The following is a 230,686-nucleotide window of genomic DNA, read 5'->3' as shown; positions in this document are numbered from 1 at the left end:
GTTGTTGCGCTGCGGAAAGTTTTCGAAGCCCACCAGCTCGGAGCGAAACCACACACGGTCGAGCAGCTGGAGGATGTTTTCGTCCACCGTGCGGGTGAATTCCTCCTCGAAATAGTCGTCGTAGATGTGCTGGTTGGCCACAATGGCCGGCGGGGGCAACGAAGACGCGGTGGTGGCAGGCATGGTGGGAATTTAGGGACGGAAGATAGGCGAATTTCTACCGTTGCGCTTCCGGGGCTGTTCTGAAAGCGGTTACCGCAGAGGGCGCAGAAGAGGGCGCAGAGGTTCGCAGAGCGCGGACGAGCCTACCCCCTACTCCCAAAAATGGCGCTGCCCACCCGCACCAGCGTGCTGCCTTCGGCCACGGCCAGCTGGTAGTCGCCGCTCATGCCCATCGAGATATCCTGGAAGGCGGGCGACTCGGCGAAATACTTGGCCTTGAGGTGGTCGAAGTAGCCGTGCAGGCGCTGGAACTCGCGGCGCAGCTGGTCGCGGTCGGAAGTGAAGGTGGCCACGCCCATCACGCCGGTGAGGCGCACGTGCGAAAGGTCGGGAAGCTCGGGCGAATCCAGGATTTCCTCGGCCTCGGCCAGCGTGAGGCCCGATTTGCTCTCCTCCTGCGCGATGTGAAATTGCAGCAGGCCGTTGATGACGCGGCGGTGGGCGGCGGCGTGCTTGTTGATTTCGCGCAGCAATTTCAGGCTGTCGATGCTCTGGATGGTGTTCACAAAGGGCGCCAGCAGCTTCACCTTGTTGGTTTGCAGCTGGCCGATGAGGTGCCACTCCACGTCGGCGGGCAGCTCGGGGTGCTTGGCAGCCATTTCCTGTGGCCGGTTCTCGCCAAAGCAGCGCGCGCCGGCCTCATACGCTTCCTGCAGGCGCTCGACGGGGTGGGTTTTGGTGACGACGCACAGGCGGGCTTTGGTGCCGGCCAGTTCGGCATTGATGCGTTGGATGTTTTCGGCGATGGACATGGGTAGGATGTGTAGATGTGATGAGTGTGAAAATGTGGGGAATTAGGCTGATTACCCGCGGGTGCTTCTTAACGCGTTTCCACACCAACAAGAATACATTTTCATATTTTCCATATTTATCACATCAAACAATCAATCCTCCAGCGGGTTGCTCAGAAATGTGTTTTTCAGCAGCAGCCAGAGTAGCCACAGGGCCACGCTGAGCCACAGATAGGGCCGGTACAGGTCGGTGATGTTGCGGTAGCGGAACTGCTTGATTTCGGACTTTTCGAGGCGGTTGATTTGGGCAAATACGTCGCGCAGCGCGCCCGTGTCGGTGGCCCGGAAGAAGCGGCCGTCGGCGGCGGCGGCGAGCTCGCGCATGGTGGTTTCGTCGAGGCGGGTGCTCACGTAGCGGGTGCGGCCCAGCGAATCCTGGCCGTAGGGCACAAAGCCGTCCTTGCCTAGCCCGATGGTGTAGAGCCGAATATTGAAGGCGTGAGCCAGTTGCGCGGCCAGCAGCGGGTCGAGGCTGCCGGCGTTGCTTTCGCCATCCGAAAGCAGGATGCATACCCGCGAGCGGGCCGTGGACTCGCGCAACCGGTTCACGGCCACGCCCAAGGCCGAGCCGATGGCTGTGCCGTCTTCCGCAATCAGGCCCAGGCGCAGGCTGGCGAGGTCTTCGCGCAGCAGGTCGTAGTCGGTGGTGAGGGGTGCGAGCGAGTAGGCTTCGCCGGCGAAGGCCACCAGCCCGAGGCGGTCGCCCACGCGGCTGTTCACGAAATCGGTGGCCAGCTTCTTGGCCGCTTCGAGCCGGGTGGGGCGCAGGTCCTGAATTTCCATCGAGCCCGACACATCCACGGCCAGCACGATGTCGATACCGCGGCCCGACTGCTCCACCCGCTCATCGGTTCGCTGCGGGCGGGCCAGGGCCACAATGCCGAAGCCCAGGGCCAGGGCCAGCACCACATCGGGCACAAAGCGCAGGGCCGCCGTCCAGTCGCGGGCAGCAGTACCGGGCGCGAGGGCCACCGCCACCTGCGCCCGCCGCCGGGCCAGCAGCCAGCGCAGGCCAAACAGCAGCGGCACGGCCGCCAGCAGCAGCAGCAAGCGCGGCTGCTGCCACTGGTAGCCGGCCAGCGTGGTGTAGCGCAGAAGGTTGAAAAAGTCGTTCAAGTAAACGCGAAAGTAGCGCGGACTTTCAGTCCGCGAGTGGAAGCACCGGTCGGTATGGCTTCCGCTCGCGGACTAAAAGTCCGCGCTACTGTTCTTTTCCTGCCCTATTCTTTCACCACGCGGCGGCGGACCAGCTGGCCGTTGGCGCGCACGGTGAGGACGTAAGTGCCGGGCGCTACCGCGGCGGGGATACTCACCTGCAACTGCCGGCCGGTGGTGGCTATGGTGCCGGCCCAGGCCCGGCGGCCCTGCGCATCTACCAGCTCTAAGCTAGCGCCGCTGGCAGCCGGCTGCGTTAGCTCAATATTGAGCTCGTGGCGGAACGGCACGGGGTACACGCTGCTGAGCAAGGCGTTGCCGGCGCTGGCCGCGGCGGCCAGGGCCACTGGGGCCGAGTAGGTAACGGTGCCGTCGGTATCAACCTGCCGCAGGCGGTAATAGTACGCCCCCAGGCCCGCCGTGGCATCGGGGAAAGTGTAGCTGCGCGCGCTGCTGCTGTTGCCGGCGGCGGCCACGCTGCCCACCTTCTGGTAATTCACTGCATCTATCGAGCGCTCCACTTCGAAGCGCGCCGAACGCTGCTCGCTGGCGGTTTGCCAGCGCACCGCAGCGCCTGATGCTTCGCGGGTAGCCGCCAAGCTGGTGAGCGTGACGGGCAGCGGCGTGGCCGGGTTGAAGATGGCCGACGTGAACAGGCCGCGGCCGTGCGTGGCGGCGGCCACCAGCTTGTCGCCGGCGCGGTAGCGCAGCATGTCCACGCGCACGTTCAGGGGGCCGTTGGTGATAGGATTCCAGGCGGTGCTGCTGCCGTTGAGGCGGTCGGTGGCGTACACGCCCATTTCGGTAGCCAGCAGGGCGCGGGTGGTATTGCGCGGGTCGAACAGGGCCCAGCGCACGGGCATGTCGGGCAGGGCGCCTTCCACGCTGGTCCAGGTAGGCGTGGCGGCATCGGCGTTGGTCGTTTCGAGCACACTCACAATGCCATAGTTCGAGAGCGTAACCAGCAGGTGCTGCTCGTTGCCGGGGTCGACGGCCACGCACGACACCGAAGTATTCACCGGGCCGGTATAGAGGGTTTTGATGGTAGGATTGTTCGTGTTGGCATTGTCGACCCGATAAAGCAGGCCCCCGTCGTTCACATTGGCCGTGAAGGAACTGCCCGTGCCCAGGTAAATGCGATTAGCTGTAAGCGGCGAAATGCCCACGAAGGCCACATCGCCGGAATTGGCCGGCAGCGCCGGGGTGTTGGTGCGGGCGTTATGGAAATTACTGGCCGTGAGCGGGTTGGTCCAGGCTAGGTAGGTGTTGGTATTCCAGCCAGCGTACAGCACGTTGGCTTGGCTGTCGTAGTCCCACGGATTAATGAAAGACCCTGACGAGGCACTCAATTCAAACTCGGTGAAACTCGCCCCGCCGTCGGTTGAGCGGAAGTAGTCGTTATAGACGTAGCTGGTGAATTGGTTGGATGCAACATCCTGGTCGATGGCCGACAAGCCGCCGTCGCCGCCAGTCACCTCCGTGGTCGCATTCACGCCGGCCGCCGTGAACTTGTGCGTGCCGTTGTCCTGGGCGCCGGCCAAAAAGTAATTCGCGTTGGTCGGATGCATCGCCACGCCGTAAAACTGGGTCACGTTCAGCCCGGCGTTGCCAGCCGTGAGCGTGGGAATAGCCGCCGTGGGGTTGGTGCTGGCATAAAATCCGCCATCGTTGCCAACGTATATTTTACTGCCCGAGCCATTCGGAAACGCAATGGCGTGCTGGTCGGCGTGCACGTCCTGAAAGCCAAACCCGCCGTACCAGTGCGTCACCTGCTGCCAGCTTACCGACGAAGCCGTGGCCGCCCCCGCGTTGGTGGTTTTGAACAGGTCGATGCCGCCCGCCCACAGCGTGTTCGGGTCGGTGGGCGACACGGCCAGCGGCAGGTCGTACCAGGCCTGACTGCGGGTGTAATCGGCGCCGATGCCCGTATCGGCATCGTTGGGCTTGGGCAGCGCCTGCCAGGTGGTGCCCCCGTCCAGCGAGCGGTAAATATCCAGAATGGGCGTCGAGGGGTCTGAAGACTGAAAGGCAGCGTACACGCGGGTAGCATCGGAAGGCGCGCAGGCCAACTCGATGCGCTCGTAGGTGCCGGAGGCGGGCGTGGGAAGTCCCGAACCGCTCAGGGCATTGAGGTTGGTCCACGACCCTGCGTCGCCCGTGCTGGAACGATAAATGCCGTCGGTATTAAAAATCCCGAACGAGACGAAAATTTTGTTATCGGCCGCAATCTCAATGTCCGACACCCGCGTCGAGGCCGAGGCCTGGCTAGTGGTGGTGTTCAATACCTGCGCCCAGGTACTGCCGCCATCCTTGCTGCGGTAGAGGCCGCCGCTGCGGGTGGCCGCGTACACATCTTTGGTCACCGGGTGCACCACAATTTTCTGAATGCGCCAGAAATCGGAATTGCTCACCGTGGCCGCCAGCGGGGCCCAGGTAGTGCCGCCATCGGTCGACTTGTAAATACCTGCGCCGCGGACGGCATCGAGGTTGAAAAAGCCTTCGCCGGTGCCGCAATACATCACCAGCGGGCTGGTGCCGGGCACGGCCGCCAGGGCCGACACGGCCAAATTATTGAAGTAGGAGTTGGCATTGGTCCAGGCAATGCTGCCCGAGGAAGCATTGGTGGCCTTCCAAAGGCCCCCGCCGGCCGCACCGGCCCACACGGTATTGCCGGTTGCATCGGTGGGGTCGACGAGCAGCGCAAGCAGGCGGCCGCCTACGTTGCTGGGGCCGCGCTCCACCCAGCTGGCATTGGCCAGGCCGGTGGTGGCGGTGCCGCGCTGGGCCAGGGCCAGGCTTTTCAGGCGGGCTTCGTTGTAGCGAGCGGCATCGAGCAGGCGCTCGGTGGGAACGGTGCCGGTCGCGGGGTCGCGCGTGCGGTCCATGTCCTGCAGCAGGGCCAGGTCGGGCCGGTCGGGCCGGGGCCGGTCGGCATCGTTTTCTTCGTCTTCGCCTTCCAATTCGGCCATCCAGCCGGGCGCGTGGCGGCCTGTCGCAGGCAACGACAGGTGAAAGCTGCCACTAAACAGTAGCCCCAGCAAGCCCACCGCAAAGCCTTGGCGCAACCGATAAGGAGAGAAGAAGTTCATCATAAATACACCGTAAAGTTCAAAAATCAGAAAAACGAACTTCAAACATACCTATTTTTATTAACAATCATTTTCACGGCGCTTGTATCATTTAATTGCTGATTTTGCACGGCTCCAAAACCATTACTAATATCACGGATTATCTTGAAATAATTAATACAATATTAACTATTTATTTAAATCAAATTATATCATACAACAAAAATAACAGGCCGCCCACGCGCCTCTCCGGCGCAGGCAAAAAGTATCGTATATGCATTCGCTGCGGCTTCCCTACCCCACTACCGAGGCGTAGCGCCGCTCGGCAAAGCCGCGCAGGCGCTGGAAGGCGCGGTCGACTTCCTCGGCCCCCTCAGTTTGCAGGTTGCCGTAGATGACGCGGTCGGTGGTACTCAGGGCCTGGCGCACGTCGGCGTCGTTCTCAAAGTAGGCCACGATTTCGCGGGTCGTGAACGAGTTGAGGGCGCTGTTTTCGAGGCCGGCGAGGTAGTTTTTCCAGAGCACCACGGCCCGCTCCACGTTGGTGGCCGAGCGCGACAGCTCGAACCGCTCGACGTGCCGCGCAAACTGGGCCAGGAAATAGCCGTGGTTTTTGCGCTGCTTGTAGGCCCGGTAGCGCCGCACCAGCCGCCGCCGGAACAGCGCCGCCCCACCCGCCAGCAGCACCAGCCCGGCCGCCAGCCCGGCCAGCCAGTAGGGGTAGTTGAACGCCGGCGGCACGGGTTCCAGCGTCAGGTGCTGGCGCAGCGGCGGTAGGGCGGCGGTGCCCGGCGGCAGGGGCGCGGCCGTGCGGCGCAGGCCCACGCGGCTGGGCACGGGCAGCACGCTCAAGGTATCGGGGCCCTGCAGCACGGCCACGGGCAGCGCCAGGGTTTGCACCGAGTCGAGCCGGAAGGTGCGCAGGTGGTACACGGCCCGGTCCAGGCTCACGCCACGCCGGGTGCGCGTGGGGTAAAACGTTTTGCCCGCGTACTCGAACGGCGCAAACCGGGCCAGCGAGTCCGGAAACACCACCTCCAGGCCCGGGGCGTGGGCGTAGCGCAGCTCGTAATCGAGCGGCTCGCCCACGCGCACCGTAGCTTGCAGAAAGCGGCCCTGGGGCTGCGGCAGCGGAGCAGGAAGCGTTTGGGTGGCCCGTCCCGGCGCCGGCAGCAACAGCAGCCCCACCGGCAGCAGCCGGCACAAACGCGGAAGAAGGCGAAACGGCATAGCGGGCAGGGCGGGCAAGTTCCCAAATGTAGCAGGGCGCCCGCTTTGGCCGCGGGCACCCTAGCAGAAAAGCCTATCCGGCAGCTGCCCGGTCCGGCCTGCGCGTGCCGTATTTTACCTACGCCTCCCCGTTTTGTTCAGCCCTGAAAAGTGGCCCTGAATGCCAGCGGCGACAGGCTGGTTTTGGCCTTGAACAGCTTGCTGAACGAGGGCAAGTGCTCGAATCCCAGCTCGTAGGCAATTTCACTCACGGTGAGGGTGGTGGCCGAGAGCTTTTCCTTGGCTTTGGCGATGAGGTGGGCGTGGATGTGCTGCTGCGTGTTCTGGCCGGTGAGCACGCGCAGCAGGTTGCTCAGGTACTTGGGCGACAGGTGCAGGTCGTCGGCGAGGGCGTGCACGGTGGGCAAGCCGGTTTCGGCCAGGCTGGGGCGGTTGAAGTGGGCCTGCAGCAGGGTTTCCAGGCGCTCGAGCACCTCGTGGTTGGCCTTTTCGCGGGTCAGGAACTGGCGGTTGTAATACCGGTCGGCGTATTGCAGCAGGCTTTCGAGGTGCGCCACGATGATGGGCTTGCTAAACCGGTCGATGGCAGACATATACTCCTGCTCGATGGCCAAGACGAGGCTTAGGATGGCCGCCTCTTCCCTGGCCGACAGAAACAGGCCCTCCTTGAGCGAATAATCCCAGAAATCGTACTGCTGAATGGTTTTGGCCAGCGGCGTATTCCACAGGAAATCGGGATGGAGATAGATGACCCAGCCCGATTTTTCCACCGCCTCGGCCGGGTTGGCCACCGCCATGCTGAACACTTGGTTGGGGGCCATAAACGACATAACGCCTTCGTTGAAATCGAACGGATGCTGCCCGTACTTCATCTCGACGTTGTGCATCCGCTTCACCGAGATGGAGTAGAAGTCGAAGACCATGCTCGTGGGCTCCGGGCCGTAGCGGTGCGGCACGGTGCCCACGTCCACCACGCTTAGGAGCGGATGCTGGGGCTTGGGCAACTGCACAAACTCGTGAAACTCGCTGATGGTGCGAAAGCGCTTCATGCCGGCTCGTCGTCGGGGCGAATTTGCAGCACCAACTTGCCTTGTACGTGCCAGGTCTGGCTTTCGCGGTGGGCCTCGGCCACCTGCGCCAAGGGGAATACGTTGCTGATGAACACCTTTACCTGGCCCGCGTCAATCAGGTCGGCCATTGCCCGCAGCCACTCCTGCCGGGGCTGGTTGTTCGAGAGCGCGCCTGTGGCCTGCTGCCGGGCCAGGGCCGCGTGCATCGCCTCATCGAAGGGAAAATCGACGTTGACGCTGACGAAAATGCCGCCGGCCTTCAGCGTGCGCACGGCTTTGGCGCGCGCCGCGTTGTCGCGCAGCGGCGAGGCTTCCAGCACCAGGTCCATGTCGCGCACCAGGTCCTCCACCGGCTGGCTCCGGTAGTCATACACCTCATCGGCGCCCAGCTGCCGCAGGTGGGCGAGGCTGCCCGCCGAGGCGGTGCCGATGACGTAGGCGCCCTTGGCCTTGGCAAACTGCACGGCAAACCCACCCACACCGCCCGAAGCGCCCTGAATGAGCACGCGCTGGCCCGCCTGCAGCCGCCCATGCTCGAAGAGGGCCGTCCAGGCCGTGAGGCCGGCCAGCGGCACGCCCGCCGCTTCGCTGAAGCGCAGGCTCTGGGGCTTGAGGGCAAACTGGCTGGCTTTGGCGGCGCAGTATTCGGCGTAGCTGCCGTCGCCGGGGAAGTTGGGCTCGCCGTACACGGCATCGCCAATTTGGAAGCCGGCAACGGCGCTGCCCACCGCCGCTACCACGCCGGCCGCGTCCCAGCCCAGGGTCATGGGCAGGGTCAGGTAAGCCCGCAGCGCGTCGTTGCCGCCTTCGCGCACCACCCAGTCCACCGGGTTCACGCCGCTGGCGTACACTTTGACGAGGATTTCGTCGGCTGCTGGCACTGGCAAGGCCACTTCTTCTAGTTGGAGGACTTCCGGCCCGCCAAAGGCATGAATTCTTATGGCTTTCATTAGGAGTTCTTTTCGGTTTGTTGACGATACAAAGGTCTGACCCTCCGAAAAAGCCGGCTTAACCAAACTGCCTTTTGTCTTAGCCAAAACGGCGCCGCGCGGCGCCGCCAAGTACCGCCCGGCCGCCCCTACCCCCGCCGGCCCGACTGCTGGCGGTGCCGGAACAAGTTCACGAGCTGGGGCACGAAGTCCCCCTCGGTGCTCAGGGCCAGAAAGCCGGTGCGGGTGCGGCGGCATAGGTTCACGAGCTCGGCCTCGTGGCGGTCGGCGGCGGCCTCGATGCTGGCCCGGAAGGCGGCGGCCGAGGTGTTCACCCAGCGCACCTGGCCGGTTTCAGCGTCGCGCAGGGGCACGATGCCCAGGGCCGGGAAGCGGCGCTCGCGCGGGGCCAGCAGCTGCACCACAATCAGGTCGTGGCGCTGGGCCAGCATGGTGAGCTCGCGCTCATAATTCCCATCGATGAAATCGGACACGAGCACCACCAGCGTGCGCCGCTTCAGCAGCCCCAGCGCCTGCCGGATGCCAGCGGCCAGCCCCGTGCGCTGCGATGCGGGCTGCAGGCTGAACAGCCGGTTAATCAGGGCATAAGCGGCGCGGGGGCCTTTGGCGGCCGGCAGGTACAGCTCCTGCTGGTCGGAGAAAGCCAGCAGGCCCAGGGCCGAGCCCTGCCGGGCGGCCGAGAGGGCCAGCAGCCCGGCAATGTCGCGAGCTACGTCGAGCTTGCGGCGCTGGCCGTCGCCCACGTCGAGCGAGCCGCTCACGTCGAGCAGCACCAGCACCTGCTGCTCCTTTTCCTCCTTGTAGGTTTTCACGAAGGTGCCGTGGCCCTTGCTGCTCACGGCCCAGTCGATGGCGCGCACCTCGTCGCCGTACTGGTACAGGCGCACGTCGTCAAACTCCAGGCCGGTGCCCTTGAACACGGAGTGGAAATCGCCCTGCAGCTGGGCCTCCACCGCCTTGCGAATGCGGATTTCGAGGTGGCGCAGGCGGCGCACCAGTTCGGTGAGGGCCAGGGGCACGGAGGGATTCATGAGATATAGCTATTAGCCATTAGCTTTTAGCTGACAGCTGCCGTTGGGCGGGCCCAAAGCTAACAGCCGGCCGCTAATGGCTAACCGCTACCCGGCGGCTAACTTTGCGGTGTGAAAACATTTTGCCGCTGCGGCCTGCCCTCGCTCCTGCCCATTCTGCTGCTGGCCCTGGCCGCCTGCCAGCGCCCCGAAGAAGCTCCCCAGCCCGCCGACCTGCTCCCCAAAGAGCGCATGGTGCCCCTGCTGGCCGACCTGCACCAGCTCGAAGCCCAGGTCGAAAACAGCCGGCTTGCGCCCGATTCGGCCCGCGCCCTGTTTCTGGCGCAGCAGAAAAGCCTGTACTGGAAATGGCAGGTCACCGATTCGGCCCTGCAGCACAGCTACCGCTACTACAGCGCGCACGGCAAGGACCTGCCCGACATGTACCAAGCCGTTGTCGACACGCTGAAAGAACGGCAGAAGAAGTACGCACCGCTGCCAGTAGGGCCACCGGCCGTGCCGCACGGGTAGCTTCACACCAGCCGCTGGCCGTTGGGCACGGGGCCGGCCACGGCGGCCAGCACAATGTGGCCATCGGCATCGGCGAAGCCGGTGACCAGCACTTCGGAGCGGAATTTCCCGATTTGCTTGGGCGGGAAATTCACCACGGCCAGCACCTGGCGGCCGGGCAGCTCGGCCAGCGAATAATGGTGGGTAATCTGGGCGCTGGACTTTTTCAGGCCGATGGCGGAGCCGAAGTCGATGAGCAGCTGGTAGGCCGGGCGGCGCGCTTCGGGAAAAGCGCGCGCCTCCACGATGGTGCCCACGCGCAGGTCGACGCGCTCGAACTCGGCCCAGGAAAGTGCGTTATCCGGCATGGGGCGGGGCTATTGGGCGAAGGGCTTGAGCATGTCCAGCTTGGCGGCGGTCTGCTTTTCCCAGGCGGCCTGGCGGGCGGCGTTCAGGCCGTGGTTGGTTTCCTGGTCGTAGCGGTTCTGCTCGTTGTCCCAAGCCGCATACACCAGCTTGGTGGTGTTGTTGAAGCCCGGCTGCAGCTTCTCGCAGTTGGCCTTGGCGGCGAACAACTGAAGCTTCTGGCGCATGATGCGCGTATACACCTCCGTGATGTCGAAGTGCAGCTGCTCGTGCCGCAGCAAGGTTTCCGAAGCTGTTTTAGGGTTGCGAAACCACGACGTATTGGGGTCGAAGGTGGCCGTAACGGTGCTGCTGAATACGTAGTCCTTGCAGGCCGCATCGGCTTTGATGTTAGACGAAGTAGAGGCTGACAACGGGTCGCCCAGTGGGGCGCGGGCCTGGAAATCGGCCAGCGTGAGGCGGCGTTCGGCCGACCAAGTTATCAGCGGGGCAGCGGGTTTGGCCGCCGGGGCCTGGCGGGCTGGGCCAGCCGCGGGGCTTTGCAGCAGCCCAACCAACAGCAGTGGAAAAAGGAATGAATGCATCGAAAATAGGGAAAAGACAGCCGTGATTTATTGGCTGTCATCCTGCGTTGCGCTCAGGATGACAGCCAATAAATGAGCGTCGGTCAAAAACCGTTCCGCCCCGCTACACCAGCTCCGGGGCAGGCACGGGGGCTACGTATTCGGGCGCGGTTTCGCGGCGGAAGCGCACTATGAGCACCACAGCCACGATGCTGAGGCCGACGAGCAGGCCGGTCCACACCCCGGGCGCGCCCAGGCGCAGGCCGAAGCCCAGCCAGTAGCCCAGCGGCAGGGCCACGGCCCAGTAAGCCAACAGCGCCACCACCGAGGGCACCTTCACGTCGCCGAGCCCGCGCAGCGCGCCTAGCCCCACCACCTGCAAGCCGTCGGACACCTGAAACAGGGCCGCAATCAGCAGCAGGGTGCCGGCCTGGGCCACCACGGCCGGGTCGTGGCTATACAGCAGCGGCGCGTGGTGGCGGAACACGATAAACAGCAGTCCCATGCTGCCCATGAAGGCAAAGCCCAGCACGTAGGCCGCCGCGCCGGCCAGGCGCGCCTCGGCCCGGCTGCCCGCGCCCGACAGCCGCCCCACCCGAATGGTGGCCGCCGCCGCAATGCCGCTGGCCGCCATGTAGGTCATCGAAGCCAGGTTGATGGCGACCTGGTGGGCGGCCAGCGGCACCGCGCCCAGCCAGCCAATCATGATGGCCGCCAGGGCAAAAGCCCCAACTTCGAAAGCCATTTGCACGCCAATGGGCGCGCCCAGGTCGAAGAGGCGCAGCAGCGTGGGGCCGTCGGGTAGCCAGTTTTGAATAGCGGCCCGCACGCCGGCCAGGCGCGGGGCCAGCAGTACGTAGGCCCCCATTAGCAGGGCCATCAGCCAGCGCGAAATGAGCGTGGCCCAGGCCGCGCCCATCATGCCCAGCGCGGGCGCGCCCCAGTTCCCAAAAATGAGGGCGTAGCACAAGGCCGCGTTCACCACGTTGGCCCCGATGGACAGCCACATGGCCTGCCGCGTGAGGCCCAGCCCTTCGGCAAATTCGCGGAAGCCCTGAAACAGCATCAGCGGCAGAAACGACCAGCTAATGACCCGCACCCAAGGCGCGGCCAGGGCCTGCACTTCGGGCGGCTGGCCCAGAAAGTGCAGCAGCGTGGGCACCAGCTGCCCCAGCCCTGCCAGCGCCAAGCCGGCCAGCGCGCTCAGCCACACCGACGATACCAGCAGCCGGGCCAAGTCGACAGAGTCACGGCGGCCATCGGCGGCGGCCACCAGGGGCACGCTGCCCATGCTCAGGCCAATACCCAGAATCATGATGACATTCACGCTGTTCACGCCCAGGCTCACAGCGGCCAGCGGCACCGTGCCCAGCTTGCCCACCAGCACCGAATCGACAAACCCTACCAGAATGTGCCCCACCTGCGACAGCACCACCGGGTAGGCCAGCAGCATTGTCGGCCGCCAGTGCGGCCGTAATTTCTCCAACATAACGCCTGTTTTTAATTGGGGCAAAGGTACGCCGACCGTTTTCGGGCCAGAAGTGTCGGGGCGGGGCCGGCCCTAGTCTGGGTAGTCGTACCGTTTCAACAAGGCCGTTCAACGACGGGCGGGGACAAGCCCCGCCCCTACTCGCTTACCAGCCCGGCCCGCAGCCGCACCAGCGCCTCCGTCAGCACCTTTTCCGGCACCGCGTAGGAGAGGCGGACGAAGCCCGGCGCGCCGCAGGTAGCGCCATCTACCACTTCCACGCCGGCCGCCGCCAGCTGCCGCACCAGCGCCGCCGAGGCGTCAGCGGGCGGCAGGCCAGCCGGCAGAAAGCGGCGGAAATCGGCAAACACGTAATAAGTGCCTTCGGGCGCAGCTACTGCCTCGGCCCCGGGCAGGGCCGCTAGGCCGTCGAGCAGCTGTTGCCGGGTGGGCTGCAGCTGCGCGCACAGCACCGCGCCAATGGCTTCGGCGTGCTCGGTGGCGGCCAGCGCGGCTAGCTGGACGGGCACGGGCACGGCCACGCCGGTGGCAAACAGCCGCGCCGCCACGGCCGCCGCCAGCGCGGGTGGGGCCGCCAGGCAGCCCACGCCCCAGCCCGCCAGCGCCAGCGACTTCGAAAACCCGCTCACCACCACGTGCCGGGCGTGGCTGCCCGGCTGGGCCAGCAGCGTGGGCACCGGCGCGGCCCCAAAGCTGATGCCCTCGTAAATCTCGTCGCTCAGCACCCAAAGGCCCGGAAATTCGGCCGTGACAGCCAGCAGGCCGGCCCACTCTGCGGCCGAAAGCACCCGGCCGGTGGGGTTGTTGGGGTTGCTGAGGATGAGCAGGCGCGTGGCCGGCGTGAGGGCCGCCCGCAGCGCCTCCGGCGTGAGGTTGTAATTGTCAGCGGCATCCAACAGCAGCGTCCGCAGCTGGCCCCCGGCCCGGCGCACCAGCTCGCCAAAGCCGAACCAGTTGGGCGTGGGCAGCAGCACGTCGTCGCCGGGCTGCAGCAGCTCGCTCAGCACGGCGAAGAGGCCGGTTTTGGCTCCGGCCGTCACCAGCACGTTTTCGGCTTCCACGCCCGGCGCACCCCGGCGGCGGTAGCGGGCCGCCAGGGCCGCCCGCAGCGCGGGCAAGCCGGCGGCCGGGGCCACGGCCAGCGGTGCGGCCTGTTGTCCGGCCGTAGCCAGCGCGGCAATGGCAGCAGCCAGTGCTACCGGAGGAACGGCAAAGTGGCCGTAGCCCGAGGCCAGGCTGAGGAGCGGAATTGAAGAAGCAGCGTCAGACATGACAGGTTGGTAAATGGACAATGAAAAACGTCATGCTGAGCCTGCCGAAGCATCTCTACCGCAATACTAAAGTTAATTAGTTGCGCAGTAGAGATGCTTCGGCAGGCTCAGCATGACGTTCTGTTTTATCAGACTCTACTTTCTCCGCTACTACCGCGCGGCCAGCACCACGTCGGCAAAGTCGCCGGCGCCGTCGGTGAAAAAGTCGACCACCCGCAGGCCTGCCTCGGCGGCCAGGGCTTCAATCTGGGGGCGGGTGAATTTGTAAGAGTTTTCGGTATGAATAACCTCCCAGGCCGCGAAGTGCACCGTCGTTTCCAACGCTTCGAAGTGAATATTCTGCGCCTCGGTGCTCACAAGGAACGAGCGCACGGCCCCGGTCAGGGGCTCGTAGTCGGTGTAGTGCTGCCAGCGGGCCAGGTCGAAATCGGCCCCCAGCTCGCGGTTGAGGCGGGTGAGCAGGTTCAGGTTGAAGGCGGCCGTGATGCCCTGCGCGTCGTCGTAGGCTGCCCGAATGCGGCGCGGGTCCTTCCGCAAATCAAACCCGATGAGCAGGCGGTCATCGGCCCCGAGCGGGGTGGCCAGCTGGCGCAGGAAATCGAGCCGCTCGGCCGGCCCGAAGTTGCCGATGTTCGAGCCCAGAAACAGCACCGCTTTGCGGCCGGGCTGGGTGCGCAGCTGGTCAAGCGCGTCGGCGTAGCTCTCCACTACGGGCACCACGCGCAAGGCCGGCAGCTCGGCGGCCAGCGTGGCCACCAGCCCGCTCATGGCCCCGGCCGAAATATCGACGGGGGCATAGGTGAAGTCAGAATTGGCAGCCAGCAGCTCGCGCAGCAGCAGCTTGGTTTTGGCGCCATCGCCAGCTCCCAGCTCCACCAGTGTAAACGGCTCGCCGGCGGTGCCGCCCAGCGCCGCCCCAATGGCCGCCCCGTGCGTCCGGAAAATGGCAAATTCGGCCCGCGTGGGGTAATACTCAGGCAGCGCCATTATTTGCTGAAACAGGCGGCTGCCCGCGTCGTCGTAGAAATACATCGACGACAGCGCTTTGGGGTTACGGGCCAGGCCTTCGGCCACGTGCCGGGCCAGGTCGGTCAATTCAGTTGTCATGTAACAAGTAACATGTAGCAGTTGCCGACTTTGCGCGCCCGGCTACTTGTGGTAGTTGGCCGGACGGAAAGGCAGCAGCAGTGCGGATGGGAAAAGAAGCGGAAGAAAGAACTGTTAAATGTTACTGGTCAGACGACCGGGCCAGCCGCAGGCCCGTGAACTGCCAGCGCTTGTCGGCGTGAAAAAAATTGCGGTAGCTGATGCGAATGTGGCTTTCGGGCGTGGCACACGAGCCGCCGCGCAGCACCAGCTGGTTCACCATAAACTTGCCGTTGTACTCGCCCAGCGCCCCGGCGGCGCGGGTGTAGCCCGGGTAGGCGTGGTAGGCCGAGTAGGTCCATTCCCAGCAGTCGCCCAGCAGCTGGTGGCATTGGGTGGGGTCGGCATCGGCGGGCAAAGGCTGCGGGTCGAATAGGCTGCTTTCGAGCCAGGTGCCGGCGGCGGTAGTGGGTTCGAAGTGGCGGGCAGCGGCTTCCCACTCGGCCTCGGTGGGCAGGCGCGCCCCGGCCCAGTTGGCGTAGGCGTCGGCCTCGTAAAAGCTGATGTGCGTGACCGGCGCGGCCAGTTCCACCGGCCGCAGCCCGTGGTGCGTGAAGCGGAACCAGCCGCCTTGCTGCCGCACCCAGTACAGCGGGGCTTCCCAGCCTTGCGCCTGCGCCAGGTCCCAGCCCTCTCCCATCCAGTAGCGGAAATCGCGGTAGCCCCCGGCCTCGATGAAAGCCAGGTATTCGGCGTTGGTCACGAGGCGGTTTTGCAGCTCGAAGGGCACCAGCAGCACGTCGTGGGCCGCCAGTTCATTATCGAAGCAAAACCCTTCCTCCTGAAACCCAATGCGGTGTACCCCGCCCGGCACCGGCAGCCACTGCGCTGCGCTCGTGGAGTTAAAAGTTAAAAGTGAGGAATTAAGAATTGATTCGGCAGATGCTTCGGCTTCAGTTGAATTAACCCTTAGCTCTTCACTTTTAACTTTTAACTCCAAATAAGCCGGGGCCAGCGGGCTGGTGCTGAGAATGTACTTGATGTCGGTGGCCAGCAGCTCCTGGTGCTGCTGCTCGTGCTGCAGGCCCAGCTCCAGCAGCTCGAAAAACACTTCGGGCAGGCTGGCCTCATTTTCCAGCAGGGCCAGCAGGGCAGCATCGACGTGGGCGCGGTAGGCTAGCACCTCGGCCAGGGCCGGGCGCGAGAGCGTGCCGCGGTCGGCGCGGTTCACGCGCGAGCCCAGCGAGTTGTAGTAGGAATTGAACAGGTAGGCGTACTGCGGGTGGAATTCCTGGTAGCCCGGCGCGTACTCGCGCAGCAGAAACGTTTCCCAAAACCAGGTGGTGTGGGCCAGGTGCCACTTGGGCGGGCTCACGTCGAGCGTGGGCTGCACCACCGTGTCTTCGGGCAGCAGGGGGGCGCACAGGACCGTGCTCTGGGCACGCACGGCGCGGTAGCGAACGGCCCAGGCCGGAAGCGCAGCGGCAGAAACAGGCGGCGAGAAGGTAGCGGTGTTGGGCATAAATCGGCGGGCGGTTGAGGCGGGGCGAAGCAGTTTTCAATTGCTAACCGCAAGCCGGGGCCGGAGGTTACGGTCCGGCCACCTCAAGCCAGTTGCGGCGTTGGCTAAACCGGCCCGTCTACTGTCCAGATAAACACGCAGCAGCTCCTCATTAATACGTAGAAGCTCCTCCGTATAAAGTGGCATTTATGCCAGATGGTATTGACTATACCGAACCTAATTCGTGAATTTGTGTACTACTAGCCCGGGTTTTACGGCCCGTTTCATCGCATTTTTCCTCCTTTCCTTTCCCATGGTCGCCAACTCCACCGCCGCCTCGTCGGCTACGCCCGCTCCTACGCCTGCTGCCAAGGCCGCTACCCGCCCCGCCAACCGCGTGGGCACCAAAAGCCGCCGCGGTTTCGCCGCCATGAGCCCCGAAACCCAGCGCCGCATTGCCAGCGAAGGCGGCAAAGCCTCGCACGCCAGCGGCCGCGGCCACCGCTTCTCGGCCGATGAGGCCCGCGACGCCGGCCGCAAAGGCGGCCTCGTGAGCCGCCGCGGCAAAGCCACCAACGGCAACGGCAACGCTAACGCTTAAGCCTGCGGGTACCACCGGGCGGCCGCATCTTTGCGGCATGTTGCACCTTCAGTTCTCTCAGCGCGTCCTGCGCTTCAATTTTCCGGCCCGCACTTCGCGCGGGGCTCTGGCCGAACACGTGGCCTGGTACCTGCACCTCGCCCACTCCGATAATCCCGCGATAATCGGAGTGGGCGAGGCTGCGCCATTGGCGGGCCTCAGTCCCGACTACGGCCCGGGCTTTGCCGGAGCCATTGCGGGCCTGTGCGAGCGCGTGAACGCGGCCGGGCTCGATGCACTGGCCTTGGCAGAGGTGCCGGCGCTGGTTGGCCCCGGGTGGCCGGCCCTCACGTTCGCGCTCGAAACTGCCGTGCTCGACCTGGCCAACGGCGGCCGGCAGCAGCTCTACGTCAACGCGTTCAGCCAGGGCCGCGAAGCGTTGCCTATCAACGGCTTGGTGTGGATGGGCGATGCCGGCTTCATGCGCGAGCAGATTCAGCAGAAGCTGGCGGCGGGCTACTCCTGCCTCAAGCTAAAGATTGGCAGCCTGGATTTTGCTACCGAGCTGGCCATCATTGCGGAAATCCGCGCCGTAGCCGGCCCCGAACAGCTCACCCTCCGCGTCGATGCCAACGGCGCTTTTGGGCCGGCCGATGCCCCGCGCAAGCTGGCGCAGCTGGCCGAGTTTGGGCTGCATTCCATCGAGCAGCCCATTGCGGCCGGGCAGGCGGCTGCCCTGGCCGCCCTCTGCCGTGTTTCGCCCCTGCCCATTGCTCTCGATGAAGAGCTGATTGGCGTGACCGACCCGGCCACCCAGGCAGCGCTGCTCGATGACCTCCGGCCGGCTTACATCGTGCTCAAGCCCACCTTGCTGGGCGGCCACGCCGCCACCCGCCATTGGATTGCCCTGGCCGAAGCGCGCGGCCTGGGCTGGTGGCTCACCTCGGCCCTGGAATCGAACGTGGGCCTGAATGCCGTGGCCCAGCTCACGGGCGAATACGATGTGCACGGCTTTCCGCAGGGCCTGGGCACCGGCCAGCTCTACCATAACAATGTTGAAGCGCCGCTGCACGTGAGCGGCGGGGCCCTGCGCTACGACCCGGCCGGCCCTTGGGAATTGCCGGAGTAGGCGGCTGTTGGCCATGTGCTGCGATAAGCATAACTTTTCGCGTTACTTGCGGCCTATTCAACAGCCTTATAATCATGCTCAGTCTGCGTGCGGTGTGTTTGCTGCTTTGCCTGGCGCTATGGGGCCTGGGTGGCACTGCGGTTCGCGCGCAGGCTCCTCCCAATTCAGCACCCTTTGTGCTGGAAAATCCCCGGCACCAGCGGGTCTTCATTCCGGTACAGGTGCAGCGCAATCTGCTGGTTATTTCGGCCTACATCAACGGCCGCGGCCCTTACAATTTCCTGCTCGATACCGGGGTGGCCATGTCCATTCTCACCTCGAACACCCTGGCCGATTCGTTGGGCCTGCGCCACGGCGAGCAATTGCGCATTGTGGGGGCTGGGGGCGGCGATACCGGCCTGCTGGCCTACCAGGCCGACAGTGTGCGCATCAGCATGCCCGGCGTGGTGGCCTCGCGCATGAGCTGGGTGGTGCTGGCCGATAACCTGCTCGACCTTTCCGGCTTCGTGGGCACCCGTATTCACGGCATCATCGGGTCGGAGCTGTTTCGCAGCTTCGTGGTTACGCTGCTGGTCGAAGAGGGGCGCATTGAGCTCACCAATCCGGCGGCTTACCGTGCGCCCCGTGGCCGGCGCTGGACCAGCCTTCCGCTTTCGCTGGAACGCAACAAAGCGTACATCACCACGCCGGTGCAGCTCAACGACACGCTCACCATGCCCCTGAAGCTGGTGCTCGACACCGGGGCCAGCCACGCGCTGTCGCTGGAACTCGACTCGAACCCGCACCTGGTGGGGCCGGCCCAACGCCTGCCCACCGACCTCGGCCGTGGCCTCTCCGGCATCGTGCGCGGCTATCTGGGCCGCGTGCCAAAGCTCCGGCTGGGGCGCTACGAGTTGCGCTCGGTGCTCACCTCTTACCCCGAGGCCGGCGATGTACACCGCCGCATCGACGTGCCCCGCAACGGCAACGTGGGGTATGAGCTGCTCAAACGCTTCACCACCGTCATCGATTACCCGCACCAGCGCCTGCTGCTGCGGCCCAACATGCGCTTCCGCGATGCGTTCGAGCACGACATGTGCGGCATCGACCTGCTGGCCACAGGCACCGATTATCGCCGCTTCCTGGTGTTGCGGGTGATGCCTGATTCGCCGGCGGCCCTGGCTGGTTTGCGCGTCGACGACGAGCTCATCAGCATCAACCTGCTGCCGGCCAGCGCTTATTCGCTCACCGAGCTCAGCCGCATCATGCACTCGCAGGATGGCCGCACCCTGTTCCTCGTGTTGCGCCGCGCCGATGGCGAGCTGCTTTCTACCACCCTGCGCCTCAAACGCCAGATTTAGGTTGTTGACCGGCCCGCGGCCGTACCTTCGGGCCACCATTCATCATCCCGTTTTCTAGTTTATGACTGCTCGACTTTTGCTCCAGCTGGCCGGCCTGTTTGGCGCGCTGGGCGTGGCCATCGGGGCCTTCGGGGCCCACGCCCTGCACGACACGCTGGTGCGCGCCGGCCGCCTCGACACCTTCGAAACCGCCGTGCGCTACCAGTTTTACCACGCCCTGGCCCTGCTGGCCATTGGGGCGCTGTGGGCGGCCCGGCCCGAGCTGCGCGCCCTGGGCACCACCGGCATGCTGTGGGCCGGCGGCATCGTGGTGTTCAGCGGCTCGCTCTATGCACTGTGTTTCACGGGCATTACCAAGCTGGGGGCGGTGGCCCCCATCGGCGGCCTGCTGCTACTGGGCGGCTGGGTGAGCCTGCTGCTGGCCGTGCGCGAGCTGTAGTCGCAATTGGCAACGATAAAAAAAGGCCTTCCGCACGTGCGGAAGGCCTTTTTTGTTGTTTCGACGGAGGGGGGAATCTGGATAAATCCGGAAAACGATATTTCCTCAGATTCCTCCTGCGTCGGAATGACAAATTGAAAAGTTAGTTTTTCACTTTGGCTTTCATTTTGCCGGCGTCGCCTTTCACTTTGGTTTTGTTGCCGTCGTCTTTCATTTTCACGTCGCCCGACGTGGTCATGGCGGGCGTAGCGTTGGCCGTCGCGGCGGCCTCTTTCACTTCGCCAACCAGCGACACGGTGGTGCTGCCAGCGGTGGCGTTCGACTCAATGGTCAGCACTTTGTTCTGCATGCCCATTTTGCCGGTCGAGTTGAAGTGGGCCGAGATGGTGCCGGTTTTGCCGGGCAGCACGGGGGCTTTGGTCCATTCCGGAGTAGTGCAGCCGCAGCTCACGCCAATGTTGGAGATGACGAGGGGGGCGGTGCCCGTGTTCTTGAACTTAAAGGTGTGGTCGACGGTGCCACCGGCTACCACCGAGCCGAAGTCGTATTTCACTTCTTCGAAGGTGATGGCGGGGCCGGCGACCGGGCCCACCGGCTTAGCGGCCGTGGTCTGGGCGTGGGTGGTGGTGTAGGCAGCAGCCGTCAGGCTCAGGGCGAGAAGCAAGGTTTTTTTCATGGGATGCAATTGAAAAGAGGGATGATGAAGGGTTGGCGTTGAACAAATTTAGGGTTTTCGCCGGGCCTCGCAAATTTACGACCAAAGTGCGCCGCCCTTCCTGAAGACCCGATGAAGCCCGGTTCGGTTCCCGGGCTAGTCTTCGGGCGGCGGGTCGCCCACCAGCTGCTGCTGGAAATTGAGCAGAAACAGCCGCTCCGAGGCCCGCGTGATGGCGGTGTAGAGCCAGCGGGCAAACTCGCCGGCCAGCGGCTCGTCGGGTTTCAGAAAGCCGTGGTCGACGAACACGGCCTGCCACTGCCCGCCCTGAGCCTTGTGGCACGTCAGGGCGTAGGCAAATTTTATCTGCAAGGCGTTCAGGTACGGGTCCTTGCGCATTTCCTTGTAGCGCTCGGCCTTGGTGGGCAGGTGGGCATAATCCTCGCTCACGGCCAGGTACAGGGCGTTGTTGCGGTCGGAAGGCAGGGCCGGGCTTTCGGTGTGCAGCGTGTCGAGCAGCAGCTTCACCTCGATTTCGGGCTCGTCGGGGTAGTCCACCAGCCGCACCTGGGCCTGCGCGAAGTGGAAGCCGTACATCTCCTCACGCCGAATAACCTTGCTGATTTGCAGGAAGTCGCCGTTGGCCAGAAAGCCGATTTCTGAATCCTTCGGCAGCCAGAAATAGTTGTTGCGCACCACCATCAGGTAGTCGCCGCCCTCAATCTCCTCCTCCGCATCAAACAAGGCCCGCCGGATGAGCTGGTTGTACTGGTTGGCGTTGCGGTTTGAGCGGCAGATGATGGTGGTATTTTCGTGGCCGTAGTTGCGGTAGGCCCAGCGCAGGCCGTCCTCCAGCTTGTCGCCGCCCATCTTGAAAATGTCGCGGAAGCCCTGCGTGTGCAGCTGAATCTTGGGCACTTCCTCGCGCAATTCCTCACGCAATTCCGTGGCATTCACCAAAATACCCGATTCCTGGGCTTGGCGCATCACCTGGCGCAGTTCCACGTGGTTCACGTCGGCCCGGAAGCGGTGGGCCAGCAGCTCGGGGTCGAGGGCCGGGCTCAGAAGCTGGCCCACCGGCGGCAGCTGCGCGGTATCGCCGATGAGCAGCAGCTTGTTGCTCGTTTTCTCGAACACGAAACCCATCAAATCATCAAGCAGCCCGTTTTCGCCGAAAGCTTTCTCGTCCGAAATCATCGAGGCCTCGTCCACGATGTAGAGCGTTTGCTCCACGCGGTTGGGCTGGCGCTGGAAGTTGAGCCGCTCGCTGGGCGCGCCGCTGGTCTGGCGGTAAATCTTCTTGTGAATGGTGCTGGCGGCCACGCCCGCGTAGCCGGCCATCACCTTCGCTGCGCGCCCCGTCGGGGCCATCAGGGTGTATTTGCGCTGCATTTTGTGCAGCCACTGCACCAGCGCGCTCACCACGGTGGTTTTGCCGGTGCCCGCGTAGCCGCGCAGCACAAATACCTTGCGGCCCGGCAGCTGGTCTTTCAGGAAAGCATCGAGCTGGGTAAAAAGCAGGGCCTGGTCGTCGGTGGGCGCGTAGGGGAAATAGTCGCGAACGGACGGGGTGCGGAGGGAAAGCATCAGCGAAAAAGGAAAGCGGCGGGGTGAACTTCGTCCGCCAAAAGTGCGTATATTTGTATCGGATGGGGTGAAAGCCCTGACCCCCCGGGGAGATGCAGCATGCTGCGCTCCCCATTTTTTTTAGCCCATTTTGCCGCGAAAGGTATTGTTAAGAATTTCGGGCCGGCTGAAATGGTGCAACACATCGGCGAGCAAAACGGCTACTTCCAGAATATTTTCGGCCCGGCGCACCCGGCCGTGAATGGCCTGCTCCAGCACTTGAATGTCGAACTCTTCAACCACTTGCAGTAGCACCCGGGCAGCCTGACGGTTGGCTCCCCGCAAGGCACGGTCAATGGCGTTGGCGGTGCGGCCTTCGGGCACTTTAAACTCCCATTCTACCCCATTGCGGCTGGCATCAGGGCTTTTCACATTTCGTAAATCCAACACCGGCAGCAAACGCACCCGTTCCCCGCGCGCCGCCAGAAACAGGGCAATGGGAATATTCTGCCGGCTTTCGAGCTTGCCGTGGGTTTCGTGCATATCCACAAAGCTGCCATCCACTCCCTGAAAGAGCCGGAAATAGCCAGCCAGCGGCCCGTCCTCCCCGGCGCTACTCACGGCTGCGGGGCAGGCTCCACCACCGCCATGGTGGCGCTGGCTTTGGCAATTAGCAGCTCGTCGCACCATACTTCGGCCTCGCAGAAATGCAGGCGGCGGCCAGCCTTCAGCACCCAGCCAATGGCCCGCAGGCGCTGCCCCACGCCGGGGTGCAGGTACGACACGCGCAAATCGGCCGTGACAAGGCCGTAATTATCCGGGATGAGGGTAACGGCCGAAAAACCCGCCACGAGGTCGGCGAGCGTGGCCACCAGGCCGCCGTGCGCGAAACCGCGCTGCTGCTGGTGCTGCTGCTGTAAGGCCAGCTCGGCCTCGACGCGGCCGGACGTGATGACAGTAAGGTCGGCCCCGATGAGGTGCATGAAATGCTGGCGCTCCAGCTTGCGCCGGATGCGGATTTCGAGGTCGCTGGAGGCGTCAGAATTAATATTTTCGGTAGATGATTGATTAACAGAAGACACGAACTGAGAAAGTTGAGTTAAGTAAAAGCGGAGACTATGGACAAGCACCGCAAATTTTTATACCGCCTTGTACCAAGCCAAAGCCGTTTTAACTTTTTAGACCTGTAAAACGGCTTTGGTGAGGTGACAGAGGCATTCGGGCGCCCGTTCCGCCAAAGGTACTGGCTTGGCTGCCGGGCCCCTATCTTTCGGCCTTACTTTCGCTTCGAACGCCATGATGGAACCCGGGCCGGCCATGCAGTATGTAGTAGCGGGCGCGCTGGGCCTGGGGCTGGCGGCGTGCAGCGGCTTCCGGGTGTTTGTGCCGCTGCTGGCAGCCAGCCTGGCCTACCATACCGGCTACCTCGCACCGGCAGCGGGCTTTGCCTGGCTGGGAACCTGGGCGGCCCTTATCGCACTGACCACAGCCACCGTGGCCGAAATCGCGGGCTACTACGTGCCCTTCGTCGACCACCTGCTCGATACCATCACCACGCCGGCTTCTTTTATTGCGGGCACCATTCTGATGACATCGGCTCTCCCCCACCTCGACCCCACGCTGCGCTGGACCCTAGGCATGCTGGTAGGCGGTGGTACGGCCGGGCTGGTGCAAACCGGCACTGCCCTGCTGCGCGGTGCTTCCACGGCTACTACTGGTGGCCTGGGCAACCCGGTGCTGGCGACCGTCGAAAACACGGCGGCCGTGGGCGGCGTGGTCCTCACGCTGCTGTTGCCGCTGCTGGCGGCGGGGATGGTAGTGCTGCTGCTCGTGTATATTCTCAGCCGGTTGCGGCGCTGGCGGGCGCGGCGCCGGGCTGCCAAGGTGCCATTGGCTTCCACGCCGCGTTAAAACGTAGGCGTGCTCTTGGTTAAAAAGCTGGCAGTAGGTGCGCAGCAGCGGCAGCTTCATTTTTTCATCATGTAGGCAAAACAATGTGGCGGGCGGGCCGTTAGTCGGGCAAGCCCATTGGGCTGTTCCTTTTCGTTCCTTTAGCTCCTGCCATGCTGCCTGCTTCCCATTCCGATTTTTCCGATGCCTTGCTCCAGGCCTACGCTGGCCGCGTGCGGGTGCGCGTGGGCGGGCTGCTGCTGCGCGAGGGCACGATGCTGCTGGCTGCCCATCGGGGCCTGCTGCCCGACCAGGCCGCTTTCTGGTCGCCACCGGGCGGTGGGTGGCAGTTCGGCGAAAGTTTGAAAGAAGCTCTGGTGCGCGAGTTTCGCGAAGAAACCGGGCTGGCGGTGCGCGTGGGCCGCTTCCTGCACCTGCACGAGTTCAGCCAGGGCCCGCTGCAGGCGCTGGAGTTATTTTTTGAGGTACTGGCCGACGACCACCAGGCCGCCGAACTGGGCCACGACCCCGAGCATGCCCCCGATGCCCAGCTACTGACCGAGCTGCAGTGGTTTGCTCCGCGGCAGCTGCAGCAACTGCCGCCCGCCCAGCTGCACCCCGTGCTACGGCTGGTGCTCAGCCCCGACGATATTTTTGTGCCGCAGCTGCGCTTTTCGTAGTCCATCAGCCTTTCAGGCCCTGAACCGGGCTTGTTGCGATGCCGTTTGCTGCGGCCAGGCCGTATCTTTAGCCCCGGCCGACCGGCCGGTTTTAGCTTCGATTCGTGCCTGCATCTGCTTCTTTCCCTGTTTCTGCACCGTCATCGGGCACACCTTCAGCGCTGCTGCAACTGCGCGATGAAACCTTCGACCCCGCCAACGCCGCAGCCTACAACCTGTACCTTCTGGCCGGCCCCGCCCGCCTCTACGTGGCCGTGGCCGACGTGGAGCGGCGCAAATTTGTGGTGCTTGAAGAATACCAACTGCCAGCCGGCGGCGTGCCCGCCCTGGCCAACCAGCACGATTTCCTGAGCCTGCGCGGCTGGAACGCCGTGCGGCTGGCCGTTACGGGCCGGGCCTTCACGCTGCTGCCCGCGCCGCTGTTTCGGGCCGGTGATGAAGCCGCCGCCCTGCGCCTGCACCACACGCCCTCGCCCACCGAAACCATCCGGCACACCACCCACCCCGGCCTGGAGCTGGTGAACGTGTTTGCCACCGATGCCGCGCTGGCAAGCTGGCTTACCGCCACTTACGGCGCCACCGGCCGCCTGCTGCACCACACCAGTGCGCTGCTGGCCGGCCTCGTGAACCAGCGCGGGGCGGCCTCGCAGCGCCGCCTCTACCTCAACCCCGGCCAGCAGGAACTTACGCTCGTGGTACTGGGCCAGCACCTCGAATACTGCAACGTGTTTCCCTGCACCACCGCCGAAGACGTGGTGTACTACACCATTCTGGTGATGCAGGAGCTGGCCCTCGACCCCGACCAGGACGACGTGACCGTGTGGGGCGACCTCACGCCCGATTCGGCCGTGTTCAGCCTGCTGCGCACCTACGTGCGCAACGTGCACTTCGGCTCCCGCCCCCCCAACGTGCAGTACAGCTACCGCCTGAACGACGTGTTCGAATACCGCTATTTCGACTTGTTCAGCCTGCACTTTGCCTAATTAAGAGGGTTGAGTTTTAAGGGTTGAATGTTGAGTTAGAAAGAGCCTAACAGACACCATTCTACCCATTAAAAACTCAACATTCAACCCTTAAGAATCAACCTTTCCAATGTCCCGCATTGCCCTTTTCCCCGGCTCGTTCGACCCCTTCACCACCGGGCACCTCGATATTGTGCGGCGCGGACTGGGGCTATTCGATGAAGTCATTGTTGCGCTGGGCACCAACAGCGCTAAGCAGCGCTACCTGCCCGCCGAGCAAATGCAGACGCTCATTGCGGGCTTGTTTGCCGATGAGCCGCGCGTATCGGTGCAGCTCTATCAGGGGCTTACGGCCGAGTTTGCGCGGGCTACCGGAGCGCGCTACCTGCTGCGCGGCCTGCGCAACAGCCCCGATTTCGAGTACGAGAAGCCCATTGCCTACGGCAACCAACACGTTTTTCCGGAGTTGGAAACGGTGTTTTTGCTGACTTCGCCCACGCTGGGGGCTGTCAGCAGCACCATTATTCGCGACCTGCACCGGTTTGGGGCCGATGTGTCGGCGTTTGTGCCGTTTGCGCTGCCGCCTCGGGCGGGCTAGTGGGTGCTTACTGCAGCGGCTTGGGGTCGAGCGGCACCACCCGCAGGCCCAGCATTTGCGTGGGGCGGCGGGCGTGAAACACCGGCAGCAATAAATAATTGCTGGCTTCAGCCGACAAACCGGCGCGCTGCATTAGCAGGTCTTCATTGCTGCCCAGCAGCAGCAAGTCGTTGAAGCGGCGAGTGCCGGCATCGTAACTTACCAGCACATCGAGGCTCCGATAGCGGAAAAACTGCAACGAATCGGAAGGTTCAGCGCTGGGCAGCTGGCTCAGCAGTGCCTGCACCGAGGAAGGTATAGGCTGCGGCGGCCCTAGCTTGCGCGCCAGCGCATCCACGGAAAGGCTCAGCAAGGCGGGCACAGCAACCACGGCCCGCACGGGCGGCGACACGGCGGGCCGGGCAATGGCCGGATGGCCGGGCTCCTGCACGGGCTCGTTCGAGTGCGAGCACGCGGCCGCCAGCGCGAGCAGCGCCACGCCGGCTATTCCCTTGCTGAGTACACGTTTTAGCCCCATATCCACGAAGATACGGCGCTAAACGGCTATTTCGCTTTGGCTTCTTTGGTGGGCTTGCCGGCTATCTCGCTCAGGTAGTGGCGCACTACCAGCGCGATGGAGGCGTAAGAGTCTTCCAGTTTGGCCAGGGCTTCCTGGGGCGACATCCAGCGCACTTCCTCGATGTACTCCTCCGTCTGCGGCTTCATCAGGCTGTCGTCGAGGCACTTCATCAGGAACCAGCTGGTTTTCTTCAGCATCTTGTTGCCTTTGTAGGCATAGCTGTGCCAGGTGCTGGGCAACTCTTCGCCGAGTTCCAGCTTGATGTTGGTTTCCTCTTCCACTTCGCGCAGGGCGCCAGCGGCCTGGTCTTCGTCACTCTTGAGCTTGCCCTTGGGCAAATCCCACTTGCCGAGGCGGTAAATCATCAGCACCTGGTCGCCCTTCACCACGAGCCCGCCGCCGGCTTTGGCAATCTTGAACTGGTCTTTGAGGTGCAAGGTGATGAATTTCTTTTTCTTCACCAGCATGGTCAGCGACTTCAGCTTTTTCAGCTTTTTCACTTCCATCAGGCGCAGCAGGCGGTCGATAAATAGCGGCCCGGCATCGCGCACGAGTACGTCGCCGATGAGGTCCTTCGACGTAAAATCGTCGTCTGGATTCAGCACGAGGTCGTACTTATGCTTGTACACTTTTTCGCTGAGCTTTTTGATAACCAGCGGAATGTCGTTGATGAAAATGTTCATCGGGATAGGCGGCTTGGAAAAACAGACGTCGGGCAAACAGGGGCTGCCGGCATCCAAAGAAAAAAGAGAATATAGCGGAAGGCAGCGGCCGCAAGATACGGGGCCGAACCGATTTCGCGGCCCGCCCCATCTTTGCAGCATGACGCACATAGGCCTGCTTTCCGACACCCACAGCTATTTCGACGAGCGTATTGCGCATCATCTGCGCGGCTGCGACGAAATCTGGCACGCCGGCGATTTCGGCGACGCCCGCGTGGTGGACGAATTGCAGGCCCTCGCGCCGCAGTTTCGGGGCGTGTACGGCAATATCGACGGCACGGACGTGCGAAGGACCCAGCCGCTGGTGCAAGACTTTGAGGTTGAGGGCCTGCGCGTCGTAATTACTCACATCGGCGGCTACCCGGGGCACTACGCGCCCGCCGCCCGGCCCCTGCTCGATGCCACCCACCCCGGCCTGTTCGTGACGGGCCACTCCCACATTCTGCGCGTGATGCCCGACCCGCGCCGCCACCTGCTGCACCTGAACCCCGGTGCGGCCGGCCGCCACGGCTTCCACCAGGTGCGCACGCTGCTGCGTTTCGGTATTGATGGTGGCAAGGTGGTGAATTTGCAGGCCGTGGAGCTAGGCAAGCGGGCGGGATAGTGGCTTGCATAAGCCTGTGCATCATCTCCCCGACCGCGGCAAAACCAACAAGCCCCGCTACCTGCAACACAGGAAACGGGGCTCGTTGAAACCTTGAACTGCTGGCCCGAGGGCCGCAACTACGTAATTACAGCGCGATTTCGGGCTTGGGGTGCTCGCCTTCCTGACCGTCGGCGTTCACCGGCTTGGTCTCGGCATCAGCAGCGTCGAACGCCTCGGCGTTGGCAGCAGCGGCTTTCTTGGCAGGAGCCTTCTTAGCGGGGGCTTCGGCAGCAGGAGCAGCAGCACCGTTGGTGGTGAAGCGCGATTTCAGCTCTTCCAGGTCCACGTTTTTCAGTACGGGCGTGCGGAGCAACTCCTTAATGATGTGCTGCTTGTTGTTGGCGCGGGCAATGTTCTTGCGGTGTTTGCGCTTGAGGCGGGTAACGGTCATGGTACCGGAATGATTAGAATCTAGGGGCTTACGAAACGGAGGGCAAAAGTAAGGCTTTCTGGTGGAAAGTGCAAGCCCGCGAGGCATTTTGCTGAATGACTGTGGATTTGGCCCGAATGCAACCGCGCCGCGCCGGGCGCTACTTTTGCGGCACAGGCTGCGCATCAGCGGCCGTTTGCCCGGCTTGCCCGGCCTCTCCTCCAATTCGCCTATTAGCACTTTCCGATGGCTGTTGAAACCCCTGCCCTGCCCGTTATCGACCTGCGCTCCGATACCGTGACGCGCCCCACCCCCGCCATGCTGGCCGCCATGTGGGCTGCGCCGGTGGGCGACGACGTGTACGAGGAAGACCCCACCGTGCGCCGCCTCGAAGAAGCCGCCGCCGCCCGCTTCGGCCTTGAAGCCGGCCTGTTCTGCCCCTCGGGCACCATGACCAACCAGATTGCCATCAAGGCCCACACCGAACCGCTGAGCGAGGTAATTTGTGAGCAGACGGCCCACGTGTACCTGTGGGAAGTGGGCGGCATCGCGTTCCATTCGGGCGCATCGGTGGCGCTGCTGCCCGGCAACCGGGGCCGCCTCACCGCCGCGCAGGTGGAGGGCGCTATTCGGGCCGAAAACGTGCATTACCCCACCACCCGCCTAGTGTGCCTGGAGAACACGCACAACCGCGGCGGCGGCAGCTGCTACGCCCTGGAGGACTTGCAGACCATTAGCGAGGTGGCGAAGAAGCACGGGCTGGCGCGGCACCTCGACGGGGCACGTATTTTCAATGCGCTGGTGGCTACCGGGCAGCGCAGCGAAGATTACGGCCAGTATTTCGACTCGATTTCGGTGTGTTTGAGCAAGGGGTTGGGCGCGCCGGTGGGCTCGGTGCTGCTGGGCTCGAAGGCGTTTATTCAGAAGTGCAAGCGCATCCGCAAGGTGATGGGCGGCGGGTGGCGGCAGGCTGGCTATCTGGCCGCGGCCGGCCTTTACGCGCTCGAAAACCACGTCGACCGCCTGGCCGACGACCATCGCCGCGCTACCCAACTGGCCACTACGCTGCGCCAGCAGCCCTACGTGGCCGAGGTGCTGAATCCGGAAACCAACCTCGTCATCTTCCGCCTGCACGACGTGCAGCCGGCCGCTGGTTTCCTGGCCACGCTGGAGGCGCAGGGCATCCGGGCCAGCAGCTTCGGGCCGCAGTGGATTCGCTTCGTGACGCACCTGGACGTGGACGACGCGATGGTAGCACGCATTGAGGCGGTGCTGGCAGGAATGGGCGAATGAGTACCCCGGCCTGTCATCCTGAGCGCAGCGAAGGACCTTATCATTCTAGAACAAACTGTTCGGGCGTGATAAGGTCCTTCGCTGCGCTCAGGATGACAAACGTATTCGTCATCCTCATTTACACCAACCGCTTTGGACCTCTACACCGCCCTGGCGCTGCTGCTTGTTATCGCCGCCGCGTTTGCCTACGTCAACCTGCGCTTTCTGAAAATGCCCACGGCCATCGGGCTGATGGTGCTGGGGCTGGTGGCGTCGCTGGCGCTGGTGGGGCTGGCGCGCTTCGAGGTGAAGCCGGTGCTGGAGTTTGCCCGGCTGGTGAACAAGCTCGATTTCAGCACCATCGTGATGCAGGTAATGCTGGGGTTTCTGCTGTTTGCGGGGGCTATTCACGTCGATACGCGGCGGCTGGGGCGGCTGCGCTGGCCGGTGAGCGTGCTGGCGCTGGTGGGCACGCCGCTGAGCACGGGCCTGGTGGCCGGGGCCATGTACCTGCTGCTGCCGTGGCTGGGGCTGCCCACGCCGTTCATCTACTGTCTGCTGTTTGGGGCGCTGATTTCGCCCACCGACCCCGTCGCCGTGCTCAGCATCCTCACCAAAGCCAATATCCCCAAATCGCTCGAAACCAAGATTGTAGGCGAGTCGCTGTTCAACGACGGCGTGGGCGTGGTGCTGTTTGTGGTGACGCTGGAAATAGCCCTGCTCGGGCCGGGCGAGGTGACGCTGAGCCACGCGCTGGGCGTTTTCCTGCGCGAGACAGTGGGCGGGCTGGCCCTGGGCACGGCGCTGGGGCTGGGCACGGCCTGGCTGCTGCGCTCCATCGACAACTACCAGGTGGAAGTGCTGATGACGCTGGCCCTGGTGGCCGGCGGCACGGCCCTGGCCACGCACCTGCACACCTCGGGCCCGCTGGCCATGGTGATGGCCGGCCTGCTGGTGGGCCACTTCAGCCGCAACAGCGGGATGCTCTCGGAGGAATCGCAGGACTATGTGGACAAATTCTGGGAGCTGATTGATGAAGTGCTGAACGCGCTGTTGTTCGTGCTGATGGGGCTGGAAGTACTGGTGCTGAACCTGCCCGGGCGCACGGTGCTGGCGGGGCTGGCCGGCATTGTGGTGGTGCTGGTGGCGCGAATGGCGGCGGTGGCCCTGCCCCTGGGCCTGCTGCGCGTGCGCGACACGTTCCGCACCTCCGACCACAGCCTGACGGTGCTGACCTGGGGCGGCCTGCGCGGCGGCCTGTCGGTGGCGCTGGCCCTGAGCCTGCCCGCCAGCATGCCGCGCGAGCTGCTGGTGGGCATGACGTATGTGATTGTGGTGTTTTCGATTATCGGCCAGGGGCTGACCATCGGGCCGCTGGTGCGGCGGCTGGGCCTGGGGCAGCCCACAGAAAATTCGGCCGAAAAGCTGGTTTAAATCTTCATCGAAAGGACCTTTCCAACGCGCTTCCGCTGTTTTGCAGGCCATGAATCTATTCTTCATCGGGGATGTGCACGGCTGCTTCCACACGCTCAGCACCCTGCTCAAGCGCTGGAAACCGGCCACCGACCACCTCATCCAGGTCGGCGACCTGGTGGCCCGCGGCAACTACGTTCCGGAAACGGTAGCGCTGGCCCGGCAGCTCAGCGAGCAGTACCCGGCCACCACCACCTTTCTGATGGGCAACCACGAGGCCGAAATGCTGCACCACTACGGTCCGCAAGGCCCGTCGCTGGGCTGGCTGAAGTGGGGCGGCCGCAGCACCACCGAGCAGTACAGGCACAAGCCCAAACTGCTGGCTGAGCACCTGCCCTGGCTGCAGCAGCGCCCGCTGCTGTGGCAGAACGACCACGTGCTGGCCAGCCACGCCGGCATCAGCGCCGCCCCCGATGCCTACGAGCCGACCAGTGCCAACGGGCTGCTATGGGCGCGCGGCCCGCTCAAACGGCTCGATAAATTGCAGGTAGTGGGCCACACGCCGATGGACGACGGCGAGCCCATTCACGACCCCGACTCGCACACCATGTACATTGATACGGGCGCGGTGTTTGGCCGCAACCTCACCGGCCTGCGCCTCTCCCCCACCGGCGCGGTGCTCGATATTATTCTGATTCCCGTCGACCCGCGCGACCTGCCGGTATAAAGTCCGTTCTTCTTTCGCGCCTCTTCTCCCAACAACATGCTCAACCAAGCCGCCATCGAACACCTTTCGGCCGCCGACCCGGTTCTCGGGGCCGTCATTGCCAAAGGCCGCGACATTCACCCGCGGCCGCACGAAGACCTGTACCTGGCCCTGCTGCGCGCCATCGTAAGCCAGCAGATTTCGACCAAAGCTGCGGCCGCTATCTGGAAACGGTTTCAGGCCCTGTTTCCGCCCGAGGGCTACCCCGAGCCGCGCGAAGTGCTAGCCCTGAGCGAGGACGAGCTGCGCGCCGCCGGCCTCTCGCGCCAGAAAGCCGGCTACCTCAAAGCCATTGCCGAGTACAACGAGCGCGGCCTGCTCGACTACGAGCATCTCACCAGCCTCTCCGAAGAGGCTTTCACGCAGCACCTCACCGCTATCAAAGGCGTGGGCCGCTGGACGGCGCAGATGCTGCAGATGTTTGCCCTCGACCAGCCCGACGTATTTGCCGAAGGCGACCTGGGTGTGCAGAACGCCATGCGCAAGCATTACGGCCTGGAGGAAACCGGGCGGGCGCTGCAAAAACGCATGATTAGCATTGCCGAACCCTGGCGACCCTACCGCTCGCTGGCCTGCAAGTACCTGTGGCAGAGCCTGGACCAGGGCACGCAGGTACCGCCGTCGGTGTAAAAGGCTTTGGGTTAATAAGAAACGCCTGTCATCCTGAGCGCAGCAAAGAACCTTATCACGTTCGAATTAAACGTTCAAACGTGATAAGGTCCTTCGCTGCGCTCAGGATGACAGGCGTTTTCGATTACGAAGCAAAAAAGCCACCCTATCCCCGCACCCTTTCCTTCATGTGAAAAACCTCCTCCTTCACGAATAGCTCGCCTTCCTGCCGCAGAATGGCGAGGTTGTCGATGGTGATTTTGAGGTTGTAGGTTTCCTGGTTGAGGTAGCCGAGGACGGGGCCGAGCAGGTCGGGCGTGGTGTCGTGCAGAGCCAGGGAGATGTGCGGCAGCCAGCAATCGGGGCCGCTGAACTTATCGGTGCGCAGGCACAATGGCGCGGTGGCGGCCAGAATGCGCCGGTGCAGGGCGTTGAGGGCATCGGAGCGCAATACCGGAATGTAGATAACCGGCCGCTCGCCCGGAAACACGCCCAGCCCGGTGGTGAAAGCCGGAAACGGCTCGGTAGCCGCCGCCACGCCGGCCAGCGCCTCCTTGAGGGCGCTGAGCTTGCGCACGCCGGCCAGCTGGTAGGTCAGGTGCGGGTCGAGGGTAGCCTGCACGTCGTCGAGGCCGAATTTTTCTTCGAGCTTTTTGATGACGGCGTTGATGCGCAACACGTGCGGCGGGCTGAGCAGGGAGGTAATGGCGAGCATACTGTCCGATACGGAAACATCGGGGCCCGCGCCGATATCGTGGGCCGTTTCGCCCTGGAAAAGTTGTTTCATCGGCCTTCCGTCAGGCGTTGGTTGAACTGCTGACTCTGTCCGCGCGGGATGCTGAGCGACTGAAAGTCCTCGCCCCGAATGATTTTGGCTAGTTGTACCAGCTGCCCCACGTGCGAGGCATAGTGCGCCACCTGCCGCTGAATGGCCTGCAGCACGGTGTGCGCCTCGCCCCGGATGGTGACGGTGCGCAGCATGTCGTCGGCCCGCAGCTCGTCGAGCAGCGTGAACAGGATGCGCCAAGCGGCCGTCCACTCGGCTTGCAGGGCCGGGATGCCGGCGGCCGTGGCGGGCTCCTCGAACTCCTGGTCGCGCTTGCGGGTAGCTTTTTCACCGTCGGTGGTCAGAAAATTGGTGAAGCGCGAGCGCAGATTGCCCACCATATGCTGCACGATGACGGCCACCGAGTTGCTGCCCGGCGCGGGCTGGTGCAGCCACTCTTCGGGGCTGATTTGGGCCAGCGCCCGGTCGGCCAGGGCTTTGTACTGCTGGAAGTTGTGCCGAAAGGAGGCCAGCAGGGCCTCGCCCACGGCGGCGGAATCGGGAGGAGCTTGCATGCGCCAAATGTAGGCGCGGCAAGTAAAAACTGGCGCAAACAATCGCCCGGCTCCGCCCTTATAAGCACCGTCATGGTCGGGAAACTTCGCAGGTTCATCGACTTAGCCTTATGCTTCACAACCTTGCCCGGGGCTTTCGCCGTTAAGCCCGCTAGTTCTTCAGTTCCGTGTCCGCAACGCCCTCCGATTCTTCCGCTTCCGCCCACTCTATTTCGGAGCCAGTGCGCCCCCGGCGGCGCTGGGTGTGGTGGCTGCTGGGCGTGGCGGCCTTGTTGCTGGCAATCGTGCTGGTAGCCCAGCACCTGCTCGACCCCTGGCTGCGCCGGAAGCTGGAGCAGCAGGTAGCCACCCAAACTCACGGCCAGTACCGCCTGCAGGTGGGCGCGCTGCACACCAGCCTGTGGCAGCGCGCCATCCGGCTCAGCGGCCTGCGCCTGCGCCCGGCCGCCACGGTGGCCGACACGCTGCCCCGCGTGCGGCTCGACGTAGCGCAACTCAACGTGACGGGCATTGGCCTGCTGGCGCTGCTGCGCAAAGGCGTGGTGCCCGTCGACAGCCTGGTGCTGGATTCGGCCCGAATTGAGGTGCTAGCGCTGGCTCAAAAGCCCACTCGCAGTGCGGGCCAGCCGCTGCACGAGCGGCTGCCGCTCAAGCTCAAAGGGCTGGAAATTGGCTACTTCGGCTTGCTGCACACCCAGGCTAACTATCAGCCCGGCGGCGCGGCCGCCCAGCCCACGGCACAATTCCGCCGCGCCGATTTGAGCGCGCAGAACCTGCTCATCAGCGCGGCCGGCGCAGCCGATTCGCAGCGCCTGGGCTACGCCATTGGGTGGAACCTGCAACTGCAACACGCGCAAGGGCAGGCGGCGGGCCACAAGCTGGCCGTGGCTGGGCTGAGTGTTTCGACCGCCGACCAGCGCATCCAACTCGATTCGGGCCGGGTGCGGCCGCTGGGCCCCGCCCGGGCCGGCCAGCCGCGCGTCGATTTGACGCTGCCGCGCCTGCGCCTCACGGGGCTGCGGGCGGGCGCTTTGCAGCACCAGCACCGTTTCCAGGCCGACTCGCTGCTGATTCAGCAGCCGCAGCTTTCTGCGACGCTACCGGGCCAGAATACCGATAAAAGCTCGAAGACAGCCACCGACTACCTTAAAAGTCTGGATTTGGCGCATTTGAATGTGCAGAACGGCTACGTGCATATACAAGACGCAACGACCAACCCGATTATTCGCGGGCTGGAAGTGGCGGGCACGGCCATTCATTTTGATTCGGTGAACGCGCCCAATGCGCGGCGCATTTTCTTCGCCAAAGCCTGGGAAGTGGCTTTGGGCCGCAGCCAGGCCACCGTGGCGGCGCACGCGCTGGCGCTGGGCAGCCTGCATTTGTCCACCTCAAAGGGCACGTTTGATTTGCGTTCGGTACGCATCCGGCCGCCCGCGGCGGGCCAGGGCCAGCCCGGCGGCGTCCGCATCGACCTGACGCTGCCCAGCCTGGCGCTGACGGGCCTTGATGCCCAGGCCCTCCAGCAAAAGCACTTCAAAGCCCAAAGCCTGGTGCTGGACCGCCCCGATTTGCAGTTCACGCCGCCGGTGAAGCCGCCCCCGCCTTTCTGGAAACTGCTGTCGAAAGCGGTGCGGCGCTCCGATTTGGCCGTGGTGCGCGTGCGCCACGGCGACGTGCGCTTCGGGCGCTGGCGGCACGCGCCCCACCTGCGCGACCTGAACGCCACGGGCCGGGGCATCCGCATCGACTCGGCGGCCAATGCCGAACCGACCCGCATTGCCTACGCCCGCGCTTGGCGGCTGAACACCGGCCGGCTGTCGGCCCCGTTCGACCGGCCTTTTTACCGGGCCAGCAGCCAACACGTATTCCTCGACACCGATGCCCACCTGCTGCGTTTCAGCGACATGCTGCTGCGACCCCGGTTTTCGCCGGTGGGCATGAACCTGCACAAGGGCTACCAGGCGCCGGCCGTCACCATTAAAGTGCCGCGCCTCATGCTGGCCGGGCTCGATTTTGTGGGGCTGGTGAACCGGGGCGACTTCCGGATGAAGCGCGCCACCGTGCAAAGCCCGGTCGTGAAAATTGCCTCCGACGGCCGCGGGCCCATCAACCCGAACCGCTCCAAAATCTCGCCCGAGGAAATGCTCAACCTTAAGGTGATTGTTGATGTGCCGCGGCTCGACCTCGTGAACGGCAACCTGTACAGCACCTACCGCAGCCCGCTCACGCCCGTCACGGGTACCATGAACATCAACCGGTTCAACGGCTCGTTCTTCAACCTGAGCAACGACCGGCGGCACCAGACGCCCGCCCGGCCCCTCACCGGCAAGGCCACCACCTACCTGCAGAACCAGTGCCGACTCGATGCGCAGGTGTCCATCTACCTGCTCGACCCGCTGGGCCGCCACCGCATCTGGGGCACGTTTGGGCCGGGCGCGTTCGCCATGCTCAATTCGATGACGGTGCCCACCAAGCTGGTCGAATTCAAAAGCGGCCAGGTGCAGCGCATCCGCTTCGATATGCGCGTGGACCGCAAAGGGGCCACCGGCACCATGTACACCGAATACACCGGCCTGCAAATGAAGCTGCTCGGCTACAAAGACGAGGAAATCAAGAAAACCTTCCTCAAGAATGTCATTTCCAAGGCTGTGAACGTCGTCGTGATTCGCGACCAGAACCCGCGCAAGCGCGGCAAGCTGGTGAGCGGCGAGATGAAGAGCCGCCGCGAGCCGCGCTTTTCGGTGTTTGCGCTCTGGCGGCAGGGCGTGGTAAGCGGCCTGTTCAACAACGTAGGCGTGCCCCAGAAAATAGCCCAGAAGCTGAGCGAAGCCCAGGATGAGGCCCCGCTGCCGCGGTAAGCCCACCCGCAGCGCTTTGCCTTAATACCGCTGGGGCCAGAAGCGCGGCACCCACACGTACCCCATAAAGGTGTGGCAGCGCCCGTACCGGGCCGTTTTGCGGTACAGCAGCGCCCGCACCGGCAGGCGCAGCGGGGTTGAGGCCCACACCAGCCCCTGCCCCAGGCGCTTGGCGCGGTAGCCCAGGCTTAGCCGGTGCAGCTTTTCATTGAAGGCGCGGGGTTCTTCCAGCGCGTGGCGCACGACGGGGCGGTAGTGGGTGGCTTTGGTGGCGACGGTGTATTGGCGGGCCGGCAGCCGGAAACGCTCGTCGCGCAGGGCTTTCAGCATCAGGCCGCGGCTGCGGCTCGTCAGGCCGCTTTTGGTGCGGGTGGGGTCTACCGTCACGCCCACCACTTTGCCTGCTTCGTCGAGGGCAAAAACGAGGGCGGGCAGTGCCTCCTCCAGCTTGCGCATCCGGCTGGCCTTTTCGCGCAGCACCATGCTCAGGCGCTCGTATTCCACGGCCCGTCGGTCCAGGTCGAGGTTGTCCATCTGGTTGTTGAGCTGCCGGAGCGCTGCGGTGGCCTGCCAGCGCGAGGGGCCGCCGTAGTGCAGCCAGTAGTTGCCGGCCAGCGGATGCTTCGAGCCGCTGTCAAGGTTGGTGGGGCAGCGCAGCAGCCGGTCGCGCAACGACACGTAGCCGCTGCCGACGCCCGCCCACACCGGCTGCGCACGAAAACGCAGCGTGGGCGAAAGCCCCGCCCATCTGGCCTGGTCGAAGTCCGGACCCAGGGCATACACCTGCCGCGTTAGGGCCGAATCGAGCGTTGGCAACGGCCGCTGCGCCTGGGCGTGGGCGCCGACGGCCCACAGCAAAGTGGCCACTAGGCCACAGGCGGCCCGCTTAACCCTGTTTTTCACCTGTAGAAGTCCATTGTTCATCCCGTGAAAATAGCCGCTGGCGTGACATGTTGCAAGCCAGGCTCGCCGCACGCAGCCGGCCTGGCTGTTTGCCCTTCTTTCCGGGGCGGCCCCGGGGTTGGGAGTAAAAAGCCCGGCCGCCGTGTTGTGCCCACCCCCACGCCGTACCTTTGCCCCCGAATACCCCGACTTTATGATTAGCATTTCCGACCTCGACTTCCATTTCGGCTCCCGCACGCTGTACGACAACGCCAGTCTGCACATCAAGCCCAAGGATAAAATCGGCCTCATCGGCCTCAACGGCACCGGCAAATCAACGCTGCTGCGCCTGCTGGTGGGCGAGTACAAGGCCGACGGCGGCTCGATTTCGATGAGCAAGGAAGTGAGCCTGGGCTTTCTGAACCAGGACTTGCTGAGCTACGACACGCACGAGAGCATTCTGCACGTGGCCATGCAGGCCTTTGAGGAAGCGCTGGAGCTGCAGAAGAACATCGACGACCTGCTGGTGCTGTTCGAAACCGATTATTCGGACGACCTCATCGATAAGCTGGCCGCCATGCAGGAGCGGTTTGAGGCGCTGGGTGGCTACACCATGCAGGCCCGCGCCGAGGAAATTCTCGAAGGCCTGGGCTTCACCACCGAAGAGCTGCAGAAGCCACTGAAAAGCTTCTCGGGTGGCTGGCGCATGCGCGTGATGCTGGCCAAAATCCTGCTGCAGCAGCCCTCCCTCCTGCTGCTCGACGAACCGACCAACCACCTGGACTTACCGTCTATCAAGTGGATTGAGAACTACCTGGCCGATTACGAGGGTGCCGTCATCATCGTAAGCCACGACCGCGCCTTCCTCGACCGCACCACCAACACCACAGTGGAGGTGATTGGCGGCAAGCTGGTGCCCTACGCCGGCAACTACAGCTACTACCTCGAAGAAAAAGAGGAGCGCAACGCCATCCAGAAAGGCGCGTTCGAGAACCAGCAGGCCCAGATTCGGCAGGCCGAGCGGTTCATCGAGCGCTTCAAAGCCAAGGCTAGCAAGGCCAAGCAGGCCCAGAGCCGCGTGAAAGCCCTCGACAAGCTCGAGCGCATTGAGGACGTGGCCCAGGATGCGGCCAAAATCAACATGAAGTTCACCTTCAAAGTCGAGCCCGGCCGCCACATCCTCCGCATGGAGCACGTAACCAAGAAGTACGACCAGAAGCTGATTTTTCGCGACACCAACGTGCACATCGAGCGCGGCGACAAAATCGCGCTAATCGGGGCCAACGGCAAGGGCAAATCGACGCTCATGCGCCTCGTGGCGGGCACCGAAGCGCCCACGGCGGGCAAGCACCAGTTGGGCCACAACGTGATTATGTCGTTTTACGCCCAGCACCAGCTGGAGTCGCTGACGCTCGACAACGAGATTCTGCAGGAGATGAGCGAGGCCGGCTCAAAGCGCAACGACATGGAGCTACGCTCGGTGCTGGGCTCGTTCCTGTTCACGGGCGAGGAGGTTTTCAAGAAAATCAAAGTGCTGAGCGGCGGCGAGAAAAGCCGCGTGGCCCTGGCCAAAACCCTGATTTCGGAAGCCAACTTCCTGCTGCTCGACGAACCGACCAACCACCTTGACATGGTGTCGGTAAACATCCTGATTCAGGCCCTGGAGCAGTACGAAGGCACGTTCATCGTCATCAGCCACGACCGGTATTTTGTGGAGAACGTGGCCACTAAAATCTGGTACATCGAGGATTTCCAGCTGAAGGAGTACCCCGGCACCTACAACGAGTACGAGCAGTGGATGGAGGACCGCGAAAAGGCTGCCAAAAAAGCCGGCCTGCCCAGCCCCTCGGCCCCCAAGCCCCAGCCCAAAGAAGAGAAGAAAGCCGACGCCGCGCCCGCCAAAACCTCCTCGCCCGACCAGAAAAAAGCCCTCAAGGAGCTGGCCGAAGTGGAAGCGAAAATCGACACGCTGGAAAAGGAACTGGCCGGCTACGAAAAGCAGCTTGCCGACCCCAAAATCTACGAAAACTCGGCGCAGCTGAAAGACGCGACGATGAAGTTTGAGCAGGTGAAAAAGGAGCTGGCCCAGCTGAACGACCGGTGGGAAATGCTGGCGGAGGTGTAATTCCGGCTCGGCTAAACAAAGAAGCCCTCTCCTAAAGCATAATGCTTCGGGAGAGGGCTTTTTGTTGGCGGGCGTGCGAGGCTACAAGGTTTCCGTGCGCTTGCTTGCGGAATGTAACGGCGAAAAAGCAACAGGCCGTTTAGCGTCCATTGCGCGTGCTCGCACGGAGTACAGCTCCCCCTGGAGAATGTCGGACATCAGGTAGTTTGCCCAAATTCGGGCGTACCAGTTGAAGGGCGTGTTGATATAAAATCGACTGGACAATGTCACGCGGGTGCTGCCGTCGGCAAGCGTCTGGAACTGGTACGTATCGTCGAGGATATCGAGGTGCTTGCCCCCAATCAGCACATGCTCATCCATGACGGTTGGGGGGAACTGGCCCGGAGCGGTGTTGACGCTGAAAACCAATAAACGCTCTTTCTCAAGCCGGACTATCTTTTCCTGAAAGTGCAAGCCTTTTTCATAGTAAGAAATCCGCTTGCCGCCAACGGCGAGCGTATCCAGGGTCGTGGAGATGTGTCGTGGAAAACCCAGAAGCGAAGAGGATAATGGCGGCCTGCTTTGCTGGCTGACTGCGTGTTTTTTCGCCAGCACCTGCCACACAGCCGCTACCGGCGCGTCGATGGTCAGCTGCTCCTGAATGGTGATTTCCTCTGGCGTCCAAGCCCGCTCGCCTTCCAGGGACCCCAGCGCGACGGGCAGCATAAACAGCAGCGACACATTCAACGTGTTGGGCTTGGGCCAATCCGGCCCGTCCGAGCCCTCAGCCGGGTCCGCACTGGATTTTTTGTAGTGGTAAGCAATGAGCCCCCCGATTCCCGCCACGGTGGCGAACAGCGGAAAAAGCAAAACCCAGCAGATAATCCCTTCTACTTTGAGCAACAAGGTAATAAAGAGCAGCCCCAGGCTGGTGAGCCAGGGCTTGAAGAAAGCGGCGGTTCCGCTGGTGGTCTTCTCGGTGGGTATCAGCAGCACGGTTAGAAACCCGATAAGCAGCGGAACCACAAACAAGAAGGTGACGCTCATTATTTGAGACGAATTGTCCAGAAATCCAAACATCAGGCGCGTTATCAGTCCATAGACCGCGGCCAAGGTTATAGCAATGAGCGTCTTCACAGCGTTTTGGAGTTAAATGGCTGGTTGGGGTCAGGCGCAAACTTAAACTACATTTTGCTTGCAGCGCTGCCTTATCGGCAAGCTCCCGCTGCGCAATCTGATGATGAATTCCTAAGCGAAAGCAGCCGGTGGGTCCGGGCAACAGCCTGGCAGCAGCACGCCAGAATTGTAAGCAAATCGAATTTCAGGCAAGCCATTCTTCGTGACCATGAACCAGGCCCAGACGATGGGCGGACGCGGCGGCTCGCCGCCACGGCCTTACTTTCGTCTATGCGCTACCTGCTTCCGCTTCTGCTTTTCACTTCTGCCTGCGTGCCGCTGGGCACGCCCATCACCAGCACCGCGCCGGCCGCGCCCGGCACCCAGCGCCCGCCCGAATACTACGCCGACAAAACCCTGCGCTACCAGGACTACACCTACTCGCCCGACGTGCGCAGCGTGCAATGCTACGTGGCCACGGGCCAGCCCAACGAGGTGTTTCAGCCGCCGGTGGTGCCGCTGGGGCAGAGTTCGGCCATTACGCTGGATTTTGACGTGCTCGGCGACCAAAGCCAGCGCTTCGTGGCCAAGCTCATTCATTGCGACGTGGACTGGCAGCCCTCGGTGCTGACGGACATGCAGTTTCTGACGGAAATCAACGAATTTACCGTCACCGACTACCGCATCGGCACCGGTACCAAGGCACCCTACTTTCACTACCGCCTGCGCGCGCCCAACGTGCGCCTGAGCGGCAACTACCTGTGGGTGGTGCAAACGGCGGCCGGCGTGCCACTGCTTTCGCGCCGGCTGCTGGTGTATGAGAACCGCGTGAACGTGAGCCTGAAGCCCGGCATCGTAATTGGCGGCAACGAGCGGTTCACACTCCAGCAACTTGATTTCGCCGTGAACTACGGCAGCGTGGAGCTGGTGAACCCGGCCGTGGAAGTAAAAACCGTGCTGCGCCAGAACTTCCGGTGGGACAATGCCCGCTACGGCCTGCGCCCCACCTTCGTGCGCGATGCCGAACGCCGCCTCGAATACCAGTACTTTAACTTCGAAAATGCCTTCCCCGGTCTCAGCGAGTACCGCTTTTTCGATACCCGCTCGCTGCAAAGCGTGGGCATTGGTGTGCTGCACGTCGACCCGCGTGCCGTGCCCGTGAGCACCGTGCTGCTGCAACCCGAGGTATCGCGCAACGGCACAGCTTACAACCAGTACGTGGATGCCAACGGCCAGCGCGTGTTCGAGAGCCGCGAGTACGGCAACGGGGCCACCAACGGCGACTACGCCGACGTCACCTTCCAGCTGAAGGCCGCGCAGCCTGCGTCGGGCCCGGTGTATGTGTTTGGGGCCCTCACCGACTGGCAACTGAAGGACGAATTCCGGATGAATTACGACGAAGCCAAGCAGCTTTACACCGGCCACGCGCTGCTGAAACAGGGCTACTACAACTACGACTTCGCAGTAGCCGGCGCGCGCGGCACGGCCCCCAACGAAGTTTACTTCGAAGGCACGCACTACGAAACCGAAAACCAGTACGACCTGCTGGTGTACTACCGCCCGCCCGGCACCCGCGCCGACCTGCTCATCGGCTACCAGGCCGTGGACATGAACTCGCGGCAGTAAGCACTTTAATAGCTAACAATCAATGCGTAACGGTTAATAAAACCTAGACTTAGGGCTTACCATTAACCGTTACGCACTGACCGTTAACCGCTATTTTGTACTGAGCTGCACGCTGGTTTTCAGGGAAAGGCTTTCGCCACCGTAGCCCCCACCGTAGCCGCCCCGGCCGCCGCGCATACCCCCACCGCGCATGCCGCCGCCGTAGCCACCGCCATAGCCGCCGTATCCGCCCCGCATCCCCACATTGTTTTGGTTGCCCACAACGCTGCCATCGGGGCTGGCAACGGAGGAGTTGCCGGGGGTGTTGCCCACAATGGTAACCCCCACTACGGCTACTTTACCGGGATTGAGAGCCGGCAACCGCTTATATAGCAGCCGCAACGGCACGGCCAGCTCATACACCAGGTCTTCCTGGGCATCAGCGGCTAAGGCGGCCTTCACGCCGAGTTGCGATTGCGCGTCGGTGAGGGTGGGCTCTTTGCTGCCTTTGTAGTTGAGCAGTTCCATTTCGCGCAGGCCGGCCAGCGCCAGCGCAATGCGGGCGCGGCGCGTAGCCTGGCGGTCGGCGGCCGAAGCGTCGGGGTTGTCGGGTTGCGGCGGGCCGAGCTCGGGCTGGCTACGGCCGCCCAGCGGGTAGCGTACGCCAAACTGATGCTGGTTGCGGCCGGTGGTATCGAGCCACACGGTAAGGCCCAGCCGCACGATGCGGCCCTGGGTGGCGGCGTCGGTGGCTTTCAGGCGTACATATATCATGCGGCCGTCGTTCAGCACCTGGTATTGCAGCTTGCTGGCGGGGTCGTAGCGCAGCGAGTCGGCCCAGTCGCTGGCCTGGCCGTCGATGGTGGGCGGCGAGGCGGCAAATCGGGCGGCCGGGCTGGCCGTGGGCTGGCGGCTGCAGGCCAGCACCAACAGGGCGGTGGGCAGCAATGCGGGCCAGGAGCGGGAAATCATCATCGAAAAAAGAGAAAACAGCGCATAAACAGGCGCAATAGTAGCCGCCCGGCGGTGTGATTTGGGTGAATATCGGACAAACCTATTTCACATTGGCAGGAAAATGGCATTGGCCGCCGCAGGTGGTAGCCGAAGCCTGCGCGCAACCGCTACTGCCCGGCTTCCGTTGCTAGCCCATTCACTGCCCTTCACCGGCAAAGTCCGCTTTATTTATTCCCATGAATTCTTCTCTTCTTCGCGGCCTGCGCGCCGGCGCCGTTGTCTGCCTGCTGGCCCCGCTGGCCGGCTCTTCAAGCGTGACCGACTGGGCCGCCCGCCGGCCCACAGCCCCCGCCATGCCCGCCATGCCCGCCGCTCGCCCGCTGCAGGGTGCCAAGCCCGACCCGGCCGTGATTGCCCAGTTCGGCCTGTATAACGATACCAAGCTGCAAAGCCTCATCACCGCCCGCGGCAAGGCCATGACGGCCATTTCGGACCGCCCCGGCGACTACGGCTTCACGGTGGTCGACTCGCCCGTTATCAACGCCTTCGCTACCCCCGATGGCCACGTGTACTTCACGCGCGGCATCATGGCGTACTTTAACAATGAAGCCCAATTTTCGGGCGTGCTGGGCCACGAGCTGGGCCACATCACGGCCCGCCATGGCCAGAAACAGCAGACGCGCAGCACCATCGCCGGCATCGGCATGATTCTGGGCTCGGTGCTGGCCCCGCGCGTGATGCAGTCGGTGGGCGGCGTGGCGCAGCAGGTGGTGGGCCTGGGCATGCTGAAGTATGGCCGCGACGACGAGAACGAGTCCGACGCCCTGGGCGTGAAATATTCGACCAAAATCGGCTACGATGCCAGCTACATGGCCGACTTTTTTCAGACCCTGCAGCGTACCGAGGCCCAAAGCGGCGCGGGCGGCATCCCCACTTTCCTCAGCACCCACCCCAACTCGGCCGACCGCTACACCCGCGTGAAGCAGCTGGCCGCTCAGGCTAAGCAAAGCGGTGGCCGCAGCAGCTACATGGTGAACCGCGACACCTACCTGCGCCAGATTGAGGGCCTCACTTTCGGCGAAGACCCGCGCCAGGGATTCGTAGAAAGCGGCGTATTTTACCACCCCGATTTGAAATTCCGCTTCCCGATTCCGTCGGGCTGGAAGTCGCAGAACTCGCCCGATAAATTCCAGATGGCCGAGCCCAACGGCAAGGCGCTGCTGGTGTTCCTCGGCGCGTCGGGCAGCTCGCTCGACGAAGCCGCCACGGGCTTGGCCAAAGCCATTGGCGTCACCAACGCCCAGGCCCAGAAAACCACCATCAACGGCTTCCCGGCGCTGGTGTTTGAAGGCGACCAGGCCGCCCAGGACCAGCAGAGCACGCCGGCCCACGTGCTGGCCCAGCTCATTCAGGATGGCAACAGCATCTTCGCCTTCGTGGGTCTGGCCGCGCCGGCCTCGTTCAGCGCCTACGCGCCGCAGTTCCAGCGGGCCGCCCAGGGCTACGCCCGCCTCACCGAAGCCAGCAAGCTGAACCGCCAGCCCGAGCACGTGCACATTCGCACCGCCACCGGCACCCAGACGCTGTCGTCGGCCTTTGCCTCGGCTGGCATTCCGTCGAGCCGCTACGAGGAAATGGCCATTCTCAACGGGATGAAAACCACCGACCGCCTGGCCAAAGGCACGCTCTATAAAGTGGTAGGCAAATAGCTTTTGCTTGCTGCATTGCCGAAACGGCCCGCTGCATCAGTTGCAGCGGGCCGTTTGTTTTTCGTATTCACGGTCCTTCGAACGGTCATGCTGCGCTTGTCGAAGCATGACCGTTCTAGTATTCATCCGGTTACGGCACGTAGCGGATAATGAAATTTTTAATCGGATTCTTCTTGATAAGCGTGACCAGCTGGCCGTTGGCGTACTGGTACTCGTCCTCGCGGCCGTCGCGGCGAGCGTTGTAGGTACCGGCAGCCATTTTGGTTACGCTGAAAAAATCGCCGAAATATTCGGCATAGGCGCGGCCCCGGCCCTGCGGCTCGCCGAAAAACATGTCCGTCACCGTGTAGGTGATGGGGGATTTTTCGGTGGCCTGGTGGTGGTATTTGTATTGGTCGGCGCGGATGTCGTAGTGGTCGCCCTTCCACTCGGTGCGCGAACTGAAGTTTCCCTGGTTGGTGTGCGCCTCCACGGTGGAAAGCACTAATTGACCAGCCCGCACCTGGTTGATTACCTGATAGTAAACTTTTAGGTGATAGAAGAGAATGGTTACTTTCACGTCGCTGGTGCAGGTGTACACCACATCGGCGGTGCCTGGCTGGGGCTGGCGGGTGGCCGTCATGGTGCCCACGCGCAGGCCGGCTACCTCGATGGCGTAGCGGCGGGTTTCGGCGGGCGCGGCGGGCCGGGCGGCTGTTTGGGCCCAGGCAGCGGCCGGGGCCAGTATTGCAGTGGCGACCGCAACAGACAAAAGCTTCATGGGCAGCGGGCAGTTGCTGAGTGGCAGCACCGGGCGGCAAAGGTCGGCGGGAAAAGCGGCTCCGGTGTGGTCGGGGGTTGCGGGCCTGCGTACGGGTGGCAAGTCGCCAAAAATGCGGAATTTGCGCGCCCGACTTTCCCGCCATGACCTTCAGCATCATTATTCCTACCTACAACGAAGCCGGCAACATTGGTCGGCTCGTGGCCGAGCTGCGCAGCTACGCCCCCCAGGCCCAAGTACTGGTGGTGGATGCGAACAGCCCCGATGGCACCGCCGAGGCCGCCCGGCAGGCCGGGGCCACAGTGCTGCCGGCCCCCAAGCCCGGCCGCGCCGCCCAGATGAACCACGGCGCCGCCCACGCCACCGGCGAGCTGCTCTACTTCGTGCACGCTGATGTAAGTATGCACCCCGATTTCGTGGCCACCATCACCCAAGCCGTGGCCGATGGCTACCCGGCCGGCTGCTACCGCTTCCAGTTCGACTCGGGCCACCCGCTGCTGCGCATCAACAGCTATGGCACGCGCTTCAAGGGCATTATGAGCCGGGGCGGCGACCAAACTCTGTTCATCACCCGGGCGCTGTTCGAGCAGCTGGGCGGGTTCAACGAGCGGTTTGTGATAATGGAAGACTTTGAGATTATCCAGCGCATCCGGCGGGCGGCGCGGTTCTTCATCGCCCCGCACGCCGTCACGGTGTCGGCCCGCAAGTACAAAACCAACTCTTGGCTGCGGGTGCAGTTGGCCAACCTCACGGCCTTCTCGCTGTTTTTTCTAAAGGCCTCGCCGGTGAAAATCGCGCGGACCTACAAGGCCATGCTCAATACCTACTGATGCCCGCACCCGTCCTCGTCACCGGGGCCAACGGCTTCCTGGGCCGGCACCTGGTGGCCGAACTGCGCCGCCGGGGCCAGACCGTGCGTGCGCTGCTGCGCCCCGGTACTCCGGTGCCTTTTGCGGCCGCTGACGCGGACATCACTTACCATTTTGCCGATATTACAGATGCGGCGCAAGTAGCCGGCGCGGCGGAAGGCTGCGCGGCCATCGTCCACGCGGCGGCCCTGGCAAGCGTGAACCCGGCCCGCAACCCGGCCGTGTGGGCCGTGAACCTGGCTGGCACTGAGGCGGTGTTGCGCGAAGCCCGTCGGGCCGCTGTGGGCCGGCTGGTGTACGTGGGCACGGCCAACGTTTTCGGCTTCGGCACCAAGAAAAAGCCCGGCGATGAAACCCGCCCTTACGCCGGCCACCGCTACGGCCTCGACTACATGGACAGCAAGCACGCTGCCGCCAAACTGGTCCTACGTGCGGCCAAGCACCAGAACATGCCCGCCGTGTTGGTGCATCCCACTTTCATGCTCGGCCCCGACGATGCCAAACCCACTTCCAACGCCCTGCTGCTGGAGCTGTACCGCGGCCGCCTGCCCGGCTACCCGCCGGGCGGCAAAAACTACGTGCACGTGCGCGACGTGGCCACCGCCACCGTCAACGCCCTCACGATGGGCCGCGTGGGCGAGTCCTACATTCTCGGGAATGAAAACCTGAGCTACCGCGAGGCCTTTGCCCGGCTGGCCTTAGTGCTTGGCGTGCCGCCGCCGCGCTGGCCCATCCCGCCCGGGCTGGCCACGCTCTACGGCCAATTCTGCGATGTGAAAGCCTGGCTGACGGGCCGCCCCGCGCAGCTGAACGCGGCCATGGCTGCCGTGGCCAACGACGGCCATTATTTCACCGCGCAGAAAGCCCGCACCGAACTGGCCCTGCCCCAGACATCCATCGACCAGGCGGCTGCCGAGGCCCTGGCCTGGTTCCGGGCGCATGGCTATGTTTGATGCGGCCATGACACCGGCGCGGCAGCCGGCGCGTTTTTTCTGCTGGTCCGGCAATCCACCCTCGTGGCCCGCGCCGTTACTTCTCTTTTTCTTCGAAACTCTTGCCCTCTCCCACTGCTCCGGCCCGGCCGGGAATATTTGCCGGCCTGGTAGCCATCGTCACGGGTTCCGAATCAGGCATCGGGCGCGAAACGGCCCGCCTGCTCTGCGAGGCCGGGGCTGCTGTGGTCCTCAATGGCCGCCAGCCCGAACGCCTGGAGCACACCCGTCAGGTGCTGGCCGCCGCTGGCCACGCCGTAGCCGCCTGCGTGGCCGACGTGACGGATTACGCCGACTGCGAGCGCCTCGCGGCTACGGCCATCACCCACTTTGGCCGGCTCGATGTACTCGTTACCAACGCCAGCATCTCGCAGCGCGCCTACTTTGCCGACATGCAGCCCGAAGTATTCGCCCGCGTGCTCGACAGCAACGTGTACGGCTCGGTGTACCCGCTGATGGCGGCGCTGCCGCACCTGCGGGCCAGCCGGGGCAGCGTCACGTTCATTTCCAGCATCTCGGCCCTTAATGGCATGCCCAGCGGTTCGGCCTACTGCGCGGGCAAAGCGGCCATCTCCAACCTGGCCCACACGCTGCGTCTGGAGCTGGCCGATACCGGCCTGCACTTCGGCGTTGTCCACATCGGCTTCACCCAGAACGACCCCGAAAAGCGCGTGCTCGATGCCGCCGGCCAGCCCGTGCCCATTGCGCACCGCCCGCCCCGCTGGCAAAAGTCGCAGGCCGAGGTAGCCGCCATCATCGTGCGCCATATTCAGAAGCGAAAGCGGCGCACGGTCATCTCATTTCTGGGCCGCATTATCGTACTGGTGCACAACACCCTACCGCGTCTGGGCGACTGGGTGGTGCTGACGACGATTAAGCGGATGCGAAAGTTCTATGAGTAAGGTATTCCGTCCTGAATAACCCGTAAACAAAAGGCCCGCAGCGAAATGCTACGGGCCTTTTCGTTTGAGTTACGGATGTTGCTTCGTCACTTCAAGAGGAGCGCCAAGCGACAGAATTACACGTTGAAGCGGAAGTGCATGATATCGCCGTCCTGCACCACGTAGTCCTTGCCTTCAACGGCCATTTTACCGGCTTCCTTGATTTTCACTTCGGTCTTGTACTCCTGATAATCGGGGAGCTTGATAACCTCGGCGCGGATGAAGCCTTTTTCGAAATCGGAGTGGATGACGCCGGCTGCCGCGGGCGCTTTGTCGCCGCGGTGAATGGTCCAGGCGCGCACTTCCTGCACGCCGGCGGTGAAGTAGGTAATCAGGTTCAGCAGCTCGTAGCTGGCGCGGATGAGCTTGTTCAGGCCCGACTCGGTGAGGCCGTACTCGCCCAGGAACATTTCCTTTTCCTCGGGGTCTTCCATGTCGGCAATCTGGGCTTCGATGGCGGCCGATACCAGCACCACCTGGGCACCTTCGGCTTTCACGTGCTCGCGCAGGGCCGTAACGTGGTGGTTGCCGTTGCTGGCAATGCTGGCCTCGTCCACGTTGGCCACGTAAATCACGGGCTTAATGGTGAGCAGCTGCAAATCGGCCACGGCGGCCAGGTCGTCTTCGGAAGCGGCCACGGCGCGGGCATTCTCGCCGCCTTCGAGCGCGGCTTTGAATTTCTGCAGCGACACCACTTCCTTCTTGGCCACGGCGTCGCCGGCCTTAGCGCTGCGCTCCGACTTCTGCAGCTTCTTTTCGACGCTTTCCAAATCCTTGAGCTGCAGCTCAGTGTCAATCACGTCCTTGTCAAAAACCGGGTCAACCCCACCGGCTACGTGCACAATGTTGGGGTCGTCGAAGCAGCGCACCACGTGGATGATGGCGTCGACCTCGCGGATGTTGGCCAAGAATTTATTGCCCAGGCCTTCGCCCTTGCTGGCGCCTTTCACGAGGCCGGCGATGTCGACAAACTCGATGATAGTGGGCAGCACGCGCTTGGGGTTCACCAGCGCCTCCAGAATCTGCAGGCGCTCGTCGGGCACGGTGATGACGCCCACGTTGGGCTCAATGGTGCAGAACGGGTAGTTGGCCGATTCGGCCTTGGCGTTCGATAACGCGTTGAACAGAGTGGATTTACCGACATTCGGCAAGCCGACGATACCGCAGCGGAGGCCCATTGCTTTGAATTATAAATGTTGAATTATCAATTATGAATTGGGGGCAATTCGGCCGCAAAGGTACGGCCTGCCGCCACGCAAAACGGCGCGAACGGAAGAGTATCCGTTTGCGCCGTTCGTTTTTTAACAAGCTATTAGCTAGCAGCTGTCAGCTAATAGCTCAAAATTAGTAGTTGTCGTCGGCCCGGTTGGGGTCGAAGGCGGGGCGCTCGGCCTCGCGGCGGGGCTGGTCGCGGTCGTCGTAGTCGCGCGGGCGGTCGAGTTCGGCCACTTCCTCGGGGCTCAGCAACTCCTCGCGCACGTAGTCCACGGCGTCCTGTAGGGCATCCACGAACTTGAGGAAATCTTCCTTGTAAAGGAAGATTTTGTGCTTTTCGTACGAAACGGAGTCGTCGCCGTTCTGGCGGCGCTTGCTTTCGGTGATGGTCAGGTAGTAATCCTGGCCGCGGGTGGCTTTCACGTCGAAGAAGTACGTGCGCTTGCCGGCTTTAATGCGTTGGGAATAAATCTCTTCCTGGTCGTGACGGTCGTCCACGGGAATGGGTTGGGGGTATGGGTGGGAAATAGGTTTGGCGGTTGGTTGAAAGGACTAACTTACGAAAGATGCGGTAAAGATAAACGGTGGGCCGGGCTGGGGTGTTGGTGGGAGGAATGATAAAATCAGAACGTCATGCTGAGCTTGTCGAAGCATCTCTACCGCCAGAGTAAATACAATTGAAAGGATTAGTTACGCGGGAGAGATGCTTCGGCTACGCTCAGCATGACGTGCTTTTCTCACGTTCTTTACAGCAATAAACTCCCCCTTCCCCACCCACCCATGCCCATCGACCTCGCCGCCATCCGCTCCTTCGAAAACCTTGAGTTTCTGGCCCGCCAGCTGGTCGATGGGTTCATCACCGGCCTGCACCAGTCGCCCTATCACGGCTTTTCGGTCGAGTTTTCGGAGCACCGACTGTATAACCCCGGCGAGAGCACGCGCCACATCGACTGGAAGGTATTTGCCCGCACCGACAAGCTGTTTGTGAAGCGGTACGAGGAAGAAACCAACCTGCGCGCCCACCTGCTGCTCGACGTGAGCCCGAGCATGTATTACCCCGCGCCGGGCCACGACAAGCTGAAATTCAGCATTCTGGCTGCGGCCGCCCTCACCACGCTGCTCACGCGGCAGCGCGATGCGGTGGGCCTCGTCACCTTCGCCGATACCATTGAGCTGCAGACGCCGGTGCGCTCTACCAGCACGCACCGGCACACGCTGCTGCTGGCCCTGCAGCAGCTGCTGGAGCGCCCGCCCGCGCCCAAATCGGGCCGCGGCACCGACGTGGCGGGCACCATCCACGCCATTGCCCAGCAGATTCCGAAACGCTCGCTCGTCATCGTGTTCAGCGACATGCTGGGGCGCGGCGTAGCCGAGCAGGACGCGGCGCTATCGGCCCTGCAGCACCTCAAGCACCAGCACCACGAGGTGTTGCTTTTCCACGTGCTCGACCGCGCCACCGAAGCTGATTTTGAGTTTTCGGAGCGGCCCTACATTTTTGAAGACGTGGAAACCGGCCTCGAAATCAAGCTCCAACCCTCTCAAATCAAAGAACAGTACCGGGCGGCCATGACGGCCTACGAGCAGGAGCTGGCCCAGCGCTGCGGCCAGCTGCGCATCGATTTCGTGCCGGTGGATGTGCGCGAGCCCTTCGAAAAAGTGCTGTATGCCTACCTGGTAAAGCGCGGCAAGGTGCGGTAGTTGATTGCAGACCGTCAGGTTCGCCTGCGCGGACGCTAGATGAGCCTGACGTGTGTGATTTATGTATTCTTATTCAATTCCTGTGTTCCTACTTCGTTTGCTGTTGATTTTTGGGGTTTCCCTGCTGGTGTTCGCGCCCATCACGGGCTACATCGCCTATAACTACGGCCGCTCGTTCTGGCGGTGGTTTGGGCTGGGGCTGCTGCTGCCGTTTGTGTCGGTATTCATTGCCCTGTTCATGGCCATGCGCCAGCGCAGTGCCGAAGACGAAGCGGCCCGCCAGCGTCTGCCGCGCCGGTAAGGCAGGCTGGTAGAGAGGTTAAAAAGAAGTGTACAGTTGAGGTAGAAAATAAGGTGGCATTTGTGGAGCTCGTTTGCTATATTTGCTTTGCCCTAGTTTTTCACCTTTTTCTGCAATACCATGTTTCCACTCCTACCCACCCGGGCAGTTTGTATGCTGTCCGCTCACTGCCTGCGCTTGCAGGCTGGCGCGGCACTGCTCGCCGTCACGCTGCTGGCCACCAGCTGTAGCCGCGACGCCGAAGTAGCGGCCCCCGCTTCGCCCGCTACCAGTACCTACTCGGCCGATGCGGCCACCAAATGGGCCGATATGGAGCTGCGGCTCATTAAAAACGGCACGGGCTTCTCGCCGCCGGTAGCGGCGCGGGCGCTGGGCTACGCTGGTGTGGCATTGTACGGGGCCGTGCAGCCCGGCATCGCGGGCAGCCAGAGCCTGGCCGGGCAGCTCACCGGCCTCAGCACCCTGCCCCAGCCCGAGGCCGGCCAGCCTTACAACTGGGCCGTGGCCGCCAACGCCGCCGAGGCCCTGATGGCCAAAAGCCTGTTCGGCAACGCCACTGCCGCCCAGCGCGCCAGCATCGACTCGCTCGAAACGGCCCTGAATGCCTCATACCGCACGGCGGCCGAGTTTGACCGCTCGGTGCAGTATGGCCGGGCTGTGGCCCAGGCCGTGTTCGACTGGTCGCGCACCGATGGTGGGCACGAGGGCTACCTCAGCAACCAGCCGGCCGGCTACGTGCCGCCTACCGGAACCGGCCTGTGGGTGCCCAGCAGCAGCGCGGCTTCGGCCCGTGCCCTGCAGCCCTACTGGGGCCAGAACCGCATGTTTGTGCCCGCCGACGCCGCCATGACCATGCCCGCGTTGCCCTACGTGTATTCCACGCAGGCCAGCTCCGTGTACTACGGGCAGGTGCAGGAACTCTACACTACCGGCCGCAACCTCACGGCCGCCCAGCGCACCATTGCCCTGTACTGGGCCGATGGCGGCCAGACCATCACGCCGCCCGGCCATTCCATCAGCATCACCGGCATTGTGCTGCGCGACCGCAAAGCCACGCTGGCCCAGGCCGCCGAGACCTACGCCCGGGTAGGCATGGCCGTGGCCGATGCCTTCATCAGCTGCTGGAAATGCAAGTACCAGTTCAACTGGCAGCGCCCCGACGCGGCCATTCACGCCATGATTGACCCTACCTGGCAGCCGCTGATTGCCACGCCGCCCTTCCCCGAGTTCGTGTCGGGGCATTCGTCGCAGTCGGGCGCAGCGGCGCAGGTGCTGGAGGACTTGTTCGGGGCGCAAACGGCGTTTGTCGACAACTCGCACCAGGCCCGCGGCGCGGGCTACGAGCCCCGCTCCTTCGCCAGCTTCGCAGCCTTTGCGGATGAAGCGGCCATTTCGCGCCTTTACGGCGGCATTCACTTCCGCAGCTCCAACGAAATCGGGCTAACGGAAGGCCGCAAAGTAGGGCGCAACGTGTCGGCGTTGCGGTTTAAATAGTGGTTTATCGGGACAGCAAACAGCCCGTCATGCAGAGCGCAGCGAAGCATCTTGCCCGCCATCAGTAATCAAATTCGGAACAACGATTAAGATTAGTGACTGCGGGCAAGATGCTTCGCTGCGCTCTGCATGACGTTCTTTGGGGCTTGCGACCATTGCAACCAGCAACTCCCCAACCATGAAAATCCTGATTATCGGCGGCGGCAATATGGGCCTGACCTACGCCCGCAGCTTTGTGCGCGCCCACATCACTTCGCGGCTCGATTTGCGGCTGCTGGCCCGCTCTCCCGAGCGAGTAGCGGCGCTGGCCGCCCACGAAATTGGTACGGTGTGGGGTTCGCCGGCCGAGTGCGTGCCGGGCGCCGACATCCTCATTCTGGCCGTGAAGCCACAGGATTCGCCGGCCTTGTTCGCCACTCTAAAAGGGTTAGTGCAACCGCAGCAGCTGGTGCTCAGCATTATGGCCGGTGTGCGGATTGACACCTTGCGCACGGCGCTTGGCACGCCCAAAATCATTCGGGCCATGCCCAACCTGCCCGCCCAGATTGGCATGGGCATGACGGCCTTCACGAGCACCGACGAGGTGAGCCGAGCCGAGCTGGTGCAGGTGCAAAACCTACTTTCGACCACCGGCAAAACGGTGTATGTGGAAGCCGAAAGCGCCATTGATGCCAGCACGGCCATTTCGGGCAGCGGCCCGGCCTACGTGTACTACTGCATGGAAGCCCTGATGGCCGCCGCCGCCCAAATGGGTTTCAGCGGCGCCGAGGCTGAGCTGCTGGTGAGCCAGACGTTTCGCGGGGCGGTGGAGCTGTACTCGCAATCGGGCCTGAGCTGCCAGGATTGGATTGCCAAAGTGGCCTCGAAGGGCGGCACCACCGAGGCGGCGCTGGGTGCGTTCGGGGCGGGCGCGGTGCGCGCGGGGCTGATGGCCGGCGCCGGCGCCGCGCGCGACCGGGCCGAGGAGTTGGGACGATAGCGCAGCCAAATATTCTTTTTCCGTCGGTTATTTGGTCCGTGAAAAAACTCCTCCCTTTCCTGCTGTTCGCAGCCTTTGCCTACGCGCCGGCCCAGGCGCAAACGGCAAAACCGACCACGGCCACTTCGGCCCCCACGCCCATTTCGGCCAGCCACCGGCAGGCAGCCGAAGCGCTGCTGGCGCTCATTTACCCGCCCGGTGCCTTCGATAAGCTCATTGACCAGATGCTGGATGCGCAGCTCAAGCAGCGGCCGGAAGCAGCCGCTATCGAGCCCGAAATGCGCGCCTTTTTCAGCAAATACATGAGCTGGAACAGCCTGAAAGGCGATATGGTCGACATCTACAGCCGCAATTTCACGGAGCCGGAGCTGCGCGACATCACGAAGTTTTACCAGACGCCCACGGGCCGCAAAATGTCGTCGGTGCTGCCCCAGCTCATGCAGTCGGGCATGGAGATTGGTCAGAAGCGCGTGCAGGAGCATCTGCCCGAGCTTCAGGAAGCCATTAAGGCCAAGATGCAAGCGCAGCAAGGGAAATAATCCCGGGCTTTTGCCTGAATGAAAAACCGTCATGCCCATCTGGCGTCCGCGCAGCCGAAGCCTCTCTAGCGCACAAGTATTTAGTTACTTTCGCGGTAGAGAAGCTTCGGCTGCGCGGACGCCAGATGGGCATGACGTTCTTTTTTGCTTGCGATTTACGCCACCGAATACCCCGCAAAGTCCTTGCGCAGCTGGGTTTTGAGGATTTTGCCGGTGGCCGTGTGGGGCAGCTGCTCCACAAATTCCACGGCATCGGGCTCGCAGAACTTGGCCACCTTGCCCCGGAAAAAGCCGAGCATTTCCTCGGCCGAAACGTCCATGCCCGGGCGGCGCACGATGACAAGTAGCGGCCGCTCGCTCCAGCGGGCGCTGGGCACACCGATGACGGCGGCCTCGGCCACGGCGGGGTGGGCCACGGCCAGGTTTTCAAGGTCGATGCTGGAAATCCATTCGCCGCCCGACTTGATGACGTCCTTCGAGCGGTCGGTGATTTGCATGAAGCCGGTGGGGTCGACGGTGGCCACGTCGCCGGTGCGGAACCAGCCGTCGGCGGTGAGCTCGCCGGGCGTGGGCGTGCGGAAATAGTCGCGCACCACCCAGGGCCCGCGCACCAGCAGGTCGCCGAAGGCCACGCCATCGTGCGGCAGCGCCTGGCCGTCGTCGCCCACAATCTTCATATCGACGCCGAACACGGCGCGGCCCTGCTTGGCCAGCACGGCGGCTTTTTCGTCGGCGGACAGCCCTTGCTGGTTGGCTTTGAGGCGGCTGGCCGTGCCCAGCGGGCTGGTTTCCGTCATGCCCCAGGCGTGGGTGATGGTCACGCTCAGCTCCTCTACAAAAGCCTTCATCAAAGCCGGCGGGCACGACGAGCCGCCCACCACCGTGCGCCGCAGCGTACTGAACCGGCGCTGCCCTTCGCGCATGAACTGCAGCAGCGCCAGCCAGATGGTGGGCACGCCGGCCGAGAACGTGACGCCCTCGGTTTCCATCAGTTCAAACAAACTGGCGCTGTCCATGCCCGCGCCGGGCAGCACCAGCTTGGCCCCATTCAGCGGCGCGGCGTAGGGCAGCCCCCAGGCGTTGACGTGGAACATGGGCACGACGGGCATAATCACGTCGGCCGACGAGCAGCCCAGCGCGTCGGGCAGCGAGATGCCCAGCGCGTGCAGCACGGTGGAGCGGTGCGAGTAGAGCACGCCCTTGGGCTGGTCGGTGGTGCCCGAAGTGTAGCACAGCGAGCAGGCCGTGTTCTCGTCGAAGCTGGGCCACTGGTAGCCGCCGGGCTGGGCGGCCAGCAGGTCCTCGTAGCTGCACAGGCCGGGCATTACCGATTCTTTGGGCAGGTGCTCGGGACCGGCCAGCAGCACCCACTTCTCTACCGTGGGGCAGATGGGGGCCAGCCGCTCCACCAGCGGCAGGAAGGTAATATCGAAGAACAGCAGCCGGTCTTCGGAGTGGTTGATGATGTAGACGAGCTGCTCGGGAAACAAGCGCGGGTTGATGGTGTGGCACACCGCGCCGATGCCGGCCACGCCGTAGTACAGCTCGAAGTGGCGGTGGGTGTTCCAGGCCAGCGTGCCCACCCGGTCGCCGTTTTCGATGCCCAGCGCCAGCAGCGCCCGGGCCAGCTGCTGGCTGCGGTGGTTGGCCTCGGCGTAGGTGTAGCGGTGGATGCCGCCCTCGGGCCGGCGCGACACGATTTCGGTATCGGAATGCCACTTGGCGGCGTGCTCGATTATCGAGGCCACGCGCAGGGGCTCGGCCATCATCAGTCCTTGCATGTTGTGGGAATTTTTGGGCAGTTATTTCACGCAGTGTTTCGCGGTGTTAAACCGCAGGGTTTGACTTCGTCGTCCTTCGGTTCGCAGTGTTGTTCTTACAAACCGTTCACCAGGCGGTGCATGTGGTCTTTCAGAGTAACAACGTTGAAGTTGATGAGTTGACCGAGCTTCAGGCCGGAAAGTTTTAGGTAAGTCAGCAGTTGCTTAAAATGCACTTCCTGCAATATTTCAACTGATTTTATTTCGACGATTACCTTTCCTTCTACTACCAAATCCAGCCGAAAACCTATTTCCATCTGTACGCCGCCATACACCATCGGCAAGGGAACCTGCGTGACTACGTGCAGGCCAATCTGCCGCAACTCGTATGCTAAGGCAGTTTCGTACACTGATTCCAGCAAGCCCGGCCCCAACTCCGTGTGCAGCTTGAATGATGCCCGGCGGATTTCAAAAGAAATTTCGTTCTCACTCATTCTCAAATGAACACCGAAAGAACGACACTGCGAAACCCTGCGGTTTAACACAGCGAAACATTGCGTGAAACCCCTACCGCGCCGCTTCAATCGCCAGCTGCAGCAGCGACGAGCGCACGCTCAATTCCGTCAGCTTGTTGTTGCGGCGCGTGGGGTGCACGCGGTTGGTCAGCAGCACCACCACCAGGTCCTTATCGGGCTCCACCCAGAAGTAGGTACCCGTGAAGCCGGTGTGGCCGTAGCTGCGCTGCGAGGCATTTTTGGCCGAGTTCACGGTAGGGTTGGGGGCCGGGCGGTCGAAGGCCAGGGCGCGGCGGTTGTCGGGGCAGAACTGGCAGCTGGTCCACTCGGCCAGCACGGCTTTGTCGAAGAGTTGCTGCCCGCCGTAGCGCCCGCCCCAGGCGTAGGTCTGAGCCAGCTTGGCCACGTCGTTGGCATCGCCAAACAGGCCGGCGTGGCCCGAGAGGCCGCCGAGCAGCGCCGCACCCTCGTCGTGCACGGTGCCGTGCAACAGCTGCTTGCGGAAGGCGGAATCCACTTCCGTCGGCACGATGCGCTTGAGCGGGAAGCGGTTGGTGGGCCGGAAGCCCAGCGTGGTAGCGCCCAGCGGCCCGTACACTTCCTTTTGCAAATAGGCATCGAGCGGCAGCCCGGTGCGGGCCTTCACCAGCTCGGGGTACAGAATGAACGACAAATCGGAGTACACGTAGCCCGGCTTGGCGTTCAGCGGCGACTCCCCTATTTCCTTGTAGATGCGGGCTGGCAAGTCCTTGCGCGCCCACAGCCCGGCAGCCGCCGGCAGCGGGAACCGGGCCGACGAATCGGCGCGGAAGTAGCGGCGACGCATCTCGCCGTTTTTCTTCCGCAGCTCCTGCCAGAACGAAATCCAGGCCTTCAGGCCAGCCTGGTGCGCCAGCACGTCGCGCATCTTCAGGCCGGCCTTGTTGGTGCCGCGCAGGAAGGGAAAGTAGTTGCTCATCGCGCTGTCGGGGCTGAATTTGCGCTCGCCTTCCAGCCGCATCAGCGCAGGCGTGGCGGCCATGAGCTTGGTCATCGAGGCCAGGTCGTAGAGGTCGTCGTTCTGCACCGGGCGCGGCGTCGTTAATAATGTGGTAGATGCTGATGATGTGAGAGATGTGGAAATATTCTTCTTATTCAGCTTTTTCACATTTGCCACATTCTTCTCATCCTGCATATTACCAAAGCCCGCGTACGTCTGGTTGCCGTAGCTTTTGCGCAGCACCACCGTGCCGCGCCGGGCAATGAGCACCTGCGCACCGGGGAAGGCCTGGGCGGCCAGCGCCCGGCCCACGAGGCTATCCACGCGGGCTTCGAGGCGCGGGTCCATGGCTTCGTCCTCCGGGTTGGCGTAACGCAGGCGAGAGCCGGCGGCGGTGCGCAGACCGAAGCCGCGCGGGTACCGGTCGCTCACCGTTACGGGCAGTTTGCCGGTGGCCGCGATGCCGCCGAAAATGGCCTGGGCCGTGAGGTTTTGGGCATTCGGGCTTTCCTGATAGGCCAGCACCACGGCCCCGGCACGTTCCAAATCGCGCACTTTGGCCACGGCGTAGGCCGAGCCAAATACGCTGAGCACCAGCTGCTGCTTTTGGTCGGCGAGCTCGCGCAGCAGCATGTTGTTTTCGGGCGTGATGCCGAAGCTGGTGGCGGGCAGGCGGCCCAGGTTTTGCAAACTCACCAGAATGAGGTTGTAGGGCTTGAGGGCGGCGCGCAGCTTCGTCAGCTCATCGAGCGAGGCCGTGGAGGCGATGTGGAAATGCGCGGCCGGCGCGTAGTCACTCACCGCCCGCTGAAAGTCCGTGGTATCGCGCGGCGAGCCGCCCAGCACCAGCGTGGCAATGCGCAGCGTGTCGAGGCGCTGCAGGGGCAGCAGGTTTTTCTGGTTGCGCAGCAGCGTGATGCTCAGCTCCGTGAGGCGGTGGCTGAGGTACTGGGCGTGCGGGCCGTTGAGGTCTTCGTAGAGTTTTTTGGTCTCGATGGGCCGGTAGTGGTTCAGGCCGGCCCACTGCTTGAGGGCCAGCACGCGGCGGCAGTGCTCGTCAATCTGCTGCTGCGAAATGCGGCCGCTGTCCACAGCGGCGCGTACCATTTTCAGGGCCAGCGGCACGTTTTTGCTGAACTCCAGAATATCGTTGCCGGCCATGATGGCGCGCACGTCGGCCTCGCCGGGCGGAAACTTCGTGATGACGCCCTTCATGTTCATGGCATCCGTGAAAATCAGGCCCTTAAAGCCCATTTCCTTGCGCAACACGCCTTCGATAATCGGTTTGGAAAGTGTACTCGGGCCGCTCACGGTGTCGAGGGCGGGCACGTTGAGGTGGGCCACCATCATGCCGCCCAGCCCGCCCGCGATGAGGCTGCGGAAGGGCGGCAGCTCCAGCGTGTCGAGCCGGCGGCGGTCGACGCGCACGGTGGGCAGGGCCAGGTGCGAGTCGGCGTCCACGTCGCCGTGGCCGGGAAAGTGCTTGGCCACGGCCAGAATGCCGTTGTCCTGCATGCCGCGCATGTACTGGCGGCCGTCGCGGGCCACGGCGGCCGGGTTTTCGCCCCAGCTGCGGAAGCCGATAACCGGGTTGGCGGGGTTGTTATTGACATCCACCACCGGCGCGAAATTGACGTGCATGCCCAGGCGCTTGAATTGCCGCGCCACCTCGCGGCCCATGTCGTAGAGCAGGGCCGTGTCGGTTTCGCCGCCCAGGCTCATCTGGTACGGGAATTTCACCACGCTATCGAGGCGCATGCCTACGCCCCACTCGCCGTCGAGCGCCACCAGCAGCGGCACTTTGCTCTGGCTCTGGTAGCGGTTCAGCAGCTTGGCCTGCCGCACCGGGCCACCCTGGAAGAAGATGAGCCCGCCAATGCCCGACTGCTGAATGAGGGCCGAAATTGAGTCTTCGTCGATGCGCTTGCGGTTGGAGTACGCGGCCACCATGAACAGCTGCGCGGCCCGCTGGTCGGGCGTGAGGGCGCGCATCAGGCTATCGACCCAGCGCGAGTGCAGGTAGCGCGTGAAGGCGGGTGCGCCGGGCACCGGCACCGGGCGGGGTAATGCTTTTTTGACTGCAGTGGCTTTGGCACGGGACCGCGCCGGGGAGGCGGAACGAACGGGGGCCGGACGGCGCTGGGCCTGGCCCAGCAAGGGCGCCGCCAGCAGCCAGCCCAACAGCAAATACTTGAATATTGACAAAGCCGGGTGGGTTTTCGGAGTGGATGTTTTTCCTACGAAAGTAACACGGGCCCGTGCGAAGTGCCAGTAGCGGGCAAGCCTGGCGGCTGGTTGGGTCCATTAGCAAGCAAGCCCACGCAGGCGAGCAGAGCTAAGACGCCGGGGCGTAATAGCCCAACTATGCCGAACGAGTTTCATCGAGCTCAAAACGTATTTTAACGAGCATAATTGGCGCTTTGCGGTTTAGGACGCATCCAAGTAAAACGAGCCTATATATGGCAATGAACATTAATTATCTAATAACAACGATTTGACATATTTAACTTTTCAAACAAATAATATAAATTGCGGACTTACGCCGCTTATTGCGGCTATTTAAAACCTCATTACAGCAATGGTACCATCTGTCCTCAACCGCCTTCTTTCTGCATCTCCGAAGTCTTTTTTACTGGCATTGGCTGTTATGTCAACTCCACTAAAAGTAGTGGCACAAACGACTCCGCTATTTCAGACGTTTGGTAATAACAGCACAGCTGATGCTAATTATCCTTACACCACTTCGAATGCCACTAACATTGGCACTGGAGTATCGATTGGTTCCTTCGCTGTTACCAGAGCAGACAACAGCTCGACTACCGCTTATGGAGTAAGACTTGCCAATAATGGCAATGGAAACTCCGGTAGCACTCAAGTAAATTTTGTGAGAAAGACTTTTGCTTTCGCATCCGGCGCAACCAATCCCAATACAGTAAGCTTTGAGATTGGCAGTTATAACGCAGGTGGAACTGATGGATTTAACACGACATCGACAATTGATGTTTTTGCCAACATCAATAACGAAGGATTTAATAGAATAGTAAGGGTGATTGGCTCTGCCGATTCTCCTCAATATCCGCTCGGCACCACAGGAGCCGGAACTTCACCAGTATTCACGGACTATACAGCTAATAATATCGCAATTGTTAGTAATGCTGCCAAGGTTTCTAAGGTCACAGTCAATCTACCATCATCCAACACTGCTGGCACACTTGTAGAAATCTATTTTGTAATAAATGTTGCTTCTCGCGGGCAAATTGTAATTGACAATGTCACTCTGACTTCAGGAGATGCATCGAAACCTCTGCCCGTTGAGCTCACCCGCTTCGAGGCCGCGTCCAGAGGCAGCGCCGTGGGCCTGAGCTGGGCCACGGCCAGCGAGAAGAACAGTGCCTACTTCGAGGTGCAGCGCAGCGCCACCGGCGAAGCCTACGAAACCATTGGCAAGGTGGCCGCCCAGGGCAACAGCAGCAGCTTGCGCGAATACGATTTCGCCGATGCCCGCCCGCTGGCTGGCCTGGCCTACTACCGCCTGCGGCAGGTTGATGTGGACGGCAGCTCCGCTTACTCGCCCGTGGCCACCGTGCGCCGCAACGCCGAAATCGTGGCCATCTACCCCAACCCCACCACCGATGTGGTGGTGCTGCCCGCCAGCCTGGGCCCCGTGCGCTACCGCATCCTCAACGGCCTGGGCCAAGCGCTGAGCAGCGGCCAGGCCGCCGGCGGCGACCGCCTCGACCTGAGCACGCTGCCCAAAGGCGCCTTCTTCCTGGAGCTGACCGATGCCGCCGGCCGCCACACCCAGCGCCTGACGCGGCAATAGGTTGCTCCCGCCCCCATCAAGCCCAAAGCCCCGTGCCCGCAGTAGCGGCACGGGGCTTTTGCTTGGGGCCTTTTGTAGCAGGGCTGCGGTAGCGGGCGGGACTTTTTTGGCCGGCTCACGTACAGAGAAATTCACCTAACCGACTTTTACTGCTCGCTTTATGCGTTTTCCGGTTCTCTTTATTGGCGCGGCGGGCCGCCGACTGGCTCTGGCCGGCACGGCCCTGCTGCTGGGGGCCTGTAGCGGCCAGGCTCCGCTCGAACAGGCCAGTGGTGGCAACGGCCGCTCGGTGGCTGTGCAGGCCGATACCACGGCTACGCTGCCCACCGAGGCCTGCGGCCTGCTCACGCCCCGCGAAGTGGCCGACCTGACCGGGCAACCCGTGCAGCAGCAAGCCCAGGGCGAGGCCTGCCGCTTTGTGGAAGCTGACCAGGCTGGCAGCCCCGATGCGGTGGTTTTGTTGTCGTTTCGGCCGGCGGGGGCATTTGCCATTGCGCAGGCTGGCAACAACCTGCGCCGCCGCAACATTCTGGCCGTGAATGACCTCGGCCACGAGGCGTATTACGATGATTACCACGGCGATTTGTATGTGCGGCTGCCAGAGCGCACGTTGGTTATCGGCTTGCCGCGGCCGGCCAAAGGCTATTCGCGCTGGCAGGTGGCCCGGGCGTTGGGCCGCCTGGCGGTGGCGCGCCTGAACGCGGGGCCAGCCGCACCCGCCCAGTAGCGTGGCGAGGCAGGAGGGCATCGGGCGTATCGGGCGGCGTCGTAGCTTGCGGCACATTCCCATTCCTTATGAAGAAAATTGCCCTGGCCGGCCTTGTAGCGGCCGCCCTCACCACGGCCTGCAACCAGACCAAAACCACCGAAACCGCCACCACCAGCGCCCCCGGCAGCGCAGCCGCCGCCGACTCGACCAAGGGCCTGAACGGCTTGTTTGCCAGCTTCTGGGAAAAGCAGTCGCGGCTCGACCCGCTCTCGGCCACGGCCCAGGGCGACAACCGCTTCAACGACCAGCTGCCCAACGACCAGACCCAGGCCTACCGCGACACGCTGCGCACCTTCTACCAGGACTACCTGACGCGGCTGGGCAAGTTCGACCGCGCGGCGCTGGACGAGAACGATAAAATCAGCTACGACATCTTTCAGTACGACCTGAAGCAGCGCGTGGACGGGTTGAAGCTGAACACCTGGATGCTGCCGTTTCAGCAGTTCTGGGGGCTGCCTATTAGCATGGGGCAGTTCGGCTCGGGACAAGGCAACCAGCCGTTTAAGACGGTGCAGGACTACGACAACTGGCTGGGCCGGGTGCGCGGCTTCACGGTGTGGGCTGACTCGGCCATCGGCAACTTCCGGCGCGGAATGAAAGCGGGCGTGGTGCTACCGCGGGCCTTGGTGGTAAAGATGATTCCGCAGATGCGTGCCAAGGACATGCAGGTGACGGACCCCACCAAGTCACTGTTTTACGGCCCGATAAACGCTTTCCCGAAAGACTTTTCGGACGCGGATAAGAAGCGCATTACTGAGGAGTATAAGAAGGCCATTCTGACTGAAGTGGTGCCTACTTACAAGAAGCTCGGCGATTTTCTGGCCAACGAATACTTGCCGAAATCCCGCGCCACCAGCGGCATCAACGCGGTGCCCGGTGGGCCGGAAATCTACCGCTACTACGCCAGCTACTGGACCACGACCGACAAAACCCCGGCCGAAATTCACGCCCTAGGCTTGCGCGAGGTGGCCCGCCTGCGTGCCGAAATGGAGCGCATGAAAACCCAGCTGGGCTTCAAGGGCACGTTGCGGCAGTTCTTCGAGAGCCTGAAGCACGACCCCAAGGCCATGCCCTTCAAAACGGCCGAGGAGGTGCTGGCCGGCTTCCGCAAGATTCAGGAAACCATCGACCCGAACCTGAAAAAGATGTTCGGGCGCGTGCCCAAGTCGCCGTTTGAAATTCGGCGCACCGAGGCGTTCCGGGAGGCGTCGGCGTCGGCCGAGTACAACCAGGGCTCGCCGGATGGCACGCGGCCGGGCATTTTTTATGTGCCGCTGCCCAAGCCCGCCGAGTACAACGTGACGCAGGGCATGGAGTCGCTGTTTCTGCACGAAGCCATTCCGGGCCACCACTACCAGATTTCGCTGCAGCAGGAAAACACCAGTCTGCCCAAGTTCCGCCAGTTTGCCGGCTACGGCGCCATGACGGAGGGCTGGGCGCTCTACTGCGAAAGCCTGGGCAAGGAACTGGGCCTATATAAAGACCCCTACCAGTACGTGGGCGCCCTCAACGACGAAATGCTGCGCGCCGTGCGCCTGGTGGTGGATACCGGCCTGCACACCGGCCAACTCACCCGCGAGCAGGCCATTGCCTACATGCTCGACAACATGCCCGCCAGCGAGGACGACGACACCTCGGCCATTGAGCGCTACATGGCCATTCCGGGCCAGGCGCTGGCCTACAAAATCGGCCAGCTGAAAATTCAGGAGCTGCGCGCCCGTTACGAGAAACAGCTGGGCAGCAAGTTCAAGCTCAGCGACTTCCACGACGAGCTGCTGAAGGACGGCGTGATGCCGCTGGCCGTGCTCGAAACCAAGATGGACGCCTGGGCGAAGAAGCAGTAACCGAACGTCTGTCATCCTGAGCGCAGCGAAGGACCTTATCACGCTTGCACCAATTCAATTACAGCAAGCGTGATAAGGTCCTTCGCTGCGCTCAGGATGACAGACGTTTCTGATTTCCACCTCTTCAATAAAGCAAACCACTTTCCCCAAACTCCCGCCACAGTCTGGACCGTGGCGGGAGTTTTTTTGCTTTTGTTTATAGCGCTGCCAACAGTATTCCTGCAAAAAAATGTAGCTTGCCGGCTTAATTACCGGGTTGATGAAGCGTGTTCTGGTTCTGTTGGTGGTAGTGTGGGGGATTATGGCCGGGGCCGGCCGGGCGCAGCAGCCCACGCCGGCTGCGACATCGGCCGCGCTGCTGGCCAACCTGTTCAACAACTACTGGGACGACCGGGCGCGCCTGTTTCCCTTGATGGCCACGGCCCAGGGCGACAACCGCTACAACGACCGCCTGCCCAACGACCAGACTCGCGCCTTCCGCCAGCAGCAGGCCCGCCTCTACCGCCGCTACCTGAACGACTTGCTGAACATCGACCGCGCCCGCCTCTCGGCCGACGACAAGCTCAGCTACGACATCTTCCAGTACGACATGCGCACCCGCCTCGAAGGCCTGCGCCTGAACACCTGGATGATGCCCTTCGCCCAGATTTACAGCCTGCCCACCACGCTCGGGCAGTTGGGCACGGGCACGGGCGCGCAGCCCTTCCGCACGGTGCGCGACTACGACAACTGGCTGGCCCGCGTGAGCCGGTTTCCGGTGTGGGCCGACTCGGCTATTGCTAACTTCCGCGAGGGGGCCAAGGCCGCCGTGGTGCTACCCAAGGTGCTGGTGCTGAAAATGGTGCCCCAGCTGCAGGCCCAGGTGACGGGCGACGTGTCGCGCAGCCTGTTCTACGGGCCGGTGGCGCACATGCCGGCCAGCTTTTCGGAGGCCGACCGCACGCGCCTCACGGCCGCCTACCAGGAGGCCATTGCCACCGATTTGGTGCCCACCTACCGCAAGCTGGCCGATTTTCTGCAAACCGAATACCTGCCGCTGGCCCGCAACAGCACCGGCCTGGGCGACGTGCCCGGCGGGGCCGAGATGTACCGCTACGACGTGCGCCTGATGACCACTACCCCGCGCGACCCCGACGCCATTTATCAGACCGGCCTGGCCGAGGTGAAGCGCATTCGCACCGAGATGGAGGCAGTGAAAAAGCAGGTGGGCTACAAAGGGAGCTTGTCGAGCTTCTTCAACTCGCTCAGCAACAACCCGCGCTTCATGCCCTATCAGACACCGGAGGAGGTGCTGCGGGCCTTCCGGGGCATTCAGGCGCGCATCGCGCCCAACCTGGGCCGGCTGTTTGGGCGGGTGCCGAAGTCGTCGTTTGAGATTCGGCAGACGGAGGCGTTTCGGGCTGCTTCGGCGACGGCCGAGTACAACCGGGGCACGGCCGACGGCTCGCGGCCGGGCATTTTCTACGTGCCCATTCTCGATGCCACCAAGTTCAACGTGACGACGGGCATGGAGTCGCTGTTTCTGCACGAGGCCATTCCCGGCCACCACTACCAACTCTCGCTGCAGCAGGAAAATACCAGCCTGCCCAAGTTCCGGCGCTTCGGCTCCTACCCGGCGTTCAGCGAGGGCTGGGCGCTGTACTGCGAAAGCATGGGGCGCGAGCTGGGCCTCTACACCGACCCCTACCAGCGCCTGGGCGCGCTCGGCGACGAGATGCACCGCGCCCTGCGCCTGGTGGTCGACGTGGGCCTGCACCTGAAGGGCATGAGCCGCGAGCAAGCCATTGATTACCTGATGGCCAACGAGCCCATTGCCGAGCCCGCCGCCACCGCCGAAGTGGAGCGCTACCTGGCCATGCCCGGCCAGGCCCTCACCTACAAAGTAGGCGCCCTGAAGCTGCGCGAGCTGCGCACCCGCTACGAAAAGCAACTGGGCACCAAGTTCAACCTCAAGGCTTTCCACGATGAAATCCTGGCCGGCGGCTCGATGCCCCTGGCCATTCTGGAGCGGCACATGGATGCCTGGGCCGCCCGGCAGCGCTAGGTGCAGCCGAGTTGGGATAAGTAGGGAAACAGCAACAGCCGATGTCGCGGCAATTAGCCTATCTTGCCGGCTCAAATTGCTTTACACCTAATTTTTCTGCTGATGATTCAATTCATTACAACTGTAGCCGGACGCTCGGCGGCTGTGCTGGCAAGTGTTTGCCTGTCTCTTACGCTGCTTCCCGGAACCGGCCATGCCCAAACGGCCCCGCCTGTAACGGCCCCGCTCGACGTGGCCGCCGTGGATGCGGTGGTGGCCCGCACCCTCAAGGCGCTCAACGTGCCGGGCATCGCAGTGGCTGTGGTAAAGGACGGGCAAGTGGTGCTGGCCAAAGGCTACGGCGTGAGCTCGCTGGCCACCAAAGCCCCAACGGATGCGAACACGCTGTTCGGCATTGGCTCCAACACGAAGGCATTCACCACCGCCGCCCTCGGGCTGCTGGTCGATGAGGGCAAGCTGCGCTGGGACGACAAGGTGACGGACTACATCCCGGAGTTCAAAATGTACGACCCCTACGTGACGGCCGAGTTCACGGTGCGCGACCTGCTGACGCACCGCAGCGGCCTGGGCCTGGGCGCGGGCGACCTCATGTTTTTTCCGGACTCCAGCAACTTCACGGTCAATGATGTCATTCACAACCTGCGCTATTTCAAGCCGGTGTCGTCGTTCCGCAGCAAGTTCGACTACGACAACAACCTCTACCTGGTGGCCGGCGAAGTGGTGAAGCGCATTTCCGGCCAGTCGTGGGCCGATTTTGTGGAAGCCCGCCTGCTTAAGCCCTTGGGCATGAACCGCAGCGCGGCGGTCTTTGCCCGGCTGCCCAACCCCACGAACGTGAGCGAAGGCTACGCGCAGGTAGACGGCCAGACGCAAGTGGTGGCCCGCTACGTGAACCCCCTGGTGGGGCCGGCCGGGGGCATCTATTCCAGCGTGACCGACCTGAGCCAGTGGGCCATGATGCTGCTCGGGGGTCCCGGCGCTCCGGCCGCGCTGCTGAAGCCCTCCACGCAATTCCGTCTCTGGATGCCCCAGACGATTCTGCCGGTAGGCCCCGCCCCTACTCCTTACAACACCCATTTCGCGGCCTACGGCCTGGGCTGGTTTCTGCGCGATGCCCGCGGCTACAAAGAGGTGTCGCACACGGGCGGCCTGCCGGGCCAGATAACGCAGGTAACGCTGCTGCCCGAACTGCACCTGGGCATCATCGTGCTCACCAACCAGGAGACCGAGGCCATTACGGCCATCACCAACCACATTGAAGACCATTACCTGGGCCTGACCGGCCTCGACCGGGTGCAGGAAATTGCCGACCGCGAGAAGAGCCGCGCCGACGGGGCCGACAAAGCCACTGCAGACGCTTATAAGCAGGTGGCCCTGACCCGAAAAACCGCGCCCAAAAAGCCCGACTACAGCGCCTACGTGGGCCGCTACCACGATGCCTGGCTGGGCGACGTGAACCTGTACGCGCAAAATAACCAGCTGTGGTTGAAGTCGGTGCGCGCCCCGCGCCTGCTGGGCCAGGTGCTGCCCTACCGCGGCAACACCTACGTGGTGCGCTGGAAAGACCGCAGCTTCAACGCCGATGCTTATGCCAGCTTCACCCTGGATGAGATGGGCCGCGCTTCGGGCCTGAAAATGAAGCCGATTTCGCCCGCCACCGATTTCAGCTACGACTTTCAGGATTTGGACTTGCAGCGGGTGCCCGAAACGGCGGCGGTGAAGTAAAGGGGCATTGGTGTAGGGTACGACCCCGCACCCAACTGCATACGGACCAGTAAGTACCTTCACGCCGCAGCATTTTCACCAGTTACTGATTTTATGCCACTGCCTTTTGCGATTTCCAACCGGCTGGCCGGCTTCACCGCCACACTCGGCCTGGCCGTCGCCCTGCTTCCTGCTCCCACTATGGCTCAGACGCCCGCCTCCGCTACTTCGGCCGCTGCCCGGGCCACGATGCCGCTGCTTGCTGCCTGGGGTGGCCCCCACGGCGGCGTGCCCGCTTTCGACAAGGTACGCGTGGCCGATTTCAAGCCCGCGCTCGAAGCCGCCATGGCCGAGAACCTGACCGAAATCAACGCCATTGCCAGCAACCCAGCCGCGCCCACTTTCGAGAACACCATTGCCGCCATGGAGCGCAGCGGGCAGACGCTGACCCGGGTTTCGGCCATCTACGACATCTGGAGCAGCACGCTGAACGACCCGGCTTTTGCGGCCGTGGAAACGGAAATGGCCCCAAAGCTGGCGGCGTTCTACGACCAGATTACCCAGAACGCGGCCTTATTCAAGCGCATTGAGGCGGTGTACAACGCACCCGCCACCAAGAAGCTGACGGTCGAGCAGCAGCGCCTGACGGAGGTGCAGTACAAGCAGTTTGTGCGGGCGGGCGCCAAGCTCGACGCCACGGCCAAGGCCCGGGTTTCGGAAATCAACCAGCAACTGGCGGGGCTGTTCACGAAGTTTTCGCAGAATGTGCTGGCCGACGAGGCCAACCAAGTGCTGGTGCTGGAAACGGCCCAGGACCTGGCCGGCCTGCCCGCCTCGCTGGTGGATGCGGCCAAAACCACGGCCACCATCCGCAACTCCGGCGTGGGCGTGATTACCAACACCCGCTCCAGCATCGACCCGTTTCTGACATACTCGACCCAGCGCCCACTGCGCGAGAAGGCCTGGCGCATGTTCACGAACCGCGGCGACAACGGCGGCGCGCACGACAACAACGCCATCATCACCCAGATTCTGCAGCTGCGGGCCGAGCGCGCCAAGCTGCTGGGCTACGCCACGCACGCCCACCTGCGCCTCGATAACACCATGGCCAAAACCCCGGAAGCGGCCATGGATTTGATGCTGAAAGTGTGGCAGCCCGCCGTGGCCCGCGAGCACGAGGAAGTGGCCGACATGCTGGCCCTGGCCAAAAAGGAAGGCGCCCCCGCCAACTTCAAAATCGAGCCCTGGGACTACCGCTATTACGCCGAGAAGGTGCGCAAGGCCCGCTACGACCTCGACCAGAACGAGGTGAAGCAGTATCTGCAGCTCGATAAGATGCGCGAGGGCATGTTCTGGGTGGCCGGCGAGCTGTTCAACTTCGCCTTCGTGCCCGTGACCGACGTGCCCGTATACCACCCCGACGTGAAGGTGTGGCAGGTGAACGACAAAGCCACCGGCCAGCAAATCGGCCTCTGGTACTTCGACCCCTACGCCCGCGCCGGCAAAAACTCGGGCGCCTGGATGAATGCCTACCGCAACCAGGAGCGCATGGACGGCAAGGCCGTCACCACCATCGTCTCCAACAACTCGAACTTCGTGAAGGGCAAGCCCGGCGAACCCGTCCTCATCTCGTGGACCGATGCCACCACGCTGTTTCACGAGTTTGGCCACGCCCTACACGGATTGTCAAGCAACGTCACCTACCCCACGCTGTCGGGCACCAGCGTGGTGCGCGACTACGTGGAATTCCCGTCGCAGGTGCTCGAGAACTGGCTGGCCACGCCTGAGGTGCTCAGCAAATACGCCCTGCACTACCAGACCGGGAAACCCATTCCGCAGGCGCTGGTCGACCGCATCAACAAGGCCAGCTCCTTCAACGAGGGCTTCGCCACCACCGAGTTTCTGGCCAGCGCGCTGATTGACATGAAGCTGCATTTGGCCGGCGCGCAGAAAATTGACCCCGACAAGTTTGAGCGCGAAACGCTGGCCGGCCTGGGCATGCCGCACGAGCTGGTGATGCGCCACCGCACACCGCAGTTCACGCACGTATTCTCGTCGGATGGCTACTCGGCGGGCTACTACTCCTACCTATGGTCGGTGGTGCTGGCAGCCGATGCCTTCAGCGCCTTCACCGAGGCCGGCGGGCCCTACGACAAGGCCGTGGCCGCCCGCCTGCGCAACCACGTCTTCACCGTGGGCAACACCGTGGACCCGGCCGCCGGCTACCGCGCCTTCCGCGGCCGCGACCCGAAAATTGATGCCCTGATGAAGCAACGCGGCTTCCCGCTGGCCGCGGCGAAGGCCGCGCCGGGCAAGGCTTCATCGGGTGGCAAGGGCAAAGCAACCCGGAAGCGCAAGTAGCGTCTTTGCGGCTAATGCCAGTATTAGGAAAGCCCCGTTATCGGGGCTTTCTTTTTGGCCGAAACCCAGCCTGGCAAACGCCAAACTGCGCTACCTTTCACGCCGCAATCATTCTGATTTTCCGTTTTTCAACTGACTATATGCACAAGATGATACCGGCCCTGTTCGCGGCCGCGTTTTTCGTTTCGGCCGCTTCGGCCCAGCAGCGGCCCGTGCTCACGGCCGACGACTACGCCCGCGCCGAGCGCGCCATGAGCTACAACACCCAGGCGCTGGTGGACCACAGCGCCGGCCAGCCCAACTGGCTGCCCAACGACCGGTTCTGGTACCGCGTGATGACGGCCCAGGGCAGCGAGTTCATCGTGGTGGACCCGGCCCGCAAAACCCGCACCGCGGCTTTCGACCAAGCCAAGCTGGCGGCGGCGCTGTCGGCGGCCAGCGGCAAAAACTACGAGGCCGGCCGCCTGCCCTTCCGCAGCATCAGCTTCTCGCCCGATGCCAAAGCCATTTCCTTCGCCGCCAGCGGCAAGAGCTGGAAGTACGACGTGGTGAGCGGCAAAATCAACCCCGAAACGACCACGCCGCCCGCCGCCAGCCTGGCCCCTGCCAACAACAACACCAACGAAGAAGTGTCGCCCGATGGCAAGCTGGCCGCTTTCATCAAGGACTACAACCTGTGGGTGCGCAACACCGAAACCAACCAGACCACCCAGTTGACGACTGACGGCGCCAAAGACTACGGCTACGCCACCGACAACGCCGGCTGGACGCACAGCGACAAGCCCATCCTGCGCTGGTCGCCCGACTCGCGCAAAATCGCCACCTTCCGGCAGGACCAGCGCAACGTGGGCGACATGTACCTCGTGACCACCAACGTGGGCCATCCAACCCTGAAAGCCTGGAAGTACCCGCTGCCCGGCGACAAGGACATTGCCATGATTGAGCGCGTCGTCATCGAAGTAAACCCCGCCAAAGTGGTGCGCTTCCAGATGGCGCCCGACCCGCACCGCGGCTCGCTCTCGGACGACATTTCGAGCAGCGGCACCTTTGATGACGTGGACTGGAGCCCCGACGGCCGCGAGTTGGCATTTGTGTCGACCTCGCGCGACCATAAGGAGGAGAAAGTGCGGGTGGCCGATGCCGCTACCGGCGCGGTGCGCGACGTATTTCAGGAAACCGTGGCCACGCAGTACGAGTCGGGCCAGGGCGCGATTAACTGGCGCTACCTGCCCAAGAGCAAGGAAATGGTGTGGTACTCGGAGCGCGACAACTGGGGCCACTTATACCTGTATGATGCCGGCAGCGGCAAGGTGAAAAACCAGATTACCAAGGGCAACTTCGTGGTGACGCAGCTGCTGAAAGTGGACGAGCAGAAGCGCCAGGCGTATTTTCTGGCCGATGGCCGCGAGGCCGGCAACCCCTACTTCACGCACCTCTACCGCGTGGGGCTCGATGGCAAAAACCTCACGCTGCTCACGCCCGAAGCCGGCAACCACCAGGTGACGATGTCGCCCTCGGGCCGCTACTTCATTGATACCTACTCGCAGCCCGACAAGCCGGGCGTGACCGTGCTGCGCGCCGCCGACGGCAAGCTGCTGACGACGCTGGAGAAAACCGATATCTCGCGCCTCACTGCCACCGGCTGGAAGGCCCCCACGCCCATCACGGTGAAAGCGCAGGACGGCAAGGACGATTTGTACGGCCTGATGTTCACGCCTTCGAACCTCGACCCCAGCAAGAAGTATCCGATTATCAACTACATCTACCCCGGGCCGCAGGGCGGCGGCGTGGGCAGCTGGTCGTTCGTGTCGGCCCGCAACGACCACCAGGCGCTGGCCGAGCTGGGCTTTGTGGTGGTGGTGATTGAGGGCAGCTGCAACCCCTTGCGCAGCAAGAGCTACCACGATGCCTGCTACGGCAACATGGCCGAAAACACGCTGTCGGACCAGGTAACGGGCATGCGCCAGCTGGCGCAGAAGTATCCGTATATCGACCTCGACCGGGCTGGCATCTGGGGGCACTCGGGCGGCGGCTACGCCACGGCGGCGGCCATGTTCCGCTACCCCGACTTCTTCAAGGTGGGCATCTCGGAATCGGGCAACCACGAAAACCGCAACTACGAAGACGACTGGGCCGAGCGCTACCTCGGCCTGCTGAAAACCAACGCCGACGGCACCACCAGCTACGACAAGCAGGACAACGCCAGCTTCGCCAAAAACCTGAAAGGCAAGCTGATGCTGGCCCACGGCCTGATGGACGACAACGTGCCGCCCTACAACACCTTCCTCGTTGTCGAAGCCCTCACCAAAGCCAACAAAAGCTACGACCTGGTGGTGTTTCCGAACGCCCAGCACGGCTACGGCCAGTATTCGCCCTACATGACGCGCCGCCGCTGGGACTACTTCGTGCAGAACCTGGCCGGCGCCGAAGCCCCGCACGACTACCAGATGACGCCCAAGCCAGACCCGCGCAACGCGGTGCAGTAGGCGGTGAGTAGTGAGTAAATGGAACGTCATGCAGAGCGTAGCGAAGCATCTTGCCCGCAGGAAGTAATCCAATCGAAAGGATTTACTATTGCAGCAGAGATGCTTCGCTCCGCTCAGCATGACGTTCTTTCTATGAAAATCCCCCACCACAAAAAGCTGCCAATAACCAAGTTACTCGGGCTGTTGACGCTCCTGCTGTTGTTCCGGCCCACTCCCAGCCTCGCCCAGCGCCGCTTCGAGCTGGCCGACATCGGGCGCGTGGTGAACGTGGGCGACCCGCAGCTCTCGCCCGATGGCCGGAGCATTCTGGTGGTCGTATCGCGCCCCAACCTCGCCACCAACCGCAACGAGGCCGAAGTGGTGCTGGTGGACGTGGCCAGCGGCCGGCAGCGGGTGCTGGTAGCCGGCCGGCCCACTGTGAAGCAGCCGCGCTGGTCGCCCACCGGCGACCGGGTGGCGTTTCTGGCGCGCACCGGCACGGGTAAGGAGGCGCACACCCAGCTATTCGTGCAGCAGTTGGCTTCCGGTGAAGCGCGCCAGCTAACCACGGCCATCGAAAACGTGCAGCTGTATAGCTGGAAGCCTGATGGCACGGCCCTCGCCTATTCGGCCGCCGATGCGCCGGCCAACGCGGCCGAAGTGGCGCGCGGCAACGACAGTTTCGAGGTGGGCAACGGCAGCGTGACGGCCACCGCGCCGCCCGCACCCGACCATATCTGGCTGGTATCGGCCACCGGCGACACGCCCGCCCGCCGCCTCACCAGCGGCCCGCTCAGCCTGCCCGACGACTCCTCCGCGCCCTTTGCCTGGGCGCCCGACGGCCGCACGCTGGCCTGCGTGCTGCGCCCCAGCGCCCAAACCGGCGACCAGGAAACGGCGGTGTACACCCTCGATGCGGCCAGCGGCGCGCTGCGGGAGCTGCCCAACTCCCCGCACCGCGTCGACCTGCCCGCTTACTCGCCCGATGGCAAGTGGCTGAGCTACCAGACTCCGCGCGAGCCGCCGTTTTTTGAATCGTTGGAGTTTGACGTGGTACCCGCTGGCGGCGGCCCGGTGCGCCACCTCAGCCGCCCGCTCGACCGGAATTTGCAGCGCGCCGTGTGGAGCCCCGATAGCAAAAGCCTGTTTGTGGGCGGCAATGATGCGGCTACGGTTTCCATCTGGCAGCAGGGCCTGGATGGCAAAAGCCGGAAGCTGCCGCTGGGGGCGGTGTCGCCCAACGGCAGCTATTGGGTGGAGATGAGCGTGGGCCGGCGCAACGCCGTGGCCCTCACGGCCAACGAGCCGGGCCGCCCGGCCGAGCTCTATTATCTGACCTCGCCCACCGCTGCCCCGCGCCGCCTCACCGATTTGAACCACGAAACCGCCGCTCTGGCCCTGGGCCGCATGGAAGCCGTGGACTGGCAGTCGGACCAGCTGCGGCCCGATGGCATCCTCACCTACCCACCCGATTTTGACCCCGCCAGGAAATACCCGCTGGTGCTGATGATGCACGGCGGGCCTTCCAACGCCTCGCGAGCGGCGTTTTACGGACTGGGGCAGGCCGTGGCGGCGCACGGCTACGTGGTGTTCCAACCCAACTACCGGGGCTCCGACAACCTGGGCTACGCTTTCCAGCGGGCCATTCGCGACGATGCGGGGGCCGGGCCGGGGCGCGATGTGCTGGCCGGCATTGCGATGCTGGAAAAGCGCGACTGGGTCGATACCAGCCGCATGGCGCTGTCGGGGGCCAGCTACGGCGGCTTCATGACGGCCTGGCTGATGGGCGAGTCGCGGCGCTGGCGCTGCGCGGTAGCCGCAGCTTCGGTGGTGGATTTGCTCGACAGCTACAACCTGAGCGACAACAACATCGCCAACGCCGGCCACTACGGCCCCTCGCCCTGGCTGAGCGCCGAGAATTTGGAACATTACCGGGCGCAGTCTCCGCTCTCGCGGGCTGGGCGCTGGCGCACGCCCACGCTCATTCTGCACAACGTGGGCGACTTCCGCGTGCCCATCAGCAACTCGTATAGGATGTACCACGCCCTGAAAGACAACGGTGTGCCGGTGCGCTTCGTGGCGTTTCCCATTGCTGCCCACGTGCCCGGCGACCCCGTGCGCAGCGCCGAGTGGAACCGCCTGTGGCTGGACTGGCTGGACCAGTACCTGAAATAAAAAACGCCGTAGGGGCAGGATTGGCCCCCGCTCGGTTGTTTGCGCCGTATCACCGATTCCGTTTATTAACGTCGTTCAACGACGGGCGGGGGCAAGCCCTGCCGAGTACGACCCCGCCCCTACTTTTCTATGAAAAAACTTCTTCAAACCACCTCCTGCCTGCTGCTGGCCGGACTGACGCTGACCGTGCCTTTCGCCGCCTCGGCCCAGAAAAAGCCCACCGCTAAACCAGCCAATGCCGAAAGCGCCATCCGCGAAGCCGATATTAAGCGCGACCTGTTTGCGCTGGCCGGCGACCATTTCCGGGGCCGCGAGGGCGGCACGCTGGATGAGCTAAAAGCCTCCGTGTGGTTGGCCGACCAGATTCGGGCCACCGGCATGCTGCCCGCCGGCGACGATGGCACCTACTTCCAGTGGTTCAACCTGCAGCGCACCCGCCTGAGCAAAAGCAGTACCCTGCGCATCGGTACCCACGAAATCAGGTTGAACGAAGACGGTGCCGTGACGGCCCCCACCAACGCCAACGTGAACGCGCCGCTGGTATACGTGGGCAGCGGCTCAGCGGCCGAGCTGGCTAAAGTGGATGTGAAGGGCAAGGCCGTGGCCGTGCAGATTGCAGGCGCGCCCACCGACGGCATCAGCTACCGGCGCTACGTGTTTGGCAAGTTTGCCGGGCAGGCCAGCGAGCTGGTAAAGGCCGGCGCGGTGGCGGTGGTGTTCGTGTCGGACCCGGCCCAACAGGCGCTCTACGACCACTGGAGCCACGTGTTTGAGCGCGGCCGCTACAGCCTGCCCGGCGCGGCCAGCACCAAAGTGGTGAGCACGCCGCCCGTGGTGTGGCTGCCCGCCAGCGCAGCCAGCTGGGTGCAGCAGGCCGGCCAGCAGCTCACCGCCGAGCTGAAAGTGGAGAGCTTTCAGTACCCGTCCGTCAACATCGTGGCCAAGATGCCCGGCACCGATGCGCAGCTGAAAAAGGAGTACGTCCTCTTCAGCACCCACCAGGACCACGACGGCGTGCGCGCCCCCGTGGCCGGCGACTCCATCTACAACGGGGCCGACGACAACGCCACCGGCTGCGCGGCCCTGTTGGCCATTATGCGGGCGTTTAAGCAGCAGCCGGGGCGCCGCTCGGCGCTGTTCGTGTACCAGGGTTCGGAAGAGCGCGGGCTGATTGGCTCGACCTACTTTTCGGCTCACCCCACGGTGCCGCAGTCTTCGATTGTAGCAGTTTTGAATGCGGAAATGATGGGCCGCAACGCCCCCGACAGCGCCGCGCTGCTGGGCTCGACGCCGCCGCACCTGAACTCCTCCGACCTCGTGAAAACCGCGCTGGCCGCCAACCAGGCCGGCCCAAAGTTCAAGCTCGACACCGAATGGGATAAGCCTACGCACCCCGAAGGCTGGTATTTCCGCTCCGACCACCTGCCCTACGCCCGCCTGGGCATCCCGGCCATCATGTACACCTCGCTGCTGCACGTCGACTATCACACGCCGCGCGACGAGCCCAGCCGCATCGACTACGCCAAACTCACGCGCATGACGCAGTGGATGTACCTCACGGGCTGGGCCGTGGCCAACCGCGCCGCGCCGCCCGCGCGGGAGCCCGGCTTCAAACTGGAGCGGTAGCATGGGCTTGTAGTCCGCGGGTTTGCAAAACCGACTTTATTAACTCAGGAATAATGCGATTTATTTCTTCCGCGCTGGCCGCATTTATTTGTTTTTCGGCTGGAGCCCAGCCCCGCGAGAAAAGCACCAAAACCAATCCAGCCCTACCTCCGTGGGAAACGTTCAGAGTTGATGAGCATCTGGAGTTACAGATTCCGGTACCGGCTCGCTTGGTGTCCCTTTCAACACTGGCTGAGCGGCCGGCTCAAGCCTACGCAGCTGCCGCTCCACAACTAGGATTCTCAATAACACGAGCCTCCTTGTCGAACTCAGAGGCTGCGGCAATGGAGCAGCCCGGACAACAGGATAATCTGTATACCAGTTTTACGCAGGGTATGCTGACGAGAATGCACGCCGTCAGAGTGCGCCAGGCAACTTTTAGGACTGGCCGGTTTGAAGGATTGGCAGTGCAGTTTCGGGTCGACCACCCCGCGGCGAATATGCCCAGCCGTGGTACCATGTGGATATTACGGGCAGGAACCAGCGTGTATTTACTTCAGGCACTACCTATTGCCGCTAGCGAAACGGAAGAGGCCACGGCAATGCAAGACCGGTTCCTGGCCTCGCTGGTAGCAAACGATGCCCCCTACACGCCCCCGGTTCCCGCCGATTGGGCTCGCTTCAAAACCGGCCGGTTTCGCTACCTCGACCCGATTTATAAGGCAGTCACAATCATCCGCACCGACACCACGCAGACCGAAATCGATACGGCTCGCGGCATGCAAATCGTATACCGCCTGCGCTGGACGCAGGACGGTTATGAGTTGAATCAAATAGCTTCTACTTTCCCCAATGCTGCCGCCATGCAGGGCAAGCCCATTAAGGTGCGCATCACGCAGGTGGATGGCAACATGTGCGCGTATCAAGGAAATCTAGCGGGGGTGATTCTCACTGGACGCATTGAATGGCTGGGACAGTAGCGCTACCAGAAGAACGGTATGAGGACTCGCTCATAGCCTAGCAGGCTCGTCCCCCACCTGCTCACACCAAGTATGGTCAGGCCGCTGGAGCAGTAGCGCCGTAGGGTGGAAACAGCCGGCCGACGGGCCGCTTCGGCAGCATCCCGAACTGTTGCAGCTGCTCGACGTGGTGCGGCTCGCACACGCCGCTGAACCGGATTGCGCGGTGCGGGCACCCGGCCACCCCGCACGGCTTATTGCTGGGCTCGAAGGTGTTTTTGGCGTAGTATGGTTCCATCATCGCGCCGTACACCATCCACGCGGCGGGCTGTAGGTAGGGCTCCTGCTGCCAGTCGGCCAGGTCAATTTCGGGCACATGGTAAGCGTATTCGCTGCCTCGGAGGCTCCATTCCCAGCCGGTTTGCCAGTGCTGGGCGCAGTGCGGGCACCGCAGCAGCTTCAGCCGGAGCGTGGGGTTCTCAGCAAGCAGCACCAGCGGCTTCAGAATTGCGGCCGTAGCCTTGATGCGCTTGTTGATGCTACGGCGGTCGAGTTCGAGCGCCGAATACTGGAAGCAGGTGCAGTTCATTGACTCAAAAGTAGCTTTTGCGGCAGACAAAGGCCCTCCTGGTTCATGCTCAGCGTAAACGCGCCATGGCCACGCTACACCCAACCGCCGCCTGGGCCGTATGGGAGCTTATGCTGAACCTGACCAACCCCGAGCTGGCCTTTGTGCTGGGCCGCCTGTTGCTGGGCGTGAATTTCCTGACGCACTTTCTGGTGCGCCTGCCCAAGCTGGCGGGCTTCAAAGCGGGCCTGCTGAAGCAGTTTGCCGCTACGCCGCTGCCCGCGCCGCTGGTGGAGCTGTTCGCCACCGTGCTGCCTTTTGCGGAGGGCGCTATCGGCGCGCTGCTGCTGCTGGGCTTGTTCACACGCCCGGCGCTGGCGGCCGCTATGCTACTGATGACGAGCCTGGTATTCGGCAGCAGCCTGCTGGAGCAGTGGGACACGGTGGGCACGCAGATGCTCTACGGCCTGTTCATTTTCGCGCTGATTCTGCATTGCCAGCACAACCGGCTATGCTTCGACCACACCGCAGCCCCGGTACTCCGCTGAAAACGGCCTGAACATTTACGGGAACAAGCGGGTCTTGCCTCCACGCACGCTTCTCAATTCCCGCTTCCCACTTCCGCCAATGCGCCACCTCACCGCCGCCGACATTGCCGGCTTCGAAAAAATATACCGCCTCAACCTCGTCAACGGCCTACCCGGCTTCAAGCCGGCCAACCTGGTGGGCACTGCCGCGCCCGACGGCCGCACCAACCTGGCCGTGTTCAGCTCGGCCCTGCACCTGGGTTCCGACCCGGCGCTGCTGGGCATTGTGACGCGCCCCACCACCGTGCCGCGCCACACCTATGCCAACCTCAAAGCCAGCGGCTGCTACACCCTCAACCACGTGCCCGAGGCCCTGGCCGCACCGGCGCACTACACCTCGGCCAACTTTCCGGACGACGTTTCGGAGTTCGACGCCTGCGGCTTCACTGCCGATTTCCGCGACGGTTTTGCTGCGCCCTACGTAGCCGAAAGCGCCCTCAGCATCGGCCTGCGGCTGCTCGAAGAGCATCACATCAGCAACGGCACCGTGCTGCTGGTGGGCACCGTGGAACACGTGTATCTCAAGGAGGAACTGCTGCGCCCCGACGGCACGCTGGACCTGGCCGCGGCCGGCACGGCCGCCATTTCCGGCCTCGATGGCTACCACGCCGTGCAGCCGCCCGTGCGCTTCGGCTACGCCCGCGTGGGCCAGCCGCCGGTGGCGGAGTAGCTTCGGGTCGTGGGTCTTTTTTTGCTAATCAATACGGTTTAGCATAACGGGTCTGATTGTTTTTGCCCTTTTCAAACCACTCAATGTTCCTGAATCGGACATCTCCTTTTATGCCGTCATGCAACCGGGCCGCTGTGCTAATGATATTTTTTTCAAATTCGGACGCAACACTTATCACCAGTTCATATTGGGCATCTGACCTGCGATTAACCCGATAAGCAGTTGAATTAGCCACGTCATACCAAGTATGCACGAAGCTGAAATACAGCTCCTCATCATTGTGATACTCCACTATTTTATCGGTGAAATAATCGCTGTTGTCTGTTGAAAATTTCACTTTTGAAATGACTACGTCGGCCAACTCATTTATGCTTCCTTCAAACTCAAAATATAGCCTGTCGCGAATCAACAGCGGGTATTCAGTTTGCGGCTGATAATCGCAGGAATCGGCCAGTCCATTTTCGTAAAGCCGCTTCAGGACAGCTTCGTCAGTGCCCCGGTAACGAATGGCTCCAATGCACGAAACCCATAGCGCGCAAATTGCTTGGTCTAGCTCAGCATCAGTGCGCGGTTGCTGTTTAAAATAGCACCGGCCATCCGGCGCGTAGTCAATTAGCGTCGGAGCTTCCGCATGAGGGGCTCCGCAAACCAGGCAGTCACCATCATTATAAAAGTCACCTTGCCCAGGAAGGCCTTGATTTACGATATTCTCCATAAGCATTGCGGCAATCAAGGCTGGACCATCTTTTCGCAGCCAATTTATTCATTCTCTAACCAATCCAAACGCAAAAAGCCCGCTACCGTATGGCAGCGGGCTTTTTGCGCCGGGCAAATGCCGGGCTATTTCTTGGGTTGCGCGTCTTCGGTGGTGCCCATCTGGCCGCTGGCGGTTTGGCCACCGGTGGCGCTGGCGCCGGCCGGGGCCGAATTCAGCTTGTCCTGCACAGTACCGTTCTTGATGGCCGTGGCCGAGCCTTCGCCGATGGGCGTGGTGGCCTTGGGTTGGTTGTTGATGCTGTCGCGGTTCACATCGGCGGTGTGCCAGCCGGGCGGGTTGCTGAAGCCGTGGTGGAATTGCGTGTTTTCGCCGGGGCTCCAGTGGTAGTCGCAGGACGAAAGCGAGGCCGCCAAAGCGGTGCCCAGCAGCAGGGCCAGGGCGGGACGGAGGGAAAGCTTCATGAAGTAGTGCTTGGAATTAGTTCTGCAAAGTACGTTGATTTCGGACGGAAGGCCAACCTTCTGCCCCGGTGGGCGGTACTTTCGGGAACCAGCCCATTGCTGCCCCGTTTGCGCATGTCCGATTCCGACCCCAAGTCGCCTTCCCGCTTCCGCCGTGCCCTGGGGGCGGTGGGGCGCGCCGCCCTGCTGCCCGTACGCGGGGCCAGCTACGTAGTACGCGTCGGGCAGGCGCACCAGCACTTTTTCCTGCCCGTGCTCAACGGCGCGCTCGGCGACCAGCTCGCCGCCCGCTTCGACCCGCGCGCCATTCAGATGAGCTTCCGGCGCGGCGGCCACGACGTGGCCGTGGCCGACCTGGGCCTGACTGAGCCGCGCCAGAAAACCGTCATCTACATCCACGGCCTGATGGGCGACGAGCTCATCTGGCAAACCGGCTTTCAGGATGCGCCCGGCAGCCGCCGCTACGGCCCGCGCCTGGCCGAGGAAACCCACAGCCGGGCCCTCTACCTGCGCTTCAACTCGGGCCTGCACCTCTCGCAGAATGGCCGCGAGCTCAACCGCCTGCTCACCGAGCTGGTGCTCACCTGGCCCGATGCCATCGGCGAGCTCGTGCTGGTGGGCCACAGCATGGGCGGGCTGATTATCCGGTCGGCGGGGCATTATGGGCAATTAAGAGTTAAAAGTGAAGAGTTAAGAGTTGCTGCTACAGAATCTAAAGCAGCACAGGAGCAACTCTTAACTTTTAACTCTCAATTTTTAACTGATAGCGCGCCCTGGCTGGCCCACTTGCGCAGCATCTTCCTCATCGGCACGCCCAACGACGGCTCGTGGTTGGAGCAGAACTCGCACTTCACGGCCCGGCTGCTGGAGCGCATCAACCTGTTTCCGACGCGCTTCCTCAGCAAAGCGCTTAACCAGCGCAGCAACGGCATCAAGGATTTGCGCTACTCCATTCTGGTGGACGAGGATTGGCTGGATGCCCACGCCAACGACCTCACGCCGCCGCGCACGCCGGTGCCGCCGCTGCCCGGCGTGCAGTATCATATTCTGATGGGCTCGTGGCTGCGGGCCACCCGGCCCTCGGCCCTGCGCGAGTACTTCGGCGACGGGCTGGTGGGCCACGGCAGCGCCCGCGGCCACGCCACCTTTGGCGACGAGGCCGCCCTGCCCGCCGGGGCCAGCGTGCGCACGGCCGTGTTCAGCCAGCAGCACCACGGCGGCCTGCTCACGCATCCGGAGGTGTTTCAGTACCTTAAGCAGTGGGCGTAGTTGCCAGTTGAACGTCATGCAGAGCGCAGCGAAGCATCTTGCCCGTAGTAACTAATTCAATCGACTGGTTTAGTGGTGGCGGGCAAGATGCTTCGCTGCGCTCTGCATGACGTTCTAAAAATTACAAAAAATGGCCCTTATCCTCTTCGACGGCGTGTGCAACCTCTGCAACGGCTTCGTGCAGTTCGTCATCCGGCACGATGCGGCGGGGCGCTTCCGGTTCGCGGCGCTGCAAAGCGCGGCCGGGCAGGCGGTGCTGGCCAGGCACGGCTTCGATGCCGCGGCCGTGGCCAATGAGCCTGACTCGGTGCTGCTGGAACTGGACGGGCGGCTGTATTCGCATTCCGAAGCCGTGCTGCGCATTGCCCGCGAGCTGGGGGGGCCGTGGCGACTGCTGCGCGTGGGCCGCCTGCTGCCCCGCCGCTGGCGCGATGCCGCCTACCGCTTCGTGGCGCGGCACCGCTACCGCTGGTTTGGGCGGCAGGAAAGCTGCTGGCTGCCCACGCCCGAGCTGCGGGCGCGGTTTCTTTAGCGGCGCGCCGGAGTAGCAGCGGCGCGCCGGAGCTCGGCCTCGTACACGCGGCGGCCCAGCTCGCGCAGGAAGGGAAAACCGATGGTGTCGTACTCGTACTTATCGTCGTTCAGTACACCGTCGGCGTTGGTATACACCACGGCCGCGAGCAGGAACTCGACGCCGTGGGCCTCGTCCTGCACGTAGGCATTGTCGATGAGGAAGCCGTAGGACTGCCCGATTTTATTGAACACCCGCACGCCCGGTGGCAGCGCCGCCTGCCCACCGCCGCCCAGCAGGTACTTCACGCAGGTGTCGGGGAAGTGGGCGGCATCGTAGCGCGGGTGCCGGCTGGCGGGCGGCAGTTCCGACATGGCCGTGCGCAGCCGGGCATAATCTTCCGGAGCCAGGTGCAGGCGGCGGGCGGCGGGCACAGTTTCCGGAAACAGGATGGTGCGGAGCAGCCGCTGCTGGTCGGGCAGGGCGAAAGCATTTTTCTGGCTGAAATCCAGCGGGCCGGCCACTTGCTGGTCGCCTTTGAAGTAGGCCGCGCCAATGGCCTCGCCGCGCAGCCCCAGGCGAGGCCAGGGCCCGGCGTAGTAGCCGGCCGGCTGGGCGTAGAGCAACTGCGTGGCGGCTGTGTCGGCGAAGAAGCGAATGGGGTTGGTGTGGCGGCTGCCGGGCTCCTGGTCGCCAATGGCGAGGCGGTTTACGAGGCGGGTGCGGTGCAGGCCCAGGCGGGCCACTTCGCGGTTCAGCTCCTCGGGCCCCACGAACTCATACAGCCGGTTGTACGCGTCGTTATCGCTCACGAGCAGCACCTTGCGCACGTAGTTGCCCACGGTGGGCCGGCCGCCGGCCGCACTGGTGTCGCGCCGCACCGTCGTCTGGCCCGCGAAGGCCGAGTCCGTTAGCATGGGCATGTCGGGGCTCAGGCCGGGGTGCGTGGCGCTCAAAGCCCGCAGCTTTTGCAGAGCCAAGGCCACGCCGGCCAGCTTCACGGTGCTGGCCGGGTAGAAGTATTCGCGGGGCCGCACGTGGTAGCGGTAGGTGCGGAAGTGGGCCCGCCCCGCCGCATCGCGTCGGATGCGGGTGTAGAGGATTTGCAGGCGGTAGTAGTCGGGCCGGGCCAGCACGCGGGCCAGGCCCACGGTGTCGTGGTGCAGCACCTGGCGCAGCAGGTTGGCGCGGCCCTGGGCGTGGGCCGCGGAGCCGGCCAGCAACAGCAGTAGCACTAGCAGTCGGCGCATCATCACAGCGAAGCAAGCATCATACGGCCAAATATAACCGGCGCACGGGCCGCCGTTGGTACTGCCCAACGGGGTGTTGGTGTAATAATCTTGGGGCGCGCGGGCAGCGGCCATAGGTTTGCTTCCGGCTTCCGTTCGGGCCCCGTTGGGGCCGGGCGGGCCGAACTTTCACTTCCCTCCTGCCCCGCGTTTTTTATGAGCACCTTTGCGCTTTCGTCCGCTCCTTCCATATTTGCCATGCCGCTGCCCACGGCCCGCGCCAAAACCGTTCTGCTACACTTGGGCGTGTGGCTGGCGTATTATTTCTACGAGGTTGGTTTTATCGTGCTCACGGGCATGAAGCTGCCCAACCAGTGGGATACGTCGCTGAACTGGGCGCTGTATGCCCTGGTGGTGTATGGCAACGCCTTGTGGCTGTTTCCCCGGTTTTTCGTACCCCGCCGCTACCTGGCGTATGTGGGGGCGCTGGGCGCGGTTCTGCTGGCATACATAGCAATTAAGTTCTGTCTGAATGCCTACCTGCTGCCCCGTATTATCGACGCGAAGCTGGTGATGCCGACGGACAACCTACGCATGTTTCTGGCCACGTCTTATTTCCGGGTTACCACATTTCTGGGCTACAGCATGGTGTATGCCTACGCCCGGCACGCCATTGGACTGCAGAAACAGTTGCGCGAGCAGGAGCACCAGTTGCGCCTGCAGGAGCGCAGCCTCCTCGAAGCCGACATTGCCTTCCTGAAAAGCCAGATTAACCCGCACTTTCTCTTCAACGCCCTCAACTTCCTGTATTCGCAGGTCTACCCGCTGTCGGAGCCCACGGCCAAAAGCGTGCTGCTGCTCTCCGACATCATGCGCTACGCCCTGAACGAGGGCGGCGAGCAGGGCAAGGTGATGCTCGAAAAAGAAGTGCAGCACCTGCGCAACTACCTGGCGTTAAACCAGCTGCGTTTCGGCAACAACCTGCAGGTGGAGTTTGAAGTGGCCGGCAACACGCAGTACCTCATGATTTTGCCGCTGGTGCTCATCACCTTCGTCGAGAACTGCTTCAAGCACGGCGAATTGTTCGATGCCCGCAACCCGCTGCTGCTGCGCCTCACGGTGCGCGACAACGAGCTGGAGCTCTACACCCGCAACCGCAAGCGCACCGGGCCGGTCGAACATTCCACCGGCATCGGGCTCGACAACACCCGCCGCCGCCTCGATGCCGTGTACGCCAACCGCTACCGCCTGGCCATTGCCGACGAGCCCGATTCCTACACCGCCCACCTGCACCTTTCGCTCTAGCCCGTGATTTCCTGCCTGATTGTTGACGATGAGCAAGCCGCCATCGATATCCTGCGCCAGTACGTCGAAAAAACGCCGTTCCTGACGCTGGCCGGCACCACCACCAACCCCATCGAGGCCCTGCGGCTGGTGGCCACGCAGCCCGTCGATTTGGTGTTTCTCGACATTCACATGCCGCAGCTTTCGGGCCTGGAGGTGCTGCCGCTGCTGCGCGGCAAGTGCCAGGTCATCTTCACCACGGCCTACAGCGAGTTTGCCGTGCCGGCCTTCGAGCTGGAGGCGCTGGACTACCTGCTCAAGCCCATTGCCTTCGAGCGCTTCGTAAAAGCCAGCCAGAAGGCGCTCAAGGCCCAGGCCCCGGTTACGCTGCCGGTGCTGCCCGCGGCGTTGCCCGACGACTACATTTTTGTGAAGGGCGACAGCAAAGGCCACATGCGCAAGGTGGCCTTCAACGACATCGTGTACGTGGAGGGGCTGAAGAACTACGTGTCCATCTACACCGAGCAGGAGCGCATCATCACGCTGCTCAACATCAAGGATTTGCAGGAGCGGCTGCCGGCCACCCGGTTCATGCGCGTGCACAAGTCCTACATCGTGTCGCTCGACAAAATCAAGGCCCTCGATGGCAACCTGATTCTGTTCCGCGACGGCAAGGCCACCGCCCCGCTCGGCGACACCTACCGCCGGGGTTTCTTCGAGGCGCTGCAGCGGCACGTAGTGGGCGGTAAAAGCGCCGAGTAGCGGCCGGCCGGCATCTCATCGAAACGACCCCGTTGGTCCTTCATTTGGCTGGGTTGGTGTAATAATCTGGCAGGCCGAAACTACCCGGCCTAGGTTTGCTTCGGGTTTGGGCATCGGCCGAACCCACCCCCTGAAAACGGCTTTTCTCACCTCTCCTTTCTGCATCATGGCTTTTCTTTCCACTTCGCTCCGGGCCTCGTTGGTACTGCTGCTGCTGGCGGGCACGCCCCAGGCCGGCCACGCCGCGCCGGCCACCGGCCCCGCGCCGTGCACGCCCATCGTGGCCCAGGCCAAAGCCGCGCCGGCCGCCGCCCAATCCGCATTTGCGCAGGAGCCGGCCGCCCAGTCCACCGCCCCGGTCCCGCAGCTCACGCTCCAGCTCGGGCCCTTCCAGCTGCGCTACTGCGCCCACCCCGACCGCCCCACCCTGCTCGACCGCCTGCTGTTCCGTTCGCGGGTAGCGGCCCTGGCGCGGCAGGTAGCCAGCGGCAATGGCCCGCATCTGCCCTTCTAGGCGTGGCCGCTGGCTGCAAGCGCCACTTCCGATTTTCCTTTTTCCTTTTCCACATTTCCCTTCCAGCCCGTCGCGCTCGGCTCCACCCCGACACGACCCCGGACGGCTTTACCCAGCCGTTGCAACTCAGCAAAAGAGGCGCTCCCTGAGCGCCTCTTTTGCGTTGGGAACACAACTCTGAATGGCCGTCATGCCGAGCGCAGCCGAGGCATCTCGCGTGCGCAATGCAATTCAATCGTCAGGATTAGTGGTGGCACGCGAGATACCTCGGCTGCGCTCGGCATGACCGCTAATTATTGCCTGCGACGCTCAAAAATGCACCTGCTCGGCCTTACGCAGCCACGCTTCGTCAATTGTCGCGCCCAGCCCAGGGCCGGTGGGCATCTCAATCACGCCGCCCGGGCAGTAGCGGAAGCCGCCTACCACGGGGTCGGCCGTGAACATGAGCGGGGTGTCGAAATCGCAGTGGTGGATGGCGGGGTTGCTCAGGGCGAGGTGAGCGGCGGCCGTCATGCCCAGGCGCGATTCGAGGAAGCCGCCCACCTGCAGCGTGAGGCCGGCGGCTTGGCCCAGCTTCGCAATTTTTTGGGCCCGATGAAAGCCGGACGACTTGCCCAGCTTGATATTGAGCATCTGACAAGCCTGCAGCTGGATGAGCCGGGCCGCGTCGTGCTCGTCGCCGCAGCTTTCGTCGGCCATAATCGGGATGGGCGAAGCGGCCGAAACCCGGCTCAGCTCCATGAAATGCTGGCGCAGAATGGGCTCCTCGCAGTGCTCGATGTTGAACTCCCCCAGCGCCTGCAACACCGCGATGGCATTGTCGGCCGTGCGCCAGCCCTGGTTGGCATCGATGCGCAGCGGGTGCGTAGGGCCAATGCCCGCCCGGATGGCGCGGATGCGGGCCACGTCATCCTCCAGTATCCCGCCCAATTTCACCTTGATGGCCGGGAAACCCTCGCGCTGAAACTGCTCGGCATCGGCTCGCATTTTCCCGGGCGGGCCGAGACTCACGGTCATGTCGGTGGCAAGAATTTTGTCGTTTTTGCCGCCCAGAAACTCGTAGAGCGGCAGGCCGGCGTGCTGGGCGGCAATGTCGTGCAAGGCAATATCGAAGGCGCTTTTGATGCTGCTGTTGCCGTAGATGATGCGGTCCATTTCGGCCAGGCAGCCGGCCAGGTCCAGCGCGTCGCGGCCTTTGAGTACCGGCGCGAAATACTGGCCCACCACGAAGCAGGTGTCCACGCTCTCGCCGTTGATGGTGAGAAAGGGGCTGCACTCGCCGTAGCCCACCAAGCCACCGGCCGTGCGCAGCACTACTATGATATTTTCCACGGCCAGCAGCGGGCCGAGGGAAATGACGAACGGCTCGCGCAGCGGCACAAGCAGCTTGTAGATACTGATGGCTTGGACGGTGGTGCCGGGCATGCGGCAAATGACGCCAGCAGCACGCAACAAAACAACCCATCCGACTGGTGGCTGGCCGCGCGCCCGAAACCACAGTCGGCCTTGCTGCCGGCGTGGCGAACGGGCCATCAGCCACCGGCCAGTTACGGTTCATCAAAGGTTCATTTTCTTTGCAACGACGGTTCTTCTCACTTTCACATTTTTCCTTTCTGCGTGAAAACACCTTTTCTCTGCTTGCTGGCTTTGGCCGCGTTTACTCCGCTACTGGCATCGCCCGCTCAGGCGCAAGCCACCATTCCGAATACCGGGTTTGAAACCTGGGCCACCCGCGCGGGGGTGGAAGCCCCCGGCAGCTGGCTCACCACCGACGACTTCTGGCGCTTTGTAGGCCGTAGCACCTTTCCCGGCACCGTTACCAAAACAACGACAGCCCGCAGCGGGTCGTTCGCCATTGAGCTGCAAACCAAAGCCTCCGCTTCCTCTTCGGCGGTGTACACCGGCGACCTTTACCTGGGCGATTCTTTTAGCCGCAACCTGCTGAGCGGCACCACGGCCCCCAGCGCACTGCCCTACAGCGCCCGCCCCACGGCCATGCAGCTCTACTACCAGCTCAGCGGCCCCAACGCGGTGGCCGACGAGCCCGAAGTCGTGGTGCTGCTCACCCGCCGCGTGAACGGCACCACCACCACCGTCGGGGGGGGATACTTCAGCTTCCCGGCCTTGGCCGCGACCTACACGCGGGCAACCGTGCCGCTCTTCTACACCTCCGCGCTGGCCCCCGACTCCATTGCAATTTCCATTCGGTCGGGGGGCGGCCAGTATCCCACCGCCGGCACCACCTTGCGCATCGACGACCTCTCTTTCGTCGGCGCGGCCGCGGTCACGCGCGACGAGGCCCTGGCGGCCGACCTGAGCGTGAGCCCCAACCCCAGCCCCGATGGCCACTACCGCCTCAACAGCGCCGAGCCCACGTTGCAGCGCGCCGCCCTGGCCGTGCTCGATGCCACGGGCCGCGTGGTGCGCCGCGAAGCCGCTCCGGCCCTTGCCCTCGCCAGCCGCCCTCTCGACCTGAGCAGCCTATCCACTGGCATCTATACGCTGCAGCTGTTCATGCCCACCGGCGTGGTGACGCGCAAGCTCAGCCGCTAAGGCAGACACCCAACGCTTCGGCACCACGTTTTTTCCGGCAAAGGGGCGCTCTTGGAGCGCCCCTTTTGCGTAGCAGCCGGGCGTTTGCTCAACGAGTAGACCACTGCCATAGGGTGCCCTCGACAGCCGTTCGGACCGCGGCCCTGGGCTGACCTTGGTCTGAACAACTGGTCTATAAATACCGGCTTTTGGTCGGGATATTCCTGCAACACTGACGGGGGTGTTCTTCCCTGAACTCGCGTGGCCTTTCTTTTGCAGAATGGCTGGCTGCTGCCTTGGCTGCAGGGGCCACCTTGCAGCGTCCGGCTCAATGCACCGTCGGCAACAGCAACCCAACGAATTCATTAACGGCCGCGTAGGCGGCATCGCCTGATAGCCGCCTTCCCAGTCGAATAAATTTCCCCTCCCCAGATAATGAATGTATTTCAGCGCCGCATCGCCGGCCTTTCGCTCGTGCTGGCTACCCTCAGCACCCCCGCCTTTCTGCCGCACCGCGCCAGCAAGCTGTATGTATCCGATTACGAGAACGTACTCGGCACCTCCTTTGAGCTGAAAGTAGCGGCCGATGCCGCCCGGCCCGCCAACCAGGCCGAAGCCGCCGCCCTGCGCGAAGTAGACCGGCTCAATAAAATCCTCAGCGGCTACGATGCCAATAGTGAATTCAGCCGCTGGCTGCGGGCCGGCCAAAAGCCGGTGGCCGTGTCGGCCGAGCTGTACGAGGTGCTGGACCTGTTTGAGCAGTGGCGGGTGAAAAGCGACGGCGCGCTCGATGCCTCGGCCGAAACCGTGAGCCAGCTCTGGCGCGAAGCAGCCCGGCAGAACCGCCAGCCCTCGGAAGCCGAAATTGCCGCCGCCGTGGCCGCCGTGCACCAGCAGCACTACGTGCTGAACCCGCAGACCCACACCGCCCAGCGCCTCAGCAGCGCGCCGCTGGTGTTGAATTCCTTCGCCAAAAGCTACATCATGAACAAGGCCGCCGATGCGGCGCTGGCCACCCCCGGCGTGCAGGGCGTGGTGCTGAATATCGGCGGCGACATTCTGGTGCGGGGCGAGCACCAGGAGCAAATCAACGTGAGCAACCCGCGGGCCGATGCCGAAAACGACCTCCCGGTGGCCCAGCTGCAGGTGAGCGACAAAACCATTGCCACCAGCGGCGACTACCGCCGCGGCGAAACCATCGCCGGCCGCTGGTACTCGCACATCATCGACCCGCGCACGGGCCGCCCGACCAGCGAAGTCATCAGCGCCACGGTGGTGGCCGATAAGGCCACCGATGCCGGCGCGCTGGCCACTGCCCTCAACGTGCTGCCGCCCGCCGAAGGCCAGGCCCTGGTGGCCGCCGTGCCCGGGGCCGAGTTCATGCTCCTCACCGCCGACGGCCAACGACTGGAAAGCGCCGGCTGGAAAAAACTGGCCCGCCCCGCTGCCCCAACTGCAACGGCCAAAGCGCCCGCCGCACTCCCCAACGCCAAGCCCTGGGACCCGAACTACGAAGTGGCTCTCAGCCTGGAGCTGGCCACGCCGGAAGGCGGCGGGCGCGTGCACCGGCCCTTCGTGGCCGTGTGGGTGGTAGACAGCAAGAAGAAGCCCGTGCGCCAGGTTGCACTGTGGTACAACAAGCCCCGCTGGCTGCACGACATGAGCTACTGGTACGCGGCCTACAACGAGCAGTTCGCGGCTGGCAATGCCAACCTCAGCTCGACTACCAGCGCCACCCGCTCGCCGGGCAAGTACACCCTGAAGTGGGACGGCAAGGACGACCAGGGCAACCTTGTGCCCCAGGGCAGCTACACGCTGATGGTGGAAGTAGCCCGCGAGCACGGCACGCACCAGCTGATGAAGCAGGAAATCAACAGCAAAAAGCCCCAGCATTTCGACCTGCCGGCCAACGAGGAAGTTGCCTCGGCCGCCGTGGACTACCGCAAGAAAACCGATGGCCAGTAGTCCCGCGCCGTTCGTGCCCACCGCTGGCCGCTCCACCGGCAGCCCGGCCGGCCCGCCCAAATCGAAGCTGAAGAAGCGCACGGCGTCGTGGTCGCGCTGGCTGCACGTCTACTTGTCGATGGTGAGCTTCTTCGTGGTGCTGTTTTTTTCCGTCACCGGCATCACGCTCAACCACGCCGACTGGTTCGACGGGCAGCAGGCCGAAACCAAGCGCACCGGCGCCGTGCCCGCCGCCTGGGTGCACGTGCCCGATACCGCCCGCATCAACAAGCTGGCCATCGTGGAATTGCTGCGGAGCAAATATGCCCTGCGCGGGGCCGTGAGCGAGTTCGAAATGCAGGACGACCAGTGTGCCGTTTCCTTCAAAGGCCCCGGTTACAGCGCCGATGCCTTCATCAACCGGCAGGATGGCACCTTCGAGCTCACGGAATTGCGGCAGGGCCTGGTGGCCGTGCTCAACGACCTGCACAAGGGCCGCGACACCGGCGCGGGCTGGAGCTGGGTTATCGACCTCTCGGCCGGCTTCCTCACGCTGGTGTCGCTCAGCGGATTGGTGATGCTGTTTTTTCTGAAGAACAAGCGGGTGCGCGGCCTGCTGGTGGCCGTGGTAGGCGGGGCGCTGTGCTGGCTAGCCTACGCACTGCTGGTGCCTTAAAATTGATTCGCACGCCCGCAACCGGCCGCCCGAAACGCCAATGCAGGCCCGTGCATCGAACCAATAGCCCTAATCGGCGCCGTAATCATCATTAAGGCACTTGATGTTTTTCACGGGCACTGTTACCAATTGGTTTTGCGCATTCACGCCCCAAACGCGGATGATACTGCCCAAGTATTCCTTGCTGGCAGCATCCGACCGGAACAGCACGAAGTACTGGCGGGGCTGGCCGCCGGCGGTGGTGCAGCTGGTAATAGTCAGGTAGCGGCCCGGTGTGGCGGTTCTGACATGTATTGTATCAACGATTCCGAACACGGCCTTCGCGTCGCGCTTGCCCAGACGCTTTTCGAAAGCCAGCACCACCTCTCCGTTCCTACACTCGCGTTGGGTGCGGGCGTAGCACGTCAGCGCATCGCCCGTACTCGCTATCAAGCTGCTTTGGCAGCTGAAGTATCCTTTCAATTGGATGCGGGGCGGTTTCGGGGCCGCGTAGCCCAGCAACAGGGCCAGCGGCAGCAACAGTATTTTCATGGCGGTACGGAAGGAATGGGTAGGGGCTGCAAGTAAGGCAGAAAAATAGCAGCCCTCCGGCCCCACTCACCACCAGCCTGGCAGCGGGCAGGCGTCGGCAACGCCTGCCCGCTCAATTTCTCCTCTATACTGCCAGGCCCGAGGCGTTTTTTTATTTACGCCACCTGCCGGCTCGGGCTCGCACCGGTAGCCGCGGCCCACCGAAACAGCGCCGCCGACCCGCCCCACAACGCCACGAACAGCACCGTCACGCCCACCATCAGGCCGGTGTTCCAGGCTTCATCGCCGGTGGCCGGCCAGGGCCGCCCCATCAGCCACGCCAGTAGCGGCACCGCCACCTGCGCGGCGGCGGCGGCGGCCATTGCCCGGGCCATGCCCACCGGCCGGAATTGCGCCAGCAGCGCCCCAATAGCAGCCACGGCCAGTACCCCGGCATATAGCAGATTGGCCGAGTTGTGCTCGCTGCCAATAATTCCCACGGCCGCATTCACCCAGATGAGCAGGAAGCCCGCCGCCAGCGCCAGGCCCCCCCCCAGCCGGTACGGCGTGGCCGCGCTGCGGCTGGCCACCAGCTGGTACACCAGCCCGGTGCCAAACACCATGACCCCGGCAAACACAAAATCGGACAACGTCCAGTTTACTTCTTTGGTAAACTGCATGGCCACCAGCGGAATCAGCAGGAAGCCGGCGGTGGCCAGGGCCAGGCGCAGGAGGTTTTTGAGGGGCAGCGTCATGGGATTGAAAAAGAAAATGAGGTGAACTGAAACGGACGAGCCCTTCGGCCAGGGCCGGTAAGCCAAGCAAGCGTCACCCGGGCCGAAGGCCTTTGGCCCAGGAACAGGACAAAGGAAAATATTTCACTTTGTATTTCAAAGTAATTTCAAATATTTTATTCAGCGAGGCTCCTTGATGACTCGTAGGGCGATTTTTTCTGATGGGCGCGGTATCGGGCGCCCGCTCCTCCCCCCGCATCGCCTGCTGCCCCGACGCCGGGCCAGGCATGGTTACCAATTTGGATTGAAAGCAAACAGGGCACCCCGTGGGGCACCCTGTTTAATCAATTCAAGTTGGCGGCAAGCTCGATGACGTTGCCGTGCGGGTCGGTGATGAACCCACACCGCTTGCCAATGGGCGGCACGTCGAACGGTTCGCGGGAAACCGTGACGCCGCGCGCCCGCAGGGCCGCCAGCGTGGCGTCGACATCGTCCACGTCGAGGCAAAAATGGTGATAGCCCCGGCTCACCGGCGGCGCGGGGGCGGGCTGCGGGTTGGATGCGCCCTCGCACAGCACTTCCAGCCAGAAGCTGTCGTCGTTGGCCGGCGCGAGGAAGGCCAGCCGCAGCTCCCCCACCGTCCATTTCTGGAGGACCCGAAAGCCGAGCTTTTCCGTGTACCATTGAATCGTGCCTTCGAAATCTGGCGTGCGCAGCCCCACGTGCGCACCGCGCATGGTGCCGTTGATGCCCTGCGGCACTTTGGCCGGCATTTCTATTCCTGTCTGTTTCATGTGGTTTTCCGGTTAGATTGCCCGGTTGCTTGGGCCGCACAAAGGACCGGGAGAACCAGACCGGAATTCTGGTGAATATTTCAGTTTCTGCAAGGCTCGGCCGCCCGCCCGCGGCCTACGTGGCGACGGACGCGCCCGGGGCGGCCCCGGGGCCGCCCCGGGCGGGAACGAAACAGGGCACCCCGTGGGGTGCCCTGTTGGGGTTTGGGGAGGTGCCGTATTTACGAGCCGGCAGCCACCGCTTCCTTTTTCTTCACGGCAAAGCGGTAGCGCAGGCCCAGGCTGAGGGCGCGGGTCAGGCCGAAGCGGTTGCCGGTTACTTGCTGATGAATCGGTTCGGGTACTGCTTTCAAATTGCGGGAATAGGTCCAATCCAGCACGCCTTCCAAATGGCGACCGAAAGGATAGCGCGCGCCTAAGCCCGCCGTCGCGCATACCTGCGTAATGTGGGCAGATTCATGATAATCCCGAACCAGCACGCCGTCAACGTAGTCTAGATAAAACAGGCTGTAGTTATCGGCGACCAATGTTCCTCCTGCGATTGCGTCAATTTGCAGGCGGGGATGCGCGCGCCGAATTAGGGAGTAGCGAATTATCAGGGGGATGGTTAAAGTACGGGTGTCTGAACCACGCTTACCCGTGATATAGCTTCCGGAAAGCGTAGTACCCTCATAGGCGGGGTCTTCACGCGAAGAATGCATGATGTTTGCGTAGCCTGCTTGAATGGATAGCCGAGAACGAATCCTTACCCCAGCGCATAATTGCCACGAACCACTGTTGGTCAGCGCAGGAGTGGACGGGTAAAAGACTTCATAATTGGCTCGCAACGCCTCGATTCCTACGTAGTAAGTAAGTTTGAATTGCTGCATGCTTACCTCCTGCGCCCGGCAATCCTTCGGCGAATGTAGAAAAACCGCTATTAGAATAGCAAAAATTGATTTTGTTTTCATATAGCAATTTGCTTAGCGGTAGCAGAAATATATATACTCTCCTCCGGCGTTGTTATTTAAGTCCCTGCGGTAGATTTCCCAGCCCGACGGGGGAGTAATAGTGCTGCTATTGCCCGACAGGATGCCCACTTCGTGGATGTATCTATAATTAGAAATCACCGGATTTTTGGCCTGGAAAGAATAGATATAATCGCCGCCCGCGCCCGCATTCAGGTCAATTCTATCCCAGTACACATTGGGATTTTGATTGGGCACCCAAATCGAATAGAAATAGGGGTCGGGCCGTGGGGTACTGTTTGTGAAGCTGCCGTATTGCGTCTGGAAAGCAGTGAGCACTTCATTTGGCCCGGAATACGGGCTGTTATAGGTGTATTCTACTCCGTTCAGGACTTGGCTGGCATTGCGCTGAAAGCACAAATAGATGTAGGCCCCGCCCGCCCCTTTATTTAAGTCGGCGTACAATTTGGTGTAGCCCGCCCCAACGGTTGAGGTCGTGCTGGTGCTATTGTCGTCGCCCTCCACCAGTTTCAAATCGTGGATGTAGCCGCTGCCGCCCAGGTTTTCGGAGGTAGTGAAAGTACTGTAGACGCCGCCGCCGCTGCATCCCCCAGGCCCATTATAACAAGGACCGCACGGGTCGTAGTCCTGAGATACACAGGGTTCGTCTATCACGTTGGTCGCCGTGCCGGAAGCAGCCCGCTGCCCGGCCCGCAGTGCGTAGCCTTTGCTGGCGTCCCGCAGCAGCACATCCACTTTGGGGCGGGCCAGGCGGTGGCCGGCCGAGGCCGCCGGTGCTTTGGTTGTTTTGGCCACGTACTGGCCCACGGGGTCCGTGATTTCGCCCCGCTCCACCCGGTCCACAAAATCCTGCCACGCGGCTTGGGCCGGCGTGCGCACGGGTGTCTGGGCAAGGAACTGGGCCACGGGCATAGCGGTGGGGCTAAGCTCGGTGGGAGCTACTTTCTCGCAGCCCCATAGTGCAAGCCCCCCCCCCCAATAGGGCAACGGGCAGGGCACGGGTAATTCCTTTTTTCATGGTAGTGAACGGAATTAAGTGAAAAGAATGAGTTGAAATTATGCATTTTTTTGAACAGTACAAATTGCTCATAAAACTTCTCGACTCATCCAATCATGCTTTCGCCCAACCGGTTACCCCGCCCACTCACCACCACCTTCACGCTCACCTCGCCGAAGCCGACGGGCACTACAGAAGCTGGGCAGCGTGGCATTGGCGACGGGATGAACTGGCCGGGACCAAAAGTAGCACCCGCCGCGGTCAGGCCCGCTACGCCACCGACGCCAGCCCGCCGCCTACGTGGCGACGGACGCGCCCGCCCCGCCCGCCGCCCCGGGGCCGCCCCAGGCGGAGCGGCCGGTGGGGGGGAACGAAACAGGGCACCCCGTGGGGTGCCCTGTTGTGGTTTTGGGATTGGTGGGCGTAGCAGCGAGAAGACTCCTATTCTTCTACTGGTTTCACAAGAATATCACCGTTGCCAAGGCACAATATCAACCACTCCAGATGGTGAGGCAAAACAAAAATGTTAGGACCAGAAGTAGTGGGAGTTTCGGTCAGCCGCTTAAGAAATGAGCTTACTTCTTCTCCTTCGGCATCATAAGCCCGATTTAGGAAGGAGTGAACTGGATGCTCATAAACCAAATAATAAGCTGATTCTGTCAATTGCTCAAACAGCGAAGAATCTGCTTCGAATAGAGTTTCTGTCTCCATTCCCACATTTATCATATGCTGAATTTGCTCAAAAATCTTGTGTTGGTTTTCATTAGCAAGACGGCGACCTGGCAAGGAATTTTTATTCGTGTCTATTTCCTGAATCTGCGCAATCAACTGGTCTTTGAACAGATTTTTATTCTGTAAATCGGTCGTAATCCGAATAGACGTATTAGGCGATTTCACTTCGTATGCGCCCAGATTTTCAACAATGCTTACGATTTGCTCAAGTGGAATATGCTTACGGCGAAAGCCATATTGGACAAGCTCCATATCAGACAATGTCAACTCGTGTCGCGTCGTGTAGATAAAACCGGCAACACATGAAATAAATACAGGTATGGCTATTATCCATAAATGTCCGAAATCCTTTGTCCGGAGACAGTCAATAGAATTCCAAACTGCTAAAAGCCCGAAACCAACCGTACTACCATACATAAGTATTTTCGTTCCTAGCTTAAAATCAGTCCGAGCAAGAATGGGCATACGACTCTATTGCGTGGTTGGGAAATCGAAAAGAGAATCTGCTTACACAACCGGCACAACTTCCCCCTTCCCCTCCCCCGCCGCCACCACGTTCACGCGCACCTCGCCGAAGCCGACGGGCACCACGAGGCTGGGCAGGGTAAGGCCCGTTTCCAGGGTGGCTTCGGTGACGGGGGCGGGCTGGCCGTCGGCGGTGACGGCGATGGCGCCGGCCACGCCGTGCAGCACCACGCGGTAGGTGGCGTAGCTGGGCGCGTAGTCGCCTTCGATGGTTTGGGTGAGGACGAGGTCGGTGGCGGAGCCGGTGACGGTGAAGCGGCGCACGGTTTTGTGGCCTTCGAGGTAGGCGTAGCCTTCGCCGCCGTCGTCGTAGAGGACGCTCTCGGCAGTGCCGTTTTTGTAGTACACGTGCAGGGTGAGCTCGGTGACGGGGGTTTCGCCCACGTACTGCATCACCGGCTGCATGGTCACCACCGCGCCGGCCTTGATGAAGAGCGGGATGCGGGTGAGGTCGGCGGCGGCCCAGACTTCGGAGCCGCCGGCCTGGGGCGTGTCAGTCCAGTAGTAGAACCAGTCGCCGCGGGGCAGGTACATCCAGCGGCCATCGGCGCCGGGCTGGGTGATGGGGCACACCAGCAGGTGGTCGCCGAGGCCGAATTCGGCCATGCGCAGGTAGGTTTCGGTGTCGTTCTGGTCGAGGAAGGTGAGCGGGCGCAGCATGGGCGTGCCCTTGGTGGCGTACTGCCAGAAGGCGGTGTACATGTAGGGCAGCAGGCGGTAGCGCAGCTCGATGAAGTGGCGGGCCAGGTCGGTCACGGTATCGCCGAAGCTCCAGGGCTCCTGGTCGCCGTGGTCGCCGGAGGAGTGGGTGCGGAAGAACGGGTGGAAGGCCCCCAGGGCAATCCAGCGGGCGTAGAGCTCGCCAGTGGGCGTGTCCACGAAGCCGCCGATATCGGAGCCGATGAAGCTGAAGCCCGAGATGCTCAGGCGCTGGCACTGGATGTTGGCCAGCCAGAGGTGCTCCCAGCTGGCGATGTTGTCGCCGGTCCAGCCCGAGGAGTAGCGCTGGCCGCCGCTGTAGGTGCTGCGCGTGATGGTGAAGGGCCGGTTGGGGTAGCTGAACTTTTTCACGCCGTCGTTGGTGGCGCGGGCCATCTGCATGCCATAAATGTTGTGCGCCTTCTGGTGCGAGGCCCAGTGGCCGTCGTACTCGAAGCGCACATCGGGCGGGAAGGTGCCCTTCTCGAACACCGCCGGCTCGTTCATGTCGTTCCACACGCCCTTCACCCCAATGTCCTGAATGAGTTCTTTGAACAGCCCGGCCCACCACTCGCGCACCCGCGGCGCGGTGAAATCAGGGAAGTTGCAGAGGCCGGGCCACACCGAGCCCTTCATCAGCGGGCCATCGGCGCGGCGGCAGAAGTAGTCGTTGGCCACGCCCTCCTTGTACACCGAATACTCGGGGTCAATCTTGATGCCGGGGTCGATGATGACGATGGTTTTGAAGCCGTCCTCGGCCAGTTCCTGCACCATGCGCTTGGGCTCGGGGAAGTGCGCCTTGCTCCAGGTGAAGCAGCGGTAGCCCTCCATGTAGTCGATGTCGAGGTAGAGCGCATCGCAGGGAATCTTGCGGTCGCGCAGGCCGCTCGTGATTTCCTTCACGTTGGCCTCCGGGAAGTAGCTCCACTTGCATTGGTGGTAGCCCAGCGTCCAGAGCGGCGGCAGCTCGGGCGGGCAGGTGAGCAGGGTGTACTCCTGGGTCACCTCCATCAGCGTGGGGCCGTAGATGAAGTAGTAGTTCAGCTCGCCGCCCTGGGCCCAGAAACTGGTCACGTCGGCCCGCTCGGCCGCGAAGTCGAAGCTGGCCTTGAAGGTGTTGTCGAAGAAGATGCCGTGCGCAATTTTCTGGTGCAGCACGTGGTAGAACGGGATGTTCTTATACAGCGGGTCGGAGCCTTTCACGTAGCCGTAGGTATCGGAGCCCCAGTTGGTGAAGCGCTTGCCGCGCAGGTTCATGTTGTCGGGCTTGTCGCCGAGGCCATAGTAGTGCACGCCGGCGGGCACCTGCTTGCTCATCTTCACGATGTCGTTGCCGGTGTCGTAGTCGTACTCCCAGTGGAAGCCTTTTTCGTCGTCGGAAAGAATGGTGCCGGAGCGGTCGAGCACGCGGGCCTTCAGGTTTTCCTTCTGAATAATGCAGATGAGGCGGGCCGTGGTGAGGCGGTAGTGGTCGGGCTTTTCGCGGAATTCGACCAGGGCCGGGGCCATGCGGGCGGTGGCATCGGCGGGCACGGCGTAGGAGAAATCGGGCGAAAGCGGGCCGTCGGTGAGGTAGCGGAAGCGGAGGATTTTGTCGCTGAGGACGTGCAGCAGCAGGCGCACGCCGTTCTGGCAATTGAAGAGGAAGCGGTGGTTGCCGAGCTCGTCGGCCCGAATAATTTCGCCGGGATAATGTTCCTGGTGGCTTTTGGCCGCCAGGTCGTTCACCATGTAGTTATTTTCCTGAATCGAGCTATCCATAAAGTCAATCTAAGCAAAAGGCAAAAGCATCGGCTAATGCCACCAAAAGAAGTCCGGGCCAGCCGGTTGGGGTCGGGTTAAGTTCGCAAGTTACTTTTTTATAGCCCCGCCGAAAGGGTTTTTCGGCCAGATGTGGCCCGCAGGCCGTAGCATTGGGGAAGTTTTCGCCGAACGGCGCGCCACCCCATGCCTGCCGCCGCTCGCCTCTTCGCTGCCCTATGACCCCGACCGATTTTTCCGTCCTGCTCCTGGCCTGGGACGACGCCGACCCCGGCGTGGCCGTGCTCGGCGGCTCGGCCCTGCCCCCTACCCTGCCGCTGGTATACCAGCTCGCCGCCCATCACCCCGTGCTGGCCGTATACCCGCACCTGCCCGCCCCCGAAACCACCGCCGCGCTGGAAGCGGCGGCATCGGCTAGTGCCTCGGAAGAAGCGGCTGCCCCAACTGCTGCGCCCGCCGCTGCTGATTCGGTGGTTATCGCCAACCCGCTTGACGTGACTACTGATGCGCCCGGCGTGCACCTGCTGGCTCCGGCGGAAGTGCCGCACAACTTCTTTGCGGTGCCGTCGGCTATCGGTTCTCGCCTGGTGGGGCTGGAGGACTTGCAGCCCGCCATCCAGGGCCCGCTGCCGACTTCGCACAGCCTTTCGCTTGCGCCGGGCGTGGCCCCCGGCGCGGGAATTTCGGCAGCCTCTGCCCAGCCCGCAGCAGCGGCCCGCAGCCAGTGGCCGGCCAATGCCGGGCCGCACACAGAGCGGGCCGCCGCCTGGCAGGCTCCGGCCGCGCCGTATGCAGGTGCGGCGGCGGCGGGCGCGACGGGGGCGCTGGATTCGTCTGCCGTTACTGCCCAGGGCACGGCCCGAGTCCGCGAGAGTTTCCCGCCGCCCCCGCCCGCCCCGCCCCGCGCGGAAGCTTCTTCTTCCGTCACAGTAGAAACCAGCGCTGCTGACGACGCATCCGCTGCGCGGGCAACACGCGCGGCACCTGATACTTCCGGTTCAGCAACTGCCGCGACCAATCCGGCACCGGCCATTTCAGTGCCGGATTCCGGCAAAATCGTGCCGGCTCATTTCGATGAGCCCGTCGAAGAAATGGGAGCCGCCGAAGCCCGCGACCTCAACGCGCCCGAAGACGACCTCGTGCCCGATGCCGCGCCGCTGGCCGCCGCTACCGCTGCTAGTGCCGCGTCGGAAACCGGAGCTACAACACCGGAGCCCTCCACCACCTGGGCCGTGCGCCAACCTGCGTTGGACGGCCTCAACTTCCGCATGATTCAGTACGCCCGCCGGGCGGCGCAGCTGGTGGATGGCCGGCCGGATTTCGACGTGATTTACGCGCCCGGCTGGCCGGCCTGGCTGGCGGCGCTCGAAATCCGCAACCGCTCGGGGCGGCCGCTGGTGCTGTACGTGCCCGCCCTGGCCAGCGACACCGCCCCCGCCGCCGAGCGCGGCTGGCTGCTGGGCCTCGAGCGCATGGTGCTGCGCCGCGCCACCCTCGTGCTGGTGCCCGACGCCCACGTGCTGCGCCAGCTGCGCACGCACCACGACGACGCGCTGGGTGAAACCCGCATCGTGCCCGCCGCCGATGAAGCGGCCGTGCAGCAGGTGCTGGCGGAGGTAGCGCTGGGGTGAAGCAAGTAAACGGGTGATTGGGATGTAGAGACGCAACACTTCGCGTCTTTTGCTCGCGCCGTTTGTCCGATACCCTGCGAACACCGTTCAGCGGGGAGACGCGAAGTGTCGCGTCTCTACATCGTGCCCGCAAAGCGAGTTGTGCCAAAATGGTTTCCTTTGCGCCTCCATTGGCCCCAATTCCCCCGCCCCCTATGCAGCCTGAGCACGAATTTGAAGCAGTTTTAGAAGCCGGCGACGGCGATGGCGGCGTGTTCGTCGTAGTGCCGTTTTCGGTGCTGGAAGTGTACGGCACCAAGGGCCGGGTGCCGGTGCAGGTCACCTTCGATGGCTACCCATACCAGGGCAGCATCACGCCGCTCGGCGATGGCCACCACGCCCTGCACGTGCTCAAGCAAATCCGCAAAGCGGTGGACAAAACCATCGGCGACACGGTGCGCGTCACGCTTTCGCGTGACGTGGTGGAGCGCAAGATGACGCCGCCCGACGACCTCGCCGCCCAACTTGCCCAGAACCCCAAAGCCGCTGCCTACTTCAACAAGCTGGCTTACACGCACCAGCGCGAGTTCGTGCGCTGGCTCGAAGGTGCCAAGCGCCCCGAAACCCGCGCCCACCGCCTGGCCGAGACGGTGGAAATGCTGGGCCAGGGCCGCAAGCGCCAGTAGCACGGCCCGTTAGAACGTCACAGTAAAAGAACGTCATGCTGAGCGCAGCCGAAGCATCTCTACCGCGAGCGTAATCCAAATGATTGGGTTTAGTATTGCGGTAGAGATGCTTCGGCTGCGCTCAGCATGACGTTCTGGAATTTAAATACTCCGTCGCATCTCCCACCGCCCCCGACCTTCACCATGAAAAACCGCTTCCTGCTGCCGCTGCTGGCCCTGCTGCCACTTTTCTCCGATGCCCAAACCACCGCCAGCATCGACCGCGTGAACCCCACCAACTGGTGGGTGGGCATGAAGAACCCCAGCGTGCAGGTGCTGGTGCACGGCCCGGGCGCGGGCACGCTGGCCTACAGCATCGACTACCCCGGCGTGAAGCTGGTGAAAACCAATACCGTTGAGAATCCGAACTACGCTTTTCTCGACCTCGTCATCAGCCCCACCGCCAAGCCCGGCCGGGTGCAGATTATCGGCAAGAAAGGCAGCCAAACGGTGACGCAGACTTGGGAAATCCGGGCCCGCGACAACGCCCCTAAAGCGCAGGGCGTGACGGCCGCCGACTTCATTTACCTGGCCATGCCCGACCGGTTTGCCAACGGCGACCCCGGCAACGACAAGTTCGCCGATATGCGCGATACCAACCACGACCGCGCCAACCCCTTCTTCCGCCACGGCGGCGACCTGGCCGGCGCGGCCCAGCACCTGCCCTACCTCAAAGACCTGGGCGTGACGGCCGTGTGGTTTACGCCGGTGCTGGAAAACAACCAGCCGCTGACCAACGAGAACAACACCATGCGCGCCTCCTACCACGGCTACGGGTTTACCGACCAGTACAACGTGGACAAGCGCTTCGGCGGCAACGCGGGCTACAAGAGCTTCGTGCAGCAGGCCCACGCTGCCGGCCTGAAAGTGGTGCAGGATGCCGTGTACAACCACGTGGGCAATACCCACTGGATTTTGCAGGACCTGCCCATGAAAAGCTGGCTGCACCAGTGGCCCACCTACACCAACACCACCTACCGCTACACCCCCATCACCGACCCGCACGCGGCCCAGACGGACCGCAAAGTCACGCTCGACGGCTGGTTCGTACCCTTTCTGCCCGACCTCAATCAGCAGAACCCCTACGTGGCCAACTACCTGATTGAAAACGCCATCTGGAGCGTGGAGAATTTTGGCGTGGATGCCTGGCGCATCGACACTTACCTGTATAACGACCAGCCCTTTATGAACCGCTGCAACGCGGCGCTGCTGGCCGAGTACCCGCGCATCCACATTTTTGGCGAATCAGCCGTGACCAACAGCATCGACCAGGCCTACTACACGCGCAACAAGATTGATTTCCCCTTCAAGTCGAACCAGCCGGGCGCGCTCGACTTCGTGCTCGAAGGCGCCATGCTGGCCGGCCTGAAAGAAGTGGGCACGCCTGCCGCCACCGGCTGGGACGGCGGCCCGCAGCACGTGTACCAGACCTTGGCCCAGGACGTGGTGTACCAGGATGCGACCAAGCTCGTGACCTTCCTCGACAACCACGACCACGACCGGTTCCTGTCGGTCATTGGCGACGACCTCGACAAGTATAAGATGGGGCTGACCTGGCTGCTCACCACGCGCGGCATTCCGAGCATGTACTACGGCACCGAAATCCTGATGAAGAACTTCAAGGACCCCACCGATGCCGAGGTGCGCAAGGATTTCCCCGGCGGCTGGGCCGGCGACAAGGAGAACAAGTTCATCGCCGCCGGCCGCTCGGCCCGCGAAAACGAGGCCTTCGACTTCGTGAAAAAACTCGCCACCTACCGCCGCGACCACAAAGTGCTGCACGACGGCAAGCTGATGCAGTACCTGCCCGAAAACGGCATCTACGTGTACTTCCGTTACGATGCCACCGGCACCGTGATGGTAGCATCCAACGCCACCGACAAAGCCGCCGCCCTGCCCACCGCCCGCTTTTCGGAGCGCATGACCGGCTTCACGAAGGCCCGCAACGTGCTCACGGGCGAGAACCTGAGCAGCCTGGCGACGCTGCAGCTGCCCGCCAAAACCGCCGTGGTGCTGGAGCTGGGGAAGTAACGGTTGGGCGGCCGTACGGCCCCGAACTGGCCGCAGTTTAAGCGAAGCGACTACTGCGAGCCTAAGGTGAGGTGAGTTTGCAACTCGCCTTTGCACTTCACATTCATCTTAGAAGCGAGTTGCAAACTCGCCTTACGGCCGGCGCGCAGTCGTCGCTTCGCTTAGACTGCGGCCAGCGGCGCAGCAGCGAAACTCTGTCCGGGTTGTGGGCACCGTTCGAAAAGCTCACAAGTCTCTGTAGACTGTGGTTTGCGAAAACGAGCGTTACTTTATGGCTATGAAATGCCTCTTCGCCCTCGTTTTGGTTGCGACGCTCTGCGGTGGGAATGCCACGTGGCAAACCCGCCCGGCACGCCATGTAGGAGTCGGGGCATATTACTACGACATCAAGCTTAAAACGCAATACGACCACGACGACGAAGCCGACAACACGTATTTTGTTGTCACGCGCGCTAAGTCTCGCATGACGCAGTGCAGTGCCATCCTGCGGACCACTTCCCGCAAAGGGGCAGAGCAAACGACGGGGGAATATGCCATCGAGGGGCAGTATTTGCGTTTTAAAGAGCGGCATTTCACTCCCCGGCGGGTGGTCGTTTCGGGACGAGAGCGGGTATTTCCCGATTCGACGGTGAATACCTTTTCTCCCGACCGCACCGGCCAGTTGCATTTAGTCGAAAGTTGGGAGTACACTGGGGGCAAAGTGGAGCGATGGCGCTGGGTAATTACCAAGACGACGGCCCGAAAAGTGCCGTTGTAAACTCTTGTATTTCTCGCTCAAACACTTCACAAAAACGCTAATATCAATCAAGTCGCTGCTGCCAAATCTACTCGAGCAACACAAACCAGCTCGGTAATACAATCACCAATTAGAGCTTCCAGCCCCGCCCGCGCCTACGCCCGGCCCAGCCGCACGCGGAACGTGGCGCCCTGGCCGGGCTGGCTTTCCACCACGATGCTGCCGCTGTGGGCCTGCACGATGCGGTTGACGAGGTAGAGGCCCACGCCCGAGCCCGAGGTGTGGGTGTGCAGCCGCCGGAACAGGTGAAACAGCTCCTCACCGTGCTTTTCCGCGTCGAAGCCGAGGCCATTATCCTGCACCACCAGCACGGGCTGCCCGTCTTCAACCCACACCGAAACGTGAATGCGGGCGGGGCGGGCCGGGTCGGCGTACTTGAGCGAGTTGCCCAGCAGGTTGAGCAGGATGGTGCGCAGGTTGGCCCGGGCAAAAGCCACCGTGGGCCGGGCCGCAAAGTCGACCGTAATGCGGGCGCGGGCGGCCCGCACCTGCGGTTCGAGCGTATTCACTACGTCCTCCAGCAGCTCGGCCAGCGGCACTTCTTCGGTTAGGGAGGCTTCGCTGATTTGCTGGGCCTGCCCGAGCGCGGCCAGGTCGTCGATGGTGAGGCTGAGCTGCTGCAGGGCGTCCTGAACCAAGGGCACGAGCAGCTGCTCCTCGGCGGGGTCAGAAAAGGTGATGCTGCGGCGCAGCTCCTCGAACAGGCCCGCGAGGTTGTTGACGGGCTGCTTGAGGTCGTGGCTGGCGGCGTACACGAAGTTGTCGAGGTCCTGGTTGGTGCGGGTCAGGCGCTCGTTGGTTTGCTTGAGCTCGGTGATGTCGATGGCCGAGCCCACGTAGCCGTACAGGTCGCCGTTGGGGTAGAAACTGGGCGCGCCCTGGGCCAGCAGCCAGCGGTACTGACCGTCGTGGCGGCGCATGCGGTGCTCCAGCCGGTACGGGGCCCGGGTCCGAATGGCGTCTTCCAGCGCAGCCTGGGCCCGTTTCAGCTCTTCCGGGGTCATGTACGCGGCCCAGCCGGTGGTCACGTACTGCTCCAGGGGCACGCCCACAAAGTCCAGAAAGGCCTGGTTGGCGTAGCGGATGGTGCCGTCCGGATTCACCGCCCACACCTGGTTGGGCGCGGCATCGGCCAGGATGCGGAAGCGGGCTTCGCTTTCCTTCAGGGCGGCCGTGCGCTCCAGCACCCGGGTTTCCAACTCCTGGTTCAGCTGCTCGACCTGCTGACGGGCCCGCACCGCGTCGGTCACGTCGTAAGAGAAATCGAGCACGCCGGTTACTTGCCCCTGGCCGTCGTGCAGGGCCAGAAAAAAGCAGTCGTAGTACATCTGTTCCAACTGGCCGGTGCGCTCAAAATCGACCTGCAGCGGAAACCCGGTGGCCCGGAAGGATTCGCCGGTGCGGTACACCCGTTCGAGAATGTCGAGGACGCCGTGGTCGGCCAGCTCGGGCCAAACCGCCCGCATGGGCTGGCCCAGCAGCTCGCGCCCGTTGGCCGCGCGCCGGTAGCTGGGATTAACGAACGTGACCACCTGGTTGGGGCCCTCGTGCACGGCCACCTGGGCGGGCAGCTGCATCAGCATGTCGTAGAACCGCTGGCGCTGGATTTCGGCCTCGGCGCGGGCGGCTTGCTCGGCGGCCTGGGCTTCGCGCAGGGCTACTTCTACGGGCGTGCGGGGCTGGTCGGCAGTGTCGGTGAAGCTTACCCACAGGCCATCGCCGGCGCGGCGCGCGGCCAGGCGGTAGTAGTTGTCGTAGCCGTCGAGCTGGTAGTTGATGTTGTATTCGCGCGGCTCGCCGCTCACGTAGGCATCAACGTGGAAGCCGAACGTGCCCTGCTGGCGGCTGTGGGGCCACTGCTGGTTGTGCGTCAGGGTGGGCACCTCAGGCATGCGCATCATGCGCTGGGCCGCCGGGTTGAGGTAGACGAAGGTGAAATCGACAATCTCACCCGAGCCGGCCGGGTCATAAATCGGCGTGTAGTAGATGATGCCCGTCATCGACACGGCCAGCAGGTCGCCCAGCACGTCTTCGGCGGCAAGGGCACGGAGCGGAAGCGGAACCGGGGTAGAAGGCATATAAGGGAACAGACGCGTGAAGGGAAAGGACGTGCCTACGCGCAAAAGAACGGATGAATCGTCGCTATGCTCAGAATTTAATTGTCCACTCTGGTCCCGAGCCGGCCGAACTGGGCCCCAAGCTGGCCGCAGTCTAAGCGAAGCGACGACTGCGCGCCGGCCGTAAAGCGAGTTTGCAACTCGCCTTACCGCAACCGCTAAAACAACCGCTCCACCGCCAGCCCGGCATAAAACGAAGCGCTGGAATACACATAATCTTCGGCCCGGTAGCAAATACCCGCCCGCACCGGATTCTGGTGAATGTACTCCAGCTTCTGCCGTGTCACGGCATCGGTAAGAAGCTCGATGCTGTGGCTGGGCTGCTGCCAGAACTGAATATTGGTATTGCGCTGATTGAAACTGGCCGCGTTCTTAAACAGCCATTCCAGCCAGAAGCGGCGGCTTTCCTGAGGGTTGGCGTGCAGGTTTTCGAAAATGCGCTTGGCCGTGTATTTCTTGAAATCCCGCATGATGTCCGACAGATTACACTCATCAGCCGCCCGGGCAATCAGGTGCAGGTGGTTGCTCATCAGGCAATACGCAAACAGCTCCAGTCCCTTGGCTTGCTGGCAATGCCGCAGGCTTTCGATGATAATATCCTTGTAAATCGGCCGGGTGAAAACATCGGCCCACTCCACCACGGTGCAGGTGATAAAGTAGAGCCCCTGCTGGTTGCGAATGGGGTAGGCCACGGGATGAAGGATAAGAAATACGCTGTGCTGGCAACAGTCTAAGCGTAGCGACGACTGTATGCCCAAGGTAAGGCGAGTTTGTAACTCGCCGTTTTGGTACGTGGATGCTCGTAAATCGAGTTGCAAACTCGATTTACAAGTGGCGCGCAGTCGTCGCTTCGCTTAGACTGCGGCCAGCGCCCTGCCAGCGCCCTACCCCCGCGCCAGCACCAGCGCCACCCGGCTCGGCAGGTAGAGGCTGAGCTGATGCTCGTACGTCTCGTACTGGTAGTTCTCATCGGGCCGGTCGAAGCCGCCGAAACGGCCGTTGTCGGATGAGAGCACCACGCGGTATTTCCCTTCCTCCGGCACCCAGAATCGGTAGTCGGTCAGGCTCTTTTCGACGTGCAGGTTCACGATGAACACCAGGCCGCCGCGCTCGAAGGCCAGCACCCGGTTTTCCTCGTCGTGCTTGAGCAGGGTGGCCGGGCCGGCCGCCAGCAGGTGCCGGGCTTTGGCCAAATGAATCACGGCCTTGTCGAACTCGCCCAGCTGGTGGAATTTCAGGTCGGGGTTGTCGCCCAGGCTCCACTGGCGGCGGGCGAACTGGTAGCTCCAGCCGTTGCCCTCGCGGGGGAAATCGACCCACTCGGGGTGCCCAAACTCGTTGCCGATGAAGTTGAGGTAGCCCTCGCCGCCGGCCGCCAGCGTGAGCAGCCGGATGATTTTGTGCAGCGCCAGGGCACGGGCCGCGCCGGGGTCGCCGTCCGTGACGTGCATGTGAGCGTAAATTCCGGCATCGAACAGCCAGTGCGCGAGGGTTTTGTCGCCCACCAGGGCCTGGTCGTGGCTTTCGGCGTAGGCAATGGTTTTCTCGCCGGCGCGGCGGTTGCTCAGGGTGTGCCAAAGGTCGCCGAGGGGCCAGTTTTCGTCGGGCGTGTGTTTCAGAAGCTTAATCCAGTAGTCCGGAATGCCCATGGCCAGGCGGTAGTCGAAGCCCACGCCGCCTTCCTTGATGGGCCGGCACAGGCCAGGCAGGCCGCTCATGTCCTCGGCAATCAGGAGGCTGCCCTTCTTGAACTCGTGAGCCAGCGTAGTGGCGAGCTGCAGGTAGAGAATAGCGTCCTCATCGGCGGCCGGGCCGAAGTAGTTGTCGTAGCCCATAAAGGCCACGCCTTCGCCGTGGTGGTGGTAGAGCATACTCGTCACGCCATCGAAGCGGAAGCCGTCGAAATGAAATTCTTCGAGCCAGAAGCGCAGGTTACTGAGCAGGAAGCGCTGCACCTCGGGCCGGCCGTAGTCGAACAGCTTGCTGTCCCAGCCGGGGTGGTTGCCGCGCTCGCCCTTGTGAAAGTAGAGGTTGCCGGAGCCGTCGAAATCGGCCAGGCCCTCGGCCTCGTTTTTCACGGCGTGCGAGTGCACGATGTCGAGCAGCACCGCGATGCCGCGCCGGTGGGCTTCGTTGATGAGGTATTTGAGGTCTTCGGGCGTACCGAAGCGGGAGCTGGCGGCAAACAGGTTGGCCACGTGGTAGCCGAAGGAGCCGTAGTACGGGTGCTCCATCACGGCCATCAGCTGCACGGTGTTGTAGCCGCCGGCCTCGATGCGGGGCAGGATATTTTCGGCAAACTCGCGGTAGGTGCCCACGCGCTCGTCTTCGGTGGCCATGCCCACGTGCGCCTCGTAGATGAGCGGCTCGGCCACGGCGGTGGCAGGCCGGAACTGCTGGTCGGTCCAGGCAAACGGGATTGCGGGCCGCCAGATTTGGCCGGCAAAGTCCTTGGTTTCGTCGTCCTGCACGGCGCGGCGCAGGGTGGCGGGCAGGCGGTCCTTGCCTTGGCCATTGGCCGCCACGTGCACTTTGAAGCGGCTGCCGTGGCTTAGGCGCTGGTCGTATTCGCCATCGGGCAAAAACGCTTCCCACACCCCAAAATCCAGCTTTTGCAGCGGGTTGGCTCCCCGGTCCCAACCGTTAAAATCACCAATCAGCGACAAATAATCGGCGGCCGGAGCCCACTCGCGGTACACCCAGCCGCCGCGCCCGGCATCATGGTACAGGCCCAGCTGCTGGTGAGCCGTGGCGTAGTTCAGCAGCGAGCCGTGGTACTCCTCGATTTCGGCCAGACGGGCTTGCAGCCGGGCCTGGCGGCCGCGCAACACGTCTTCGAAGGGGGCCAGCCAGGGGTCATTTTTCACGAGCGTCAGCGGAGCGGGGCGGCGGGGTTTGGCGGCGGGAGCTGCTTTGGGGGCGGCAGCCGCTTTGGCAGCAGGAGCCGCTTTAGCAGTGGCAGCTTTGGAAGCAGCCTTTTTGGGCGCAGAGGCTTTGGCGGGCGAAGTAGCTTCAGAAGCTGCCGTGGCTTGCGTTGCTTTGGCGGCGGGCGAAGCTTTTGCTTTCGAAGCCGGTTTCGCGGTAGGCGCGGCGGCCGGCTTGGCAGTCGGTTTCGCGGCAGTGTTGGCGGGCGTAGCCGCTGGAACGGCAGTGGCGGCAGGAGCTTGGGCGGCGGGGGCAGCGGGAGTTTTCTTAGCCATGGGAAAGTCGGTTTGGACCAAATGTAAGGAGCCGGCGCGGGCGTGGCGGCCGTTGGCCGGGCGTGCTATCGGTTGCGCCGCCAATAATCCGTATTTTATCGTATTGAGCCCGTTCAAAGGACGCGCTTTGGCGTACTTTGGCGCTCTATTCCCAACCCGATGAAGCACCGTTTACTCGCTATTCCGCTGGCGCTGCTGCTGGCCTGCTCGGCCGAGCGCCCCGTCACCTCTACTTCGCGCGCTTTCGAGGGCTCGCTGGCCTCGCCCCTGCCGCCGGCCGCCGCGCCCAAGCTGGCCCGTTATGCGATGGTGGTTTCGGCTCACCCTGAAGCTTCTAAAATCGGCACCCAGATTTTGCAGCGCGGCGGCAACGCCTACGACGCAGCCGTGGCCGTGCAGTTTGCGCTGGCCGTGGCGCTGCCCGTGGCCGGCAACATCGGCGGCGGCGGCTTCCTGCTCTACCGCGACCGCAACGGCTCGGCCGGCTCGCTCGATTTCCGCGAAACCGCCCCGGCGGGCGCCACCCGCGACATGTACCTCGACAAAGCTGGCAACGTGGTGCCCGACCTGAGCACCGCCGGCCCGCTGGCCGTGGGCACGCCCGGCACGGTGGCCGGTATGGCCGCGCTGCACAAGCAGCTGGGCAAGCTTTCGTGGGCTTCGCTGGTGCAGCCGGCCGTGGCGCTGGCTACGCGCGGCGTGCCCCTCACCGCCAAGGAGGCCGCTGGCCTCAACCGCACCCGCGCCGATTTCCAGAAGTACAACCCCGGCAGCACCCCCGCTTACCTGCGCCCCGGCGGCGGCGAGTGGCAGGCCGGCGACACCCTGCACCTGCCCGAGCTGGCCCGCACCCTGGCCCGCGTGCGCGACCAGGGCCGCGCCGGTTTCTACCAGGGCGAAACTGCCCGCCTGCTGCTGGCCTCTATGCAGCGCGGCGGTGGCCTGGTGCGCCAGGCCGATTTGGATAAGTACCAGCCCAAGTGGCGCGAGCCGCTGCGCGGCCGCTACCGCGACTACGACGTGATTACGATGGCTCCGCCCAGCTCAGGCGGCGTGGCGCTGCTGCAAATGCTGCAAATGCTGGAGCCCGTGGACCTCGCGCAGGCTGGCTACCACACGCCGCTGGCCGTGCACTACATCACCGAAGCCGAGCGCCGCGTATACGCCGACCGCGCCACCTACCTCGGCGACCCCGACTTCGGCTACGTGCCGGTGCAGAAGCTGCTCGATGCCGACTACAACCGCCAGCGCGCGGCCTCGTTCCGCTCGCGGGGCCGGGCCACGGCCAGCGCCGACGTGGCCGCCGGGGCCAAGCTACCCGGCTACGAAAGCTCCGAAACCACGCACTACAGCATCGTCGATGCCCTCGGCAACGCGGTGAGCTGCACGACCACGCTGAATGGCGCCTACGGCAGCAAAGTGGTGGTAGCCGGCGCAGGCTTTCTGCTGAATAATGAGATGGACGACTTTTCGGCCAAAGCCGGCGTGCCGAACGCCTACGGCCTGATAGGCGGCACCGCCAACGCCATCGCGCCCGGCAAGCGCATGCTCAGCAGCATGACGCCCACCATCCTCACCCGCAACGGCAAAGTGGCCCTCGTGACGGGCACGCCCGGCGGCAGCACCATCATTACCAGCGTGCTGCAAAGCATTCTGGGCATTGTCGACTACGGCCTGAACGCCCAGCAGGTCGTGACCGCGCCGCGCCTGCACCACCAGTGGCTGCCCGACCAGATTGAGGTCGAAGCCGGTGCCCTGCTCCCCGCCGCGCAGGACACGCTACGCGCCCACGGCTACCGCCTCAACCCCCACCTGCCCTGGGGCCGCCTCGACCTCATTCACATTCGTCCCGACGGCGTGCTTGAAGGCGGCGCCGACCCACGCGGCGACGATACGGCGATGGGGTATTGAAAAGAGTTAAAAGTTGAGAGTTAATAGTGAAAGCCTGTAATGGCCCTTTTGCTCTGCCTCGGAAGAAGTTTAAAAGTGAAAAGCCCGCCTGAATCGTCAGGCGGGCTTTTCACTTTTAACTTTTAACTCTTAATGCTGCACCGGGGTCTGGCGCGCTACCAGGCGCAGGTTGCCGGCGGCAGTTACCAGCTTCTGGCTCAGCTCGCGGGCTTTGTCGCCCTCGCCGCTGAAGTTGTGGGTGCCAGCGGCGGCCTGGGCCGTCAGCTCGCCGAGGTTCTGGAAGGCCTGGGCCATGCCGGCAGCGTTGTTGTTGTTCACGTGGCCGCGCAGGGTTTCGAGCTCGGCCACGATGGGCCGGGTGGCGGGCTGGTCGATGCTGCGCAGGTGCTGAATCCAGTTTTCGATGTGGTCCTGGCCCTTGCTGGGGTCCACGTTGAAGCCGAGGTTGACGGTATCGAAGAGGAGGCGAATGCTGGTTTCAGCTTCGGAGAAAAAGCTCATGGGATAAACTTAGAAGTGAGATGGAACGGCAATGCGGCCACGAATGAGGCATTCGCCCGGCCGGCTTTCGGCCGCGAAGATACGCAGGCAGGGCCCAGAATACCCACGCTCAAACCCACGGCCGGGCTCGGGTGCTACTCGTCGCCGGGGTGCAGCTCTTGCACATCGGGGTGGCTGTAGTTGACGACGATGACCGAAAACGGGTGTGGCTCGCCCTCGCGCTTTTCGATGCGGATGGTGCCGGCGTCGCGCAGCTTGTTCAGCAGGTCGCGGCGCTCGTAGTCGGGCAGTTCGGGCAGCTCGTCGGTGAGCAGGCGCATGAACGGGCCCAGCCACAGCTCCGTCACACGGCGCTGCTGCTTGGCTTCGAGCTTCTGAAACTCGGCCAGCATGAAAGCCAGCGTGCGGCGCTCGGTATCGGTGGCCAGCCGGCGCGCGGGCGCAAACTCGGTCCCGTCCTCGCCGGCGCGGGGCGACACGAAGGGCCGCGCCGGCGCAATCGGGCGCGGCGCGGTGGCCGAGGGCACGGGCACCACGCGGGGCAGCGGCACGGCGGCCGAAGCGTCAGCAGCGGCAGCTTCGCCCGCCACGCCGGCAGCCTCGGGCGCGGCGGCGCGGACGGCCAGCGCAGCGGCCGAAGTGACGCCGGCCAGGCCCTGCTCGCGCAGGCGGCGGCCTTCCTCCATGATGCGCTGCCGGTCGGTGCGGCGCTTTTCGAGCTGCTCGACGCGGGCCGACGTAAGCAGGTCGCGGGCGTCGATGAACTGGGCGGCCCCGATGTTCTGGAGCAAATCGCCGGACACCGACTCGCGGAAGCCCGCCACCAGCACCTGCCGGGCCTGGCGGCGCAGGTGCTGCAACACGGGAATGTAGTCGCGGTCGCCGGCCACGAGCACGAAGGTGCCGATGTCGGGCCGGGTGTACATCACCTCCAGCGCGTCGATGCAGAGCTGCATGTCGGCGGCGTTTTTGTGGTCGGTGCCCAGCACGTTGCGGGTGCTCACGCCCATCAGGTATAGGGCACCCTGGGGGGCGGTGGCCAGGCGCTCAAAATCGGCGTAGGCGTAGCTGATGAGGCTATCGAGGCCGGTGGCGCTGAGCTTTTCGCGCAGGGTCCGCACAATGTCCAGGCAGATGTCGTTGAGGTCGGGCGGGTCGTGGAAATGGTTTTTGAGAAAGTAATAGACGTTCTCGAAGTCGATGAAAACGGCGGCGTACGGGGAAGCGGGCGACTTTGGGGTCATAATTGGGCAACGCTGGCTTTTTCACCGGAAAGGTGGCGGGCTGCTGCAAAGTAACGGCGGGGTTCCCGGCTTGTTCGCGGGCAAGAGCCGAAGGGCAGCGCCAGCGCGATGCAGCGCGCAGGTTTTAGCGGCGTTTTTCCTGCACTGCAGCGCTTCGCCGCCGGCCTGACAGCCCCGGGCTGTAAATTGCCGCCTCGCACCGATTTGTTGTTGATGAAGGCTTTTTTCCGCGTTTATGTTTCGGGCGGGGCGCTGGCCGCGCTGTCGCTGTTGTTTTCCGGGCCCGCATTTGGCCAACGCGCCGAGGGCGGCCCGCCGGCCACCGACCCGTTTGGGCGGCGCGTGGTGCCGGCCCGGGCAGTGCCGGGCGGGCGGTATGCGGGGCATACGGTTACTGGCATCGCCGACAACTCAAAAAAGTACGTCGGCAGTTTCCTTGATATCAAAGCCACCGATGGCAGCTTGCGCCGCATTCAAACCTGGGCACCCAGTGTAGTTAGAATCAGTTACTTTCCAACGGGACGAATTTCTGCTGCCGACTCTTCAATAAGCGTGGTGCAGCCGCCGCAGCCGGTTCAGTACGAAACGACCTGCAACCACGGCTGTGATGGCCCACCCCCAGCAGAAACCATCAAAAAATATGGTCCTGATGTTTGTGCGGGGCTATCTGCTTCTCCCGATAAGCTGGTTTACAGCATCAATTGTCAAACCATCACCATTGATAAGAAAACGCTGGCCGTAACTGTTGCCGAAAACCAGGTTTCTGCGACAAAACTAGCAACCGAAGCCGCCGCCGCCTTCCGCCGCCAGGCCGCCGCGCCCACTGCCGCCACCCAGCCCGAGCCCGGCGGCGCGGGTGTGCGCTTCCGCCTCGCGCCGGGCGAGCGGCTGTACGGCACCGGCTCGCGCGCGCTGCCGCTCGACCGGCGCGGCTACCGGCTGGAACTGTATAACCAGGCCCACTACGGCTCGCAAAACCACGAGCCCAACCTGAACATCACGCTGCCCACGGTGCTTAGCAGCCGGGGCTACATGCTGTTTTTCGACAACCACGCGGCCGGCTACCTCGACCTGGGCAAGACCGACCCCAACGTGCTCGAATACGGCGGCGAAGGACTCAAGTCCCTCTCCTACTTCGTGATAACGGGCCGCAACCAGGCCGAAATCCTCGACCGCTACACGGCCCTGACGGGCCGGCAGCCGCTGCCGCCGCGCTGGGCGCTGGGCCTGATTCAGAGCCGGTTCGGGTACAAGTCCGAAACCGAGATGCAGCAGGTGGCCAGCCGCATGCGCCGCGAAAACTTCCCGCTCGATGCGCTGGTGCTGGATTTGTACTGGTTTGGCGGCACCAAAAAGCAAGGCGACTTCACCTGGGAGCCCACCGGTTTCCCCGACCCGGCCGGCATGATGGGCCGCCTGAAGCAGCAGGGCGTGAAAACCATCCTGATTTCGGAGCCCTACGTGATGCGCACCTCGCGCAACGACAGCCTCGTGCGCACGCAGGGGCTGGTGGGCACCGACGCGGCGGGCCGGCCGTTCACGGTGGGCTCGTTCTGGGCCGGGCCGGCGAGCATCCTGGATGTGTTCAAGCCCGCGGCCCGCAACTGGCTGTGGGATAATTACCGCCGCCTGCACAACCAGGGCGTGGCCGGCTGGTGGTCCGACCTCGGCGAGCCCGAAAACCACCCCGCCGCCATGCAGCACGCCTGGGGCCCCACGCGGGCCGTGCACAACGCCTACGGACAGGTGTGGGCCGGCATTTTCCGCGACAACTACGCCCGCGAATTCCCCGAAGAACGGGTGTTCAACCTGGCCCGTTCGGGCTGGGCAGGCCTGCAGCGCAACGGCGTGTTTCCGTGGTCGGGCGACATCAACCGCTCGTGGAGCGGCTTCCAGGCCCAGGTGCCGGTGATGCTGGGCATGGGCCAGGGGGGGGTGGGCTACATGCACTCCGACGCCGGCGGCTTCTGCGTGGGCGGCATCGACCCCGAGCTCTACACCCGCTGGCTGCAAATGGCCAGCCTCTGCCCCATTTTGCGCCCCCACGGCGAAGGCGTGCCCCCGGAGCCCTACTTCTACCCCGAGCCCTACAAAAGCGCAGTGCGCGAGGCCGTGCACCTGCGCTACCAGTTGCTGCCTTATCTATACACACTGGCCTGGCAAAACACGACCACGGGCGCGCCGCTGGTGCGGACGATGGATTATGAAGAGAGTTATGAGTTGAGAGTTAAAAGTGAAGAGTTAAAAAGAACAGTCTATTCGGAATCTGCCATTTCGCTTTTAACTCCTAACTCTTCACTTTTAACTCTTAACTCCAACGACCAATACCTCCTCGGCCCCAACTTGCTGGTGGCACCGGTGCTGCACCCGAGCCAGCGGCAGCGCAACGTGGCGCTGCCCGCCGGCAACTGGATTGATTTCTACTCCAACCAGACCTACACGGGTGGTCAAACGGTTTCAGTGCCCGCGCCGCTGGCCCACACGCCGCTGCTGGTGCGCGCCGGAGCCCTGGTGCCGATGACGGCCTACCGGCCCAGCACCGACCAGTTTCGGGCCGATACGCTGCTGCTGCGCTACTACCCCGACGCCGGTACGCCCAATTCGAGCTTCACGCTGTATGAGGACGACGGGCACTCGGCCCGGGCGCTGGCGGAAAACGAGTTTGCCACGCTCCGGATGCAGGGCACTTACGCCAACGGCCAAAGCACGCTACGCCTGCTCAGTACCGGCAACTACCCGGGCATGCCGGCCTTCCGGCTGGTGCGGCTGCTGGTGCAGCGGGTAGCGGCCGCGCCCACTGGCCTGCAGCTCGATGAGCAGCCCATTCCCGCCGAAGGCTACGCGTATAACCCGACGACGCACGAGCTGGAAATTCACTTTTTGATGCGCACCGACGCGGCCGTGCGCATCAGCGGCCTGCAACTGCTCGATGCGCGGGCCGTGCTGACTACGCCCGAAACGCTGACGCTGGAAGCGCCCGACCAGCGCAGCTTCGGCCCGCGCGGCACTACGTTGCGCTACACGCGGCACGCGGCCGGCGCGGCCGAGTTGCGCATCCGCAACGCGCAGGGGCAGGTGGTGCGCACGCTGCCGCTGGAGGCGGCCGCCGGCCCCCACGCCCTGCCCTGGGATGCCCGCGACGCCGCCCGCCAGCCGCTGCTGCCCGGCGTTTATTTTGCCGAAACCCAGGGCCAGCACCAGCGGCTGATTCTGACGCGGTAACTTTGCAGCACCTGGCGGCTCCGGCTGCCGGTGCATCATTCGTATCCGGCACCGGCGGCAGCTGGTGCTGCCCTTCTATGCAACCCTTCGATTCCGCCCGCCTGCACTTTCGCCCGCTGACTGCCGAGGATACGGCCGGCATGTTCGAGCTCGACTCCGACCCGGCCGTGCACCGCTACCTGGGCGGCATTGGTGGGCAGATGGTGAGCGAGCCGGCCCAGAGCGCGGCCCTTATCGAATTCATTCAGCAGCAGTACGCCGAAAATGGCATTGGGCGCTGGGCCGTGATTCTGCGCGAAACTGGCGAGTTCATGGGCTGGGCCGGGCTGAAGCTGGTAGCCGGGCCTCTCAACGGCGAAACCAATTTTTACGACCTCGGCTACCGCTTCATTCCGCGTTTCTGGAGCCAGGGCTACGGCTTCGAGGCCGCCCGCGCCTGGCTCGACTACGGGTTTGAGACGCTGCGCCTGCCCCGCATCTGCGCCTACGCCGACTGGCACAACACGGCCTCGCGCCGCATTCTGGCCAAAATCGGCATGCGCCAGGGGCCCACGTTTCTGGTGGAGGGCGTGCCCTGCATCTGGTACGAGGCCGACGCGCCAGCCTAGCGCGGCATTGTTATCTGAGCCTGGCCTCACGCGGTAATTTGCGCCCGGCTGCCAACTGCACCGCTGCTACCCATGCCGCCGCCGCCGCCCAGCCCGCCAGTACATCCGACGGATTATGCACGCCCAGGTACAGGCGCGCCCAGCCCACGGCCAGCGAAAACAGCACGGCCAGCAGCCCTACCCACCGGTATCCACGGCGGCCCCACACCAGAAACACCAGCGCTGTGGCAATGGCCGCTGTGTCCATGGCGTGCCCGCTCGGGAAGCTGAGCGTGTGCTCGGGCCGGATGCTGGCCCACAGTGCCGGCCGGGGCCGCGCTACCAGCGGCTTGATGAGTTGCGTGAGGACCATCGACCCGCCTACCGACGCGAACCACACCCACGCCGCCCGCCTCTGCCGCCGCGCCAGCAGCCCCAGCCACACCAGCACGCCGAGGCCCACCATCGGCCCGGTATTGCCCACGATGGTCAGCAAAATGGCTAGCTTATCGAGCGCAGGCATGGCGTGGCGGTGCCAGAAATTCAGTACGGGCGCATCCCAGGGCAAGCCGCCGGAGAACAGCACCCCAGCCAGCAGCCAGCCGAAAACTGCGCCCGCCAGCAGCAAAAGCAGTCCCAGCAACTTCGGCGAGGGCTCGGAAACAGGACGCAGGGGATTAGTCATAGCAACGGCAGCCAAACGGAAAACCCGGGCAAGTAACGGCGCCGGCCGCTAGGCCGGGGTGTGGGCAGGCGCGTGCGGCGGCGCCACCACCGTGGGCAGCCGCCGGTGCAGGGCCTCGCGCCAGAGCTGCCGCAGCTGATGAAACTCGGGCGAAAACAGCACGTGCAGCCCCGCCACCCAGCCCACCGAGCCCGTCCAGCCGGCCAGCACGTCGGAGGGGTAGTGCACGCCCAGGTACATGCGGCTCCAGCCCACGCCCAGCGCAAACAGCGGCCCCAGCCCCCACGCCAGCCAGCGCCCCTGGTGCCGCCACAGCAGAAAGCCCAGCGCCGTGGCCACCGCTGCCGCGCCCATGGCGTGCCCGCTCGGGAAGCTGTAGTAGAAAGCAGGTTTCAGGCTGAGCCACAGCGCAGGCCGGGGCCGGGCAAATACGACTTTCACCAGCAGGTTCAGCAGCATGGCCCCGCCTACCGACAGGCCAAAAAACCAGGCCTGCTGGCGCGTTCCCCAAGCGGCCAGTCCCAGGGCAAGTAGCACCGCCAGCACGCCCATCGGCAGCGGGTCGCCGGCGGCGGTGAGGGCCAGCGCCAGCTTATCGAGGCCCGGTGTAGCGTGAGCGTGCAGAAACTCCAGAATCCGCTTGTCGCCGATAAAGCCGCCGGACTCCCAGATGTCCTCGGCCACGTTCACGAACACCACCCACGGCAATACCAGGCCAGCCAGCAGGGCCAGCAGCAGCATTTTATGCACCCGCAGGGTGTAGCGCAGGCGCTGCCAGAAAGAAACGAGCATCGAATAGTAGCGAAAAGTGGCGGATGACCATACGGACTTCCCGCAAAAAAGACGCGCCGCCGCTCGGTCTGCCAGCGCCTACAGCGCCAGTTTCAGCTGCTGTCCGGCTGCTTCCTGGCCCGCCTCCAGGTTCGAGAGCGTGAGGCCCAGCAGGCGCACGCCTTTGGGCAGCGGCAGCAGGCCCTCCACCAGTTCGCGGGCGAGGCGGGCCAGCGTGGCGGCATCGGGCACGGGCCCCGCGCCGCTGCGGCTGCGCGTGATTTGCTGAAAATCGGCAAACTTGACTTTGAGCGTGACCGTGCGGCCGCGCGCGCCGGTGCGCTCGCAGTAGGCCCACACGTCGGCCAGCAGCGGCGGCAGTGCCGCCAGCAGGTCGGGCAACTCGTGCAGGTCGTGGGCAAAGGTGTTTTCCGAGCCCACCGACTTGCGCACGCGGTCGGGCACCACGGGACGGTGGTCCTCGGCGTGGGCAATGGCGTGGTAGTAGCGCCCGGCCTTGCCAAAGTGCCGGGTGAGCAGTTCCACCGGCTGGGCCCGCAAATCGGCCCCGGTGAACACGCCCAGCTGGTTCAGCCGCGCCGCCGTCACGGGCCCGATGCCGTGGAACTGGCCCACCGCCAGCCCGGCCACAAAGTCGAGCCCCTGCCCCGGCCGTACCACAAACTGCCCGTTGGGCTTGCGGTAGTCGGAAGCCAGCTTGGCCAGAAACTTATTGTAGGAAATGCCCGCCGAGGCCGTGAGGCCCGTTTCAATCAGAATTTTCGCCCGGATTTCGCGCGCAATCTGGGTGGCCGAGGCAATGCCCGCCAGATTTTCGGTTACGTCGAGGTAGGCCTCATCGAGCGAGAGCGGCTCGATGAGCGGCGTGTACTCGGCGAAAATGGCGTGAATTTGCCGCGACACTTCCTTGTACACGGCAAAGCGCGGCGGCACAAACACCAGCTCAGGGCACTTGCGCAGCGCCGTGGCCGAGGGCATGGCGCTGCGCACCCCAAATTGCCGCGCCTCGTAGCTGGCCGCCGCCACCACGCCGCGCTCGCGGGCCCCGCCCACCGCCACCGGCCGGCCCCGCAGCTCCGGCGCGTCGCGCTGCTCCACCGAGGCGTAGAACGCGTCCATGTCGAGGTGGATAATCTTGCGAAGAGTAGCGGGATTCACAGGTTAGAACAGGCCCCAGGCCGGTCCGCAAAGATACCCGCTCCACCCTACCCTGTTACTACCCAAACGCCTGTTAGCGCTAACCTTTGCGCATCTATCTCCCTGACATTCACTGCCGAGCAATTGTTACTGCTGCCGTGCTTTTTTTGGGCTCAACGGCAGGCCGGGTTTTGTTTCCGCATCTTTTGAGCCCTAACTTGGCTCTTTCTTCAGACGGATAGAATTGAGGCAGACGGGATATCAGAATCTGTGATTCCAGCCAGCAGAGCGGGTTTTTGAACTTACAACCGGGCTACCAGATGCCCAAATTGTGTACATTACGCAAATGCTAACACAAAAATAATCTTATTAAATATTTGCTTATTGCCAAATAATTTACTAAGTTTGAATTACCAAACCTTGTGGGGTGGCGGAACTGGCAGACGCGCTAGCCTATCTCGCTAGTACAATTAGAGGTTCGAGTCCTCTCTCTACAGCAAAGTCCCGGTCGTGCAAACGGCCGGGGCTTTTTGCGTTTTCAGGGTTCGGTCTGGAGGAAACTGATTCTGCTGGAGCAACGGTAGCAGAAGCAGGCCCGCGGAGTCAATGAATGGCGTGCGGAGTGGCCGCGCCTCAAATTCTTTGTCGGTGAAGTAATGAGGCACTTTGCGGGATTTTTTTGGCCGGGCCAATAGGGGTATTGCGGGAGTTGGGTGTACTACCCCAAACGATTGCGACTCGCGGCTGCAATCGTTTGGTATCTGCCCTGCGGGGTAGGTCGCCGCCCTTACTTCATTCCATACCCTCATCACCTCCCGAGAATTCCTATGCCCGACTTCGACTCTGTATCAAGTCTTCGCGCCAACCAAGACAACACCCGTCGGCGCGGCCTGCTGACGGCCGCGCTGCTGGCCCTGGCCACCACCGCCGGCTGGGCCCAGACGCTCAGCGGTACCTACTACGTGGGCACCACCACCTCACCCGACCCCGCCCGCACATACGCCGACCTGCCAGCGGCCATGACGGCCCTGGGCAACGGCGTGACAGCCAACAACAGCGTGACTTTTCAGTTGCTCGATGCCACGTATAACCTGGGCGCGACTTCGCTAGTGGTGCCCGCTCCCACGCTTAGCGCGGGGCAGGGCGTGAGCATTGTGCCGGCCGCCGGCGTGAGCTCGGTGATTTCGGGCAGCAGCACCACGGCGCTGATTGATTTGAACGGCACCGATTACCTGACCATCAGCGGGTACGATGGCAGCACCAGTGCCCGCACCCTCACGCTACGCAATACCGCCGCCGGCCCCGCCGTGCTGCTGCGTAATGATGCCACTTACAATACCTTGCGCAACCTGACTATCGAAAGCGCGAATACCGGCACCAGCAGCGGCACCGTGTTTTTCAGTGGCACAACCGGCACGACGGGCAACGACTTCAACACCATTGCCAGCTGCGACGTGCGGCCGGCCAACAACAGCACGACCTTGCTGCCGGCCAACGGCATTTACTCGTCGGGCGCGGCCGGGGCCACCAACAGCGACAACACCGTGCGGAGCTGCGCCATCTACAACTTCACGGCGGCGGGCCTGAATGTGACAACCAACAGCGGCGACAACTGGCTGATAGGCGGCACCATGGCTGCCGATGGCAACTCCGTGTACGAAACCGTGAGCCGCAGTGGCGACCTGCGCTTTGTGCGCCTCAGCAGCGGCAACAACCATGTTATCAGCAACAACCAGCTATATTATGCCAGCGGCACGCTGAGCGCGGCGTTCTACGGTGTGGTGCTGGTGGGCGGAGCCGGGCACACGGTGAGCAACAACGCCATTGGCGGCTCGCAGGCGGGCGCAGGCGGCGCGGCCTTCACTATCGGAGCCGGGACCAGCTATGAGTACCCGATTTACCTGGATTTGAGCACCACGGCCGGGGCCGCCGCCACCAGTGTGCAGGGCAACGTGATTCGCAATTTCGCCTCGGCTGCGACCGGCATCATGTACGGGATTCATGCCCGCAACGGCACGGCGGGCATCGTGACGATGCAATCGAACACCATTGGCGGCACTGGCAGCGGGCAGGGCATTTCGCACGCCGGCAACTTCTACGGCATCGACCTGGGCAACGCGGTGGGCGCGACCGTGCAGGGCAACACCGTGGCGGGCATCACGACCACCGTAGCCAATGGCACGACGGGAGCGCTGACCGGCACGCTGGCCGGCGTGAACGTGAGCAGCAGCTCGGCCTGCACCATCAGCGGCAACACGTTCAGCAGCCTCAGCGGTGCCATTACCAACACCATTGCCAGCACCACGGTTAGCACAGCCAATGCTTCGCCGGTGGCCGGCGTGTACGTGAACGGCAGCGGCGCGGCCACCGTCAGCGGCAACACGATGACCGCGCTGACCAGCAACTCGACGTTTGCGACGGGGGGCACGGCGTCCAACATTCCGCTGGCCGGCGTGTGGCTGAGCGGAGGCGGGAATCTGTCCGTTGCGAACAATACCATTGGCACGCTGTCGGCCCCGGGAGGCGGCGCGCCCGTGTTCGGCATCTACGTGAGCGGTTCCAGCGGTGGAACCATCAGCGGCAACCAGCTGAGCGGCCTGAGCAGCAACCTGGCCACGGCGGCCCAGCTAGTGGGCATCAACTCAACCGGCAGCGGCGTGGTGGTTATCAGCGGCAACACGCTGAACAACCTGAGCCAGAGCGGCCTGACGAATAACCTCTATGGCATTCAGGCCAATACCGTGACCGGCTCGAACGTGACCGGCAATACGGTAACCAACCTCACCTATTCGGGCACTTCGACGGGGAAGACGATATATGGCATTTCGGCTGGCGGCAGCAACACCATCAGCAACAACACGGTTAGCAACGTGCGCATAACGGTGGGCGGCAACAACAACCTGCGCGGCATGTTCGTGGGCTATAGCGACAACGCCACGCCTACCGTGACGGGCAACACGGTGACTACGGTGCAGAGCGCCGCCACCGGCAGCTTCAACACCCACGGCATTTTTGTGGCCTCAACCGGCACCACTGGCATTCTGGGCATTACCACCATCAGCGGCAACAGCATCAGCGACGTGGGCACCACTAGCACGGCCACCAGCAACACCGCCGTGGTGAGCGGCCTGCTGTGCGGGGCGGCGGCCAGCGGCTCGGTCACGGAGCGCAACCGCGTGTGGAACATCTACGGCAGCAGCGCCGGCACGGGAGCCAACGCCGACCAGGTGCGCGGCCTGGCCGTGCAGGGCACGTATTCGGGCACCTTCGCCAACAACCAGGTTAGCCTGGCACCGGGCGTGGCCACGCAGCTGTCCTTCGGCATTCAGGATTTGTCGAGCGGCGGCAGCAACAGCTACTACTACAACTCGGTGTACCTGGCCCCGGCTGGCGCGGCAGCGGCTACCAGCTACGGCTTCTGGCGCAGCGCCACGGCCACGCCGGCCACGGTGCAGTTGCGCAACAACCTGCTGTTCAACGGCCGCACAGCGGCCAGCGGAACTGCGGCCTACGCCATCGGCACGGCCAGCACCACGGGCTGGAGCGCCACGGCTTCGGACTACAACCTGCTGATTTCGCCCAGCGCCACGGCCGTGGGCAACTGGGGCGGGGTGGCACTGAGCTTCGCCGGCTGGAAAGCGGCCCAGCCTGCCGGCTCGGGCGGCGACGCCAGCAGCCTGAGCACCACCAGCGCCACGGTAGCGGCCGCGAACCTGTTTACCGACCTCGTCACGGGCAACCTCGATATCAACCCCGCCAACCCCGAAGCCTGGTACGCCAACGGTACCGGCGTGCAGGTGGCTGGCCAGACGGGCGACTTCGGCAGTGCCACCACCGGCCGCTCGACAACCGTAGCAGCGGGCGGTACGGACATTGGTTCGGATGAATTCACGCCGACCTCGACGCCGCCGGCCCTCACGGCTTCGGCGGCCCCGGCGCTGGGCGGCACGCAGACGTTTTCGCTGGGCGGCCGCACGCTGGCCAGCCTAACCTACGGCAGCACCGGCACCGTGCCCAGCCTCGTAACGGCCCGCTACTACTCGGGCACCAACCCGCCCGCGCCCTACGTGGCCAACGCCCGCTTTGCCAACGCCTACTTCGTTTTCACCGATGCGAACGGCGACGGCAATGGCTACACCTACCAGGCCACGCTCGGCTACGACCCGGCCCTGCTCGGCACCATTGCCAGCGAAACCGCCCAGCGCATCAGCCAGCGCGTGGCCGACAACAGCGGCTACCAGACGTTCAGCAACACGACCGTGGACCAGACGGCGCGCACCGCGAGCAGCCCCGGCCCGTTCACCCGCCTCGGTTTGCTGACCACCAGCGACGCCGCCGCGCCCCTGCCCGTAACGCTAAGCAGCTTCGCGGCCGTGCGCCGGGGGGCCGATGTGGAGCTGGATTGGGTGACGGCCAGCGAGCGCAACAGCGCCGGGTATGAAGTGCAGGTGTCGGCCGATGGCCAGGCTTTCCGCAAGCTGGCGTTTGTGGCCTCGGGCCTGGCGAATAGCAACAGCCCGCAGTTCTACCAGTATTTCGATACGGAAGCCGGCAAAACCGGCGTTCGCTACTACCGCCTGCGCCAGCTCGACCTCGACGGTTCGGCTTCGTTCTCGCCAGTGCAGGCGGTGAGCTTCGGCACAAACGCTGCCGCTCCGAAGCTGTCCGCTTTCCCCAGCCCCTTCACCGCCGGCCTGACGGTGGACGTGGCCGGCCCGGCCCTCGGCGGCACCGCGCCGCTGACCATCAGCGACGCGCTGGGCCGCGTGGTGTACTCGGAATCCGTGACGCTGGCTGCCGGCACCACCCGCCTGGAGCTGACGCGCCTGGCCGCGCTGCCCGCCGGCGTGTACCTGCTGCGCGTGGCGCTGCCAGGCCAGGTGCAGCAGCTGAAAATCGTGAAAAACTAGTTGTCAGTTGCTCGTTGTCAGTTGCCAGATTCACTTATCAGATTCTACAGCTGACAACGAGCAACGATAACCAACTGCTAACAACTGACAACGAGCAACCAACAACTAAATCCTATCAATTCGTATGAAAAAACCACTAATCCTTCTGGCCCTTAGTGTGCTGGCCCTGGGCTCGGCGCAGGCCCAGACGACGGTGCCGGTGCGCTCGCTGCTGGCCGACTTCGGCCCCAACGACGTGACCAACGGCAACATCACGCCCAGCCCCGACGCCAACGGCAACTACTGGAACAACATTCTGAACAACACCGGCGTGGCCGACACTTTCCGGCTGGTCGATAAGGCCAATGCGGCCACCGGCATCAAGCTGAAAATCGGGGCCAACTTCCTCACCAACGGCATCACCACGGGCGGCCTGCTGACTCCGAGCGCGGCGCTGCTAGGCGAATACGCCATTGCCACGGCCACGCAGGACTACTTCTTTTTGCAGGGCACCGGCACCACCAGCGTGGGCACCATGCGCTTCAACGGCCTCGACCCCAGCAAGCGCTACGTATTCCACCTGTTCGGCAGCCGCGTGTCCACGGCCGAAACGCGGGTGACGCAGTACAAGCTCACGGGCAGCAACCAGAACACCGTGAGCCTGACCACCACCGGCACCGGCGTGGGCGCCAACGGCTACGCCGGCAACAACAACACCCTCGCCCATTCCGATACGCTGACGGCCGATGCCACCGGCGCCATTACGCTGGAAGTGAGCAAAACCACCGGCATGTACGCCTACCTCAACCTGCTGCGCATGGACATTGTGCCGGGCCGTGGCAACGTGCCGGTCGTGAACTACAGCTTCCAGAACCCCGGCTTCGAACTGGGCAATCTGAATTTCTGGACCACGGTTTCACGCGGCACCGGCGCGGCGGCCAGCGTGAGCACCGCTACCAAACACGCGGGCACCTACGCGGCCCAGCTCACGGGCGGCAGCCTGGGGCTGGAGCAGCAAATCAGCTACCGCGCCACCACGGGCGTGAATTCCTACAAGCTGAGCGGCTACTTCTACAACCCCTCAGCCGGCGCGCTCAGCGGCAGCCAGTCGGCGCACCTGGAATTGCTTTATTATAACAGCAGCATGGCGCTGCTGGGCCGGTTCAAGTCCGACTCGCTGGTGGCCGCTTCGGCTACCAATACCTGGACGCGGCTGGAAGCCGTGGGCACCATTCCCACGGGTACGGCTTTCGTGAAAGCAGCTGCTGTGTGGCGCAACGCGGCCGGTACCGCTACTGGCTCGGTGTATTTCGATGATTTGCAGCTCCAGACCTACTACCCGCAGAATCCGAACAAAATCGCCTTCATCGGTTCGTCGGTGATTACCGGCGTGGGCGCCACCAACAACCGCGGCTACTCCACGCTCTACTCGGAGCTGCTGACGCGCCGCGCCACCGCCGGCACCGGCGGGCCCTGGGTGACGACCAACCTGGGCGTGCCCGGCAACAACACCATCGATGTGCTCAACCGCTTTGAAAACGACGTGCTGCCCACCGGCAGCAAGTTCGTGATGGTGGGGCTGGTGCTCGGCAACGAAGGCATCATCACCGGCGGGCAGGCCACGTTCGACCAGTTCCGCACCAACATGCAGCGCATCATCAACCTGGCCCGGGCCGATGGCCTGATTCCGGTGGTGAACCTGGGCTACGGCCGCAACGACTACGCCGCCACCCAGTACACCTTCGTGCGCCAGATGAACCTGCTCATCCACGGCTGGAACGTGCCCAGCGTGAACCTGCTGGGCGGCGTCGACGACGGCAACGGCCGCTACGCTACCGGCTACTGGTGGGATGCCCTGCACCCCAACGACCTCGGCCATCCCGAGATGCTCTACACCATCGTGCCCTCGCTTTTCGATGCCCTCAATGCCAATAAGCCCCTGCCCCGCCGCAAGGTGAGCAACGGCATCACCCTCACCAAAGCCAACGGCGCGGCCACCAACATCATCCGGATGGTGCCCGAGGAGCTGGTGCATCCCTTCACCCAGGCCATCCGCTTCAAGACTTCGGGCGCGGGCCGGCTCGTGGAAATCCGCGACAGTGCGGGCATCGCGGCCGGTACGCTCAGCGTGGGCAGCAACGGCGTGGTAACGTACCAGTCGGCCAAGGGCCAGAGCATTGTGGGCTCGGTGCCCGTTGCGAATAACCGCTGGCACAAGCTGGTGCTCACGCACTACTACGCCCGCGGCGCCACCATGCTTTATGTAGATAGCGTACGCGAGGGCACCGTGCAGGAGCGCCTGCGCCCCACCCGCTTCGACCTCGGCGGGGCCGCCGCCCCCACCCGCGTGCAGTTCCGCGACTGGATGTTCTTCCGCGCCGGCATGAACCAGGACGAAATCCTGGCCATGGCCGCCGACTCGCTCCTGAAAGGCAGCCTCGAAATCTACGCGCCCCTCGACGGCCGCCGCGTGGCAACCACCGACTCGCTCGCCAACCTGGCCCAGAGCACCAACACCCTGGCTCGCGTGAGCGGCCCGCTGGCGGTGCGCGAAAGCGCCTTCGCAGCCCAAATCAGCCTCTACCCCAACCCCACGGCCGGCCTCGTCAGCCTCGCCGGCCCGGTGGCGCTTGAAGGCACGCCGGTCACGGTGTTCGACGTGCTGGGCAAGGCCGTGCTCACCACCCGCCTGCGCGGCAGTCAGCTCGATTTGCGCGCGCTGGCCCCCGGCGTGTATTCAGTCGTACTCGACACCCGCGACGGGCAGGTGCACAAGCGCCTGGTGCGGCAGGAGTAGCGGACGGTCATGCTAATTAACTGTCATGCAGAGCGCAGCGAAGCATCTTTACCGCTCAACGCAATTAATTGCTCTCTAGGTAAAGATGCTTCGCTGCGCTCTGCATGACGTTCTTCCTATCCATTTTAAGCGTACAAAAAAGAGCGGCGGCCCACTTGGGCCGCCGCTCTTTTTTTAACCTTTCCGCCTACCGCCGCTGCGACGACTCCCGCACAATCAGCCGGGGCTTGAGGATGACGTTGCGGGGCTGGGCGAGGCGGTCGGGGTTGGGGTTGAGAATTTTCTGGAGCAGGCGCACGGCCGAGATGCCCATCGTCTCGCAGCCCTGGTCGACCGACGTGAGGTTGGGCTCGGTGAGGGTGGCGAAGGCCTCGTTGCTGAAGCCGGCCACGGCCACGTCGTGCGGCACGCGCAGGCCGTGGGCTTTGATAACCTGCATGGCGCCGGCCGCCGTCAGGTCGTTGGAGCCGAATACGGCATCGGGCCGCTGGGGCAGCTTCAGCATTTCGGCAATGGCCTGGGCACCGCCCTGCTGGCTCATTTCGCACTGCGCGATGTATTCTTCGTTTATAGCGATGCCGTGCGCAGTGAGGGCGTCGCGGTAGCCCTGGTGGCGGTTGCGGTGGATGTTGAGCTGGCGCGGGCCGGTAAGGTGAGCAATGCGCGTGCAGCCCTGCTCGATGAGGTGCGACACCACCTGGTAGGCACCCTGGTAGTCATCCAGAATCACGGCGCTCACGTTGTCGCCTTTGAAATTATCGAGCACGCGGTCGAAAAACACCAGCGGCACGTTGTGCTGCCGGGCCAGCTCGAAGTGGCTGAAATCGGTGGTCGTATTGGCCAGCGACACCAGAATGCCTTCGACCTGCGAGTTCATCAGCAGCTCAATGTTTTTCTTTTCCTGCGCGGCGTTTTCGTTCGATTGAAAAATCATCACGCTGAAGCCCGACTTGCTGGCCTCGGCGGCAATGCCGTCGAGCACCTGCGGAAAAAAGTGGCCGGTGATGTGCGGCACCAGCACGCCAATGGTGTGCGTGCGGCCCCGGCGCAGCGAGGCGGCCAACTGGTTGGGCTGGTAGTGCAGCTCGGCGGCCAGCTGGCGCACGCGCAGCTTGGTGGCCTCGCTCACGTCCTTGTGGTCGGCCAGCGCGCGCGACACGGTGGAGGGCGAAAGCTGAAGTGCCGTGGCCAAATCGGTCAGGGAAGCCCGGCGGGTTTGCATCTTGCAGAAAATTAACGTGAAAAAAGTCCGGCTACTACCGCTTAGGTAACGACTCACTGCTCCATTTCCGGCCCAGCTTCCGGCATTGGCCCATTGTGCCGCGAGTGCGCAATGGCCATTTCGGGCTAAGTTAGTAGCCAGAGAACTATCCTGACCGGATTTTGCTTGTTTCCCAATTGTTAATTTTCAAATCGAATCACCCCCGCGCGAATTGGAAATAGCCCGCGACTTTTCGGAACCGGACCTGCTGCGCCGCCTCAACGAAGGCGACGAACGGGCCTTTGATGCCCTGTTCCGGCACTACAGCGCGCTGGTGTACCGGTTTGCCTACGGCTACCTCAAGGCCCGAACCGACGCCGAGGAGATTGTGCAGGAGTGCTTTCTGAAAATCTGGGAGAAGCGCGAGCAGCTGCGGCCCGACGTGCCGCTGAAAGCCTACCTCTTCACCACGGCGCATAATGCCATCCTCAACCAGCTGCGGCGGCAGCAGCAGCGCCAGCGTTTCCAGACGTATTCGGCGGGCCTAGCCCCCGCGCAGGTGGGCAACGGGGCCGAGTTCAGCGAGCTGGAATCGCTGTATCAGGCGGCGCTGGAGCAGCTGCCGCCCAAGCGCCGCGAGATTTTTATGCTCAGCCGGCAGCAGGGCCTCTCCTACCCCGAAATCGCCCAGCAGCTCAACCTGTCGGTGAAAACCGTGGAGGCCCAGATGACCCACGCGCTGAAATTTCTGCGCGGCTACTTCCAGGCCCACGGCGAGAGCATTGTGGCGCTGGCGCTGTGGCTGGCCCTGATGAATTCCTGAACGGTGTAGGGGCGGGACTTGCCCCTGCCCGAGCGTTGAGCGGAAACATTGAAACGGTGCGAGCGTCCGGGCGGGGGCAAGCCCCGCCCCTACCTTCCCAAAACTTCCTCAAAAAAACTTTCGCAGCCAGTAAGGGTACCTGGCGCTAGCGGTGTATTACTGCAAACGATTGGGGAATTGTGCCCCAATCGTTTGCTATCCGCCACTCCGCGCGCAGCCTTTCACCCTGAAATACTGGCTCTTACCCCGGTCATTTCTTTTTCATCGATTTCCCCGGCCTCGCATGCCTCCAGTTATTACCGAAGAACTTTTCCAACGCTACCTCGCCGGCCAGGCTACGCCGGCCGAGGCCGAAGCCGTGGCGGCCTGGCTGGCCGAGCCCGCCAACCAGCAGCTGGCCCAGCCCTGGATGCACCAGCACTGGGAAGCCCTGGCCGCCGCCCCTACCCGCGTGCCCCTGGCCGCCGAAGAGCCCGACTACGATGCCCTGCTGAACTCGCTGCACCTGAAGCTGGGCTTCGGCGAGCCGGCCCCGGTGGCCGCGCCGGTGTGGCGGCGCTGGGCGGCGGCGGCCGCACTGGCGGGCACGGCCGCCGTGGGCGGCTGGCTGCTCACGCAGCGCACCCCGGCCGCGCAGGAAGTGGCCACGGCCTACGGCGAAGTGCACACCATCAAGCTGCCCGACGGTTCGGAGGCGACGCTGAACGGCCACTCCACGCTGCGCTACGCGGCGGGCTGGGTGGCCAGCAAGCCCCGCGAGGTGTGGCTCGACGGCGAAGGCTACTTTTCGGTGAAGCACCAGCCCAACAACCAGCGCTTTGTGGTGCACACCCGGGCCGGTTTTGCGGTGGAAGTACTGGGCACCAAGTTCACCGTGTACCGCCGGCGCGACCAGGCGCGGGTGGTGCTGCTATCGGGCAAGGTGCGGGTTGATTTCGACGACCAGCAGCGGCCCGACGTGATTCTGAAGCCCGGTGAGCTGCTCGAAACCCGCGATGCCCAGCCCCAGGCCCCCGTGCACAAGGCCGTGCGCACCGCCCCCTACGCCGCCTGGAAAGACGCCAAGCTGGTGCTCGAAGAAACCAGCATTGCCGAGCTGGCCACCCGCCTGCAGGACACTTATGGCGTGGAAGTGGTGGTGAACAGCCCCGCCCTGGCCGAGCGCCGCATGACCGGCACCGTGCCCGTGAGCGACCTCGAAGTGCTGCTCCAGGCCCTGCAGGAAACCTTCCATTTGAAAGCCACCCGCGAGGCGGGCCGCATCGTGCTATCGGAGCTGCCCGGCCCGGCGCACCCGGCCCCGGCCCGCGCCAACTAAACCGCAAATTCCCACTGCCCCGCTCCCACCAGCGGGCCAAAAACCCTTCTCACTCCATGAAAAGACCTTATACGCACCTGCGCCGGCACTATGCCCTGCCGGTCTGCCTCACGGCCGGGATGCTGGTATTTCAGGCTTCGGCTATGCCGGCTTCGGCCCAGCTGCTGGCCATGCATCAGCAGCCCCAGGCTGCGCCCGCGCCCGAGCCCGCCGCTAGCGAAACCGTGGCCCTCAAAACCCTGCTCAAGCAGTGGGAAAAGGACCACCACGTCACGATTTTTTACGAAAGCTCGCTGGTGGGCGCCAAGCGCGTGGTTCCGCAGGCCGGCGTCACGACGCTCGACCGCAAGCTGGCGGCCGTGCTGCCCCAGGCCGAGCTGCGCTTCAAGAAGCTGCGTGATGACTACTACCTGATTGTGAGCCAGTCGGCCGCCGCCGGCGGCACCAGCAACGCAGGCGGCACTACGACTACGGCCAGCGGCGCCAACGTGCAGGACGTGCCCGTGAGCGGCCGCGTGACGCAGGCCAACGGCGACGGCCTGCCCGGCGTGACGGTACTGGTGAAAGGCACCAGCATCGGCACCACCTCCGGAGCCGATGGGAGCTTCTCGCTGAGCGTGCCCGAGGGCAGCACCCTGGTGTTCAGCTTTGTGGGCTTCGGGCGGCAGGAAATAGCCGTGACCGGTGCGACCACCTCGCTGGCCGTGGTATTGAAGGACGACCAGCAGGCGCTGAACGAAGTAGTGGTGGTGGGCTACGGCACCCAGAGCCGCCAGGAACTTACTACGTCGGTTACCTCGGTGAACTCGGCGGCCATTGAGCGCCAGCCAGTGGCGGGCTTCGACCAGGCGTTGCAGGGCCAGGCCCCCGGCGTGCAGGTGACGGCCCCGAGCGGCGCGCCCGGCGCGGGCATCAACGTGCGGATTCGCGGCAATTCGACGCTGAACCTGAACGCCTCGCCGCTGTATGTGATTGACGGCATTCCGGTGCTGCCCACGTACGACCAGGAACTTTCGGTAGGCGGCCAGCGCCCCAACCCGCTAAATGCCATCAACCCCAACGACATCGAGAGCATCGACGTGCTGAAGGACGGCGCGGCAGCAGCCATTTACGGCCTGCGCGCTTCCAACGGCGTGGTGGTGATTACGACCAAGCGCGGCAAGGTGGGCAAGGCCACGGTGGGCTTCAGCACCTATTTCGGGCGCCAGGTAATCCGCAAAAAGCTGGACCTGCTGAACGGCAAGCAGTTTGCCCAGCTGTTCAACGACCAGCGGGTGAACAGCGGCCTCTCGCCGGCTTACAACCCGGACACGGTGCGCACCAACACCGACTGGCAGAACGAGGTGTACCGGCCGGCCAACATCCAGAACTACCAGCTGAACGTGAGCGGCGGCACCGAGAAAACCCGCTACTACCTGGCTGGCGGCTACTTCAAGCAGGACGGCATCAGCCTGAACTCGGGCTTCGACCGCTACACCTTCAAGCTCAACCTCGACCAGCAGCTGAGCAGCCGCTTCCGGGCCGGCACCAGCCTGAACCTGAGCCGCACCAACAACAATAACAGCTCGCGCAGCGAAAACGGGGCCGGCAGCTCGGGCACGGTGCTGGGCACCCTGGCTTCGCTGCCCACCATGCCGGTGCGCAACCCCAACGGCACCTACGCGGTGAACCCGTTTAGCCTCAATTTCGACAACCCCATTGGCAACCTGCTCGAAAGCAGCAACAAGGCCGTTATTTATCAGGTTATTGGCAACGTATACGCCGAGCTGGACATTCTGAAAAACCTAACCCTGCGCTCGACGGCCGGCATCGACTTCCGTTCGCAGATTGAGAACGAATTCATCAGCCGCGACTACCCGGGCACGGCCACGGCCAGCGAGGCCAATAAAGGCTCGGGCCGCACCGGCACCAACCAGCAGGTTATCTGGCTGCAGGAAAACACCCTGACCTACCGCCCCAACCTGGGCGAGAAGCACAACCTGACGCTGCTGGCCGGCGAGTCGATGCAGGTATCGGACCGGTTCACGTCGAGCGCCAGCGTAAAAGGCTACTCCTCCAACGCGGTGCCCTACCTGAACGGCGGCTCGGTGTTTTTGCAGCCCAGCAGCTACCAGGACCAGTGGGGCCTGCTCAGCTTCTTTGGCCGGGCCACCTACGACTACGACCAGCGCTACCTGGCTTCCATCAGCTTGCGGGCCGATGCCAGCAGCCGCTTCCGGCCGGGCAAGCAATACGGCTACTTCCCGGCCGTGGGCCTGGGCTGGCGCGTGTCGAAAGAAGCCTTCTTCCCCCAGAACAAGGTGGTATCGGACCTGAAGCTGCGCGGCAGCTTCGGGGCCAACGGCAACCAGGAATTCTACACCTACCAGCGCTTTTCACGGTACGGCGTGGGCTATTTTTACCCGGGCGCCAACGGCGCGGTGGCGCCGGGCGTGACGCAAAGCGAAATCGGCAACAACGACCTGAAGTGGGAAACCACCTACCAGTACAACGCTGGCCTGGACCTGGGCCTGCTCGATAACCGCCTCACCTTTACGGCCGACGTGTACCGCAAGCACACGAAGGACCTGTTGCTGTTCGTGGACATTCCCCTCAGCACCGGGGCCGAAAGCCTGCGCATTCTGCAGAACGTGGGCAGCATTCAGAACCAGGGCATTGAGCTGGGCCTGACGACCAACAACGTGCAGCCCCTCAACGGCTTTGGCTGGACGACCAACCTGAACTTCACGATGAACCGCAACAAGGTGCTCGACCTGGGCCAGAGCGTGAACAGCGACGGTATCATTACCGACCGCCGCCTGCCCTCCGGCAACGGCTTCGTGCTGACGGGCCAGCCCCTGGGCGTGTTCTACGCCTACCAGGTGCAGGGCATCTTCCAGAGCCAGGCCGAGGTGGACGCCGCCGCCAAGCAGAGCCCCGGCAAAACGGCCGCCGGCGATATCCGCTTCCGCGACCTGAACGGCGACGGCATCATCAACGACAAGGACCGCACGATTATCGGCAACCCCAACCCCAAGTCGGTGGCGGGCGTGACCAACACCTTCACTTTCAAAGGGCTGGAGCTAAGCATTTTCTTCCAGGGCAGCTTCGGCAACGACATCTACAACCAGAACCGCGAAACGCTGGAAAGCATGTCGAACCCCAACAACCAGACCACCCGCGTGCTGAACCGCTGGACGCCCACCAACACCAACACCGACGTGCCCCGCGCCATTGCCGCCGACCCCAACGGCAACGCCCGCTACTCCGACCGCTTCATCGAGGACGGCTCCTACGTGCGCCTCAAGAACCTGACCCTGGCCTACAACCTGCCCACGAGCCTCATCAAGCACGCCGCCCTCAGCAACCTGCGCCTGTACGTGACCGGCCAGAACCTGGTGACCTGGACGCACTACTCGGGCTACGACCCGGAAGTAAGCTCCGACCCCTTCTCGACCACCGGCCAGGGCCGCGACTTTGGGGTGTACCCGCAGTCGCGCACCTACACCGTGGGTCTCAACGCCTCGTTTTAAGCCGCTTGTCTGCCTAGCCTCCTATTCCCATGAAAAAAACGTTCATTCCTGCTGCTTTCGCGCTGCTGCTGCTGGCCAGCTGCAACGTGCTGGACAAGGAACCGCTGACGACTGTCGCGCCCTCCAACTTTTTTAAATCGGCCACCGATGCCGAAGCTTCCCTCACCGCCGCCTACGACGGCCTGCAAAGCAAGGGCTGCTACGCCGAGGTGCTGAACCTGGTGGGCAACATGCCCTCCGACGACTGCACCAGCGGCAACAACGACGTGCGCGTGCTCGACGACATCAACTGGAACTCCTCGACGGGCCAGGTGTACGACGTGTACCGCGACAACTACCGGGCCATCAACCGGGCCAATTCCGTCATCAAATACGTGCCGGGGGTAACCAGCATGCCCGCTGCCCGCCGCGACCAGATTGTGGGCGAGGCCCGCTTCATCCGCGGCCTGTGCTACTTCAACCTGGTGCGCCTGTACGGCGCCGTGCCGGTGCGCCTGGAGCCCACCGAAAGCGGCGACCCCGCCGTGCTGAATCTGCTCCGCACGCCCGCCGACCAGGTGTATGCCCGCATTGTGGACGACCTGACCAGCGCTGCCGGCCTGATGGCCGACGTGAACACGGGCCGCGCCACCAAGGGCTCGGCCAATGCGCTGCTGGGCCGCGTGCAGCTCACCCAGCGCAACTGGGCCGCCGCCAAAGAGGCCGCCGACAAGGTGCTGGCTGGCCGAGGCAACTACTCACTTCAGGGTTTCAACTCGCTGTACCCGGCCGAAAACAAGCCCGAATCGGTATTTGAAGTTCAGTTTTCGGGCAGCACCGACGGTGGCACCTTCTTCACGCTGCCCGACATCATCATGCCCTCGCCGCCGGCCACGTACTCGTTCCCCAAGTTCAACATCCCCACGCTGTTCGTGCAGGGCAGCGCGGCCCGCACCACCGACCTCACGTCGGTGGTTGACACCACCAACGACCAGCGCTGGAGCTACCAGGGCCGCGTGCCCGCCGGCCGCAACCACGCCAGCTACGTGGACGGCCGCAGCAACAACAGCAACGACCGCGGCCCCTTCGTGTGGAAGTGGCGCAGCGACGGCAACGGCTTCAACTCGACCGACAACTACTACGTGCTGCGCCTGGCCGAAGTGTACCTCACGGCCGCCGAAGCCAGCAACGAAGCGGGCAACCCCGCCGCCACCGTGCTCGGCTACCTGAACCCCATTCGGCAGCGCGCCGGCCTGCAGGCCCTCACGGCGGCCAGCCCCGAAGCGGCCAGCCAGGTCACGCTGCGCACCGAAATCGACAAGCAGCGCCGCCTGGAGCTGGCCTTCGAAGGCGAGCGGTGGTTCGACCTCATCCGCTACGCCCGCCACGAGCAGGCCACGAGCACCGTGCGCCACACCGTTACGGCGCTCGATGTCATTGCCCAGAAGCGTGGCTCGCGCGATGCGAACTACCTGCTGTTTCCCCTGCCCCTAAGCGAGCTGAACACCAACACGCAGCTGCAACAGAATCCTGGCTACTAGTAGTACCGGGGTCGTCTTCGGGGCAGGGAACATGGTGGGAATAGTTAGTACCTGCCCCGGGACGACATTTTTTAAAGAGGACGTACCCCTCGTTTGTCGTCCTGAGCTTGCGAAGGACCTTATTTACGACAGGGCAATTGTGCATCGTGCAAACACCGCCAACGTGAGAAGGTCCTTTGCAAGCTCAGGATGACGAACTTAGTCCGATTCTTTTAATCCACTCCCACCCATTTCCCCTTTCCAATGGCTGCTCCCGCCTTCGCGCCAGTTGTTTCTTCCTCGCCGGTGCTGCCGGCCGGCACCGCCGCGCCGCGCTACGCTTCGGCGCTATCAGCGCTTACGGTGCTGTTTTTCTCGTTCGGCTTCATCACCTGCCTGAACGACATTCTGATTCCCTACTTCAAAGCCATTTTTCAGCTCAGCTATGCGAAGGCCGGTTTGATTAATTTTTGTTTTTTCGGGGCCTATTTCGTGATGGGAATTCCGGCGGGCAAAGTGGTTAGCAGCTTGGGTTATAAGGGCAGTATGCTCACAGGGTTTCTTATTGCAGCTGGCGGCTGCTTTCTCTTTTATCCAGCTGCCGAAAGCCGTTCTTACGGCTTGTTTCTGGGCGCTTTATTCGTGCTAGCTACCGGCATCGTGCTGCTACAGGTTGCGGCCAACCCATACGTAGCGGTGCTGGGGCCGCCGGAGTCGGCACCGTCTCGGCTTAGCCTGACGCAGGCCTTCAACTCGGTGGGAACCACGGTGGCCCCGCTGGTTGGGGCCGCCCTTATTCTCTCGCATTTGCCCGACCTCGATGCTGCGCGCGCTGCCGATGCCATCGATGTACACGCAGTGCAGATGCCCTACCTCTGCATTGGCGGGGTGCTCATTCTTATTAGCGGTGTCCTAAGCTTTATCAAGCTGCCGGTTATCACGCACGCCCCCGACCCCACCGATGATGGCAGCCGCCGCGCTTGGCACTACCGCCACTTGGTGCTGGGCATGGTGGGCATTTTTGCCTACGTGGGGGCTGAAGTAGCCATTGGCTCGCACATTGTGAGCTACCTCGGCCAGTCCGATGTTATGAATATGGCCCCCAAGCTTGCTGGCAAAAAAATCGCCTTTTATGGCGGCGGAGCTATGGCAGGCCGGTTTATCGGAGCAATTCTGCTGAATAAATTCCGGGCTGGCCGATTACTGGCTTTCACTGGTTTTGGAGCAATTCTGCTGGTTGTGATTTCGGCCAGCACCACCGGCGAAATGGCCATGTGGAGCCTGCTGGCCGTGGGCCTGATGAACTCCATCATGTTCTCCACCATTTTCACGCTGGCGGTGGCTGGCCTGGGCCGCCACACCGAAGAAGCCTCCGGGCTGCTGAACGTGGCCATTGTGGGCGGCGCGGTCATTCCGCCGCTGTTTGGGCTGCTGGCCGATGCCAGCTCGCTGCGCCTGGCCCTGGTGCTGCCGGTGCTGTGCTACGCCTACATCGTGTGGTACGGCCTGCGCGGCCATGTGCGCCGCACGGCTTAATTCCGGCTTTTCTTTCTTCGATTTCATGCCCTCTTCTCTCTCCCGTCAGCTGTTTTTACCCGTGCTGCGGCTGGCGCTGCTAGCGGCCTGCGCCGCACCCACGGCGCAGGCCCAACGCCTGCTCAAGCCCGGCCCGGCGAAGAGCACCGGCGTATCGGCGTGGGTCACCACGGCTGATAAGAAGCTGCTGTTTCAGCCGCAGCCGGGCACGCTGAAATTTGCGGCCGGCACCAGTGCCTACCCGAGCATTGAGATTGACGAGGCTAAAACCTACCAGACCATCGATGGCTTCGGCTACTGCCTGACGGGGGGCAGCGCCCAGCTGCTGCACCAGATGGCCCCGGCCGAGCGCGCCCGGCTGCTGCGCGAGCTGTTCGGTACCGACGGCCGCAACATCGGCGTGAGCTACCTGCGGGTGAGCATCGGCGCGTCGGACCTCGACGACCGGGTGTTCAGCTACGACGACCTGCCCGCCGGACAAACCGACCCGACACTGGCGCACTTCAGCCTCGCGCCCGACCAGATGCACCTGCTGCCGGTGCTAAAGGAGATTCTGGCCATCAATCCCCGCATCAAAATCCTGGGGTCGCCGTGGTCGCCGCCGACGTGGATGAAGACCAACGGCGAGTCGAAGGGCGGCAGCCTGAAGCCGGAATTTTACGACGCCTACGCGCGGTATTTTGTGAAATACCTTGAGGGCATGAAGGCGGCCGGCGTGCGCATCGACGCCATTACGGTGCAGAACGAACCGCTGCACCCCGGCAACAACCCCAGCCTGCTGATGCTGGCCGAGCAGCAGGCCGAATTTATCGGCAAGCACCTCGGCCCAGCCTTCCGGCAGGCCAGGCTCGACACGAAAATTATCTGCTACGACCACAACGCCGACAAGCCCGAGTACCCGCTCACGGTGCTGAACGACGCCACGGCCGCGCCCTACGTCGATGGCTCGGCGTTCCACCTCTACGCCGGCCCCATCGAGGCGCTGAGCAAGGTGCACGACGCTCATCCCGAGAAGAATGTGTATTTCACCGAGCAGTGGGTGGGCTCGAAAAGCAAGTTCGACGAAAACCTGCGCTGGCACGTAAAAACCCTGATAATTGGTGGAACCCGCAACTGGGCCCGCACCGTATTAGAGTGGAACCTGGCCGCCGACCCGCAGCAGAACCCGCACACGCCCGGCGGCTGCACCGAGTGCCTGGGGGCCCTCACGCTAGCCGGCAACACCGTGACGCGCAACGAAGCTTATTACATCATCGCCCACGCCAGCAAATTTGCCCGGCCCGGCTCGGTGCGCATTGCCTCCAGCCTGCCCGCGCAGCTGCCCAACGTGGCCTTCCGCACGCCCGCCGGCCAGCGCGTGCTGGTGGTGCTGAACGACGGCGCGGCCGCGCAAACCTTCAGCATCCGCCAGGGCGGGCGGCAGGCGGCGGCTACGCTGCCCGCCGGGGCCGTGGGCACCTACGTTTGGTAAAAATCTGACTCGTTCCCCATTTTTTCTTATTCCCACTTTTTTCACTTTTTCTTCCCAAATTCCCATGAAAAAGCATTTTACTCTTTCCGCCCTCGCCGCTTTGGCCCTCAGCTCGCTGAGTGCTCAGGCCCAGTTCACCGTCGACGGGACCCTGTCGACTGCCGAGGTTGGTACCGGCCTGGGCAAGTACCAGCTGCTGGGCACCTACTCGGGCACCCACTCGGTGAATGACCGGGGCCTGAAAGCCATTTACATGGGCACCACGGCCACCACGCTCAACATTATGGTGGTGGCTTCGCCCGAGCAGACGTCGTACAGTTCGGTGGTGCTCTACCTCGACACGCCCAACAAAACCGGCGTGGCCGCCGGCACCCGCCTGCCCGGCGGCGACGACACGTCGTCGCAGCTACGCCACCGCCCCACCCTCGACATGCCGGCCGATTTCGGCTTCCGCGTCACGGTGTCGCCCCTCACCAGCACCGACCTCAACTCCTACCACAGCAAGGAAGACCTGACCGTGGCCCTAAACACGGCCGGCCGCGCCCCCGATAAATACCTCGGCCCAACCGACAAGCAGGGCACCAGCCTCAACATCACCGATGCTACCACCAACTTTGTGGGGGCCAAGACGGCGTTCAAAACCGGCTCGGCCGGCAGCGTCACGGCCAACACCACCACCGGCTGGGAAATGGAATTCCCGCTGAGTTCGCTGGGCGGGGCCGCGACCGGCAGCCTCTTCCGGGTGATGGCCGCCTACGTGGCCGACAACGGCGACTTCTACTCCGACGTGCTGCCCCAGATTGCGGGCCAGACCACCGACCTGGGTACCGACCCGAACTTCAGCACCATTGCGCGCTCGCAGTCCTTTACCTACCAGGTGGGCTCCGGGCCGCTGGCTAGCCGCGCAGCCACGGCCGAGGCCCTGGCTGCCACCACCTACCCCAACCCCCTCACCAGCGCCAGCCAGCTGAGCTACACCATTGCCAGCGGCACCCAGCCCGTGAGCGTGGAAGTGTACAACGCCCTGGGCCAGCGCGTGCTGAACCTGCTGAACGCCGACCAGGCCGCCGGCCCGCACACCGCCGCCCTGGCCCCGCTGCAGAAGCTGGCCGCCGGCAACTACCTCGTGAAGCTGCAGGTAGGCGACCAGCTCACCAGCCGCCGCGTGGTGGTCGAATAAGCTAATTTCTGGGCCGGTGGCGCGGCTGCCAGGCCGTGCCACCGGTTTTTTTGCGCCTTTATTTTTTCAATTATGCATCGTAATTCCTTCATTGGCTTGTGTTTATCGGCAGTGCTGCTGGCTGGAGCCGGTTGCACCAAAAAAGGTGATACCCCTGACCCCGGCCCCACCCCGCCGGTGGTGGTGACGCCCGCTGGCCCCTCGCAGGTGGCCTTCTGGCTCACGAATACCGACCGCACGGCCCTGTTTGCCAAGCAGCGCAACGTGCTGAACTTCGGCACCACGGCCAACCCCTACCCCACCATTGCCCTCGACACCGCCCGCACCTACCAGACGATTGACGGCTTCGGCTACACCCTTACCGGGGGCAGCGCCACGGTCATCAACCGCATGAGTGCCAGCAGCCGGGCCGACCTGCTGCGCGAGCTGTTCGCCACCGACAGCACCTGGCTGGGGGTGAGCTATTTGCGCCTCAGCATTGGGGCTTCCGACCTCAGCGACCACGTGTTCACCTACGACGACGTGCCCGGCGACGTGAGCCTGGCCCAGTTCAGCCTGGCCCCCGACCGCGTCGATTTGATTCCGGTGCTGAAGCAGATTCTGGCCATCAACCCCAACATCAAAATCATGGGTTCGCCCTGGACGGCCCCGTCCTGGATGAAGACCAACAACAACTCGAAAGGCGGCAGCCTGCAGGCGCAATACTACGATGCCTACGCGCGCTACTTCGTGAAATACGTGCAGCAAATGGCCGCCGAAGGCATCCGCATCGACGCCGTGACGCTGCAGAACGAACCCCTCCACGACGGCAACCAGCCCAGCATGCTGATGACGGCGGCCGAGCAGGCCAATTTCATCAAGAACAACATTGGGCCGGCCTTCGCGGCGGCCGGCATTACCACCAAAATCATCGCCTACGACCACAACCCCGACCAGCCCGGCTACCCGCTGGCCGTGCTCGGCGACGCGGCGGCCCGGCCCTACGTGGAAGGCTCGGCCTTCCACAACTACGGCGGCCCGTTGTCGTCGGCGCTCAACCAGCTGCACGATGCCTACCCCAGCAAGGGCGTATATTTCACCGAGTTCTGGACGCAGGCCCCCGGCAATCTGCTCACCGATTTCCCGAACCACGTGCGTGAGCTCGAAATTGGCGCTACCCGCAACTGGGCCAAAAACGTGCTCGAATGGAACCTGGCCAACGACCCCAGCTTCGGCCCGCACACCTCCGGCGGCTGCACCGAATGCCTGGGCGCCGTCACGGTTTCGGGCAACGGCGTGACGCGCAACCCGGCCTACTACACGGTGGCGCACGCCAGCAAGTTTGTGCGCCCCGGCTCGGTGCGCGTCGATACCAACGCGCCCACCAACCTGCCCAACGTGGCCTTCCGCACCCCGGCCGGCAAAAAGGTGCTGCTGGTGCTGAACACGGGCAACGCGCCGGCGCAGTTCAACATCGAATACAAGGGCAAAACCGTGGCCACGGCGCTGGCCGCCGGCTCGGCCGGCACCTACGTGTGGTAGCCCCTTGACTGAGCGGCGGGCGCAGGTCCCCACCGGATTTTTCACGTGTTTTTTAACGCACCCGGCTAAGCCAGCCGAAGAGTGCCTGGTGAGCGCGCGGGCAGTTTGGCGTGTGCGGTAAGTGTACGCCAGCAGCGCCAAAAGGCCCCGCACTTGCTCAACAGCAGCGTTTTGCGCCTTTCTGGTGCCGGGGTGGCGGCTACATTTGCCGGGGCCGGGCAGTGGTGGGCGGTTGCCCACAGCCTGGCACTTGCTTCCGCCACTTCACTCCCCTTTCCTATGTACTTTCGCCCGCCGTTTTGCCCGCCGCCCACTGGCTGGAATGCCCGCTTCTGCAATTGGCTGCTGCTGCTGGCCTTGCTGCTGAGCCCGGCCGGAGCCGTGCGCGCGCAGAGCTTTTTGCACGCGGCCGGGCCCAAGATTGTGAATGCCAACAACCAGGAGGTGCTGCTGAACGGCGTGAACCTGGGCGGCTGGCACTTGCAGGAAGGCTACATCATCAAGCCGGGCTGGGCGGGCGTGAACGGCAAGCAAACCCAGGGCGCGGTGAAGCAGACCCTCTACGCCGCCGGCATGACCGATGCGGCCGTGGAAGCCTTCTATCAGAGCTACCGCAACAACTTCATCACCAAGCCCGACATTGATTTTCTGGCCGCGCAGGGTTTCAACTGCGTGCGGCTGCCGCTGCACTACGACTTGTTTCTGACGCCGGCCCAGCGCGCCGTGCGCAACGACGTGCTGCACGGCACCGTCACCTACCCCACCTACGTGAGCTCGCTCAACGACTGGTACAACGCCAACCAACTGTTTACGGACCCGGCCAACCTGGAGGCCTTCCGCCTGATTGACAACGTGCTGACCTGGTGCGCGGCCAACAACATGTACGTCATCCTCGACCTGCACGCCGCGCCCGGCTCGCAGGGCACCGACGTGAACATTGCCGATGCCCTGCGGCCGCTCGATTTGTGGAACCAGCCCATTCACCAGGACGTCACGGTGCGGCTGTGGGAAAAGCTGGCGGCCCGCTACAAGAACGACGCCCGCGTGGCCATGTACGACCTGCTGAACGAGCCCAACAACGTGCCCAGCAACCAGCCCATCCACGACCTGTTCGAGCGGCTCATCAACGCGGTGCGGGCCCAGGGCGACAACCACCTGCTGCTGCTCGAAGGCAACGGCTACGGCAACGACTTCAACAACCTCACCAAGAACACCTTCACCAACCAGGCCAACCTGGTGTATAACTCGCACCGCTACAGCGGCACCGGCTATTTGCTCGATAACAACGTGGGCACCACCGACGCGGGCAGCCCCAACAACCTGCGCACCATCGGCAACCTCACCCGCTTTCGCACTACCTGGAACGTGCCCATCTGGGTGGGCGAAACCGGCGAAAACACCACCACCTGGATGCACGACGCGGCCCAGAGCCTGAACTCTGTGGGCATTGGCTGGTGCCACTGGACCTACAAGCGCTTCGAAAACGGCACCAACGCCGCCCTATTCCACATTCCGTCGCCCTACATCGTGGACGGGCCGGCCGGGCTGCCGCAGGTGCTCACCAACATTCTGTTCGGCAATGCCGTGGCCAACCCTGCCTTCGCGGCCCTGGCCCCCAACCAGAACAACATCGTGAACTACCCCGACGGGGGCAGCTACCAGGGCCTCACGGTGGCCCCCGCCAACCGCGTGGTGTGGTTGAAGGGCAGCAACCAGAAATTTGTATCGAGCGAGGGCGGCTACCAGGCCATGACCTGCACCCGCGCCGCTTACGGCGCCTGGGAACAGTTTGCGGTGGAAGCGGCCGGCAATGGTAAAGTAACCCTGCGGAACAGCCTCACCAACCAGTTTGTCTCATCCGAAAACGGCACCCAGGCCATGACCTGCACCCGCGCCACGGCGGGCACCACCGAGCAGTTCGAGTGGCTTATCAATCCCGACGGCACCATCTCGCTGCGGGGCAATAATGGCGCCTACGTGTCGTCGGAAAACGGCACCCAGGCCATGACGTGCACCCGCACCACGCTGGCCACCAGCGAGAAATTCGTATTCGGCGTGGTAGGCAGCACGGCTTTGGCCAGCGGCAAGGCGAAAGCTCAACCTGCGGGCTTCTACCCCAATCCGGTTATCAATACGCTTACGTACGAGGTGCCCAGCAGCCTGAAAGCCCACCGCCTGACCGTGGTGGACACCACCGGCCGCCAGGTGCTGGCTCAAAGCTTCGAAGCTGTGGGCGAGCAGCATACCGTCGATATTTCGGCCCTGAAAACCGGCCTGTACGTCGTCCGCATTGCCGGCGCCAACTTCAACTCCGAATTCAAAATCAGCAAGCAATAGCGGTTTTTCACCCCGCTCCTACTCTTCCTCCATGTCCCAGAAATTCCCGTCCCTCCTGTTTCTTTCGGCGCTGGCTTTCGGCCCCGCCGCTGCGCAGAAAACACCCGCCGCCAAGCCCGCCGGCCCGGCCAAACCGGCGGCGGCCGCCTACTCGGCGGCCGGCAAAACGGCCCACGTTTTCGCCACGGTGCAGGGCACCAGCCAGCGCCTGGCCGACGCCGGCGACCTCAAGTTTGCGCCGGCCGCGCAGCCGCTCGAAACCCAGGTGTGCGTATTCGTCGACCCCGGCCACGCCTTCCAGACCATGCTGGGCATTGGTGGGGCGCTGACGGATGCCTCGGCCGAAACCTTCGCCAAGTTGCCCAAGCCGCAGCAGCAGGAATTTCTGAAAGCCTACTACAGCCCCAGCGGCGGCATTGGCTACACGCTGGGCCGCACCAGCATCCACAGCTCCGACTTTTCGAGCGGCAGCTATACTTATGTAGAAGACAAGGACGCGGCGCTGAAAAGCTTCAGCGTGCAGCACGACGAGCAGTTCCGCATTCCCTTCATCAAGCAGGTGATGGCGGCGGCCGGCGGCAAGCTCACCTTATACGTGAGCCCCTGGAGCCCGCCCGGCTGGATGAAAACCAACGGCGAGATGCTGCACGGCGGCAAGCTGCTGCCCCAGTACCGCCAGGCCTGGGCCGACTATTACGTGAAGTTCATCAAAACCTACGAGCAAAAAGGCATCCCGATTTGGGGCCTCTCGGTGCAGAACGAGCCCATGGCCACTCAGAAATGGGAGTCGTGCATCTTCACCGGCGAAGAGGAGCGCGACTTCATCAAGGGCTACCTCGGGCCCACGCTGGCCAAGGGCGGGCTGGGCGGCAAAAAGCTCATTGCCTGGGACCACAACCGCGACCTGCTGTTTCAGCGCGCCAGCACCGTGCTCGACGACCCCGAGGCGGCCAAGTACGTGTGGGGCATCGGCTACCACTGGTACGAAACCTGGACCGGCAGCTCGATGCTGTTCGACAACGAGCGCCGCGTGCACGAGGCCTTTCCCAACACCAACCTCATTTTCACCGAGGGCTGCAAGGAGAGCTTCGACCTGGCCAAAGTGGACGACTGGGCCTTGGGCGAGAAGTACGGCAACTCGATGATTGGCGACTTCAACGCCGGCACCGTGGGCTGGACCGACTGGAACGTGCTGCTCGACGAAACCGGCGGCCCCAACCACGTGGGCAACTTCTGCTTCGCCCCCATCATCGCCGACACCAAGGCCGGCAAGCTCATCTACACCAACGCCTACTACTACATCGGCCACTTCTCCAAGTTCATCCGCCCCGGCGCGCGCCGCATTGCCGCCACCGCCAACCGCGACGCCCTGCAAACCACCGCCTACCGCAACCCCGACGGCAGCGTGGCCGTGGTGGTGATGAACCAGACCGACAAACCCCAGGAATTCCAGCTCTGGATGCGCGGCCAAGGCACCAAAACCAAGGCGGCCGCGCACTCGATTATGACGCTGGTGGTGAATTAGAATAGCGTTTGAACCCAGAAGGCCGTCATGCAGAGCGCAGCGAAGCATCTTGCCCGCCACCACTAATCCTTTTCTTGTGATTGGATTACGATGTGCGGTAAAGATGCTTCGCTGCGCTCTGCATGACGGCCTTTTACCAAGTCTTATTTCCTCATGCGCCCTCACCTATTCTTCCTGCTCCTCACCGCCTTCAGTTGGCTTCACGCCCCCGCCGCTCAGGCGCAGTTGGCCGCGAAAGGCCGGGTCGTCGTCACCTACCTCGATTCGAAGCTGCTCCGCGGTAACCCCGGCGGCGAAAACCCGCGCCGCCGCGTGAGCGTGTACCTACCCGCCGGCTACGATGCCAACGCCAGCCGCTACCCGGTGCTGTACTACCTGCACGGCTTCACCTGGAGCGACAGCCTGCTGTTCCACGCCGACGGCCTCGGCGCGCTGCTCGACCAGGCCATTGCCGATGGCCAGATTCGTCCGCTCATTGTGGTGGCGCCCAACGAGAATACGCTGTTCCAGGGCAGCTTCTACGCCAACTCGGCCACCAACGGCCCCTGGGCCGATTTCACGGCCCGCGAGTTGGTGCAGTTCATCGACCAGAAATTCCGCACCTTCGCCAGGCCCGCCAGCCGGGGCCTCGCCGGCCACTCCATGGGTGGCAACGGCACCCTGCGCCTGGCCATGCTCTACCCCAACACCTACGCCGCCGCCTACGCCCTGAGCCCCGCCTTTGCCGCGCCCCACGTTGAATGGATGGCCGGGCGGGCGGGCCAGGCCGCCGCCAGCCGCGCCACCAGCCGCGCCGCGCTGGGCCAGAATTTCGATGCCATTCGGATAGTAGCCACCGCCCGGGCGCTGTCGCCCACGCCCGGCAAAGGCGCATTTGGCGCGGCCCTACCCTACTCGACTGGCCCCGACAGCCTCGCCCACCGCGATGCCGTGCTGGCCCAGTGGGCGGCCGGCACGCCGCTGGCGCTGCTGCCCGGCCACCTGGCCAGCCTGCGCCAGCTGCGCGGCCTGGCCTTCGACTGGGGCGAGCAGGACCAGTTTCAGCACATTCCGCCCTCGTGCCGCACCCTTAGCACCCAGCTGGCCGCCTACGGCATCCCGCATTCGGCCGAAGCCTACGCGGGCAACCACGGCAACCGAATCATGGGCCGCGAGGGTCGCATGTACCAGAAGCTGCTGCCGTTTTTCAACCGCCTGCTGCAATTTGAGTAGCGGGGTTGAATCATGAGCTGGCCTGAACGATGTAGAGACGCGACACTTCGCGTCTTCCCGTTGAACGACGCAGCCCAACGATTTTCGAACGGCGCAAACGAGAAGACGCGAAATGTCGCGTCTCTATACCGTTCAGGCCAACTACAAATCAATCTATTCTTCTCCATGATTAATCTGTTGAAACCTTTGCGCAACGCGCTGTTACTGGCGGGCCTGCTGGCCAGCACCGCCGCCCACGCCCAGCAACCCACCGACCCAGCCACCGCCGCCAAAAAAGCCGCCGATGAAGCCAACCGCCAGCGCCAGGAATACCTGCTGCGCAACGACTGGCCCAACCTGCAGAAGTACGCCGCCGCCAACCAGCGCCTGCCCGCGCCCCGGCCCGGCCGGCCGCGCGTGGTTATCATCGGCAACTCCATCACCGAGGGCTGGGTGAAGGAGGATTCGGCTTTTTTCCGGGGCAACACCTACGAGTATGTGGGCCGCGGCATCAGCGGGCAGGGCACCGGTCAAACCGTGCTGCGCTTCCGCACCGATGTAATCGACCTGCGCCCGGCCGTGGTGGTGGTGCTGGTGGGCACCAACGACGTGGCCGAAAACAACGGCCCCTACAACCCGCAGTACACCATGAACAACATCATGACCATGTGCGAGCTGGCGCGTGCCCACGGCATCCGGGTAGTGCTGGGCTCAGTAGCCCCGAGCACCGACTTCTGGTGGCGCAAGGGCCTGAACCCGGCCCCGAAAATCCTGGCCCTGAACGAGCGCCTCAAAGCCTACGCGTCCCAACAGCACTTCGTGTACTACGACATGCACACGGCTTTAAAAGACGACCAGAACGGCCTGAAGAAAGCCTACGGCGAAGACGGTGTACACCCCAACCTTACCGGCTATAAAGTGATGGAGCCCCTGCTGAACCAGGCCGTAGCGGAGGCTCTTAAAAATAAATAACTACCAGTCAAAGCATTAGGATAAAGCGAATTTGAACGTCATGCTGAGCTTGTCGAAGCATCTCTACCGCGCAAGTAATTTGATTTACTACCGCGGTAGAGATGCTTCGACAAGCTCAGCATGACGTTGCTTTGGGCAGCCTCAGCAGACGCTATAAAGCCGCTTTCCGGCGCCCGGCCGGTTTGACTTTCTTCTTCACCTTGGGCCGGGCTTTTTTGCGGCGCGGCGGCAGCCGCTCGCGCTCGGCCTTGCGCTCGGCCCGCAGCAGCAGGCGCTCGGGCAGCCGGGCCATGAGGCGCGCGCGCACGAACTGCGCCAGCCCCGACAACGGCACCAGCTGCGTGGTGCGCAGAAACTGGCTCACCTCGCGCAGCCGCAGGGTGCTCACGCCCACCAGGCCCAGCGACAGCAGGTATTGCTTCACTTCTTCCAGCAGCAGCAGGCGGGCCAGCGGGGCGCGCTCCACGGTGGCATTGTAGGCGGCAGCGCGGTGCGGCCGCAAGCCCTCGGCCGAGGCTACCTGCACGCCCACCCACTCGGGCAGCAACGGCAGCAGCTTAGCCAAGTGTTTTTCCGTCACGATGAAGGTGACGAAATCGTAGACTTCGCCATAGCAGCGCAGCTGGTTGGCCACGCGTTGGAGCGTGTCGCCGTCGCCCTTCACCTCGTAGCCGTGCATGAAGTGCTCGGTGATGTGCACCACATCGGCCCGCGTGGTGCCGGTGGGCAGCTCGTCGATGCGCACGCCACCGAGCAGCAGCGGATAGAGCAGGGCGCGGATTTCCGGGTCGTTCATGGCAACCCCAAAAGTAGCGCGCCGGCAGCTAGTGGCCGGTTGCGGCCAGTTGCCGCTGGCAGCTGCGCAACCACTCCTCGGCTTCGGGAATCTGCTGAAAAATCTGGAGCTCGAGCGCACCGGCTGTGCCTTTATCGAAATGCACCGTGAGGATGTCGGACAGCGAATCGGCCTGCACCACGTGGGCCACGTAGCGCAGGCCCATGCCGGTGGCCTGGGGCACCCAGATGCGTTCCAGCCATTCGATGGAATCGAACCAAGGCCCCATCAGCTCCACATTGTCGTTGAGGAGCAGTGGGTTGCGCAGGGTAGCCAGGGTGCGCAGGTAGTTGTCGGCCCCACGCAGGGCTTCCTCCATGCTCACAAAGCCGCGCCAGGTGGCGCGCAGCCACCCGTCGGGCTCCTGGGTCAGAATGCAGCGGCTGCCATCGGCGTCGGGTAAAGAGCTTAAAATCATGGCAAACAGAATTGAAAATGGGAACGTGCTGCGCAGCCGAATACCAGCCAGCCCACCGCCCCAGCGATATTTCAGAGCCGACGCAATGCGCCAAGCCTGTTTTTATACGGATTTTGTTTGTCGGCAACTACGTAAAGGCCGGCGCCCCGGCAAGCTACATCCGCTTTCGGCAGTACATTGGCCGCCGCGCCACACCCGCCCCCGCCCTATCAAACCCTTGGCGGGCCTGGGCGGTTGTGGGCCGCAATGTTTACCCGGCCGTTCTTGCGGCCGCTTCACTCCCTACTTCTGCATGTCGCGCAAAAAGGCCCTGTTTCTCATTGGCTCGCCCAACCAAACCACGCAGATGCACCAGATTGCGCAGCTGCTGGACGACGAGTTCGAGCCCTATTTCAGCCAGCTCTACTACGACGGCTGGCAGCGCCCGTTCTACAAATTCCTGGTCTGGACCGGAGGCTTGGACAAAACCATTGTCACCGGAAAAATCAAGGCCAAGGCCGACAAGTACCTGGCCGAACACGGCTTAGCGAATGATTTTGAAGCGCGCGTATTCGGCAACCACTACGACCTCATCGTGTGCTGCTCGGATGTGATTGTGCCCTGGCCGCTGATAAAGCAGACGAAAACCGTGTTTGTGCAGGAGGGCATGACCGACCCGCTCAACCTGTGGGCGCGGCTGGTGAAGCGCCTCACGCGCTACCCCATCCTGGCCATTGGCACGGCGCTCAATGGCATGAACAACTGCTGCGACATCTACTGCGTGGCTTCGGAAGGCTACCAAAAGCACTTTGAGCGCGTGGGCGTGGATGCCGGCAAGCTCGTCGTGACGGGCATTCCCAACTTCGATAACATCGAGCAGGTGCGGCACAACGACTTCCCGCACCACGGCTACGTGCTGGTGGCCACCTCCGACCTGCGCGAAACCTTCACGCCCGAAAACCGCCCCAAGTTCATCCGCGAGTGCGCCCGCATTGCTGCCGGCCGCCCGCTGGCCTTCAAGCTGCACCCCAACGAGGAGCTGCCCCGCGCCACCGACGAAATCAAGGAGCACGCCCCGCCCGGCACCCTCATTTTCACTGAAGGCAACACCGACCACATGATTGCCAACTGTGTGGAGCTCATCACCCAGTACTCGACCGTGGTGTATGTGGGCCTGGCGCTGGGCAAGCCGGTGCATTCCTACTTTGATGTGGACGACCTGCGGCGCAAGCTGCCCTGGCAAAACGGCGGCACCTCGGCGCGGCGCATTGCGGCCATTTGCCGGGGTTTTAGCCGGTTTGAAGGGAGCGGGCCGGCGTTTCTGCGGCAATTAGACGCCGAAGCGTTTGCAACGGTCGCAGTGCCGGAAGCCTCTTCGGTAGCGGGCTAAAAGCGGGCAGCGTTATTTTAAGCTTGTATTTGCCAGCACCTTATCGATTAGCCAGCTTTTTGCCCGGCAATTTTTAGCGTATTTCCGTTTCACGTCCGACTACGCGGTAGCGACTACTCCATTTATGCCCGTTCCGAAGATTCTGACCGTTGTGCAGGCCCGCATGGGCTCGTCGCGCCTGCCGGGCAAGGTGCTGCTGCCGCTGGCGGGCCAGCCGCTGCTGGTGCGCATGGTGCAGCGGGTGCAGCGCGCCCGCCTGGCCGGCACCGTGGTGGTAGCCACCACCACCGAGGCCGCCGACGATGCCATTGCCGACCTCTGCGTTGCCCACGGCCTCGAATGCTTCCGCGGCGACGCACTGGATTTGCTCGACCGCCATTACCAGGCCGCCCGCCACTACGGGGCCGACATTGTGCTGAAAATCCCATCCGACTGCCCGCTTATCGACCCGGCCGTCATTGATGAGGTGGTAGGCTTCTACCTTGATTTTACGGAGCGCTACGACTTTGTGAGCAACCTGCACCCTGCTACTTTCCCCGATGGCAACGACGTGGAGGTGATGCCCTTCGATGCCCTGGAAACAGCCTGGCGCGAGGCGCAACGGCCGCTGGAGCGCGAGCACACCACGCCGTTTTTCTGGGAAAACCCCGGCCGGTTCCGGCTGGGCAATGTGGAGTGGGAAACCGGGAAGGACTACTCGATGAGCCACCGCTGGACCATTGATTACCTCGAAGACTACGATTTCATAAAGGCCGTTTACGACGCGCTTTACCCCGGCAACCCGACCTTTGGCTTGAACGATATCCTGACCCTGCTCGAAAAACGGCCCGACCTTGCCCAACTCAATGCCCGCTACGCCGGCGTGAACTGGTACCGCAACCACCTGGATGAATTGAAAACCGTGGATTCGTCGCAAACCCGAAGAATCTAGTCGTCAGTTGTTCGTTGTCGGTGGTCAGTTTTTGACAAGCCGACAACCGGACGACCTAACAACTGACAACCAATAACTGACAACTAAACCATGCTTCCTGAGAAACAACAGAACCTAGCGCAACTGGCACTGCGCGTGCGCGAGCACATCGTGCGCCTGAGTACCGACGGCGGCTGCTTCACCGGCGCTTCGCTGAGCTGCGCCGACCTGCTGGTGTACCTCTACGCCAACTGCCTGAACGTGCGCCCCGACAACCTGACGGACCCAACGCGTGATTACCTCTTCCTGAGCAAGGGCCACGACGTGCCCGCCCTCTACGGCACCTTCGTGGAGCTCGGCTTCATCGATAAAGCCCGCCTCGACCAGCACCTCACCACCGACGACCACATTTACTGGCATCCCAACCGCAACGTGCCGGGCGTGGAGTTTCATTCGGGCTCGCTCGGCCACCTGCCCAGCGTGGCCCTGGGCGTGGCCATGGATTGCAAAATGCGCGGCCAGGATAATAAAGTCATCGTTATCACCGGCGACGGCGAGCTGAACGAGGGCACCGTGTGGGAAAGCCTGCTGGTGGCCAGCGCCCACAAAGTCAACAACCTGACGCTGGTGGTCGACCGTAACCATTTCCAAGCCAACGTGGCTACCGAGGACCTGATTCCGCTGGAGCCGCTGGCGCCTAAGTTTGAGGCCTTTGGCTGCGAAGTGCGCCGGATTGATGGCCACGATTTCGCGCAACTGGAAGAAGCTTTCTCGGCCCTCCCCTTCTCCGACACCAAACCGTCCGTCATCATTTGCGACACGGTGCGCGGGCGCGGCTTGCCCAGCATCGAAGCCCGCGCCGACCGCTGGTTCTGCAACTTCTCATCGGAGGAAGTGGAAGAGTTGCTGCGCGAGCTGCACAGCCAGGTAGCCACCACGCTGACCAGCGAAACGCTGACGGTTAGATAGGGACTTGGGGTCTTGGGGACTTAGGGACTTGGTTAACGGCCGTCCCGTTCTCCGCCTGACCGACCCCAAGTCCCTAAGTCTCCAAGACCCCAAGTCCCTTCCCAATGAACTACGAAGAGCTAATAAAAGAAACCGCCCTCGCCGATGAGCGCATCGTCGTGATGACCGCCGAAAACCGCGCCCTCATCCGCAACCTACCGGCCGTACTTGGCCCACGCTTCATCGATACCGGCATCACCGAGCAAACCCTCATCGGTGCGGCTGCCGGCCTGGCCCTGCGCGGCCGCGTACCGGTGGTGCATGCGCTGGCTACCTTCCTCACGCTGCGGGCGTTCGAGTTTATTCGCACCGACGTAGGCATCGGCCAGCTGCCAGTGAAGCTGAGCGGTTTCGTGCCCGGCTTCCTCTCCGATGGCAACGGCCCCACCCACCAGGCCATTGAAGACGTGAGTTTGATGCGCGGCATCCCTGGCATGACGGTTTTCGCGCCTGCCGACGAGCAGGACATGCTGGCTATGCTGCCCGCCATCTGGGCCTCGCCCGCGCCGGCCTACGTGCGCATCAACACCCGCCCCGCCACCTACGAGCACGCGCCCTTCGAAATGGGCAAGGCTGAAATAGTGGCCGAGGGCACCGACATCACCATCCTCACTTACGGTATGCTCTTCGAGCAGACGCTGGTAGCCCGCGAGCTGCTGCAGGCCCAGGGCAAGTCCGTCGGCCTCATCAACCTGCGCAGCCTCAAACCGATTGACGAAGCAGCCCTGCTGGAAGTGGTGCGCCGCGGTTCCCTCATCGTGACGGTAGAGGACCATTTCGTCACCGGCGGTCTGTATTCCATTCTGGCTGAGGTACTGCTGCGCAACCAACTCACGGCCCGCGTGCTGCCGCTGGCACTGGAGGAGCGGTGGTACCGCCCCGGCCGCCTGAGCGCAGTGCTGGAGTACGAAGGCTTCACCGGCCACCACATTGCCCGCCGTATCAGCGAGTATCTGGGTGAGTCGGGCGCGGCTATTGCCGATGGTCCGGCGGTGCTCGAAAATCAATTCGCGGAGTAGAGACGCGACACTTCGCGTCTCGTCGTTGAACGGCCAATACCACCGCGAACCGTGCAGACTACACAACATTAGCAACGACGAGACGCGAAGTGTCGCGTCTCTACCTCCCACCAAACACGCCTAAAACCATGCCCAACACCGTTTCCTTCAACGAGAATTACCCCGACATCACCAAGTCGGACGAGCTGTACGCCCGCGCCCAGAAAATCATGACGCCGGTGACCCAGACGCTGGCCAAAGGCCCCGGCCAGTACACCAAAGGCGTGAGCCCGAAGTACGTGAAGCGCGCCAAAGGCTCCCATATCTGGGACGTGGACGGCAACGAGTACATCGACTTCCAGATGGGTATTGGCCCCATTTCGCTGGGCTACGCTTATCCGAAGGTTGACGATGCTATTCGCGCTCAACTCGAAGACGGCATCACGTTCTCGATGATGCACGAACTGGAAGTGGAGCTTTCGGAGCTAATTCACGAAATCATCCCGAACGCCGAAAGCATCCGCATCAGCAAAACCGGCGCCGACGTGTGCTCAGCGGCCGTGCGCGTGTCGCGAGCCTTCACCGGGCGCGACAACGTGCTGTGCTGCGGCTACCACGGCTGGCACGACTGGTACATTGGCACCACCAGCCGCGACAAAGGCATCCCGCAGGAAAGCAAAGACCTAGTGGCCGCGTTCGAGTACAACAACCTTGATTCGCTGAAATCTCTGCTTGATGAGAATGTGGCCTGCGTAATTCTGGAGCCCTTTATCTTCGACGCGCCCAAAGACAACTTCCTGCACGAAGTAGCCCGGCTGTGCAAGGAAAACGGCACGCTGCTCATCTTCGACGAGATGTGGACGGGTTTCCGCGTGGCCGTGGGCGGCGCGCAGGAATACTTCGGCATCACCCCTGATTTGGCGGTGTATTCTAAGGCGTTTGCCAACGGCATGCCCATCGCGCTGCTCACCGGCCGGCGCGATGTGATGCAGCTGTTTGAGCAGGATGTGTTCTTCTTCACCACCTTCGGGGGGGAAGCGCTGAGCCTGGCCGCCGCCTTGGCTACCATCAGCGAGATGCGCGAGAAGAACGTGCCCGCCCGCCTCGCCGAACAAGGTAGAAAACTGAAGGACGGCTACAACGAAATTGCCGCCGAGCTGGGCCTGAGCCAGTACACCAAGTGCTACGGTTACGACTGCCGCACGATAGTAACCTTCGACCCTTCGGCCGGCAATGGCATGGAAATCAAAGCCTTCATGCAGCAGGAGCTGTTCAAGCGCGGCATCATGTGGGGAGGTTTCCACAACATGTGCTTCTCGCACACCGACGCCGACGTGGCCCACACCCTCGCCGCTTACCGCGAGGTGCTGCCGCTGCTGAAGGAAGCCATTGAAGCTGGTGATGTGGCCGCCCGCCTGCTGGGTGAGCCGGTGGAAGCCGTGTTCCGCAAGGTGACAAACGCCGCGCCGGTTAAAGCCAAATAATACCGATGAATTTATTCGATTTAACGGGCAAAACGGCCATCGTCACCGGCGCTTGCGGGCTCATCGGCCAGAAGCACTGCGCGGCACTGGCAGAAGCCGGGGCCAACGTCGTGGTGGCTGACTTGAATGCGGAAGCGGCCGCGGCCGTGGCTTTCGGGCTGGGTGGCGGCCCGCATTTGTCGGTGGCCGTCGATGTAACCAGCCCCGAGTCGCTGGCCGCTGCGCGCGACCAGATTCTGGCCCGTTTCGGCCACATCGACGTGCTGGTGAACAATGCCGCCATCAACGACATGTTTGAGAATCCCGCGCTGGCTGCTGACCTTAGCAAATTTGAGAACTTCCCGCTGGCTACCTTCCAGAAAGTACTGGAGGTGAACGTGACGGGCGTATTTCTGGCGGCGCAGGTGTTCGGCACGCCCATGGCGCAGCAGGGCCACGGCAGCATTATCAACGTGGCCAGTACCTACGGCATCGTGGGCCCTGACCAAAGCATTTACCGCAACGAAGCCGGCGAACAAACATTCTACAAATCACCCTCCTACCCCATGACCAAGGGCGCGGTGGTGAATTTCACGCGCTACCTGGCGGCCTACTGGGGCGCGGCTGGCGTGCGCGTGAACACGCTCTCGCCCGGCGGCGTCGAAAACAGCCAGGACGAATTCTTCATCAAGCAATACAGCGCCAAAACGCCGCTGGGCCGCATGGCTACGCCCACCGATTACCAGGGCGCGGTCGTGTTCCTGGCCTCAGATGCGTCGGCCTACATGACCGGGGCCAACCTGGTGGTGGACGGCGGCTGGACGGCTATTTAATTAGTTGTCGGTTGCTCGTTGTCAGTTGTCAGTTTCCCTTTGAAACGGCAGTTGAACAACCTGACAACTGACAACGAGCAACTGACAACTAAAACCCAAACAACGCCTTATGCAAGCTGTTGAAATCCGTAAAAACCGATTCATTGGCGCGGGCCACCCGGCCTACATCATCGCCGAAATCGGCATCAACCACAACGGCTCGCTCGACTTGGCCAAGCAGCTCATCTCCGAGGCTGCCAAGGCCGGCTGCGACGCCGTGAAGTTCCAGAAGCGCACCCCCGAGCTGTGCGTGCCCAAAGACCAGTGGGAAAAGCAGCGCGACACCCCCTGGGGCCGCATGAGCTACATCGACTACAAACGCAAAACCGAGTTCGGCCAGGCCGAATACACGGCCATCGACGACTACTGCCGGGCCTTGGGCATCGACTGGTTTGCCTCGTGCTGGGACGAGCCCTCGGTGGATTTCATGGAGCAATTCCAGCCGGTGCTTTACAAGATGGCCTCCGCCTCCCTCACCGACAAGCCCCTGCTCGACCGTGTGCGCGCCACCGGCCGCCCGCTGATGCTGAGCACCGGCATGAGCACCCTGGACGAAATCAACCAGGCCGTGAAGTGGGTCGGGCTGGACAAGCTGATGATTGCGCACTCCACCTCGTCCTACCCCTGCCCGCCGGCCGAGCTGAACCTGCGCATGGTGCCCGTGCTGCAAGGCATGTTCCCCGGCACGCCCATCGGCTACTCGGGCCACGAAACCGGCTTGGCCACTACGGTAGCCGCCGTGACCTTGGGCGCCAGCTTCGTGGAGCGCCACTTTACGCTGGACCGCGCCATGTGGGGTTCCGACCACGCCGCCTCGGTGGAGCCCGGCGGCATGGCCAAGCTCGTGCGCGACATCCGCGACGTGGAAGAGGGCCTTGGCGATGGCGTGAAGCGCGTGTACGACTCCGAGCTGGAGCCCCGCGCCCGCCTGCGCCGCGAGCTGACGCCGAACCAGGAGTAAGCGGTTTGGGTTGAACTGACGTTATAAATCGTCTGTCATCCTGAGCGCAGCGAAGGACCTTATCAAGCCAGAGCGATTGGTTCTGGCTTGATAAGGTCCTTCGCTGCGCTCAGGATGACAGACAAAACCCCATGCAAGCCATGCCCAAAGTCGAACTCATCACTACAGCCATCCTGCTCGTTTGGGTGGCCATCGTGATTACGCTGGAGCGCATCATCCCCTACCGCAAGGGCTTGCCGTTTTTCCGTGAGGGCTTCTGGACCGACCTAGTGCTCTACACCTTCGTGCAGAGCTATGCGCTGAAAATCATCATCTTCGATTACATCATTCAGCCGCTCGACCAGCATTTCGGGTTCTCCAAGCTGCATTTTGTGACGGGCTGGCCCATCTGGGCACAGGTGTTATTTTTTGTGATTACGCACGATTTTTACATCTACTGGTTTCACCGGTTTCAGCACAGCAGCGCGTTTTTCTGGCGCACGCATGAGGCACACCACTCGGGCAAGCAGGTAGACTGGCTGGCCGGCTCCCGCTCCCACGCCGTCGAGATTCTGATTAACCAGACCATTGAGTTTGCGCCCATCATTCTGCTGGGAGCCGACCCGATGGTGGTGCCCATCAAGGCCTGCATCGATGCCGTGTGGGGCATCTGGATTCATTGCAACATCGACGTGCGCTCGGGCCGCCTGCAATATTTCATCAACGGCCCCGAGATGCACCTCTGGCACCACGCCGACCACGAGGAGGTGTTTTACGCCAACTTCTCCACCAAATTCGCCTTCTGGGACTGGCTGTTCGGCACTGCTTACCGCCCCAACCACAAGCCGTTGAAGTGGGGCCTGCCCTATGCTTTCCCGAAGGATTATTTCAGCCAGCACGTCTTTTCCGTAGCCCGTTTCGACGAGGCGGAGCTGGCTAAACGGTCGCGTCTGTTCCGGGCCTACCACGGCATTCGCGGGCGGCTGCTCACTCGGCTCACCAACCGCGTGCCGGCCCTGAAGCCACTGCACGGCTGGCCCGTGCCCGAGCCCTACACCGAAACCATACCGGCGCAGCGCCCGGGCGGTAATTTTGGCGCCGCACCGGCTTCGGCCGCGTCCTCTCATACACCCACTGCTGCCGCTTCGTCCCGTTGATTAATCCCTGGTTTTCGCTGTTTTTGGCCTCTTTCATGGAGGTTTGCTGGACGTATAGCCTCAAGGCGCTGAGCATGCAGCGCATCAAGGAAATTGCCTGGGCACACAGCCTGGGCCAGCCGGCGCTGCTGCTGCCGGTGCTGCCGCTATTGGCCTACGTGGGCTTTGGGCTGGCCAACGTGTGGTTTCTGTCGCTGGCCATGCGCGACATTCCCACCGCCACCGCCTACTCGGCCTGGATGGCGCTGGCCGTGGTGGGCATCAAACTGGTTGACGTGCTGTACCTGAAACAGCCGTTTTCGTGGCTGAGCGTATTCTACACCAGCCTGATAATTATTGGCGTGCTGGGCCTGCGGCGAATAGAGTAACCAACAGCCCCGGCAGAAGGCCTAACAAGTTTACCTACGACAGATGTTGCATAAGCTTCCTTTGGCAGCTTAGTACAACGGCGGTTTCCGGCACTGCTCCAGCGGCTACTGTAACGCCGGCCTAATGCCAGCGCCCTCTTTCGACGATTGGCGGCAGGCATCTCAGAGCCGCCCCTGTTGTGCCAGTATGCGCAGGGTTTCGCGGTGGCGCTTCTCAGCCAAGTCCTCGCGATAGGAAGCTACGGCCCAGATAGCAGCCGGAATCCAGCCGATAAGGGTAACATGGAGGATTCCGCACAGGATTCCTTTCAGAACGTGGCCGCGGAATATCATGGATATGCCGGGCAGCAGAATGGCAAACAGCATAGGACGCGAGCAGGAAAAATAGGCGAATGGTTTGTGGTGTCGGTTTAGGGACAAGGATTTCTACCCAACCTGCATCAGCCAGGCGGTCGCGGTTGCTTCGTCCTTGAACAGGCGGTACGTAAGCGCGGCCGACTGCAAGGTTTCGCGCATGGTGTTGGTGGCCAGCCGGGCAAAAACGTCGTCGGCCAACATCACGGCCGCGTGCAGGCCACCGGGCGGCTGGTTGGCCGGGTCGAGCCAAAAGGACGTAACCCAGGCCGTTTCTGCCTCCGTGAAGGGCGTCATCAGGCGCTGGTCGGCCAGAATGCGCTGCCAGCCACGACGGCGCAGCAGCTGCCCGGTGTGCGTGAGCAGGGCCTGAAAATCGGCAAGCGCCCGCTTGCCGGCGTGGTATTGAAAAACGATGTAGCCGGCAGGATGCTCTAACAGTCGGCCAACCGCATTTTGAAAGTAAATCGGCAGGCCCGCAAACGACAACGGGTGCGACGGAGAAGGGAAATTCATGGGCAAAATATACGCTGACGGGCTTGAAATGCCCATGAATCCATTGGCTTTCGCCGGCAGGCAACGCCTACCTTCTACCCAAGCAGCTACCTCAGCCGCCGCGCCGCCAAAGGCGAAGGGCTGCACAAAGCGAATGGTGGTGGCGGCAAAGCCGCAGCGCGTAAAAAGCACGGCGGAGGAGAAGTTTTGAGCCGAAAGCATACCGCATGTATCGCCAGGCTGGTCTGTGCATTACACCCCGGGTCATTCAGCGGAGCCTCATTGTTGTGAGAGGCAGGTTGGCAGGCCTGACAGGTAGCCGCTTCGGTTAGGCTATGCCGGCAATACAGCATGGAATGAATCAACAACTCGTTCGTTTCGAAGCAGGGGCAAGGTGGCCATGCGCTTCCGTCGAAGAATTCCTTTGGCGGTTGGCAGTATGTGCGCCGGTAGCCTATCCGGCTGGTTTGCCGTATATCCCAGAGCTTATTCCTCTTCTTGCCTTTATTCCTTGCCCATGCGTACCCTTCTGTTGCTCGCTTCTGTGTTTGTTCTGGCTGCCGGACCTGTGGCGGCCCAGGTGCCCCGCCGCACCACCACGCCGCCCACGCCGCAGCCAAGCAGCCCGCCCCGTGCGGTGCCTCCCGGCGCAACGCCCGCGGCGGCTGTGCCCGCCTACCCCAAGGGCTACACCGACAAGCACCTGGGCGGCACCACCAGCGCCACCTTTCCGAACGGCTTGCCCGAACGCGACCTCGACCACGGCACCGGCCGCAACGACCAGCCCCGCGCCAACCAGGCCCAGGCCGGAGCCCAGCCCACCCGCAGCATTTTGCGCAGCCGCAAGCGCTAACCAATAAGACCTTTTGAGAGCAAAAAAGCCCCGGCGGTGCCGGGGCTTTTTCGTTGGGCTGTTGCAGCCCATTTACTCAGAGAATGGCCGCCGCTTATTCGCCAGCGCTGGCTACCTGCGCCCGTAGCTGCCGCACCTCGCGCTCCAGCTCCAGGTTGCGAAACGTGACCTTGACCTCCAGCTCCTCATAAGCTTGCTTGATGCGGTCGAGCAATGCCTTGTAGTCGGTTACGTCCGTGATGGTACCGATGAAGCGCTGGGCGTGGGTACGGTTGGCATCAAAGAAACCCTTGCCCGTGGCCCGTGCCCACCGCGTGGGCCCGCTTTCCTGCCAGCGGGTGCGGTACTCGATGTCGTAGGTGCCCGTGCCGGCGGGGTCCAGGGCCTGCTGCACGGCCGCGTCGGTGGCGGCGCGGTCATCGGGGTGAATGCCGGCCAGAAAATCGTCGTAGCTCACCTGAGCAGTCGGCGGCAGGCCAAAGATTTCCTTGCAGCGGGCCGACCAGACCAGTTCGCCGCTGATGGGGTTGAAGTCCCAGGTGCCAACGCCGGCTGCATCTACAGCAGTTTGCAGGCGTTCCACATCTGAAGAGGCAGTGTGCATGCCAATGAAGTTAAGGTTGTACTAAAAACAATTCCAGGCCCGACTGAAAATACAGCGCCAGCGCCTGATAGTGCCCGTCCAGAGAGCGCTGCAACCGCGTTACGAGGGCACGTACAGCTTCGCCGGCCACGGTTAGTTCCAGGTAGGGGCGGCTAAGCAAGGGGTCGCGCTCCACGCGCTAGGCCCCGTGCAGGGGGGCATCGGGCGCATCCACGCGCAGGCCGTCGGCCTGCAGGTGCACCTGCGTGGCCTGCGCAAGCGGGTCGGCGGCGGGGGCACGGTTCAGGGCACGGGTTTCGACCCGCCACGAACCGGTGAAGGACGTATCGGGCAGGTGCTGCAAATTGAGGTCCACCAGGATATTGGACATAGAGAACAGAAAAAGCCGCAACAAATATACCGGCCAACAGCCATTTGCTCAGGATAACCAACAAGCAAAAACCCCGTTTCTAAACTAGAAACGGGGTTTTTAGTGGGCCCAACTGGAATCGAACCAGTGACCTGCTGATTATGAGTCAGCTGCTCTAACCGATTGAGCTATAGGCCCGGTGCTGGAGGCAGTCATCTTTCACCTCAACCCTGCCGTTGCCGGCCCTCCAACGGGGCAAAAGTACGACCTTTGGGCCTGCCAAACCAAAGCTGTTGTATGCTTCCTCACTTATTGTTCGATTTTGGCGGGGTCCTCATCGACATCGACTACGCCGCCACCCCCGCCGCCATGCGCCGCCTGAGCCGCGCGGGCAGCGCCATCGAGTTTTCGCAGGCCAGCCAAGCCGCGCTGTTCGACCAGTTTGAAACCGGCCACCTTTCGCCGGCCGAGTTCCGGGCCGGGCTGCGCGCCGCGTACGCCCTCGACGCCGCTGACGAGGAACTGGACGCCGCCTGGCACGCCATGTTGCTCGACGTGCCCGCCGACCGCCTGGCCCTGGTGGCCGAGCTGCGTCGGCAGGGCCACCAAACCGCTCTGCTCTCGAATACCAATGCCCTGCACATTGCCGAAATAAACCGGCGGCTGGCCGGGCAATACGGCTTCGCGCACGGCATTGCCGATGTGCTCGACCGGGTGTTTTATTCGCAGGAAGTGGGCCTGCGCAAGCCGGGCGAGGAAATTTTCCGGCACGTGCTGCGCGAAATGAACTGGCGGGCCGAAGACGTGTTGTTCATCGAAGACAGCCCGCAGCACGTGGCCACGGCCCGGCGGCTGGGGCTGCGGGTGCTGCACCTGGCTCCGCCCCTCACCTTCACCACCGCCCTGCCCGAAGCCCTCCGTGTCTTTCCCCGAGAATACGCCCCTGCCCAATCCTGAACCTGACCTGGCCGGCTTCCCGGCCGACGTGGCGTCCCCGGCCATCCCCGAACAGCCAGCCGAATCGGCTGCCCGCGCGCGGCGGCTGTTTCGACGCTACGAGCGGCCGGCCCCTTCGGCCGGGCGCACGGCGGCGGTGCACTTTGGGCTGTTTGTGCTCACGGTGCTCACCACCACGCTGGCCGGGGTCGTGCTCACGCGGGGCACCATCGACCTGCTGCCACTGGGATTCTGGGCGTTTCCGGCCGCGCCGCTGCCCGGCGAGTGGGCCCGGGGGCTGGCGTTTGCGGGGCCGTTTCTGGGGGTGCTCACGGTGCACGAGTTCGGGCACTACTTCGTGGCGCGGGCCAACCGGGTGCGCACCTCGCTGCCCTACTACATTCCGTTTCCGCTGGGCCTGGGCACGTTCGGGGCCGTGATTCGGATTCGGGAGCGGATTTTTTCGCGGCGTGAGTTTTTCGACATCGGCCTGGCCGGGCCGCTGGCCGGGTTTGTGGTGGCGGTGGGCGTGCTGGCGTACGGCTTCACGCACCTGCCGCCGCTGGAGTACCTGTTCAGCATTCATCCGGACTATGCGCGCTACGGGGCCGACTACGCACGGCACGTGTACCCGCCCGGTACCGAAGCGCTGACCATGGCCCGCCCACTACTCTATCGCGCCCTGGAAACGCTGCTGGCCGACCCCGCCCGCGTGCCGCATCCCAACGAACTCATGCGCTACCCGGTATTGCTGGCCGGCGCGCTCAGCCTGTTTTTCACGGCCCTGAACCTGCTGCCCCTGGGCCAGCTCGACGGCGGCCACATCCTCTACGGCCTGCTGGGGCCGTCACGTTCCAACCGCCTCATGCCCTGGCTGTTCACCGGCTTCATCTTTTACGCCGGCCTGGGGCTTTTTTCGATTCACGACGACTGGCAGACCTGGGCCTACGGCGCGCCGGTGTACGCCGGGTACCTGGCCCTGATATTCTGGCGGGTGTTGCCGCGGCCGCAGCAGGGGCTGCTGCTGGCGGCGGGCATCTGGGCGGCGCAGGTGGCGGCGGCTAGTTACTGGCCGGGGCTGGGCGGCAACCCCGGCTGGCTGGTGTTCGGGCTGCTGCTGGGGCGGCTCACGGGCATCTACCACCCGCCCGCGCCCGACGAGCGGCCCCTGAGCGCCGGCCGCCGCCTGCTGGGCTGGCTCATGCTGGTTATTTTTGTGCTGTGCTTCACGCCGAGTCCGTTTGCGTAGAGATTTTAAGCGTGGAAAGTTGGGGGAGCTGCGTAACCGTTATGCCAAGCGTAGCTGAGGTACCTCCCTTAGCACCAGCATTTTTCCCCAATACTTTGCTAACTGCCCAACGCGAGATGCCTCGGCGACGCTCGGCATGAACTTCTGTTTTTTCCTCCTGTCCCCTTCTACCCACTCCCCACTCCCCGCTACATGATTTTTACCCAAAAACAGCTTTTTCAAGGTACTACCACGGTGGCATTGCGGGCCGAAAGCCTGTATGTGTGCAAGCGCAACCCGCAGGGCGTGGCCACCCTCGAAACCGAAGTTCCCTACGAAGAGATTCTGCCCGTGAAGGCAGAAGTGAGCCGCCGCATTCCGGTCAATCAATTACTGCTTACGGCGCTGCTGCTGGCATTTCTGGGCTACGAGCCGTGGCGGCACTGGCTGGCCACCGGCGTGGCCGATACCGCCCTGTATGGCTGGTGGCTGGTGCTGGGCCTCAACCTGCTGGCCAGCTACCTGCGCTTCGAGCAGCAGTGGAGCACCTTCCGGCTGCAAACGGCGCACCTCGTCATCACGCTGGCCGGGCGGCCCTGGCAGCGCCGGCAGTTTCGGGCCCTGGTGGCCGAGCTGGAGCGCCGCACCAAAACCTACCTGCGCGACGAATACGGCCAAGTAAACCCGCTGGGCTTCATCGAGCCGCAGCTGCGCCGGGTGGCCTGGCTGCGCGAGCTCGACGTGCTGAGCGCCCGCGAGGCCCAGGCCCTGAGCCTGCGCCTCACCGGCCGCCGCCCCGATACCATGACCAGCATGGGCCAGGAGCTGGAATCGCCTTATTTAAACTAATTTTCAATTATTTACAAACGAAAAAGCCCTGACCAGCAATTGGTCAGGGCTTTCTTTTTTAGGCAATCGCGGGGTTGGCGCAGCTTACTCCCGGGTTACGCGCAGGGTCTGGGCTTCGCCATCGAGCACCACGCGCACCACGTACACGCCGGCGGCCAGGCGGCCGGCTTCGGGCAGGGCCACGGTGCTGGTGCCTGCGGCGATGGCGAGCGGGCGCTGCACCAGCAGGCGGCCGGTGAGGTCGTACACGGCCACCGAGGCGCTATGCTGCGGGCGCAGGGCCTGCAAGGCCAGCGAGAAGCCCCCCGCGCCAAACGGCACCGGCACGGCCTGCACCGAGAAGCCGGCAGCCGTTGCGTTGCGGGTGGGCAGCATGGCCGTGGGCGTGCTCAGCGTCCAGATGCCCAGGATGCTGCCGCTGCCTTCCACGTAGTTCAGGCTCGGGTTCTGAGCCGTGGCCGCGACGGGCACCCACGGCCCGGCCAGCGTGCCGGCCCGATAAGGCTGCAAGGAGGTATTGGCCAGGCCGTTCAACTCGGCATCGCGGTAGCTCTGGCGCACCGTTGCCGACACGGCAATGTTGGGCAGGTAGCTGAGCTCGTAGTAGCGGCGAATGCTGGTGCGGGCCGGGGCGCGGCCAATTGCCTGGTCGGTTACGCGCGCCACGCTCACGCTGCTCACGCTGGCCGAAGCCTGGCTCAGGACCACGCCCACACCGCCAAAGTCCTGCGTGGTGCTGGCGCTAACCGGCCCCGAAGCCAGCACGCGGCCCGATACGTAGGCCGTTGCCGTTTCGGTAATGGTAGCACCCGGCGTCAGCGTCAGGGCCGAAGACTGGGTTTTCAGGATGCCGCGCTGCAGGGTTAGCGCCTTGCCCACGGTCAGGCTTTGGGCCAGGCGGGCGGTGTCGGCGGCGGCGGGCAGGTTCACCAGTAGGCGGGGCACGGCAAGGGCGGTGGTGGTGGGCGCATTCAGCCCGGTGGTGGCGCCACGCAGGCTCAGCGTGCCGTCGGTGCCGCTGATGGAGGCTCCGGTTTCGAGGGTGAGGCTGCCGTACACTTCCAGCGTGCCGCCGTTCAGGGCCAGGGCGGTGCCGGCGCGCAGGGTAAGGTTGCGCACCTGCACCAGGCCGGCGCTCAGCACGGGCTGGGCGGTGGCGGTGCCGCGTATTTCGGCATCGGTGGTGGCGGTGGGCAGGCAGGTCCAGTTGGCGGCCAGGGCCAGGTCGGTATTCTGGCGGCGGCGCCATTCCGAGCCGGAGGTCACGCGCACGTCCACGGTGTCGCGGAAGGTGCAGCCGCCGGGCACCGCGGTGGTGCCAATGAAGCGGTAGCGGCCGGCCGTGGCGGGCACGGCAGCCAGCACGTTGTCGCCGGTGGCCGTCAGGCCGTTGGGCCCGCTCCAGATGGTGTTGTTGCCGCGCGTGACGATGCCCCAGGCCGTAACCACACCCACGTCGGCCGGGCCGCCGTCAATCACCCACAGGTTCCAGGTGCCGGCCATGGGCGTGGTGCGCAGCTTGGCAAAGCCTTCAGGGTCATCTACCTGCCAGCTGCCGGCGAAAGGCGAAGCACCGTTGCTCAGCACCCGCGCGCCCACCGAATCCACGAACAGCGTGTTCTGGTAGCCGGTGCCACCCGCGCCGTTCTGCATGCTCAGCAGCACGCGGGTGCCGTCGGGGGCGATGAGGTAGAGGGCCAGGTCGCCCACGTAGGTATGGTTGAGGCTCACGCGAATGCCGCGCAGGTCGAAGAACCCTTCGGCCGTGCCCGCTACCGTGAGCGGAATGCGCACGCCAGCGGCCGGGTAATCGGGAATGGCCGTGCTGCCGGTGAACTCATAAGGGCCCACCAGCTGGTTTTCGAAAGGCCGGCTGCGCAGCCGGGCAGTGCCGCCGGCGCAGGCCACCGAGTCGATGCCGGCCGGCGCGGCCGCTACCGGGCGGCGGGCCAACACGTTCACCACGCGCTGGTTGGTGCAGTTCGAGCCCGGTGTGGCCGTGCTCACGGTGTAGCGCAGCAGGCCGCCGGTGGCGGGCACGGGGCTGCGGCGCTTGCCGGTGGCGGCGTAGCCATTAGGGCCGGTCCAGCGGTAAGTTTGGCCGGCGATGCTGTCGTCGGCAGTCACGCGCAGGGCCACCGGGCCAAAGGCCTGGCCGCGCCCGGCGCACAGCTCGGGTTGCGGGGCGGCGGCCGTCAGCAGCGGCTGGCTCACGTTCACGTTCACGGTTTGCAGGCTGGTGCAGCCAAAATACGGGTCGGACGCCAGGGCGGTGTAGCGGTAGGTGGCCGTGCCGCCAGCTGCCGGGCCGGCGGGCTGGGTGGTTGCCGTGAGGCCGGCCACGTCCAGGCCAGGGCCAATCCAGCGCACCGAGGGCACGTCGCTGGCCGACCGGCGAAACAGCAGTTCGGCACTGATAATGGTGCCGGTGTTGCCGGCCGTGCCATCCTTGGCTTCCAGGCTGATGAATGCCAGCGTGCCCGGAACCAGGCTGTTCAGGGCAGCGGTGGGGCGGTAAGTGCCCGTCAGGCTGGTGCCGCTCATGGTGGTGGGCAGCGTGGCCGTGGCGTTGTCAGCAAACGTCAGGTCGAGGGTGCTGGGCGTGGCGGGGCTGCTGGCCGTGGGCAGCGCCGTGGCCAGGTTGACGTAGGTAGTGGTGCCGCTGCTGTTGCGCACGGCCAGGCGCAGGGCCACATCGCCGGGCTGGGCGTGGCTGAGGCGCACGCGCACGCCCTGCAGGTCCCCGTAATTGCTGCGGTAGAGGGTTTCGAGGCCGTGCTGCAGCGTCGTGCCGTTCGCAACGGTGGTGCTGAAAACCGGCACGGCCGTATAGGTGGTGGCCGCGTCGGGCAGCGTTGCGCCGGTGGCAGAACGCAGGCGGCGCGTGGTTGGGTAGGCCGCAGTGGCTGTCAGGTTCAGGGTTTCGCCGGCGCAGAGGCTGGTGGCCGAAGCCGAAGCGGTGAGCACGGCGGCATCGTCGGGCTGGCATTGGGCCTGCGTGCCAGCGGCGGCGGCGCTGCTCGTGCCCAGCCCCACGGCAAACCAGGCGTCGGTCACGGCCGTTACTTCGGCCGAGTTGGCCCCGTACAGGTCGGTGGCGGCCTGAATGGTGAACATGCGCGTCGAGCGGTAGTCGGAGTTGGCGGTGAGATAGAGACGCTCGGCACGGTAGGCAATGCGGGCGGCTTTATCAATGCCAATGCCCGCGACGGCGTAGGCCTGCTGCTGCTCGTTGGTGCCGGTTTTGCCCACGCTCAGGATGTAGAACCAGTGGTTGAGCACGCCCGAGTTGGTGTGCACGCCCCCGTTATCGGCCGTGCCGAAGGCCCAGAGGCGGCCCTTGTAGTTGGCCGGGCAGGGCGAAAGCACGCCCGGGTTCAGCGGGTCGCTCATCGAGCGCAGCCCGCTGGCGTTCAGGCACACGTCTTCGCCCACCATCCAGGTTTGCTTGGTGGGGTCGACCGAGTATTCCACGGCCGCGCCCCAGATATCGGAGAAGCCCTCGTTCAGTGCGCCCGACTCGTTGGCGTACACCAGGTTGGCCGTGGCCTGGCAAATGCCGTGGCCCGTTTCGTGGCCGCACACGTCCAGCGCCGTCAGGGGCCGGAAAAGGGTGCCGCCGTCGCCGTAGTTCATGGCCGAGCCGTCCCAGTACGCGTTGTCGAAACGCACGCGCAGGTGCACGTAGTTGATGAACTTGCCGCCGCTGCCGTTGATGGAGTTGCGGCCGTGCGTGCCCATCCAGTAGTCATAGGTGGCCTGCGAGCCAAAATGGGCATCGAGGGCAGCGTTGTCTTTGGCGGCGTTGTTGTATTCGGCCGCCGTCCAGTTGTTGTCGGTGTCGGTGAAGTCCACGGCGGCGCCCAGGTTGGTGCCCGTGCGCAGGTTGTAGGTTTCGATGCCGGCGGCGCGGGTGTAGTCGCGCAGGCGGTAGCTGCCGTTGAACTGGTCCGTCAGGGCCGCGCGGGTGCCCATGTAGCGCGTTTCGAACGTGGCGCTGGCCGAGCTGGCTACCCCGCGCGGGGCGGCGGGCCGCGCCTGCGGCCGGGCGCTGGCGGCGTTGCCCGCGGCCGGCCCGTGGGCGTGCTTGATGATGGCATCCTGCAGCACCACGGCGCCGGTATGGGCGTCCACGTACACGTAGGCCCGGCTTAGCGGCTCCTGGGCGTAGATGTTGAACTTCCAGGCCAGTACCAGCGGGCCGGTGGCCCCGCCCTGGCGGTAGTCGGCCACCACCACCAGCTCGCCGCTGGGGCGGTAGGTGGCCTTGGCATCCTGGCTGAGGCGGCGCAGGCCAGCCTCGGCGGCGGCATCGTCCCACATATAGCGGCGGGCTCCGATGGTGTGCAGCGCGGCGCGCAGGGCGGCGGCCTCGCTCAGGGCCGGCTTGGTGCCGAGGGTGGCGGGCACGGGCTTGAACTCGCCGCTGAGCACACCGGCCGCGCGGTGCACGGTGTACTGGCCGTGCTCCACTTTCACGCCCTTGAAGTACTGCTGAAACCGCTCGTGCACGTCGCCGCGCTCGTCGGTTTCGGTGCGCAGGGGGCGCAAGTCGTCGGTGGGGCGCAGGCCCAGCTCCTGGCGCAGCAGCTGGCGGCCATCAACGGGCAGCTGGCGCAGGGCCGCGCCCGGCTTGTCAGCCAGGCGAATCAGTTGCGGCGCTCCATCGGCAGGCATCGTCTGGGCCAGGGCCGGGCCCGCCGCCAGCAGCGGCAGCAAACTCAGCACTCCCAAGCGTAAAGGTTGTAGCATAAAACGAACAAAGAAGGGTGTAAGAAACAGCGAATACCGTAGCGAAAGATAACGCGGAAATGACGAATCATCCCCTTCCCTCCGGGCTCAGGAGCGCGCCCGCTTGCCTCCCCTGCCCACGGGCCGGCGTATTTTCTGCGCGCGTCTTTTCTGCTCGCAGGCAACGCTTTCCGGCGCCGAACCGAATTACCGGCCAGCAGCGTTGTGCCATGACGCCGCCGTCCGGCGTACCTTTGGCCGTCTGTTTGCTGCCCTATGTCGCGCTTTTTGGCTTATTTCCTCACCGCCCTGCTGCTGCTCCAAACCTTGGGGCCGGAGGTGCTGGTGCTGAACTACCAGCTGAACAAGGCCGAAATCACGGCCCGCTACTGCGTGAACAAGGCCCGGCCTCAGCTGCGCTGCAACGGCAAGTGCCATCTGGCCCAGCAGCTGCGCAAGGCCGAAGGCGGCGACAAAAAAGCGCCGGCCGCTTCGGTGGCCAAAGCCAAGTTCGAGGTGCTGCCCACGGCCGCCGTGGTGCTGCCGGCCCTGCGCCGCTGGCCCCGGCCGGCCCGGCGCTTTGCCCGCCCGCTGGTGGCGCGCTGCGAGGCCGGGCGCCCGCTGGGCGTGTTTCGTCCGCCCCTGATACAGAGCTGATATAAGCAGCCCGGCGCAGTGCCCGGGCTCTTTTTCGGGTTTGCCGTGTGCACGGCAGGCCCGGGTGCCCGCGCACCCCAGTTCCGGTTATCCCCCTCCCCCATTTGCTTTTTCCGATGAAACGCTTTTCTATTTCCATCTGCACGCTGGCCCTGGCGGCACTCGCTCTGACGGGCTGCAAAAAAGACGGCGACATGCCCGCCAACCAGGTCGGCACCGTCGACCTCGCCTTCGAGCAGACCGTGGGCACTGCCCCGCTCGCCCTCAGCACCCAGACCTACACCACGCCGGCCGGCGACCAGTTCAAAATCACCACGTTCAAGCAGTATATCTCCAACATCAAGCTCACCAAAACCGACGGGTCGGTGTATGCCGTGCCAAACAGCTACTACCTGCTCGACGCGGCCGTGCCCGCTACGCAGGAGCTGGCGCTGAAGGACATTCCGGTGGGCGACTACAAGGCCCTCACCTTCACGGTGGGCGTGGACAGCGCCCGCAACGTGTCGGGAGCCCAGACCGGAGCGCTCGACCCCAACAACAACATGTTCTGGACCTGGAACTCGGGCTACATCTACACCAAGCTCGAAGGCACTTCGCCGCAGGCCCCCAAAGCGGCCGGCGCCACCGAGGGCGGGCTGGTGTTCCACATCGGCGGCTTTCTGCGGCCGAACAACACGATTCGCACCGTTACGCTGCCCTTCCCCACCGGCACCAACCTGCTCATTCGCACCGACCACGCCCCCGAAGTGCACCTGAACGCCGACGTGATGAAGATGTTCACGGGCCCGAACACCATCCGCTTCGCCACGCTTTCGAACACCATGGGCGGGGCCAACTCGGTGCTGGTGGCCAATAACTACGCCGCCGGCATGTTCTCCGTCGAGCACATTCATGCCAACTAAGCGGCCATGAAACCCCTTGCTGCTGCCTCGCTGGCCCTGGGGCTGGCGGGGCTGCTCCTAGCGGGCTGCGGCCTGAGCGATGTGCCGGTGCCGGAGCCCCCGGTGCCCGGCACCTCGCTCCCGGCCAACTTCCCCGCCCCCGTGTATGCGCTCGATGCCAACCCGCCCAATGCGGCGGCGTTTGCCCTGGGCCGCAGCTTGTTCTACGATGCGCGGCTCTCGCGCGATGGGTCGGTGTCGTGCGGCAGCTGCCACCAGCAGTTCGTGGCCTTCGCCAATGCGGGCCACCGCCTGAGCCACGGCGTGGCCAACCGCCTGGGCACGCGCAACGCCCCAGCCCTGCAAAACCTGCGCTGGAAATCGGAATTTTTCTGGGATGGCGGGCCGAAAAACCTCGAAACCCTGCCCCTGGCCCCGCTCACCAATCCGCTGGAGATGGACGAGACGTTGCCGCACCTGCTGGCCAAGCTCAACGCCGACCCCGACTATACCCGGCGCTTTGTGCAGGTGTACGGGCCGGGGCCCATCAACTCCTACCAGTTTCTGCGGGCGCTGGCGCAGTTCACGGCGGCGCTCACCTCGGCCAGTTCGCGCTACGACCAGGTGGCGCGGGGCGAGCACGGCGCGGTGCTGAGCGCCGCCGAGCAGCGCGGCCGGGTGCTGGTGGCACAGCAGTGCGCCAGCTGCCACGCCACCGATTTATTCAGCGACGAAAGCTACCGCAACAACGGCCTCGACGCCACGTTCGGGGCCGACTCGGGGCGGGCGCACATCACCGCCCGGGCCGCCGACGTGGGCCGCTTCAAAGTGCCGAGCCTGCGCAACGTGGCCCTCACGGCGCCCTACATGCACGACGGCCGCTTTGCCACCCTGGAGCAAGTGCTGGCCCATTACGACCACGGTGTGGTGGCCTCGCCCACACTCGACGCAGCCCTGCGCCCGGCGGGCGGCCCGCTGGGCATCCCGCTCACGGCCGCCGAGCAGGCCGATATTATTTCCTTCCTGAAGACGCTCACCGACGACGCCTTCGTGCACGACCAGCGCCTGGCCGAGCAGCCCTGAGTGCGCTGAGCCAACGGCTTCACTTCCTTGATTTTATTGCCATGAACTATACAAGACTACTCCTGCTGGGCGGGCTGCTGCTGGGGCTGGCAGGCCCGGGCCGGGCCTGCGACATCTGCGGCTGTTTTATGGGCATCACGCCCTACGACAATCAGAGCAGCTTCAGCCTGATGCACCGCTACCGCATCTTCAACAGCTACCACGCGCTGGGGCAGGCCCCGCAGTTTTTTCCGACGGGCGCGCGGCCATTTTTGCCGTCGCCCCTGAACGGCGACAACGGCTACGCCCACTCGCACCACGGCGACCCAACTGATTTTGAGGCATTTCGCGTGCTTGAGCTGCGCGGCAAGTACTTCCTCTCGCGGCGCGTCGAGCTGAACGCCTTCGTGCCCTACGTGATGAACACCTCGCAGATAAACGGCCGGCAGCTGAACTCGGCGGGCGTAGGCGACGTGACGGTGTTTGCCGGCTACCACCTCATCCGGGCCATCGAAACGGCGGGCGTGCAGAGCCGGCTCATCGTGGGCGGCGGCCTGAAGCTGCCCACCGGCGAGTACGACCGCCGCAACGCCAACGGCGTGCGCTACGCCCTGCTGAACCAGGTGGGCACGGGCACCACCGACGGTTTCATCTACGCCAACTACATCTGTAGCTACCGCAGCTTCGGGCTGAGCGTGAACAGCAGCTACCGCCGGGCCACCGAAAACCGGTTTCGCAACAGCCTGGCCCCCAGCACGGCCACCTACGCCAGCCTGTTCTACCGCGTGCCGCTGGGCGAAAACTGGCAGCTGTACCCTTCGGCGCAGTTTTTCTACGAGAAAACCAAGGGCGAAATGCTCGAAGGCCAGCTTACCGGCGAGCACGCCATGAACAACGCCCTGCTCGGCCCCGGCCTCGATGTGTACTACAAGAACTTCTCGCTGAATACCGGCTTCCAGTTGCCCATCTACACCGCCGAAACCGACCACCCGGCCAGTGCGGGCCGCCTGGTAGTTTCCGTCGGCTACAGCTTCAACCAGACCAAATACCTGCTGGGGCCCAAGAGCTAACCCGGGCTTATTGATTAGGTTGCAGTTGCGCGGGCATTATTATCTTCACGAAATTGTTGGGTGCGCTATGAAATCACTACGCTTCGCTGGATTGGGCCTGCTGCTGGGGCTGGCTGGTTGTGGCTCGACGCCGGAACCGGTGAAGCCTGCCGACCCGGACGGGCCGGTGGTGGCGCCCACTACTTACAACCTGGTGGTGCCGGCCAAATTCCCGGCCCTGCCCGCCGCCCCGGCCGACAACCCGCTCACGGTGGAGGGCGTGGCCCTGGGCCGGCAGCTGTTCTACGAAACGGCGCTTTCGGTTGACAATTCGATTTCCTGCGCCTCGTGCCACCGCCAGGAGCTGGCGTTTACCGATGGCCGGGCCCGCGCCCTGGGCGTGAACGGCGGCGTATCGCCGCGCGGGGCTATGTCGCTGGCCAACCTGCTTTGGGAGCCCCGGCTGACCTGGGACGGGGCCGCGACGACCCTGGAAACCCAGGCCCGCATTCCCATCGAGAAGCCGGTGGAAATGCACCAGTCGCTGGCCGCCGGCGTGGCGCGGCTGCAAGGCATGGCGCTGTATCCGCCGCTGTTCCGCAAGGCGTTTGGCAGCAGCACCCTCACCGAAGCCAACACCCTGAAAGCGCTGGCCCAGTTCGAGCGCACCCTGATTTCGGGCAATTCGCGCTACGACCAGTTCCGCAACGGCAACCGCACCGCCCTGAGCAGCTACGAGCAGCAGGGCCTGCTGCTGTTCACCACGCACCCCGACGGGCCGGCCGGCGTGCGCGGCGGCAACTGCAGCGACTGCCACGGCGAGCCGCTGTTTACCGACCACGCTTTCCGCAACAACGGCCTCGATGCCACCTTCAGCGACCTGGGCCTGGGCGGAGTCACCGGCCTGCCCACCGATAACGGCAAGTTCCGGGTGCCCTCGCTGCGCAACATTGCCCTCACGGCGCCCTACATGCACGACGGCCGCTTCGCTACCCTCGAAGCCGTGCTCGACCACTACAACGAGCACGTGGTGGTGAGCAGCCCCAACGTGGACCCGCTGCTGCTGAATGGCAGCAACGACCCGCGCGGCCCCGGCAACCCGCTGAGCCTGACAGCAGCGGAAAAGGACAAAATTGTGGCCTTTCTGCGCACGCTCACCGATTCGACATTCATCCGCGACCCGCGCTTTGCCCGGCCCTAGCAGCCGGGCGGAGGCACCGCTAAACACCCGAAACACGGCTTTTTGGGAATGCGTAAGCCGGGTACACCAACCTGCTTTTCCGCTATGAGCATCACGCTGAATTCCGCCGCCGTGACCTTCGCCAAGGACCTGATTAAGAACGGCAAAATCAAGAATGACTCGGGCCATTGGGGCCAGCACAACCCCGATACGGCCGACGAAAACGCCTACCTTCAGCAGCACGAGCTGGCCGACTACGCCAACTGGCACCTCGGCCTCGACAAAAGCAAGGGCGAAGACACCAAAGGCCGCTACAGATTTCCCTTCGGCGACTTCAAAACCGTGCACCGCGACGGCCTGATTGCGGCCAAGGAGCGCGCCGCCCAGCAGGGCTACCACGCCATCGAGCAGGCTGCCGACGAGCTGCTGGCGCTGCTGGAAAAGCAGGCGCAGTAGCTCCGGTTACCCAACAGCAAAAGCCCCGGCCGCGTGTGCGGCCGGGGCTTTTGCTGTTGCACGGAAGCGTCAGCCTACCCCTCCGCTCACCAGAAACGCGTGGGCCTCGGCGGCTTCGCCAAAGTTCTTGTACTGAATATTGCCCGGCAGCACGCCCACCTGTATCTGGCCCACGGCCCGGCGCGCAAATACATCGAGCGGCAGCAGCGTGGCCACGCGCACGTGGGCGGGGCGGGCCACCTGGCGGCCCTGCCAGTACGCCACTACCCAGGCCTTTTCCTCGTCGGTGAGCGGGGCCATCAGCCGGGTGTCGGAGAGCAGGTTGGTCCAGCCCCGGCGCAGCAGCAGCGCCCCGGCCTGCGTGAGCATGGCTGCAATGGCACCATCGGGCCGCTTGCCCGCCCGGTAGCGAATGAGCCCATACCCGGCCGGGTGCTCGAACAGTTCGCCGGCGGCATTCGAAAAAACAACGGGCAGTACAGAATCGGGCATAGATGGCAGGTGGGGCGACAAAAATAGCGGCAAAAATCTGGTAGCCGCCCGCTCAGTTTGTTCGCCTCCGACACTCCAAAAACAAGACGGCCCCCGGTCCATTGCAGGACCGGGGGCCGTTTACGCATTCGCCGGAGTGCTTATTGCACCACCAGCTTCTTCACTACTACCCCGGCACTGGTGTTCAGGTGCAGGGTGTAGACGCCCGTGGCCAGGTTGGCCAGGTCGAGGCGGTGCGCCGCCGCGCCCTGAGCAGGCAGCGACTGGGTGCGCACCGTGCGGCCCAGGGCATCGACCAATTCGGTCGATACTGCCACGCGGCCCAAAACAGCCGGCAGCTCCACGAACGCCGTGGTAGTGGCCGGGTTGGGGTACACGCCCACCTGGGCGGCCAGTGCGGCCGGGGCCGTAGCCAGCGCCGCCTGCGGCGAGAACACCAGCTCGAAGCGGCTGGTGAGCAGCGCCGAAGCATTGCTTACCACGAAGCTGTAGCTGGGCTGCTGGGCCAGGTCCACTACGGCGCCGGTCTGCTTGTCGCGCAGGTATACGGGCGTGGTGGTCAGGTTCAGCACCTCGGCGGCGTTCAGCGTGTAGCTGCCAGCGGCAGGTACGCCCACGGCCAGCGGCACAATGCGCTGGGTGGTGGTGAGCGGCTCCAGGCCGTTCACGCACAGGCGCTCGGTGGCCGAGATGCTGCTGCTCAGGTTCAGCCCCGAGGGGTTGGCCAGCTTCAGGCCGTCGTACTCGGCGTCGAGGCCGTTGGTGGCCCCGGCTTCAAAGTACACGAAGGCGTCGTCGGTCTGGGGCTTGCCCGCGCCTTGCAGCGTCAGGTGCACCACCGGACGGGTGCCGGCGGTGCGGTGGTAGGTCGGGTTCTGGTAAGTCGTCACGCGGTGGCTGTTCTTCAGGCTCAACGTGCCCGAGGTCTGGCCCTGCGATACCCGCACGAAGAAGCCCTGGCCCAGCGCCACCACCGGGCTGATGGTGCCGAAGCCGGCGTTGTAGAAGCCGTAGGTGCCGGTGTAGGGGTTGGTCGGGTCGTTGCTGCTAAACTGATAGATGACACCGTCCAGGTTGGGGCGGTCAGCCGCCGTTACCAGGCTCCAGTCCAGGGGCGCGGGGTACGGGTTGCCCACCAGCTGCAGGCCCGAGGCCGCGTTCGTGGCCCCGCTGTTGCGGGCCAGCGTCTGCGTCAGGGTGCCGTTGTTGGGCGCCCCCACGAAGTTCCAGGTCTGGTTGGCGGCCAGGTTCACCGTGTAGCCTTTGCCCACGGTCAGCGCGTCGCTCAGCGAACCCGGCGAGAACCAGCCCTTGTCGAAGTCGGCCAGGTTGTTGGTCGTCGTGGCCAGGCGGTCCTGGTCGTAGCCGTACACGGTGGGGAAGGGCGTTTCGGCCGTGGGTGTGGCCGAGGTGTTGTAGGTCGGGTTCACGGTGGGCGTGAAGCTGCCCGTACTCAGGCTGGCCACCGTGGCATTGCTGATGGGGGCCGACACGTGGCGGTAGCCCTGGTTCGGGTTCAGGTCGGGCGCTATGTAGCGCTGCACCGTGGTGGTGCCATTCACCACGTTGCTGCCGTTGTTGACAATCATGGCCGTGCCCGAGGCATTCGATTCCAGCGTGAACGAGTTGCCGTTGGTGCTGAAGTTGCCGTCGAGCGTGAGCACGCGCTGCACTGCCGCCCCGGCCGAGGTGGCCAGCAGCGCGCCGTTGGCGCCCACCGTCAGGTTCCAGAAGCGGGTAGTGCTGCTGCCCACGATGTTGCTAAATGCCGTGCCACCCAGCGACAGGACGGGCCCGGTGCCGGAGCTGCTGGGATTGCTGGCGCTGTAGGTGCCGTTGTTGGTCAGGATGGCGGCGATATTGAGCGTGCCGCCAACCTGCGTTAGCGTCGCGCCGCTGTTCAGGGTCAGGTTGCGCACGTTGGCCGTGCTGGACGTGATGGCCGGGAAGCGGCCGCCGCTGGGCGAGGTCGGAATGGTGGCGTTGATGGTGGCCGTGGGCACCGTGTTGGACGTCCAGTTGCCGGCCGTAAACCAGTCGGTGTTCAGGGCCCCCGTCCACGTCACAGCCGTCACGACTGGAGCCGCGATGACGAGCGTGTAGGCCTGCGAGCCGGTCGAGCCAAAGGCGTCGGTGGCCGTCACCGTGAAGTTGAACGTGCCGTTCACCGTGGGCGTGCCCGAAATCGTGCCGCCCGTGAGGGTCAGGCCGCTGGGCAGCGCGCCGGCCGTGATGGCGTAGGTGTAAGCACCCGTGCCACCCGAAGCCGTCAGCGCCTGGCTATAGGCCACGCCCTGCGTACCATTCGGCAGCGTGGTCGGGGCCAGCGTAATGGTGGGAGCCGTGATGGCAACCGTATAGGTGCGCGAACCGCTGTAGGGACCCGGGGCTGCCGAGTTGTCGGTGGCCGTTACCGTGAAGGAAAACGAGCCGCTGGCCGTGGGCGTGCCCGAAATCGTGCTGCCCGTGAGGGTCAGGCCGCTGGGCAGGGTGCCCGTGATGTTGTAGGTGTAGGTACCCGAACTACCCGAGGCAGTCAGCGTTGCGCTATAGGCCACGCCTACCGTGCCGCCCGGCAGCGAGGCCGGGGCTACCGTGATGGTGGGGGCCTGGAACTGCACGCTCACCGAGTTGCTGGCCGTGTTGCCCGTGGTGGCGGCGTCCTGGGCCACGTTGGCAGCCAGGCTCACCGTTACGGTACCCGTCGTGGTGGGCGTCACAGTGAAGGTGTAAGGACCCGCACCGCTGCCGCTAAAGCTGCCCGTGGTCACCGCGCCGCCCGTCACCGATACGTCCGTGGCCACGAAGCTCGTGCCTACGCTCTGCGAGAAGCTCACCGAGAACGGAATGGGCGAAGTGCTGGTCGGGCTGGCTGAAGTCGTGCTCACCGTGGCCGTCAGGGCCGGGGCGTAGCGCAGCGTATAGGCTGCCGGCGCCGCCGTGTTGAAGTTGCCGGCCGCGTCCTGGGCCACGTTGGCGGGCACGTTCACCGTCACGGTGCTGCCAATGCCGCTGGGCGTCACGCTGAAGGTGTAGGGACCCGCGCCGCTGCCGCTAAAGCTGCCCGCCACGATGCTACCGCCCGTCACCGACAGGTCGCCCTGCACGAAGCTGCCGTTCACCGTCTCCGAGAAGGTTACCGAGAAGGGAATCGGCGTGGTGCCCGTGCTGCCGCCCGAGGTACCGGCCGACGAGCTGATGCTCACCATCGGGACCTGCGTGTCCACCGTGAAGGTGATGGTCGGGCTGTTCGCGCTCACCGAGGAATTTGGGTTCTGCGCCGTGGCGTACACTTGGTAGACGGCGTCGGGGAAGGGAACCGGCCCGACGCTGAAGCTGCCGCCGGCTGTGGCCGTAATCGGCGAGGCCGGCTGGAAGGCCCCACCGTTCTGGCTAGAGTAGAGCACCACCTGGCTGTTGGCCGGGGCCGTGCCGCTGATGGTCACGCCCTGGTTGGTGAAGCTGTTGTTGGCCGGCGAGGTGATAACCGGGGCCGCCGTGGCGGGCTGGTTATTAATGGTCAGGGAGTAGGTGCGCGACCCAAGATAGGGGCCACCGCCGGTCGAAGCATCCGTTGCCGCTGCCGTGAAGCTGAACGTGCCACTGGCCGTGGGCGTGCCCGACAGGGTGCCGTTGCCGGCCAGCGTCAGGCCCGAAGGCAGCGCGCCGCCTATGATGGAGAAGCTATACGGAGCCGTACCACCCGAAGCCGTGAGGGTCTGGCTATACGCTGCGCCCGCCGTGCCCGTTGGCAGCGTCGTCGGCGACACCACAATAATGGGAGCGGCAATGACCAGCGTGTAGCTGCGCGAGCCGCTGAACGGGCCCGGCGTGGCCGAGGCATCGGTGGCCCGCACCGTGAAGGTGAACGAGCCGCCCGCCGTGGGCGTGCCCGACAGCACCCCCGCCGACGAGAGCGTCAGGCCCGCCGGCAGGGCGCCGGCCGTGATGGCGTAGGTGTAGGGAGCCGTAGCACCCGAGGCCGTAATGGTTTGGCTGTAGGCGATGCCCACCGTGCCGCCCGTCAGCGACCCGCTGGCCGGGGCCACCGTCACCACGGGCGCCGCCGAAGTCAGCGAGTAGGTGTTTGAGGCCGTGTTGCCGTTGCTGGCCGCATCTTGGACCGAATTGGTGAACACAAATACCGATGTCACCGTGCCGGGCGTATTCGGCGTCACGTCAAAGGTATAGGTCGAGTTGGCGGGCGTGGTGCCGGTCACCACGGTCGGGCCGCTCGTTACCGTGCCGTTGGTCACCGATAGGTCACCCGATACGAAGCCCGACACGCCTTCCGAGAAAGTGGCCGTGAACGCGAAGGGCGTCGCTACGTTGGTGCTGCCGCTGGGCACGTTTGAGGTGAGGAGCACCGACGGGCGCGTTTTGTCCACCGTGAAGGTGTTAGTGTTCGAGCTGGCGCTCACCGACGCGCCTGCGGTCTGGGCCGTGGCATACACCTGATAGGTGCCATCGGTGAACGGATAGGGGCCGAAGCTGAACGTGCCATCGGTCTGGGCCGTGGCGGTGAAGGGCGAGCCACTGACCGCCGTGCCACCCTGCGAAACGTAGAGCAACACCGTGCTGCCCGCCGGGGCCGTGCCGCTGATGGTCACGTCCTGGTTGGTGAGGCTGCCGTTGGCCGGCGCGGCAATCACCGGCGCCGCCGTCACCGGCTGCGCGTACTGCACGCTCACCGTGTTGCTGGCCGAGTTGTTGGTGTTGTTGGCGTCCTGGGCCACGTTGGCGGCCAGGCTCACCGACACCGTGCCCGTCCCGGTGGGCGTCACGGTGAAGGTATAGGGGCCCGCGCCGCTGCCGCTGAAGCTGGCGGTGTTCAGCGTACCGCCCGTCACCGTCACGTCCGAAGCCGTGAAAGTGGTGCCCACGTTCTGCGTGAAGCTCACCGAGAACGGAAGTGGCGAGGTGCTGGTCGGGCTGGCCGGTCCGCTCACCGTCGCCGTCAGGGTCGGGGCAAACACGTTGAACGTAGCCGAGGTGAAGGCATTGTACGTGGTGGCCGAGTTGGGCTGGATGACCCCGATAAACACGTTGTCGAGGCCGTCGTTAAGGAATACGTTCACCACCTGGTCTTCCACGCCCGACTGGTTGCCGCGCTGCGCGGCCACAAAGCCCACCTGGTAGGTGCCGGTGGGCACGGCCAGCCGCTGGGTCGTGCTGCCGCTGCTGCCGCCGGACGATTGCAGGAAGGCCACGAAGCTGTTCGGGGCGGGCTGGCCGGAGCTGGCCGGAGCGAAGCCGCCGCCGCCGATGCGGGCGATGCCCGACTGCGAGGCAAACGCCCAGGGCGCCGCCGACAGCCCGGTGCTGGGGTATAAAAAGTCGTTCCCGCCCAGGTTGTTGGTTTCAAACCCGCCGTTCTGCAGCGCGTTGGCCACGGGCGTGCTCGTGCCATTCTGCACCACCTGCACCCCGTCCACGAAGGCCGTCACGTCGCTTCGGCCGCTGGGGCTGCCCCCGGCTTGCAACACCAACTGCGGGCCGGCGGGGAAGCTCTTGGTGATGGTATAGGTTTCGCCCGCCGTGTAGGGCACGTTTGCTATCGCGGGCGTCGTGCCCGTGCTGTTGGCCACGTCCAGGCGCAGGGTCCCGTTGCCGGTGCCCGTGGTCACCGTCACCGTGTAGGTCGTGCCTGAAGTGGTCGACACGCTGAACACCGAAGCGCCGCTGATGCTCCCGCTCGTGATGGTGGGCGTGAAGTTGTTGGGCGTCAAGCCCGCCACGCTGCCCGAGAACACCACTTGGTAACGCACCTGGGCCGTGGCCGTGGGCGAAGGCGTCAGGCGCGTGACCGAGACGACGGTTACGCTCTGGCTAATGGTGTAGGTCTGGCCGCCGGTGAAGCCGCCACTCAGAGCGTTGCCCGCCGCGTCGGTGATGCCCGAGCCGCTGCTCTTCACGTCGAGGCGCACCGCGCCGTTGCCGTTCACGCCGGTCACCGTCACGTCGTACTGCGTGCCGCTGCTGCCGCTCACCGAGGCCACGCTGGCGATGGTGCCGGTGGTGCTGCCGGTGGTCGTCACGAAGGTGAAGCTGGCGGTGGTTACGCCCGTCACAGCTTCGCTAAAGGTCACGCGGTACGTCAACGAAGTGGCGTTGGTGGGGTTGGCCGTCGGGCTCTGGCGGTTGCTGCTGCTCACCGTCGGGGCCACCCCGTCGACCAGGATGCCGGCCGTCGAGGGGACGCCGTTGAGGGTCAGGAGGGCGTTGTTGCCCAGCGCGTCGCGCAGGGTGCCGCCGTTCAGCGCCAGCGCGCCCAGCGCGATGCCGTCCGTATCCTGGTCGCCGCTCTGCACGGTGTAGCTGAAGACCAGCGCCGCAGTGCCGGTACCCGAGACGTAGGCGGCCTGCCGGGCAGTCGCGCCGAAGGTCAGGGCCAGCTGCGGGGTGCCCGTCACGGTCACGTTTTCCGAGAAGTTTGCCGTGAAGCTCAGCGTCTGGCCGACGCGGTAGGTGCCGTTGGCCGGCACCGTCACGCTCGTCACCGCCGGGCCATCCTTATCGATGCTGTATACTTCGCCGCTGGTGTAGGGCACGTTGCTCACGCCGGGCGTGAGGCCGGTGCTGTTGTTCAGGTCCAGGCGGAGGGTGCCGCTGCCGGTGCCGGTATTCACCGTCACGGTGTAGGTAGTGCCCGAGCCCGATACGCTGCTCACGCTGGGCGTGGTGCCCAGGGTGCCGGTGGTCGTCAGGGTGAAGTTGCTGGTCGTCAGGCCCGTCACGCTGGCCGCGAAAGTCACCGTGTACTGCACGCTGGCGGCGTTGGTGGGGTTGGTGCTGGCCCGCACGATGGACGAAACGGTCGTTGGTATCGGCGTGCCCGTTATCTGGATGTTGTCGAAGGCAATTTCTTCGCTGCTGTTGTCGCCCACTTCCACCCGGAAGCTCACGTTGGTGCCGGCCACCGCGGCGGGCAGCGTGATGTCCACGTCCTGCATGGTGGTGGTCAGCAACAGGCCGGAGGCGCTGCCGTCCTGGCGCAGCCCCCCGTTATTCAAGCCCGTGAAGTTGCCCGAAGGGAAGGCCTGCCAGCCCGCGCCGTTGTTCAGGTTGTAGGAGAAGCGCAGAAAGTCGTCGGTGGAAAAAGGACTGGGGGAGGTGGCGGCGGCCTTGAGCTTAAAGTGCAGGTTGGTGAAGCCGGTGGTATTCACCGGGGCCAACTGCAGTACGCCGCCAAGCGGCGTCGCGATGTTGTTGCCCGCCGTGGGCAGTCCGTCGCTCGACGCGGGCAGGAAGAATTCCTTAGTGCCTTTGCCGTAAAAGTAGCCGCTGCCCTGGACCTGGCTGAAGACGGTGGTGGAGTTGAACGTAGCGCCGGGGGCACCCGTCAGCCGCACAAAGCCCTGCGTGCCGGAGGTAGCCGTGTTGGAGCCGTAGGTCGTGCCTTCGCCGTCATCCTCGAAGTCCTCGGTGAAAGGCAGCCCCACCGCGTCATTGAGCTTGGCCGTCACCACCACGTTGCGGCTCAATACCACACTGGTATTTGCGCCGTCGCTGACCGTAAATGCGAAACTACGCGTCCCGCCGCGGGCGGCCGTAGAGGTGGTGTTGCGGTATCTCACCGACAGCAGCAGGTTCTGGTAATTGGTTTCCGATGAAGAGCCGATAAAAGCCAGCGCGCCGTTGGTGCTGTTGGCCGCATCGAACGTGATATTGCTGCCGTTGGGAATCGTGTAGGTCAGCTCGTCCTGCGCCGCCACGCGGGTGCCGTTCGTGAAGATGACTTTGGCGGCACCCAGCGTAGTGCCGGAGGGATTGTCGGCGGTCAAAGTACTGAAAATGGGCAGCGCCGCGGCCCCTTCCGCATAAGCCCGGTCACCGGTGTCGGTGGTAGTTAGGTTCGGGCGGACGGTGGTGGCCTGGTCACCCGTTACCCGGATGTTGTCAAACCCGATTTCCGTGCCCGACTGGTTATCGTCAACCTCTACGCGGATAAACAAAAAACCCGTGCCGCTCCCAATCGGAAAATCATAACTGACGAAGGATGTGGTTAGGGGCCCTCCTACGTTGACGCCGTTTATGAACTTGTACCATAGGCTGGTAGCAGTATTGACCCCGCCCTTGAATTCACCGGCTGTTATGAAACTGGAAGATGTCGGAACGGTGTTCGTCGGGCTATAAGCGTATTGAATACGCAGGTGGTCGTCCGCGGTAGCAGTACCGCTGGTACCACCGCGCGGGTCCGTGGCCAGAATCTTGACCACGATGTTGTTGTAGTTCCCCGCGTTGGGTATTGCGTTGAGCGTCACCGTTGCTGCGGGTATGGTGCGGTTGAAATCCCTTACCCCTTCCGCCGCCCAGAACCAGGAGCCATCGGGCGTCGGCGATTGAACCGGGTTCCCAAATCCCGTCTTCGGATTGGTCGTGCGGGTGAAATAGACGCTGTTGGACGTGGTATTGGAGAAGCTACTAGTGTAGCCGTAGTCGCTACCACTGGCCTCGAAGCTTTCCTTGATGTTCAACTGAGCCCAGGCGCTGCCGGAAAGTAGAAGCAGTAACCAGAGGATTAAATGTTTTTTCATAAAAAAATATTTGAAAGGATGAAACGAATGCACTATGTAGGTCAAGGATTTACCTGATTTTAGCTTGTCTTTTTTAGGAGAATCAGTTCAGCATCTCGCCGACGCCCACCCCAAGCTGCAGGAGCTGCGCCCCGGTGAAGTAGCCTTCTTCCAGGGCCACCATGTCGAGGCGCAGGGCTTCATTCTTGCCGCACGCTACCCAGATGCCGGCCGCCGCATCGGCGTGGAGCACCGTACCGGGGGGCACCGGGCCGGTAGCGGCGTTGGGGTGGGGCAGCACGCTCAGCAGGCGCAGCGGCTGGCCGCGCAGGGTGGTCAGCGCGCCCCGGTTCCAGGGGTTGGCGGCGCGCACCAGTCGCTCAATGGCCGCGGCCGGCTCCGTCCAGCGCACCGATACATCGGCCAGGGCCGGGCGCGGCCAGTAGCGGGCCCGGGCCTCGTCCTGGGGCACGGGCGGCAGGGGCGGCGCCTCGCCGCGCAGGCTGGCCAGCAGGCGCAGGGCCACGGGGGCGGCTTGCAGCGCCAAGCGGGCCCGGTGCAGCCCGTGCGTATCGGCTGGCCCAATGGGTACGGGCTCGGCCAGCAGCACGGGGCCGGTATCAAAGTCGGCGTCCATGCGGTGCACGGTCACGGCGCCGGCTGGTTCGCCGTTGCGCAGCTGCCAGAACAGCGGCTCCGGGCCGCGGTAACCGGGCAGGGCGGCCAGGTGAAAATTGAGGAAGCCCAGCGGCGGCACCGCCAGCAGCGCCGCCGGAATGCGCCAGGGCAGCGTAAACACCAGCACCGCCGCCGGCTGCAGCTCCCGCAGCCAGGCCGCCAGCTCCGGCGCCAGCCGGGGCCGGGCCAGGCGCACCACGGGCAGGCCCAGCGTGGCGGCCTGCTCAGCCAGCTGCTCGGTGGCATCGAGCGGAGCGCAGCGGGGCACGGCCACGCCCGCCACGGCACCCTGGGCCGCCAAGGCCTGGAGAGCAGGCCAGCCCAGTTCGTTGCTGATGATAACGGCTACTTGCATATGATAGGAGGCAGGAAAGCCCGCCGCCAATCAACCGCGCTGGCCACCGGCAGCAGACGGGCTGCTACCCTGGCCGGCGCGGTTGGTTGGCGGCGGAGCCAAAGCATTAGCCGCGCGAGGGGTAGATGCCCGTTATGGCAATGGCGTAGTTCATTGCCATCAGGGGCTGGCGGTTTTCGTGGGGCTGGCTGCCGCCGCTGTTGTCCGTGTTGCCCGTAAACTGCCCGCCCAGGGTCGTGTTGGCCGAGCCATTGGCGTACTGGTTGCCCTGGTTGGCAGGGGGAGCCGGATACGTATTGGAGGGCGACTTGCTGTCGGCCGAGTCCGCCGTCTTCACCGTGCCCGAGAAGGCGTGCTGGTGCGCCGGTATCTGGTTGGCGTTTAGCGCTACCGATTCGGTGCCGGCCACCTGGCCCATCGCGTAGTTGGCGCCGCTGGCCGTCGACTGGCCCTGGCCCAGAATTACGCGGCCGCGCAGGTCGGGCAGCCTGAACGTAGTCACGCCGTCGCCGCCGTAGGTGGTGCCGAGTAGCGAAAACAAGGCCTGGTTCTGGTTAACGGGCAATGTCTGGCCCTGGCAGAGCAGCCAGCCTTTCGGCGGAAAGTTGAAGCTCATGAGGCGAATCTCGCCGAGGAATATACCGTCCATGTGGTTGGGAGCAAATACGAGGTGGGAGAGAAGCTATTGTTGCGACGGGTAGATGCCGTACAAGGCAATGATGTAGCTCGTCGCCAACACGGGCTGAATGTTGAGGTGCGGCGCGCTGCTGCCCACCGGGGTAGTTTGGCCAGTCACGGAGCCGGGGGCCAGGGTGGCATTTGCCCCCCCAGATGGGCTGGCGTATTCACTTGTTCCATTGCTCCCGAACTGGTTGTTGTCGGGCGTATTGGCGGGCGTGCCGCCGTTCATCGCGCTGATGGAGCTGCTGACCGGGTGCGCATGCGTCGCCATGTTCAGGGTGGTCAGCGTCACGCTCTCCACGCCCGCACTCATTCCCATTGGGTAATTGGTACCCGTAGCGGCCACGCCCTGGCCTACCACCACCCGGCTTTGCAGGTTGGGCAGGGCAAAGGTCGTTTGCCCGTCGCCGCCGTAAGTCGTGCCGACCAGCTGAAACAGCGCGGGGTTTTCACTGATACTGACCAGGCTGCCGTTGCAGAACGCCCAACCTTCCGGGGCGAAGTTGCCGGCAAAAACGCGGATTTCACCAACGTAGTTATCCATAAGAAAAGCTGCTTAAAAGTCAGGGGTTAGGAACGGGGCGGGAAAACGCCCACCAGGCAGATGATGTAGTTCATGGTCAGGTAGGGCATCATGTTGCTGTGCGCCTGCCCGCCCCCGCTTGGGCTGGAAGTGCCCTTGATAATGCCCTGGCCCATGGTTTTGCTGCCGACTTCTTCCCCGTACTGGTTGACGTTTGTTGTAGCCAGAAAATTATTGCTGGGGCTGGTATTATCCGCTGGGCCGTCAAAGACCGGCAGCGTGCCGTTGATGGAGTGGAGGTGGGCCGGAATCTGCGTCATATCCAGCGTGACGCCCTCACTGCCTACGGCCGCGCCCCGCGGGTACGTCGATAGCCCCGGGCCCTGCCCCGCGTTGACGATGGCCCGGCCGCAGAGGTTCGGCAGGGCGAAGGTGGTCGTGCCATTGCCGCCGTACGTCGTGCCCAGAATCGAGAACAGGGCCGTATTCGACCGGATTTGCATAATCTGGCCCTGGCATAAGGCCCAGTTCTGCGGCGCGAAATTGAACCCGACGGCGCGGATTTCGCCTACGTAAGCTTCCATGTAAGAATGAAGTGAAGAGGGTGAAAAAGTAGAGAGAAAAAGATTTTGCCGGGATTAAAGCAGTGAAAGTGACGGTAGCAGCATGATGATAGCAGCCCAGCAATGGGCGCTGCCCCCGCAGTTGCATCAAGTGCTTCCGGTTTGCGAGTAGCCACCTGCTTTCATAGCGTCTGCAAAATGATGCAGTCGGCTTCAGCTTCGCAAGGCCCGGGCATCCCCTATTTGAGGTATAGGCCGGGCCGGCAATGGCTGCCTGGGCACCGGCTGAAAGCGGTTAAAACGTAGTGCTTTTTCATTGGGAAGTGCATTGAGGGAGAAGGAAGGATATGCAAGAACCACCCGTTGCAACTTGCATCAATAATCCACCAGACAAGGCTTTTTTTCCTAAAAACGGGTGTAGACAAAGTGTGTACACATTTTTCAAATACCTGTCATTCAATGGTTTATTTTTTCATTACGGCTGTTAATACCGCCAACCAGACGCCCTCGCTTACGGAGTGCCACCGGCCGTGGCGTCGCGCTTCGCGGCCCGTCGCTCCCAGTGTCGAATAAGATGGTAGTGGCCGCCAGCAGGGTTGCGCATAGAGGCGTGGCAACCTGAACCAGCCTTGCGGAAGGCGCACAAAGCACCGGCGACGAATAAGCGAACGGCCACCAGTTCTGGCAGCGAATGTCCCATCGGGTTGCACCATTCCGGGCGCGTCGACCCGTTGCGGTACGGGGCCCGGCAGGCACAAAGCAGCGCACCACCGGCAGCGGCTTAAAGATGACTTGCAGAGTGGGTAGCCTCATGCGAAAGCAACGGTGTGGAGCGTAGAAATGACGCGATGCGGAACCGCAGCGACTTGCCTGTGAAAGCAAAATCCACATAAATGTAGTATGGATTTTTTGCTTTCATATATTAATTTACACGAATCTGGCAAATTCACTCCGTCTTGACAAAAATAGTCAAATTGGCGACGAAATTCATTAATCGCCAGTTGAACTACTGTATCCAGCCGTTGAAGTTATTCTATGGCTGGTACGCTGGCAACTTCATACAGCAGAAGCCTGGAATCGGTATATCAACACCTAGTAGTGGTATGTGCGCTACCCCCCGGCTCATAAGGTCAGCCTGGGCGGCTACACGCGCCGGTCAGCTTGCTCTGTTACCCCTTAAAATCAAAAGTCCCGGCCGCTGACGCGACCGGGACTTTCCCAACGAACCGAACTTGGCTGCTACCCCAGCGCCGTCACGCCGGGCAGCTCCTTGCCTTCCATGTACTCGAGCAGCGCGCCGCCGCCGGTGCTGATGTAGCTCACCTGCTCGCCGAAGCCCAGTTGCTGCACGGCCGCCGCCGAGTCGCCCCCGCCGATGAGCGAGTAGGCGCCGCCGGCCGTGGCCTCGGCAATGGCGCGGGCCACAAACTCGGTGCCCAGCGAGAAGTTGCTCATCTCGAACACACCCATCGGGCCGTTCCAGAGGATGGTTTTGCTCTGGCGGATGATGTCGGCGAAGGCTTCGCGCGACTCAGGGCCGAGGTCGAGACCCATCCAGCCGTCGGGGATGCTGTGGTTGCTGGCCACGTCCACGTTGGCATCGTTGGCAAACTTGTCGGCGATAAGCGAGTCGCCGGGCAGCACCAGGTTCACGCCCTTGTCTTTGGCTTTCTGGATGAGCTGGCGGGCCAGGTCCACCTTATCAGCTTCGAGCAGCGAGCTGCCCACGTGGCCGTTTTCGGCCACCGCGAAGGTGTAGGCCATGCCGCCGCCAATGAGCAGGTTATCAACCTTGTCGAGCAATTTTTCGATGATGAGAATCTTGTCCGAAATTTTGGCCCCGCCCATGATGGCGGTGAAGGGCCGCTCGGCGTTTTCGAGCACCTTTTTGGCGTTGTCGATTTCGGATTGCAGCAGGTAGCCGCCCACGCGGTCGTGCGGGGCAAAGTTGTTGGCCATCACGGCCGTGGAGGCGTGGGCGCGGTGGGCGGTGCCGAAAGCGTCGTTCACGTACACGTTGCCGAGGGCGGCCAGCTTGGCGGCGAAGGCCGGGTCGCCGGCTTCTTCTTCCTTATAGAAGCGCACGTTGTCGAGCAGCAGCACCTCACCGGGCTGCAGGGCCGCCGCTTGCTGGGCAGCTTCGGCCCCGAGCACGTCGCCGCCAAACTTCACCTCGCGGCCGTACTCCTGCGAGAGGCGCTGCACCAGGGCTTCGAGCGAATACTTTTGCTCGAAACCGCCCTTGGGCCGGCCCAGGTGCGACAGCAGCACCACCGAGCCGCCGTCGTTCAGGATTTTCATCACCGAGCGGGTGGCCATGCGGATGCGCGTGTCGTCGGTAATGCGCAGGTCTTTGTCGAGCGGCACGTTGAAGTCGACGCGCATCACGGCGCGCTTGCCGGCGAAGTTGTAGGTGTCGAGGGTGTTCATGTTGATAGGTTCGTGAGGTGGTGGTTGAAAGAGGAAGCGGCAGCGGCCAGCGGGTGCCGCCGGGCCATAGCCTGGGCGAAAGTACGGGGGAGTTGGCGGCCGGGTGTATCTTGGGGCACACCTTTTTTTCGTGCTGCTATGCCATCTCGCCGGAAATTTCTGCACGCTTCCGCCGCCGGCCTGGCCGGGTTGGCGACCGCGCCGCTGGCCGGGGCGGCCCTCCCTCCTGCCCCGGCCCAGGGCCGCCCCGTGGTGATTTCGACCTGGGACGCGGGCCTGAACGCCAACCGCGGCGCCTGGAAAATCCTGGGCCCCGGCGGCTACGCCCTCGATGCCGTGGAGGCCGGTGTGATGGTGACTGAGGCCGAGCAGAACTGCTGCGTGGGCCTGGGTGGCAACCCCGACCGCGACGGCATCGTGACGCTCGACGCCTGCATTATGGACGATAAGTACAACTGCGGCAGCGTGGCCGCGCTCGAGCGCATCCGGCACCCCGTCAGCGTGGCGCGGCGCCTCATGGAGCGCACCCCGCACGTGATGCTGGTGGGGGCCGGCGCCCAGCAGTTTGCCGTGGCCCAGGGCTTCGCGCTGGAGCCGGCGCAGCTGAGCCCCGATGCTGAGAAGGCTTACGCCGAGTGGTTGAAAACCAGCCAGTACAAGCCCATCATCAACATCGAAAACAGCAAAATCCGCCCCACCGGCCCGGTGGGCGGCCCGCAGAACCACGACACCATTGCCATGCTGGCCATGGACGCGCAGGGCCGGCTCAGCGGCAGCTGCACCACCAGCGGCATGGGCTTCAAGATGCGCGGGCGGGTGGGCGACTCGCCCATTATCGGCGCGGGCCTGTTCGTAGACCCTACGGTAGGCGCGGCGGCCGCCACCGGCCAGGGCGAGGACGTCATTCGCATGGCCGGGGCGCACACCGTGGTAGAGCTGATGCGCCAGGGCCGCTCGCCGCAGGCCGCCTGCCGCGAGGCTGTGGCGCGCATCGCGGCCATCAAAGGCGCGCAGGCGAAGGATATTCAGGTGGCCTTTATTGCGCTGAACGCGCAGGGCGAATCGGGTTCGTTTGCGCTGCAGAAGGGCTTCAGCTACAGCCTGAGCACGACCGACACACCGGTGCTACACGCCAGCGAGTTTTTGTTGAAATGAGCCGGTCCGGACTTTAGGCCAGCGGGCTGGTTGTTGGGGGCGCGGACTACAAGTCCGCGCTACGGGTTCTTACCTTTGCTGCACTTATGAAAATCGGTATTTTTTTCGGGGGCACTTCGCGCGAGCGGGAAATTTCCTTCGCCGGCGGCCGCACCGTGTTTGATAACCTGGACAAGGCGCTGTTTCAGCCCGTGCCCATCTTCGTCGATAGCCTCGGGCAATTCATTCTGCTCGACTGGCAGTACATCTATAAAGGCACCATTCGGGACTTCTACCCGCCGGTGAGCTCGCAGCCGCCGTCGCTGCACCACTTGCAGGTCTACATCGAAAGCCTAGGCGAGCTGAGCCACGACGAGCGGTTTGAGGCCATTGCCAAGGTGGGCCGCAAGATTGACGCCGAGCAACTGCCGCTGCTGATGGATTTCGCCTTCCTGGCCCTGCACGGGCCGGGCGGTGAAGACGGCGCCATTCAGGGCCTGCTGGAGTGGCTGGGAATTCCCTATTCGGGCTCCGGCATTCTGCCCTCGGCGTTTGGTATTGATAAAATCGCGCAGAAAAACCTGCTGAAGGCGCTGGGCCGGCCCACGCCCGACTTCCGCGTCATCACGGCCGAGGAGTGGGACCGCACCGACCACGCCGCCACCCTCGCCTACCTGGTGCGCGCGCTGGGCCTGCCGCTGGTATTGAAGGCACCCCGCCAGGGCTCGAGCATCGGCGTGAGCATTCTAAAAACGGATGATTTGGCCAAGTTCGAGGCCGCCATCGAGCGCAGCCTGTTCCGCAAAACCCTGACGCGGGCCGACTGGCAGCGCCTGGGCGCGCAGGACAAAGTGGCTTGGGTGCAGCACCTCACCGACATCCGCGAAGGTATCGGCCTGCCCGTGGTGCTGAACGAGCAGTTTGGCCCCGCCGCCATCGACGGCCCGGCCGACGACTCGCAGCTGGCCGAAGCGCCCGGCACCCAGCAGATTTTCCACCCCGAAACCCTGCTCTACACCCTCGACCAGGTATTCGAAACCGCCGAAACCATTCGCCTGACCAACGTGGACGGTGAAACCCAGGTGCTGGTGGAAAGCTTCGTGGCCGGCCGCGAATTCTCGTGCATCGTGGTGGAAGACCCCGACGGCCTGCCGCTGGCCCTGCCGCCCACCGAGATTGTGAAGGGCGAGGAGATGTTCGACTACCGCTCGAAGTACCTGCCCGGCCTGGCCCGCAAGGTCACGCCCATCGACTTGCCGGAGGACAAGATTCAGGAAATCCGCGAGGCCTGCGAGGAGATGTTCCGCACGTTCGGCTTCCAGGTGTACGCCCGTTTGGACGGTTTCGTGGGGCACGACGGCCGACTGTTTTTGAATGACCCGAATACGACTTCGGGCATGCTGCCGGCTTCGTTCTTCTTCCACCAGGCGGCCGAAATCGGGCTGAACCCTAGCCAGTTTCTCACCTACCTCATTCGCACCTCGCTGGCTGCCCGCCGCCGCGCCGGCCTGCGCCCGGTGAAATTGGGGACGCTGCTACAGCAGCTCGACGCAGCCGTAGCCGGCCGCCAGCACGAGGCGACCGAACGCATTCGCGTAGCCGTAATTATGGGCGGCTACTCCTCCGAGCGCCACATTTCGGTGGAGAGCGGGCGCAACATTTATGAGAAGCTGAGCTCGTCGGCCAAGTACGCACCGGTGCCGGTGTTCCTCACCGGCTCGGCGCAGGAGCACAAGCTCTACGTGCTGCCCGTGAACGTGATGCTGAAGGACAACGCCGACGACATCCGCGAGAAGATTGAGCACGCCGAGGCCGGCGAGGCCCCGCACCCCATTCTGGCCCGCATTCGGCAGGAGGCCAGCATGATTACCAGCACCTACGCCGGGCAGGCGCTGGCCCAGCCGCGCCGCATCTCGTTCGAGGAGCTGGCCGGGATGGTCGATGAAGTCTTCATTGCTCTGCACGGCCGGCCTGGCGAGGACGGCGCGCTGCAGCAGGAGCTGGAGCGCTTCAACTTGCCCTACAACGGCTCGGGCGTGGCCAGCAGCAGCGTTACCATCAACAAGTTTGAAACCAACAAGCGCCTGCGCGAAGCCGGCCTGTTGGTGGCCGAGCACCGCATGGCCAACAAGCTGGAGTGGCAGGCCGACGCCGAAAGCTTCTACCGCGCGCTCGAAACGCAGTTCCCCTACCCTTTCATCGCCAAGCCCGCCGACGACGGCTGCTCGTCGGCGGTGAAGAAAATCAAGAACCGCGCGGAGTTGGAGGCTTTCAGCCAGCTGATTTTCCGCACCGAGGAAGACCTGATGCCCGGCCCGGCCGAAGTGCTGAACCTGGGCTTCAAAGAGGAATTCCCGCGCAAGGATGCCTTCTTGGTCGAAACCCTCATCAGCCGCGACGGGGCCGCGCACTTCCTCGAAATCACCGGCGGTTTGCTGACTTCGTATGATGAAGACGGGCAGCTCGACATCGAAGTATTCGAGGCCAGCGAGGCCCTGGCCACCGGCGAGGTGCTGAGCCTGGAGGAAAAGTTTCTGGCCGGCGAAGGCCAGAACATCACTCCCGCCCGCTACGACGTGGACCCGGTGGAGCGCCAGCGCATCTCGAACGAGGTGAAGGCCGTGCTGCGCCGCGTGGCCGAAGTGCTCGACATTCAGGGCTACGCCCGGATTGATGCCTTCGTCCGCGTGCGCCAGGAGGGCGAGGTAGAAGTGCTCATCATCGAGGTGAACTCGCTGCCGGGCATGACGCCGGCCACCTGCATTTTCCACCAGACGGCGCTGGCCGGCTACACGCCCTATCAGTTCATCGACCGGATTCTGGAGTTTGGCAAGGCGCGGGCGGCGAAAGCCGTTTCAGTCAATTAGAACGTCATGCTGAGCGCAGTCGAAGCATCTCTACCGTGCAACTAATCCCATTGATTGGGTTTACTATTGCGGTAGAGATGCTTCGGCTGCGCTCAGCATGACGGGCTTTCTTCTTTCAAATAGCTTCTAGCTTTCCCCCAATGGCTTTCCTCACCTCCAATACGCCGCTCGACGTTGTGAAGCACCTCGTGCTCATTGCCGTGGCGGGCCTGCTGCTCGTGCTGGGCTTTTTCTACGTGTACCTGCCCGTGAGCACCCACCACGGCGAAACCATCACGGTGCCCAAGGTGACGGGCATGAACGTGGCCGACCTCGAAGCCTACCTCGACGAGCGCAACCTGAACTACTTCGTCGACGACTCCAGCTACAGCCCCAACATCCGCCCCTTCACGGTGCTGGTGCAGGACCCCGCCCCGGGCGAAAAGGTGAAGGAGGGCCGCAAAATCTACCTGCAGGTGAGCATGAAGAACCCGCCGGTGATTAAGATGCCCAAGCTCACCGACGGCTCCTCGAAAAACGCCATGCTCATCCTCAAAAGCTACGACCTGGTGGTGGGCCAGATTCAGCTGGTGCCCGACCTGGCCTCGGGCGCGGTGCTGAAGCAGCTGGTGAACGGCAAGGAAATCGCGCCCGGCGCGGCCATCGCCAAAGGCACTAAGGTGGACCTCGTGGTGGGCGACGGCCAGGGCAACCAGACGTTTGCCGTGCCCAACCTCATCAACATGCCCGAAGACGAGGCCGTGACCTTACTCGTGGGCCAGGGCCTGCAAAAAGGCGAAGTGTTTGAGCAGCCCGCCGAAGACGGCCAGACGCGCGGCACGGTGGTGCGCCAGCGTCCTGCCGCCGGCCCCGATGCCACCATTCGCATGGGCCAGCTGGTTGATATCTGGATTGCGAAGTAATTGGCCGCTTTGGCCGGCTGCAATGTTCCGCCGCAAGGGGCGCGAGGCGCAGGCCGCGCGCCCCTTGCACTTTTTACCCCGCCTCCGTCGTTAGCTCCCCAAACCTTAGCCCTATGCTGACACCTTTCCGCTCGCTGCCCCGCTTGTTGCCGCTGTTATGTGCCCCACTGCTGTTGTTGCTGCTGCAAGCGGCTCCGGCCACGGCGCAGGTGCTCTCTTCGGGGCCGCTCACGGCCGACCCGGGCCGGGCGCAGTACGCCCCCAGCGCTACCCTACAGGCCCAGTACCGCACGGCGGCGCTCAGCCTGCCGTTTTTTGATGATTTTACGACCCCGCTCGAGGGCAACCCCAGCTCCAAAAACTGGCTGCCCAGCGGCGGGGCATTCGTGAGCAACCGGCTGGCGTTGCTGCCGCCCACCCGCGGCGCGGCTACCCTCGACGGCCTGCGCGCCAACGGCCAAGTGTACGGGGCCAGTAGTTTCAACGGCCCCATCGATTCGCTGACTTCGCAACCCATCAACCTGGGTAACCTGGGCACCAGCGACCAAGTGTACCTGAGCTTTGCCTGGCAGGCAGGCAACATTGCCGCCGTGCCGGGGTCGAACCGGCCCGGCAACCCCGTGCGCCTGGAATTATTCGTGAAAACCAATACGGGCACCTGGGAGAGCAAGTGGTTTTACAACGCCGTGAGCCGGCGTACCGGCTTCAGCCAGGTGGTTATCGACCTGAACCAGACCAAGTACCTGCACGGCGACTTCCAGTTCCGCTTCGTGGCCAGCGGCAACCCCGGCAGCAATTCCGACACTTTCAGCGTCGACTATGTGCTGCTTGACCGGAGCCGCAGCCGCGGCCTCACCGACACGACTTTCACGGACGTGGCCACCGGCGCGGGCCTGGTCGGCAGCTCGCCCTCGGGTGGGTTGCGCAGCCCGTTGCGCCGCTTCACGGCCATGCCGGTGTGGCAGTACAACGCCGCCAGCCCGCCCAGCAGCGAGCTCAACCCGCGCCTGGGGGTGAACGTGAGCAACCTGAGCGGCACGGCTTCGCCCTTGTCGGTCGATGTAACGGGTACCGTGCGTGACCTGACGGCCGGCACCACCATCGGCTCCTGGCTGCAAACCTCGACGCTGGTGCCGGGCAACGCGCGCCAGTCGCCCATTACCGGCTCGGCGGCCAGCCAGCCGCTGCCCGTGTCGGCCACGCCCAAGCGCCTGCGCTACACCCTGGCGTTGAACTCGCGCGAAACCATTCCGCGCACCCTCGCCAATGATACCATCTTCCGCGATGTGGAACTGAACAACTACTACGCCTACGACGATGGCACGGCGGAAAACACCACGTTCCTGCTGCCCTACCCCAACGGCCCACAGCTGGCCATTGCCTACCGCTTCGATGTGAACCAGCCCGACTTTGTGCGCGGCCTGCGCCTGGTGCCCGTTTTTACACCCGATGACACGGGCAGCCGCCAGGTAACCATCAGCGTGTGGGGCGACAAGAACGGATTGCCCGACGATGCCAACATCCTGCGCTCGAAAACCTACGTGATTCCGGCTGCTTATCCGGCGGGCTGGAAATACTTTCAGATTGATTTCGACCAGCCCGTCCCCGTTTCGGGCACGTTCCACGTAGGTTTTTCGCAGCCCAGCACCGGCCGTACCCTGCCCTACGGCCTCGACCTGAACAGTACGGTTCCGCCGCGCCACCTCTTCGCCCGCAGCAATACCGGCCAATGGGATTCCATTCGCTACCAGGCGCAATACGGAGCCCCACTGATGCGCCCGGTGATGACCAACAACGTGGCCACCGCCACTACTCCGGCCGCCGAAGCGGCGGCCTTCGCCCTCTACCCCAACCCGGCCCACGGAGCAGTGCGCGTAGCCGGCCCCGCCTTTGCCCGCGCCGCCGTGCTCGACGCCGTGGGCCGCGTGGTGTGGCAGCAGCCCGCCGCCGAAGCTGGCCAGTCGCTGCTAGCGCTGCCCTCGCTGCCGCCGGGCGTGTACCTCGTGCGCCTCGCGCTGGCCGACGGCCGCACCGTGGCCCAACGCCTGCTACTGGAATAATCAGGAAAATAAACGAGCGTTATGCCGCGCGTAGCGAAGCATTTCTTCCAATTCATAAACACGAAAAAGGCCCGCCGGACAATCCGGCGGGCCTTTTTCGTGGCTGCTTAAGCTTCGCGAGTCGCTTAGTTAGCGGGCATCAAAACCGTGTCGATTACGTGAGTAATGCCGTTGCTCGACGCCACGTTGGGGATGGTGACGGTGCTCATGCCGCCTTTGGCGTCTTTCAGCATCACGCTGTTGCCGCTTTTCATCACGGTCAGGGTTTCGCCTTCTACGGTGGTCAGGGTTTGGCCATTCTTCAGGTCCGAAGCCATCAGGCGACCGGGCACCACGTGGTAGGTCAGTATTTTGGTGAGCGTGGGCTTCATTTCGGGCGTCACCAGCGAGTTCACGGTGCCGGCGGGCAGCTTATCGAAGGCGGCGTTGGTGGGCGCGAATACAGTGAAGGGGCCGGCGCTTTTCAGGGTTTCGACCAGGCCGGCGGCTTTCACGGCGGCCACCAGCGTGGTGTGGTCGGAGCTGCCCATGGCGTTGTCCACAATGTCCTTGTCGGCCGTCATCATTGCGCCGCCTACCATCACGCCTTTGCCCATGCCCATGGAGCCTTGCATCGGCTTGGTTTTGGCTTTCATTTTATCGCCGGCATCCGACTTGCCTTTCACTTTCATTTTGCCGTCGTCCGCCATTTTGGTTTTGGTGGTCATGCCGTCGGCTTTGGTTTTGGTCTTTTCGTCGTCGCCTTTGGTTTTCATGTCCTGGGCAAACGCGGGGGCCGAGCAGGCAACGGTGAGGGCGAGGGCGGTGAAGATGGTTTTCGTGTTCATGGGGTGAGTGTTGAGGGTGAGAGTATGGTTGAGCTATACGGCCAAAGCGCTGTATTTGGTTTTTTATTCACCCAACCCCTTCATCCTCTGCTCATAAATCAGCTCCGCCCCTTACCGGCGCGGCTTCGACACGGAGAACGGCGCATCGGCGGGCGCGGTGCCGCGCCCGGTATTTGGCGCGGGCACCATCTCAAAATCCAGCGTCGCCCCCTGCACCAGCGCCGCGTGGCTGAGCCAGTTGCGCCCGTACGCCTGCCCGTTGAGCCGCAGCGCGCCCACGTAGCGGTTGGCGGCCGAGTTCTGCGGCGCGTTCAGCACCACGTTTTTGCCGGCGGGCAGGTGCAGCGTCACCTTCGGGAAAAGCGGCGCGCCCAGCACGTACTGGTCAGTAGCCGGGCACACGGGGTAGAAGCCCAGGGCCGAAAACACGTACCAGGCCGAGGTCTGGCCGTTGTCTTCGTCGCCGCAGTAGCCGTCGGGCGTGGGCTTGTAGAGGCGGTTCAGGGCCTCGCGCACCCAGTATTGGGTTTTCCAGGGCTGGCCGGCATAGGCGTAGAGGTAGAGCAGGTGCTGCACCGGCTGGTTGCCGTGGGCGTACTGGCCCATGTCGGCAATCTGCATCTCCTTGATTTCGTGGATGACCTCACCGTAATACGAGTCGTCGAAAGTGGGCGGCAGCCGGAAAACCGTGTCCAGCGTGGCCACGAAGGGCTTGCGGCCGCCCATCAAATCCATCAGCCCCTGCACGTCGTGAAACACCGACCACGTGTAGTGCCAGCTGTTGCCCTCCGTGAAAGCGTCGCCCCACTTAAAGGGGTTGAACGGCGTCTGGAACGTGCCGTTCTGGTTGCGGCCGCGCATCAGGCCCACTTTGGGGTCGAAGAGGTTGCGGTAGTTCTGGCTGCGCTTTTCGTAGAGCTCCACTTCCTTTTTGGGCCGGCCCAGCGCCCGGCCCATCTGGGCAATGGCGAAGTCGTCGTAGGCGTATTCGAGCGTGCGAGCCGCATTTTCGTTGATTTTCACGTCGTAAGGCACGTAGCCGAGCTTGTTGTAGTAGGCCACGCCGGCGCGGCCCACGGCCGTGAGCGGGCCGGCGTTGTTGGCCCCGTGGGTCAGGGCTTCGTAGAGCATCTGTGCGTCGGCCCCGCGCACGCCTTTCAGATAAGCGTCGGCCACCACCGAGGCCGAGTTGTTGCCCACCATCACATTGCGCAGGCCGGGACTGCCCCACTCGGGCAGCCAGCCGCTTTCGCGGTAGGCATTGGCCAGGCCCTGCTGAATCTCGGTGTTCACGTCGGGGTACACCAGGTTCAGGAAAGGAAACAGCGCCCGGAATGTGTCCCAGAACCCCGTGTCGGTGTACATAAACCCAGGCTTCACCTCGCCGTTGTAGGGGCTGTAGTGCACCGGCTGCCCGGCCGCATCCAACTCGTAAAACTTGCGCGGAAACAGCAGCGAACGGTAGAGGCACGAGTAGAATGTGCGCATCTGGGCATCGGTGCCGCCTTCGGCCTGCACCCGGCCCAGCGCGGCGTTCCAGGCGGCGCGGCCCTTCTGCTTCACGGTTTCGAAGTCGTCGGTGCCGATTTCGTTCAGGTTGCGCTCGGCCTGCTCGGCGCTGATGAACGACGAGGCCACCCGGCACTGCACCTGCTCGCCCTTCTTCGTTTTGAAACCCAGCACCGCGCCCACGTGGGCGGCCGTGGCCTCCAGGGCGGCGGCGTCCAGCACCTTGTCCTTGAAAACGTGGGTGTTAGCAAAGGGCCGGTCGAACTGCACCACGAAGTAGTTGCGGAAGTTGGCCGGCACGCCGCCCCGGTTCTTGGTGGTGTAGCCGATAATCTTGTTCTCGGCGGGCAACAGCTTCACCATCGAGCCTTTGTCGAGGGCATCGAGCACCACGTAGGCGCTATCGGTTTGGGGGAAGGTGAAGCGGAAGCGCGCCGCCCGCTCGGTGGGGGCCAGCTCGGTGGTCACGTCGTGGTCGGCCAAGTACACGCGGTAATAGTAGGGCGTGGCGGTTTCGGCCTTGTGCGAAAACCAGCTGGCCCGGTCGTCCTCGGCAAAGCGCAGCTTGCCGGTGAGGGGCATGAGCACGAACTGCCCGTAGTCGTTCATCCAGGGCGAGGGCTGGTGCGTCTGCTTGAAGCCCCGGATTTTATCGGCCCCGTAGCTGTACTGCCAGCCGTCGCCCATTTTGCCGGTCTGCGGCGTCCAGGAATTCATGCCCCAGGGCCGTGAAATGTCGGGGTAGGTATTGCCGTTCGAGAGGCTGGGCTTCGAGTCGGTGCCCACCAGCGGGTTCACCCAATCCACCAAATCGACCGTTTGGGCCCGGGCCGGGCCGGCGGCCAGCAGCCCCGCGCCGGCCAGAAAAATCAGGGTACATCTTGTCATCATGGCGGTAAAAGTACACGGCTGATTCGCTCAGGCCCGGGGTCGGTTTTTTATTCGGGTTTGGGCGAGGAAGGCCGGCGAAGGACGAGCATTTCTTCTGTCTTCTGTTGTGGCAACCAGCAACAGCCGGCATCACCTTCACGCCAAATTGTTCCGGAGCTGCTTCGAAGCCGCACGGCGGCCCGGCGGCCACTGCCATTGGGGTCGTTTACATTCGTCCGCGGCTCCTTGCAATAACTCGCCTGCGGGCCGCTACCGGGGCCGCCCGGCAGCCGGCGGCAATTTCAATCCCAGTTTGTGCCAAAGCTGCCAGATAAAAAATTCGATTGGCAGTCAGGCAATTGCGAAAACTGTCCATACTTTGTCTATGCTCGGTTTTTGGTGGCTGGGCAAGCACGGGCAAAGGTTTGCGTCGACAACCTGCCTAACCTCAGCTAATGGAAAAACGAACCCTGCATTTCAGCCTGCCGCACGTGCCGGAGCAACGCGGCCTGCTGCTACACGCCAACCTGCGCGACTATGCCCTGCTGCCGCACTCGCCGGCCACTCGCTTGCGGGCCGGGCAGCAGCCTACCGAAGCCTTCGGCAGCCCGCCCCCGCCCGACCTCACGCACTACATCGACCAGCTGGAGCTGCCCGGCACCCGGCCCAGCCTCCTCTACGTGACGGCTCCGGCCCTGACGGCGGCCCACGGCCAACCGGCCCGGCAGCTGCTGGCCATGAAAATTCATGTGCCGGCCGCCGGGCGCGCGGCGGCCCGGGCCCGGCACGAAGCCGAGCGCGCCGAGGCTGCCGCGGCCGCCGAAGACGACGCGGGGGAGCTGCCCGACTTCCGGCGCTATCGGCTGCGTCGGACCACGGGGCCGACCCTGCGGACGGCCAATCAGTCGCACCTGGATACGGCCATCGCCCTGCTCTTCAAGCACCCGGAGCTGCTCAACCTCAGCCAGGAAAACGAAGGGGAAGTCCCCGCCTATATCCTGGATATTATTGAGGATGCCATTGGCTACGACGGCATGGTGCTGCCCGATACCATTGGCAAGCTGGGGGCCGCGTGGAAGAAAAGCGTGCCGGTGCTGGACGAACCCGGGCCCGACGGCGCCCGCCGGCAGATGACGACGCCGGGTGAAAACCCCGGCGACCCGCCCGTGCTGCTGTTCTCGGACGAGCTGGTCCCCGCCGTGAAAGCTGCCCTGGTGGGCCCGCTGCGGCTGGCCCTGAAAGAAGTGAAGGACTGCCAGTTTCTGCGGGGCCAGCAGTGGACGGTGCAGCCCGGCACCGTGGGCCAGGAGCAGCCCGAGCGCCACGCCACCGGCGAGGCCATGCTGCGGGCCACCGGGGCCAGCCACGCCTTCAAGTGGAGCCTTTCGAACCTGACGCCCAGCGCCGGGCTGGCTATCGACCCGCGTGTGCGCTACGAGTCGGCCCCACGCAGTGCCGAAGGCCGCTGGCAGGCCGAGGGCCTGTGGTACGATGAACAGCAGCCCGCCGCCACCCGCCTCACGCCCGAGCTGGCGGCCAGTTTCGCGGCGGGCCGGCTCGTGCTGCTCATCGTGACGGCCAGCTACCCGCAGGGGCTGTTTCGGGTGCCCTTGGTGCCCGCCGCCGCGCCGCATGGAACTGGTTCGACGGTGGAGGTGAACCAGAAAAGCACTGCCGGCCAACCCGACGCGGCCGTGCAGGCCCGGTTTGAACTAAGTGAGGACCGCACCGCGCTGACCTGGCGGTGCCAGGGCCAAGGCCTGGGCGACAACGCCAGCGCCGCGCTGCACCTGCGCACCGACGACGGCAGCACCCGGCCGGTGTACGACCTGGACCTGCGCAACGAATGCAACGACCAGTACGACGGCACACTGCACGTGACCTGCACCAACCACTGGCTGCGGCACCTGGGGGCCTACGTGCAGTTTCTGGACGGGGCCGGCCAGCCGATGACGCCGCCCGACTGGGACGACCAGCTGCCCGGCTGGGTGCCCAATGCCTTTCAGCGCAACAAGACCAAGAAATTTCTGGACATCCTGCCGCCCGTCAACATGATGTGCGGGATTCCGGTGCAGTCCGACCCCATCGTGCTGCGCATTCCAATACCCAAAGGCGCCCAGGCCATTCGCCTGCTAACGGGTGGCTTGGGCACCGGCGAGTACGACGAAGACGTGTGCGGGGCGGGGGTGCTGATGACCGCGTGCATGGAGCTGGCGCTGCCCTTGCTCGTTCTCACCCTGGGCTCGGCCATTGCCGATTCGGCCGTGGTGAACCGGATTATCAAAAATAAGCCGGTGTTTTACAGCATTCTGGCCGTTGGGGCCGGGGTGGTCGGTGCCTTCACCGGCAAGGAAATCAACCGGCGGGGCAACTCGGAAATTCCGCTGCTACAGGTAAGCAACGCCCTCGGGCCGCTGCTGCTGAAAACCGGCCTGAAGAAGTTTATTGCCCAAAAGGCCACCGAAGGAGCCGCCGCCCGGGCTATTCCGTTCGTGGGCCTGGCCTTTCAGGTGTTCGGAGCGGTGGTCACGGTGGCGAGCCTGGCCCAGACCACCGTCGCCATCCTGCAGTCGCCCTTCTGCTACCGCACCGACATCGGCCGGGCCATCGACCTGGAGGTGGAGCTGACCCCAGACCTGCGCTTCCACAAGTTTCCGTCGCTGGCCCGGCGCTACCGCGTGCTGGTGACCTACGACAAAAGCGCCACCACCCAACTAATGGAAGGCGTGCTGGACGGCCGGCCGCGTAGCGAGCCCATTCGGGTGCTCTTCCGCGACGTGCCGGGCGGGGGCCGGCTGAAAGTCTTCGTGTTTATGTACGCCGCCAACGGCTGGCAGGCGGGCCAGGGCGAATCAGGCTGGCTGCGGGCCGAAGGCAATGCCGACGCCCTGCTGCGCGTGCCCGACCTGCGGGTGACGGAAAACGCCATTCCGCTCACGACGGCCTCCGTGTACACGCACCTGGCCAAGCTGGCCTACCAGCACGGCCGGCACGTGTGGCTGGCCGATGCCCTCGCTCCCACCGCCACCCCGGCCACCCCCACCGATGCCCGCCACCAGGTGCTGCGCCACCTTAGCATCACGCTGGCCCAGGCCCCGGCCGCGCTGGGCTACTGCTGGCAGGCTACCGGCCTGAACCTGCCCCGCGACACCAACCCGGCCGGCCCGCCGACGAACGAGGCCCTGTACGCGCTCCAGAGCATTTCCATTCTCGAAGACCCCGAGCGGGGCTATGCGGCCGCCCCGGTGGGCTACAGCCAGCCGCCGGGCCTGCTCTACGACCTGGGCACTTCGGACGAGGGCGAGGGCCGCAACTTCTTCATCGAGGGCTTGCCCAACGGCGAGTTTCACCTGCGGCGGCTGCGCCCGGCTTTCGATGAAGTGGCCCGGCAGGTGGTGCCGCCCGTGTTCGCGGCCGGCTCCGACGAAAGCTGGGGCTGCTTCCCCGTCAAGCTCGACCGGTACGTGGTGCATCCGCAGGGCTGGGTGCTGGGCCTGTCCTACGGCACGGCCAAGCTGTTCATGTGCCGGCTGCCGGCCGCGGCCCGCCCCAACGACGAGGCTCCCAAAGCCAGCCTGGCTTCGGGCGAAGGCGTGCGCGAAGGGCTGCTGCTCAACCCCAGCGCGCTGGCCATCGGGCTCGACGGGGCCGTGCTGGTGCTGGAAAACCAGCGCGTGCAGGCCTTCGACCTGCACGGCAACCCCGTGCCGTATTTCCGCGACCCGCAGCAGCCCGACCAGAAAATCAGCACCCTCGCGCTCAATCAGCCCAAGGGCACGCAGTACCTCGACCTGGCCGTGGAAGGCAAGGGCTACCTCTACGTGCTGGCGCGCCAGGGGGCCGGCCGCCGGCCCGAAGACTACCGCCTCACCATCTACACGCCCGACGGCGAGCTGCTGGTGACGACCCCGCGCATGGCCGCCGACAAGCTCACCGTGGGCCTCGACCGCAGCGTGTACACCCTCAACTACGAAGTGTTTGAGGGGCCGAACGGCCGCACCGAGCCCTCCATCAGCCAATGGATTCCGCCGGCCCCGGCGGTGTAGCCGGCGCCTGCCGTGCGGCGTTTTCTTCTCTTTTTTAATCAATTGTGCTTCTGCATTATGCCCGATTCCTCCCAACTTTCCATCATCGGCACCTACTCCGGCGGCTGGTTTCTGACGGCCGACCATCCGGTTGACCACTACCCCCGCTACATGGTCTGGTCAGACCAGGCCGAAGCAGACAGTAACGTCGTTTTTGACAATAACATCGCCTTTGGCCCCGGGCCGGGCCACGGCGCGGCTTTTTTTCCGGTGGCGCTGTATCGGCTTGGCGGCCAAAGCGTGCAGCTCCAAGCCGTGGGGCAGGATGCCTGGCTCTGCCGGTCGGGCACGAACATGTACTGGGGCAACGAGCCCATGACCCTGGAGTGGATTGAGGCCGACGATTACATCCGGCTCGAATGCCGGGATGGCGACATTGTGTTAAAAACCTGCGCCAACCCGAAGGGCGAAGCGGTGCGGGGTGGCTGGCAGGTGGCCGACCGGGCCAGCCAGCCGGAGCTGCGCCTGCGCCACGTCAATCTGGTAACCGGGCAGGGGTACCCGCCGATGTACCTGTCGCCGGAGGAGCTGCGCAGCGGGCGGAATGAGGGAAAAGTTAATTTCTTTGACCTGTTCCTGCTGGGTGTCGACCTCACGCGCGCCCAGCTGTCTCACGCCAACTTTACCCGCGCCACGCTGCGCAACGTAACCCTCACCGAAGCCAGCTTGGAGGCGGCGCAGTTTCAGCAGGTGGTGCTTAGCCGGGCGGGCGAGGCCAGCATCTGCCGTTTCAACGGGGCCGACCTGCGCCAGGCCAACTTCGCGGGTGTGCAGGCCGAGCGATGCCGCTTCGATTGGGCCAACCTGCTGGAGGCCAATTTCCGCGGGGCCAAGCTGGCCGGCGCTGACTTCGGCGGGGCCGACCGCACCCGCACCGACTTCACCGAGGCCGACCTGACGGGGGCCATCATGTACCAAGGCCTCGTCGACGGCGCGATTTTCGTGCGCAGCCAGCTGGCGCGGGCCTCCTTCGCCGGCACCCGGGTGCGCGGGGCCAATTTCACCGAGGCCGACCTTACGGATGCCCAGTTTCAGGGCACCGTCTTCTTCGTGCCCGGCGAACCGATGGCCAGCCTGTTCACGAAGGCCACCCTGCGCCGGGCGCGCTTCGATGGGGCCGACGCTTGCATCAGCGTTTTCGACCAGGCCGACCTGCGGGAAGCCCATTTTGAGGGGGCGAAGCTGAACAACGCCAGCTTTTCCGGCTCCGACCTCAGCCAGGCCAGCTTTGTCGGGGCCGAGCTGCTCTGGGCGCTGCTGGACCGCACCGTGCTGACCGGAACCGACTTCAGCCGCTGCACTTTCCGGGCCAACTGGCCCCTGTTTGCCGATGCCACCCTGCGCGGCACCATTTTCACCGAAGCCAGCCTGATATCGGCGCAGTTTCCGGGGGCGGTGCTGAGCCGGACGGGCGAGGCGGAAATCTGCCGCTTCAACGGGGCCAACCTGGCCGGGGCCAACTTCGCCGGCGCGCAGGCCGCGCGCTGCCGCTTCGACTGGGCCAACCTGCGCCAGGCTAATTTCCGCGGGGCGCAGCTGGCCGGCGCCGATTTCGGCGGGGCCGACCGCACCGATACCGATTTCATCGAGGCCGACCTGACGGGGGCCATTATGCACCAGGGCGTCATCGACAGCGTGGCCTTCGCGCGCGGCCAGCTGGCGCGCACGTCCTTCGTGGGCACCCGCGTGCGCGACGCCGATTTCACCAAAGCCGTCCTCACCGAAGCCCGTTTTGAACGCGTACAGGCCGAGTGCTGCCGCTTCGGCGAAACCCAGCTGCAGGGAGCCACTTTCCGGGAAGCGACTTTGTCAGAAGTCGATTTGCGGAATGCCGACCTGACGGGAGCCGACTTCAGCCAGGCCTCGTTCCGCCAGATTCAGATGGCGCGGGCCGTGCTGCACAACACCGTGTTCGAGCACAGCAAGCTGCACGGGATTTCCTTCACCGAGGCCTACCTGAACGGGGCCCGGTTTTCCTTCGCCGAGCTCTACGATGCCCGCTTTGAAGGCTGCGTGCTGGGCCAGCAGAACGGCTTAACAGCCTGCTGGTTCAATGCCGCGCTGCTGCACCGGGCCTGCTTCGATGGGGCGGAGGCCAACGGCTGCCGCTTCGACTGGGCCAACCTGACGGAAACCAGCCTGCGGGGGGCCAACCTGCAAGGGGCCAATTTCGGCGGGGCTAATCTAGCGAAGACTGATTTCACCGGGGCCGACCTGACGGGGGCCAACTTCGAGCGGGCCGCCCTGCACGGGGCCATTTTTGAGCAATGCAAGCTGGCCGGAGCGGTGTTCACCGATGCCCACGGCGAGGCGGTTCGGTTCGGCCACACCGATTTGAGCCGGACCCAGTGGGTGCGCACCCGGCTGGCGGGGGCCTCCTTTGTCGGCAGCACCCTGGCCCAGGCCGTGTTCGACGCGCCCGACCTGGGCGGCTGCGACTTCACCGGCGTCGACTTGAGCACCGCCACCGTGGTCGACGGCCGCCGGCCGCTCATGGGCCGCACGGTGACTGACCGCACCAACTTCACCGGCGCAAAGGTCAATTTCGCGCTGCTGGGCCTGGACTGGAGCTTTCTGAATCTCACGAAGGCCGAACTCAAGGACGTGCCTACCGTGACCGGGACCACGGTCAGCTCTGACGGGAAGAAACCCTGGCAGCTGACGGACCTCAACGCCGCGTCGGTCATTCTCACGGGCGTGGAGCTGACCGACGCCGTGCTCGACAACGCTAACCTGCAGCAAGCCCTGCTCCAGGATGCCAACCTGAACGGAACCAGCCTCGACAACGCCAACCTGCGCGGGGCATCCCTGGAAGGCGCCCTCCTGAACCGGGCCTCCCTGCTGAACGTCGACCTATCGGGAGCCGACCTCTCGAATGCGCATATGCGGCAGGTAGAGCTGTCGGGGGCCAGCGCCCGACTGACGGGAGCCACCATGCTGAACACGGACCTGACGGGCGCTTACCTGCTGGCCACCGACTTCTCTGGCATCAGTGGCCAGGCCCTGCAAGGGTGCAACTTTGGGGGGGCCTGCCTGGTCAATGCCAACTTCACCGGCACAACGGTCAGCAAGTCCGGCAAAAATGCATCTTCCTTCTCGGGCGCCTGCCTGCAAGGGGCTAACTTCAGCAGTGCCAAGCTGTTTGGCGTCGACCTATCCTACGCCGCCGTCGCCCTGGAATCCGGCGAGATGCAGATAACCCGCCGCGGGAAGACCCGGCCGCAGAAGTACAAGCCTACCACGCTTTCCGACGACATGACCGATGCCACCACCGCTTGCCCGTCGGGCCAATTCGGCCCTTGCGAAGGTGAAAAAATGGAATCGGAGCGGGCCCCCATGCACAAGTGGCCTTCGCTGCAAATCGCGCAGCTGCTGGGCCTTGCTGATGCCACGCCCGAGCCGCCCGCAGCGCGGTAGCAGGCGGTGGAAAGGCGAACGCCGTTTCAACCAGCATGTTCGTCCATTTACTGTCCACCTTCCGCCAACAGCACAATGCATCATGCCCTGACAGCCAATGCCACAAAGCACCGCGGCTAAATGCCCTCCAGCTACGCAACAGGCGTGTATGTGGGGCGCGTGGAATATTCAGCCGTGCGCTGGGCACCGAAATAGGGCACGGCCAGCTTGGCCACCAACAGCCACTCGCTTTTTGTGCGTGGCTGTTGGTGCTTGACCAGAGAGTTTCTCAGGTGAATGTGGGAAAGCGCCTTGCATACTGCCAAGAATGTGCAGGCACCGATTGGCAGTTGCCCTCTTTAACTTGCACCGAAGGCCCTATCACCCCAGCCCCGCAAGCCCTGCCATGACCATCGACGAGCTAGCCAAAGACATCCCCCGGATTCTGCAACAACACGGGCTTCGGGACGTGGGGTTCGACACCGAGTGCATTTACGACCTGGGCGACCTATCGACGCTGTTGCGCATGATTATGTCGGAAATTTATCCCGACAAGCCCATTCAACTTCACGAAGAACTCTCCCCCGATAAACAGTATTTCGTTGCCACGCTCACAACCTCGGACGCCGTGGTCGTTTTTCGTACTCACGCCAACGATGACTGGTTGGCGGACCAATTCTTTGAGGCATTGGAGAACCTGCCAACGGCTCTCGGCTCGGGTGAAAAACTGTACAGCATCAACCCGGCGGTTGGGTTAACAGGGCAGGAAGCCTGGTATTTCTGCGGAACCGAAGCCCAGCTTGTAGCAGCCCGGCAAGCTGGGCTACCGCTGGTTTTTCCGGGGGAGGATTTTATGGAAACCGATGAATTCAAGAAATACGTGGGCGATTAGGTAGTTCGTGCCTCGCCGCGATATGGCCTGTGCCCTCCCCTGCCCAGTGCCCGGTTTGTGGTGGGCAATGGCTGTATTCGCTGCAGATTACGCAGTGAACAGATTGCAGTGGAAGAATGAAGCATGCGGCTGGGCGCCAGCCATGTTTGAACGTCTGAACAGCCACAGGCCTCCGTTGTGCTAGTGGTCCAGCCAGTGCTTGAATGCCGGTGCGCGGCCGGCGCTCACGACCAGCATTTCCTCCGCTGCCGCAGGCGCTACCTGCAGCACCAGGCGGCCCTTGAAATACGGTCGGATTTCCTGCACCGCGCCGATGCTTAGGATAAACTGGCGGTTGATGCGAAAGAAATTCCGGGCATCCAGCTGGCCTTCGAGCTGGTCGAGCGTGTCGGGAATGATGAACCGCTTGCCCGCGTGGGTGACGAGGAACACCACGCCCTCTTCGGCCAGAAAATAGGCCACATCGTCGACGGGAATTGCCTTCAACGCCTGCCCCGCTTTTACCAGGAAGCGGGCACGGGGCGTGCTGTGCACCAGGCGCTGCACGTTGGCCACGGCGGCCGGCCGCGTGGCGGGGTGCAGGGTTTCGTACTTCAACAGGGCCCGTTCTACCTCGGCGGCTTGCAGGGGCTTGAGCAGGTAGTCCACGCTGTTCACCTGAAAGGCCTGGATGGCGTAGGCGTCGTAGGCGGTGGTGAAAATGACGGGCGCGCCCACCGCCACCTGCCGGAAGATGTCGAAGCTGTTGCCATCGGATAAGTGGATGTCGCAGAACAGCAAATCGGGGGCCGGCTGCGCGCCCAGCCACTCCACCGCTTCTTCCACCGAGCCCAGCGCCGCCAGGATGCGCGCGGCGGGCCGGTGGCGGGTAAGCAGGGCGGCCAGCGCCTGGGCCGCCAGGGGTTCGTCTTCGATGATAACAACGTTCATGCGGCGGGGGTAGTTAGAAGCGGGAGGCGAACGACGAAGGCCTCCGCCGTGGGCACGATTTCTACGGGGCGGTCGGTCAGGTGCTGGTAGCGGCGCTGGATATTTTGCAGGCCCAGACGGGTAGAGGGCACGGCGTCGGTACGGGGCTGGCGGTTGTTTTCGACCACCAGCCGGCCCTCGGCGGCCGACACTTTGATAATAAGCGGCTTGCGCGTGGTGGAGCCGTTGTGCTTGATGGCGTTTTCGAGCAGCATCTGTACGGCGGTAGGCGGCACCAGGGCCTGCTCCCAGGCCGGGGCAATGTTCCATTCCACGCGCAGGGCCGCGCCGAAGCGGGTCTCCATCAGGCTGGCGTAGGCGCGCACCAGCGCCATTTCGCGGCCCAGCGGCACCAGCGGCTGCGCCCCGGAATCGAGCAGGGCGCGGTAGACGTCCGACAGCTGGCCCAGAAACTGCACGGCCCGGTCGGGGTCGAGGTGAATGAGCGAGCCAAGCACGTTGAGACTGTTGAACAGGAAGTGCGGGTCGACCTGATTTTTCAGGGCTTCGAGCTGCGCCTGGAAGGTTTCTTTTTGCAGCTGCGCTACCCGCACCAGTTCCTGCGCCAGGTTCTTGCGGCTGTGCTCGCGCTCCACGAAGTAGTAGAAGAACAAGGACAGCACCGCGCTGACGGCCAGCGAAACACGCAGCGCCTTGGGTGTGACTTCCGCGCTGGGCACCAGGAAATGCTGCGGCAACGAGAAGAATACCACCCAGAACACCAGGCTGACGAGTACCACGCAACTCCCTTCCAGCAGGGCTTTGGCCGAGGCGGGCAGCCTGGTCAGCCGGTCGGCCCCGAAGACGCGGGCAATGGGCGCATGGGCCCAGAAGGTGGCCAGCAGAAAGGCAAACACCAGCAGCAACTCCTGATAGCCGACCAGCGCGCCCACCCACAAGGTGCCGTACTGGATGAACACCGCCACGTGGAAGACCGCCGTGGCGGCAAGGGCGGCCAGCGCAATTTTTCGAATCATGAGGCCGGATTGAGGCGACGCCCTGCGCCAGGGCAAAAGTCGCGGAAACAAGAGCGCGGGGACAACGGCCCCACGACAATATTACCAGCCCGCCGGGCGAAAAGCCGCATTCGGCCTGCCAATTCACCCGCTTCCTTTCCCGATTCAATACCCCGAAATCCGACTTCGCCAGAAAACGCTTCCGGCCGGGTGAAATGCGTGGCAGGTTTGTCCCGCTCGGTCAGCTGCCGGGTGCCACATTTCTTTCCATCCTTAATCCCCGCCCCCATGCGTTTACCCTCTTTCGACAAACCACTACGCATTTCCCGCACCCGGGTGATGTGGAAAATGGCGAAGGCCGCCCTCGACCGCGACCGGCCGGTACTGGTGCAAATTGTGGTGACGCGCCGCTGCAACTTGGCCTGCGGCTATTGTTACGAGTACGACAAGGTATCCAAGCCCGTGCCCTTAGCGGAGCTAAAAGCGCGGGTGGATGCTCTGCGCAAGCTCAAAGCCGTCTTCGTGACGCTTAACGGGGGTGAGCCCTTGCTGCACCCGCACATCGCCGAGCTGGTGCGCTACATCGCCGAAGCCGGCATGGTGCCGATGATAAACACCAACGGCCACGTGCTCAATGCCCCGCTCATCAAAAGCCTGAACGAGGCCGGCCTGTTCGGGATGCAATTGAGCTGCGACAGCCTGGAAGACAACGAAATAACCGAAAAAAGCATGCGCCGGCTGCGGCCCAAGCTGGAGCTGCTGCGCGAACACGCCCGGTTCATGGTGCGCGTGAATGGAGTGCTGGGGTCCGGCAACCCGGCCGAGATGGAGGCAGTGGCCAAAGTGGTGGTCGGCTTCGGCTTCGGGTTCCAGTGCTCGCTGATGCGCGACAGCCAGGGCCAAGCCCTGCCCCTGAGCGCGGAAGCCCTGCAGGCCTACCTGCGCATTCGGGGCATGAAAGGCCGCCTGCCGGCTGTGCTGCACGACAACTTCCAGCTGCCCCTGGCCCGCGGCGAACGCAAGCCCTGGAAATGCCGGGCTGGCGCGCGTCACTTCGAGGTCGACGGGGCGGGCCTGGTGCACCTGTGTCAGCCCAAAACCGGGTTTCCCGCCAAGCCGCTGGCCGAGTATTCGGTAGAAGACATTCGCGCCCAGTTCGACTGCGGTAAATCGTGCTCGGCCCGCTGCCCCATTGCCTATGCCCACTTGGGCAGCCGGCTCGACGGTTTCCGGTCCCAAAAAAGCGCCCAAGCCTGATGGAATTGAGCCTGATTATCCCGGCCTTCAACGAGGCGCAACGTATCGGCCCGACCCTGCGGCGCTTCCATTCATTTCTGGCCGCACGCCCCGCCAGCTTTGAAATCCTCGTCGTCGACGACGGCTCGACCGACGACACGGTGGCGCTGGTGTCGGCCCTGGCCCGTGAGCTGCCGGGGCTGCGCGTGCTGTGCTCGCCGGCCAACCGGGGCAAAGGCCACGCCGTGCGCCTGGGCATGCTGGCGGCCACGGGCCAGGTCCGCCTGTTTTCCGATGCCGACGGCTCCACCCCCATCGACGAGCTGGACCCGCTGCTGCGGGCGCTGGCGGCGGGGGCCGACATTGCCATTGGCTCGCGCTACCTGCCCGCCTCCCGGGTCACGCGGCCCCAGCCCTGGTTCCGCCGCGTCTGGAGCCGGCTCGTCAACCGCGTGGTGCAGCGCACGCTGCTGCCCGGCGTGGCCGACACGCACTGCGGCTTCAAGGCCTTTACGGCCGCGGCGGCCGCCCACACCTTCGCCGCCTGCACCGTCAATGGCTGGTCGTTCGACCTGGAAGTGCTGGCCCGCGCCCGCGTCCAGGGGCTGCGCATCCGGGAAGTGCCCGTGCGCTGGGAAAACGACGAGCGCAGCAAAGCCCACTTCCGGCAGCTGCCCCGCGAATTTCAACAAGTGTACCGCCTCCGGAAACAGCTTCGGCAGGCAGAAAAGCCGGCCGCCGTTTTCAGCGCCGGGTAAGCGTCCATGGCCTTCATGTCTTCGCCAGTAGATGCTGGCGGAGCTTCAATTCATCTTTTTCGCTGCTCATGTCAACGACTCTCCTTGTCTTTTTTCTCTTCCTGGTAATACTAGGGCCTCCCGTAGCCATCCTGGCACTCGGCCTGCGCTTTCACAAACTAAGCCACGTGGCGGGCCTGACGGGGCGGGCCCGGCGCATACGCCTGGTATGGTTGGCGGTGCTGGCTGCAGCGCTGACGGGCAGTTTCTACCTGTTGGTGTGCATCGTGTCGGCGAAACTGCCCGGGGCGCACGCCCCGGCCCGCAGCAACTGGCCCTGGCTGCACGAACATCCTGCCACAACCGTGCTGCTCGCGGCCCTGGGCATGACCCTGCTACTCGTGGCCCAGCCAGCCAAGCGTCTGGCCGGCTTCGGCTTTGGGGCCGGGGCTTTGGTCGTGCTCACGGGGCTGGGCATTCACTGGTTCCTGACCGACCACCAGGAGGATGTTAAGCTCAACGCGGCCTGGCATCTGCGCCAGGCCGACGTTGCTTACCGCGAAACCGGCGCGCGCCGCGCCGTCCTGGATTCCTTTCAGCTGCAGCTGCCGCGCTGCCACCACAAGGACGAGCTTGAGCTGATGCCGGAATTTCCGGGCGGCTACCGGGCGCTGGACGAGCAAATCCGCAGGCTGATGCGCCCCACCGCGCCGCATCCTCCGGTAGACACCTACGTGCAGGTGGAGTGCATCGTGGAACCCACCGGCCAACTCACTTTCCCGCACGTCGTGGAAGGCTTGGGCCCGGACTACGACGAGGAAGCCCTGCGCATCGTGCGCCTGTTGCCGCCCTTCGAGCCCGCCATCGGACGTCCTACAGAAACCCGCGCGCGGCAGCCGTTGGCATGCACAAAGCAGATATCGGTTTCCTTCTACCATTAGCCCTGCGCCTACGACTTGAACAACGCCTAAGCCGGCAGCCATGCATGCTTAGACCAATGGCCGAGCTCCGGGGGCAAGACTACCTGCGCTCGCTTTACGGGTTGAGCCCAGGCTGGAGCCGGAATGCCCGCACCGCCGCCCCAACGCGGAGGGCAATTGAAGGAAAAGTGGAAAAGCGGCGGGAGGAATCAGAATTAAACAGCAATAGCTTCAGGCCATATTACCCGGAAGAATCTTTTCCGACTCTGTTGCCCCAAAGCGTTACTCGGAAAAGCAAAAACCCCCTTTACAAGCTGTAAAGGGGGTTTTCAGTGGCCGCGTTAGGAATCGAACCTAAATCAAGAGCTTCGGAAACTCTCATACTATCCGTTGTACGACGCGGCCAGGTCCTGGATAGGACTGCAAAAGTAGCCGCAAAAGCGCGCGGGGCCAAATTACGAGGCACTTTTCTCCCCTCCCGGCTAAGCTCAACCATAACCTTCGGCCCGAAAAGCGGGTTAAGCTGACCAGTAATCTGTATTCTGTATTCTTTCACCTCCTGTTACACCTGATGAAAAAGAACCTGTACACGGCCGATGCTTCGGCCGTTGGTGGCCGTAGCGGCCACGTCCGCTCCGCCACCGGCATTATCGACCTCGACATGTCGGTGCCCGAAGGCCTCGGTGGCAAGAAGAACGCCACCAACCCCGAAGAGCTGTTTGCGGCCGGCTACGCTTCGTGCTTCCAGCAGGCCCTGCTCGTCATCGCCCAGCGCGCCGGCGACAAGCTCGATGCCGAAACCACCGTGCAGTGCTCGGTCACGCTGTTTCAGGAAGGCGAGGGCTACGGCCTGAGCGCCGTGCTCGACGTCGACCTGAAATCGTTCGACCAGGCCAAAACCATCGACATGGTGCGCAAGGCTCATGAAATCTGCCCCTACTCGGTAGGTACCCGCGGCAACATGGAAGTCGAATTGAAAGTGAAAGGCGAAGCCATTCCTGTCTAGCAGTTAAAAGTTGAGAGTTAAAAGTTAAAAAGCCCGCCTGATGATTCAGGCGGGCTTTTTAACTTTTAACTCTCAACTTTTAACTTGCCTTTAGGCGTTCGCCAGCACTTCCTTCACGCGCTCGGCAGCGTCTTTCAGCAGGGTAGCCGAGTACACTTTCAGGCCGCTTTCGTCGATGATGCGGGCGCCTTCTTCGGCGTTGGTGCCTTGCAGGCGCACGATGATGGGCACGCGGATGTCGCCGATTTTCTTGTAGGCTTCCACCACGCCGTTGGCCACGCGGTCGCAGCGCACGATGCCGCCGAAGATGTTAATCAGGATGGCCTTCACGTTCGGGTCCTTCAGAATGATGCGGAAGCCCGCTTCCACCGTCTGGGCGTTGGCTCCACCGCCTACGTCGAGGAAGTTGGCGGGCTCGCCACCGCTCAGCTTGATGATGTCCATAGTGGCCATGGCCAGGCCGGCGCCGTTCACCATGCAGCCCACGTTGCCGTCGAGCTTCACATAGTTCAGGTTGCTGTTCGACGCTTCTACTTCCAGCGGGTCTTCCTCGTTGAGGTCGCGCAGGGCCACAAAATCCTTGTGGCGGTAGAGGGCGTTTTCGTCCAGCGTCACCTTGGCGTCCACGGCCAGGATTTTGTTGTCCGAGGTTTTCAGCACCGGGTTGATTTCGAACATGCTGGAATCGGTTTCGTCGTAGGCCTTGTACAGGGCCGTCACGAACTTCACCATTTCCTTCTGTGCTTCGCCCTCGAGGCCGAGGTTGAAAGCAATTTTGCGGGCCTGGAAGCCCTGCAGGCCCACGGCGGGGTCTACGTGCTCGCGGTGGATTTTCTCGGGGTGCGCCTCGGCTACTTCCTCGATGTCCATGCCGCCTTCGGTGGTGTAGATGATGACGTTTTTACCCAGCGTGCGGTCGAGCAGCACGCTCATGTAGTATTCCTTGGGCTCCGAAGCGCCGGGGTAGTACACGTCCTGCGCCACGAGCACCTTGTGCACCTTGCGGCCTTCGGCGCCGGTTTGCTTGGTCACGAGCTGCATGCCGATGATGCTTTCGGCAATGTCTTTCACTTTGTCCAGGCCTTTGGCGAGCTTCACCCCGCCCCCTTTGCCCCGGCCACCGGCATGAATCTGCGCCTTAATGACGTACCAGCTGGTGCCGGTTTCGGCGGTCAGCTTTTCGGCGGCGGCCACGGCCTCCTCGGGGGTGTCGGCGGTGATGCCTTCCTGCACGCGGACGCCGTATTTTTTCAGGATTTCTTTGCCCTGATATTCGTGAATGTTCATAAAAACGGGTAAGGGGTGGTGTTGAGCTACGCTACCTCGCGGTTTGGTGGCACGAAAGTACGGCGGCTGGATTTGATTAGCGCAAAGGATTACCAGCATTGTAGCGTGGACGCTGCGAGTCCGCGCATTCTCCGCGCATTTCCAGCTCAACGAATGCGCGGACTCGCAGCGTCCACGCTACGGCCCCTACTGCCCGTACCAGCGGGCCAGCACGGCCTCGGCGGGCTTGTGCTGGGGCGTGAAATCGGCGTGGCGGCGGGCCGAGCCGTCGGGTTGCAGGCTCGGGTACCACTTCCAGATGAACATGCCTTTCAGCCACGGCAGCCCCCAGCAGGCCCGGAACAGGGCCTCGTAGCAGCGGGCCTGGGTGGCTTCGTCGGCCGGCGCGGCGGCGGCCAGGCGCTGGGGCCATTCCCAGGGCTTGGCGGCGGCATCGGGCGTGGTTTTGTAGCCCACTTCAGTGAAGACGATGGGCTTTTTGATTTTCTTCTGCCACTGCGCCAGCTTTTGCAAATGCGGCTGCCAGCCGCGCAGCAGCGAATCGAGCGGCGGGTTGGGCTGGGTGCTGAGCGGGAAGTAGGCTTGAATGCCCACGTAGTCAAGCGCGTCCCAGAATTTAATCTGTTCATACTCGCCGCTCCAGTTGGCGGCATAAGTCAGCGGGCCGTGGTACACCCGCCGAATCTGCTTGATGAGGCCGCGCCAGGCTTTTTCGTGGGCCGGCTCGGTGGCGTGCTGCAGCTCGGTACCGATGCACAGGCCCTCAAAATGCTCAGCCTCGGCCAGTGCCGCGTAGTGCAGGATAAAGGCGGTGTAGCCGGCAAACCACGCGTTCCAATCGGCCGCGCTGGTCATATTGATGTCGCCGGGCCAGGAGCTGCGGCCGCGCACCCACAAATGCGGTTTCAGCAGCGTGCGGATGCCCTTGGGCCGCGCCAGCCGCGCCGTGTAGGCAATGCCGGCATCGCTTTCACCCCACAGCCCGAAGCGCCCGCTGGGCCGCCCAAAGTTGCTGCGGATGGCCGGCTCGGTAGCGCTGGCCTGCCAGCCGAATGGCGTCTGGGCCAGCCAGCTCACGTGGTCCTTCAGCAGCGGCTCCAGCTCGGCGGCCGTGATGGAGTCGCCGCCCACCCAGCTCACGCCGCGCAGGCGGGTGCTGTCGGATACCACCGCGCCCCGGCCGCGCTCGGCAAAGGGCGAGGGCGCTTCGGCCAGCGTTTGGGCCTCGTGGGCGGTGTCGGCGGGAGCCGCGGCCTGGCGGGGCCGGAACCAGAAAAACAGCAGCAGTGGCAGCACAGCAGCCAGCGCCCAGGGCCACCAGCGCTGCGCCGGAACGAGGGGCGGCGTCATAGGAAAGGAAAAATCGGGGGCGGGCATTGTTCAAAGCTACGCGCCGGGCGAAATTGCGTATAGTGGCGGGCTGCGCACCGCTGGGTTTCTGCGTAGCTTTGCCACTACCGCATTTCTCACGTTTTCGCTGCCCGCCGTTGCTGCAAGCTATCAACATTCACAAGAGCTACAATTCCCTGAACGTGCTCAAGGGTATCGATTTGACGATTGAAAAGTCGGAAATCGTCAGCATCGTTGGCTCCTCGGGGGCCGGCAAAAGCACGCTGCTGCACATTCTGGGCACTTTGGATACGCCCGATTCGGGCGACATTCTGTTCGACGGCGAGTCGGTGAGCTCACTGGGGCGCAACGATTTGGCCCGGTTCCGCAACCGGCACATCGGTTTCATCTTCCAGTTTCACAACCTGTTGCCCGAGTTCACGGCCCTCGAAAACGTGTGCCTACCCGCCTACCTGGCCGGCCGCACCGAGCGTGAGGTGCGCGTGCGGGCCCGCGAGCTGCTCGCCATGATGAACATGGAGCACCGCGCCGAGCACAAGCCCAGCGAAATGAGCGGCGGTGAGCAACAGCGCGTGTCGGTGGCCCGCTCGCTCATCAACTCGCCCGAAATCATTTTCGCCGACGAGCCCAGCGGCAACCTCGACACCAAAAACGCCCAGGAGCTGCACCAGATTTTCTTCCTGCTGCGCAAGGAGCTTGGCCAGACGTTCGTCATCGTGACGCACAACGACCAGTTGGCCGAAATGGCCGACCGCAAGATTGTGATGCGCGACGGCCACATTCTGGAAGGCGGGTAAGGCTTTTTTAAGTAGAAATAGAACGTCATGCTGAGCTTGCCGAAGCATCTCTACCGCCATAGTAATTGATTTACTCCGGCGGTAGAGATGCTTCGGCAAGCTCAGCATGACGGTCTGTTTTGACTGATTTCCACTTCTGCTATTACGGCGCGGCTACGTACCATTTGTCGCCGGAGTCGTCCAGGTCGTGCCCTTCCACTTTGCCGCGGGTCGCGGCATCGCCGGCGTAATAATAGAGCGGGTGGCCTTTGTAGGTGAGTTGCTGAGTAGCTCCCGTACCGCCGTAAGCCCCGCCCGATGAATTGGATTCGCGGGTAATGGTGGCGAAATCAGTGTTTTTCAGCGACGAAGGCGCTACCGGCGCACTCATATACAGGGCGGGCCAGATGGCGGCGCAACCGCCCGTGCAGTTGGTGGGCTGGGTACTGGCGCTGGTGTTGTCTTTGGCAAAGTAGTAGAGCGTGCGGCCCTGGGCATCCACCATAAAGGTTTTACTGGCCACCACGTGCGTGGTTTTATCCTCGACGTTTTTGCTGGCTAGCATAAGGTTGTAACCGGGGTTCAGCACGTGCCAGATGCCGCCAATGCCGTTGCCACCCGTCTGGCCGGGCGTTTCGCGGGTGTACACGCCGCCAGTGGCCGGGGCGTAATAATAGAGGGGCCAGCCTTTGTAGGTGGTTTGCTGGCGGCCGTCGGCGGTGGTTTTGGTGGCGAAATCGGCGGCGTTCAGGGCTTTGGGCACTTTGATGTTGGCTTCGTAGTACACCGGCCACAGCGGCATGCAGGTGGCGCTGGTGCAGGCATTGGCGCCGTCGATGTCGCGGGCGAAAAAGTAGAGCGTGTTGCCGTTGGCATCGGTGAGGTAGCTGCCGAGCGTGGGCGAGGTGGCCAGCTTCACGTTGGCCACGGCGTCGGGGTCTTCGGCGGGCGGGGTGGCGTCTTTTTTGCAGCTGCTGACGCCCAGGCTCAGCAGGCCGAGCAGGGCCAGGCCCAGGGCAAATAACCAAAGGCGGCGGACGGATGGGTTTACAGATGTGGTCATGGCGAAGAGTTGATTAATGGTGGAGCGGAATGGGCACACCCGTCCCGCTGGCCGATAAAACGGCTACGGAGGGGTTGGCTGCCGCCAGACCAGTTGGCCCGCGGCAGCCCTCACGGCACGGCCGGGAGCCGCCCGAAAAGGGAGAAAAAGGATGGGTGGCGGCCGGCTGAAACGGCCGTAGCAATTGGCGCCAACTGCTGCGGCCGCTCATTGGCTCGCCGGTGATGAAGCAGGGCGGCGAAACGAGGTGGGTCGGTTCGGCCGGCCGCTACGAGCGGGTGTGTAGGCTACTCGGAAGCAGGCGAAAAAAGGTTGTTTCGGCCACCTAAAAAAGAGTAGCCTGCTGGTGGTAGCGGCCCGGCTGGCTCGATAAATGGCTTCCGAAACAGATGCAGAGGCCGGATTTTTCAATGGAATAGCGCCCATGCCAGCTCATCTCTAACCTGATTAGCTAGTATACATTTTTAATCGACTTATAACACGCTGATTTTCATTATAAAAATTTACCAATATTTTTGGCAATTGTGGCACGTTTCTTTCTAGCTTTGGGTTATTAACCCGAACATCAGTTGGACACATTAAAACCCCACACCGCCATGAACGAGGCTCCCAAAACCACCAAAGAAGTTACCAAGAAGGCTAAAGTCGAAAGTTTCGACATCGCGCGTTCCGACGAGACGCTGGATTTGGCGAAGGACCTTGCCAAGTTCATTAAAGACAACAAGCTTAGCACGACTGTGCAGGGCAAGGAGTTTGTGAACGTGGAGGGCTGGCAGTACGCCGGCTCGCGCCTGGGCATCGTGCCCATCGTGGAGCACGTCATCAACGTGGGCAGCCCCGAGGAACTGAAATACCAGGCCAAAGTGACGCTGTTCGACATCCGCCACGGCGTGACGGTGGGTGCCGGCTTCGCCGTGTGCTCGAACAAGGAGAGCGGCAAGAAATTCTACCAGGAGTTTGCCATTATGAGCATGGCGCAGACCCGCGCCGTGGGCAAGGCCTACCGCAACATCCTGGCCTGGATTATCCGCGCCGCCGGCTATGAGCCCACTCCTGCCGAGGAAATGGACTACGACACCAACAAGCCCGCCGCTACCGCGCCGGTGCCGGCCGTAGCCGCCGTGGCTCAGCCCGTGCCCGCCATGCAGGTGGTGCCTGCCGAAGCGCCGGCCGTTGCCGCCGAAGCGCCCGTAGCGGTGCAATACGCCACGGCTTCGCAGAAAGAGGAAATCATCCGTCTGCTGAACCACCCGGTGATTACCCGCCCCGAGAAGACCAAGATGCTGCTCAACATCAACCGCCTCGATGAGGAGCGCGCGCTGCAGGCCATTGCCAAGCTGCGCAAAGCCATCGACGACCGCGAGAACGGCGAGAAAGCTGCTGCCTAATTATTGTTCTTTCTTTCTTCTGCCAGCCCGGCGCCGCAAGGTGCCGGGCTTTTTTTATTGAGCTGATGCCGCGTGTCCGTCCGATACGGAGGAAATTATTTGCGCCTTTATTAGTGGTAGCTTGTGCCACACTGGCCGCTGCATTTTGAAAACCTTCTTTTCGCTCGCAGCGCGCAAGTATCAGCAGACCTTACCTAACCAATGACGCCGTATTCCACCGTTGCTTTCCGGGTTCTATTGCTGATGAGCCTCGGCAGCCTAGCCAACCCTGGCCTGGGTCAGACCTTATCGACGCTTAGCCTGGCCCAGGCCCCACACCGGTTTACCTACACGGCAGTGGTATCCGTCGAGGGTGCGAGCCAGGCAGAGTTAGTGCTACGCGCCCGGGCCTGGGCCCGGCAGGTAACGCCGGCCACGCTGCTTCCAGTCAGCACGCGTGAGCCCGATACCGAGGTAATTCGCACAACCGGCGTCTGCCCTTTTGCAGTTGACTGGGCAGGTCACAACTTGCTCCCGCGCTCACTGCGCTACAACGCCACAATTTCTGTGCGCGAAGGCCGCTACAAATACGAGGTGAAAGACTTCGTCTTTATTGAGCCAGGCCCCGGACAGTCCTCTACTGAAATCCCCGTCGAATCTTACTACAATGGCAATGTTAAACCCATTCGGGAACCGGCGTTTCGCGACCTGATAAATATGCGCACCTGCTTTAAGGAAATTGCCGATGAGGTGCTGGCCCGCTTGCAGCAGAGCATGCGCAAGCCGAGCAGCGAAACGGGGCGTGAATAGAACAAGTGCTGGCGGGTATAGCTCATGGCCAGGCGGCGGGAGGCGGCGCTGGCCTTCGCAATTATCAGGTCCGATTCACGGTCTGAACTTGTGCGGCGTATTCAGGTTATGGTCGCATTGTTGGGCAGCTCCTGCGGTGAAGCCGTACTGCTAAAAAGCCCGATTAGAAACTTTAGCTAACCTCAGAATACCGATGAAACCCACCCTCTTCCTTACGGCCGCGCTGGCGGCTTTTGCCGTGCAGGCCCAGGCCCAAACCGCCACCGCTCTGCGCGTGCCCGCCGACCAGATTGCCACCAAAAAGGGCCCGCTCACGGTGCAGCCCATCACGCACGGCAGCGTGGTGTTTACTTGGAACGGCAAAACCATTTACGTAGACCCCTACGGCGGAGCCGAGGCCTACGCCGGCCTGGCCGCGCCCGATGTTATTCTGATTACCGACATTCACGGCGACCACCTCGACCCGAAAACGCTGGCGGGCCTTTCGGTGGGCAAGGCCCTGATGGTGGTGCCCAAAGCCGTGGCCGAGAAGCTGCCGGCCGAATACAAAGCGCAGGTTCGCATTCTGAATAACGGCCAGAAGCTCGACACGCTGGGCATGAGCGTGGCAGCCATTCCGATGTATAACCTGCCCGAAGCGCCTGATGCACCGCATATCAAAGGCCGTGGCAATGGCTACGTGCTGGGTCTGGGCGGCAAAAACGTGTATCTGTCGGGCGACACGGAGGACACGGCCGAAATGCGCGCGCTGAAGAACATCGACGTGGCCTTTGTGTGCATGAACCTGCCCTACACCATGGACGTGAACCAGGCCGCGCAGGGCGTGCTGGCCTTCAAGCCGAGCATTGTGTACCCCTACCACTACCGGGGCCAGAACGGCTTGAGCGACGTGGCTAGCTTCAAGCAGCAGGTGAACGCGGGCAACAAGAAAATTGACGTGCGGCTGCGCAACTGGTACCTCGCGGCCAAGTAAGCGAATGCAGCTACGCAGAAACGTCCTGCCGAGCAACCAGCCTGGCAGGACGTTTTTGTGTTTTACACCCTCGCGGCTTTCCTAAGCGGAGGCAATTCAGGCGGGGCCGAACGGGCGCATTGGCCGGGCAGAAGCAGCCCGCGCCGGGCTTACTTGTGCAGCTGCCGCAATTCGTGCTTGATTTGCTTGCGGGCGGTTTTGAGGTATTTTTCGAGCCGCTGGCTGCGCGCCACCACAACGACGTGCGCGTTGGTCAGGCTCACGGTCGACTCGGCGTTGGCGGCGTTGAGTACCATTTTCTCGTCGGCGTAGCCACCGTACGTAACGCGGGCATCGAGGGGGCCGGCGTTGGCGGGCACCACGAACTCAAACTCGCCTTCGGCGTTGGTCACGGCCATTTGCTTGGTGGCCGTGATGATGACCACGGCACCGGGCAGCACGCCGGCGGCGTTGGTGATTTTACCGGTGAGCACCATCTTCTCCGAATTTTTGCTGGCCGTAGGGGTTTCGCTGCTGCCAGCCGTTGCGTATTCGGCATTGCTGGCGAAAGCCAATGCCGTTTGGGCCTGGGCCTTGTTGAAGCCGAGCGAGCAAGTGAGGACAGTGGCGGCGAGAAAGAGGACGGAACGCATAACGGAGAGCAGTTTAGAGAGGATGAGCGGCGTTGCTTTTGAACGATACAAATGTATGGTTGCACTTAAGGCAAGGGGTTTTGAGTTCGTCCAAGCCCCCCAATCCGTGGGTGAACAGACCCGTTTCCTAAATAAACGCGTCGCCTAAGCCGGAGTGCGGGCCCGTTCCAGGTGCGTTGCCGGCAACACAACCAGCCTGCGTGGCAAGCCATACGCAGGCGAAAGCCCCCTGAACGACCAGATTTTCGGGTGTCGCTTTCGGCCAGCAATGGGGCCGGTTGGCACAGCAAATACTGCCTTTAGTGCGCCCGGGCTGAACAATGCCGGTTGGCGGCGCCATCTTGTAAGCCTTTGCCTTTTCACCCGCACCATGCCCGACTTGCCAGCTGCCTCTGCCCCTGCCAACCAGCCCGAAGAACTTGCCCGCGACTGGCAGGCGCTACGCGCCATTGCGCGCGTGCCGGAGGAGAACCCCAACCCCATCCTGCGGCTCAGCCTGGCGGGCGAGCGCCGCTACGCCAACGCGGCCGCCCTGCGCCTGCAGAGCCAGCTACCCGAAGCGGCCTACGCTGCGCTTTTCGCCGAGCTGCAGGCTGCCACGGCGAGCACGCTGGCGGCCGGGGTGCGGCAGCGCGTGGAGGTGGAAGTGGCCGCCGCCACTAAGTGGTTTCAGGTGGATGTGGTGCCGCTGGCGGAGGAGGGCTACGTGAACCTGTACCTGCTCGACGTGACGGCCCTGCACCAGGCGCAGGCCGAGCTGGTGGCCCAACGGGCTTTCTACGAAACCATTCTGCACAGCCTGCCGGCCGAAGTGGCCGTGGTGGGAGCCGACCGGCGCTACCAGTACCTCAACCCGGCCACCCTGGCCGACCCGGCCCTGCGGCAGGCGGCCCTGGGCCGCACCGTGGCCGAGCTGGGGGCCGACCTGGGCCGCCCGGCCGAAGTGATGGCCCGGCGCCTGGCCCGGTTCGAGCAGGCCGCCACCGGCCAGGACGTGGCCTGGACGGAAACGGTGGACAAGCCTGCCGGCCGCCGCCAGTACCTGCGCCGCCTGCACCCGGTGCCCTCGCCCGATGGCGCGGCGCCGTGGTTCATTGCCTACGGCCTCGATGTGACCGAGCAGGAGCAAACCCAGCAGGCGCTTGTGCGCAACGAAAAGCAGTACCGCGACCTGATGCATTACGCCCAGGCTTTCATCTGCACCTACGACCTGGCCGGCACGGTCATCACCGTCAATCCAGCCCTGGCCAACCTGCTGGGCCAGGCTATGGATGAGCTGGTGGGCCGGCCGGTAGCGGCTTTCTTACTGCCCGAAGACCAGGCCAGCTTCGGCCGGTACCTGGCCCACATTGCCGGGGCCGGCGAGGCCGAAGGCGTGCTGCGCGTGCAGCCCCGCGGCCGCACCGACGTGCGCCACCTGCTCTACCACAACTTTGTGGTGCGCGAGCCGGGCCAGGCGCCCTACATCATCTCCCACTCGCACGACATCACGGCCCGCGTGGAGGCCGAGCAGGCCCTGCGCCTGGCCCGCGACGAGGCCGAAGCCACGGCCACCGCCCGCCAGAACTTCCTGGCCAACATGAGCCACGAAATCCGCACGCCCATGAACGGGGTGCTGGGCATGGCCGACCAGCTGGCCACCACCCGCCTCGATGCGCGCCAGCAGCGGCTCATCGGCCTGATGCAGCGCTCGGGCCAGCACCTGCTGGCGGTGCTCAACGACGTGCTCGACATGGCCAAAATCTCGGCCGGCAAGCTGGAGATGGAGCAGGTCGCCTTCAACCTCTGCGACTCGATGGGGGCCGCCGTGCAGCCGCTGGCCGCGCAGGCCGCCGCCAAAGGGCTGGCCTTTACGGGCGTGCCGCTGCGCACCAGCTGCCCCTACCCCTGGGTTATCGGCGATGCCCACCGCCTCAACCAAATCCTCATCAACCTGGTGAGCAACGCCGTGAAATTCACCGAGCAAGGCACCATTGACGTGGTGGGCGAGCTCGTGGACGAAACGGCCGACGAGCTCACGGTGCGCTTCCGGGTGAGCGACACGGGGCCGGGCATTCCGGCGGCGCAGCAGGCGCGCATCTTCGAGAGCTTCACCCAGGCCCAGGCCGGCACGGCCCGGCAGTTTGGCGGCACGGGCCTGGGCTTGAGCATCAGCCGGGCCCTGGTGGCGCAGCTGGGCGGCACGCTCACGCTGGCCAGTGAGGAAGGCCGCGGCAGCACCTTTGCCTTCACCGTAACCCTGCCCCGGGCCGCGGCCCCCGCGCCGGCAGCAGCGGCCCCCGCCGCCTACGACACGGGCCGGCTGGCCGGCGTGCGCGTGCTGGTTATCGAAGACAACGACGTGAACCGCACCCTGGTGGAGATGATGGCCGAGCCCTGGGGCGTGCAGCTCGACCAGGCCGCCACCGGCCCCGCCGGCCTGGCCCGCCTGGCCGCGCACCGCTACGACGTGGTGCTGATGGACGTGCAGATGCCCGGCCTGAGCGGCGTGGACGTGACCCAGCGCCTGCGCCAGATGGGCGACCCAGCCCGGGCCGCTACGCCGGTCATCGCATTCACCGCCAACGTATTCCGCGAAGACATTGAGGGCTACCTGGCGGCGGGCATGAATGCCTACCTGCCCAAGCCCATCGGCCAGGAAGCCCTCTACCGCAAGCTGGTGGAAGTGCTCGACGCAGGCCCCACGCCGCTCTACGACCTGAGCCTGCTGAAGCGCCAGGCCCAGGGCCGCAGCGCGTTCGTGGTGCAGATTCTGCGCTCGGTGCTGGCCAACATGCCCCGGAGCCTGGCCCAGCTGCGCGCCGCGGCGGCGGCCGGCCAGTGGCTTGAGGCGGCCGAGGTGGCCCACCACATTCGGCCCAACCTGCTGGCGCTGGGGGTGGCCGCCGTGGCCCCTTCGCTCGATGTGCTGGCCCGGGCGCACCGCTCGGCTACGTCGCCCGCGCCGTCGCCCAAGGTACTGGCCGGGGCCGTGGGCAACTTAAGTACCGTAGTAGAGCGGGTGCTCGCCGCGCTGCCCGCCGAGCTGGAAGCGCTGCTGGCCACCATGCCGCCCGCATAGGGCCGGCCAGCGGCTCGGGGGCTACAGGGTGTTCAGGCGGTCGCGCAGGGTGGTTTGGTAGGACTTGCCCACCGGCACCTGATAGGGACCCAGCAGCAGCACATGGTCTTCTACCGCATCAATGCGCTGGGTGTTGACGATGTAGGAGCGGTGCACGCGCATGAAATGAGCGAACGGCAGCCGGTCTTCGAGGATTTTGAGGCTGGCGTATACGATGTGCTTCTGGGCGGCCGTCACCAGCACCGAGTACGTGGCCAGGGCTTCGATGTAGAGCACCTCGTCGAAATTGAGGCGCACCAGCCGCCCGTTCACCTTCACGAACAAATCGGAGGAGCCCGGCGCGGCCAGTTCGATGGTGGCCGGCGGGCGGGCCGGCAGGGAGGCCGGTTCGCGGTGGCGGCGGTCGCGCACCAGCTGCACGGCTTGCAGGAAGCGGGCATATTCAACGGGCTTCACCAGGTAGTCGATGACGGGCAGTTCGAAGGCTTCGACGGCAAATGCCTCGTGCGACGTAACCAGCACAATGGCCGGCAGTGGCTTGGGCAGCACCCGAATCAGGTCGAGCCCGGTGAGGTGCGGCATCTCGATGTCGAGCAGCAGCACCTGCACCGGCGGCTCCGTATGCAGGTAGTGCAGCGCCTGCCGGCCATCCTCCAGGGCGGCTTGCAGGGTGAGGCCGGGGGTGATGGCCACGAAATGCTCGAGGGTGAGGCGGTTCATCTCGTTGTCTTCAACGATGACGCAGGCGAGCGGGTCGGAGTCGGGCATAAGCGCGAGAATTGAGCAGAAAAAGGGCCTGTCGGATTGCGCTTCTGCAACGAAACGACGCCGTTCGTTTAGCAAACCGGGCGGTTCGTGCAAAAGGCCAATCTGCCCCGGCTCTCCAAAGCTAGGTTTGCATCGGTCGCGCATCCAGCGTGTTTTCGTTTACCCCCACTTTTCCCGCGATGAACAACGTTTTCGTCCTGTTGGCCAGTCTGATGCTTCGCTTATCAATGCCCCACGGCCCGGCGGGCCACGCGGCGCGGTTGGGCGAGTTCGAAAAACCCGTTCCGACCGTGGATTCGCTGCAAGCCGCCGCCACCCGGCGCACCGCTTACCTGGCCGATGCCCTGCAGCTCCGCTACGCCCAGACGCTGCAGGTGAAGCGCAGCACCCATGCCCAGCTGCAGGCGCTGGATTCGCTCCGCTTCGCCGCCCCCGCCGCTTACGACGCGCCGGCCCAACAAGCAGCCATCGCCGGCATCGGGGCCGGCTACCAGCGCGCCCTGGCCCGCACCTTGACGGCTGCCCAGTACGAAGCGCTGCTGCGGCTGGAGGCGCCGGAAGCGCCGGCGGCAGTTATCCTCACGGCCCGAAAGTAAATAACACCATGGCAGCCAATACAACAGCAATGGCTATGGTTGAGGCGGCTCTGGAGCAGGCTCACCACTCTGCTGGCCTTGCACCGGTGCGGAGCGGCAGCGTAACAGCAGTGGCGGCCACGCCTCGCAAGGGAAGCCTGCCGGGGGCGGCGGCCAGCCGCACGCCGGGCTACAGTGCCCGGCAAGGCACCGGACAAATGGCCGGGCGTCTGTTTCGCGGCAATGCGACGGGTGCGCCCCGGTGGCCAGCCGAAGCCCCCGCTACGGCCTCGGGCACCTTCGCCGCGCCGGGCAGCCATCCCGGAAATAGTCTCTCAAATTCCTCCCGCTCGTTGGCGGTGGCGGGTTCCGGTGCCCGGCCGGCTGCTTTGGCCGGGCCGCCGGCGGGCCGCTTACCGGAGGAGCTGCTGGTGGCTCTGGCCAGACCGCAGCTTCCCCTCGTGCAGCTGTTTCCGCTACCCAGCCCCTGCCCCGACACATTCGACGTCGACTTCCGGCTTGCTGAACCTGCTGACGTCCGGCTCGATTTAGTGGATGCGCGGGGTCGCAAAGTATTGGGTATTATTCGCCGCCGTCTGACGGGCAATTCTGCGCACCGCATTTCGCTGCTGCTCGCTGGCCTGGGCCTGCCGCCCGGCGCGTACACGTGCCAGCTACACGTTCTCGGGGCGTAGGCGGGCGCTACTCAAAGCGGCGGCGACAACCGGCTTGGTGGCCTTGTTTGGCCGGCAACGGGAATGACGTTTGTGAAACCAGTTCCTGTAAGGTTGCGGCAGGCGGCATTTCCGGTTAGCGGCAGTGGGCCGTAACTTCGCCCCCATGCCCTCCTCCCCTACCGAAACCACCCCGCTGGCCCTGCTGAAGGAGCATTGGGGGCACACGGCTTTCCGGCCGGGGCAGGAGGAAATTATCAATTCGGTGCTGGCCGGGCACGACACGCTGGCGCTGCTGCCCACCGGCGGCGGCAAGAGCATCTGCTTCCAGGTGCCGGCCCTGGCGCGGCCGGGCATCTGCATCGTGGTGTCGCCGCTGATTGCGCTGATGAAGGACCAGGTGGACAACCTGCGCAAGCGCGGGCTGAAGGCCGAGGCGATTTACGCGGGCATGAGCCACCAGGAAATCGACCACGCGCTCGATAACTGCGTGTGCGGCCGCTCGGTGAAGTTCTTGTACGTGAGCCCTGAACGGTTGCTCACGGAGCTATTCCAGGTGCGAGTGGCGAAGATGCCGGTGGGCCTGCTGGCCGTGGACGAAGCGCACTGCCTCTCGCAGTGGGGCTACGATTTCCGGCCGCCCTACCTGCGCATTGCCGAGCTGCGCGAGAAGCTGCCGTCCGGCACGCCGGTCATCGCCCTCACGGCCACGGCCACGGCCCAGGTGCAGGCCGACATTGTGGAGAAGCTGAAGTTTGGCCCCGGTGGCCAGGTGTTTCGGCAAAGCTTTGCCCGGCCCAAGCTCTCGTACTCGGTGCTGCCCACCGAGGATAAATTGCGCCGGCTGCTGGAAGTGGTGCGCGGCGTGGGGTCCGGCAAAACCGGCATCGTGTATGCCCGCACGCGGCGGCAGACGGAGGACACGGCGGCCTTTTTGCAGCAGCACCGGTTTGCGGCGGCGGCTTACCACGCGGGTTTGCCATCGGAGAAGCGCACCCAGGTGCAGCAGGACTGGATTGCCGACAAAGTGCGCCTGATTGTGGCCACCAACGCCTTCGGCATGGGCATCGACAAGCCCGACGTGCGCCTCGTGGCCCACCTCGACGCGCCCGATACGCTGGAAGCCTACTACCAGGAAGCCGGCCGCGCCGGGCGCGACGGCCAGTACGCCTTCGCCGTGCTGCTGGCCGGGCCCAGCGACGCCGACGAGCTGCGCCGCCGCACCAGCCAGTCATTTCCGCCCCTCGATACCGTGAAGCGCGTGTACCAGGCGCTGGCCAATTACTCGCGCACGGCGGTGGGCGGCGGCGAACTGGCCGCGTTCGAGTTCGATTTGCAGCAGTTTGCCGAAACCTACCGCATCAAGGCCGTGGACGCGCACAACTCGCTGAAGATTTTGCAGCGCGAAGGGTTTGTGCAGTTGAACGAGGCCGTGAACCAGCCGGCGCGGGTACATCTCATCCTAAACCACCAGGATTTGTACGCCTTCCAAGTGGCTAACGCCCAGCACGACCAGCTGATAAAGGCGCTGCTGCGGCTGCACGGCGGCGAGCTGTTCTCGGATTTCCAGACCATTTCGGAGAATGCGCTGGCCACCCACCTGCGCCGCAGCGTGGTGGAAGTGCGCCAGCAGCTGCGCTACCTGCACACGGCCGGCATTCTGCACTACCAGCCCAAGCAGGAGTCGCCGCAGGCCATGTTCACCACGCCGCGCTTCGATGCGCCCAAGCTGCCGCTCGACCAAGTGAAGATGACGGCCGCCCGCGACCTGGCCCGCGCCAAAACTCACGCCGTGGCCCAGTACCTCGCCGGCACCCGCTGCCGCCAGATTCTGCTGCTCAGCTATTTTGATGAAGCCGACCCGGCTGCCTGCGGCGTGTGCGATATTTGCCTGGCTGCGAAGAAAGCAGCCCAGGCAGCCGCGCAGGTCGTTTCGCTGCGCGAGCCGCTGCTGGCTCAGGTACAGCTTACAATGCCCACGCCCCGCGAGCTACTGGCGGCGTTTCCACCCGCGCAGGCCACCGCCGTCACGGCCGCGGTGCGCGAGCTGGTAGACCGCGGCGAGCTGGCCTACGCGGCCGACGGCCGGCTGGTGGTGGCAGACAGTAGCCGCGGCTAGCTTACATCGCGCCCGTCCATATACGCCTGCACTACGGGCAGCAGCAGGCCCACGGCCTCGTTCAGGTAGGTGCGCTCGGCGGCCGTCCAGTGGTGCGGGTGGCCGAACACGCAGGGCTGCAGAATGCCCCAGAGCTGGCCGTTTTCGGTGATGTGGGCGTGCACCAGGGCGCGGTGGCCGAAGGTTTTGCGCTCGAATTCCTGATTAAGCGTTTCGGGACCGGCCTCGGTCACGTCATCCACAAACACGGAGGGCTGGCAGGCCAGCGCGGCGCGAAAGAGTGGGTCTTCCTTGGGCAGGTCGCCGGCGTCGTCCTGCCAGGGGTGGCGGGGGTCGGGCACGGCCTCGTCGAGACGCCACACCAGGGCAATGCGGCCACGGGCCCGGGCGGGGTTGCGCACGTAGAGAAAGCAGCGGTCGGCGCGCAGGTGCGGGCCTGCCAGGTCGAGGGCGGCCTGCAGGCGGGCTTCGGGGGTGGCGTCGGCGGCGAGGGCGGCGCGCAGCGCGGCAAGGGGTTCGGAGTGGGGCGAATCAGCCATAATCGGAGAATGGGGTTGGCAAGCGTACGCAGAACGGCCGGCGGCGGCCACGGACCGGCGGGCAAGCCCGGCCGGTTCGCTTTTTGCCCCCAAACAACAGGAGGCCCTGCCGCGCTTGTCGCGGCAGGGCCTCCTGTTGTTGATTTATCAAACTGTCAAGCAGCCAATCCGGCGAGTTAGTTGCCGCCGGCCGAGTACTCGGTGTAGCCGCCGAGCAGGTTGCGCACGTTGGTGAAGCCCTGCTGGGTGAGGAAGGTTTTGGCCTGCGATGAGCGGCTGCCGCTCTTGCACTGCACGATAATCTCCTGGTCTTTCCAGGCGTCGAGGTCGTCGAGCTTGTCGGGCAGGGTGCCGAGCGGGATGTTCTGAGCGGTGGGGATGCGGCCTTCTTCGTGCTCCCAGGGCTCGCGCACGTCGATGAGGTGAGGGGTTTCGCCGGCTTGCAGGCGCTGGCGCAGTTCGGTGGTGGTGATGTCGGCCATTTTTTTTAGAGAATGGAGTGGTGACGGCATGGGGTGCCGGAGCACGAAAGTAAGGCCGTAATCTTCTTGATTTCGTAACTGCGGCTCCGTCAGCCACGTGCGGCGGCTATTGTATATTTGTAGCTTCGGCAGCCCGGCAATTTCATGCGGGGCTGCAACTGAAGCTTCTCCCCTCCCCGACTCATCTTCAAGTTCCTACAGTTCCCCCCAATTTTTATGAAGCAAATTTTCTCGACGTTGCTGCTGGTGCTGGCGTTGTCGCCGGCCGTGCTGCAAGCGCAGACGTTCCCGGCCGTGCCGGCCGCGCCACCTTCCAACCTGCAGGGCCAGGCCCTGCGCGACTGGCTGCGCACCAACTGGTACGACGGCAAGCGCACGGTGCTTTCGTACTCGGCGGCCCGCGCCAAAATGTACAACTACGCCGACAACTACAACAACTCGGTAACGTGCGTGTACTCGGGCTACAACACGCCCAACCCGTTCAGCTTCACCAGCAGCAGCACCACGTCGGCGGCCAACATCAACTGCGAGCACACCATTCCGCAGTCGTGGTTCAACGAGGCTTCGCGCATGGTGTCCGACATGCACCACCTCTACCCCACCTACATTCAGTGGAATTCGAACCGGGGCAACGACCCGTTTGCCGACATTCCGGATGCTACCACCACCCTCTGGATGCGCAACACCAGCAGCCAGACCACCATCCCGACCAGCAACATCGACGAGTACAGCGAGGACACCAACTCGCAGTTTGAGCCTCGCGAAGACCACAAGGGCAACGTGGCCCGCACGGCGTTCTACTTCTACACCATGCACGACACGCAGCCCGAGCTCATCGCCAACGGCAAGCAGAACATCAGCTCGCTGGCTCCGCTGGCTACTCTTTACGCCTGGCACCTGGCCGACCCGGTGGATGCCCACGAGATTGAGCGAAACAAGCGCGTAGCTGCCAGCCAGGGCAACTACAACCCCTACATCGAGCACCCCGAGCTGGTGGCCCTGGCCTACGGTTTAGCTCCGGCCGGCCCCACGTTCAGCTTTGCGGCCGGCACCGGCACCATTGCCGAAGGCAACGCCGGCACCAGCACCTACACCTTCACCGTGAACCTGAGCCCGGCCGCCACCACGGCCAGCACCGTGCAGGTGAGCCTGAACACTGCCAGCTCGACGGCCACCGGCGGCACCGACTTCACGTTTGCCTCGCCCGCGACCGTCACCTTCCCGGCCGGCAGCACCTCGCAAACCGTGACGCTGACCGTGACCGGCGACACCCAGCCCGAAGCCGACGAAACGGTGGTGCTGAACCTGACCAACCCCAGCACCGGCAACAGCGTGGGCTCGCCCGCCGCCCACACCCTCACCATTACCAACGACGACGGCCCGGCCCCGACCGTGGCGTTTGCCACCGCCACCGGCTCGCTGGCCGAAGGCAACACCGGCACTAGCACCTACACCGTGAACGTGACGGCCACCGGCACGCTGCCCACCGGCACCTTCACGGTGCCCGTGAGCGTGGATGCTACCAACAGCACCGCCACTCCCACCACCGATTACACGCTGAACACCACCAGCCTCACGTTCAGCGCCACGGCCACCACGCAGCCCATCACCATCACGGTAGTGGGCGATGCGGTGTACGAGCCCAACGAAACCGTGCGCCTGCTGCTCGGCACGCCCTCCAACGGCAGCATCATCGTGGGGTCGCCCAATGCCCACGTCTTCACCATCACCAACGACGACGCGGCTCCGGCCGGCGCACCTTGCACCAAGCTCTATTTTTCGCAGTACACCGAGTCGAGCACGCTGAATACCAAAGTGCTCGAAATCTATAACCCCACGGCCAGCCCCGTGTCGCTGAACGGCAAGCGCCTGGCCCTGTACTCGAACGGTGCCACCACCGTGACCACGCCCCAGGCCCTGAGCGGCACCATTGCTCCTTACGACGTGTACGTGGTGGCCAACACCGGCGTA

At 63.7% G+C, this 230,686-nt stretch carries 184 protein-coding genes and 3 tRNA genes (2 of these 187 only partly in view); 107 read left to right on the top strand and 80 right to left on the bottom strand.

What is annotated here, in order from left to right; all coding sequences use genetic code 11:
- The 8 genes from MON38_RS06690 to MON38_RS06655 form a co-directional block, all read right to left on the bottom strand.
- Window positions 1-183, bottom strand: partial view of a lysophospholipid acyltransferase family protein gene (locus MON38_RS06690; protein ID WP_241935383.1) — the beginning only. The gene continues 999 nt to the left of window position 1, outside the view; the window shows 183 of its 1,182 coding nt (coding positions 1-183); its start codon is at window positions 181-183; the stop codon falls past the left edge of the window.
- A gap of 122 nt (window positions 184-305) precedes the next feature.
- Complete coding sequence (locus MON38_RS06685) at window positions 306-974, bottom strand: YggS family pyridoxal phosphate-dependent enzyme (protein ID WP_241935382.1); 669 nt, start codon at window positions 972-974, stop codon at window positions 306-308.
- A 132-nt stretch (window positions 975-1,106) separates the two neighbouring features.
- The gene (locus tag MON38_RS06680; RefSeq protein ID WP_241935381.1) at window positions 1,107-2,129 is read right to left on the bottom strand and encodes a VWA domain-containing protein; all 1,023 of its coding nucleotides are present in this window, start codon (window positions 2,127-2,129) and stop codon (window positions 1,107-1,109) included.
- A 104-nt stretch (window positions 2,130-2,233) separates the two neighbouring features.
- Complete coding sequence (locus tag MON38_RS06675) at window positions 2,234-5,260, bottom strand: T9SS type A sorting domain-containing protein (RefSeq protein ID WP_241935380.1); 3,027 nt, start codon at window positions 5,258-5,260, stop codon at window positions 2,234-2,236.
- A gap of 270 nt (window positions 5,261-5,530) precedes the next feature.
- Window positions 5,531-6,466, bottom strand: coding sequence for a hypothetical protein (locus MON38_RS06670; RefSeq protein ID WP_241935379.1), 936 nt, complete (start codon window positions 6,464-6,466; stop codon window positions 5,531-5,533).
- A gap of 137 nt (window positions 6,467-6,603) precedes the next feature.
- Window positions 6,604-7,515, bottom strand: a complete 912-nt coding sequence (locus tag MON38_RS06665) for a helix-turn-helix domain-containing protein (RefSeq protein ID WP_241935378.1) — start codon at window positions 7,513-7,515, stop codon at window positions 6,604-6,606.
- Window positions 7,512-8,486 carry an NADP-dependent oxidoreductase gene (locus MON38_RS06660; RefSeq protein ID WP_241935377.1) on the bottom strand — a complete coding sequence of 325 codons (975 nt, stop codon included), beginning with the start codon at window positions 8,484-8,486 and terminating at the stop codon, window positions 7,512-7,514. The genes MON38_RS06665 and MON38_RS06660 overlap by 4 nt, the downstream gene beginning before the upstream one ends.
- A 128-nt stretch (window positions 8,487-8,614) precedes the next feature.
- A complete protein-coding gene (locus MON38_RS06655) occupies window positions 8,615-9,517 on the bottom strand; it encodes a DUF58 domain-containing protein (protein ID WP_241935376.1) in 903 nt (300 codons plus the stop codon).
- Between the two features lie 111 nt (window positions 9,518-9,628).
- Between MON38_RS06655 and MON38_RS06650 the strand changes: the two genes are divergently transcribed.
- On the top strand, window positions 9,629-10,027 hold the full coding sequence (locus MON38_RS06650; protein WP_241935375.1) for a DUF4296 domain-containing protein: 399 nt from the start codon (window positions 9,629-9,631) through the stop codon (window positions 10,025-10,027).
- Window positions 10,028-10,029: 2 nt separating this feature from the next.
- Here the strand turns inward: MON38_RS06650 and MON38_RS06645 are convergent, their stop codons facing one another.
- The 6 genes from MON38_RS06645 to egtB form a co-directional block, all read right to left on the bottom strand.
- Window positions 10,030-10,374 (bottom strand): tRNA-binding protein, encoded by a 345-nt coding sequence (locus tag MON38_RS06645; RefSeq protein WP_241935374.1) that lies wholly within the window; start codon window positions 10,372-10,374, stop codon window positions 10,030-10,032.
- Window positions 10,375-10,383: 9 nt separating this feature from the next.
- Window positions 10,384-10,956: a DUF922 domain-containing protein gene (locus MON38_RS06640; protein WP_241935373.1), complete on the bottom strand. Its 573-nt coding sequence runs from the start codon at window positions 10,954-10,956 to the stop codon at window positions 10,384-10,386.
- A 103-nt stretch (window positions 10,957-11,059) separates the two neighbouring features.
- Window positions 11,060-12,424: an MATE family efflux transporter gene (locus MON38_RS06635; protein ID WP_241935372.1), complete on the bottom strand. Its 1,365-nt coding sequence runs from the start codon at window positions 12,422-12,424 to the stop codon at window positions 11,060-11,062.
- A 137-nt stretch (window positions 12,425-12,561) separates the two neighbouring features.
- Window positions 12,562-13,695 carry a pyridoxal phosphate-dependent aminotransferase gene (locus MON38_RS06630; protein WP_241935371.1) on the bottom strand — a complete coding sequence of 378 codons (1,134 nt, stop codon included), beginning with the start codon at window positions 13,693-13,695 and terminating at the stop codon, window positions 12,562-12,564.
- A 150-nt stretch (window positions 13,696-13,845) separates the two neighbouring features.
- Complete coding sequence (egtD, locus tag MON38_RS06625; protein WP_241935370.1) at window positions 13,846-14,802, bottom strand: L-histidine N(alpha)-methyltransferase; 957 nt, start codon at window positions 14,800-14,802, stop codon at window positions 13,846-13,848.
- Window positions 14,803-14,923: 121 nt separating this feature from the next.
- A complete protein-coding gene (gene egtB / locus MON38_RS06620; protein ID WP_241935369.1) occupies window positions 14,924-16,303 on the bottom strand; it encodes an ergothioneine biosynthesis protein EgtB in 1,380 nt (459 codons plus the stop codon).
- A 292-nt stretch (window positions 16,304-16,595) separates the two neighbouring features.
- Between egtB and MON38_RS06615 the strand changes: the two genes are divergently transcribed.
- From MON38_RS06615 to MON38_RS06600, 4 genes are all read left to right on the top strand, one after another.
- Complete coding sequence (locus tag MON38_RS06615) at window positions 16,596-16,883, top strand: KGG domain-containing protein (protein WP_241935368.1); 288 nt, start codon at window positions 16,596-16,598, stop codon at window positions 16,881-16,883.
- A 37-nt stretch (window positions 16,884-16,920) separates the two neighbouring features.
- Window positions 16,921-17,991, top strand: a complete 1,071-nt coding sequence (locus MON38_RS06610) for an o-succinylbenzoate synthase (protein ID WP_241935367.1) — start codon at window positions 16,921-16,923, stop codon at window positions 17,989-17,991.
- 176 nt (window positions 17,992-18,167) lie between these two features.
- Window positions 18,168-19,331 carry an aspartyl protease family protein gene (locus MON38_RS06605; protein ID WP_241935366.1) on the top strand — a complete coding sequence of 388 codons (1,164 nt, stop codon included), beginning with the start codon at window positions 18,168-18,170 and terminating at the stop codon, window positions 19,329-19,331.
- A 61-nt stretch (window positions 19,332-19,392) separates the two neighbouring features.
- Window positions 19,393-19,770: a DUF423 domain-containing protein gene (locus tag MON38_RS06600; protein WP_241935365.1), complete on the top strand. Its 378-nt coding sequence runs from the start codon at window positions 19,393-19,395 to the stop codon at window positions 19,768-19,770.
- 142 nt (window positions 19,771-19,912) lie between these two features.
- Here MON38_RS06600 and MON38_RS06595 read toward each other — a convergent pair whose 3' ends face one another.
- The 4 genes from MON38_RS06595 to MON38_RS06580 all read right to left on the bottom strand — a co-directional run bounded on the left by MON38_RS06595 (window position 19,913) and on the right by MON38_RS06580 (window position 23,073).
- Complete coding sequence (locus MON38_RS06595) at window positions 19,913-20,446, bottom strand: DUF1573 domain-containing protein (RefSeq protein ID WP_241935364.1); 534 nt, start codon at window positions 20,444-20,446, stop codon at window positions 19,913-19,915.
- A gap of 135 nt (window positions 20,447-20,581) precedes the next feature.
- On the bottom strand, window positions 20,582-22,012 hold the full coding sequence (locus MON38_RS06590) for an ATP-dependent DNA helicase (RefSeq protein ID WP_241935363.1): 1,431 nt from the start codon (window positions 22,010-22,012) through the stop codon (window positions 20,582-20,584).
- 120 nt (window positions 22,013-22,132) lie between these two features.
- Window positions 22,133-22,612, bottom strand: coding sequence for a CdiA C-terminal domain-containing protein (locus tag MON38_RS06585; protein ID WP_241935362.1), 480 nt, complete (start codon window positions 22,610-22,612; stop codon window positions 22,133-22,135).
- Window positions 22,609-23,073 carry a PaaI family thioesterase gene (locus MON38_RS06580; RefSeq protein WP_241935361.1) on the bottom strand — a complete coding sequence of 155 codons (465 nt, stop codon included), beginning with the start codon at window positions 23,071-23,073 and terminating at the stop codon, window positions 22,609-22,611. Before MON38_RS06580 ends, MON38_RS06585 begins: the two co-directional genes overlap by 4 nt.
- A 214-nt stretch (window positions 23,074-23,287) precedes the next feature.
- Here MON38_RS06580 and MON38_RS06575 point away from each other — a divergent pair, with 214 nt between their 5' ends.
- The 4 genes from MON38_RS06575 (at window position 23,288) to coaD (ending at window position 26,121) form a co-directional block, all read left to right on the top strand.
- Window positions 23,288-23,902 carry a DUF4126 domain-containing protein gene (locus MON38_RS06575; RefSeq protein ID WP_241935360.1) on the top strand — a complete coding sequence of 205 codons (615 nt, stop codon included), beginning with the start codon at window positions 23,288-23,290 and terminating at the stop codon, window positions 23,900-23,902.
- Window positions 23,903-24,054: 152 nt separating this feature from the next.
- The gene (locus MON38_RS06570) at window positions 24,055-24,561 is read left to right on the top strand and encodes an NUDIX domain-containing protein (RefSeq protein ID WP_241935359.1); all 507 of its coding nucleotides are present in this window, start codon (window positions 24,055-24,057) and stop codon (window positions 24,559-24,561) included.
- 104 nt (window positions 24,562-24,665) lie between these two features.
- Complete coding sequence (locus MON38_RS06565; RefSeq protein WP_241935358.1) at window positions 24,666-25,544, top strand: DUF3822 family protein; 879 nt, start codon at window positions 24,666-24,668, stop codon at window positions 25,542-25,544.
- Window positions 25,545-25,653: 109 nt separating this feature from the next.
- Window positions 25,654-26,121 (top strand): pantetheine-phosphate adenylyltransferase, encoded by a 468-nt coding sequence (coaD, locus tag MON38_RS06560; protein ID WP_241935357.1) that lies wholly within the window; start codon window positions 25,654-25,656, stop codon window positions 26,119-26,121.
- Between the two features lie 7 nt (window positions 26,122-26,128).
- Here the strand turns inward: coaD and MON38_RS06555 are convergent, their stop codons facing one another.
- Together MON38_RS06555 and MON38_RS06550 are read right to left on the bottom strand one after the other, a co-directional pair.
- On the bottom strand, window positions 26,129-26,638 hold the full coding sequence (locus MON38_RS06555) for a hypothetical protein (RefSeq protein WP_241935356.1): 510 nt from the start codon (window positions 26,636-26,638) through the stop codon (window positions 26,129-26,131).
- A gap of 26 nt (window positions 26,639-26,664) precedes the next feature.
- Entirely contained in the window at window positions 26,665-27,363 is a 699-nt protein-coding gene (locus MON38_RS06550; protein WP_241935355.1) for an NUDIX hydrolase, read from the bottom strand.
- A gap of 139 nt (window positions 27,364-27,502) precedes the next feature.
- On the opposite strand from MON38_RS06550, the gene MON38_RS06545 reads away from it, so the two are divergent.
- Window positions 27,503-28,006: a metallophosphoesterase family protein gene (locus MON38_RS06545; RefSeq protein ID WP_241935354.1), complete on the top strand. Its 504-nt coding sequence runs from the start codon at window positions 27,503-27,505 to the stop codon at window positions 28,004-28,006.
- A 127-nt stretch (window positions 28,007-28,133) separates the two neighbouring features.
- On the opposite strand, the gene MON38_RS06540 is transcribed toward MON38_RS06545, so the two are convergent.
- Window positions 28,134-28,439, bottom strand: coding sequence for a hypothetical protein (locus MON38_RS06540; RefSeq protein ID WP_241935353.1), 306 nt, complete (start codon window positions 28,437-28,439; stop codon window positions 28,134-28,136).
- 225 nt (window positions 28,440-28,664) lie between these two features.
- On the opposite strand from MON38_RS06540, the gene MON38_RS06535 reads away from it, so the two are divergent.
- The 4 genes from MON38_RS06535 (at window position 28,665) to MON38_RS06520 (ending at window position 32,499) form a co-directional block, all read left to right on the top strand.
- The gene (locus MON38_RS06535) at window positions 28,665-29,711 is read left to right on the top strand and encodes a threonine aldolase family protein (RefSeq protein WP_241935352.1); all 1,047 of its coding nucleotides are present in this window, start codon (window positions 28,665-28,667) and stop codon (window positions 29,709-29,711) included.
- A 132-nt stretch (window positions 29,712-29,843) separates the two neighbouring features.
- Window positions 29,844-31,124, top strand: a complete 1,281-nt coding sequence (locus tag MON38_RS06530) for a cation:proton antiporter (protein ID WP_241935351.1) — start codon at window positions 29,844-29,846, stop codon at window positions 31,122-31,124.
- A gap of 49 nt (window positions 31,125-31,173) precedes the next feature.
- Window positions 31,174-31,830, top strand: coding sequence for a metallophosphoesterase family protein (locus MON38_RS06525; protein WP_241935350.1), 657 nt, complete (start codon window positions 31,174-31,176; stop codon window positions 31,828-31,830).
- A 36-nt stretch (window positions 31,831-31,866) separates the two neighbouring features.
- Window positions 31,867-32,499, top strand: a complete 633-nt coding sequence (locus MON38_RS06520; protein WP_241935349.1) for a DNA-3-methyladenine glycosylase family protein — start codon at window positions 31,867-31,869, stop codon at window positions 32,497-32,499.
- Window positions 32,500-32,644: 145 nt separating this feature from the next.
- Here MON38_RS06520 and MON38_RS06515 read toward each other — a convergent pair whose 3' ends face one another.
- Together MON38_RS06515 and MON38_RS06510 are read right to left on the bottom strand one after the other, a co-directional pair.
- Complete coding sequence (locus MON38_RS06515; RefSeq protein ID WP_241935348.1) at window positions 32,645-33,265, bottom strand: 2'-5' RNA ligase family protein; 621 nt, start codon at window positions 33,263-33,265, stop codon at window positions 32,645-32,647.
- On the bottom strand, window positions 33,262-33,819 hold the full coding sequence (locus tag MON38_RS06510; RefSeq protein WP_241935347.1) for a DUF1572 family protein: 558 nt from the start codon (window positions 33,817-33,819) through the stop codon (window positions 33,262-33,264). The genes MON38_RS06515 and MON38_RS06510 overlap by 4 nt, the downstream gene beginning before the upstream one ends.
- Window positions 33,820-33,986: 167 nt before the next feature.
- Here MON38_RS06510 and MON38_RS06505 point away from each other — a divergent pair, with 167 nt between their 5' ends.
- Window positions 33,987-36,677, top strand: coding sequence for a hypothetical protein (locus MON38_RS06505; protein ID WP_241935346.1), 2,691 nt, complete (start codon window positions 33,987-33,989; stop codon window positions 36,675-36,677).
- A 21-nt stretch (window positions 36,678-36,698) separates the two neighbouring features.
- Here MON38_RS06505 and MON38_RS06500 read toward each other — a convergent pair whose 3' ends face one another.
- Window positions 36,699-37,544 (bottom strand): hypothetical protein, encoded by an 846-nt coding sequence (locus MON38_RS06500; protein ID WP_241935345.1) that lies wholly within the window; start codon window positions 37,542-37,544, stop codon window positions 36,699-36,701.
- A gap of 229 nt (window positions 37,545-37,773) precedes the next feature.
- On the opposite strand from MON38_RS06500, the gene MON38_RS06495 reads away from it, so the two are divergent.
- A complete protein-coding gene (locus MON38_RS06495) occupies window positions 37,774-39,684 on the top strand; it encodes an ABC-F family ATP-binding cassette domain-containing protein (RefSeq protein WP_241935344.1) in 1,911 nt (636 codons plus the stop codon).
- An 81-nt stretch (window positions 39,685-39,765) separates the two neighbouring features.
- Here MON38_RS06495 and MON38_RS06490 read toward each other — a convergent pair whose 3' ends face one another.
- A complete protein-coding gene (locus MON38_RS06490; RefSeq protein WP_241935343.1) occupies window positions 39,766-40,800 on the bottom strand; it encodes an SRPBCC family protein in 1,035 nt (344 codons plus the stop codon).
- A gap of 270 nt (window positions 40,801-41,070) precedes the next feature.
- Between MON38_RS06490 and MON38_RS06485 the strand changes: the two genes are divergently transcribed.
- Complete coding sequence (locus tag MON38_RS06485) at window positions 41,071-42,405, top strand: type IX secretion system plug protein (RefSeq protein WP_241935342.1); 1,335 nt, start codon at window positions 41,071-41,073, stop codon at window positions 42,403-42,405.
- A 90-nt stretch (window positions 42,406-42,495) separates the two neighbouring features.
- Here MON38_RS06485 and MON38_RS06480 read toward each other — a convergent pair whose 3' ends face one another.
- Window positions 42,496-43,356, bottom strand: a complete 861-nt coding sequence (locus MON38_RS06480) for a hypothetical protein (RefSeq protein ID WP_241935341.1) — start codon at window positions 43,354-43,356, stop codon at window positions 42,496-42,498.
- Window positions 43,357-43,574: 218 nt separating this feature from the next.
- Here MON38_RS06480 and MON38_RS06475 point away from each other — a divergent pair, with 218 nt between their 5' ends.
- On the top strand, window positions 43,575-45,047 hold the full coding sequence (locus MON38_RS06475) for a M48 family metalloprotease (RefSeq protein WP_241935340.1): 1,473 nt from the start codon (window positions 43,575-43,577) through the stop codon (window positions 45,045-45,047).
- Window positions 45,048-45,177: 130 nt separating this feature from the next.
- On the opposite strand, the gene MON38_RS06470 is transcribed toward MON38_RS06475, so the two are convergent.
- Window positions 45,178-45,807, bottom strand: a complete 630-nt coding sequence (locus tag MON38_RS06470; RefSeq protein ID WP_241935339.1) for a DUF6134 family protein — start codon at window positions 45,805-45,807, stop codon at window positions 45,178-45,180.
- Between the two features lie 143 nt (window positions 45,808-45,950).
- On the opposite strand from MON38_RS06470, the gene MON38_RS06465 reads away from it, so the two are divergent.
- From MON38_RS06465 to MON38_RS06455, 3 genes are all read left to right on the top strand, one after another.
- Window positions 45,951-46,637 (top strand): TIGR04283 family arsenosugar biosynthesis glycosyltransferase, encoded by a 687-nt coding sequence (locus tag MON38_RS06465; RefSeq protein ID WP_241935338.1) that lies wholly within the window; start codon window positions 45,951-45,953, stop codon window positions 46,635-46,637.
- Window positions 46,637-47,629, top strand: a complete 993-nt coding sequence (locus MON38_RS06460; protein WP_241935337.1) for an NAD-dependent epimerase/dehydratase family protein — start codon at window positions 46,637-46,639, stop codon at window positions 47,627-47,629. Before MON38_RS06465 ends, MON38_RS06460 begins: the two co-directional genes overlap by 1 nt.
- A 101-nt stretch (window positions 47,630-47,730) precedes the next feature.
- Window positions 47,731-48,570 (top strand): SDR family oxidoreductase, encoded by an 840-nt coding sequence (locus MON38_RS06455; RefSeq protein ID WP_241935336.1) that lies wholly within the window; start codon window positions 47,731-47,733, stop codon window positions 48,568-48,570.
- A gap of 116 nt (window positions 48,571-48,686) precedes the next feature.
- On the opposite strand, the gene ychF is transcribed toward MON38_RS06455, so the two are convergent.
- Together ychF and MON38_RS06445 are read right to left on the bottom strand one after the other, a co-directional pair.
- Complete coding sequence (ychF, locus tag MON38_RS06450; protein WP_241935335.1) at window positions 48,687-49,787, bottom strand: redox-regulated ATPase YchF; 1,101 nt, start codon at window positions 49,785-49,787, stop codon at window positions 48,687-48,689.
- Between the two features lie 166 nt (window positions 49,788-49,953).
- Window positions 49,954-50,322: a DUF3276 family protein gene (locus MON38_RS06445; protein ID WP_241935334.1), complete on the bottom strand. Its 369-nt coding sequence runs from the start codon at window positions 50,320-50,322 to the stop codon at window positions 49,954-49,956.
- Window positions 50,323-50,604: 282 nt separating this feature from the next.
- Between MON38_RS06445 and MON38_RS06440 the strand changes: the two genes are divergently transcribed.
- From MON38_RS06440 to MON38_RS22840, 5 genes are all read left to right on the top strand, one after another.
- Window positions 50,605-51,522 carry a DUF58 domain-containing protein gene (locus tag MON38_RS06440; RefSeq protein WP_241935333.1) on the top strand — a complete coding sequence of 306 codons (918 nt, stop codon included), beginning with the start codon at window positions 50,605-50,607 and terminating at the stop codon, window positions 51,520-51,522.
- An 82-nt stretch (window positions 51,523-51,604) separates the two neighbouring features.
- The gene (locus tag MON38_RS06435) at window positions 51,605-51,823 is read left to right on the top strand and encodes a hypothetical protein (RefSeq protein WP_241935332.1); all 219 of its coding nucleotides are present in this window, start codon (window positions 51,605-51,607) and stop codon (window positions 51,821-51,823) included.
- Window positions 51,824-51,943: 120 nt separating this feature from the next.
- Complete coding sequence (locus MON38_RS06430) at window positions 51,944-53,317, top strand: vanadium-dependent haloperoxidase (RefSeq protein WP_241935331.1); 1,374 nt, start codon at window positions 51,944-51,946, stop codon at window positions 53,315-53,317.
- Between the two features lie 178 nt (window positions 53,318-53,495).
- Window positions 53,496-54,296, top strand: a complete 801-nt coding sequence (gene proC, locus MON38_RS06425; RefSeq protein ID WP_241935330.1) for a pyrroline-5-carboxylate reductase — start codon at window positions 53,496-53,498, stop codon at window positions 54,294-54,296.
- A gap of 38 nt (window positions 54,297-54,334) precedes the next feature.
- Window positions 54,335-54,835: a DUF2059 domain-containing protein gene (locus tag MON38_RS22840; protein WP_241935329.1), complete on the top strand. Its 501-nt coding sequence runs from the start codon at window positions 54,335-54,337 to the stop codon at window positions 54,833-54,835.
- Window positions 54,836-54,990: 155 nt separating this feature from the next.
- On the opposite strand, the gene MON38_RS06415 is transcribed toward MON38_RS22840, so the two are convergent.
- The 3 genes from MON38_RS06415 to MON38_RS06405 form a co-directional block, all read right to left on the bottom strand.
- A complete protein-coding gene (locus MON38_RS06415; protein WP_241935328.1) occupies window positions 54,991-56,616 on the bottom strand; it encodes a 3-(methylthio)propionyl-CoA ligase in 1,626 nt (541 codons plus the stop codon).
- Window positions 56,617-56,711: 95 nt separating this feature from the next.
- A complete protein-coding gene (locus MON38_RS06410; protein WP_241935327.1) occupies window positions 56,712-57,089 on the bottom strand; it encodes a GxxExxY protein in 378 nt (125 codons plus the stop codon).
- 73 nt (window positions 57,090-57,162) lie between these two features.
- Window positions 57,163-60,294 carry a serine hydrolase domain-containing protein gene (locus MON38_RS06405; protein WP_241935326.1) on the bottom strand — a complete coding sequence of 1,044 codons (3,132 nt, stop codon included), beginning with the start codon at window positions 60,292-60,294 and terminating at the stop codon, window positions 57,163-57,165.
- A gap of 1,147 nt (window positions 60,295-61,441) precedes the next feature.
- Between MON38_RS06405 and MON38_RS06400 the strand changes: the two genes are divergently transcribed.
- The 10 genes from MON38_RS06400 to MON38_RS06355 all read left to right on the top strand — a co-directional run bounded on the left by MON38_RS06400 (window position 61,442) and on the right by MON38_RS06355 (window position 77,859).
- Entirely contained in the window at window positions 61,442-61,912 is a 471-nt protein-coding gene (locus tag MON38_RS06400; RefSeq protein WP_241935325.1) for a T9SS type A sorting domain-containing protein, read from the top strand.
- A gap of 160 nt (window positions 61,913-62,072) precedes the next feature.
- A complete protein-coding gene (locus tag MON38_RS06395) occupies window positions 62,073-62,639 on the top strand; it encodes a hypothetical protein (protein WP_241935324.1) in 567 nt (188 codons plus the stop codon).
- A 68-nt stretch (window positions 62,640-62,707) separates the two neighbouring features.
- Window positions 62,708-64,525: a DUF885 domain-containing protein gene (locus MON38_RS06390; RefSeq protein WP_241935323.1), complete on the top strand. Its 1,818-nt coding sequence runs from the start codon at window positions 62,708-62,710 to the stop codon at window positions 64,523-64,525.
- A gap of 259 nt (window positions 64,526-64,784) precedes the next feature.
- Entirely contained in the window at window positions 64,785-66,569 is a 1,785-nt protein-coding gene (locus tag MON38_RS06385; protein WP_241935322.1) for a DUF885 domain-containing protein, read from the top strand.
- Between the two features lie 102 nt (window positions 66,570-66,671).
- Window positions 66,672-68,294, top strand: coding sequence for a serine hydrolase (locus MON38_RS06380; protein WP_241935321.1), 1,623 nt, complete (start codon window positions 66,672-66,674; stop codon window positions 68,292-68,294).
- Window positions 68,295-68,387: 93 nt separating this feature from the next.
- Window positions 68,388-70,634, top strand: a complete 2,247-nt coding sequence (locus MON38_RS06375) for a M3 family metallopeptidase (RefSeq protein ID WP_241935320.1) — start codon at window positions 68,388-68,390, stop codon at window positions 70,632-70,634.
- A 140-nt stretch (window positions 70,635-70,774) separates the two neighbouring features.
- Window positions 70,775-73,120, top strand: coding sequence for a S9 family peptidase (locus MON38_RS06370; protein WP_241935319.1), 2,346 nt, complete (start codon window positions 70,775-70,777; stop codon window positions 73,118-73,120).
- A gap of 132 nt (window positions 73,121-73,252) precedes the next feature.
- Window positions 73,253-75,274 carry a S9 family peptidase gene (locus MON38_RS06365; protein ID WP_241935318.1) on the top strand — a complete coding sequence of 674 codons (2,022 nt, stop codon included), beginning with the start codon at window positions 73,253-73,255 and terminating at the stop codon, window positions 75,272-75,274.
- A gap of 129 nt (window positions 75,275-75,403) precedes the next feature.
- Window positions 75,404-76,900, top strand: coding sequence for a M28 family peptidase (locus tag MON38_RS06360; RefSeq protein WP_241935317.1), 1,497 nt, complete (start codon window positions 75,404-75,406; stop codon window positions 76,898-76,900).
- Window positions 76,901-76,953: 53 nt separating this feature from the next.
- The gene (locus MON38_RS06355; protein WP_241935316.1) at window positions 76,954-77,859 is read left to right on the top strand and encodes a hypothetical protein; all 906 of its coding nucleotides are present in this window, start codon (window positions 76,954-76,956) and stop codon (window positions 77,857-77,859) included.
- Window positions 77,860-77,935: 76 nt separating this feature from the next.
- Here MON38_RS06355 and MON38_RS06350 read toward each other — a convergent pair whose 3' ends face one another.
- Window positions 77,936-78,427 (bottom strand): hypothetical protein, encoded by a 492-nt coding sequence (locus MON38_RS06350; RefSeq protein ID WP_241935315.1) that lies wholly within the window; start codon window positions 78,425-78,427, stop codon window positions 77,936-77,938.
- A gap of 65 nt (window positions 78,428-78,492) precedes the next feature.
- Between MON38_RS06350 and MON38_RS06345 the strand changes: the two genes are divergently transcribed.
- Window positions 78,493-78,954: a MauE/DoxX family redox-associated membrane protein gene (locus MON38_RS06345; RefSeq protein WP_241935314.1), complete on the top strand. Its 462-nt coding sequence runs from the start codon at window positions 78,493-78,495 to the stop codon at window positions 78,952-78,954.
- A 79-nt stretch (window positions 78,955-79,033) separates the two neighbouring features.
- A complete protein-coding gene (locus tag MON38_RS06340; protein ID WP_241935313.1) occupies window positions 79,034-79,663 on the top strand; it encodes a flavin reductase family protein in 630 nt (209 codons plus the stop codon).
- Window positions 79,664-79,691: 28 nt separating this feature from the next.
- Here the strand turns inward: MON38_RS06340 and MON38_RS06335 are convergent, their stop codons facing one another.
- Window positions 79,692-80,378, bottom strand: a complete 687-nt coding sequence (locus MON38_RS06335; RefSeq protein ID WP_241935312.1) for a ferredoxin — start codon at window positions 80,376-80,378, stop codon at window positions 79,692-79,694.
- Window positions 80,379-80,503: 125 nt separating this feature from the next.
- A complete protein-coding gene (locus MON38_RS06330; protein WP_241935311.1) occupies window positions 80,504-80,842 on the bottom strand; it encodes a hypothetical protein in 339 nt (112 codons plus the stop codon).
- Window positions 80,843-80,956: 114 nt separating this feature from the next.
- Here MON38_RS06330 and MON38_RS06325 point away from each other — a divergent pair, with 114 nt between their 5' ends.
- Together MON38_RS06325 and MON38_RS06320 are read left to right on the top strand one after the other, a co-directional pair.
- A complete protein-coding gene (locus MON38_RS06325; protein ID WP_241935310.1) occupies window positions 80,957-82,111 on the top strand; it encodes an esterase/lipase family protein in 1,155 nt (384 codons plus the stop codon).
- Window positions 82,112-82,241: 130 nt separating this feature from the next.
- Window positions 82,242-82,643: a thiol-disulfide oxidoreductase DCC family protein gene (locus tag MON38_RS06320; RefSeq protein ID WP_241935309.1), complete on the top strand. Its 402-nt coding sequence runs from the start codon at window positions 82,242-82,244 to the stop codon at window positions 82,641-82,643.
- Here the strand turns inward: MON38_RS06320 and MON38_RS06315 are convergent.
- Entirely contained in the window at window positions 82,640-83,872 is a 1,233-nt protein-coding gene (locus MON38_RS06315) for a serine hydrolase (RefSeq protein ID WP_241935308.1), read from the bottom strand. The two genes, MON38_RS06320 and MON38_RS06315, sit on opposite strands and share 4 nt — an antisense overlap.
- 237 nt (window positions 83,873-84,109) lie before the next feature.
- On the opposite strand from MON38_RS06315, the gene MON38_RS06310 reads away from it, so the two are divergent.
- The 3 genes from MON38_RS06310 to MON38_RS06300 all read left to right on the top strand — a co-directional run bounded on the left by MON38_RS06310 (window position 84,110) and on the right by MON38_RS06300 (window position 86,411).
- A complete protein-coding gene (locus MON38_RS06310; RefSeq protein ID WP_241935307.1) occupies window positions 84,110-85,156 on the top strand; it encodes a sensor histidine kinase in 1,047 nt (348 codons plus the stop codon).
- A gap of 3 nt (window positions 85,157-85,159) precedes the next feature.
- A complete protein-coding gene (locus MON38_RS06305) occupies window positions 85,160-85,897 on the top strand; it encodes a LytR/AlgR family response regulator transcription factor (RefSeq protein ID WP_241935306.1) in 738 nt (245 codons plus the stop codon).
- Window positions 85,898-86,063: 166 nt separating this feature from the next.
- Complete coding sequence (locus MON38_RS06300; protein WP_241935305.1) at window positions 86,064-86,411, top strand: hypothetical protein; 348 nt, start codon at window positions 86,064-86,066, stop codon at window positions 86,409-86,411.
- A gap of 309 nt (window positions 86,412-86,720) precedes the next feature.
- Here MON38_RS06300 and MON38_RS06295 read toward each other — a convergent pair whose 3' ends face one another.
- On the bottom strand, window positions 86,721-87,836 hold the full coding sequence (locus MON38_RS06295) for a mandelate racemase/muconate lactonizing enzyme family protein (protein ID WP_241935304.1): 1,116 nt from the start codon (window positions 87,834-87,836) through the stop codon (window positions 86,721-86,723).
- A 192-nt stretch (window positions 87,837-88,028) separates the two neighbouring features.
- Here MON38_RS06295 and MON38_RS22835 point away from each other — a divergent pair, with 192 nt between their 5' ends.
- The 3 genes from MON38_RS22835 to MON38_RS06280 all read left to right on the top strand — a co-directional run bounded on the left by MON38_RS22835 (window position 88,029) and on the right by MON38_RS06280 (window position 91,563).
- Window positions 88,029-88,964 (top strand): T9SS type A sorting domain-containing protein, encoded by a 936-nt coding sequence (locus MON38_RS22835; RefSeq protein WP_241935303.1) that lies wholly within the window; start codon window positions 88,029-88,031, stop codon window positions 88,962-88,964.
- A 414-nt stretch (window positions 88,965-89,378) separates the two neighbouring features.
- Window positions 89,379-90,908: a DUF2271 domain-containing protein gene (locus MON38_RS06285; RefSeq protein ID WP_241935302.1), complete on the top strand. Its 1,530-nt coding sequence runs from the start codon at window positions 89,379-89,381 to the stop codon at window positions 90,906-90,908.
- Entirely contained in the window at window positions 90,898-91,563 is a 666-nt protein-coding gene (locus tag MON38_RS06280; protein WP_241935301.1) for a PepSY-associated TM helix domain-containing protein, read from the top strand. Before MON38_RS06285 ends, MON38_RS06280 begins: the two co-directional genes overlap by 11 nt.
- Before the next feature lie 69 nt (window positions 91,564-91,632).
- On the opposite strand, the gene MON38_RS06275 is transcribed toward MON38_RS06280, so the two are convergent.
- The 7 genes from MON38_RS06275 to MON38_RS06245 all read right to left on the bottom strand — a co-directional run bounded on the left by MON38_RS06275 (window position 91,633) and on the right by MON38_RS06245 (window position 99,283).
- Entirely contained in the window at window positions 91,633-92,094 is a 462-nt protein-coding gene (locus tag MON38_RS06275; RefSeq protein ID WP_241935300.1) for a hypothetical protein, read from the bottom strand.
- 155 nt (window positions 92,095-92,249) lie between these two features.
- Window positions 92,250-92,828, bottom strand: a complete 579-nt coding sequence (locus tag MON38_RS06270; protein ID WP_241935299.1) for a hypothetical protein — start codon at window positions 92,826-92,828, stop codon at window positions 92,250-92,252.
- A gap of 323 nt (window positions 92,829-93,151) precedes the next feature.
- A complete protein-coding gene (locus MON38_RS06265; RefSeq protein WP_241935298.1) occupies window positions 93,152-93,601 on the bottom strand; it encodes a VOC family protein in 450 nt (149 codons plus the stop codon).
- Window positions 93,602-93,822: 221 nt separating this feature from the next.
- The gene (locus MON38_RS06260) at window positions 93,823-94,551 is read right to left on the bottom strand and encodes an outer membrane beta-barrel protein (protein ID WP_241935297.1); all 729 of its coding nucleotides are present in this window, start codon (window positions 94,549-94,551) and stop codon (window positions 93,823-93,825) included.
- Between the two features lie 12 nt (window positions 94,552-94,563).
- Entirely contained in the window at window positions 94,564-95,475 is a 912-nt protein-coding gene (locus MON38_RS06255; protein ID WP_241935296.1) for a hypothetical protein, read from the bottom strand.
- A gap of 532 nt (window positions 95,476-96,007) precedes the next feature.
- Complete coding sequence (locus MON38_RS06250; protein WP_241935295.1) at window positions 96,008-96,763, bottom strand: hypothetical protein; 756 nt, start codon at window positions 96,761-96,763, stop codon at window positions 96,008-96,010.
- 42 nt (window positions 96,764-96,805) lie between these two features.
- A complete protein-coding gene (locus MON38_RS06245; protein WP_241935294.1) occupies window positions 96,806-99,283 on the bottom strand; it encodes a glycoside hydrolase family 31 protein in 2,478 nt (825 codons plus the stop codon).
- A 218-nt stretch (window positions 99,284-99,501) separates the two neighbouring features.
- Between MON38_RS06245 and MON38_RS06240 the strand changes: the two genes are divergently transcribed.
- The 4 genes from MON38_RS06240 (at window position 99,502) to MON38_RS06225 (ending at window position 104,406) form a co-directional block, all read left to right on the top strand.
- Window positions 99,502-100,914, top strand: a complete 1,413-nt coding sequence (locus MON38_RS06240; RefSeq protein WP_241935293.1) for a glycosyltransferase — start codon at window positions 99,502-99,504, stop codon at window positions 100,912-100,914.
- Between the two features lie 194 nt (window positions 100,915-101,108).
- Window positions 101,109-101,579, top strand: a complete 471-nt coding sequence (locus MON38_RS06235) for a YdeI/OmpD-associated family protein (protein ID WP_241935292.1) — start codon at window positions 101,109-101,111, stop codon at window positions 101,577-101,579.
- Window positions 101,580-101,762: 183 nt separating this feature from the next.
- Window positions 101,763-103,649 (top strand): alpha-amylase family glycosyl hydrolase, encoded by a 1,887-nt coding sequence (locus tag MON38_RS06230; RefSeq protein WP_241935291.1) that lies wholly within the window; start codon window positions 101,763-101,765, stop codon window positions 103,647-103,649.
- 277 nt (window positions 103,650-103,926) lie between these two features.
- Window positions 103,927-104,406, top strand: a complete 480-nt coding sequence (locus tag MON38_RS06225) for a hypothetical protein (protein WP_241935290.1) — start codon at window positions 103,927-103,929, stop codon at window positions 104,404-104,406.
- A gap of 134 nt (window positions 104,407-104,540) precedes the next feature.
- Here MON38_RS06225 and MON38_RS06220 read toward each other — a convergent pair whose 3' ends face one another.
- From MON38_RS06220 to MON38_RS06210, 3 genes are all read right to left on the bottom strand, one after another.
- The gene (locus tag MON38_RS06220; RefSeq protein WP_241935289.1) at window positions 104,541-106,523 is read right to left on the bottom strand and encodes a sensor histidine kinase; all 1,983 of its coding nucleotides are present in this window, start codon (window positions 106,521-106,523) and stop codon (window positions 104,541-104,543) included.
- A 197-nt stretch (window positions 106,524-106,720) separates the two neighbouring features.
- A complete protein-coding gene (locus tag MON38_RS06215; protein ID WP_241935288.1) occupies window positions 106,721-107,254 on the bottom strand; it encodes an REP-associated tyrosine transposase in 534 nt (177 codons plus the stop codon).
- Window positions 107,255-107,446: 192 nt separating this feature from the next.
- Entirely contained in the window at window positions 107,447-109,762 is a 2,316-nt protein-coding gene (locus tag MON38_RS06210; RefSeq protein WP_241935287.1) for an alpha amylase C-terminal domain-containing protein, read from the bottom strand.
- A 159-nt stretch (window positions 109,763-109,921) separates the two neighbouring features.
- Here MON38_RS06210 and ggt point away from each other — a divergent pair, with 159 nt between their 5' ends.
- Window positions 109,922-111,673 (top strand): gamma-glutamyltransferase, encoded by a 1,752-nt coding sequence (ggt, locus tag MON38_RS06205; RefSeq protein WP_241935286.1) that lies wholly within the window; start codon window positions 109,922-109,924, stop codon window positions 111,671-111,673.
- Window positions 111,674-111,802: 129 nt separating this feature from the next.
- On the opposite strand, the gene MON38_RS06200 is transcribed toward ggt, so the two are convergent.
- On the bottom strand, window positions 111,803-112,174 hold the full coding sequence (locus MON38_RS06200; protein WP_241935285.1) for a hypothetical protein: 372 nt from the start codon (window positions 112,172-112,174) through the stop codon (window positions 111,803-111,805).
- 134 nt (window positions 112,175-112,308) lie between these two features.
- Entirely contained in the window at window positions 112,309-113,418 is a 1,110-nt protein-coding gene (locus MON38_RS06195) for an NYN domain-containing protein (protein ID WP_241935284.1), read from the bottom strand.
- 213 nt (window positions 113,419-113,631) lie between these two features.
- Between MON38_RS06195 and MON38_RS06190 the strand changes: the two genes are divergently transcribed.
- Together MON38_RS06190 and MON38_RS06185 are read left to right on the top strand one after the other, a co-directional pair.
- Entirely contained in the window at window positions 113,632-116,640 is a 3,009-nt protein-coding gene (locus tag MON38_RS06190; RefSeq protein WP_241935283.1) for a TIM-barrel domain-containing protein, read from the top strand.
- 77 nt (window positions 116,641-116,717) lie between these two features.
- Complete coding sequence (locus MON38_RS06185; RefSeq protein WP_241935282.1) at window positions 116,718-117,248, top strand: GNAT family N-acetyltransferase; 531 nt, start codon at window positions 116,718-116,720, stop codon at window positions 117,246-117,248.
- A gap of 10 nt (window positions 117,249-117,258) precedes the next feature.
- Here the strand turns inward: MON38_RS06185 and MON38_RS06180 are convergent, their stop codons facing one another.
- The 3 genes from MON38_RS06180 to dinB all read right to left on the bottom strand — a co-directional run bounded on the left by MON38_RS06180 (window position 117,259) and on the right by dinB (window position 119,862).
- Window positions 117,259-117,912, bottom strand: a complete 654-nt coding sequence (locus MON38_RS06180; protein ID WP_241935281.1) for a phosphatase PAP2 family protein — start codon at window positions 117,910-117,912, stop codon at window positions 117,259-117,261.
- Window positions 117,913-117,960: 48 nt separating this feature from the next.
- The gene (locus MON38_RS06175) at window positions 117,961-118,704 is read right to left on the bottom strand and encodes a phosphatase PAP2 family protein (RefSeq protein WP_241935280.1); all 744 of its coding nucleotides are present in this window, start codon (window positions 118,702-118,704) and stop codon (window positions 117,961-117,963) included.
- A 78-nt stretch (window positions 118,705-118,782) separates the two neighbouring features.
- Window positions 118,783-119,862 (bottom strand): DNA polymerase IV, encoded by a 1,080-nt coding sequence (gene dinB, locus MON38_RS06170; protein ID WP_241935279.1) that lies wholly within the window; start codon window positions 119,860-119,862, stop codon window positions 118,783-118,785.
- 400 nt (window positions 119,863-120,262) lie between these two features.
- Between dinB and MON38_RS06165 the strand changes: the two genes are divergently transcribed.
- The 3 genes from MON38_RS06165 to MON38_RS06155 all read left to right on the top strand — a co-directional run bounded on the left by MON38_RS06165 (window position 120,263) and on the right by MON38_RS06155 (window position 127,527).
- Window positions 120,263-120,338 (top strand) — tRNA-Asp (locus tag MON38_RS06165).
- Window positions 120,339-120,668: 330 nt separating this feature from the next.
- Window positions 120,669-124,751, top strand: coding sequence for a T9SS type A sorting domain-containing protein (locus tag MON38_RS06160; RefSeq protein ID WP_241935278.1), 4,083 nt, complete (start codon window positions 120,669-120,671; stop codon window positions 124,749-124,751).
- Between the two features lie 124 nt (window positions 124,752-124,875).
- Window positions 124,876-127,527 carry an SGNH/GDSL hydrolase family protein gene (locus MON38_RS06155; RefSeq protein WP_241935277.1) on the top strand — a complete coding sequence of 884 codons (2,652 nt, stop codon included), beginning with the start codon at window positions 124,876-124,878 and terminating at the stop codon, window positions 127,525-127,527.
- A 187-nt stretch (window positions 127,528-127,714) separates the two neighbouring features.
- Here MON38_RS06155 and MON38_RS06150 read toward each other — a convergent pair whose 3' ends face one another.
- Window positions 127,715-128,749: a LacI family DNA-binding transcriptional regulator gene (locus tag MON38_RS06150; RefSeq protein WP_241935276.1), complete on the bottom strand. Its 1,035-nt coding sequence runs from the start codon at window positions 128,747-128,749 to the stop codon at window positions 127,715-127,717.
- 211 nt (window positions 128,750-128,960) lie between these two features.
- Between MON38_RS06150 and MON38_RS06145 the strand changes: the two genes are divergently transcribed.
- The 12 genes from MON38_RS06145 to MON38_RS06090 all read left to right on the top strand — a co-directional run bounded on the left by MON38_RS06145 (window position 128,961) and on the right by MON38_RS06090 (window position 147,613).
- Window positions 128,961-129,551, top strand: coding sequence for an RNA polymerase sigma-70 factor (locus MON38_RS06145; RefSeq protein WP_241935275.1), 591 nt, complete (start codon window positions 128,961-128,963; stop codon window positions 129,549-129,551).
- Window positions 129,552-129,834: 283 nt separating this feature from the next.
- Window positions 129,835-130,869, top strand: a complete 1,035-nt coding sequence (locus tag MON38_RS06140; protein ID WP_241935274.1) for a FecR family protein — start codon at window positions 129,835-129,837, stop codon at window positions 130,867-130,869.
- 56 nt (window positions 130,870-130,925) lie between these two features.
- Window positions 130,926-134,381, top strand: coding sequence for a SusC/RagA family TonB-linked outer membrane protein (locus MON38_RS06135; RefSeq protein WP_241935273.1), 3,456 nt, complete (start codon window positions 130,926-130,928; stop codon window positions 134,379-134,381).
- 29 nt (window positions 134,382-134,410) lie between these two features.
- Window positions 134,411-135,901, top strand: a complete 1,491-nt coding sequence (locus tag MON38_RS06130; RefSeq protein ID WP_241935272.1) for a RagB/SusD family nutrient uptake outer membrane protein — start codon at window positions 134,411-134,413, stop codon at window positions 135,899-135,901.
- Between the two features lie 243 nt (window positions 135,902-136,144).
- On the top strand, window positions 136,145-137,416 hold the full coding sequence (locus tag MON38_RS06125; protein ID WP_241935271.1) for a sugar MFS transporter: 1,272 nt from the start codon (window positions 136,145-136,147) through the stop codon (window positions 137,414-137,416).
- Window positions 137,417-137,441: 25 nt separating this feature from the next.
- Complete coding sequence (locus MON38_RS06120) at window positions 137,442-138,887, top strand: glycoside hydrolase family 30 protein (RefSeq protein WP_241935270.1); 1,446 nt, start codon at window positions 137,442-137,444, stop codon at window positions 138,885-138,887.
- Window positions 138,888-138,951: 64 nt separating this feature from the next.
- Window positions 138,952-140,067, top strand: coding sequence for a T9SS type A sorting domain-containing protein (locus MON38_RS06115; protein WP_241935269.1), 1,116 nt, complete (start codon window positions 138,952-138,954; stop codon window positions 140,065-140,067).
- 72 nt (window positions 140,068-140,139) lie between these two features.
- Window positions 140,140-141,588: a glycoside hydrolase family 30 protein gene (locus tag MON38_RS06110; protein ID WP_241935268.1), complete on the top strand. Its 1,449-nt coding sequence runs from the start codon at window positions 140,140-140,142 to the stop codon at window positions 141,586-141,588.
- Window positions 141,589-141,867: 279 nt separating this feature from the next.
- Entirely contained in the window at window positions 141,868-143,925 is a 2,058-nt protein-coding gene (locus MON38_RS06105; protein ID WP_241935267.1) for a cellulase family glycosylhydrolase, read from the top strand.
- Between the two features lie 31 nt (window positions 143,926-143,956).
- On the top strand, window positions 143,957-145,450 hold the full coding sequence (locus MON38_RS06100; protein WP_241935266.1) for a glycoside hydrolase family 30 protein: 1,494 nt from the start codon (window positions 143,957-143,959) through the stop codon (window positions 145,448-145,450).
- A 153-nt stretch (window positions 145,451-145,603) separates the two neighbouring features.
- Window positions 145,604-146,662, top strand: a complete 1,059-nt coding sequence (locus MON38_RS06095) for an alpha/beta hydrolase (RefSeq protein WP_241935265.1) — start codon at window positions 145,604-145,606, stop codon at window positions 146,660-146,662.
- 165 nt (window positions 146,663-146,827) lie between these two features.
- Complete coding sequence (locus tag MON38_RS06090) at window positions 146,828-147,613, top strand: GDSL-type esterase/lipase family protein (RefSeq protein WP_241935264.1); 786 nt, start codon at window positions 146,828-146,830, stop codon at window positions 147,611-147,613.
- 151 nt (window positions 147,614-147,764) lie between these two features.
- Here the strand turns inward: MON38_RS06090 and MON38_RS06085 are convergent, their stop codons facing one another.
- Window positions 147,765-148,409 (bottom strand): sce7726 family protein, encoded by a 645-nt coding sequence (locus MON38_RS06085; protein WP_241935263.1) that lies wholly within the window; start codon window positions 148,407-148,409, stop codon window positions 147,765-147,767.
- 28 nt (window positions 148,410-148,437) lie between these two features.
- The gene (locus MON38_RS06080; RefSeq protein WP_241935262.1) at window positions 148,438-148,866 is read right to left on the bottom strand and encodes a hypothetical protein; all 429 of its coding nucleotides are present in this window, start codon (window positions 148,864-148,866) and stop codon (window positions 148,438-148,440) included.
- Window positions 148,867-149,158: 292 nt separating this feature from the next.
- On the opposite strand from MON38_RS06080, the gene MON38_RS06075 reads away from it, so the two are divergent.
- From MON38_RS06075 to MON38_RS06035, 9 genes are all read left to right on the top strand, one after another.
- Window positions 149,159-150,235, top strand: coding sequence for a UDP-N-acetyl glucosamine 2-epimerase (locus MON38_RS06075; protein ID WP_241935261.1), 1,077 nt, complete (start codon window positions 149,159-149,161; stop codon window positions 150,233-150,235).
- Window positions 150,236-150,359: 124 nt separating this feature from the next.
- Window positions 150,360-151,166, top strand: coding sequence for a cytidylyltransferase domain-containing protein (locus MON38_RS06070; RefSeq protein ID WP_241935260.1), 807 nt, complete (start codon window positions 150,360-150,362; stop codon window positions 151,164-151,166).
- A 90-nt stretch (window positions 151,167-151,256) separates the two neighbouring features.
- Complete coding sequence (locus MON38_RS06065; RefSeq protein ID WP_241935259.1) at window positions 151,257-152,114, top strand: transketolase; 858 nt, start codon at window positions 151,257-151,259, stop codon at window positions 152,112-152,114.
- A 104-nt stretch (window positions 152,115-152,218) separates the two neighbouring features.
- Complete coding sequence (locus MON38_RS06060; RefSeq protein WP_241935258.1) at window positions 152,219-153,172, top strand: transketolase family protein; 954 nt, start codon at window positions 152,219-152,221, stop codon at window positions 153,170-153,172.
- Window positions 153,173-153,300: 128 nt separating this feature from the next.
- Window positions 153,301-154,635, top strand: a complete 1,335-nt coding sequence (locus tag MON38_RS06055; protein ID WP_241935257.1) for an aminotransferase class III-fold pyridoxal phosphate-dependent enzyme — start codon at window positions 153,301-153,303, stop codon at window positions 154,633-154,635.
- 5 nt (window positions 154,636-154,640) lie between these two features.
- Complete coding sequence (locus MON38_RS06050) at window positions 154,641-155,447, top strand: SDR family oxidoreductase (protein ID WP_241935256.1); 807 nt, start codon at window positions 154,641-154,643, stop codon at window positions 155,445-155,447.
- Window positions 155,448-155,556: 109 nt separating this feature from the next.
- Window positions 155,557-156,447: an N-acetylneuraminate synthase family protein gene (locus tag MON38_RS06045; RefSeq protein ID WP_241935255.1), complete on the top strand. Its 891-nt coding sequence runs from the start codon at window positions 155,557-155,559 to the stop codon at window positions 156,445-156,447.
- 140 nt (window positions 156,448-156,587) lie between these two features.
- Window positions 156,588-157,583 carry a sterol desaturase family protein gene (locus MON38_RS06040; protein WP_241935254.1) on the top strand — a complete coding sequence of 332 codons (996 nt, stop codon included), beginning with the start codon at window positions 156,588-156,590 and terminating at the stop codon, window positions 157,581-157,583.
- 23 nt (window positions 157,584-157,606) lie between these two features.
- Window positions 157,607-157,951: a DMT family transporter gene (locus tag MON38_RS06035; RefSeq protein WP_241935253.1), complete on the top strand. Its 345-nt coding sequence runs from the start codon at window positions 157,607-157,609 to the stop codon at window positions 157,949-157,951.
- A gap of 162 nt (window positions 157,952-158,113) precedes the next feature.
- Here MON38_RS06035 and MON38_RS06030 read toward each other — a convergent pair whose 3' ends face one another.
- Together MON38_RS06030 and MON38_RS06025 are read right to left on the bottom strand one after the other, a co-directional pair.
- Window positions 158,114-158,317 (bottom strand): hypothetical protein, encoded by a 204-nt coding sequence (locus tag MON38_RS06030; protein ID WP_241935252.1) that lies wholly within the window; start codon window positions 158,315-158,317, stop codon window positions 158,114-158,116.
- Window positions 158,318-158,377: 60 nt separating this feature from the next.
- Window positions 158,378-158,821, bottom strand: a complete 444-nt coding sequence (locus MON38_RS06025; RefSeq protein ID WP_241935251.1) for a hypothetical protein — start codon at window positions 158,819-158,821, stop codon at window positions 158,378-158,380.
- A 496-nt stretch (window positions 158,822-159,317) separates the two neighbouring features.
- Here MON38_RS06025 and MON38_RS06020 point away from each other — a divergent pair, with 496 nt between their 5' ends.
- Entirely contained in the window at window positions 159,318-159,653 is a 336-nt protein-coding gene (locus MON38_RS06020) for a hypothetical protein (protein ID WP_241935250.1), read from the top strand.
- 94 nt (window positions 159,654-159,747) lie between these two features.
- On the opposite strand, the gene MON38_RS06015 is transcribed toward MON38_RS06020, so the two are convergent.
- From MON38_RS06015 to MON38_RS06005, 3 genes are all read right to left on the bottom strand, one after another.
- Window positions 159,748-160,257, bottom strand: coding sequence for a PAS domain-containing protein (locus MON38_RS06015; RefSeq protein ID WP_241935249.1), 510 nt, complete (start codon window positions 160,255-160,257; stop codon window positions 159,748-159,750).
- A 178-nt stretch (window positions 160,258-160,435) separates the two neighbouring features.
- On the bottom strand, window positions 160,436-160,627 hold the full coding sequence (locus tag MON38_RS06010; protein ID WP_241935248.1) for a hypothetical protein: 192 nt from the start codon (window positions 160,625-160,627) through the stop codon (window positions 160,436-160,438).
- Between the two features lie 103 nt (window positions 160,628-160,730).
- Window positions 160,731-160,804: transfer RNA gene (locus MON38_RS06005), tRNA-Ile, on the bottom strand.
- A 99-nt stretch (window positions 160,805-160,903) separates the two neighbouring features.
- Between MON38_RS06005 and MON38_RS06000 the strand changes: the two genes are divergently transcribed.
- The 3 genes from MON38_RS06000 to MON38_RS05990 all read left to right on the top strand — a co-directional run bounded on the left by MON38_RS06000 (window position 160,904) and on the right by MON38_RS05990 (window position 163,619).
- A complete protein-coding gene (locus MON38_RS06000) occupies window positions 160,904-161,563 on the top strand; it encodes an HAD family hydrolase (RefSeq protein WP_241935247.1) in 660 nt (219 codons plus the stop codon).
- Window positions 161,526-162,791, top strand: coding sequence for a site-2 protease family protein (locus MON38_RS05995; RefSeq protein ID WP_241935246.1), 1,266 nt, complete (start codon window positions 161,526-161,528; stop codon window positions 162,789-162,791). The genes MON38_RS06000 and MON38_RS05995 overlap by 38 nt, the downstream gene beginning before the upstream one ends.
- A gap of 192 nt (window positions 162,792-162,983) precedes the next feature.
- Window positions 162,984-163,619 carry a hypothetical protein gene (locus MON38_RS05990; RefSeq protein WP_241935245.1) on the top strand — a complete coding sequence of 212 codons (636 nt, stop codon included), beginning with the start codon at window positions 162,984-162,986 and terminating at the stop codon, window positions 163,617-163,619.
- Between the two features lie 84 nt (window positions 163,620-163,703).
- Here the strand turns inward: MON38_RS05990 and MON38_RS05985 are convergent, their stop codons facing one another.
- Window positions 163,704-168,371, bottom strand: a complete 4,668-nt coding sequence (locus MON38_RS05985) for a M4 family metallopeptidase (RefSeq protein WP_241935244.1) — start codon at window positions 168,369-168,371, stop codon at window positions 163,704-163,706.
- A gap of 255 nt (window positions 168,372-168,626) precedes the next feature.
- Here MON38_RS05985 and MON38_RS05980 point away from each other — a divergent pair, with 255 nt between their 5' ends.
- The 6 genes from MON38_RS05980 to MON38_RS05955 all read left to right on the top strand — a co-directional run bounded on the left by MON38_RS05980 (window position 168,627) and on the right by MON38_RS05955 (window position 173,635).
- Window positions 168,627-169,007, top strand: a complete 381-nt coding sequence (locus MON38_RS05980) for a hypothetical protein (RefSeq protein WP_241935243.1) — start codon at window positions 168,627-168,629, stop codon at window positions 169,005-169,007.
- Window positions 169,008-169,123: 116 nt separating this feature from the next.
- Complete coding sequence (locus MON38_RS05975; protein ID WP_241935242.1) at window positions 169,124-169,909, top strand: MbnP family protein; 786 nt, start codon at window positions 169,124-169,126, stop codon at window positions 169,907-169,909.
- Between the two features lie 6 nt (window positions 169,910-169,915).
- Window positions 169,916-170,971 carry a cytochrome-c peroxidase gene (locus tag MON38_RS05970; protein ID WP_241935241.1) on the top strand — a complete coding sequence of 352 codons (1,056 nt, stop codon included), beginning with the start codon at window positions 169,916-169,918 and terminating at the stop codon, window positions 170,969-170,971.
- Window positions 170,972-171,012: 41 nt separating this feature from the next.
- Window positions 171,013-172,020: a transporter gene (locus MON38_RS05965; protein WP_241935240.1), complete on the top strand. Its 1,008-nt coding sequence runs from the start codon at window positions 171,013-171,015 to the stop codon at window positions 172,018-172,020.
- Between the two features lie 67 nt (window positions 172,021-172,087).
- Window positions 172,088-173,200 carry a cytochrome-c peroxidase gene (locus tag MON38_RS05960; protein WP_241935239.1) on the top strand — a complete coding sequence of 371 codons (1,113 nt, stop codon included), beginning with the start codon at window positions 172,088-172,090 and terminating at the stop codon, window positions 173,198-173,200.
- Window positions 173,201-173,284: 84 nt separating this feature from the next.
- The gene (locus MON38_RS05955; RefSeq protein WP_241935238.1) at window positions 173,285-173,635 is read left to right on the top strand and encodes a hypothetical protein; all 351 of its coding nucleotides are present in this window, start codon (window positions 173,285-173,287) and stop codon (window positions 173,633-173,635) included.
- A gap of 69 nt (window positions 173,636-173,704) precedes the next feature.
- Here the strand turns inward: MON38_RS05955 and MON38_RS05950 are convergent, their stop codons facing one another.
- From MON38_RS05950 to MON38_RS05920, 7 genes are all read right to left on the bottom strand, one after another.
- Complete coding sequence (locus tag MON38_RS05950; protein WP_241935237.1) at window positions 173,705-174,127, bottom strand: hypothetical protein; 423 nt, start codon at window positions 174,125-174,127, stop codon at window positions 173,705-173,707.
- A 140-nt stretch (window positions 174,128-174,267) separates the two neighbouring features.
- Window positions 174,268-182,664 (bottom strand): T9SS type A sorting domain-containing protein, encoded by an 8,397-nt coding sequence (locus MON38_RS05945; RefSeq protein ID WP_241935236.1) that lies wholly within the window; start codon window positions 182,662-182,664, stop codon window positions 174,268-174,270.
- An 82-nt stretch (window positions 182,665-182,746) separates the two neighbouring features.
- Window positions 182,747-183,676: a methionyl-tRNA formyltransferase gene (locus MON38_RS05940; RefSeq protein WP_241935235.1), complete on the bottom strand. Its 930-nt coding sequence runs from the start codon at window positions 183,674-183,676 to the stop codon at window positions 182,747-182,749.
- A gap of 106 nt (window positions 183,677-183,782) precedes the next feature.
- The gene (locus tag MON38_RS05935; RefSeq protein ID WP_241935234.1) at window positions 183,783-184,325 is read right to left on the bottom strand and encodes a phage tail protein; all 543 of its coding nucleotides are present in this window, start codon (window positions 184,323-184,325) and stop codon (window positions 183,783-183,785) included.
- Window positions 184,326-184,358: 33 nt separating this feature from the next.
- A complete protein-coding gene (locus tag MON38_RS05930) occupies window positions 184,359-184,901 on the bottom strand; it encodes a phage tail protein (protein WP_241935233.1) in 543 nt (180 codons plus the stop codon).
- Between the two features lie 26 nt (window positions 184,902-184,927).
- Window positions 184,928-185,464 carry a phage tail protein gene (locus tag MON38_RS05925; RefSeq protein ID WP_241935232.1) on the bottom strand — a complete coding sequence of 179 codons (537 nt, stop codon included), beginning with the start codon at window positions 185,462-185,464 and terminating at the stop codon, window positions 184,928-184,930.
- Between the two features lie 1,218 nt (window positions 185,465-186,682).
- On the bottom strand, window positions 186,683-187,873 hold the full coding sequence (locus tag MON38_RS05920; protein WP_241935231.1) for a phosphoglycerate kinase: 1,191 nt from the start codon (window positions 187,871-187,873) through the stop codon (window positions 186,683-186,685).
- Window positions 187,874-188,011: 138 nt separating this feature from the next.
- On the opposite strand from MON38_RS05920, the gene MON38_RS05915 reads away from it, so the two are divergent.
- From MON38_RS05915 to MON38_RS05900, 4 genes are all read left to right on the top strand, one after another.
- Window positions 188,012-189,028, top strand: coding sequence for a glycosylasparaginase (locus MON38_RS05915; RefSeq protein ID WP_241935230.1), 1,017 nt, complete (start codon window positions 188,012-188,014; stop codon window positions 189,026-189,028).
- Window positions 189,029-189,114: 86 nt separating this feature from the next.
- Window positions 189,115-191,874 carry a D-alanine--D-alanine ligase family protein gene (locus tag MON38_RS05910; RefSeq protein ID WP_241935229.1) on the top strand — a complete coding sequence of 920 codons (2,760 nt, stop codon included), beginning with the start codon at window positions 189,115-189,117 and terminating at the stop codon, window positions 191,872-191,874.
- A 140-nt stretch (window positions 191,875-192,014) separates the two neighbouring features.
- Complete coding sequence (locus MON38_RS05905; protein ID WP_241935228.1) at window positions 192,015-192,776, top strand: PASTA domain-containing protein; 762 nt, start codon at window positions 192,015-192,017, stop codon at window positions 192,774-192,776.
- Window positions 192,777-192,889: 113 nt separating this feature from the next.
- A complete protein-coding gene (locus tag MON38_RS05900; RefSeq protein ID WP_241935227.1) occupies window positions 192,890-194,836 on the top strand; it encodes a T9SS type A sorting domain-containing protein in 1,947 nt (648 codons plus the stop codon).
- A gap of 125 nt (window positions 194,837-194,961) precedes the next feature.
- Here the strand turns inward: MON38_RS05900 and MON38_RS05895 are convergent, their stop codons facing one another.
- Together MON38_RS05895 and MON38_RS05890 are read right to left on the bottom strand one after the other, a co-directional pair.
- A complete protein-coding gene (locus MON38_RS05895) occupies window positions 194,962-195,471 on the bottom strand; it encodes a fasciclin domain-containing protein (RefSeq protein ID WP_422388738.1) in 510 nt (169 codons plus the stop codon).
- Between the two features lie 303 nt (window positions 195,472-195,774).
- Entirely contained in the window at window positions 195,775-198,063 is a 2,289-nt protein-coding gene (locus MON38_RS05890) for a GH92 family glycosyl hydrolase (protein WP_241935226.1), read from the bottom strand.
- A gap of 434 nt (window positions 198,064-198,497) precedes the next feature.
- Here MON38_RS05890 and MON38_RS05885 point away from each other — a divergent pair, with 434 nt between their 5' ends.
- The 3 genes from MON38_RS05885 to MON38_RS05875 all read left to right on the top strand — a co-directional run bounded on the left by MON38_RS05885 (window position 198,498) and on the right by MON38_RS05875 (window position 206,415).
- On the top strand, window positions 198,498-202,088 hold the full coding sequence (locus tag MON38_RS05885; protein WP_241935225.1) for an NHL repeat-containing protein: 3,591 nt from the start codon (window positions 198,498-198,500) through the stop codon (window positions 202,086-202,088).
- A gap of 57 nt (window positions 202,089-202,145) precedes the next feature.
- On the top strand, window positions 202,146-205,544 hold the full coding sequence (locus tag MON38_RS05880) for a pentapeptide repeat-containing protein (protein ID WP_241935224.1): 3,399 nt from the start codon (window positions 202,146-202,148) through the stop codon (window positions 205,542-205,544).
- A gap of 385 nt (window positions 205,545-205,929) precedes the next feature.
- Complete coding sequence (locus MON38_RS05875; protein WP_241935223.1) at window positions 205,930-206,415, top strand: hypothetical protein; 486 nt, start codon at window positions 205,930-205,932, stop codon at window positions 206,413-206,415.
- 180 nt (window positions 206,416-206,595) lie between these two features.
- Here the strand turns inward: MON38_RS05875 and MON38_RS05870 are convergent, their stop codons facing one another.
- Both MON38_RS05870 and MON38_RS05865 read right to left on the bottom strand, forming a co-directional pair.
- The gene (locus tag MON38_RS05870) at window positions 206,596-207,345 is read right to left on the bottom strand and encodes a LytR/AlgR family response regulator transcription factor (RefSeq protein ID WP_241935222.1); all 750 of its coding nucleotides are present in this window, start codon (window positions 207,343-207,345) and stop codon (window positions 206,596-206,598) included.
- The gene (locus MON38_RS05865; RefSeq protein ID WP_241935221.1) at window positions 207,342-208,361 is read right to left on the bottom strand and encodes a sensor histidine kinase; all 1,020 of its coding nucleotides are present in this window, start codon (window positions 208,359-208,361) and stop codon (window positions 207,342-207,344) included. Before MON38_RS05865 ends, MON38_RS05870 begins: the two co-directional genes overlap by 4 nt.
- A 267-nt stretch (window positions 208,362-208,628) precedes the next feature.
- On the opposite strand from MON38_RS05865, the gene MON38_RS05860 reads away from it, so the two are divergent.
- From MON38_RS05860 to MON38_RS05850, 3 genes are all read left to right on the top strand, one after another.
- Window positions 208,629-209,597: a radical SAM protein gene (locus tag MON38_RS05860; RefSeq protein WP_241935220.1), complete on the top strand. Its 969-nt coding sequence runs from the start codon at window positions 208,629-208,631 to the stop codon at window positions 209,595-209,597.
- A complete protein-coding gene (locus MON38_RS05855; RefSeq protein WP_241935219.1) occupies window positions 209,597-210,334 on the top strand; it encodes a dolichyl-phosphate beta-glucosyltransferase in 738 nt (245 codons plus the stop codon). Before MON38_RS05860 ends, MON38_RS05855 begins: the two co-directional genes overlap by 1 nt.
- A 68-nt stretch (window positions 210,335-210,402) precedes the next feature.
- Complete coding sequence (locus MON38_RS05850) at window positions 210,403-211,254, top strand: energy transducer TonB (RefSeq protein WP_241935218.1); 852 nt, start codon at window positions 210,403-210,405, stop codon at window positions 211,252-211,254.
- A 312-nt stretch (window positions 211,255-211,566) separates the two neighbouring features.
- Here MON38_RS05850 and MON38_RS05845 read toward each other — a convergent pair.
- Window positions 211,567-211,638 (bottom strand) — tRNA-Arg (locus tag MON38_RS05845).
- Window positions 211,639-211,804: 166 nt separating this feature from the next.
- On the opposite strand from MON38_RS05845, the gene MON38_RS05840 reads away from it, so the two are divergent.
- Window positions 211,805-212,239: an organic hydroperoxide resistance protein gene (locus MON38_RS05840; protein ID WP_241935217.1), complete on the top strand. Its 435-nt coding sequence runs from the start codon at window positions 211,805-211,807 to the stop codon at window positions 212,237-212,239.
- 90 nt (window positions 212,240-212,329) lie between these two features.
- On the opposite strand, the gene sucC is transcribed toward MON38_RS05840, so the two are convergent.
- Window positions 212,330-213,526, bottom strand: coding sequence for an ADP-forming succinate--CoA ligase subunit beta (gene sucC, locus MON38_RS05835; RefSeq protein WP_241935216.1), 1,197 nt, complete (start codon window positions 213,524-213,526; stop codon window positions 212,330-212,332).
- A 186-nt stretch (window positions 213,527-213,712) separates the two neighbouring features.
- Window positions 213,713-214,876, bottom strand: a complete 1,164-nt coding sequence (locus MON38_RS05830; RefSeq protein WP_241935215.1) for a glycoside hydrolase family 113 — start codon at window positions 214,874-214,876, stop codon at window positions 213,713-213,715.
- A 137-nt stretch (window positions 214,877-215,013) separates the two neighbouring features.
- On the opposite strand from MON38_RS05830, the gene MON38_RS05825 reads away from it, so the two are divergent.
- On the top strand, window positions 215,014-215,673 hold the full coding sequence (locus tag MON38_RS05825; RefSeq protein WP_241935214.1) for an ABC transporter ATP-binding protein: 660 nt from the start codon (window positions 215,014-215,016) through the stop codon (window positions 215,671-215,673).
- Between the two features lie 142 nt (window positions 215,674-215,815).
- Here the strand turns inward: MON38_RS05825 and MON38_RS05820 are convergent, their stop codons facing one another.
- Complete coding sequence (locus MON38_RS05820; RefSeq protein ID WP_241935213.1) at window positions 215,816-216,715, bottom strand: hypothetical protein; 900 nt, start codon at window positions 216,713-216,715, stop codon at window positions 215,816-215,818.
- A gap of 596 nt (window positions 216,716-217,311) precedes the next feature.
- Here MON38_RS05820 and MON38_RS05815 point away from each other — a divergent pair.
- From MON38_RS05815 to MON38_RS05805, 3 genes are all read left to right on the top strand, one after another.
- Complete coding sequence (locus MON38_RS05815; RefSeq protein WP_241935212.1) at window positions 217,312-218,103, top strand: hypothetical protein; 792 nt, start codon at window positions 217,312-217,314, stop codon at window positions 218,101-218,103.
- A 201-nt stretch (window positions 218,104-218,304) separates the two neighbouring features.
- Window positions 218,305-218,892, top strand: a complete 588-nt coding sequence (locus MON38_RS05810; protein WP_241935211.1) for a hypothetical protein — start codon at window positions 218,305-218,307, stop codon at window positions 218,890-218,892.
- 193 nt (window positions 218,893-219,085) lie between these two features.
- Window positions 219,086-219,865 (top strand): MBL fold metallo-hydrolase, encoded by a 780-nt coding sequence (locus MON38_RS05805; RefSeq protein WP_241935210.1) that lies wholly within the window; start codon window positions 219,086-219,088, stop codon window positions 219,863-219,865.
- A gap of 149 nt (window positions 219,866-220,014) precedes the next feature.
- Here the strand turns inward: MON38_RS05805 and MON38_RS05800 are convergent, their stop codons facing one another.
- Window positions 220,015-220,497 carry a carboxypeptidase regulatory-like domain-containing protein gene (locus MON38_RS05800; RefSeq protein ID WP_241935209.1) on the bottom strand — a complete coding sequence of 161 codons (483 nt, stop codon included), beginning with the start codon at window positions 220,495-220,497 and terminating at the stop codon, window positions 220,015-220,017.
- Between the two features lie 370 nt (window positions 220,498-220,867).
- Here MON38_RS05800 and MON38_RS05795 point away from each other — a divergent pair, with 370 nt between their 5' ends.
- Entirely contained in the window at window positions 220,868-223,558 is a 2,691-nt protein-coding gene (locus MON38_RS05795; protein ID WP_241935208.1) for an ATP-binding protein, read from the top strand.
- Between the two features lie 21 nt (window positions 223,559-223,579).
- On the opposite strand, the gene MON38_RS05790 is transcribed toward MON38_RS05795, so the two are convergent.
- Window positions 223,580-224,326, bottom strand: coding sequence for a LytR/AlgR family response regulator transcription factor (locus MON38_RS05790; RefSeq protein WP_241935207.1), 747 nt, complete (start codon window positions 224,324-224,326; stop codon window positions 223,580-223,582).
- 179 nt (window positions 224,327-224,505) lie between these two features.
- Between MON38_RS05790 and MON38_RS05785 the strand changes: the two genes are divergently transcribed.
- From MON38_RS05785 to MON38_RS05775, 3 genes are all read left to right on the top strand, one after another.
- The gene (locus tag MON38_RS05785) at window positions 224,506-224,922 is read left to right on the top strand and encodes a hypothetical protein (RefSeq protein ID WP_241935206.1); all 417 of its coding nucleotides are present in this window, start codon (window positions 224,506-224,508) and stop codon (window positions 224,920-224,922) included.
- 29 nt (window positions 224,923-224,951) lie between these two features.
- On the top strand, window positions 224,952-225,596 hold the full coding sequence (locus MON38_RS05780) for a hypothetical protein (RefSeq protein WP_241935205.1): 645 nt from the start codon (window positions 224,952-224,954) through the stop codon (window positions 225,594-225,596).
- Between the two features lie 145 nt (window positions 225,597-225,741).
- Complete coding sequence (locus MON38_RS05775) at window positions 225,742-227,694, top strand: RecQ family ATP-dependent DNA helicase (RefSeq protein ID WP_241935204.1); 1,953 nt, start codon at window positions 225,742-225,744, stop codon at window positions 227,692-227,694.
- Here MON38_RS05775 and MON38_RS05770 read toward each other — a convergent pair.
- Entirely contained in the window at window positions 227,691-228,233 is a 543-nt protein-coding gene (locus tag MON38_RS05770; RefSeq protein WP_241935203.1) for a GAF domain-containing protein, read from the bottom strand. The two genes, MON38_RS05775 and MON38_RS05770, sit on opposite strands and share 4 nt — an antisense overlap.
- A gap of 176 nt (window positions 228,234-228,409) precedes the next feature.
- Window positions 228,410-228,715, bottom strand: coding sequence for a rhodanese-like domain-containing protein (locus tag MON38_RS05765; RefSeq protein ID WP_241935202.1), 306 nt, complete (start codon window positions 228,713-228,715; stop codon window positions 228,410-228,412).
- Between the two features lie 216 nt (window positions 228,716-228,931).
- Between MON38_RS05765 and MON38_RS05760 the strand changes: the two genes are divergently transcribed.
- A protein-coding gene (locus MON38_RS05760) for an endonuclease (protein ID WP_241935201.1) crosses the window boundary here: on the top strand, window positions 228,932-230,686 show its 5' portion. The gene runs 585 nt beyond the window's last position; only the first 1,755 of its 2,340 coding nucleotides appear in the window; it begins with the start codon at window positions 228,932-228,934; its stop codon lies off the right edge, out of view.

Origin of the sequence: Hymenobacter cyanobacteriorum, assembly GCF_022631375.1 — a bacterium.
In the GTDB taxonomy this organism is placed as follows: Bacteria; Bacteroidota; Bacteroidia; order Cytophagales; family Hymenobacteraceae; genus Hymenobacter; species Hymenobacter cyanobacteriorum.
This window is presented reverse-complemented; position numbering and strand designations above follow the sequence as displayed.

Excerpts from the sequence above, each read along its gene's own strand:
- proC (WP_241935330.1), top strand. The coding sequence starts at position 53,496 with ATGAAAATCCTGATTATCGGCGGCGGCAATATGGGCCTGACCTACGCC.
- MON38_RS06375 (WP_241935320.1), top strand. The coding sequence starts at position 68,388 with ATGCCACTGCCTTTTGCGATTTCCAACCGGCTGGCCGGCTTCACCGCC.
- MON38_RS06410 (WP_241935327.1), bottom strand. The coding sequence starts at position 57,089 with ATGAGTGAGAACGAAATTTCTTTTGAAATCCGCCGGGCATCATTCAAG.
- MON38_RS06195 (WP_241935284.1), bottom strand. The coding sequence starts at position 113,418 with ATGACCCCAAAGTCGCCCGCTTCCCCGTACGCCGCCGTTTTCATCGAC.
- MON38_RS05775 (WP_241935204.1), top strand. The coding sequence starts at position 225,742 with ATGCCCTCCTCCCCTACCGAAACCACCCCGCTGGCCCTGCTGAAGGAG.
- MON38_RS06550 (WP_241935355.1), bottom strand. The coding sequence starts at position 27,363 with ATGAACATTTTCATCAACGACATTCCGCTGGTTATCAAAAAGCTCAGC.
- MON38_RS06250 (WP_241935295.1), bottom strand. The coding sequence starts at position 96,763 with ATGCCCATTCTTGCTCGGACTGATTTTAAGCTAGGAACGAAAATACTT.
- MON38_RS06095 (WP_241935265.1), top strand. The coding sequence starts at position 145,604 with ATGCGCCCTCACCTATTCTTCCTGCTCCTCACCGCCTTCAGTTGGCTT.
- coaD (WP_241935357.1), top strand. The coding sequence starts at position 25,654 with ATGTCCCGCATTGCCCTTTTCCCCGGCTCGTTCGACCCCTTCACCACC.
- MON38_RS06315 (WP_241935308.1), bottom strand. The coding sequence starts at position 83,872 with ATGCGCCGACTGCTAGTGCTACTGCTGTTGCTGGCCGGCTCCGCGGCC.
- MON38_RS06235 (WP_241935292.1), top strand. The coding sequence starts at position 101,109 with ATGCAGCCTGAGCACGAATTTGAAGCAGTTTTAGAAGCCGGCGACGGC.
- MON38_RS06200 (WP_241935285.1), bottom strand. The coding sequence starts at position 112,174 with ATGAGCTTTTTCTCCGAAGCTGAAACCAGCATTCGCCTCCTCTTCGAT.
- MON38_RS06675 (WP_241935380.1), bottom strand. The coding sequence starts at position 5,260 with ATGATGAACTTCTTCTCTCCTTATCGGTTGCGCCAAGGCTTTGCGGTG.
- MON38_RS05830 (WP_241935215.1), bottom strand. The coding sequence starts at position 214,876 with ATGACGCCGCCCCTCGTTCCGGCGCAGCGCTGGTGGCCCTGGGCGCTG.
- MON38_RS05815 (WP_241935212.1), top strand. The coding sequence starts at position 217,312 with ATGAACGAGGCTCCCAAAACCACCAAAGAAGTTACCAAGAAGGCTAAA.
- MON38_RS06155 (WP_241935277.1), top strand. The coding sequence starts at position 124,876 with ATGAAAAAACCACTAATCCTTCTGGCCCTTAGTGTGCTGGCCCTGGGC.
- MON38_RS06380 (WP_241935321.1), top strand. The coding sequence starts at position 66,672 with ATGATTCAATTCATTACAACTGTAGCCGGACGCTCGGCGGCTGTGCTG.
- MON38_RS06615 (WP_241935368.1), top strand. The coding sequence starts at position 16,596 with ATGGTCGCCAACTCCACCGCCGCCTCGTCGGCTACGCCCGCTCCTACG.
- MON38_RS06135 (WP_241935273.1), top strand. The coding sequence starts at position 130,926 with ATGAAAAGACCTTATACGCACCTGCGCCGGCACTATGCCCTGCCGGTC.
- MON38_RS06110 (WP_241935268.1), top strand. The coding sequence starts at position 140,140 with ATGCATCGTAATTCCTTCATTGGCTTGTGTTTATCGGCAGTGCTGCTG.
- MON38_RS05840 (WP_241935217.1), top strand. The coding sequence starts at position 211,805 with ATGAAAAAGAACCTGTACACGGCCGATGCTTCGGCCGTTGGTGGCCGT.
- MON38_RS05980 (WP_241935243.1), top strand. The coding sequence starts at position 168,627 with ATGTCGCGCTTTTTGGCTTATTTCCTCACCGCCCTGCTGCTGCTCCAA.
- MON38_RS05780 (WP_241935205.1), top strand. The coding sequence starts at position 224,952 with ATGGCTATGGTTGAGGCGGCTCTGGAGCAGGCTCACCACTCTGCTGGC.
- MON38_RS05965 (WP_241935240.1), top strand. The coding sequence starts at position 171,013 with ATGAACTATACAAGACTACTCCTGCTGGGCGGGCTGCTGCTGGGGCTG.
- MON38_RS06570 (WP_241935359.1), top strand. The coding sequence starts at position 24,055 with ATGCTGCCTGCTTCCCATTCCGATTTTTCCGATGCCTTGCTCCAGGCC.
- MON38_RS06050 (WP_241935256.1), top strand. The coding sequence starts at position 154,641 with ATGAATTTATTCGATTTAACGGGCAAAACGGCCATCGTCACCGGCGCT.
- MON38_RS06360 (WP_241935317.1), top strand. The coding sequence starts at position 75,404 with ATGAAAAAACTTCTTCAAACCACCTCCTGCCTGCTGCTGGCCGGACTG.
- MON38_RS06300 (WP_241935305.1), top strand. The coding sequence starts at position 86,064 with ATGGCTTTTCTTTCCACTTCGCTCCGGGCCTCGTTGGTACTGCTGCTG.
- MON38_RS06535 (WP_241935352.1), top strand. The coding sequence starts at position 28,665 with ATGGCTGTTGAAACCCCTGCCCTGCCCGTTATCGACCTGCGCTCCGAT.
- MON38_RS05935 (WP_241935234.1), bottom strand. The coding sequence starts at position 184,325 with ATGGACGGTATATTCCTCGGCGAGATTCGCCTCATGAGCTTCAACTTT.
- MON38_RS06140 (WP_241935274.1), top strand. The coding sequence starts at position 129,835 with ATGCCTCCAGTTATTACCGAAGAACTTTTCCAACGCTACCTCGCCGGC.
- MON38_RS06545 (WP_241935354.1), top strand. The coding sequence starts at position 27,503 with ATGACGCACATAGGCCTGCTTTCCGACACCCACAGCTATTTCGACGAG.
- MON38_RS05955 (WP_241935238.1), top strand. The coding sequence starts at position 173,285 with ATGAGCATCACGCTGAATTCCGCCGCCGTGACCTTCGCCAAGGACCTG.
- MON38_RS06475 (WP_241935340.1), top strand. The coding sequence starts at position 43,575 with ATGAATTCTTCTCTTCTTCGCGGCCTGCGCGCCGGCGCCGTTGTCTGC.
- MON38_RS06320 (WP_241935309.1), top strand. The coding sequence starts at position 82,242 with ATGGCCCTTATCCTCTTCGACGGCGTGTGCAACCTCTGCAACGGCTTC.
- MON38_RS06635 (WP_241935372.1), bottom strand. The coding sequence starts at position 12,424 with ATGTTGGAGAAATTACGGCCGCACTGGCGGCCGACAATGCTGCTGGCC.
- ychF (WP_241935335.1), bottom strand. The coding sequence starts at position 49,787 with ATGGGCCTCCGCTGCGGTATCGTCGGCTTGCCGAATGTCGGTAAATCC.
- MON38_RS05875 (WP_241935223.1), top strand. The coding sequence starts at position 205,930 with ATGACCATCGACGAGCTAGCCAAAGACATCCCCCGGATTCTGCAACAA.
- MON38_RS06470 (WP_241935339.1), bottom strand. The coding sequence starts at position 45,807 with ATGAAGCTTTTGTCTGTTGCGGTCGCCACTGCAATACTGGCCCCGGCC.
- MON38_RS06575 (WP_241935360.1), top strand. The coding sequence starts at position 23,288 with ATGATGGAACCCGGGCCGGCCATGCAGTATGTAGTAGCGGGCGCGCTG.
- MON38_RS05990 (WP_241935245.1), top strand. The coding sequence starts at position 162,984 with ATGATTTTTACCCAAAAACAGCTTTTTCAAGGTACTACCACGGTGGCA.
- MON38_RS05945 (WP_241935236.1), bottom strand. The coding sequence starts at position 182,664 with ATGAAAAAACATTTAATCCTCTGGTTACTGCTTCTACTTTCCGGCAGC.
- MON38_RS06515 (WP_241935348.1), bottom strand. The coding sequence starts at position 33,265 with ATGAAACAACTTTTCCAGGGCGAAACGGCCCACGATATCGGCGCGGGC.
- MON38_RS06265 (WP_241935298.1), bottom strand. The coding sequence starts at position 93,601 with ATGAAACAGACAGGAATAGAAATGCCGGCCAAAGTGCCGCAGGGCATC.
- MON38_RS06640 (WP_241935373.1), bottom strand. The coding sequence starts at position 10,956 with ATGCATTCATTCCTTTTTCCACTGCTGTTGGTTGGGCTGCTGCAAAGC.
- MON38_RS06660 (WP_241935377.1), bottom strand. The coding sequence starts at position 8,486 with ATGAAAGCCATAAGAATTCATGCCTTTGGCGGGCCGGAAGTCCTCCAA.
- MON38_RS05880 (WP_241935224.1), top strand. The coding sequence starts at position 202,146 with ATGCCCGATTCCTCCCAACTTTCCATCATCGGCACCTACTCCGGCGGC.
- MON38_RS06655 (WP_241935376.1), bottom strand. The coding sequence starts at position 9,517 with ATGAATCCCTCCGTGCCCCTGGCCCTCACCGAACTGGTGCGCCGCCTG.
- MON38_RS06080 (WP_241935262.1), bottom strand. The coding sequence starts at position 148,866 with ATGATTTTAAGCTCTTTACCCGACGCCGATGGCAGCCGCTGCATTCTG.
- MON38_RS06010 (WP_241935248.1), bottom strand. The coding sequence starts at position 160,627 with ATGTCCAATATCCTGGTGGACCTCAATTTGCAGCACCTGCCCGATACG.
- MON38_RS06355 (WP_241935316.1), top strand. The coding sequence starts at position 76,954 with ATGCGATTTATTTCTTCCGCGCTGGCCGCATTTATTTGTTTTTCGGCT.
- MON38_RS06340 (WP_241935313.1), top strand. The coding sequence starts at position 79,034 with ATGCGCCACCTCACCGCCGCCGACATTGCCGGCTTCGAAAAAATATAC.
- MON38_RS05925 (WP_241935232.1), bottom strand. The coding sequence starts at position 185,464 with ATGGAAGCTTACGTAGGCGAAATCCGCGCCGTCGGGTTCAATTTCGCG.
- MON38_RS06065 (WP_241935259.1), top strand. The coding sequence starts at position 151,257 with ATGCTTCCTGAGAAACAACAGAACCTAGCGCAACTGGCACTGCGCGTG.
- MON38_RS05850 (WP_241935218.1), top strand. The coding sequence starts at position 210,403 with ATGTCAACGACTCTCCTTGTCTTTTTTCTCTTCCTGGTAATACTAGGG.
- MON38_RS06465 (WP_241935338.1), top strand. The coding sequence starts at position 45,951 with ATGACCTTCAGCATCATTATTCCTACCTACAACGAAGCCGGCAACATT.
- MON38_RS06210 (WP_241935287.1), bottom strand. The coding sequence starts at position 109,762 with ATGGCTAAGAAAACTCCCGCTGCCCCCGCCGCCCAAGCTCCTGCCGCC.
- MON38_RS05790 (WP_241935207.1), bottom strand. The coding sequence starts at position 224,326 with ATGCCCGACTCCGACCCGCTCGCCTGCGTCATCGTTGAAGACAACGAG.
- MON38_RS06460 (WP_241935337.1), top strand. The coding sequence starts at position 46,637 with ATGCCCGCACCCGTCCTCGTCACCGGGGCCAACGGCTTCCTGGGCCGG.
- MON38_RS05985 (WP_241935244.1), bottom strand. The coding sequence starts at position 168,371 with ATGCTACAACCTTTACGCTTGGGAGTGCTGAGTTTGCTGCCGCTGCTG.
- MON38_RS06100 (WP_241935266.1), top strand. The coding sequence starts at position 143,957 with ATGTCCCAGAAATTCCCGTCCCTCCTGTTTCTTTCGGCGCTGGCTTTC.
- MON38_RS06395 (WP_241935324.1), top strand. The coding sequence starts at position 62,073 with ATGCGTTTTCCGGTTCTCTTTATTGGCGCGGCGGGCCGCCGACTGGCT.
- MON38_RS05970 (WP_241935241.1), top strand. The coding sequence starts at position 169,916 with ATGAAACCCCTTGCTGCTGCCTCGCTGGCCCTGGGGCTGGCGGGGCTG.
- MON38_RS06020 (WP_241935250.1), top strand. The coding sequence starts at position 159,318 with ATGCGTACCCTTCTGTTGCTCGCTTCTGTGTTTGTTCTGGCTGCCGGA.
- MON38_RS06430 (WP_241935331.1), top strand. The coding sequence starts at position 51,944 with ATGTTTCCACTCCTACCCACCCGGGCAGTTTGTATGCTGTCCGCTCAC.
- MON38_RS06030 (WP_241935252.1), bottom strand. The coding sequence starts at position 158,317 with ATGCTGTTTGCCATTCTGCTGCCCGGCATATCCATGATATTCCGCGGC.
- MON38_RS06115 (WP_241935269.1), top strand. The coding sequence starts at position 138,952 with ATGAAAAAGCATTTTACTCTTTCCGCCCTCGCCGCTTTGGCCCTCAGC.
- MON38_RS06185 (WP_241935282.1), top strand. The coding sequence starts at position 116,718 with ATGCAACCCTTCGATTCCGCCCGCCTGCACTTTCGCCCGCTGACTGCC.
- MON38_RS05950 (WP_241935237.1), bottom strand. The coding sequence starts at position 174,127 with ATGCCCGATTCTGTACTGCCCGTTGTTTTTTCGAATGCCGCCGGCGAA.
- MON38_RS05795 (WP_241935208.1), top strand. The coding sequence starts at position 220,868 with ATGCCCGACTTGCCAGCTGCCTCTGCCCCTGCCAACCAGCCCGAAGAA.
- MON38_RS06600 (WP_241935365.1), top strand. The coding sequence starts at position 19,393 with ATGACTGCTCGACTTTTGCTCCAGCTGGCCGGCCTGTTTGGCGCGCTG.
- MON38_RS06040 (WP_241935254.1), top strand. The coding sequence starts at position 156,588 with ATGCCCAAAGTCGAACTCATCACTACAGCCATCCTGCTCGTTTGGGTG.
- MON38_RS05920 (WP_241935231.1), bottom strand. The coding sequence starts at position 187,873 with ATGAACACCCTCGACACCTACAACTTCGCCGGCAAGCGCGCCGTGATG.
- MON38_RS06105 (WP_241935267.1), top strand. The coding sequence starts at position 141,868 with ATGTACTTTCGCCCGCCGTTTTGCCCGCCGCCCACTGGCTGGAATGCC.
- MON38_RS06000 (WP_241935247.1), top strand. The coding sequence starts at position 160,904 with ATGCTTCCTCACTTATTGTTCGATTTTGGCGGGGTCCTCATCGACATC.
- MON38_RS05890 (WP_241935226.1), bottom strand. The coding sequence starts at position 198,063 with ATGATGACAAGATGTACCCTGATTTTTCTGGCCGGCGCGGGGCTGCTG.
- MON38_RS06280 (WP_241935301.1), top strand. The coding sequence starts at position 90,898 with ATGGCCAGTAGTCCCGCGCCGTTCGTGCCCACCGCTGGCCGCTCCACC.
- MON38_RS06220 (WP_241935289.1), bottom strand. The coding sequence starts at position 106,523 with ATGCCTTCTACCCCGGTTCCGCTTCCGCTCCGTGCCCTTGCCGCCGAA.
- MON38_RS05915 (WP_241935230.1), top strand. The coding sequence starts at position 188,012 with ATGCCATCTCGCCGGAAATTTCTGCACGCTTCCGCCGCCGGCCTGGCC.
- MON38_RS06025 (WP_241935251.1), bottom strand. The coding sequence starts at position 158,821 with ATGAATTTCCCTTCTCCGTCGCACCCGTTGTCGTTTGCGGGCCTGCCG.
- MON38_RS06120 (WP_241935270.1), top strand. The coding sequence starts at position 137,442 with ATGCCCTCTTCTCTCTCCCGTCAGCTGTTTTTACCCGTGCTGCGGCTG.
- MON38_RS06130 (WP_241935272.1), top strand. The coding sequence starts at position 134,411 with ATGAAAAAAACGTTCATTCCTGCTGCTTTCGCGCTGCTGCTGCTGGCC.
- MON38_RS06260 (WP_241935297.1), bottom strand. The coding sequence starts at position 94,551 with ATGAAAACAAAATCAATTTTTGCTATTCTAATAGCGGTTTTTCTACAT.
- MON38_RS06090 (WP_241935264.1), top strand. The coding sequence starts at position 146,828 with ATGATTAATCTGTTGAAACCTTTGCGCAACGCGCTGTTACTGGCGGGC.
- MON38_RS06150 (WP_241935276.1), bottom strand. The coding sequence starts at position 128,749 with ATGCAAACCCGCCGGGCTTCCCTGACCGATTTGGCCACGGCACTTCAG.
- MON38_RS05870 (WP_241935222.1), bottom strand. The coding sequence starts at position 207,345 with ATGAACGTTGTTATCATCGAAGACGAACCCCTGGCGGCCCAGGCGCTG.
- MON38_RS06510 (WP_241935347.1), bottom strand. The coding sequence starts at position 33,819 with ATGCAAGCTCCTCCCGATTCCGCCGCCGTGGGCGAGGCCCTGCTGGCC.
- MON38_RS06555 (WP_241935356.1), bottom strand. The coding sequence starts at position 26,638 with ATGGGGCTAAAACGTGTACTCAGCAAGGGAATAGCCGGCGTGGCGCTG.
- MON38_RS06520 (WP_241935349.1), top strand. The coding sequence starts at position 31,867 with ATGCTCAACCAAGCCGCCATCGAACACCTTTCGGCCGCCGACCCGGTT.
- MON38_RS06055 (WP_241935257.1), top strand. The coding sequence starts at position 153,301 with ATGCCCAACACCGTTTCCTTCAACGAGAATTACCCCGACATCACCAAG.
- MON38_RS06125 (WP_241935271.1), top strand. The coding sequence starts at position 136,145 with ATGGCTGCTCCCGCCTTCGCGCCAGTTGTTTCTTCCTCGCCGGTGCTG.
- MON38_RS06335 (WP_241935312.1), bottom strand. The coding sequence starts at position 80,378 with ATGGAGAATATCGTAAATCAAGGCCTTCCTGGGCAAGGTGACTTTTAT.
- MON38_RS05910 (WP_241935229.1), top strand. The coding sequence starts at position 189,115 with ATGAAAATCGGTATTTTTTTCGGGGGCACTTCGCGCGAGCGGGAAATT.
- MON38_RS06440 (WP_241935333.1), top strand. The coding sequence starts at position 50,605 with ATGCCCATCGACCTCGCCGCCATCCGCTCCTTCGAAAACCTTGAGTTT.
- MON38_RS06180 (WP_241935281.1), bottom strand. The coding sequence starts at position 117,912 with ATGACTAATCCCCTGCGTCCTGTTTCCGAGCCCTCGCCGAAGTTGCTG.
- MON38_RS06630 (WP_241935371.1), bottom strand. The coding sequence starts at position 13,695 with ATGTCTGACGCTGCTTCTTCAATTCCGCTCCTCAGCCTGGCCTCGGGC.
- MON38_RS06240 (WP_241935293.1), top strand. The coding sequence starts at position 99,502 with ATGACCCCGACCGATTTTTCCGTCCTGCTCCTGGCCTGGGACGACGCC.
- MON38_RS06665 (WP_241935378.1), bottom strand. The coding sequence starts at position 7,515 with ATGAAGCGCTTTCGCACCATCAGCGAGTTTCACGAGTTTGTGCAGTTG.
- MON38_RS06525 (WP_241935350.1), top strand. The coding sequence starts at position 31,174 with ATGAATCTATTCTTCATCGGGGATGTGCACGGCTGCTTCCACACGCTC.
- MON38_RS05820 (WP_241935213.1), bottom strand. The coding sequence starts at position 216,715 with ATGACCACATCTGTAAACCCATCCGTCCGCCGCCTTTGGTTATTTGCC.
- MON38_RS06075 (WP_241935261.1), top strand. The coding sequence starts at position 149,159 with ATGTCGCGCAAAAAGGCCCTGTTTCTCATTGGCTCGCCCAACCAAACC.
- MON38_RS06595 (WP_241935364.1), bottom strand. The coding sequence starts at position 20,446 with ATGAAAAAAACCTTGCTTCTCGCCCTGAGCCTGACGGCTGCTGCCTAC.
- MON38_RS06270 (WP_241935299.1), bottom strand. The coding sequence starts at position 92,828 with ATGACGCTGCCCCTCAAAAACCTCCTGCGCCTGGCCCTGGCCACCGCC.
- MON38_RS06540 (WP_241935353.1), bottom strand. The coding sequence starts at position 28,439 with ATGACCGTTACCCGCCTCAAGCGCAAACACCGCAAGAACATTGCCCGC.
- MON38_RS06175 (WP_241935280.1), bottom strand. The coding sequence starts at position 118,704 with ATGCTCGTTTCTTTCTGGCAGCGCCTGCGCTACACCCTGCGGGTGCAT.
- MON38_RS06385 (WP_241935322.1), top strand. The coding sequence starts at position 64,785 with ATGAAGCGTGTTCTGGTTCTGTTGGTGGTAGTGTGGGGGATTATGGCC.
- MON38_RS06390 (WP_241935323.1), top strand. The coding sequence starts at position 62,708 with ATGAAGAAAATTGCCCTGGCCGGCCTTGTAGCGGCCGCCCTCACCACG.
- MON38_RS06275 (WP_241935300.1), bottom strand. The coding sequence starts at position 92,094 with ATGAAAATACTGTTGCTGCCGCTGGCCCTGTTGCTGGGCTACGCGGCC.
- MON38_RS05930 (WP_241935233.1), bottom strand. The coding sequence starts at position 184,901 with ATGGATAACTACGTTGGTGAAATCCGCGTTTTTGCCGGCAACTTCGCC.
- MON38_RS05765 (WP_241935202.1), bottom strand. The coding sequence starts at position 228,715 with ATGGCCGACATCACCACCACCGAACTGCGCCAGCGCCTGCAAGCCGGC.
- MON38_RS06350 (WP_241935315.1), bottom strand. The coding sequence starts at position 78,427 with ATGAACTGCACCTGCTTCCAGTATTCGGCGCTCGAACTCGACCGCCGT.
- MON38_RS06495 (WP_241935344.1), top strand. The coding sequence starts at position 37,774 with ATGATTAGCATTTCCGACCTCGACTTCCATTTCGGCTCCCGCACGCTG.
- MON38_RS06295 (WP_241935304.1), bottom strand. The coding sequence starts at position 87,836 with ATGCCCGGCACCACCGTCCAAGCCATCAGTATCTACAAGCTGCTTGTG.
- MON38_RS05800 (WP_241935209.1), bottom strand. The coding sequence starts at position 220,497 with ATGCGTTCCGTCCTCTTTCTCGCCGCCACTGTCCTCACTTGCTCGCTC.
- MON38_RS05975 (WP_241935242.1), top strand. The coding sequence starts at position 169,124 with ATGAAACGCTTTTCTATTTCCATCTGCACGCTGGCCCTGGCGGCACTC.
- MON38_RS06645 (WP_241935374.1), bottom strand. The coding sequence starts at position 10,374 with ATGCCGGATAACGCACTTTCCTGGGCCGAGTTCGAGCGCGTCGACCTG.
- MON38_RS05900 (WP_241935227.1), top strand. The coding sequence starts at position 192,890 with ATGCTGACACCTTTCCGCTCGCTGCCCCGCTTGTTGCCGCTGTTATGT.
- MON38_RS06045 (WP_241935255.1), top strand. The coding sequence starts at position 155,557 with ATGCAAGCTGTTGAAATCCGTAAAAACCGATTCATTGGCGCGGGCCAC.
- MON38_RS06330 (WP_241935311.1), bottom strand. The coding sequence starts at position 80,842 with ATGAAGCTTTCCCTCCGTCCCGCCCTGGCCCTGCTGCTGGGCACCGCT.
- MON38_RS05770 (WP_241935203.1), bottom strand. The coding sequence starts at position 228,233 with ATGGCTGATTCGCCCCACTCCGAACCCCTTGCCGCGCTGCGCGCCGCC.
- MON38_RS06610 (WP_241935367.1), top strand. The coding sequence starts at position 16,921 with ATGTTGCACCTTCAGTTCTCTCAGCGCGTCCTGCGCTTCAATTTTCCG.
- MON38_RS06345 (WP_241935314.1), top strand. The coding sequence starts at position 78,493 with ATGGCCACGCTACACCCAACCGCCGCCTGGGCCGTATGGGAGCTTATG.
- MON38_RS05885 (WP_241935225.1), top strand. The coding sequence starts at position 198,498 with ATGGAAAAACGAACCCTGCATTTCAGCCTGCCGCACGTGCCGGAGCAA.
- MON38_RS06060 (WP_241935258.1), top strand. The coding sequence starts at position 152,219 with ATGAACTACGAAGAGCTAATAAAAGAAACCGCCCTCGCCGATGAGCGC.
- MON38_RS06225 (WP_241935290.1), top strand. The coding sequence starts at position 103,927 with ATGAAATGCCTCTTCGCCCTCGTTTTGGTTGCGACGCTCTGCGGTGGG.
- MON38_RS06285 (WP_241935302.1), top strand. The coding sequence starts at position 89,379 with ATGAATGTATTTCAGCGCCGCATCGCCGGCCTTTCGCTCGTGCTGGCT.
- MON38_RS05810 (WP_241935211.1), top strand. The coding sequence starts at position 218,305 with ATGACGCCGTATTCCACCGTTGCTTTCCGGGTTCTATTGCTGATGAGC.
- MON38_RS06670 (WP_241935379.1), bottom strand. The coding sequence starts at position 6,466 with ATGCCGTTTCGCCTTCTTCCGCGTTTGTGCCGGCTGCTGCCGGTGGGG.
- MON38_RS06365 (WP_241935318.1), top strand. The coding sequence starts at position 73,253 with ATGAAAATCCCCCACCACAAAAAGCTGCCAATAACCAAGTTACTCGGG.
- MON38_RS06310 (WP_241935307.1), top strand. The coding sequence starts at position 84,110 with ATGCCGCTGCCCACGGCCCGCGCCAAAACCGTTCTGCTACACTTGGGC.
- MON38_RS05895 (WP_422388738.1), bottom strand. The coding sequence starts at position 195,471 with ATGAAAGCCAAAACCAAGCCGATGCAAGGCTCCATGGGCATGGGCAAA.
- MON38_RS06485 (WP_241935342.1), top strand. The coding sequence starts at position 41,071 with ATGCGCTACCTGCTTCCGCTTCTGCTTTTCACTTCTGCCTGCGTGCCG.
- MON38_RS06685 (WP_241935382.1), bottom strand. The coding sequence starts at position 974 with ATGTCCATCGCCGAAAACATCCAACGCATCAATGCCGAACTGGCCGGC.
- ggt (WP_241935286.1), top strand. The coding sequence starts at position 109,922 with ATGAAGCACCGTTTACTCGCTATTCCGCTGGCGCTGCTGCTGGCCTGC.
- MON38_RS06070 (WP_241935260.1), top strand. The coding sequence starts at position 150,360 with ATGCCCGTTCCGAAGATTCTGACCGTTGTGCAGGCCCGCATGGGCTCG.
- MON38_RS05865 (WP_241935221.1), bottom strand. The coding sequence starts at position 208,361 with ATGATTCGAAAAATTGCGCTGGCCGCCCTTGCCGCCACGGCGGTCTTC.
- MON38_RS06190 (WP_241935283.1), top strand. The coding sequence starts at position 113,632 with ATGAAGGCTTTTTTCCGCGTTTATGTTTCGGGCGGGGCGCTGGCCGCG.
- MON38_RS06590 (WP_241935363.1), bottom strand. The coding sequence starts at position 22,012 with ATGCTTTCCCTCCGCACCCCGTCCGTTCGCGACTATTTCCCCTACGCG.
- MON38_RS05860 (WP_241935220.1), top strand. The coding sequence starts at position 208,629 with ATGCGTTTACCCTCTTTCGACAAACCACTACGCATTTCCCGCACCCGG.
- sucC (WP_241935216.1), bottom strand. The coding sequence starts at position 213,526 with ATGAACATTCACGAATATCAGGGCAAAGAAATCCTGAAAAAATACGGC.
- MON38_RS05855 (WP_241935219.1), top strand. The coding sequence starts at position 209,597 with ATGGAATTGAGCCTGATTATCCCGGCCTTCAACGAGGCGCAACGTATC.
- MON38_RS06015 (WP_241935249.1), bottom strand. The coding sequence starts at position 160,257 with ATGCACACTGCCTCTTCAGATGTGGAACGCCTGCAAACTGCTGTAGAT.
- MON38_RS05905 (WP_241935228.1), top strand. The coding sequence starts at position 192,015 with ATGGCTTTCCTCACCTCCAATACGCCGCTCGACGTTGTGAAGCACCTC.
- egtB (WP_241935369.1), bottom strand. The coding sequence starts at position 16,303 with ATGCCCAACACCGCTACCTTCTCGCCGCCTGTTTCTGCCGCTGCGCTT.
- MON38_RS05785 (WP_241935206.1), top strand. The coding sequence starts at position 224,506 with ATGAACAACGTTTTCGTCCTGTTGGCCAGTCTGATGCTTCGCTTATCA.
- MON38_RS05940 (WP_241935235.1), bottom strand. The coding sequence starts at position 183,676 with ATGCAAGTAGCCGTTATCATCAGCAACGAACTGGGCTGGCCTGCTCTC.
- MON38_RS06230 (WP_241935291.1), top strand. The coding sequence starts at position 101,763 with ATGAAAAACCGCTTCCTGCTGCCGCTGCTGGCCCTGCTGCCACTTTTC.
- MON38_RS06415 (WP_241935328.1), bottom strand. The coding sequence starts at position 56,616 with ATGCAAGGACTGATGATGGCCGAGCCCCTGCGCGTGGCCTCGATAATC.
- MON38_RS06245 (WP_241935294.1), bottom strand. The coding sequence starts at position 99,283 with ATGGATAGCTCGATTCAGGAAAATAACTACATGGTGAACGACCTGGCG.
- MON38_RS06325 (WP_241935310.1), top strand. The coding sequence starts at position 80,957 with ATGTCCGATTCCGACCCCAAGTCGCCTTCCCGCTTCCGCCGTGCCCTG.
- MON38_RS06160 (WP_241935278.1), top strand. The coding sequence starts at position 120,669 with ATGCCCGACTTCGACTCTGTATCAAGTCTTCGCGCCAACCAAGACAAC.
- MON38_RS06085 (WP_241935263.1), bottom strand. The coding sequence starts at position 148,409 with ATGAACGACCCGGAAATCCGCGCCCTGCTCTATCCGCTGCTGCTCGGT.
- egtD (WP_241935370.1), bottom strand. The coding sequence starts at position 14,802 with ATGACAACTGAATTGACCGACCTGGCCCGGCACGTGGCCGAAGGCCTG.
- MON38_RS06370 (WP_241935319.1), top strand. The coding sequence starts at position 70,775 with ATGCACAAGATGATACCGGCCCTGTTCGCGGCCGCGTTTTTCGTTTCG.
- MON38_RS05805 (WP_241935210.1), top strand. The coding sequence starts at position 219,086 with ATGAAACCCACCCTCTTCCTTACGGCCGCGCTGGCGGCTTTTGCCGTG.
- MON38_RS06480 (WP_241935341.1), bottom strand. The coding sequence starts at position 43,356 with ATGATTTCCCGCTCCTGGCCCGCATTGCTGCCCACCGCCCTGTTGGTG.
- MON38_RS05960 (WP_241935239.1), top strand. The coding sequence starts at position 172,088 with ATGAAATCACTACGCTTCGCTGGATTGGGCCTGCTGCTGGGGCTGGCT.